The sequence below is a fragment of the Pseudomonas sp. CAN1 genome (genome assembly GCF_030462585.1).
Lineage (GTDB): Bacteria > Pseudomonadota > Gammaproteobacteria > Pseudomonadales > Pseudomonadaceae > Pseudomonas.
This window is the reverse complement of the sequence record NZ_JASMRU010000006.1, coordinates 1-225395: the sequence shown is the minus strand read 5'-3', so window position 1 is coordinate 225395 and position 225395 is coordinate 1. Positions and strand designations below refer to the sequence as shown.

Genomic DNA, 225395 nt, shown 5'->3' with positions numbered 1-225395 from the left:
TTGAGCACGCCGCCGAGGCGATTGCTGGCCAGCTCGTCGGGGTTGCCGACGCGGGCGCGCAGGTCCGAGTTGGCGCCGCACAGGTCGACATAGAAACGATCCAGCGCCGCCATCGGCGAGCACTCGTCGTTGCGGTAATGCAGCGGCGGAATCGACGGCTCGATGGGCCGGCGCACGGCCAGCGGATTGTCCCGCTCCAGCACTCGGCCGCTGCGCGAGGCGCTGAACAGGCCGCAGGCCTCGGCGAGCTCTTCCGGTTCTACCCAGAGCGGTGCCGCATGCTGGTTGAACAGCTCCCGCGCCTCGGCGTCCTCGCTGGGGTTGCCCGGCAACGGCAGGTTGTGCGCGGCATTACTGCCAGCGCCATAGAAGCCATAACCCTTGGTCGTCTCGGCGATGGCGTAGGGAATCGGCAATGGATAGCGCAGGATGCCACGCTCCTTCTCGTCGACGCGGTGCTGCAGGCGCTCTTCCATTTCCCACAGCGCGCAAACGAAAGCCGCCGGATCGCGACCATCGAAGCTGATCGGGTCGAAGCCGCAGCGGCGCAGGTGCTGCTTGAAACCTTCCAGCCCTTCGTGGGTGCCCAGGTCGGTGCGCTGCTCGATGCGCCGGCCGTTGGCGATCATCACCGGAAGCGCCGTGCCACAATCCTCGGCGCGCCACCAGCGGGGAATCCAGTCGCTGCCGCGCTGCTCCTCGGCCGCACCATCGGAGAGGAAGGCCACCAGGGTCTCGCCCGGCAAGGGCATGTGCGCATACATGAGTTCGGCGAAGCCCAGGTAGCCGCCTTCGGCAACGCCACCGGCGGTGTGCGGGTTGACGTGGCTGCCCAGCGGCGCGGCGACCTTGCCGTCCGGCGCCTGGGCATAGCTGTAGAAGTCCTGCACCAGCCGATCCAGGCCGGCCTCGCCATCGCCATCGCCATAGGCAGCGGCCTGCTCCGGATGCAGGTTGCCGGTCAACACGTTGAGTGCATCGATGGCGGCCACGCAGTGGCCCTGGCCCATCAGCCAGCCGCGGGTCTTGCCACTCAGGGCATTGAGGGCGAGGTAGCCGGCGTAGGCCGGCACCATGTTCAGCGCGCCGCCGGTGTGGCCTTCGGGCTGAGCCTTGAAGTCCTCGGCCTGCAAGGGCGTGCCATCCAGGCGAACTCGTTTGGCATAGGTCATGTGCGCCACCAGCCCGAGGCCGGCGCAGGTCAGGCGGTCCAGTGCGCCGAACAGCCGGTAAACGCTGGCCAGATCAGGCTGCAGACCGTACTGGACCAATTGATGAGCAACCCGGAAGACCGCCGCCTGGGTCTGCGGGCTATGCTGAAGCGGTCCGCGGCCTTGCCGCCAACGGGCATATTCCGGCTCGGCTGCCGCATGGCTGGCGAGTTCCTCGGGACTGGGCAGTATCTGTGGCATCTCGGCTCTCCCTTGGCTGTCGTGGAAAGTCTAGGTCGCCACGGATCGGACCGGCGCTGACATGTATCAACGAGCGTCCCGACCAATCAGGCAAGGCTGAAAGAGAATTCCGACGAGGAGACGACATGGCGCTACTCACCTTCATCGGTGCGATCCAGGAAGTCACCGGTTCCTGTTACCTGCTGGAAACCCGCGACGGCGTGCGCGTGCTGCTGGAGTGCGGAATGCGCCAGGGGCGCAGCGGCAACAAGGGCACCCGCGACAACGAGGCGACCAATCGCACACCCTTCCCCTTCGACCCCAAGGAACTGGACGCCGTCGTCCTGTCCCATGCCCACCTGGACCACAGCGGGCTGCTGCCGCGCCTGGCGAAGGAAGGCTACAAAGGGCCGATCTACGCCACCGAATCCTGCTGCGACCTGCTGGAGCTGATGCTGATGGACTCGGCACACATCCAGGAAAAGGACGCCGACTGGGAGAACAAGTGGCGCTCGCGCCTGGGCAAGCCGCCGGTGAAACCGCTCTACACCGTGGAGGACGCCTCCCGCGCGCTGAACCAGCGCCGTCGCGTCAGTTATGGCAGCACCGTGGACGTGGCGCGCGGCATCCGCCTGACCTTCCACAACGCCGGGCACATCCTCGGCTCGGCCATCGTCGAGCTGGAAATCCACGAGTTCGGCTCGACCCGCCGCCTGGTGTTCTCCGGCGACCTGGGTAGCACCTGCTCGCCGCTGATGCGCACGCCGACACCGCTGACCCGCGCCGACGTGGTGCTGCTGGAGTCCACCTACGGCGACCGCGACCACCGCGACGCCAACGACACCCTGCTGGAACTGGCCGGCATCCTCCAGCGCGCGCACAACGAGGGTGGCAACGTGCTGATCCCGTCCTTCGCCGTCGGCCGTACCCAGGACCTGATCTACTACCTCGGGCGCTTCTACCAGGAAGGTCGCCTGCCGCAGCAGGTGGTCTACCTCGACAGCCCCATGGCAGCCCAGGCCAACAGCATCTACCTGCAGCACATCGGCGAGATCGCCGACGTCGACCGCGAGTACATGCGTGGCACCGGCACGGCCAAGGTCGGCGAATGGCTGCCGATCCTGCGCACCACCCAGAGCGCCGACGAATCCATGGCACTGAACCGCGTCAAGAGCGGCGCCATCATCATCGCCGGCAGCGGCATGTGCACCGGCGGGCGCATCGTCCACCACCTCAAGCACAACCTCTGGCGTAAGGAATGCCACGTCGTCTTCCCCGGCTTCCAGGCCAAGGGCACGCTGGGCCGGGCCATCGTCGACGGCGCCGAAAGTGTACGTATCCTGCGCCAACGCATCAGCGTGAAAGCGCAGATCCACACCCTCGGCGGATTCTCCGCCCATGCAGGACAATCGCAATTGATTCAGTGGGTTGGCCACTTCGAGAATAAACCCGAGCTATACCTGATACATGGCGAGCGGGAAAAGATGGATGCGCTCAAGGGTGCGCTCCAGGATCGCCTGAACTGGACGGCCAACATTCCGGAGCCCGGAGACCGGATAGCCATCTGAAACCAGGGCCTGACCGACTGTCACACCCCGCGTGGCAGACTGGACAGGCCTTACTGCTGGACCCTGTGCGTGCGGCGAAGCGCCAATGCGTTACTGCCCAGAACCACCTTGCGTGGCCGGCGCCGCCCATGGACAGGCGAACAGGGGTTGATGAACAAGGAGTATCAACATGCCCTACGAGCCCGACGACTACCTCTCCAGACACTTCCAGACCAGCGGCACCGACCTTGCGCAGAAGATCGAGGAGCTGGCCGAACTGGCCGCCCCCGGCGGCAGCCAGAACCTGCCGCTGTACCGCGAGATGCTCACCACCGTCGCCCGCATGGCCCAGGCCGACCGCAATCGCTGGGACGCCAAGATCATGCTGCAGACCCTGCGCGAGATGGAGCACGCCTTCAGCACCCTGGAACAGTTCAAGCGTCGCCGCAAAGTCACGGTGTTCGGCTCGGCCCGCACGCCGGTCGACCACCCCGTCTATACCCTGGCCCGCGAACTGGGGGAAACCCTGGCCCGCTACGACCTGATGGTCATCACCGGCGCCGGTGGCGGCATCATGGCCGCTGCCCACGAAGGTGCCGGCCTGGAAAACAGCCTCGGCTTCAACATCACCCTGCCCTTCGAGCAGCACGCCAACCACACGGTGGACGGCACCAGCAACCTGCTGTCGTTCCACTTCTTCTTCCTGCGCAAACTATTCTTCGTCAAGGAAGCCGACGCCCTGGTGCTCTGCCCCGGCGGCTTCGGCACGCTGGATGAAGCACTGGAAGTGCTGACCCTGATCCAGACCGGCAAGAGCCCCCTGGTGCCGGTGGTCCTGCTCGACCAGCCGGGCGGCCACTACTGGGATCACGCCTTGGAATTCATCAAGGAGCAGTTGGAAGACAACGGCTACATCCTGCCCAGCGACATGAGCCTGATGACCCTGGTGCACAGCGCCGAGGAAGCCGCCGAGGAAATCGCCCAGTTCTACAGCAACTTCCACTCCAGCCGCTGGCTCAAGGACCGCTTCGTGATCCGCCTGAACCACCCGCTGAGCGTGCGTGCCCTGCAACTGCTGGAGCGTGAATTCGGCAACCTGTGCGTCAGCGGCGGCTTCCACCAGCAACCCTACAGCGAGTCGGAACTGGACGAACCGGAGTTCTCCCACCTCACCCGCCTGGCCTTCGCCTTCAACGGCCGCGCCCAGGGGCGTTTGCGCGAGCTGCTGAACTTCATCAACCAGCCGGAGAACTGGGAGCGCTGATTACCGTCGCGCTTTCCACAGCCCGAAAACAAAAAAGGCACCCGGTTGGGTGCCTTTTTCGTTTCAATCATCTGATCGTCGGCCGCTCAGCAGTCGGCTGATGGCTTCCATCGAGTAGCCCCGATAGCTCAGGAACCGGCCTTGCTGGGCCCGCTCGCGAGCATCCTGCGGCAGCCGGGCAAACTTGCGGCGCCAGACTTCACGAAGGTTTTCGCTCCAGTCGACACCCGACTCGCTCAGCGCATCGTCGATTTCGCCACGAGGCAAGCCGCGCTGCGACAGCTCCTCGCGAATCCGCATCGGACCATAACCGGCCCGTGCACGACTGGCGATGTAGCTTTCCAGATAACGGCTTTCGTTGAGCAACCCCTCCTCGGCCAGACGGTCGAGGGCGGGGTCGATCAGGTCCTGCGTTGCACCGCGTTGCCGCAGCTTGCGCGAGAGCTCCGCCCGGCCGTGCTCGCGTCTGGCCAGCAGGTCCATGGCAACCCGCCGCACTGCGACGGGGTTATCGAGCTCGACGGCCATGACGATCAGAGATCGGCTTCAGCTTCTGCTTCTGCTTCGGCTTCCGCCGCAGCCAGTTCGGCCTTGGTTGGCGGAGTCTGCTTGGACAGCAGCTGATCACGGATAGCCTTGTCCAGCGTGGTGCAGACTTCAGCGTTGTCTTCCAGGAACTTGGCGGCATTCGCCTTGCCCTGACCGATCTTGCTGCCCTGGTAGCTGTACCAGGCGCCGGACTTCTCGATCAGACCGAGCTGTACGCCGAGGTCGATGATCTCGCCGGTGCGGTAGATGCCGCGGCCATACATGATCTGGAATTCGGCCTGACGGAACGGCGGGGCAACCTTGTTCTTCACGACCTTGACACGGGTTTCGCTGCCGACCACTTCGTCGCCTTCCTTCACCGCGCCGGTACGGCGGATGTCGAGACGCACGGAGGAGTAGAACTTCAGCGCGTTACCACCGGTGGTGGTTTCCGGGTTGCCGAACATCACGCCGATCTTCATGCGAATCTGGTTGATGAAGATAACCAGGCAGTTGGCGTTCTTGATGTTGCCGGTGATCTTGCGCAGCGCCTGGGACATCAGACGAGCCTGCAGGCCGACGTGCTGATCACCCATCTCGCCTTCGATTTCAGCCTTGGGTACCAGGGCCGCCACGGAGTCGACGATGATCACGTCAACGGCGTTGGAGCGCACCAGCATGTCGGTGATTTCCAGGGCCTGTTCGCCGGTGTCCGGCTGGGAAACTAGCAGGTCGTCGACATTGACGCCCAGCTTGCCGGCGTAGTCCGGATCCAGGGCGTGTTCGGCGTCGACGAAGGCACAGGTGGCGCCGACCTTCTGTGCCTGGGCGATGACCGACAGGGTCAGGGTGGTTTTACCCGAGGATTCCGGACCGTAGATCTCGACGATACGGCCGCGCGGCAGACCGCCGATGCCCAGCGCGATGTCCAGGCCCAGCGAGCCGGTGGAGATGGCCGGGATAGCCTGGCGCTCATGGTCGCCCATGCGCATGACCGCGCCTTTGCCGAATTGGCGTTCGATCTGTCCCAGGGCCGCAGCCAGGGCGCGCTTCTTGTTGTCGTCCATTGAAGTCCTCGCGAAGTCAGGCGGCCGGGCGGCCACGAACAACTGTATAAGTAGCCAGTATTATTCCACAGGGCAAGCCGCTCGCCTACCCCTGAAGCGGATTTTCCCCGTCCGCCAGTCGCAACAGCCCTTCCAGAGCGGTCGCCACGGTTTGCCGGCGCACCGCTTCCCGATCACCGGCATACAAACGACGTTCGCTGAACACCTGTTCGCCTTTCCTCCAGGCCAGCCAGACGGTGCCCACTGGCTTCTCGGCAGAACCGCCATCCGGGCCGGCAATACCGCTCACCGCCACAGCGATATCCGCCCCGCTGCGGGGCAATGCGCCGGCAACCATGGCCTCGACCACTTCGCGGCTCACCGCACCGACCAGCGCGAACAGCTCGGTCGGCACATCGAGCTGTCGGGTCTTCTGATTATTGGAGTAGGTCACGTAGCCCGCCTCGAACCAGGCGGAGCTGCCGGAGATACGCGTGATCGCCTCGGCGATGCCGCCACCCGTGCAGGATTCGGCGGTAGTGACGCGCAACTGGTGGGCAGCCAGCCGCGCGCCAAGTCGGGAAGAGAGCTCGGTAATAAAGGAATCGGTAACGGGCACAGTGCGCTCCGGGGTTAAAGAAGGCCAGGCGGATACCGTACACTAGGCGCTTTTGCATGTTGAAGCCGGACAGCCAGAAGCCATGAGTCAGAGCGATCTCTCCGCCCACACACCAATGATGCAGCAATATTGGCGACTGAAGAATCAGCATCCAGATCAGCTGATGTTCTACCGCATGGGCGACTTCTACGAGCTGTTCTACGAGGACGCCAAGAAGGCCGCCAAGCTTCTGGACATCACCCTGACCGCACGCGGCCAGTCCGCCGGCAACTCCATCCCCATGGCCGGCATCCCTTTCCACTCCGCCGAAGGCTACCTGGCCAAGCTGGTGAAGCTCGGCGAATCGGTGGTGATCTGCGAGCAGATCGGCGATCCGGCCACCAGCAAGGGGCCAGTGGACCGCCAGGTTGTACGCATCCTCACCCCCGGCACCGTCAGCGACGAAGCGCTGCTCGACGAGCGCCGCGACAACCTGATCGCCGCCGTACTGGGCGACGAGCGCCTGTTCGGCCTGGCCGTGCTGGACATCACCAGCGGCCGATTCAATGTCCAGGAAATAAAAGGCTGGGAAACCCTGCTGGCCGAACTGGAGCGCATGAATCCCGCCGAGCTGCTGATCCCCGATGACTGGCCCCAGGGCCTGCCGGCGGAGAAACGCCGCGGCGCGCACCGCCGTGCGCCCTGGGATTTCGATCGCGACTCGGCGAAGAAAAGCCTGTGCCAGCAGTTCGGCGTGCAGGACCTCAAGGGCTTCGGCTGCCAGGACCTGACCCTGGCCATCGGCGCCGCTGGCTGCCTGTTGGCCTATGCCAAGGAAACCCAGCGCACCGCCCTGCCGCACCTGCGCAGCCTGCGCCACGAGCGCATCGACGACACGGTGATCCTCGACGGCGCCAGCCGCCGCAACCTGGAGCTGGACACCAACCTCGCCGGCGGCCGCGACAACACCCTGCAATCAGTGGTCGACCGTTGCCAGACCGCCATGGGCAGCCGCCTGCTGACCCGCTGGCTGAACCGCCCGCTGCGCGACCGCGCCGTGCTTGAAGCGCGCCAGGAATCCATCGCCTGCCTGCTGGAGCGCTACCGCTTCGAAAACATCCAGCCGCAGCTCAAGGAAATCGGCGACGTCGAACGCATCCTCGCCCGCATCGGCCTGCGCAACGCCCGTCCGCGCGACCTGGCCCGCCTGCGCGACGCCCTCGCCGCCCTGCCGGCACTGCAGAACGGCATGACCGAGCTGGAAGCGCCGCACCTGGGCGAACTGGCCACCAGCATCCGCACCTACCCGGAGCTGGCCGATCTGCTCGCCCGCGCCGTGATCGACAACCCGCCGGCAGTGATTCGCGACGGCGGCGTCATCGCCCGCGGCTACGACGCCGAGCTGGACGAGCTGCAGATGCTCAGCGAGAACGCCGGCCAGTACCTGATGGACCTGGAAACTCGCGAGAAGGCCCGTACCGGCCTCCCGAACCTGAAGGTCGGCTATAACCGCATCCACGGCTACTACATCGAACTGCCCCGCGTGCAGGCCGAACAGGCTCCCGCCGACTACATTCGCCGCCAGACCCTGAAAGGCGCCGAGCGCTTCATCACACCGGAGCTGAAGGCCTTCGAAGACAAGGCACTGTCCGCCCAGAGCCGTGCCCTGGCTCGCGAGAAGCAGCTGTACGAAGAACTGCTGGAGCTGCTGATCGGCCAACTGGCGCCGCTGCAGGACACCGCTGCCGCTCTGGCCGAACTGGACGTACTGTCCAACCTCGCCGAGCGTGCACTGAACCTCGACCTGAACCGCCCGCGCTTCGTCGAAGAGTCCGGCATCCTCATCGAGCAAGGCCGCCATCCGGTGGTTGAGCAGGTGCTGGATACGCCCTTCGTCGCCAACGACCTGAACCTCGACGAAGACACCCGCATGTTGGTGATTACCGGCCCGAACATGGGCGGTAAATCGACCTATATGCGGCAAACTGCGCTGATCGTGCTGCTTGCACATATCGGCAGTTTTGTCCCGGCGGCGCGCTGCGAACTGTCCCTGGTGGACCGCATCTTCACCCGTATCGGCTCCTCCGACGACCTCGCCGGCGGCCGCTCCACCTTCATGGTGGAGATGAGCGAAACCGCGAATATCCTGCACAACGCCAGCGACCGAAGCCTGGTGCTGATGGACGAAGTGGGTCGCGGCACCAGCACCTTCGACGGCCTGTCGCTGGCCTGGTCCGCCGCCGAGCACCTGGCCAAACTGCGCGCTTTTACCCTGTTCGCGACGCACTATTTCGAGCTGACCGTGCTGCCCGAAAGCGAACCAGCGGTGGCCAACGTCCACCTGAACGCCACCGAACACAACGAGCGGATTGTCTTCCTGCACCACGTGCTGCCTGGCCCTGCCAGCCAGAGTTACGGCCTGGCGGTGGCACAATTGGCCGGCGTGCCGGGTGCGGTGATTCAGCGCGCCCGCGAACATCTGTCGCGCCTGGAAACCACCAGCCTGCCCCATGAAGCGCCGCGCTCGAATGACCCGAAAGCCCCGGCACCGCTGCAAAGCGACCTGTTTGCCAGCCTGCCGCACCCAATCGTCGAGGAGCTGATGCGTGTCAGCCCCGATGACCTGACACCGCGTCAAGCTCTCGAATTGTTATATGCATGGAAGATGCGAGTCTGACGGACCGCGAAACAAGCTGTTAGAATCGCGCGCGCTTAGCCGCCCGCCTGAGGAGAAAATTAGAAATGACCTTCGTCGTCACCGACAACTGCATCAAGTGCAAATACACCGACTGCGTGGAAGTATGCCCGGTGGACTGCTTCTACGAAGGCCCGAACTTCCTGGTCATCCACCCGGATGAGTGCATCGACTGCGCCCTGTGCGAACCGGAGTGCCCGGCACAGGCGATCTTCTCCGAGGACGAGGTCCCGGATGGCATGCAGGAGTTCATCGAGCTGAACAAGGATCTGGCCGACGTCTGGCCGAACATCACCGAGAAGAAGGATTCCCTGCCGGACGCTGAAGAGTGGGACGGCAAACCGAACAAGATGCAGTACCTGGAGCGCTGATCTCCAGCGTGAAAACGGAAAGGCCCGCCTAGCGCGGGCCTTTCTGCATCTGGGGTTTCACTTTTCTGCAGACAAAAAAAGGGGCGGGATAACCCGCCCACTCTTTCTTCCATTCTTCATCATCCTGATGAACCGCATCCTGCGGGAGTTCCTGACCGACATCCTTACCGGCCTGCGCCTTTCCGTGTACGCAGGAGTGATATTACCCGCCTCAGCGGACGCGGCAACTGAGGCAAATCCGTCCAGCTACCACTTTCCGCTCCTGCCTACAGAAATAAATTCCTTTAAAAACAGATAGATAATTAGAAAAGAATCCTGAACGCGCAGCGTTTCAAGCTGAACGCTCACACGTTGTGTAAGCGAATGCTTACATCACCACGCACAAAAAAGCCCGGAATGATCCGGGCTCTTCTGGAGTCGACGCTGGCTTACTGGAACAGTGCGTCGCTGGACAGGCCGTTCTTCTCGAGGATCTCGCGCAGACGCTTGAGGGCTTCGACCTGGATCTGCCGAACCCGCTCGCGGGTCAGGCCGATTTCCTGGCCGACTTCCTCCAAGGTGCTGCTTTCGTGGCCGCGCAGGCCGAAGCGGCGAATCACCACCTCGCGCTGCTTGTCGGTCAACTCCGACAGCCACAGATCGATGCTCTCGCTCAGATCGTCATCCTGCAGCAATTCGCAGGGGTCGGTCGGGCGGTCGTCGGTCAGGGTATCGAGCAGCGTCTTGTCCGAGTCCGGACCGAGGGAAACATCCACCGAAGTGACCCGCTCGTTCAGGCCGAGCATACGCTTGACCTCGTCCACCGGCTTCTCGAGCAGGTTGGCGATTTCCTCGGGCGACGGCTCATGGTCCAGCTTGTGGGTCAGCTCGCGAGCTGCCCGCAGATAGACGTTGAGCTCCTTCACCACGTGGATCGGCAAACGGATGGTCCGGGTCTGGTTCATGATGGCCCGTTCAATGGTCTGACGAATCCACCAGGTCGCGTAGGTGGAGAAGCGGAAGCCGCGTTCGGGGTCGAATTTCTCCACCGCGCGGATCAGCCCGAGGTTGCCCTCTTCGATCAGGTCGAGCAGGGACAGACCACGGTTGACGTAACGTCGCGCGATCTTCACCACCAGACGCAGGTTGCTTTCGATCATTCGCCGCCGGCCGGCCGGGTCGCCCTTTTGCGCCAGACGGGCAAAGTGGACTTCCTCTTCCGGGGTCAGAAGTGGCGAGAAACCGATTTCATTCAGATACAGCTGGGTCGCGTCGAGTGCGCGGCTGTAGTCGATGTGCTTGTGTTGCTTGAGAGAGGAAAGCGAGGTGCCTTTAGGAGTAGCTCGAAGCGATGTCCGCTCTTCGGCAAATGACTCTTCGAGGATGAGACCAGGCTCCAGCAGGAGCACTTCATCATCGACGTCAAACTCCGGCCCTTCTTTTTTAAGTGCCATGTCGTTATCCCTTGCTGAGTTCGACAACAAGCCCGGGTGCGACCTTATCCTTAGGACACCTGGGCCCGCTCACCCACGCAGGGGAACAGCAAGTATCAACGACTTGGCAGGTATTGCAGCGGATCTACAGGTTTACCCTGGCGGCGAATCTCGAAGTGCAGCTTCACCCGGTCGGTCCCTGTGGAGCCCATCTCGGCAATGTTCTGCCCGACTTTGACCTGTTGCCCTTCCCGCACCAGCAACCTGCGGTTGTGACCGTAGGCGCTTACGTAGGTATCGCTGTGCTTGATGATCACGAGTTCGCCGTAGCCCCGCAAACCACTACCGGCGTATACCACCGTGCCACTAGACGCAGCCAGGACAGGCTGGCCCAATTGCCCGGCTATATCAATCCCTTTATTCAAACTGCCGTTTGATGCAAAACGCCCAATCAGGGTGCCGTTGGTCGGCCAGATCCAGCCACCTGGAGCCCCCCCTGCAACAGCCGGAGTTCCGCTGCTCGCGGGCGGCTGAGCCGGAGTCGCCGTCACCGGCGTGGTCGGTTTACTGGCGGTGGCGGGCGTAGATGTCGGTTTGTTGACAATGACCGGGGCGACCGGCGTTGTATTTTTAGCGACAGACGGCGCTACCGAAGAGCCACCATCGAAGCGGATGGCCTGACCGGGGCGGATGGTGTACGGAGCCGAGATGTTGTTGCGCGCGGCCAGGGCTTTCCAGTCCCAGCCATAGCGGAAGGCGATGGAGTACAGCGTGTCGCCGGGGCGTACCACGTACTGGCCGCTGGTGACCGCCGGCTTCTGCGAAGCGTTGCGGTCCACCACGGTGGTGGTGCTGCGCGAGTTTGAAGAACAGGCCGCCAGCAGAGAGCAAACGGCTACGGCCACCACGACGTGGCCCAGGCCCTTGATCCAGTTCCGTTGACACAGGGTCGCTGTCAAGCTCACCCATCCCCCTTATCCATGAATTGACGTCCAGCCTCACTGGCCGGCAGTTACCGCAAGCTGATTCGGCCTGCTCTCAGCCTAGCGGACCGTTGAGCAGTGGTACGAAGCGAACGGAGTCCAGCACCTGGCGCTGGAAACCGTCCTCGGTGCGGACGATCAGCATCAGTTGCTGCACCTCGCCGCCGCCCACCGGAATCACCAGCCGCCCCCCGGGGGCCAGTTGATCCAGCAGCGCCTGCGGGACCTCCGCCGCGGCTGCGGTGACGATGATGCCGTTGTAAGGCGCCAGGGCGGGCCAGCCTTCCCAGCCGTCGCCCCAACGAAAGACAACATTTCTCAGGTTTAGCTCCACAAGTCGCTCTTTCGCGCGGTCCTGCAGGGCCTGGATGCGTTCGACGGAGAACACCCGCTCCACCAGCTGCGACAGCACGGCGGTCTGGTAGCCGGAGCCGGTGCCGATCTCCAGCACCTTGTCCAGCGGGCCGGCGGCCAGCAGCAGCTCGGTCATCCGCGCGACCATGAAGGGCTGCGAGATGGTCTGGTTGTGCCCGATGGGCAGCGCGGTGTCTTCATAGGCGCGGTGCGACAGCGCTTCGTCGACGAACAGGTGGCGCGGTGTACGGCGGATCACTTCCAGCACGTGGGCGTTGGACAGGCCTTCTTCATACAGACGCTGGATCAGACGCTCGCGGGTGCGCTGGGAGGTCATGCCGATTCCGCCGCGGCGCGACAGTTCATTGGCCATGGTCGAGCCCTCCGAGCCAGTCACCGAGGACGTTGAACGCCTCCCGGTAGGTCCGGTCCATCTGCAGCGGCGTGATGGAGACATACCCCTGCATCACTGCGTGGAAATCAGTGCCCTCGCCGCCATCCTCGGCATCGCCGGCCGCAGCGATCCAGTAGCCTTCCTTGCCGCGCGGGTTGACCACCTTGACCGGCGGCTTGGCGCGGGCACGATGGCCCAGGCGGGTCAGCTGGATACCCTTGATGCGTTCCAGCGGCAGGTTGGGAATATTCACGTTGAGCACGGTGCGCGGCGGCAGGTCGAGCTTCTCGTGGGACTCCACCAGCAGGCGGGCGTAGTGCATCGCCGTCGGCAGGTTGTCGGTCAGGCGCGAACACAGCGAGAAGGCGAAGGCCGGTCGGGCCAGGAAGCGCCCTTCCAGCGCTGCCGCGACGGTGCCCGAGTAGAGCACGTCGTCGCCCAGGTTGGCGCCCAGGTTGATGCCCGAGACGACCATCTCCGGCACCTCTTCGAGCAGGCCGTTGAGGCCCAGGTGGACGCAGTCGGTCGGGGTGCCGTTGAGGCTGATGAAACCATTGCCCAGGCGATGGGGATGCAGCGGCCGATCCAGCGTCAGCGAGCTGCTCGCTCCGCTACGGTCGGCTTCCGGGGCGATCACGATGCAGTCCGCATGAGCGGTCAGCGCGTCGTAAAGCGCGGCGATACCGGGTGCAGTGACCCCGTCGTCGTTGGCAATCAATATGCGCATGGGCTTTCCGTCTGCCCTGCCGGCACGAGGTCGATCAGCTCGCGCACTACCACGGTGGCGAAGCAGCCTGCCGGCAGGACGAATTCCAGTTGCAGAATGTCAGGGGCGGGATAATGCCATGTAAGGCCGGGGATGGGGAGGCGCAGAATGCGCCGTTCGTGCGCCATGTCCGCACTGGCGAGCCACTGGCAAAGCGCCATCTCGGCCTGCTGTACGCTGTTTTCGATGACTCCGGGCGTTGCGCTGGCGGGCGATTCGCCCTCGCCCCAGAGCGGGCCGGTGGGGTGCAGGTCGAGCTCCGCGAGACGCGGATCGGCGCATTCCGCTTCGCCCGCCGGGAAGAAGCTGCGGCTGTCGGTGAACGCCAGCAGGTCGCCGACCTGGGCCTGGTTCCAGGTCCCTTCCGCCACCCGGCGGGCCAGCACCTGGTTGAACACGTAGCTGCGCGCCGCCGAGAGCATGCGCGAGCGCATGTTGCGGTGCTCCGGCAACTTGCCGCGCTCGGCGAAGCTACGAGCGTCGAAGACGTTGCCGCCGTCGTGACCAAAGCGCTGGGTGCCGAAGTAGTTGGGCACGCCCTGGGCGACTATCGCCTGCAGCCGCGCTTCGAGCTGCTCGCGGTCCGCTTGCAGCTCGGTCAGGCGCAGGGTGAAGCCGTTGGCCGAATGCGCGCCGCGCTGCAGTTTGCGGCGATGGCGGTTGCGTTCGAGGATGCGCAGGCTGTCGTCCTCAGCGGTGGCCAGGTCCGGGTCGGACTTACCCGGCAGGTGCAGGCTGAACCACTGGCGGGTCAGGGCCTGGCGATCCTTGAGGCCGGCATAGCTGATCATCTTCACCGGCACACCGGCGGCACGCGCCAGTCGGCGGGCGGCTTCCTCGGTGTTCAGGCCGCGTTTCTCGACCCACAGCCAGAAGTGCTCACCGTCGCCGGAGAGCGGAATGTCCAGCACTTCGTCGACCTGGAAGTCCTCGGCAACAGCCTTGAGCACAGCGCTACCGCAGGCTTGGCCATGGGCTCGCGGACCCAGCAGCTCCAGCTCGGTCATGCGCGGGCCAGCAGGGCGACGGCGTGAACCGCAATGCCCTCTTCGCGGCCAGTAAAGCCGAGCTTCTCGGTGGTGGTGGCCTTGACGTTGACCTGGTCCAGATCGACCTTCAGATCAGCGGCGATGGTCTCGCGCATGCTATGGATATGCGGCGCCATCTTTGGCGCCTGGGCGATGATGGTGGTGTCGACGTTCTCCACCTTCCAGCCCTTGGCTTCCACCAGGCTGAGCACGTGGCGCAGCAGCGCGCGGCTGTCGGCGCCCTTGAACTGCGGGTCGGTGTCGGGGAAGTGCTTGCCTATGTCGCCCATTGCGCAGGCGCCCAGCAGGGCATCGGAGAGCGCGTGCAGCAACACGTCGCCGTCGGAGTGGGCAACCAGGCCGAACTTGTGGGGAATGCGCACGCCGCCGAGGGTGATGAAGTCGCCCTCGCCGAAGCGGTGCACGTCGTAGCCATGTCCGATACGCATGAAAAAACGCCCTGTAGATGTCAGGGCGTCGATTCTACCGGATCACTGCGCCGAGGGTGTCAGCCACAGAGCGCCGCCGCGTGGTGACGCAGATGATCTTCGATGAAGCTCGCAATGAAGTAGTAGCTGTGGTCATAGCCGGGCTGCAGGCGCAGCTCCAGCGGATGACCAGCCGCAGCGGCTGCTTCGCGCAAGGCTTCGGGCTTGAGCTGCACGGCGAGGAAGTCGTCGCGCTCGCCCTGGTCCACCAGGATCGGCAGGCGCTCGCGGGCATTCGCCAGCAGTTCCACCGCATCCCACTCGCCCCATGCCGCCGGGTCTTCACCGAGGAAGCGGCCCAGGGCCTTCTGCCCCCAGGGGCAGTCGCTGGGATGGCTGATCGGCGCGAAGGCCGACAGCGACAGATAGCGCCCCGGATTGCGCAAGGCGCAGACCAGCGCGCCATGGCCGCCCATGGAATGCCCGCTGATGCCGCGCTTCTGCGAGACCGGGAAGTTCGCCTCGATCAGCGCTGGCAGCTCCTGCACCACGTAGTCGTGCATGCGGTAGTGGCGCGCCCAGGGCTCCTGGGTGGCGTTGACGTAGAAGCCGGCACCGAGACCGAAGTCCCAGGCACCGTCCGGGTCGCCCGGCACTTCCGGCCCGCGCGGGCTGGTATCCGGCGCGACGATGACTATCCCCAGCTCGGCGGCCATGCGCTGCGCGCCGGCCTTCTGCATGAAGTTCTCATCGGTACAGGTCAGGCCGGACAGCCAGTAAAGCACCGGCAGGCCGGCCTCGGGCTCGGCCTGGGGCGGCAGGAACACCGCGAAGACCATGTCGCAGCCCAGGGTTGTTGACCTGTGGCGGTAGCGCTGATGCCAGCCGCCAAAGCTTTTCTGGCTGCTGATGAGTTCGATGGAATCCGTCATGGAAATCTCCTTCCTGCAACGCCGGGGCGCTCGCACGCCCCGGCATGCCTATCAGTAATGGATGACGGAGCGGATGCTCTTGCCTTCGTGCATCAGATCGAAAGCCTCGTTGATCTTCTCCAGGCCCATGGTGTGGGTGATGAAGGTATCCAGCGGGATTTCGCCCTTCTGCGCCTTTTCCACGTAGGTCGGCAGCTCGGTGCGGCCTTTCACGCCACCGAAAGCGGAACCGCGCCAGACGCGACCGGTGACCAGCTGGAACGGACGGGTGCTGATTTCCTGCCCGGCGCCGGCAACACCGATGATGGTGGATTCGCCCCAGCCCTTGTGGCAGCACTCCAGCGCCGCTCGCATCAGCTGGACATTGCCCACGCACTCGAAGGAATAGTCCACGCCGCCATCGGTCATTTCGACGATCACTTCCTGAATCGGCTTCTGATGGTCCTTCGGATTGACGAAGTCGGTGGCGCCCAGTTCCTTGGCGATGTCGAACTTGGCCGGGTTGATGTCCACCGCGATGATGCGCGAGGCCTTGGCCATCTTCGCGCCGATGATCGCCGCCAGGCCGATGCCGCCCAGACCGAAGATGGCGACGGTGGCGCCCTCTTCCACCTTGGCGGTATTCAGCACGGCGCCGATACCGGTGGTGACGCCGCAGCCGAGCAGGCAGACCTTCTCCAGCGGCGCTTCTTCGGGAATCTTCGCCAGGGAAATTTCCGGCAGCACGGTGTACTCGGAGAAGGTCGAGCAGCCCATGTAGTGGTAGATCGGCTCGCCCTTGTAGGAGAAGCGGCTGGTGCCGTCCGGCATCAGGCCCTTGCCCTGGGTGGCGCGCACGGCCTGGCAGAGGTTGGTCTTGCCGGATTTGCAGAATTTGCATTCGCGGCATTCGGCGGTGTACAGCGGGATCACGTGGTCACCCACTTTCAGCGAGGTGACGCCCTCGCCCACCGCTTCGACGATGCCGCCACCTTCGTGACCCAGGATGCACGGGAACACGCCTTCGGAATCCTGGCCGGACAGGGTGTACGCGTCGGTGTGGCAGACGCCGGTGGCGACGATACGCACCAGCACTTCGCCCTTCTGCGGCGGCGCCACATCCACTTCGACGATTTCCAACGGCTTGTTGGGGGCGAAGGCAACGGCGGCACGGGACTTGATCATCGGGAAACTCCTGAACGAAGGAAACGACAACGCCCGCCAGGGGCGGACGGGTTCGGCGCAACGGCCGAGAAACCGGGACGGGCCTGGGCCTCGTCGGGGGAGCGTACGGAGCGGCTGGGGAAAAGCACGCGCCAAAGCCTTGGAAGTGTAGAAAACCCCGTTTCAGGGAATAATCAGSCAGTAATCAAAACATTATTGCAATACAGGGATAATCCAGATGCACCGCTGGGAAGGACTGGACGAATTCGTCGCTGTCGCCGAAACCGGCCAATTCACCGCCGCCGCCGAGCGCCTGGGCGTGTCGTCATCCCACGTCAGCCGCCAGGTGGCGCGACTGGAGGAGCGTCTGCAGACCCGCCTGCTCTACCGCAACACCCGCAAGGTAACGCTGAGCGAAGCCGGGCAGACCTTCCTGCAGCATTGCCGGCGCCTGCAGGATGCCCGCGAGGAAGCTGTGCGGGCAGTGAGCGATCTGTCTGCAGAGCCCAAGGGCCTGCTGCGCATGACCTGCGCGGTGGCTTACGGCGAGCGCTTCGTGGTGCCGCTGGTGAACGAGTTCATGGCGCAGTTTGCGCAGCTACGGGTCGAGGTGGAACTGTCCAACCGCCAGCTCGACCTGTTCCACGAGGGCTTCGACCTGGCGATCCGCCTCGGCCGGCTGAGCGATTCACGGCTGGTGGCCACGCGCCTGGCACCGCGGGTGATGTACCTGTGCGCCACTCCGGACTACCTCGCCCGCCATGGCACGCCGCAGAGCGTTGCCGAACTGGCCCAGCACAACTGCCTGGTAGGCAGCAGCGACCAGTGGAGCTTCCTCGAAGACGGCCGCGAAACCCAGCACCGGGTGCAGGGCAACTGGCGCTGCAACAGCGGCCAGGCGGTGCTCGACGCGGCGCTGCGCGGCTTCGGCCTGTGCCAGCTGCCGGACTACTACGTGCTGGAGCACCTGCGCAGCGGGCGCCTGATCTCCCTGCTGGAGGCGCACCAGCCGCCCAACACGGGGGTTTGGGCACTTTATCCACAGCAGCGGCACTTATCACCGAAGGTACGGCAGCTCGTGGATCATCTGAAGGAAGGCCTACAGCAACTTCAGCCGCCGCCCTTGTCTTAACGCAAGCGCCGAGCGGGCGGCTTGGCTAAAATGGGCGGTTTCCCACCCTTCGGATCAAGGACGACGCTATGTCAGCCCTTTCTGCCTTCCGTGAACGCTATCTCCTGCGTTTCTGGTCGCCACTGCCGACGCTGATCGCCCTCGGCGTCGCGTCCGCCTATTACTTCGCCATGACCGGCACCTTCTGGGCAGTCACCGGCGAATTCACCCGCTGGGGCGGCCATGTGCTGTCCTGGTTCGGCCTGCAGCCCCAGGAGTGGAGCTACTTCAAGATCATCGGCCTGCAGGGCACGCCGCTGGATCGTGTGGATGGCGTGATGATCATCGGCATGTTCCTCGGCGCGTTGGTCTGCGCGCTCTGGGCCGGCAACGTCAGCCTGCGCTGGCCGACCAGCAAGCGCCGCCTGCTGCAGGGCCTGATCGGCGGGGTGATCGCCGGCTTCGGCGCGCGCCTGGCGATGGGCTGCAACCTGGCCGCGTTCTTCACCGGCATCCCGATGTTCTCGGTGCATGCCTGGGCCTTCATGTTCTCCACGGTGATCGGCGCCTGGTTCGGCGTGAAGATCAGCCTGCTGCCGTTCCTGCGCATTCCACTGAAAGTCGGCGGCAAGGCCGCAGCCCTGCCGAGCGCGGAAGCACTCGCGCGTCGCGCCAAGCTGCAATGGCGCCTGGGCATGGGCGTGCTTGCGATCGCCGCGCTGTTCGCGGCCTGGCGCTTCGAAGTCTCGCTGGTGCTGGGCATGGCCTGCCTGTTCGGCCTGTTGTTCGGCGGCCTGATCGAACGCGCGCAGATCTGCTTCACCAGCGCCGCCCGCGACCTCTGGACCACCGGCCGGACCCAGGCCGCGCTGGGCATCCTGCTGGGCATGGCGGCTGCCTGCATCGGCACCTTCGCCGCGATCCACAACGGCCTGCCGCCGAAGATCTTCTGGATGGGCCCGAACGCCGTGATCGGCGGCGTGCTGTTTGGCATCGGTATCGTGCTGGCCGGCGGCTGCGAGACCGGCTGGATGTACCGCTCGATGGAGGGCCAGGTGCACTTCTGGGTGGTGGGCGTCGGCAACGTGATCGGCGGTACTCTGGTCGCGGTTTACTGGGACCAACTCGGCACCAGCCTCGCCCTGCCCTATCCCAAGCTCAACCTGCTGCAGGAGTTCGGCCCCGGCGGCGGCCTGCTGATCACCTTCGCCGGCCTTGCCCTGTGCATGCTGCTGGTACAACTCAACGCGCAACGCTTCACTCGTAAACGGAAACCGTCCGATGCCCGACACCAAGACGCCGACGCTGTCGCTTGATCTGCGCGGCGAACACTGCCCGTACAACGCCATCGCCACCCTGGAAACCCTGGAGACGCTCAAGCCGGGCGATCTGCTGGAAGTGATCACCGATTGCTCGCAGTCGGTGCATGGCATTCCGGAAGACACCAAGCGCCATGGCTACCATTGCCTGGCGGTGGAGCAACACGGGGCGCTGTTCCGCTTTCTGATCGAAGTGCCGCTGCTGGGTTGAAGCGGGTGTTGTAGGGTGCATAACGCGCCAGCGTTATCCGCCGCGCACAAGATCGGCGGATAACCTGTTCCAGGTTATTCGCCCTACGGCACCAGGCTATTGAAGGGGGGGTAGGAGCGGACTCCGTCCGCGATCGACTCGACCCCGCACCTACCGCCCCTACGGCGCAAAGCGCAGACATCGCGGACAAAGTCCGCTCCTACGCTCGTCCCAGCGCCGGAGCAGCCCTGCAGGGAGCCCGGTTCCTGATGGGGGCTTCAGTGCTTGGCGAAGTTGCGCTGCAGGCGCTGCAGGTCTTCCGGGGTGGTGACCTTGATGTTGTCTACCCGCCCTTCCACCATGCGCGGCGCGTAGCCCGCCCACTCCATGGCAGAAGCCTCGTCGGTGATGGCCGCGTCGGCCACCAGCGCATCGGCGAGCGCGCGGTGCAGCGCGCCGAGGCGGAACATCTGCGGCGTGTAGGCCTGCCAGACCACGCTGCGGTCGATGGTTTCGACTACGCGGCCGTCAGCGTCGACGCGCTTCAGGGTATCCCGCGCGGGTACGCCGAGCAGTCCGCCCACGGCATCGAACTCCAGATCACCCAGCAGGCGATCCAGGTCAATGCGGGCCAGGTTCGGCCGGGCGGCGTCGTGCACCAGCACCCAGTCGTCACTGCCAGCGCCCAGCTCAGTCAGGCGCAGCAGGCCATTGAGCACGGAATCGGCGCGCTCGCGGCCACCTTCGGCGCGCTGGATCAGTTCGTTGGCAGCGCTCGGCAGGGCCGGCCACCAGGGATCGTCGGCGGCCAGGCACACCACCAGACCCTTGAGCCGGGGATGGCCGAGGAAACAGTCGAGGGTGCGTTCGAGAATGCTGCGACCGGCGAGGTCGAGGTATTGCTTGGGGCGGTCGGCGCGCATCCGCGAACCGATGCCGGCGGCCGGGATGACGGCCCAGAAGGCGGGTGTGGTCATTGCGCGAGCTGGTAGAGGGTTTCCTTGTCCTTGACCATGCCGAGTTCGTGGCGGGCACGCTCCTCGACGGTCTCGGTGCCTTTCTTGAGCTCGGCGACTTCGGCCTCGAGGATGCGGTTACGTTCGAGCAGGCGCTCGTTCTCGCCCTGCTGGTCGGCGATCTGCTTCTGCAGGTCGCCCACTTGCGCCAGGCTGCCATCACCGATCCACAGGCGATACTGCAGGCCAGCCAATGCAAGGATCAGCACGACGAACAGCCAGTAGGGGCTACGTAACCTCAAACCATCAGCTCCATGTACGCAAAGGGGTGGCTCCTGCCACCCCTTCACCGTACCAGACTAGTATCAGCCGCGGAATTCCGCGCGACCACGGTACGGCGCCTTGGCGCCCAGCTGCTCTTCGATGCGCAGCAGCTGGTTGTACTTGGAAACGCGGTCGGAGCGGCAGAGGGAACCGGTCTTGATCTGACCAGCGGCAGTGCCGACGGCCAGGTCAGCGATGGTGCTGTCCTCGGTTTCGCCCGAACGGTGCGAGATGACGGCGGTGAAGCCGGCAGCCTTGGCCATCTGGATGGCTTCCAGGGTTTCGGTCAGCGAGCCGATCTGGTTGAACTTGATCAGGATCGAGTTGCCGATCTGCTCGTCGATGCCGCGCTTGAGGATCTTGGTGTTGGTGACGAACAGGTCGTCGCCGACCAGCTGCACCTTCTCGCCGATCTTGTCGGTCAGGACTTTCCAGCCAGCCCAGTCGGACTCGTCCATGCCGTCTTCGATGGAGATGATCGGGTAGCGCTGGGTCAGGCCAGCCAGGTAGTCAGCGAAACCTTCGGCGCTGAACACCTTGCCTTCGCCTTCCAGGTCGTACTGGCCGTCCTTGAAGAACTCGGAGGAGGCGCAGTCCAGGGCCAGGGTCACGTCGTCGCCCAGCTTGTAGCCGGCGTTGGCGACGGCTTCGGCGATGGCGGCCAGGGCGTCTTCGTTGGAAGCCAGGTTCGGCGCGAAGCCACCTTCGTCACCCACGGCGGTGTTCAGGCCACGGGCCTTCAGCACAGCTTTGAGGTGATGGAAGATCTCGGCGCCCATGCGCAGGGCGTCGGCGAAGTTCTTGGCGCCGACCGGCTGAACCATGAACTCCTGGATGTCGACGTTGTTATCGGCGTGCTCGCCACCGTTGATGATGTTCATCATCGGAACCGGCATGGAGTACTGGCCCGGGGTGCCGTTCAGGTCGGCGATGTGCGCATAGAGCGGCACGCCCTTGGCCTGAGCAGCGGCCTTGGCGGCGGCCAGGGACACGGCGAGGATGGCGTTGGCGCCCAGCTTGCCTTTGTTCTCGGTGCCGTCGAGGTCGATCATCGCGTGATCCAGACCCTTCTGGTCAGCCGCGTCCTTGCCCAGCAGCAGGTCGCGGATCGGGCCATTGATGTTGGCCACGGCTTTCAGCACGCCCTTGCCCAGGTAACGGCTCTTGTCGCCATCGCGCAGTTCGAGAGCCTCGCGGGAACCGGTGGATGCACCGGACGGGGCGCAAGCGCTGCCGACGATGCCGTTGTCCAGGATCACGTCCGCTTCAACGGTCGGGTTGCCGCGGGAGTCCAGGACCTCACGGCCCTTGATGTCGACGATCTTTGCCATTCTTGATAACACTCCGAAGATAGAGATAAACGGGGCGGCTGGTGAGACATCAGAACCTGCCCGATGCCCCCGCGCTTGGCGCAACGGGGAACATCGAGCAAATCCTCAGGCAGTCTCGATAGTGGGGAAACTCTTGACCAGGTCGTCCAGCTGCTTGAGCTGGGACAGGAAAGGTTCGAGCTTGTTCAGGCGCAGGGCGCACGGACCGTCGCATTTGGCGTTCTCGGGGTCCGGGTGGGCCTCCAGGAACAGGCCGGCGAGGCCCTGGCTCATGCCGGCCTTGGCCAGGTCGGTGACCTGGGCGCGGCGGCCGCCGGCGGAATCGGCGCGACCGCCCGGCATCTGCAGGGCGTGGGTCACGTCGAAGAACACCGGGTACTCGAACTGCTTCATGACGCCGAAGCCGAGCATGTCCACCACCAGGTTGTTGTACCCGAAGGAAGAACCCCGCTCGCAGAGGATCAGCTGGTCGTTACCCGCCTCCTCGCACTTGCGCAGGATGTGTTTCATCTCCTGCGGCGCGAGGAACTGGGCTTTCTTGATGTTGATCACCGCTTTGGTCTGGGCCATGGCCACGACCAGGTCGGTCTGCCGGGACAGGAAGGCCGGCAGCTGGATGATGTCGCAGACCTCGGCCACCGGCGCAGCCTGGTAGGGCTCGTGCACATCGGTGATGACCGGCACGTTGAAGGTCTTCTTGATCTCTTCGAAGATCTTCAGCCCTTCTTCCATGCCCGGACCCCGGAACGAGGTGATCGAGGATCGGTTGGCCTTGTCGAAGCTGGCCTTGAACACGTAAGGGATACCGAGCTTCTCGGTAACCTTCACGTACTCTTCGCAGACCTGCATCGCCAGGTCGCGCGACTCCAGCACGTTCATGCCGCCGAACAGCACGAACGGCAGGTCGTTGCCGATCTGGATATCACCGACGCGGATGATCTTCTGGCTCATGCTCAGGCTTTCCCGGCTTGCTTCAGGGCGGCGTTGACGAAGCCGCTGAACAGCGGGTGGCCATCACGCGGGGTGGAAGTGAATTCCGGGTGGAACTGGCAGGCGACGAACCACGGGTGGTCCGGAGCTTCCACGACTTCCACCAGCGCGCCGTCGCCGGAGCGGCCGGAAATCTTCAGGCCGGCGGCTTCCAGTTGCGGACGCAGGTTGTTGTTCACTTCGTAGCGGTGACGGTGACGCTCGACGATCACTTCCTTGCCGTAGCAGTCGTGCACCAGGGTACCGGCGGACAGCAGGCATTCCTGGGCGCCCAGGCGCATGGTGCCGCCCAGGTCGGAAGCTTCGGTGCGCACTTCGGTGGCGCCGGTGGCGTCCTGCCACTCGGTGATCAGGCCGACGACCGGGTGGCCGCTGGACTTGTCGAACTCGGTGGAGTTGGCATCGGTCCAGCCCAGCACGTTGCGGGCGTATTCGATGACAGCCACCTGCATGCCCAGGCAGATGCCCAGGTACGGAACCTTGTTCTCGCGAGCGTACTGCACGGCGGTGATCTTGCCTTCCACGCCGCGCAGGCCGAAGCCGCCCGGAACCAGGATGGCATCGGCGCCTTCGAGCAGGCTGGTGCCCTGCTGCTCGATGTCCTCGGAGTCGATGTAGCGCAGGTTGACCTTGGTACGGCTCTGGATGCCGGCGTGGGTCATGGCTTCGATCAGCGACTTGTAGGCGTCGAGCAGTTCCATGTACTTGCCGACCATGGCGATGGTGACTTCACGCTCGGGGTTGAGCTTGGCGTCGACCACGCGGTCCCATTCGGACAGGTCGGCCGGGCCGCACTCCAGGCCGAAGCGCTCGACGACGAAGTCGTCGACGCCCTGGGCGTGCAGCACGGACGGAATGCGGTAGATGGTGTCGACGTCTTCCAGCGAGATGACCGCGCGCTCTTCCACGTTGGTGAAGAGGGCGATCTTGCGGCGGGAGGAAATGTCCACCGGGTGGTCGGAGCGGCAGACCAGAATGTCAGGCTGCAGGCCGATGGAGCGCAGTTCCTTGACCGAGTGCTGGGTCGGCTTGGTCTTGGTCTCGCCAGCGGTGGCGATGTACGGGACCAGCGTCAGGTGCATCAGCATGGCACGGCGCGAACCGATCTCCACGCGCAGCTGGCGGATGGCCTCGAGGAAGGGTTGCGACTCGATGTCACCGACGGTGCCGCCGACTTCAACCAGGGCCACGTCGGCATCGCCGGCGCCCTTGATGATGCGACGCTTGATCTCGTCGGTGATGTGCGGGATGACCTGCACGGTAGCGCCCAGATAATCACCACGGCGCTCCTTGCGGAGTACGTCCATGTAGACGCGGCCGGTGGTGAAGTTGTTGTTCTGGGTCATCGTGGTACGAACGAAACGCTCGTAGTGGCCCAGATCGAGGTCGGTTTCCGCGCCGTCGTGGGTGACGAACACCTCACCGTGCTGGAACGGGCTCATGGTGCCCGGATCGACGTTGATGTAGGGGTCCAGCTTGAGCATCGTGATCTTCAGGCCACGCGCTTCCAGAATGGCAGCCAAGGAAGCCGAGGCGATGCCTTTCCCCAATGAAGAAACAACACCACCCGTGACGAAGATGTAGCGCGTCATGAAAAGCCCTGAATGTCAGCGTTTAGGCGGCTCGGCCGCCGGGGAAGCGAAGGTGTCGGGTACAAGACCCGGCTCACGACTTCGTCGTGAAAATAGCGAACTCCCACTGATTCGCAGGCGAATCAACAGGAGCTGTACAAGACGGGAGCGTAGTCTACCGGAAAGCCGCTATCAGCTCAAACCCGAGTCATTCGTCGGAGGTGTCCAGCGCAGTGTCCAGCCCTGCCCCGCCTCCACCCGCAGGTCCGGCAGCAGGGCCACGCCAAGCAGCTCGTCGGCTCGCCAGAGCAGCGGCAAACGAGCACGCAGGAAGGCCGGAATGGCCGCTTCGTTGAGCAGCCGCTTGAGATCGCGGGAGCCACGTCCCGGCAGGGCCATTACCTCGCCACCCTGCCGGTACCGCACTTCCAGCGGCCCGCCCGGTGGCGCTCCCTCGAAGCGCAACGAACCATTGCCCGGCAGCGAAATTGGCTGGGAAGGATCACGCCAGATCTGATTCGTCGGTACGAAACCCAGCCAGGGGTTGGCCAGCCACCAGAGTCGGCCATGGGCACGGCGCAGCTCACCATCGGCGAGGCGCCAGATCGGTTCGGCGTCCTCGCGGGCATCACGCAGATCCTGCCAGCCAGCCCAGTGCGCGCGATCAGGCAGACGAGCCAGCGGTGCCAGCCAGTGACGCAGTGCATTGCGCTGGCGCGGCTCGCTCAGCTCCGCCAGCGCCGCCACCGCCAGCGACGGCAGCTGCATACCGATGTACTCGGTACGTACACCCGCCGAAATCAGATCGATCTGCGCCAGCTCGCCGAGCAGCCCGTCGGCTTCCGCCAACTGTTCGGCACTGCGGGCGATGGTCTCCACCGCCGCCGGCCAGCGCTCGACGATGCCCGGCAGAACCCGGTTACGCAGGTAGTTGCGGTCGTAATCGTTACTGGCGTTGGAAGGGTCTTCCACCCAACGCAGCCCATGGCTGCGGGCATAGCGCTCCAGCTCGCCACGGGTTATCCCCAGTAAGGGACGCAGCAGCACTCCAGCGCCCAGCGAGCGCTGCGCGGCCATGCCCGACAAGCCGCGCACCCCGGCACCCCGGAACAGCCGGAACAGCACGGTTTCCGCCTGATCATCGCGATGCTGGCCGGTCAGCAGGCACTCGCCCTTCTCCAGAGCCGCGGTGAAGGCCGCGTAACGCGCCTCACGCGCCGCACGCTCCAGGCTGGCGCCTCCATCGACCTGCGCACGCGCAACTTGCAACGGCACGCCCAGGGAGTCGCAGAAGCGCTGGCAATGCTCCGGCCAGCCTTCAGCGACAGCCTGCAGGCCATGATGTACGTGAATGGCAGAAATCGGTGGCAGGGCTTCGCGAGAGGCGAGTTGCGCCAGAAGATGCAGGAGAACGGTGGAATCCAGCCCGCCGGACAAAGCGACACGCCAAGTCGGCGCGTTACGCCAGGGTGCGAGGAAACTCAGCAGTAGGGATGGCAGTTCAGCAGGCATGGCGCAGGTCGGCAGGGTCGGGGACGAGGCAAGGATACCCCGTCACCCGCGCTGCGCCACAGGCGTCGATCAGGCGACGCCGTAGCTCATCAGGCGCTCGTAACGGCGCGCCAGGAGCTCTTCGCTGCTCAGCTGCTTCAGCGTGTCGAGCTGGCCAAGCAGGGAATTGCGGATGGTCTCGGCCATGGCGGCCGGGTCACGGTGGGCGCTGCCCAGCGGCTCGGGGATGACGTTGTCCACGATCCCCAGGTCCTTCAGACGGCTGGCGGTGATGCCCATGGCTTCGGCCGCTTCCGGCGCCTTCTCGGCGGTACGCCAGAGGATCGAGGCACAACCTTCCGGCGAGATCACCGCATAGGTGGAGTACTGCAGCATGTTCAGCTGGTCGCACACGCCGATGGCCAGTGCGCCGCCGGAGCCGCCTTCGCCGATCACAGTGGCGATGATCGGGGTCTTCAGGCGCGCCATGACACGCAGGTTCCAGGCGATGGCCTCGCTCTGGCCACGCTCTTCGGCGTCGATGCCCGGATAGGCGCCGGGGGTATCGATGAAGGTCAGGATCGGCATCTTGAAACGTTCGGCCATTTCCATCAGGCGGCAGGCCTTGCGGTAGCCTTCCGGACGCGGCATGCCGAAGTTGCGGCGYACCTTCTCGCGCACTTCACGGCCCTTCTGGTGGCCGATGATCATCACCGGCTGGTCTTCCAGGCGGGCAACACCACCAACGATGGCAGCGTCGTCGGAGAAGTGACGGTCACCGTGCAGCTCTTCGAACTCGCTGAAGATGTGCTCGATGTAGTCCAGGGTGTAGGGGCGACGCGGATGGCGCGCGAGCTGGGCGATCTGCCAGCTGGACAGGTTGCCGAAGATGTTCTCGGTCAGCGCCTTGCTCTTCTCCTGCAGACGGGAGATTTCGTCGGTGATGTTCAGGGCGTTGTCGTTGCCGACAAGTCGCAGCTCTTCGATCTTGGCGTGCAGGTCGGCAATGGGCTGTTCGAAATCGAGAAAATTCGGGTTCATGGGCTATCCGTCGTTCTGTTGGCGGCTGGGCCTGGTCCGTAGGCGCCCTACCTTACGGTATCGGGCGCCGAGGGTCGAGACTGGCGGGCGGGCGGCCTTTGGCCGCGGGCTTCACTAGCGGTAGTTGAGGAAGACGTTGTCGCGGCCGAACTGGTCACGCAACGCTTGAATCAGGTTGTCTGCCGGGTCGATCCGCCACTGTTCGCCGAACTGCAGCAGGGCGCGCGCCTGCTCGCCACTGTAGTCGACGGTGACCGGGCAGCTGCCACGGTGACGGGTGCAGAGGTCGGCCAGCCAGCGCAGACGGTCGCCCTTGAGCGCATCGGCATGGACGCGCACTCGCAGGCTTTCCGCCAGCGAGGTGCGGGCTTCCTCCAGGCCCATCACGCGCTTGGCGCGCAGGCGCAGGCCGCCGGAGAAATCGTCCTGGCTGACTTCGCCCTCGATGACCACCAGCGCGTCGGTCTGCAGCAGCGCCTGGTTGGCGGCGAAGGCTTCGGCGAACAGCGAGGCCTCGATACGGCCGGAGCGGTCGTCCAGGGTCACGAAGCCCATCTTGTCGCCGCGCTTGTTCTTCATGACCCGCAGGTTGACGATCAGGCCGGCGACGGTCTGGGTGTCGCGCGCGGGCTTCAGCTCGACGATGCGCTGGCGGGCAAAACGTCGCACCTCGCCTTCGTACTCGTCGATGGGGTGTCCGGTCAGGTACAGGCCGAGGGTGTCCTTCTCGCCCTTCAGGCGCTCCTTGAGGTTGAGCTCCTTGACCTTGCGGTGGTTGGCGTAGACATCCGCCTCCGGCTCGGCGAAGACACCGCCGAACAGGTCCATGTGGCCGCTGTCGTGGCTGCGCGAGGTTTGCTCGGCCGACTTGACCGCCTCTTCCATGGACGCCAGCAGCACGGCGCGATTGATATCGACGTGGGCGTGATAGGCCTTCTGTTCTTCATGGAAGTGCGGGCCGAGGCGATCCAGCGCGCCGGCGCGGATCAGCGCTTCCAGGGTGCGCTTGTTGACGCGCTTGAGGTCGATGCGGTCGCAGAAGTCGAACAGGGTCTTGAACGGCCCGCCTTCGTTGCGGCACTCGGTGATGGCTTCCACCGGGCCTTCGCCGACGCCCTTGATCGCGCCCAGGCCGTAGACGATCTGGTTGTCCTCGTCGACGGTGAAGCGGAACTCGGAGTTGTTCACGTCCGGCGCCAGGATGCGCAGTTTCATGTGGCGGCACTCTTCGATGAGCGTCACCACCTTGTCGGTGTTCTGCATATCCGCGGTGAGTACCGCGGCCATGAACGGGGCTTTCCAGTGGGTCTTCAGCCAGGCGGTCTGGTACGACACCAGGCCGTAGGCGGCAGAGTGCGACTTGTTGAAGCCGTAGCCGGCGAACTTTTCCACCAGGTCGAAGATGTTGCCCGAGAGGTTTTCGTCGATGCCGTTGGCCGAGCAGCCCTCGATGAAGCCGCCGCGCTGCTTGGCCATTTCCTCGGGCTTCTTCTTGCCCATGGCGCGACGCAGCATGTCCGCGCCGCCGAGGCTGTAGCCCGCCATCACCTGGGCGATCTGCATCACCTGTTCCTGGTACAGGATGATGCCGTAGGTGGGCTTGAGCACCGGTTCGAGGCCGGCGTACTGGTAATCCGGGTGCGGGTAGGAAATCTCTTCGCGACCGTGCTTGCGGTTGATGAAGTCGTCCACCATGCCCGACTGCAGCGGACCGGGACGGAACAGCGCCACCAGTGCGATGAGGTCTTCCAGGCAGTCCGGCTTGAGCTTCTTGATCAGCTCCTTCATGCCGCGCGACTCAAGCTGGAAGACCGCGGTGGTTTCCGCCTTCTGCAGCAGGTCGTAGGTCTTCTTGTCGTCCAGCGCGATGCGGTCGATGTCGACCAGGTCAGTCTCGCCGGCCTTCTTCTGGATACGATGGATGATCTCCATCGCCCACTTGATGATGGTCAGGGTACGCAGGCCGAGGAAGTCGAACTTCACCAGGCCGGCGGCTTCCACATCGTCCTTGTCGAACTGTGTCACCAGGCCGGCGCCCTCTTCGTCACAGGCGATGGGGGCGAAGTCGGTCAGCTTGGTCGGCGCGATCACCACGCCACCGGCGTGCTTGCCGGTACCACGGGTGACGCCTTCCAGCTTGAGCGCCATATCCCAGATTTCCTGGGCTTCCTCGTCGGTCTTGAGGAAGTCGCGGAGCATTTCTTCCTGCTCGAAGGCCTTCTCCAGGGTCATGCCCACTTCGAAGGGGATCATCTTCGACAGCTTGTCGGCCAGGCCGTAGGACTTGCCCTGCACCCGCGCCACGTCGCGCACCACCGCCTTGGCGGCCATGGAGCCGAAGGTGATGATCTGGCTCACGGCATTGCGGCCGTAGGCGCCGGCCACGTAGTCGATCACCCGGTCGCGGCCTTCCATGCAGAAGTCGACGTCAAAGTCGGGCATGGAAATACGTTCGGGGTTGAGGAAACGTTCGAACAGCAGGTCATAGGCCAGCGGGTCGAGGTCGGTGATCTTCAGCACGTAGGCGACCAGCGAGCCGGCACCCGAGCCCCGGCCGGGGCCTACCGGCACGCCGTTGTTCTTGGCCCACTTGATGAAGTCCATCACGATCAGGAAGTAGCCGGGGAAGCCCATCTGGATGATGGTGCCCAGCTCGAACTCCAGGCGGTCGACGTAGAGCTGCCGCTTCTCTTCGTAGTTCGGCGTGGTGTCCTTCGGCCAGAGCACCGCCAGGCGCTCCTCCAGGCCTTCGTAGGAGACATGGCGCAGGTAGTCGTTGATGTCCATGTCGTCGTAGGGGATCGGGAAGTTGGGCAGGAAGTACTTGCCCAGCTGCACATCGATGTTGCAGCGCTTGGCGATCTCGACGGAGTTTTCCAGAGCCTCGGGAATATCGCTGAACAGCTCGGCCATTTCTTCCGGGCTCTTCAGGTACTGCTGATCGGAATAGCTGCGCGAACGGCGCGGATCATCCAGGGCACGGCCTTCGCCAATGCAGACGCGGGTCTCGTGGGCCTCGAAGTCCGCTTCCTTGATGAAGCGCACGTCGTTGGTCGCCACCAGCGGCGCGCCGCTGCGCGCGGACAGGGCCACGGCGGCGTGCAGGTGTTCTTCGTCGTTCACCCGGCTGGTGCGCTGGATGTCCAGGTAGAAACTCTCCGGGAAGACTTCCTGCCACTCGGCCAGCAGCGAGTCCGCCAGGGCGTCGTCGCCCTCCAGCAGAGCCATGCCGATCTCGCCTTCCTTGGAGCCGGACAGCGCGATCAGGCCTTCGGCGGCATCCTTGACCCACTGCCGCTCGATGATGATCTCGCCGTTGCGCTGGCCTTCCTGCCAGCCACGGGAAATCAGCTCGGTGAGGTTGCGGTAGCCCTTGGCGTTCATCGCCAGCAGGGTCAGGCGGGTCAGCGGGCCGTCCTCGTCGCGGTTGGCCAGCCAGATGTCAGCGCCGCAGATCGGCTTGATGCCGCCACCCATGGCCGTCTTGTAGAACTTCACCAGCGAGCACATGTTGCTCAGGTCGGTCACCGCCACCGCCGGCATGCCCGCCCCGCCGACCGCCTTGATCAGCGGCTTGACCCGTACCAGGCCGTCGACCAGGGAGAATTCGGTGTGCAGACGCAGGTGAACGAAGGTGGCGGTCATGGTGGTCCTTGGCAAACGCGAAAAACGGCAAGCCCCGGATTGTACCGGGGCTGTCCGCAAAGCTACAGGGATCAATGGGCCAGCCGTCGCGCCGGGCGATTGAAGTCACCGGCAGGCCGCCGACCGCGAGGAATTTCAGAGTAATAACAGGGTGTTACAGGATGCCGACAGGGTTTTCCAGCAGCGCCCTTACCGGGCCGAAGGAACGTCGATGGATGGGCGTCGGACCCAGGCGCTTGAGGGCTTCGAGATGCACAGGAGTCGGGTAGCCCTTGTGCCCACCGATGCCGTAGCCGGGGTACAGCGCTTCCATTTCCTGCATCTCGCGATCGCGGCTGACCTTGGCCAGGATCGACGCAGCGGCGATGGCCGGCACCTTGGCGTCGCCCTGCACCACCGGCGCGGACGGCACCTGCAGTTTCGGGCAGCGGTTGCCATCGATCAGCGCGAGTTTCGGCGTAACGCTTAGACCTTCCACCGCACGTTGCATGGCAAGCATGGTGGCGTGGAGGATGTTCAGTTGGTCGATCTCATGCACATCCGCGCGGGAAATGCACCAGGCCAGGGCCTTCTCACGAATCTCGTCGAACAGCGCCTCACGGCGCGCTTCGCTGAGCTTCTTCGAGTCGTTGAGCCCCTTGATCGGCCGCGCCGGATCGAGAATCACCGCCGCAGTGACCACCGGGCCGCACAGCGGGCCACGGCCGACTTCGTCGACGCCAGCCACCAGCTCTTCCACCAGGGTGAAATCCAGGCCCATCTGCATCAGCGTTTCTCCACCAGGGCGAGCACCGCTTCGGCGGCCTGCGCGGACGCATCCTGGCGCAAAGCACGATGGATGGCGTCAAAGGGTTCGGTCTGCACGCTGCCGTCATCCAGCAGCGGCAACAGCGTAGCGGCCAGCGCCTCGGGGGTCGCCGCGTCCTGGATCAGCTCCGGCACCAGCAGGCGACCGGCCAGCAGGTTCGGCAGCGAGATGTACGGGCTCTTCACCAGGCGTTTGAGAATGCGGTAGGTCATCGGCGCTACCTTGTAGGCAACGACCATCGGCCGCTTGTACAGCAGCGCTTCCAGCGTAGCGGTGCCGGAGGCGATCAGCACGGCGTCGCAGGCGGCCAGGGCCTCGTGGGAGGCGCCATCGAGCAACTGCACCGGCAGGTCGCGCCCAGCGAGCATTTCTTCGATCTGCACGCGACGCTCGGGGCTTGCGCACGGCAGCACGAAGCGCAGGCCAGGACGATCCTGCAGCAGACGCTGTGCGGTATCGAGGAACAGTGCGCCGAGCTTGCCGACCTCCCCTCCCCGACTACCGGGCAAGAGGGCGACGACGCTGGCGTCCTGCGGCAAGCCGAGGCGCTCGCGCGCGCCGGCACGGTCGGCTTCCAGTGGAATGGTGTTGGCCAGCGGATGGCCGACGAAACGCACCGGTACTGCATGCTCTTCGTAGAAGTGCGCCTCGAAGGGGAACAGTGCGAGCATCAGGTCGCAGGCTTCCTTGATCTTCAGCACGCGCTTCTGCCGCCAGGCCCAGACCGAAGGACTGACGTAATGCACCGTGCGGATACCCGCGCGGCGCAGCTTCAATTCAAGCGTCAGGTTGAAGTCCGGCGCATCGATACCGATGAACACATCCGGCTTGGCGGCGATCAGCATCTTCACCAGGTCCTTGCGCCGGCGGAGCAGTTCGCGCAGGCGACCCAGCACCTCGACCAGGCCCATCACGGCCAGGCGCTCCATCGGGAAGTGCGATTGCAGCCCTTCGGCCTGCATGCGTGGGCCGCCGACGCCGATGAACTCGATGTCGGGGTGGCGCTGCTTGAGCGCCTGCATGAGGCCGGAGCCGAGGATATCGCCGGACGCCTCGCCCGCGACCAGGGCGACGCGCAGCTTGCGTGCGGTCAGTTGCATGGTCAGCGGGTGATGCCGCGGGTAGAGCTCTGGATGGAGTCGCGGAATACCGCCACTTCCGGGAACTGCGCGGAAACTTCGGCCAGTTCGGCCAGCGCCTCGTCCACCGTCAGGCCCTGGCGGTAGACCACCTTGTAGGCGCGGCGCAGCGCCTGGATCGACTCGGCACTGAAGCCGCGACGGCGCAAACCCTCGAAGTTCATGCTGCGGGCCTCGGCGGGGTTGCCGAAGACCGTGACATAGGCCGGGACGTCCTTGCCGATGGTGGTACCCATGCCGGAGAAGGCGTGGGCGCCGATGCGGCAGAACTGGTGAACCAGGGTGTAACCGGAGAGGATCGCCCAGTCATCCACGTGAACATGGCCCGCCAGCGCGGTGTTGTTCACCAGGATGCAATGGTTGCCGATCACGCTGTCGTGGCCGATGTGCACATAGGCCATGAACAGGTTGTGGTCGCCGATGGTGGTTTCCGAGCGATCCTGGATGGTGCCGCGGTGGATGGTGACACCCTCGCGGATCACGTTGTTGTCGCCAATCACCAGGCGAGTCGGCTCGCCCTTGTACTTCAGGTCGGGAGTATCCTCACCAACGCTGGAGAACTGGAAAATCCGATTGTGCTTACCGATCTTCGTGGGGCCTTTGACCACCACGTGCGGACCGATCACCGTACCTTCGCCGATCTCCACATCCGGCCCGACCATGGACCAGGGGCCCACTTCTACGTCGTCAGCCAGCTTTGCGCGCGGGTCGATGATGGCGCGAGGATCGATCAAACTCATAGTTTGCGTTCCGCACAGATGATTTCGGCCGAGCATACCGCCTTGTCATCAACAGTGGCGTGGCAGTCGAACTTCCAGATACCGCGCTTGACGCTGAGGAACTGGGCGTTGAGCTGCAGCTGGTCACCCGGCAGCACCGGCTGGCGGAAGCGCAGCTTGTCGGAGCCGACGAAGTAGTAGAGGGTGCCATCGGCCGGCTTCACGTCGAGCATCTTGAAACCAAGGATGCCGGCCGCCTGGGCCATGGCCTCGATGATCAGCACGCCCGGCATGATCGGATGCTGCGGGAAGTGGCCATTGAAGAACGGCTCGTTGATGCTGACATTCTTGTAGGCGCGAATGCGCTTGGCCTCGATGTCCAGCTCGACCACCCGATCCACCAGCAGGAAGGGGTAGCGATGAGGCAGGTATTCGCGAATCTCGTTGATGTCCATCATGTTCAGGGGAGCCTGTTCAGAAAAGGGAAACGCCAAAAAATGCGTGGATCACGCATCTGATGGAGCGTCTCCGCTTGGGGTCACGGCGGCCAGGCGCTTTTCCAGCTGTTGCAGACGACGGGCCATGTCATCCAGCTGACGAATGCGCGCAGCGCTTTTCTTCCATTCAGCCGCGGGCTGCATGGCGGTACCGGAGGAATAGGAGCCCGGTTCGGTGATCGAACGGGTCACCATGGTCATTCCGGTAACGAAGACGTTGTCGCAGATCTCGATATGACCGACCAGGCCGACGCCACCGGCGAGCATGCAATGCTTGCCGATCTTGGCACTGCCGGAAATCCCGCAGCAGCCGGCCATGGCGGTGTGGTCACCGATCTGCACGTTGTGGGCGATCATGATCTGGTTGTCCAGCTTCACGCCATTGCCCACCAGGGTGTCGGACAGCGCACCACGGTCGATGGTGGTATTGGCGCCGATCTCGACGTCATCACCCAGGGTCACGCCGCCAATCTGCGCGATCTTCTGCCAGATGCCCTTGTGGTTGGCGAAGCCGAAGCCCTCGCCACCCAGCACGGCACCGGACTGGATCACCACGCGCTTGCCGATGCGCACGTCGTGGTACAGCGTCACGCGCGGTGCGAGCCAGCCGCCGTCGCCGATCACGCTGCGCGCGCCGACGAAGCAATGGGCACCGAGGGTGACGTTCGCGCCTATCACCGCTCCCGCCTCGATCACCACGTACGGGCCGACACTGGCCGTCGCATCAACCTGGGCAGCTTCATCGACCACCGCAGTGGGATGAATGCCGACCGGCGCCTTGGGCTTGCGGTCGAACTGGTGCGACAGGCCGGCGTAAGCCAGGTACGGGTTGGCGACGATCAGCGCGTTGCCGGCAAAGCCCTCGGCATCCGCAGCGGTCAGCAGGACGGCGCCTGCCTGGCTGTCGGCGAGGAACTTGCGGTATTGCGGGTTGGCCAGGAAGGTGAGCTGGTCGGCTCCCGCTTCCTGCAGGGTGGCCAGCCCGCGAATCACCTGGGCGGGATCGCCGCGCAGCTCGGCATCGAGCTGCGCAGCCAGTTCAGCGAGGGTAAACGACAGCTCGGTCATCATCAGCGCAGTTGGTTCATGCGCTCGATGACCTGGCGGGTGATGTCGTACTGCGGCTTCACGTCCACCACGGCACCACGCTCGACCACGAGGTCATAACCACCCTTCTTGATGGTTTCCTCGACTGCCTGGTCCAGCTTCGGCTTGAGCTTCTTCAGCATGTCGCGGTCGGCAACGGCCTTGGCTTCGTTCAGCTCCTTGGACTGGAACTGGAAGTCACGGGCTTTCTGCTTGAAGTCGTTCTCGGCCTTGTCACGCTCGGAGGCGGACATCTTGCTGCCGCCGTTGACCAGCTTGTCCTGCAGGGACTTGGCGTCGGTTTCCAGCGCCTTGAGCTTGGACAGTTGCGGACCGAACTTCTTCTCGGCGTCCACAGCGTACTGCTTGGCCGAATCGGACTCGAGGAGTGCCATCTGATAGTTGAGCACCGCGATCTTCATGTCGGCGAACGCAGGGCTCGCTGCCAGGGCGGCGGTGATCAGGACGAACTGGGTCAACTTACGCACAATGCACTCCTGCACAAAGCATGGTTGTCATTACAACGAGACGGCCAAATTAGAAGGTCTGTCCCAGGGAGAACTGGAAGATCTGGGTTTCGGCGTTATCCGGCTTCTTGATCGGCGTCGCCAGGCTGAAGCTCAGCGGGCCCAGCGCGGTGATCCAGGTCAGACCCACACCCGCGGACATGGCCATGTCCTGGAACTTGACGCCGTCGCAACCCTGGGTAGTGGACGTCGGGCAGTCGGTGTCGAACACGTTACCCACGTCCCAGAACAGCACGGTACGCAGCTGGCGCTGATCCTTCACGAACGGCAGCGGGAACAGCAGTTCGGCACCACCGGTAATCAGGATGTTACCACCGAAGGCTTCCGGATCCTGATCCGGGTCGGTGTAGCGACCGCTGCTGTCCGGACCACCACTGGCCATCTGCGACCCATCCGGGTTGCGGGCGATACTCGGGGTGCTGCGCGGGCCCAGGGAGCTGTCCTTGAAGCCACGCACCGAGTTGAAGCCACCGGCGTAGTAGTTCTCGTAGAACGGCAGGCGATCGGTATCGCCGTAGGCGCCGCCGTAACCGAGTTCGGTGTGGAAGCGCATGGTGTAGGTTTCGGTCAGCGGGGCGAAGATCTGGCCACGGTAATCGAGCTTGTAGAACGACAGATCGCTGCCCGGAATGGTCGATTCCAGCACCAGACTCTGGGAGTGGCCGCGGTTGGCCAGCACGCCCTTGTTCAGGGTCGATTCGGACCAGCCGATGGACGCCTTGAAGTTGGTGAAGCTGTCGCCTTCCTTCTCGATGAAGTCGAAGATTTCGTCGACGGTGTAGGCGCCGGTGTCGATATCATCGCGCTGTACGGTCAGGCCGTAGGTCAGGCGCGAAGTCTCGCTGATCGGGTAGCCGATGCTGACGCCGGCACCCAGGCTGTTCACCGAGTAGCTGGAAACGTCGACGTCGAGCTGGTCGTAGTCGGTCTTGCGGTAGAAGGCGTTGTAACCCAGGCTCACGCCGTCGACGGTCCAGTAGGGGTCGACGAAGCCGAAGTTGTAGCGGGTCTGGTAGTCGGACTTGGTCAGGCCGATGCTGACCTTGTTACCGGTACCCAGGAAGTTGTTCTGGCTGATCGAGCCGCCGAGGATCAGGCCGGCGCTCTGGGCGAAGCCCACGCTCGCAGTGATCGAGCCGGACGGCTGCTCTTCCACGCTGTAGTTGACGTCGACCTGGTCGTCGGTACCCGGAACGGCCGGGGTCTCGACGTTGACTTCCTTGAAGTAGCCCAGGCGCTCCAGGCGCTGCTTGGACTGGTCGATCAGGTAGGTCGAAGCCCAGCCGCCTTCCATCTGGCGCATTTCGCGACGGAGTACTTCGTCCTCGGTCTTGGTGTTGCCACGGAAGTTGATGCGGTTGACGTAGGCGCGCTTGCCCGGATCGACCACGTAGGTGATCGACACGGTCTTGTTCTCGTCGTTCGGCTCGGGAACGCCGTTGACGTTGGCGAAGGTGTAGCCCTCGTTACCCAGGCGACGGGTGATCAGGTCGGAAGTGGTGGTCATCACCTTGCGGGAGAACACCTGGCCCTTCTTCACCAGCAGCAGCTTCTTCACTTCGTCTTCCGGCACCTTCAGGTCGCCGGAGAGCTTCACGTCGCTGACGGTGTACTTCTCGCCTTCATTGACGTTGACGGTGATGTAGACGTGCTTCTTGTCCGGGGTGATGGAGACCTGGGTGGAGGCGATATCCATGTGGATGTAGCCACGGTCCAGGTAGTAGGAGCGCAGACGCTCCAGGTCACCGGAGAGCTTTTCGCGGGAATACTTGTCGTCGTTCTTGAAGAAGGACAGCCAGTTGGTGGTCTTCAGCTCGAACAGGTCGGTCAGGTCTTCTTCGGAGAAGACGGTGTTGCCCACCACGTTGACATGGGCGATGGCCGCCACGGTGCCTTCGTTGATGGTGATCTTCAGCGCGACGCGGTTGCGCGGCTGCGGCACCACCTCGGTCTCGATCACGGCGGAGTAGCGGCCCTGGGCCACGTACTGGCGCTGCAGCTCGTTACGCACGCCTTCGAGGGTCGCACGCTGGAAGATTTCGCCTTCGGACAGGCCGGACTGCTTCAGACCCTTCATCAGGTCTTCGGTAGTGATGGCCTTGTTGCCCTCGATCTCGATGCTGGAGATGGACGGGCGCTCGACCACGTTGACGATCAGCACGTTACCGTCGCGGCTGAGCTGGATGTCCTGGAAGAAGCCGGTCTTGAACAGCGAGCGGGTCGCTTCGACCAGGCGGCGATCGTCGATCTGCTCGCCGACGTTCAGCGGCAGGGCCGCGAACACGCTGCCGGCAGAGACACGCTGCAGACCGTTGACCCGGATATCGGAAACAGTGAAGGACTCGGCGTGAACCTGGGCGATCATCAGCGCGGAAAGGGCCGCGGGAAGCAGAAAGCGTTTCATGGAGTCCTTTTATTCCAACTGACAAATAGAGAATCTGCCGCAAAGGGCGGCAGATCCGAAAACCAATGGGCGGTTACAGTCGACTCAGATCGTTGACCAGGGCCAACAACATGACCCCGACTACCAGGCTGATGCCAATTTGCATCCCCCAAGCCTGGACCCGCTCCGACAATGGGCGACCACGCACCCACTCGACCATGTAGAACAACAGATGCCCGCCATCGAGGACAGGAATCGGCAACAGGTTGAGAACCCCCAGACTGATGCTCAGGTAGGCGAGGAAATGCAGAAAATCCCCTACGCCGGACTGGGCTGAAGCGCCCGCCACTTTAGCAATGGTTATCGGCCCGCTCAAGTTTTTTACCGAGAGCTGCCCGAGCACCATTTTCTTTAGAGAATCCAGAGTTAGCAGGCTCATCGACCAGGTTCTGGAGAGGGCCTGCCCTACTGCCGCCACCGGGCCGTAACTCACTTCGCGGAGCATCTCGGCGGGCCACTGTCCACCCGCCACGCCAGCGCCCAGGTAGCCAGTGCGGGCCTTGCCCTCGCCTTTCGCCGCCAGGGTCAGGGACAGCTCCTCGCGCTGGCCGGCGCGCTCGACGCCCAATTGCACCTTGGCATCAGGTCGGGCGCGAATCCGCTCGACGACCTGCTGCCAATCCGTGACCGATTCGCCATCCAGACTGACGAGCCGATCACCGATTTGCAGGCCAGCCGCCTTGGCCGGGCCCTTGTCGTCCAGTTCGGCAACCACCGGTGCGACCACGGGTCGCCATGGCTGGATGCCCAGGCCACCAATGGGATCGGGGTTGTCTTCACTCTTGAGCCAGGAACTGATGTGCACCTGATGCTGCGAGGGAACAGTCGAGCCCTTCTCCAGCACCGACACGCTGATTTCGCCGGTCTCACCCAGGCGACGCACCAACTGCAGATTGACATTGCTCCAGCCGTCAACCGCCTCGCCGTCCACGGAAACCACTTCCTGGCCGGCTGCCAGGCCGGCCTGCGCTGCCGGGCTGTCGGCGACCACCGAGCCAATCACCGGCTTGATCTGCTGGCTGCCGAGCATCGCCAGGACCCAGAAGAACAGGATGGCGAGCAGGAAGTTGGCGATAGGACCGGCGGCAACGATGGCGATGCGCTGGAATACCGTCTTGCGGTTGAAGGCGCGGTCGAGCAGTTCGGCAGGGACGTCGCCCTCGCGCTCGTCGAGCATCTTCACGTAGCCGCCCAGCGGGATGGCGGCGACGACGAACTCGGTGCCGTGGCGGTCGTGCCAGCGCACCAGCGGCGTGCCGAAGCCCACCGAGAAGCGCAGCACCTTGACCCCGCAGCGGCGGGCGACCCAGAAGTGCCCGAACTCGTGGAAGGTCACCAGCACACCCAGGGCGACCAGCAGTCCCACCACCATATATACGGCGCTCATCGCTACCTCCTCGGGCTCAACGCCCGCGTTCCTGCAACCACGCCAGTGCGGCGCTGCGCGCGCGCTGGTCGGCCACCAGTACCGCATCGAGCGATTCGACCGGCGTATGCGTCTCGCGGTTCAGCACCTCGTCGATGATAACCGCGATCTCGGTGAAGCGGATGCGCCGCTCGAGGAAGGCCGCGACAGCCACCTCGTTCGCCGCGTTGAGCATCGCCGGCACACTGCCGCCGGCCTCGGCGGCCTGGCGCGCCAGGCGCAGACAGGGGAAACGCAGCTCGTCGGGCGGGCAGAAATCCAGCCGGGCGATGGAGAACAGGTCCAGCGGCGAGACACCCGAATCGATCCGCTCCGGCCAGGCCAGTGCATGGGCGATCGGGGTGCGCATGTCCGGATTGCCCAGCTGGGCCAGCACCGAACCGTCGACATAGTCCACCAGGGAATGGATCACGCTCTGCGGGTGGATCACCACCTCGACCTTCGACGGCGCGGCGTCGAACAGCCAGCAGGCCTCGATCAGCTCCAGGCCCTTGTTCATCATGCTCGCCGAGTCGACGGAGATCTTCCGCCCCATCGACCAGTTGGGATGGGCGCAGGCCTGCTCAGGGGAGACTTCAGCCAGTTGCTCCAGCGGCGTCTCGCGGAACGGGCCACCGGAGGCAGTGAGCAGGATGCGGCGCACGCCGACTTCGCCCAGGCCACGGGCATAATCCGTGGGCATGCACTGGAAGATGGCGTTGTGCTCGCTATCGATGGGCAGCAGCACGGCGCCACTGGCGCGCACGGCATTCATGAACAGCGCGCCGGACATCACCAGCGCTTCCTTGTTGGCCAGCAACACCCGCTTGCCCGCCTCGACGGCGGCCAGCGTGGGCTTGAGGCCGGCGGCGCCAACGATGGCCGCCATCACCGCATCCACTTCGGGATGGGCAGAAACTTCGCAGAGACCAGCCTCGCCAACCAGCACACGGGCATCCAGACCCGAAGCCTGCAGACGATCCTGCAGGGCACGTGCCTGCTCGACTTCCGGCACCACAACGTAACGCGGGCGGTGGCGCAGACTCAGCGCCTCCAGCTCAACCAGACGGGAGAAGCCGCTGAGGGCGAAAACGCGATAACGATCCGGGTGACGCGCGATGACGTCGAGGGTGCTGAGGCCGATCGAACCGGTCGCCCCCAGCACGGTGATCCACTGCGGATGACTCACGGCGCACCCCAGCCCACGGCCCAGAGCAGAGCGGTGAACACAGGGATGGCAGCAGTCAGGCTGTCGATGCGATCCAGCACACCACCATGGCCGGGCAGCAGGTTGCTGCTGTCCTTGAGGCCCGACTGGCGCTTGAACATGCTTTCGGTGAGGTCACCGATCACCGACAGCGCCACCACGATGGCCGCACAAGGCAGTGCCAGCAGCAGTTCGCGGACAGTCCAGTCACGGTAGATGGACACCGCAACGGTGATCGCCAGGCACAGCGCCATGCCGCCGAAGAAGCCTTCCCAGCTCTTGCCCGGACTGACCCGCGGCGCCAGCTTGCGCTTGCCGAAGGCCTTGCCGGAGAAGTAGGCGCCGATATCGGCAGCCCAGACCAGCACCATCACGGCGACGATCAGCCAGTTCGACAGCGGCCACTGCTTGAGCAGTACCAGGCCCTGCCAGGCCGGCAGCAGGATCAGCAGGCCGATCAGCAGGCGCCGCCAGCGGCCGCCCCAGCTCGACGCGCTGTCCGGGTAGGTCAGCACCATGACGACCGCCAGGCACCACCAGAGCAGCGCGAGCACCAGCACGGCGCCCGCCAGCTGCGGCAGCCAGGCCAGCACCAGCATCAGCGCAGCCACCACGGCGGCGTAGCCGACACGGGCGGATTGTTCGTTGTAACCGGCCAGACGCGCCCATTCCCAGGCGCCAAGGCTCACCACCAGACCGATGAACAGCGAGAACGCCGCACCATCGAGCAGGAAGAAACCACCCAGCGCGATCGGCAACAGGATCAGCGCCGTGATGATTCGTTGTTTCAGCATGACGGGGGTGCCTCGGCCTCGACCTGCTCGCTGGTCTTGCCGAAGCGGCGCTGACGCGAGGCGTAGTCCTGCAACGCAGCCTGCATGGCTTCGTGCTTGAAATCGGGCCAGTAGAGATCGGAGAAATACAGCTCGGCATAGGCCAGCTGCCAGAGAAGGAAGTTGCTGATGCGGTGCTCGCCACCGGTGCGGATGCACAGGTCGGGCAGCGGCTGGTCGCCGGTGGTGAGACAGCCCTGGATCAGCTCCGGGGTGATCTCCTCCGCCGCCAGGTGACCGGCCTGCACTTCGCGGGCGAGGCGCTGGGCAGCCTGGGTGATGTCCCACTGGCCGCCATAGTTGGCCGCCACCTGCAGTAGCATGCTGGTGCCATTGGCGGTCAGCGCCTCGGCTTCGCGCATGGCCGCCTGCAGCTCCGGCGCAAAGCGACTGCGGTCGCCGATGATGCGCAGGCGGATGCCATTGGCGCTGAGCTTGCGCACCTCACGACGCAGGGCCATGAGGAACAGCTCCATCAGCGCGCCGACCTCTTCGGCCGGGCGCTGCCAGTTCTCGCTGGAGAAGGCGAACAGCGTCAGTACTTCGACGCCCGCTTCGGCGCAGGTCTTGATCACTGCACGGACGGCATCCACGCCGGCCTTGTGCCCGGCAACGCCGGGCAGCAGGCGCTTCTTCGCCCAGCGGTTGTTGCCGTCCATGATGATCGCCACGTGCCGGGGCACGTGCGTCACCTGCTTGGTCTTTTCCATGACGAGAGCCCGGCCGTCAGACGGCCATCAGGTCCGCTTCCTTGGCCTCGAGGGCCTTTTCGATCTCGCCGACGAACTTGTCGGTGATCTTCTGCACGTCGTCGCCAGCGCGACGCTCATCGTCCTCGCTGATTTCCTTCTCTTTCTGCAGGTCTTTCAGCTGGGCCAGCGCATCGCGACGGATGTTGCGCACGGAAACGCGGGCCTGCTCGGCCTCGGCGCGAGCCTGCTTGGTGAAGCCCTTGCGGGTTTCCTCGGTCAGGGCCGGCATCGGTACGCGGATGGTGGTGCCGGCGGTGGCCGGGTTCAGGCCCAGGTCGGAGGTCATGATGGCCTTCTCGACCGCCTGGATCATGCTCTTGTCGAACACGCTCAGGGCCAGGGTACGGGAGTCTTCCACGGTCACGTTGGCCACCTGGCGCAGCGGGGTGTCGGAACCGTAGTAGGACACCATGACGCTATCCAGGATGCTCGGGTGCGCACGGCCGGTACGAATCTTGGCGAAGGCATGGCCCAGGGCTTCCAGGGTTTTGCCCATGCGATCCTGTGCTTCCTTCTTGATCTCGTTGATCATCTCAATCCTCCTCGATCAGGGTGCCTTCAGCACCACCTACAACAATATTCAGCAGCGCGCCGGGCTTGTTCATGTTGAACACGCGCAGCGGCATTTTCTGGTCCCGGCACAGGCAGATGGCAGTCAGGTCCATCACGCCCAGCTTGCGGTCGAGCACTTCGTCGTACGTCAGACGTTCGAACTTCTCGGCATTCGGGTCCTTGAACGGGTCGGCAGTGTACACGCCGTCCACCTTGGTCGCCTTGAGTACTACGTCAGCATCTATTTCGATGGCGCGCAGGCAGGCGGCGGAGTCGGTGGTGAAGAACGGGTTGCCGGTACCGGCGGAGAAGATCACCACTTCGCCACTTTTCAGGTGGCGCATGGCCTTGCGGCGGTCGTAGTGATCGGTCACGCCGACCATGGAGATGGCGGACATGACGATGGCGGTGATGTTGGAGCGCTCCAGGGCATCACGCATGGCCAGGCCGTTCATCACAGTGGCGAGCATGCCCATGTGGTCGCCGGTGACGCGATCCATGCCGGCCGCGGACAGCGCCGCGCCACGGAACAGGTTGCCGCCGCCGATGACCAGACCGACCTGCACGCCGATACCGACGAGCTGGCCGATTTCCAGCGCCATGCGGTCCAGCACCTTGGGATCGATGCCGAACTCCTCGGAGCCCATCAGGGCTTCGCCGCTCAGTTTTAGAAGAATGCGTTTATAGCGAGGTTGACGAGCGCTCAGCTGCTGAGCCATGACCTTTTTCTCCTGCGGCGATTGAATGCTGTGCGCCTTGTGGGCGCTTTGCGGAAAGCTTGGACCAGCCAGCCTTACGGCGCCTTTAATCCCGCCTTGCGGGCCTGCACCGTGGAAACCGCCCCTTTTGGCTTCCCCAGTTTGGCAAAGAGGCCGCGCGCGTTAGCGGGCAGCCTCTTGCGGGGCGACAGTCGTGAGACTGTCTATTACTGCTTGGAAGCGGCTACTTGAGCAGCAACCTCGGCAGCAAAGTCGGCTTCGACTTTCTCGATGCCTTCGCCTACTTCGAAACGAACGAAGGAAACGATTTCGGCGCCGGCTTTCTTGGCCAGGTCACCGACCTTGACTTCCGGATCCTTGACGAACGCTTGCTCGACCAGACTGGCTTCGGCCAGGAACTTCGAGATACGGCCCTTGACCATGTTCTCGACGATGTTTTCCGGCTTGCCAGCGATCTTGTCGGCGTTCAGAGCGAGGAAGATTTCCTTCTCTTTGGCAACGGCTTCTTCGGAAACCTGCGACGGATCGAGGAACTGCGGGTTGCTGGCAGCGACGTGCATGGCGATGTCGCGAGCCAGTTCAGCGTTGCCGCCCTTCAGGGTGACCAGAACGCCGATGCGGTGGCCGTGCAGGTAGGCGCCAACCACTTCGCCTTCGGTACGAGCCAGGCGACGGATGTTGACGTTCTCGCCGCACTTGGCAACCAGGGCTTCACGGGCCGGCTCTTGTTCCGCGATCAGCGGAGCGGCGTCGGTCAGCTTCTGGGCAACAGCCTTGTCCAGGCTGGCAGCGACGAAGTTCTTGAAGTCGTCCTGCAGGGCCAGGAAGTCGGTCTGCGAGTTGACTTCGATGATGGTGGCGGATTTGCCGTCGTCAGCGACTTTAGCGGCGATGGCGCCTTCGGCGGCAATGTTGCCAGCCTTCTTGGCAGCCTTGATGGCGCCGGAAGCACGCATGTCGTCGATGGCTTTCTCGATATCGCCTTCGGCGGCTACCAGAGCCTTCTTGCACTCCATCATGCCCTGGCCGGTACGCTCACGCAGTTCCTTGACCAGTGCTGCAGTAATTTCTGCCATTTCGAAATCCTCTTGAGTTGTTCTCAAAACCAGATCGCCCGGCTACCCGGGCGGAATTCTCAGGGTGGCAAAAAGGGGGCCTAGCCCCCTTCCTGCTCACCGTAGGACGTCTGGACGTCCTGGAATCAGCCTTCGGCGGATTCGGCCGGTGCTTCTTCGACGAACTCGTCAGCAGTCACGCCGCCGGCATTCTTGCCGCGCAGGACAGCTTCAGCCATCGAGCCCAGGTACAGCTGTACGGCGCGGATGGCGTCGTCGTTACCCGGGATAACATAGTCAACGCCTTCCGGGCTGCTGTTGGTATCGACGATGCCGATGACCGGGATGCCCAGCTTGTTGGCTTCGGTGATAGCAATGCGCTCGTGGTCAACGTCGATCACGAACAGAGCGTCCGGCAGACCGCCCATGTCCTTGATGCCGCCCAGGCTGCGATCCAGTTTTTCCAGATCACGGGAGCGCATCAGAGCTTCTTTCTTGGTCAGTTTGGCGAAGGTGCCGTCCTGAGCCTGAACTTCCAGCTCGCGCAGACGCTTGATCGACTGACGGATGGTCTTGTAGTTGGTGAGCATGCCGCCCAGCCAACGGTGGTCGACGTACGGCATGCCGCAACGGGCAGCTTCTTCGCGAACGATCTTGCCGGCGGAACGCTTGGTGCCGACGAACAGGATCTTGTTCTTGCCCTGGGCCAGGCGCTCAACGAAGGTCAGGGCCTCGTTGAACATCGGCAGGGTTTTTTCGAGGTTGATGATGTGGATCTTGTTACGCGCGCCGAAAATGAACTTGCCCATTTTCGGGTTCCAGTAACGGGTCTGGTGGCCGAAGTGCACACCGGCCTTCAGCATATCGCGCATATTGACTTGGGACATGATAGTTCCTCGATAAGTCGGGTTAGGCCTCCATGCATCCCAACGGCCAACCCTCCGACTGTGTCGAAAGGCACCCAGGCCATCGTGTCGATGCATGTGTGGGTTAATGCTCCGAAATGGCCGTAGCCTTCAGAGCGGGGCGCTTTATACCACAACCTTGGCCAGAACAAAACCCGCAAGGACGCCCGACACCTCCCCCACCGCAGTGTCCGCGCCGCCCGTCGGCCGGCCGCCCTTGCTACCCAGCCTTAATAGAAGGGCGGCAAATCTGATAGACTTGCGCATTCCTCTCATTTACCCGCGCGTACGCAGCGCCTGAAGAGAAGTCGCATGACCGTCACCATCAAGACGCCCGAAGACATCGAGAAAATGCGCGTCGCCGGCCGTCTGGCCGCCGAAGTGCTGGAAATGATCGGCGAGCACGTCAAGCCCGGCGTCACCACCGACGAACTGGACCGCATCTGCCACGACTACATCGTCGACGTGCAGAAGGCCATTCCCGCGCCGCTGAACTACAAGGGCTTCCCCAAGTCCATCTGCACCTCGATCAACCACGTGGTGTGCCACGGCATTCCCAACGACAAGCCGCTCAAGGAAGGCGACATCGTCAACATCGACGTCACCGTGATCAAGGACGGCTACCACGGCGACACCAGCAAGATGTTTTCCGTCGGCAAGACGCCGGAATGGGCTGACCGTCTGTGCCAGATCACCCAGGAATGCCTGTACAAGGGCATCGCCGTGGTCAAGCCGGGCGCGCGCCTGGGCGATATCGGCGAAGTGATCCAGAAGTACGCCGAGAAGAACGGCTTCTCCGTGGTGCGCGAGTACTGCGGCCACGGCATCGGCCAGGTGTTCCACGAGGAGCCCCAGGTGCTGCACTACGGTCGCGCCGGCACCGGCCTGGAGCTCAAGGAAGGCATGATCTTCACCATCGAGCCGATGATCAACCAGGGCCGCCCGGAAACCCGCCTGCTGGGCGACGGCTGGACCGCCATCACCAAGGACCGCAAGCTGTCCGCGCAGTGGGAGCACACCATCGTGGTCACCGCCGACGGCTACGAGATCCTGACCCTGCGCAACGACGAAAGCTTCCCGCGCACCTCGGCCTGAATCGTTGTTCAAAATCTTGCGAGCTAGAGCAGAACAAGGCAAAAGCAGGCGAGGACGCGGAATTTACGTGCTGTAAATGAGCAGTCCTTGCCTGCTTTTAACGCAGTTATGCCGACGCGCAGCAGATTTTGTGTGGTTTGCATTCTCGCCGACGGCTGGGTAGAACATATATCCCGGCCCGGCACTGCCATCGGGCCTGGCGCCAAGCGCCGGCCCGGTTGCCCTCTTGCCCCTGCCCTCCCCTAAGCCATTGATCAGGAAGGCCGCCATGCCGCAGGTGGATCCCGAGTTGTTCGACCGTGGGCAGTTCCAGGCGGAACTGGCCCTCAAGTCCAGCCCTATCGCCGCCTTCAAGAAGGCCATTCGTCAGGCCAACGAGGTGCTCGACGCCCGCTTCAACGGCGGCCGCGACATCCGCCGACTGATCGAGGACCGCGCCTGGTTCGTCGACCAGATCCTGCAGCAGGCCTGGAACCGCTTCGACTGGGGCGACGACGCCGACATCGCGCTGGTTGCAGTGGGCGGCTACGGGCGCGGCGAACTGCACCCGCACTCGGACATCGACCTGCTGATCCTGCTCGACAGCGAGGACCAGGAAAGCTTCCGCGAGCCCATCGAGGGCTTCCTCACCCTGCTCTGGGACATCGGCCTGGAAGTCGGCCAGAGCGTGCGTTCGGTGGCCGAGTGCGCCGAGGAAGCGCGCGCCGATCTCACCGTGGTCACCAACCTGATGGAATGCCGGACCATCTCCGGCCCGGACAGCCTGCGCCAGCGCATGCTCGAAGCCACCAGCGCCAAACAGATGTGGCCCAGTGGGCAGTTCTACCTGGCCAAGCGCAAGGAACAGATCCACCGCCACACCAAGTACAACGACACCGAATACAACCTCGAACCCAACGTGAAGGGTTCGCCTGGCGGCCTGCGCGATATCCAGACGCTGCTCTGGGTCGCCCGTCGCCACTTCGGCAGCCTCAACCTGCATGCGCTGGTCCGCGAAGGCTTCCTGGTGGAAAGCGAGTGCGCGGTACTGGCCTCCAGCCAGGAATTCCTCTGGAAGGTCCGCTACGCCCTGCACATGCTCGCCGGCCGCGCCGAAGACCGCCTGCTGTTCGACCACCAGCGGCGCATCGCCGGGATGCTCGGCTATGAAGGCAACGACGCCAAGCTGGCCGTCGAGCGCTTCATGCAGAAGTACTACCGCGTTGTGATGGCCGTCTCCGAACTGAACGACCTGATCACCCAGCACTTCGAGGAAGTCATCCTGCGCGCCGGCGAGAACGGCCAGATCCAGTCGCTCAACAGCCGCTTCCAGCTGCGCGACGGCTACCTGGAAGTCACCCACGCCAACGTCTTCAAGCGCACCCCGTTCGCCCTGCTGGAAATCTTCGTGCTGCTGGCCCAGCACCCGGAGATCAAGGGTGTGCGCGCCGACACCATTCGCCTGCTGCGCGACAGCCGGCACCTGATCGACGACGACTTCCGCCACGACATCCGCAACACCAGCCTGTTCATCGAACTGTTCAAGTGCCAGGAAGGCATCCACCGCAACCTGCGGCGGATGAACCGCTACGGCATCCTCGGCCGCTACCTGCCGGAGTTCGGCCTGATCGTCGGGCAGATGCAGCACGACCTGTTCCACATCTATACGGTCGACGCGCACACCCTCAACCTGATCAAGCACCTGCGCAAGCTGCGCCGCCCGGACATGGCGGAGAAGTACCCGCTGGCCAGCAAGATCATGGAGCGCCTGCCCAAGCCGGAGCTGATCTACATCGCCGGCCTCTACCACGACATCGCCAAGGGCCGCGGCGGCGACCACTCGGAACTGGGCGCGGTGGACGCCGAGCACTTCTGCCAGCGCCACCAGTTGCCGCCGTGGGACACCAATCTCGTGTCCTGGCTGGTGCAGAACCACCTGATCATGTCGACCACCGCCCAGCGCAAGGACCTGTCCGACCCGCAGGTGATCTACGACTTCGCCCAGCTGATGGGCAACCAGACCTACCTGGACTACCTCTACGTGCTCACCGTGGCCGACATCAACGCCACCAACCCGACGCTGTGGAACTCCTGGCGCGCCAGCCTGCTGCGCCAGCTCTACACCGAGACCAAGCGCGCGCTGCGGCGCGGCCTGGAGAACCCGGTGGACCGCGAGGAGCAGATTCGCCAGACGCAGAGCGCGGCCATCGACATCCTGGTGCGCGGCGGCATCGACCAGGACGACGCCGAGCAGCTCTGGAGCCAGCTGGGCGACGACTACTTCCTGCGCCACAGCGCCGCCGACGTGGCCTGGCACACCGAAGCCATCCTCCAGCACCCGGACCACGGCACCCCGCTGGTGCTTATCCGGGAAACCGCCCAGCGCGAGTTCGAGGGCGGCACGCAGATCTTCATCTATGCCGGTGACCAGCACGACTTCTTCGCCGTGACGGTGGCGGCGATGGACCAGCTCAACCTGAACATTCAGGATGCGCGGATCATCACCTCCACCAGCCTGTTCACCCTCGACACCTACATCGTGCTCGATGCCGATGGCGGCTCGATCGGCAACAACCCGGCGCGCGTCGAGGAAATTCGCGAAGGCCTGGTCAACGCCCTGAAGGACCCGGACGACTATCCGAACATCATCCAGCGTCGCGTGCCGCGCCAGCTCAAGCACTTCGCCTTCAACCCGCAGGTGACCATCTCCACCGACGCGGCCCGCCAGGTCAGCGTGCTGGAAGTCACCGCGCCGGACCGCCCCGGCCTGCTGGCGCGCATCGGTGGGCTGTTCCTGGACTTCGACCTGTCGGTGCAGAACGCCAAGATCGCCACCCTGGGCGAGCGCGTGGAGGACGTGTTCTTCGTCACCGATGCGCACAACCAGCCGCTGTCCGACCCGGAGCTGTGCAAGCGCATCCAGACCGCGCTGGTGGACATCCTCTCGGACGGCGGCCAGCCGAGCATGCCGGTGCGCATCAGCATCTAGTCCCTTCTTTGAAAGAATCAGAACGAAAGAGCCTTGCCATGAACCCTGCCCTCGACTCGCTCCAGCCCTACCCCTTCGAGAAGCTCCGCGCCCTGCTGGCCGGCGCCCAGCCGCCGGCGGAGCTGAAGCCCATCGCGCTGTCCATCGGCGAACCCAAGCACCGCTCGCCGGACTTCGTCGCCAAGGCCCTGGCCGACAGCCTCGACCAGTTGGCGGTCTACCCGACCACCCTGGGCATCCCCGCCCTGCGCGAGGCCATCGCCGCCTGGTGCGAGCGCCGCTTCAAGGTGCCAGCCGGCTGGCTGGACGCCGCGCGCCACGTGCTGCCGGTGAACGGCACCCGTGAAGCGCTGTTCGCCTTCACCCAGACCGTGGTGGACCGCAACGCCAAGGGACTGGTGATCAGCCCGAACCCGTTCTACCAGATATACGAGGGCGCAGCCCTGCTGGCCGGCGCCGAACCGCACTACCTGCCGTGCCTGGAAAGCAACGGCTTCAACCCGGACTTCGACGCCGTGTCGGCAGATGTCTGGGCACGCTGCGAGATTCTTTTCCTCTGCTCGCCGGGCAACCCCACCGGCGCACTCGTCCCCCTCGCCGAATTGAAGAAGCTGATCGCCCTCGCCGATGAGCACGACTTCGTGATCGCCGCCGATGAGTGCTACAGCGAGCTGTACTTCGATGAACAGAACCCGCCGGCCGGCCTGCTGACTGCCTGCGCTGAACTGGGCCGCTCAGACTTCAAGCGCTGCGTGGTGTTCCATAGCCTGTCCAAGCGTTCCAACCTGCCGGGCCTGCGTTCGGGCTTCGTCGCCGGTGATGCCGAAGTGCTGAAGAAATTCCTCCTCTACCGCACCTACCACGGCTGCGCCATGCCGGTTCAGACCCAGCTGGCCAGCGTTGTGGCGTGGAACGACGAGCACCACGTGCGCGCCAACCGCGATCTGTACCGCGAGAAGTTCGACGCCGTGCTGGACATCCTCAGCGGCGTGCTCGATGTGCAGCGCCCGGACGGCAGCTTCTACCTGTGGGCGAAAACCCCGGTGGCCGATGCCGAGTTCTGCCGCGGCCTGTTCGCCCAGCAGCACGTTACCGTGGTGCCGGGCTCCTATCTGTCCCGCGAAGTGAACGGCGACAACCCCGGCGCCAACCGCGTACGCATGGCGTTGGTGGCTCCGTTGGCGGAATGCGTGGAAGCGGCCGAGCGCATCAAGCAGTACGTGCAGAGCCTGTAAGGTGCACCCGTAGGGCGCATAACGCGCCAGCGTTATCCGCCGCGCGGGTTATGGCGGATAACCTGTTCCAGGTTATTCGCCCTACAGCCCGAACAGTCGTTGTAGGAGCGAGCTTGCTCGCGAACCGCCCAGCTCTGTCGCTACCGGGTAACTGGGTTCGCGAGCAAGCTCGCTCCTACGAACAGCTCATCACACCCAGCGCCCCGCCTTGCTGGTCACCCAGGCCTCCTGGTTATCCAGCTCGCCCAGCACCTCGCGCATGGTCTCGTCGTCGATCTCGTGCTCGCGGCGCATCCGGTACAGTTCCAGCCGCTGCGCGCGCAGCGCCTTGATCCGCAGCGCCTGATCGGCCAGCTCCAGGGCACGAGCGCGCTCGCGAGCCTCCTTGCTGTCCGGCGCCGGGTCCAGCTCGTGGCGGTACTCGGCCATCAGCTTGGCCTTCATCTCGGCCAGCCGCGCCGTCTCCTCCGCATCGGCGCCCTCGCTGGCCGGTAGCTCCTCGCTCTCCAGCAGATGGATGGCCGCCGCCGCGGTCTTGCGCCACACCGCCTGGACTTCCAGCTCGCGCTGGTCGTTGCTGCGCACAGGCAGGCCACGCAGGAGGATTGGCAGGCCGATGGTGGCCGAGAGCAACGACACCAGGATCACCCCGGCGGCAATGAAGATGATCAGGTCACGCTGCGGGAACGCGGTGCCATCGAGCAGCAACAGCGGCACCGAGAGCACGCCCGCCAGGGTCACTGCCCCACGCACCCCGCCCAGCGCCGAAATCGCCGACAGCCGCAGCACCGGCTCCCCCGCCTTGCCGCCCAGCTCGATACCCCACCACTGCTCGAAACGCACCGAGACCTTCCAGTAGCACCAGACCCAGCCGAAACGCAGCAGCAACAGCACCGCGTACACCGCCAGCACGTAAAACAGCAGCAGCGACGAGCGCCACATCACATCGTCGGCGTGATGGGCGACGGACTTGAGGATGTCCGGCAGTTGCAGCCCCAGCAGCAGGAACACCACGCCGTTGAAGGCAAACTCCAGCATCGACCAGACGCTGCGGTTGAGCAGCCGGGTGTTGGTCTGCCGCGGCAGCAGGTCGGCCCAGCTCTGCATCATGCCCGCCGCCACCGCAGCGAGGATGCCGGAAACGCCCAGCTCCTCGGCGATCATGTAGCAGGCGAAGGGCAACAGCAGCATCAGCACCACATGGGTCGCCGGGTCATCCCAGCCGCGGCGGATCATCCAGGCGCGGATGCGCCCCAGCAGCCAGCTGATCAACACACCACTGGCCAGGCCACCGATGGCCACCAGGAGGAAATTCAGGCTGGCGTCCACCAGCGAGAAAGTACCGGTCAGCGCCGCGGCAATGGCGAACTTGAACGCCACCAGGCCGGAGGCGTCATTCATCAGTGCCTCGCCCTGCAGCACGTGCATCAGGCGCTTGGGCAGGCGGTTCTGGGCGATGGCCGAGACTGCCAGCGCATCAGTGGGCGACAGCACCGCCGCCAGGGCGAAGGCCGCAGCCCAGGGAATCTCCGGGATCAGCAGATGGATGAAGGCGCCACCGCCGACCACGGTGAACAGCACCAGGGCAAACGCCAGGGTGAGGATCGGCCAGCGCATCTTCCAGAACTCGCCCTTGGGCATGCGCCAGCCATCGGCGAACAGCAGCGGCGGAATGAACAGGAACATGAACAGCTCGGGGTCCAGCCCCACGTGCAGCCCCAGGCTCGGCCAGGCCAGCGCGGCGCCGGCGGCGATCTGGATCAGCGGCAGGGGCAGCGGGATCAGTTGCGCCGCGAGCCGGGTTCCCCCCACGACCAGCAACAGGATCAACACGGTGTAAACGGTTTGCATCGACGAACTCCAGCACAGCTCTCCATTGAAGCACCCGACACGAAGCGGATCAGCCCCGCATCGGGCAAAAAACTGTTGCAGTGCACCGGCCTCCCGGCGGCGTCCCGCAAGGCGCTGGGAAATGGCATAATCCCGCGCCTGAAAAATGTATCGAAAAGGAGTAGCGCCCCGTGAGTGAGCGGACGCTGTATGGAATCAAGGCCTGCGACACCATGAAGAAAGCCCGCGTGTGGCTGGAAGAACATGGCGTCGACTATGCCTTCCACGACTACAAGAGTAGCGGCATCGACCGCGAACACCTGCGCCAGTGGTGCAACGAGCATGGCTGGGAAACCGTCCTGAACCGTGCCGGTACCACCTTCCGCAAGCTGGACGACGCGCAGAAGTCCGACCTCGACCAGGACAAGGCCATCGAACTGATGGTCGCCCAGCCGTCGATGATCAAGCGCCCGGTGCTCGACCTGGGTGAGCGCACCCTGGTCGGCTTCAAGCCCGACGCCTACGCTGCCGCGCTGGCCTGAGCCGCAGAACGATGAGCATCGCCTGGGCCCTGTTCCTCCCCGCCTGCTTCGCCCTGAACCTGGCGCCGGGACCGAACAACCTGCTGTCGCTGAACAACGCCGCACGCTTCGGCCTGCTGCGCGCCACCGTTGCGGGCGGCGGCCGGCTGGTTGCCTTCGCCGGCATGCTGGCCCTGGCCGCCTCCGGCCTGGCACTGGTACTGCAGGCCTCGGCCTGGTTGTTCCTGGTGATCAAGCTGGTGGGCGCCGGTTACCTGCTGTGGCTTGCCGTGCAACTGTGGCGCGCGCCGACAGCGAACCTGTCGGTGGATGGCGCCCCGGCGCCGGCCACCAGCCTGTGGCGCCTGGCCCGCCAGGAGTTCTGGGTGGCCGCCGGCAATCCCAAGGCGATCCTCATCTTCACCGCTTTCCTGCCGCAGTTCGTCGATCCGCGTCAGGCCGTGGGCGCCCAGTTCGCCCAACTCGGCGCAGCCTTCCTGCTTCTGGAATGGCTGGCCATCGCCCTTTACGGGCTCGCCGGGGTCCGCCTCGGCAAGCTGCTCGCCGGCGCACGCGCCCGGCGCCTGTTCAACCGTGGTTGTGCCGCGCTGCTGGGCAGCGCCGGCCTGGGCCTGCTGCTCAGCCGCCGTCCGGCCTGACCGACTTCATTCGCCAAGAACCTCTTTGCAAGGAACTACCCACATGTCGAAATCCCTGTTCAGCATCGCTTTCGGTGTCGGCACCCAGAACCGCCAGAGCAACTGGCTGGAAGTCTTCTACGCGCAGCCGCTGCTGAACCCCAGCGCCGAACTGGTCGCGGCCATCGCCCCGCTGCTGGCCTATGAGGGCGGCAACCAGGCGATCGCCTTCACCGCTCACCAGGCCTACCAGCTGGCCGACGCCGTCGAGACCGTCGACGCCGCTCAAGCCGCCTTGCTGAACCGTCTGGCCGAAAGCCAGAAGCCGCTGGTCGCCACCCTGCTGGCCGAAGACGCCGCCCCCAGCTCCACCCCGGAGGCGTACCTGAAGCTGCACCTGCTGTCCCACCGTCTGGTCAAGCCGCACGGCCTGAACCTGACCGGCATCTTCCCGCTGCTGCCCAACGTCGCCTGGACCAACCAGGGCGCCGTCGACCTGGCCGAACTGGCCGAGCTGCAACTGGAAGCGCGCCTGAAGGGCAAGCTGCTGGAAGTCTTCTCCGTCGACAAGTTCCCGAAGATGACCGACTACGTGGTACCGGCCGGTGTGCGCATCGCCGACACCGCCCGCGTACGCCTGGGCGCCTACATCGGTGAAGGCACCACCGTGATGCACGAAGGCTTCGTCAACTTCAACGGCGGCACCGAAGGCCCGGGCATGATCGAAGGCCGCGTCTCCGCTGGCGTGTTCGTCGGCAAGGGTTCGGACCTTGGCGGCGGCTGCTCCACCATGGGCACCCTGTCCGGCGGCGGCAACATCGTCATCAGCGTCGGCGAAGGCTGCCTGATCGGCGCCAACGCCGGCATCGGCATCCCGCTGGGCGACCGCAACATCGTCGAGGCTGGCCTGTACGTCACCGCCGGCACCAAGATCGCCGTGCTGGACGACCAGAACAACCTGGTGAAAGTGGTCAAGGGCCGCGACCTCGCCGGCCAGGCCGACCTGCTGTTCCGCCGCAACTCCCAGACCGGCGCAGTCGAGTGCAAGACCAACAAGACTGCCATCGAGCTGAACGAAGCGCTGCACGCGCACAACTAAGCTGGCCGCCCCGCTCGCGCGGGGTACGCACTAAGCTTTGAGAAGCGGGGGCTGCGGCCCCCGTTTTCCATTCTCCACAACCGGCCGCACGCCCATGTCCATTCCCTCGCCCTGGCGCTCCGACTTCCCGGCCATTGCCGCCTTCGAGGCCGAAGGCCAGACCTACCTCGATAGCGCCGCTACCGCGCAGAAGCCGCGCGCCATGATCGACGCCCTCGCCGGCTACTACGCCGGCGGCGCCGCCAACGTGCACCGTGCCCAGCACCTGCCCGGCGAGCGCGCCACCCGAGCCTTCGAGGCGACGCGCACCCTGGCCGCCAACTGGCTCAACGGCGGCAGCCCGGCGCAGGTCATCTTCACCCGCGGCGCCACCGAAGCGCTGAACCTGCTGGCGTACGGCCTGGAAGGCCAGTTCCAGGCCGGCGACGAGATCGTCATCAGCGCACTGGAGCACCACGCCAACCTGTTGCCCTGGCAGCAGTTGGCCAAACGCCGCAGCCTGAAGCTGGTGGTGCTGCCGCTGGACGCTGACGGTCGTATCGACCTGAACCGTTCCGCCAACCTGATCGGCCCGCGCACCCGCCTGCTCGCCGTCAGCCAGCTGTCCAACGTGCTCGGCACCTGGCAGCCGCTGCCGGAACTGCTGCAGATGGCCCGCCAGCACGGCGCGCTGAGCGTGGTCGATGGAGCCCAGGGCGTAGTCCACGGCCGGCACAATCTGTCGGCACTGGGCTGCGACTTCTACGTCTGCTCCAGCCACAAGCTCTACGGCCCGGAAGGCCTCGGCCTGCTCTGGGGCCGCCCGGAGGCGCTGGAGCGTCTGSCGCACTGGCAGTTCGGCGGCGAGATGGTGCGCGTGGCGGATTACTTCGACGCGCAGTTCCACAACGCGCCCATGGGCTTCGAGGCCGGCACTCCGCCCATCGGCCCGGTGATCGCCCTGGGCGCCACCCTGGAGTGGCTGGCCGCCCAAGACAGCGCCGCAGTCAGCGCCCACGAGGAATTCCTCCACGCCCGCCTGCTGGCCGGCCTGCGCGCCCGTGACGGCGTGCGCGTGCTCGGTGAGCCGGAAGTGGCCCTGGCCAGCTTCGTGGTCGAGGGCGTGCACGTTTCCGACCTCGGCCACCTGCTGACTGAACAGGGCATCGCCGTGCGCGCCGGGCACCACTGCGCCATGCCGCTGATGAAGACCCTGGATGTCGCCGGCGCCCTGCGCGTCTCCCTCGGGCTGTACAACGACAGCGCCGATCTGGAGCGTTTCTTCAACGCGCTGGACAGCGCCCTGGAACTGCTGCGATGACCCTGCCCGCCGCTGCTGCCGAGGCGTTGGAGGCCTTCACTGCCCTGCAGGGCTGGGAGCAACGCGCCCGCTTGCTGATGCAATGGGGCGAGCGCCTGGAGCCGCTGAGCGAAACAGAGCTGGGCGACGAACAGCGCGTGCAGGGTTGCGAGAGCAACGTCTGGCTGGTGGCGGATCGGCAGGATGAGCGCTGGCACTTCCGCGCTTACAGCGACGCGCGCCTGCTACGCGGTCTGCTGGCGTTGCTGCTGGTGCGGGTGGATGGCTTGCCGGCGGACGAGCTGGCCGCCATCGACCTACCGGACTGGTTCGCGCAGTTGGGATTGGGCCGGCAGCTGTCGCCGTCGCGCAGCAACGGCCTGAATGCCGTGCTCAAGCGCATGCGGGACTTGCTCACCGTCTGAGACGCTGGGCTGGGCGTAGGAGCGGACTCCGTCCGCGATTGGCCCGCATCGCGCCGGAGACCATCGCGGATAAATCCGCTCCTACAAAGGCAGTCAGCCCGCAGTGCGCTCCGAAGGCCGCCGCGCCCCGGCAACGATCTTATCCACAGCCCTGGCCGCCGCGACCATGCCGAAGGTCGCAGTCACCATCATCACCGCGCCGAAACCGCCAGCGCAGTCGAGCTTCACGCCCTCACCGACGAAGCTCTTGGACTGGCACACGGTGCCATCCGGCTTGGGATAGCGCAGCTGCTCGGTGGAGAACACACACTGCACGCTGTAATGCCGGCCCGGCGTGCGCGAGAAGTTGTAGTCGCGGCGCAGCGTCGAGCGGACCTTCGCGGCCAACGGGTCGTTGAAGGTCTTGTTCAGGTCGGCGACCTGGATCTGCGTCGGGTCCACCTGCCCACCGGCGCCGCCGGTGGTGATGATCTGCAGCTTGCGGCGCTTGCACCAGGCGATCAGCGCAGCCTTGGCGGCAACGCTGTCGATGCAGTCGATCACGCAGTCCAGCTCGGGCGTGATGTAGTCCGCCATGGTGTCGCGGGTAACGAAATCGGCTACGGCGTGTACGACGATGCCCGGGTTGATCGCCTTCAGGCGATCGGCCATGACCTCGACCTTGGGCTTGCCCACGGTGCCCTGGATGGCATGCACCTGGCGGTTGGTGTTGGTGACGCAGACGTCGTCCAGGTCGAACAGCGAAATCTCGCCAACGCCGCTGCGCGCCAGGGCCTCGGCCGCCCAGGAGCCGACGCCGCCGATCCCGACCACCGCCACATGGCTGGCCGCCAGCCGCTCCAGGCCTTCGCGGCCATAAAGCCGGGCGATTCCGCCGAAACGCTGTTCATCCAGTTGCATCGCCCACACCTCACATCGAAACGGCCGGCATTCTATACCGGCGGCCAGCGGTACGCCTGCAACAAAGCCGTTTTGCCGCAGTCTCAGTCACGCATCCGCCAGCCATTCTAAACTGTGCGCAGGAATGGTCTGTAAGCCTTGCGGCGAACGGGCCGGCAACCTGTACAGCCCCTGGAGTGCGGGGTAGGATGCGCGCCGACCGATGGCTATCCCCCAGGATGGTCCCGGCCCCTCCCCGTTCCACCCTTTGGAACCCGATCGCGCCATGTCTTCACGCAAGTTCGGCATCAACCTGGTGGTATTCGTCGCCCTCGCGGCGCTCTTCACCGGCTTCTGGGCCCTCTACAACCGTCCCGTCAGCGTTCCCGACTGGCCGGAAAGCATCTCCGGATTCTCCTTCTCGCCCTTCCGCCTGAACCAGAATCCGCAACGCGACCAGTTCCCCAGCGACGACGAAATCCGCTCGGACCTGGAACTGGTCTCGAAGAACACCGACAACATCCGCACCTACTCGGTGAAGGGTTCGCTGGCCGACATCCCGCGCCTGGCCGAAGAGCTGGGCATGCGCGTCAGCCTGGGCATCTGGATCGGCCCGGACGAGGCCGAGAACGAAGCCGAGATCGAGCGCGGCATCGAGATCGCCAACAACTCGCGCAGCGTCGTGCGGGTGATTGTCGGCAACGAGGCGCTGTTCCGCCGCGAGGTCACGGTCGAGCAATTGACCGCCTACCTGGACCGCGTGCGCAAGGCGGTGAAGGTGCCGGTGACCACCGCCGAGCAGTGGCACATCTACGAGAAGTACCCGGAGATGGCCAAGCACGTCGACCTGATCGCCGCCCACGTGCTGCCCTACTGGGAATACACGGCGATGAACGACGCCGTGCCGTTCGTCCTCGAACGCGCCAAGGAACTGCGCGCCAAGTTCCCGCGCAAGCCGCTGCTGCTGGCCGAAGTCGGCTGGCCGAGCAACGGCCGCATGCGCGGCGGCGCCGACGCCACCCAGGCGGACCAGGCCATCTACCTGCGCACGCTGACCAACGCGCTGAACAAGCGCGGCTACAACTACTTCGTCGTCGAGGCCTTCGACCAGCCGTGGAAGGTCGGTGACGAAGGCTCGGTGGGCGCCTACTGGGGCGTCTACAACGCCCAGCGCCAGCCCAAGTTCAACTTCACCGGACCGGTGGTGAACATCCCGCAATGGCGTGCCCTGGCAGTCGCCTCGGTGGTAATGGCGCTGCTCGCACTGACCCTGCTGATGATCGACGGCAGCGCCCTGCGCCAGCGCGGGCGGACCTTCCTCACGGTGGTGGCCTTTGCCGGCGGCTCGGTGCTGGTGTGGATCGCCTACGACTACAGCCAGCAGTACAGCACCTGGTTCAGCCTGACCGTCGGCGGCCTGCTGGGCATCGGTGCGCTGGGCGTATTCATCGTCCTGCTCACCGAGGCCCACGAACTGGCCGAGACCGTCTGGGTGCGCAAGCGCCGCCGGCCGTTCGACCCGGTGCTCACCGATACCGGCTACCGGCCCAAGGTCTCGGTGCACGTGCCCTGCTACAACGAGCCACCGGAGATGATGAAGAAGACCCTGGATGCGCTGTCCAGGCTCGACTATCCGGACTTCGAAGTGCTGATCATCGACAACAACACCAAGGACCCGGCGGTGTGGGAACCGGTGCGCGACTACTGCGAAATCCTCGGCCCGCGCTTCCGCTTCTTCCACGTTGCGCCGCTGGCCGGCTTCAAGGGCGGCGCGCTGAACTACATCCTGCCGCACACCGCGCCGGACGTCGAAGTGGTCGCGGTGATCGACGCTGACTACTGCGTCGAGCCGAACTGGCTCAAGCAGATGGTGCCGCACTTCAGCGATCCGAAGATCGCCGTGGTGCAGTCGCCGCAGGACTACCACGATGGCGAGGAAAACGTCTTCAAGAAGCTCTGCTACGCCGAGTACAAGGGCTTCTTCCACATCGGCATGGTCACCCGCAACGACCGCGACGCGATCATCCAGCACGGCACCATGACCATGATCCGCCGCACCGTGATGGACGAGCTGAAGTGGGCCGACTGGACCATCTGCGAGGACGCCGAGCTGGGCCTGCGCGTGTTCGAGAAAGGCTATTCGGCCGCCTACTCGCACCAGAGCTTCGGCAAGGGCGTGATGCCCGATACCTTCATCGACTACAAGAAGCAGCGCTTCCGCTGGGCCTACGGCGCCATCCAGATCATGAAGGGCCACGCCCGCGCGCTGTTCCAGGGCAAGGACAGTAAGCTGACCCTCGGCCAGCGCTACCACTTCATCGCCGGCTGGCTGCCGTGGATCGCCGACGGCATGAACATCTTCTTCACCGTCGGCGCGCTGCTCTGGTCCTCGGCAATGATCATCGTGCCCAAGCGGGTCGACCCGCCGCTGCTGATCTTCGCCATCCCGCCGCTGGCGCTGTTCTTCTTCAAGTTCGGCAAGATCATGTTCCTCTACCGCCGCGCGGTGGGCGTAGACCTGCTGCGCTCGTTCCAGGCAGCGGTGGCTGGCCTGGCGCTGTCGCACACCATCGCCAAGGCGGTGCTCTACGGGGCGTTCACCAAGACCATCCCGTTCTTCCGCACGCCGAAGATGGCCTCCAACCACGGCCTGCTGGTCGCACTGGCGGAAGCGCGTGAAGAGGTGTTCATCATGCTGCTGCTGTGGGGCGCGGCGCTGGGCATCGTGCTGGTGCAGGGCGTACCGAGCCGCGACATGATGTTCTGGGTCGCCATGCTGCTGGTGCAGTCGCTGCCCTACCTCGCCGCACTGGTGATGGCACTGCTGTCGGCGGCGCCCAAGGCCCAGGAGGTGCCGGCAGTCAGCCCGGCGACACCGGCCGCCTGACCGCCCATCCGTAACCAAGAACGCCGGCCATGCGCCGGCGTTTTTGCTTTAAGATGGGCGCCTTTTTCCGTTCCACCCCCAGGATGCCCTCAATGTCCCTCTCGCCGACACTGGCCCTCGCCTGCGAGCTGATTCGCCGTCCCTCCGTCACACCGGTCGATGCCGACTGCCAGCAGATGATGATGCAGCGCCTGGACGCCTGCGGTTTCGCCCTGGAGCCGATGCGCATCGAGGATGTGGATAACTTCTGGGCTCTGCGCCAGGGCCGCGACGGCGCCAACGCCCCGGTGCTGTGCTTCGCCGGCCACACCGACGTGGTCCCCACTGGCCCCGAGCAGGCCTGGCAGCACCAGCCGTTCGACGCCCTGATCGACGCCGACGGCATGCTCTGCGGCCGTGGCGCGGCAGACATGAAAGGCAGCCTGGCGTCGATGATCATCGCCACCGAGCGCTTCGTCGCCGACCACCCGGATCACCGCGGCAGCATCGCCTACCTGATCACCAGCGACGAGGAAGGCCCGGCCCATCACGGCACCAAGGCTGTGGTCGAGCGCCTCAAGGCACGCAACGAGCGCCTGGACTGGTGCATCGTCGGCGAGCCGTCGAGCACCACCCTGGTCGGTGACATCGTCAAGAACGGCCGCCGCGGCTCTCTCGGCGCCACCCTCAGCGTGCGCGGCAAGCAGGGCCACGTGGCCTATCCGCACCTGGCGAAGAACCCGATCCACCTCGCCGCCCCGGCCCTGGCCGAGCTGGCCGCCGAGCACTGGGACAACGGCAATGACTTCTTCCCGCCGACCAGCTTCCAGATCTCCAACATCAATGGCGGCACCGGCGCGACCAACGTGATTCCCGGCGAGCTAAAGGTCATCTTCAACTTCCGCTTCTCCACCGAATCCACCGTCGAAGGTCTGCAACAACGCGTCGCGGCCATCCTCGACAAGCACGGCCTGGACTGGCACATCGATTGGGCGCTGTCCGGCCTGCCGTTCCTCACCCAGCCGGGCGAGCTGCTCGATGGCGTGGCGGCGGCGATCCGCGCGGTCACCGGCCGCGAGACCACCCCGTCGACCTCCGGCGGTACTTCCGACGGCCGCTTCATCGCCACCATGGGCACCCAGGTGGTCGAGCTCGGCCCGGTGAACGCCACGATCCACCAGGTGGACGAACGCGTACTGGCCAGCGACCTCGATGTGCTGACCGAAATCTATTACCAGACCCTGGTGCGACTGCTGGCATGAGTGGACCGAACAAAGGCTTCTGCCTGGGCGCCGTACAGCCCGATACCCCGCCGCCCGCGCCAGCCGCCGAGCGTCGTTATTCCCTGCGCGTGTACCAGATCGCCCAGCGTCGCCGTTCCCTGCCCACCGTGCTGCGCAACGACCTGCCGCAGCCGCTGGTGCCGCCGCAAGGGAAGAAAGGATGCTGATCTGCCCGCTGTGCCGCGAGGCCCTGACCGAGCTCGACAACGGTGTCGCCTGCCCTGCCGGCCACCGCTTCGACCGCGCTCGCCAGGGTTACCTGAACCTGCTGCCGGTGCAGCACAAGAAAAGCCTCGATCCGGGCGACAACGCCGCCATGGTCGAGGCGCGCCGGCACTTCCTCGGCGCGGGCCACTATGCGCCGCTGGCCGGGCGCCTGGCTGAACTGGCCGCCGAGCGCGCTCCGGGGCGCTGGCTGGATATCGGTTGCGGCGAGGGTTACTACACCGCGCAACTGGGTGAAGCCCTGCCCCAGGCCGACGGCTACGCGCTGGATATCTCCCGCGAGGCGGTCAAACGCGCCTGCAAGCGCGCCTCGCAACTGACCTGGATGGTCGCCAGCATGGCCCGCGTGCCGCTGGCCGATGCCTCCTGCCAGCTGCTGGCCAGCGTGTTCAGCCCGATCGACTGGAAGGAAGCGGCGCGCCTGCTCACTCCCGGCGGCGGCGTGCTGCGCCTGGGCCCGGCGCGCGATCACCTGCTGGAACTGCGCCAGCGCCTGTACGACGAAGTGCGCGAGTACGTCGAGGACAAGCACCTCGCCGACCTGCCCGAAGAGCTCCAACTGGCGCACAGCGAACAACTGAGCTTCAAGCTTGCACTGGACACCCGTGAAGCCCGTGAACACCTGCTGGCGATGACGCCCCACGGCTGGCGGGTCAACCCCGAGCGGCGCGAGCGCATCCTCGCCGAGCCTTTCGAGGTGACGGTCGCGGTACGCTACGATTGGCTGCAACGCCAAGAACCCTGACGAGGACGCCATGCGCCAACCGGATATCGAGATCTACATCAAGGATGCCGACCAGGCCGCCGTCGGCGCCTGGCTGGAAAAGGCACTCGGCCCCTGCTCCGAATGGCGCGCCCAGGGCGAGACCCTCAAGTGCACCGCCGGCAGCATTCCCGCCACCTGGCTGCCCAAGGCCGTGGGCAAGTGGAACAGCCTGTTCCTCGACAGCGACAAGACCCCGTGGGATGACGATGTCGCCTGCGCGCGCGATGCCTGCGCAGCACTGGACGTGGAAGTGCGCTGTGCACCGGGCAGCTGGAGCGAGGATCAAGGCGAGGAAGACGCTGACCGCTGGCTGAAGGTGACCGCCGCGGGCGTCGAAGAGATTACCTGGCGCACGGGCTGAAGCCGCCGCCGGCAGAGTGTGAAAATCAAAGGCCCGTCCATTGGACGGGCCTTTGATTTCGGGGGCTCAGACCTTCGACACGTCTTCTGCCTGGAGGCCTTTCTGACCCTGGATCACCGAGAACTCCACTTTCTGGCCTTCGACCAGGGAGCGGTGACCATCGCCACGAATGGCACGGTAGTGAACGAAAACGTCCGGACCGCTATCGCGTTGAATGAATCCATAACCTTTGGCGTCATTGAACCACTTGACGGTTCCGACCTCACGATCAGCCATTACCACACTCTCCAACTTGCCTATTATTTTTGGGTGGCCCCCGGAAATGAGGACTTCGGCWGTCGCCGGCTGAACGCTTTCCTTATCATCCAACCCGCGCCACAAGGCACGTAGGAAGGTAATTCGAATAACGCCCAAGGGCGACAGCGCTCCCGAGTATATAAATCATAAGTTACAACTGAAAAGCACTTTTTCAATAAGTCCGCGCCCCTATGACTTATCCGGCCAAAGTGCCATTTTTCGGGGCCTGCAGAGCCATTTTGGTGCTCGTTACCCAGCGTAACGAATGTGTTTCGAACCCGGACCTTTTCACACTTCTACCCACTTCCCACGGGTAGTTTCGTTTCCGTTCAGGCGCTTGCGTGTTCTTCGCAAAAGTCCTTCAAACACAGCAATAACGGGTTCTGCCGATTTGCCTGCGACGATATGCCCGATCATTTAGCCGCTGAATACACTGATCGCCCGCGAAGCTATCTCGATCGATATAGGGCATAGCAATTCCGCGCCTGGAGCAATGTGTGAACAGGCGATGCACCATCGCAGGTCTTCATGGCTCGGAGAGGATCAGGGACTGACCTGATAGCCCCGTCCCTGCAGGCAACCGCTGTAGGCCGTCGCCGAGTTGGTCGCTTGTGCCTCGCTCTGCGCGCGACGGTCCTGCCGCCGCTCCTGGCGCTGACGCATGCCACCGACCGCCGCTCCCGCCGCCGCCACTTCACCGGCACGATTCTGCCGATACTGCTGCTTGGCGTCGTCACTGGCGCGGTCGTAGATCTCGTCATGCTGGCGACCACGGACTTCGGCCCCCACTGCGCCAGCCGCAGCGCCCGCGGCCGCGCCCTTCACCCGCCCGCCGACGTGGGCGCTGGAGGTGCTGGCACTGCTGGCGGAACTGGCGGCAATGCCGTTGCAGTCGCTCATGTCCTGCTGCATCTGCTGGCTGCTCTGCCCCTTGAGCGGAACCACGGTCTGCGCTTGGGCGGGCAGCACGGCCCACAGCGCTACAAGGCATCCCCAGGCGAACGTACGCATCGCGGAACCTCCATTGAATGTCATCCCTCAAATGGCAGGATAGCCGCTGCCCATGGGCCGTCCGCCCGCCTCCGACCAAGCGCCCACGGCTTTGCTGGCGAGGCCTAATCCGGCAAACTAGCCGGCCTGAGCAATCGCTCGTTCGATCTCCGCCAGCCATAGGGCCTGTATGCCTCGTTACCCGTTCCGCCGCTTCGGTTTCGGTGCCCTGCGCCGCCTGCTGTACCTCTGGGTGCGCTCGGAAACCATCAACCAGTCGGCCTTCAGCCTGAAGATCGACCGCAGCAAACCGGTCCTCTACGTCCTGCAACAACCCTCGGTGAGCGACCTTGCCGTGGTCGATACCGAATGCCGCAAGGCCGGCCTGCCGCGCCCGGTGATGCCAGTGGCCGTGGGCGAATCCATCGAACCCGCCGCCTTCTTCTACCTGACGCCGGAGCCCGACTGGCTCGGCCGCCAGGACAAGCGCGGCGCGCCGCCGGCGCTGGTACGCATGCTCGGCGCCATCGGCCAGAACGGCATCGACGACGCGCAGATCATTCCGGTCAGCGTGTTCTGGGGCCAATCGCCGGACAGCGAGAAGAGCGCCTGGAAGCTGCTGTTCGCCGACAACTGGGCGGTCACCGGCCGCCTGCGCAAGCTGGCACGCATCCTCATCCTCGGCCGCAAGACCCGCGTGCAGTTCTCCGCGCCGATCCACTTGCGCGAGCTGGTGGAGCAGAACAAGGGCCACGAGCGCACCCTGCGCATGGTCCAGCGCATCCTGCGGGTGCACTTCCGCAACCAGAAGACTGCGGTAATCGGACCGGACCTCTCCCACCGCCGCACCCTGGTCAAGGGCCTGCTGCGCGCGCCGCTGGTGCGCCAGGCGATCCAGGAGGAATGCGACACCCAGAAGATCTCCCAGGAGAAAGCCGAGGCCGTCGCCCTGCGCTATGCCAATGAGATTGCCGCCGATGTTTCCTACCCGGTGATCCGCTTCCTCGAAGTGACCCTGACCTGGTTCTGGAACAAGCTCTACGAAGGCGTGAAGGTCAACCACATCGAGCGCGTGCAGGAAGTCGCCCAGGGCCACGAGATCGTCTACGTGCCCTGCCACCGCAGCCACATCGACTACCTGCTGCTGTCCTACCTGCTGTTCCGCAACGGCCTGACCCCGCCGCACATCGCCGCCGGCATCAACCTCAACATGCCGGTGGTGGGCTCGATCCTGCGCCGCGGCGGTGCCTTCTTCATGCGCCGCAGCTTCAAGGGCAACCAGCTGTACACCGCGGTGTTCAACGAATACCTGCACACCCTGTTCAGCCGCGGGTTCTCCACCGAGTACTTCGTCGAAGGCGGCCGTTCCCGCACCGGGCGCATGCTGCACCCGCGTACCGGGATGCTGGCGATCACCCTGCGCAGCTTCCTGCGCGACTCGCGCCGGCCCATCGTCTTCGTCCCCGTGTACATCGGCTACGAGCGCGTGCTCGAAGGCCGCACCTACCTGGGCGAGCTGCGTGGCGCGACGAAGAAGAAGGAATCGATCTTCGACATCTTCAAGGTCGTCGGCGCGCTGAAGCAGCGCTTCGGCCAGGTCTGGGTGAACTTCGGCGAACCGATACACCTGGATAAATTCCTCGACCAGCAGCAGCCGGACTGGCGCCAGCAGGAGCTGGGCCCGGAATACCGTCCGGCCTGGCTGTCGGAAACCACCAACCACCTGGCCCGCGACGTCGCCCGTCACCTCAATGACGCCGCCGCGATCAACCCGGTGAACCTGGTGGCCCTGGCGCTGCTCTCCACCACCCGCCTGGCCCTGGACGAAACCGCCCTGGCGCGGGTGATCGACCTCTACCTCGACCTGCTGCGCAAAGTCCCCTACTCGCCCAGCGCCACGCTGCCCGAGGGCGACGGCCAGCAACTGATCGAGTACGTGAAGAGCATGAACCTGCTCAGCGAGCAGAAAGACGCCCTCGGCCGCATCTGCTACCTCGACGAGCAGAACGCGGTGTTGATGACCTACTACCGCAACAACGTGCTGCACATCTTCGCGCTGCCGGCGCTGATCGCCAGCTTCTTCCAGAACAGCGGACGGATCAGCCGCGAACAGCTGCTGCGCTACACCCGCGCGCTGTACCCGTACCTGCAGGCCGAACTGTTCATCCGCTGGAGCCTGGACGAACTGGACGCGGTGGTCGACCAGTGGCTGCAGGCCATGGTGTCGAGCGAGTTGCTCAAGCAGGAGAACGACACCTTCATCCGCCCGCCGCCCAGCTCGCGCCAGTACGTGCTACTGACCCTGCTGGCCCGCTCCATCGCCCAGACGTTGCAGCGCTTCTACATGTCCATCTCGCTGGTGCTCAACGCCGGGCAGAAGCAGCTCACCGCCGAGGAACTGGAAAATCTCTGCACGGTGATGGCCCAGCGCGTCTCGGTCCTGCACGGCCTGAACGCCCCGGAGTTCTTCGACAAGAGCCTGTTCCGCCACTTCATCCAGACCCTGCTGGACGAAGGCGTGCTACGCAAGGACGAGCACGGCAAGCTGAGCTACCACGAACTGCTCGGCGAACTGGCCGAAGGCGCCGCCAAGCGCGTGCTGCCGGCGGAGATCCGGCTGTCCATTCGCCAGGTCGCCCTGGAACGCCCGAGCCAGGAAGAACCGGCCGCCGGCGAGCAACCACCCGTCAGCCAGAACTGAGCCCGACCGGCCCAGTGCCGGCCGCTTGACGCCCCTGCACCGCGACCGATAGATTTCTGACGATTCATCGGTTGCGGTCAGGGACGCTCCCCGTGTTCAACAGGATTCTGATCGTCTGCGTCGGCAACATCTGCCGCAGCCCCATCGCCGAACACCTGCTGCGCGAATCCCTGCAGGGCACCGACATCGCCGTCGGCTCCGCCGGTCTGGGCGCCCTGGTCGGCCATCCCATCGACAGCACCGCCCTGGCCATCCTCCACCGCCATGGCCAGCAGCCCCAACCGCATCGCGCCCGCCAGGTCACCGCCGAGCTGATCCATGACGCCAACCTGGTGCTGGTGATGGAGCACTCGCAGGTGCAGAGCGTCATCCGCCTCGCCCCCGAAGCCCGCGGCAAGACCTTCCTGCTCGGCAAATGGCAGGCCGACCAGGAAATCCCCGACCCCTACCGCAAGGGCCCGGAAGCCTTCGAGCGTGCCTATGCGCTGATCGAGTCCGCCGTTAAGCCCTGGGGCAAGCGGCTGGGGATTCGCCGGTAATTTGACAGATAATTTCAATTCCGAAAAAAGCGTCAGAAAACCTTACAAAGCGATGATGAAAAGGACTACGCTCTAGTCCAGCAAGACCATATTCAGCTGTTTGGTCGCCTTACTTACGACACGTCAGGAACGACACGTAATCCTCCAGGGGCCTCAACGCTTTATGAAAATCCTGCACATCACCGAGTCCTTCGGCGGCGGCGTCACCTCGGCCATCAACTCCTACATCCTCAACTCGCAGCAGCACGAGCACTATCTGCTCGCCTCGGTGCGCAAGGGCGACACCACCGGAGAAGAGCAACAGGGCCTGTTCAAGCACATGGAGCTGGTGCCCCGCCGACTCTCCAGCCTGGCGCGAGTGAAGCCCTACATCGACCGCGTACAGCCGGACGTCATCCACCTGCACAGCACCTATGCCGGCGCACTGATCCGCGCCCTGCCCTTCATCCCCGCGCACAAGGTCATCTACACACCCCACGGCTTCGCCTTCCTGCGCGGCGATCATCCGCTGATGCTCAAGGCCTACCGGCTGATCGAGAACGCCCTGGCCAAACGCACCGCGGTGATCGCCGGCTGCGGCAAGGACGAACAGCGCATCGCAGGTGAGCTGATCGCCCCCGAGCAAACCCTCGGCCTGGTCAACGTCTGCGATGAACTGCCGGCGGTACAGGCCATCCACAGCCTCACCAGCAAACCGGTAGTCGGCATGGTCGGGCGCATCAGCCGGCAGAAAGGCCATGACTATTTCCGCGCCCTGGCCGAGATGTGCCAGGACGTGGCGCACTYCAAGTGGATCGGCGGCGGGGAAGCCCAGGTCATGGCGGAGATGGTCCAGGCTGGCATCGAAGTGACCGGCTGGCGCACACGCGGCGAGGTGATCGCCCACATGAAAGGGCTCGACCTGTACTTCCACACCGCTGCCTGGGATGGCTTCCCCATCTCGGTACTGGAAGCGGCAAAGCTCGACCTCCCTATCGCACTCCGGCGCATTGGCCCCTTCGTCGCCGAAGGCTTGTCCACCGCCCAAGACCTGACGGAGGCACAACGGCATGTCATCGCCTTCGTCAAAGGCGACCCGAGCGCTCTGGCCGAATTGGCGCGCAATAGCCAAAACATTCAGCACCTGCACTCCCGCGAACAGTTGCAGTCATCGCTGGAACACCTCTACTCTCGCTTCACCCCGCAACACTCCATCAATCAGTTCGCCGCGGGCTGACGTCGATCCCCTTCGACGAACTGATGAGCAGCTCGACCATGCCTACTCGCTCTAAGACCTCACCGAGGGTCGCGACACGCAGATGTTCCAGAACCTCTTCGGAAACATGCTGAAGTAGCTCCCGCTCTCGCCTGGATCATGGCGCCGAAACCAAAGTCATCCACAATGGTCTGACGCGCCTTAGTCCAAGGAGAGCCCCGCGATGAAAAACCTTCCCCTGCTGCTGATGACCGGCCTGCTGGCCGCGTGTGGCACCACTGCTTCCGGCGATAAGGCGTCGCTGGATGGTGAAGTCTTCTACCTGCAGCGCATTGCGCTGCCGCCGACGGCTCAGGTCACCGTCAGCCTGCAGGATGTGTCGCTCGCCGATGCCCCGGCCACCGAGCTGGCGAAACAGCAGCTGGAGTCTGGGCGTCAGGTGCCGCTGGCCTTCCAACTCAACTACGATCGCGCGGCGGTCAAGCCGGGGCACAGCTACGCCATCAGTGCGCGCATCGAAGATGGCGGCCGCCTGCTGTTCATCACCACCGAGCGTCACAGCGTGAAGCTCGACGGCAGCGATCCGCAGCCACTGCGTGTGCGCGTCGATCCTGTGCGCTGATTCACCGCGCCGCCGGGTTTTCCCCGGCGGCCATCCTCCGTTAATCTCCCTCCTCCACTTTCCAGGTCAGCGCTCTTTAAGCGCTGGCTCTCGTCCAAGGAAGTCTTGATGCTGCGATTCCCCGTTCTGCTGGCCGGCGCCCTGCTGTCCGTCAATGCCTTTGCGCTATCCCTCTCCGACCTCAGCCAGAGCGATGCCTCCGGCGGCCTGAAGGACGCGCTGACCCAGGGGGCGAAGGTTGCGGTCAAGCAGCTCAGCCAGCCCGGCGGTTTCAGCAATGATCCGGACGTGCGCATCGAGCTGCCCGGCAAGCTCGGCAAGGCCGCCAAGACCATGAAGCAATTTGGCATGGGCGCCCAGGTAGACCAGCTCGAAGCCAGCATGAACAAGGCCGCCGAGGCCGCCATGCCGCAGGCCCAGGCGCTGCTGGTGGACGCCGTGAAGAAGATGACCGTGACCGACGCCAAGGGCATCCTCCAGGGCGGCGACCACTCCGCCACCGACTACCTGAACCGCAGCAGCCGCGAGCAGCTGCGCGCCAAGTTCTTGCCGATCATCAAGCAAGCCACCGACCAGGTCGGCGTGGCCAAGCAGTACAACGCCTTCGCCAGCCAGGCTGCCGCCTTCGGCGTGGTCGATGCGAAGAATGCGAACATCGAGAACTACGTAACCGAGGAAGCGCTGGACGGCCTGTTCAAGATCATCGCCGAGCAGGAGAAGACCATCCGCGAGAATCCCACCGCGGCCGCTACCGGTCTGGCGAAGAAGGTGTTCGGAGTGCTCTGAACCTCATCCAGACGAAAAGGAAAAAGCCCGGCAATCGCCGGGCTTTTTCATATGACAGGGTCTGAGTGATCAAACCTCTTTCTTCACCCGGAACCAGGCCGCATAGAGCGCCGGCAGGAACAGCAGGGTCAGCGCGGTGGCGACGATCAGGCCGCCCATGATCGCCACGGCCATCGGGCCGAAGAACACGCTGCGCGACAGCGGGATCATCGCCAGCACGGCGGCCAGGGCAGTCAGCACGATGGGCCGGAAGCGCCGCACGGTAGCCTCGATGATGGCGTGCCAGGTATCCATCCCATGGGCGCGGTCCTGTTCGATCTGGTCCACGAGGATCACCGAGTTGCGCATGATCATCCCGGCCAATGCGATGGTGCCGAGCATGGCGACGAAGCCGAAGGGCTTCTGGAACACCAGCAGGAACAGGGTCACGCCGATCAGGCCCAGGGGCGCGGTGAGGAACACCATGATCATCCGCGAGAAGCTGCGCAGCTGGATCATCAGCAGGCTGAGCACGACCACGATGAACAGCGGCACGCCGGCGTTCACCGAGTCCTGGCCCTTGGCCGAATCTTCCACGGTGCCGCCGACCTGCAGCAGGTAGCCATCGGGCAGCTCGGCGCGGATCGGGTCGAGGGTCGGCGAGATCTGTTTCACCAGGGTCGCCGGCAGCGAGTCGTCGTAGATGTCGGCGCGCACGGTGACGGTGGGCAGACGGTTACGCCGCCAGATGATGCCTTCCTCGAAGCCGTATTCCAGGGTCGCCACCTGCGACAGTGCGACGCTGCGGCCGCTACTGGTCTGCATCGACAGGCTGGGCAGCTGCGACAGGTCATGCCGGCCACGCTCGTCGCCACGCAGGAGGATTTCGATCAGCTCGTTGTCCTCGCGGTAGTAGCTGACGGTGGAGCCGGTCAGCGAGCTCTGCAGGAACTGCGAGATATCCGCCGTGCTCACGCCCAGGGCACGGGCACGTTCCTGGTCGATGTCGAGGAAGATCGCCTTGCTCGGCTCTTCCCAGTCCAGGTGCACGTTCACCACGTGGGGGTTCTCGCGCATCTTGTCGGCGACCTTGCGCGCCAGTTCGCGGACTTCCGGGATGTGCTCGCCGGAGACGCGGAACTGCACTGGGTAGCCCACCGGCGGGCCGTTCTCCAGGCGGCTGATGCGAGTGCGCAGGGTCGGGAAGTCTTCGTTCATGTGCTTGATCAGCCACTGCCGAATCTCTTCGCGGGACTCCAGGCTCTTCGCCAGGACCACGAACTGGGCGAAGCTCGCCGCCGGCAGTTGCTGGTCCAGCGGCAGATAGAAGCGCGGCGAACCGGTGCCGACGTAGGCCACGTAGTTCTCGATGCCCGGATGCTCGGCGAGCATCTTCTCCAGGCGGTTGACCTGTTCGGTGGTGGCGGTGAGCGAGTCGCCCTCGGCCAGCTTCAGGTCCACCAGCAGTTCCAGGCGCGCCGACGGCGGGAAGAACTGCTGCGGCACCAGGCGGAACAGCATGATCGAGCCGATGAAAGCTGCCACGGTCAGCAGGATCACCGTCTTGCGGTAGCGCACGCACCACTCCACCACGCGGCGGAAGCGCTGGTAGAAGGCGGTGGAATACGGGTCGTGGCCCTTGTCGCTGCCGCCGTGCTTTTCCGCATGGCGCTTGGCGAGGTCGGGCAGCAGCTTGGCGCCCAGGTAGGGGACGAAGACCACGGCGGCGATCCACGACACCAGCAGGGCGATGGTCACCACCTGGAACAGCGAGCGGGTGTATTCGCCGGTGCCCGACTGCGCGGTGGCGATGGGCAGGAAGCCGGCGGCCGTGACCAGGGTGCCGGTGAGCATCGGGAAGGCCGTGCTGGTCCAGGCGAAGCTCGCTGCCTTGAGCCGGTCGTAACCCTGTTCCATCTTCACCGCCATCATCTCCACGGCGATGATCGCGTCGTCCACCAGCAAGCCCAGCGCCAGCACCAGCGCGCCGAGGGAAATCTTGTGCAGGCCGATGCCGAAGTAGTACATGCAGGCGAAGGTCATCGCCAGCACCAGCGGGATCGATAGCGCCACCACCAGGCCGGTACGCAGGCCGAGAGAGAAGAAGCTCACCAGCAGCACGATGATCAGCGCTTCGGCCAGCACGCGGACGAACTCGCCGACGCCTTCGCGGACCGCCGCCGGCTGGTCGGAGACCTTGCGCAGCTCCATGCCCGCCGGCAGCGTTTGCTGCAGGCGTTCGAACTCGGAGTCGAGCTTCTTGCCCAGCACCAGGATGTCGCCGCCGTCCTTCATGGCCACGGCGATGCCGATGGCGTCCTCGCCCATGAAGCGCATGCGCGGCGCGGGCGGATCGTTGAAGCCACGGTGTACCTCGGCCACGTCGCCGATGCGGAAGGTGCGGTCACCGACGCGGATCGGGAAGGAACGAATGTCCTCCACCGAATCGAAGCGGCCGGACACGCGCAGCTGCACGCGGTCGGTGGCGGTCTCGAAGAAGCCGGTGGCGGTCACCGCGTTCTGGTCTTCCAGCGCCTTCTGCACCGCGGCGAGCGGCAGGCCGAGGGTGGCCAGCTTGGTGTTGGACAGGTCGATCCAGATCTTTTCGTCCTGCAGGCCGACCAGCTCGACCTTGCCGACGTCCTTGATCCGCTGCAGTTGCAGCTGCAGGCGGTCGGCGTAGTCCTTGAGCACCGCGTAGTCGAAGCCCTTACCCGATAGCGCGTAGATGTTGCCGAAGGTGGTGCCGAATTCGTCGTTGAAGAACGGCCCCTGGATGCCCTGCGGCAGGGTGTAGCGGATGTCGTTGACCTTCTTGCGGATCTGGTACCACAGCTCGGGAATGTCGCGGGAGTGGAAGTCCTCGCGGGCGACGAAAGTCACCTGGGATTCGCCGGGGCGGGAGAAGGAGATGATGCGGTCGAAGTCGCCGGTCTCCATCAGCTTCTTCTCGATGCGCTCGGTGACCTGGCGCGAGACTTCCTCGGCGGTCGCGCCCGGCCAGTTGGTCTTCACCACCATGGCCTTGAAGGTGAACGGCGGGTCTTCGCTCTGTCCCAGCTTGGTGTAGGACAAGGTGCCGACGATGCCCAGCAGGAGCATCAGATAGAGGACGATGGAACGGTTCTGCAGCGCCCAGGCGGAAAGGTTGAATTGCATCGGGCGTTACTCCTTCGCCACCAGCTTGATCGACCGGTTCTCCCGGTCGACAGGCCGTACCTCCTGACCCTCACGCAGCACCTGGACACCCGCTGCCACCAGCCAGTCACCATCCTTCAGGCCTTCGAGCACCGGCACGCGATCCTCGGCGAAGGGGCCGATGCGCACCGAGCGGCGATGCAGGGTGGAGGTCTTCGGATCGACCACCCAGACGAACGGCTGGCCGGCCTCCGAGGTCAGCGCGGCGAGGGGCACCGCCAGCGGCACGGCGCCCTCGGCGTGGATATACACACGGGCACTCTGGCCCAGCTCGGCCGGCACCTTGGCGTCATCGAAAGCCACCCGCGCGGCGAAGGTGCGCGACTGCGGATCGGCCGCCGGCGACAGCTCGCGGATCTTGCCGCTGAAGCGCTTGTCGCGCTGCGACCACAGCTCGACGCTCACCGCCTCGCCGACGCGAAAACGCTCGAAGGCGTGCTCGGGGAAGCTGATCAGCACTTCGCGGTCGCCATCGGCAGCCAGGGTGAAGACGGTCTGCCCGGCGGCAACCACCTGCCCCACTTCCACCCGCCGGGTAGCGATCACGCCATCCTGAGGTGAGCGCAGCACGGCGTAGTCGGCCTGGTTGCGGGCGACATCGTACTCGGCGCGAATCTGCTTCACCCGCGCCTCGCCGGCGCGGTAGGTGTTCTCGATGTTGTCGAACTGCGACTGGCTGACCAGCTGGCGTTCCAGCAGGGTCTTGTAGCGGGAGTATTCGGAACGCACGGTCTGCAGGTTGGCTTCGGCCGCCGCCACCTGGGCGCGCGTGGCTTCGAGCTGCAGGCGGACGTCTTCAGGATCGAGTTCCGCCAGGGGCTGGTCCTTCTTCACCCGTTCGCCGGTTTCCACCAGGCGCTTGCTGACCTTGCCGCCGATGCGGAAAGCCAGCTCGGGCTCGTGACGGGCATGGACTTCGCCTGGATAGGCCTCGGTCACATCGCGCGCCGGCAGCGGCTGGACGACGATGGCCGGACGAACGGCGGGCTTGGGAGGCTCGCCGTTACCGCAGGCGGAAAGGCCGAGAATGAAGGCAGCAGGCAGCGCGACAGACAGAGCATGGCGGAACATGATGTGTGACCTTTCGCAAAACGCGGTTGGAATTCTTATACTCCCCGGTATAGTAAAAATACAGAACCCATCAGTCCAGTATTAGAAATGTAAAGACATGTCACCATCGAACTCATCCAACGGCCCCGGTCGTCCCAAGGACCCGGCCAAGCGCAAGGCCATCCTCGAAGCCGCCAAGGAGCTGTTCGTCCGCTACGGCTACGACGGCAGCAGCATGGAGGCCATCGCCGCCGAGGCCGGGGTGTCCAAGCTCACGGTCTACAGCCACTTCACGGACAAGGAGACGCTGTTCGTCGAGGCGGTACAGGCCAAGTGCGCCGAGCGCATGCCCGAGCTGTTCGCCGAGCCGCCGGCCGACGCCTCGCTGGAAAGCCTGCTGGTGAACCTCGGCCGTGGCTTCAACCAGCTGATCAACAGCCCCGAGGCGATTGCCCTGAGCCGGCTGATGGTGGCCCAGGGCGCGGGCAACCCGCACCTCTCGCAGCTGTTCTTCGAAGCCGGCCCGCAGCGCGTGCTGGACCAGATGGAGCGCCTGCTGGAGCAGGCCCGCCAGCAGGGCAAGATGAAGATGGACTGCCCGCGCCGGGCGGCCGAGCACTTCCTGATGCTGGTCCAGGGCTGCGTGCACTTCCGCCTGCTGATCGGCTGCGAGACGCCGCCCACCGAAGCGGAATCCGAGGCCCATGTCGAGGAAGTGGTGGCGTTGTTCCTGCGCGCCTTCGCTCCGTAAACCCGAGCCGTCTGAACGCCTCAGGCGCGGCGAACGAAGCGCACCCGCGCCCGTTGCGGGCGCAGGGAGAACCAGCCGCGCGGCGCCAGCTCGCCATCGTGGACGATGTCCCAGTGCTCTACCCAGTAGGCCAGCGCGGCGGCGAGATCGATCATCGCCATCGCCGTGCCCGGGCAGGAACGGTCACCCAGCCCGAACGGGAAATACGCACCGCGCGGCCACGTTGTCGGCCCCTGGAAACGCTCCGGGCGGAACTCCAGCGGCGCCTCGAACCAGCGCGGATCGCGGTGGGTGATCCAGCTGGAAACCATCACCACGTCGCCCCGCTTGAGCGCATGGCCGAAGACTTCGATATCCGCCGTTGCCTGCCGCGGCGCCAGGCCGTAGGCCGGCGGGTAGAGGCGCAGGCATTCCTGCAGCACCGCGCGCAACAGTGGGCAGTCGCGCAGATCGCCGACCGAACGGATCGCTGACCAATCGACGGCCGCCAACTCGACCCGCAGCCGTTCGAGCAACTCAGGCCGCTGCGCCAACAGCAGCAGGCACCAGGTCAGGGTGACGCCGGTGGACTGGTGCGAAGCCATCAGCAAGGTGCACAGCTCATCACGCAGCTCGGCCAATGGGCGCGGCGAACGCTCCGCCACCTCGTCGACCACAGCGCGCAACTGCCCCAGCGCCCAGCGTTTGCGCGGGCACAGCTTGCTCGGGAACCAGTGCCCCAGCGGCAGGCCGGTGGACATTTCCAGCAGCGCCACCCGCGACAACAGGCGCACTGCCTTGGCAATCCGGTAGGCCACCGGCTGTAGGTCGACATCGAACAGGGCATGGCCGCTGAGGGTGGCGCTGAAGGCCGCCATTTCCAGGTCGAGATCGTATTCGCGGCCTTCCTCGATCTGCTCCGCCCAGTGTGCGGCCAGGTGGCGCACGTGACTGGCCGCTGGCGCCGCCAGATGCGGGCGCACCGCCTTGCGCTGCACCTGGGCCGGTTCGCCTTCGCGCATCATGAAACTGCGCCCGTTCCACTGCTTGAGCATGCACAGCGCAGGCTGCCAGCGGCGCAGGTCAGCACGCCGCTCGACCATCAGCTCGTGGACGGCCTGGGGATGGAACAGGCACCAGACTCGCTGCGGCCCCATGCGCATGACCGCGACGTCCGGCTGCTGTGCCTGCATCTTCTGCAGCCAGGCCAGCGGGTCGCGCTGAATTTCCAGCCAATGGCGGGCGCCGGCGCGGTCGTCGCCGACCCAGGGCAGATGCGCCAGGCGCCGGCGGATCGGGCAATTCGGATTGGCCTTGAGCATGCTTCCGCCTCCCTGCGGTGCGAAGTGTCAGCCCTTGTTCAGGGCCTTCTTCGGATAGATGTCATAGCGGCTGGACTTGCCTTCCAGGCTGTAGCTCGGCTTGGCGCCTTCGATGATCGGCGCCTTGCGCGGGCGCTTGACGACAACGCGGTGGCTGGCCAGCTTCAGCGCGGCTTCGAGCAGCGCCGGGGCGTCGAGATCATCGCCCACCAGCGGACGGAACAGGCGCATTTCCTTCTTCACCAGGGCGCTCTTGTCGCGGTGCGGGAACATCGGGTCGAGGTAGATCACCTGCGGGGCCTCGCCTTCCCAGGCGGCCATGCGCTCGATGGCGTTGCCCTGCAGCAGGCGCATGCGCGCAACGATGGCGCCCACCTCGAAATCCCCTGCGGCACGGGCCAGGCCGTCTTCCAGCAGCGCGGCGATGATCGGCTGGCGCTCGGTCAGGTCCATCTGGCAGCCCAGGGTCGCCAGCACGAAGGCGTCCTTGCCCAGCCCGGCGGTAGCGTCCAGCACATGGGGGCGCACGCCCTGCTGGATGCCGACGGCCTTGGCGATCATCTGCCCGGCGCCGCCGCCGAACTGGCGGCGGTGCGCGGCGGAACCTTCGAGGAAGTCCACCCGTACCGGGCCGGGGGAGTCCGGCCCCAGTTGCAGCAGTTGCAGACCTTCGTCACCCAGTTGCAGGGCAAAGTCCGCCTCGCCATCGCCCAGCGGCAGCCCGAGCCGCTGCGCCCACTGCTCGGCGGCGGCCTGCCAGGCAGGCGCTAGCGCCTGGACGACGATGCGCGGCGGGGTGAGGACTTCGGTCATGACGGGGCGATCCTGGGAAAAACCGTAATTCTACCGCAGCGCGCAGCTGGCAGGCTCAACGGCAGACCTGCCAGCCGCCCAGGTCGAGATGGAAATGATCGTGGTGCGCGCGGTTGTAGTCCGGCCCGAGCACGCCGTCGAAGTTGCTGCATGCGCGGTCGCGCACATCACGCAGGAAGCGCGCGGCATCGCCCTCCCCGTCCCAGTCCTTCGCCACCACGATGCGCCGCCCATCGGCCAGGCGGAAGGCGGCGATGTCCAGCGCGTTGGCGCTGGCATGCTGGCTGCGCCGGGCGTCGGCGCGACCGTAGATATTGCGGCAGGCGAAGCTGCCCAGGTGCTCAACCGCCGCCACCGGCTGGCCGTAGATTTCCCGTGCGGCCGGTTGCAGTGAGTGGCGCTCGAACAGCGCAAAGCTCACCGCCAGCGGGCAACTGGCGAGGAAGCTGCTGCTCAGCTTCACCTCGGCCGACTGCACCCGCCAGACGTTGTGCAGCGGGCAGCCAGCGACGGGCTCGCTGTCAGCCATGGGCTGCACCTTGAGGTCAGCGCTTTGCAGCGCCAGTCGGCACAGCTCGGCATCATCGCGCAGGCGCCAGAGCTTGTAGCGGGTCAGGAGGTTCGGCTCGTCGTGCACGTCCAGCGGCGCCCAGGGGTTCCAGCGGCTGGGTAGCTCGGTCCAGCGCTGCTGCACCGCCAGCGCCAGACCGGCGCATACGACGACGAATCCGAGCAGCCCCCAGCGCAAGGCTCAGCCCCGGAACAACCCATTGATCCGGTCGAACGGCATGGCGCCGTGCATCGGTGTCAGGTCGCCCCTGGCCAGCGCCTCGGAAGCGCTGAAGAAGGCGCCGTAGGCTGCCCGCGCCAGGCAGGAGCCAACGCTGACGCGCTTCACGCCCAGTTCGGCCAGCTCATCCAGGCTCAACTGCAGCGCCGGCGAGCCCACCAGCACGTTGACCGGGCGCGGCGCCACGGCGCTGACCACCGCAGCGATCTCCTCACGGGTTTTCAGGCCCGGCGCGTAGAGCACATCGGCGCCGGCTTCGGCGAAGGCCACCAGGCGACGGATGGTGTCGTCGAGGTCGACGCGACCATGCAGGAAGTTCTCCGCCCGCGCCGCCAGGGTGAAGGTGAACGGCAGCGCGCGAGCCGCCTGCACGGCGGCGGTGACGCGCTCGACCGCCAGTTCCAGCGGGTAGATGGGCGCGTCCGGACGACCGGTGGCGTCCTCGATGGAACCCCCGACCAGCCCGCAGGCGGCAGCCAGGCGAATGGTCTCGGCGCAGTCTTCCGCGCTGTCGCCGTAGCCGTTTTCCAGATCGGCGGCCACCGGCAGCGGCGTCGCCTCGACTATCGCGCGGGCATTGGCCAGGGCCTCGTCGCGGCTCACCGTCCCTTCGGCGTCGCGCCGGCCGAGGGCAAAAGCCAGGCCGGCGCTGGTGGTGGCCAGGGCCTCGAAGCCCTGGTGGGCGAGCATCTTCGCCGAGCCGGCGTCCCAGGGGTTGGGCAGGACGAACAGGCCGTCGCGCTGGTGCAGCGCACGGAAGGCTTCACCACGTTGCTGTTGATCGGTCATGACGGGCTCCTGGCCAAACGAGGGAAGCAGCAGGTTAGCCCCCTCGCCAGCCGGGCGCCATGCACAGTTGGCGGCTCAGAGCAGGCCGAGCTGTTCCACTTCCGGCTTGGGCTCGAACAACGGCGGCAACCCCGGCAGACGCTCGCACAGCAATGCGTGGAAGCGCTGCGCCTGCTCGGCGGCGCGGTGGTTGTCGGGGGTATGGAGGAACACGTAGGGCGTCAGGCCCTGCTCGATCCACTCGGCGACCTTGCCGATCCATGGCGTGAGATGCACCAGGTTGGCGTCCAGGTCCGGCCCGCCGATGAAGCGCACCTGCGGGCTGTCGCTGAAGGCCGCCGGGCGCACTGGCACCTTGGGCTTCTTCGATTGGGCGTGGAGCACCGCCGGGTCGTCGGATTGCACGGCGAACAGCGCGCGCGAGTCGAGGCAGATGCGCTCTACGCCCCGGTCCAGCAGTAGGCGGTTCAGCGCGCGCTCCTCGTCTCCCTTGGCGAAGAACGCTGGATGGCGAACTTCCACGGCAATACGCCGCGCGGAGAACTCATCCAGCCAGGCGGCCAGTTCGCCCAGGCGATCCGGACCGAAGCTCGCCGAGACCTGCAGCCACAGCGGCGCTATGCGCTGGCCCAGCGGCGCCAGCAGGTCGAGGAAGTCACGGGTGGTTTCCAACTGGCCGCGCAGGTCGCCTTCGTGGCTGATGTCGCGGGGCAGCTTGGCGCAGAAGCGGAATGTTTCCGGCATGGTCTGCGCCCAGCGCGCGAGGGTGTCGGCGCTGGGGCGGGCGTAGAAGGTGGTGTTGCCCTCTACGGCGTTGAATACCTGGGAGTAGAAGGACAGCGTTTCAGCGGGGCGCAGGTCGGACGGATAGAAAGTGCCGCGCCATGCCGGCTCGTTCCACGAAGGGCAGCCCAGGAAATACGGCAGTGGCATCAGGCGTAGAGATCGAGACCGACGACTTCCTGGCCTTCGTACTGGCTGGCCATGCTGGCAGTGCTGGTGTAGCTGGCGAGCGCCTGGGCCGCACGGGAGGTCAGCGGGCGCTGGTAGTCGAGGTTGTCGCGCAGGGTCGCCGGCACGCTGTAGCTGCTGGCGCTGGAGGACTCGACACGGCGGGTCTGCGATTGCGCGTCCAGCCCCTGGGAGGCCGAAGTCGGCGCCGGCTGCTCGCGGCGGGTCTCGACGTCACGCTGCACGTCCCGATACGGAGTGACCGCAGTGCCCGTTCGGGAACCGCGCTCCGGTGTCTGGGAAATGGAGGTGAAACCGTCGATACGCATGTCAGAAACTCGGTGGGAATGCGCTCACTCTAGCGAGCGCTCCGGGCTGCGGTCAATTGGCACAGGTCAGGCTTTCTTGGGGGTCGCCACGTTGTCACGCAGGTAGACCGGCTGGGCCTGCTCTGCGTCAACCATTTCGCCGCGCGCCCAGGCGAATTCGGCCAGGGTCAGCAGGTCCTCGGAGTGCGGCAGCAAGCTGGCGTCATGGGCGCCGACCTTCACCGCCAGGCGCTCCACAAAGCCCCAGCCGGTGCCGGAACCGAACCATTCGCCCTGGGCATCGCGCGGCAGCTCGACGCGCTCGGGCGGCAGCACCGCCTCGGCGCCGGCCAGGCGCATCTCGCCCTGCTCTAGGCGGTAGCAACCCCAGTACACCTCGTCCATGCGCGCATCGATGGCCGCAGCCACCTGGCTGACGCCGTGCTCGCGATGGGCACGCTGGGCCAGTACCGCCAGGTCGGAGATTGGCAGCACCGGCTTCTGCAGGGCGAACCCCAGGCCCTGCACCACGCCGATAGCGATGCGTACGCCGGTGAAGGCACCGGGGCCGCGGCCGAAGGCAATGGCGTCGACGGCGGACAGCGCGATGCCGGCCTCGCCGAGGATGTCCTGCACCATGGGCAGCAGGCGCTGGGCGTGCAGGCGCGGGATCACCTCGTGGCGCACGAACCGGCGGCCGTCATGCAGCAGGGCGACGGAACAGGCTTCGGTCGAGGTATCCAGGGCCAGCAGCGTGGGCATGGTGTTATCCATAGGGTGTGGAAAAAAGGGCGGGCATTATAAACGCCAAAGGCCCGCGTGTGCGGGCCTTTGGTGGTACCGAAGGTGGATCAGCTCAGAGCGCCGAGCACCTTGGCAGTGATCTGCTCGACCGAGCCGACACCGGCGACGCAGGTGTACTTCGGAGTACCCTGGGCGGCGGCCAGCTTCTGGTAGAAGTCGACCAGCGGCTTGGTCTGCGAGTGGTAGACCGACAGGCGGTGACGCACGGTGGCTTCCTTGTCGTCTTCGCGCTGGATCAGCTCTTCGCCGGTCTCGTCGTCCTTGCCAGCCACTTTCGGCGGGTTGTGCTCGACGTGGTAGACGCGACCCGAAGCCGGGTGTACGCGGCGACCGGCGATACGGCCGACGATTTCCTCGTCGTCCACGGCGATCTCGACCACGTGATCGATGGCGACGCCCGCTTCCTTCATGGCCTCGGCCTGGGGAATGGTGCGCGGGAAGCCGTCGAACAGGAAGCCCTTGGCGCAGTCGGGCTGGGCGATACGTTCCTTGACCAGGTTGATGATCAGGTCATCGGAAACCAGACCGCCGGCGTCCATCACGCTCTTGGCCTGCAGGCCGAGCTCGGTGCCAGCCTTGACCGCTGCACGCAGCATGTCGCCGGTGGAAATCTGCGGAATGCCGAACTTCTCAGTGATGAAGCGAGCCTGGGTACCTTTGCCGGCACCGGGCGCCCCGAGCAGAATCACACGCATCGATATGCTCCTAAATACTTGTTAAGCGAAATCACGGATCCGCCTCTTGGGGCCAATCTCATCGTGCTGGAATGGCGCAAAGGCGCGCCGAAAGGTTGCTCACGATACACAGCGGCCCCCCACCACACAAGCCAGCCATGGGGACGGTGCGCGCCGATTCCGGGCGTATTCCTACACCCGGATCAGCCATCAAATTAATCTCATCTGGCGGCTCGGCAATCCACCTTTGGTGGGGGGTGGTACTGCCTCAACCGGTATTGCGCAGCCCCGCGGCGATGCCCGCCACCGTCACCAGCATGGCTTGCTCCAGACCGCCGCAGGCGTCGCCCGTGCAGCGCCGCGAGCGCGCCAGCAGCTCGGCCTGGAGCAGGTGCAGCGGGTCCAGGTAGGTGTTGCGCACGCCGATGGATTCGCGGGTCTCGGCGGCATGGGCGAGCAGCTGCGATTGCCCGGTAAGCCCCAGCACCACTCGCACCGACTGCGACAATAGGTCGCGTAAATGCGCACCTAATGGTCGCAGTTCCGATTGCACCAGACGCTCGTCGTAGAGTTGGGCGATTTCCCGGTCGGCCTTGGCCAGCACCATCTCCAGCATGTCGATGCGCGTGGTGAAGAACGGCCACTCCTTGCGCATGCGCGAAAGCAGTGCGCCTTCGCCGCGCTCGATGGCCTTGAACAGCGCGTCTTCCCAGCCCAGCCAGGCCGGCAGCATCAGCCGCGTCTGGGTCCAGGCGAAGATCCAGGGGATCGCCCGCAGGCTCTCCACCCCGCCCTCGCGGCGCTTGGCCGGGCGGCTGCCCAGCGGCAGGCGGCCCAGTTCCTGCTCCGGCGTGGCCTCGCGGAAGTAGTCGACGAACTGCGGGTTCTCCCGCACTACCGCGCGGTAGGCGAGCACGCCGTCGGCGGCCAGGCGGTCCATCTCCTCGCGCCAGGCCGGCTCGGGCACCGGCGGCGGCTGCAGGGTGGCCTCCAGCACGGCGGCCAGGTAGAGGTTGAGGTTCTGCTCGGCGATGTCCGGCAGGCCGAACTTGAAGCGAATCATCTCACCCTGCTCGGTGGTGCGGAAACGCCCGGCTACCGAGCCCGGCGGCTGCGAAAGGATCGCCGCGTGGGCAGGGCCGCCGCCACGGCCGACGGTGCCGCCGCGGCCATGGAACAGCAGCAGCTCGACACCGTGGTTGCGGCAGATGTCCACCAGCGCCTCCTGGGCGCGGTACTGCGCCCAGGCAGCGGCCAGGGTGCCGGCGTCCTTGGCCGAGTCGGAGTAGCCGATCATTACTTCCTGCGGGCCAGCCAGGCGCGTGCGGTAGCTGTCCAGGCTGAGCAGGCGGTCGATGCAGGGGCCGGCGTTGTCCAGGTCATCCAGGGTTTCGAACAGCGGCACCACGCGCATCGGCCGCTGCAGCCCGCATTCCTTGAGCAGCAGTTGCACGGCCAGCACATCGGACGGCTGCCCGGCCATGGAGATGACGTAGGAGCCCAGCGAGGCCGCCGGCGCCTGCGCCACCACGCGGCAGGTGGCGAGGACTTCGGCGGTCTCGGCCGTGGCCTGGTAATTGGCCGGCAACAACGGGCGGCGGCTGGCGAGTTCTTCCAGGAGGAATTCCTGGCGCACGCTTTCCTCCCACTCGGTGTAGTTGCCCAGGCCCAGGTGTTCGGTGATTTCGGCCATGGCGTTGGCGTGGCGGGTGGAGTCCTGGCGCACGTCCAGCCGCGCCAGGAACAGCCCGAAAGTGGCGGCGCGACGCAGGGTGTCGAGCAGGTCGCCATCGGCGATCACGCCCATGCCGCAGGCCTGCAGCGAGCGATGGCAGAGCTGCAGCGGCTCCAGCAGTTCACGGTTGTCCTGCAGCACCTCGGCACCCGGTTCCTCGCCGGTATGGATGGCGCGCTCGGCCCAGGCGCGGGTGGCGCGCAGGCGTTCGCGCAGTTGCTTGAGCAGCGCGCGGTAGGGTTCGGCGAGGTCACCGACTTCGGCGCGCAGTTCGTCGCTGGCCTGCTGCATGGAGAGTTCGGCGGCGAGGCTGTCGACGTCGCGCAGATACAGGTCGGCCGCCATCCAGCGCGCCAGCAGCAAAACTTCGCGGGTAATGGCGGCGGTGACGTTGGGGTTGCCGTCGCGGTCGCCGCCCATCCAGGAGGCGAAGCGGATCGGCGCGGCGCCCAGTGGCAGGCGCTCGCCGAGGGTTTCCTGCAGGGTGCGGTCGACGTGGCGGAGGAAGTCCGGCAGGGCATGCCAGAGGGAATGTTCGATCACCGCAAAACCCCATTTCGCCTCGTCCACCGGGGTCGGCCGGGTGCGGCGGATTTCGTCGGTGTGCCAGGCCTCGGCGATCAGCCGCTGGAGTTTCTCCTGCACCGCCTGGCGCTCTTCGGGCAGCAGGTCGGAGTGATCGCCGGCGGCCAGTTGCGCGGCGATGGCGTCGTACTTCTGGATCAGCGTGCGGCGCGCCACTTCGGTGGGATGGGCGGTGAGCACCAGCTCGATTTCCAGGTCGGCCACCTGCCGCGCCAGGCCCTCGGCGCCCAGGCCGGACTTGCGCAGACGCCCCAGCAGTTCGGCCAGCACACGGTTCTCGAAGGGTTCCGGCTCCTTCGGCGTGCGCCGGCGGATGCGGTGGTACTGCTCGGCGATATTGGCCAGGTTGAGGAACTGGTTGAAGGCGCGGGCCACCGGCAGCAGTTCGTCCTCGCCGAGGCCGTCGAGAGTTGCGGTGAGCTGCTTGGCGCCTTCGGCGGAGCCGCGCCGGGCGGCCTTGGCGCCAGTGCGGATCAGCTCGATCTTGTCGAGGAAGCCCTGCCCGTACTGGGCACGGATGGTCTGCCCGAGCAGCTCGCCGAGCAGGTGAACGTCCTCGCGCAGGCGCGCGTCGATATCCGGCATCACGGTCTCCTTGGTGTGAGAGTCCTTGATTGAAAAAGGCGTCGCTTGGCGCTTCACAGTGCCGCCCGGGGCGTTGGCTGGCAAGGGCGCGACGAACGCCTGCAGTCATGCTCGGACAGCGTCTAGGCTGAAAGTTATCCCCGCTTCATCGGGAAAAACCGCCGCGGCCCCACGAAGGCCGCTCGCCACGTATCGACCCTAGAGGTGAACATGAAAATCCGCGAGCTGGTACGCCATTGGGAAAAGAACGCCAGGGGGCGCATGACCAACCACCAGTACAGCATTCCGCTGGACGTCGAGACCGCCGCGCGTCTGGCCGCGCTGCACGACATGTACCCCAAGCGCAGCGTCGAGGAGCTGCTGGGCGAGCTGGTCAATGCCGCACTGGAGGAGCTGGAGGCGAGCTTCCCCTACGTGCAGGGCAACAAGGTGGTAGCCCAGGACGAACAGGGCGACCCGCTCTACGAGGACATCGGCCCGACGCCGCGCTTCCTGGCGCTGTCGCGCAAGTACCTGCATGAGCTGACGGAGGCGGAGCACTCCTGACCGATAACGCCCCGGCAACTGCCGGGGCGTCTGGTTTTCCGTAGGGCGCATAACCTGGAACAGGTTATCCGCCGGCGGCACAGGAGTGGCGGATAACGCTGGCGCGTTATGCGCCCTACGGGTCGCCGGGGGCGTTTGGATTACCTGTAGGAGCGAGCTTGCTCGCGAACAGACTTGCCGGCAGCTCCGACGCTGGGCGGGTTCGCGAGCAAGCTCGCTCCTACAAAAAATCGCTCAGTGTCGGGCGGGGACGCCGGGGACATGCAGGCAGCCACGGCGCCACAGCAAAGGCCGGCGGATAACGCTGCCGCGTTATTCGCCCTACGAAACTGGCGGGGTGTTGGGATTACCTGTAGGAGCGAGCTTGCTCGCGAACAGATTTGCCGGCAGCTCAGGCGCTGGGCGGGTTCGCGAGCAAGCTCGCTCCTACGAAAATCGCTCAGTGCCGGCCGTGGACGCCGGGGACATGCAGGTGCCCCGCGTCGGCACAGGCCTCGGGAATCACCGAAGGCTCCGCCGGTTGCTCCAGCTCGCGCAGGATGCCGCAATCCAGGCTGCTGCCCTCCCCCTGGCACTGCGCCCGCAGATCGCGCAGTTGCTGGCTGAGCGACTGCAGTTCGGCGATGCGCACCTCGACATGGTGCAGGTGCTCGTCGATCAGCCGGTTGGCGGTGCCGCAGTCGGATTCAGGGCGGTCACGCAGGCCGAGGAGGATGCGGATTTCCTCCTGGGTCATGTCCAGCGAGCGGCAATGGCGGATGAACGACAGCCGCTCGACGTGGCTGGCATCGTACTGCCGGTAGTTCCCCTCGCTGCGGGACGGCGCTGGCAGCAGGCCCTCGCGTTCGTAATAGCGAATGGTCTCCACCGGGCAGCCGGTCAGTTTTGCCAGTTCACCGATTTTCATGCTTCACCTCATGGGCAAGACAACAGCTTGACTCTGTAGCTACTACAGGGTGTGCAATTGGCAGCAACTCGTCAAACAGGAATCGACGACATGACTGCCAATCGCCAGGGGCCGACCATTCACGGCCCGGTACAGGACCGTGAACATGAAGCCGCCGGCTGCTGCGGCTGCGACAAGGGCGCGCTGCTGCGCGCCCCGGCCGCCGAACCTGCCGCACATTCCCATGACCACGGCCATGCCCACGATCACGATCACGATCACGATCACGATCACGATCACGATCACAGCCATGATCATGGCGAAGACCGCAGCGCGCGCGCCGAAAGTGCCGCCACAGCCGCCGCCGGTTCTGCCAGTGGCGAGTTGCACTGGACCAGCCTGCGCATCGAAGCCATGGACTGCCCCACCGAGGAGCGCCTGCTGCGCGATGCGCTGGGCCGCGTGCCTGCCGTGGAAGACCTCGACTTCAACCTGATGCAGCGCCTGCTGCGCGTGCAGCATCGCTTCGACAGCATCGAGCCGCTGCAGAAGCTGGTGGCCTCCCTCGGCATGCAGGCCGAACCGGTGGACGAAAACGCCCCACTCGCCGCCCAGCCTGCCCAGCAGAAGCCCTGGTGGCCGCTGGCGCTGGCCGGTGTCGCCGCAGCGGGTGCGGAGTTCTTCGAGTGGTTCGCCATCGGCCCGCACTGGCTGGTGGCCGTATTGGCCATTGCCGCGATTCTCGGCGCCGGCCTGCCGACCTACCGCAAGGGCTGGATCGCGATCAAGAACCGCAATCTCAACATCAACGCCCTGATGAGCATCGCCGTGACCGGCGCCATGCTGATCGGCCAGTGGCCGGAAGCGGCCATGGTGGCGGTGCTGTTCGCCATCGCCGAGCTGATCGAGGCGAAATCCCTGGAGCGCGCGCGCAACGCCATCCGCGGCCTGCTGCAGCTGGCCCCGGAACAGGCCACGGTGCAGGTGGACGGGCAGTGGCAGGAGGTTTCCGCCAAGGCCGTCGCCCTCGATGCCCGGGTGCGCGTGCGCCCCGGCGAGCGCATCGCCCTGGACGGCGAAGTGCTCGACGGCCGCTCCAGCGTCAACCAGGCGCCCATCACCGGCGAGAGCCTGCCGGTGGAAAAGCAGGCCGGCGATCCCCTGTTCGCCGGCACCATCAACGGCGAAAGCGCGCTGGAATACCGCGTCACCCGCGTGGCCGACGACAGCACCCTGGCACGCATCATCCACGCCGTGGAAGAGGCCCAGGGCTCGCGTGCGCCGACCCAGCGCTTCGTCGACCAGTTCTCGCGCATCTACACCCCGGTGGTGTTCCTCATCGCCATCGCCACTGCGCTGCTGCCGCCACTGTTCTTCGGCGGCGCCTGGCTCGACTGGGTCTACCGCGCGCTGGTGCTGCTGGTGATCGCCTGCCCGTGCGCGCTGGTGATCTCCACCCCGGTGACCATCGTCAGCGGCCTGTCGGCGGCGGCGCGCCTGGGCATCCTGATCAAGGGCGGGGTGTTCCTCGAACTGGGCCGCAAGCTTTCCTGGATCGCCCTGGACAAGACCGGCACGCTCACCGAAGGCCGCCCCAGCCAGACCGACTTCAGTGCCCTGCGCGAAACCAGCGCCGGCGACGTGCGCGCCCTGGCCGCCAGCCTCGCCGCGCGCTCCGACCACCCGGTATCGCAGGCCGTGGCCAAGGCCGCCGAGGCGGACAACATCGCGCTGTTCGCGGTGAACGAGCTGACCGCCCTGCCCGGCCGTGGCGTGAAGGGCGAGATCGACGGCCACACCTACCACCTGGGCAACCATCGCCTGGTGGAAGAGCTGCAGCTCTGCTCGAAGGAGCTGGAAGCACAGCTGGATGCCCTCGAACAGCAAGGCAAGACGGTCATCGTGCTGCTTGATGACGGAGGCCCGCTGGCGCTGTTCGCCGTCGCCGACGCGGTCAAGCAGACCAGCCGCGAAGCCATCGCCCAACTGCATGCACTGGGGGTGAAGACCCTGATGCTGACCGGCGACAACCCGCACACCGCCAACGCCATCGGCGCCCAGGTGGGTATCGACGTGGCGCTGGGCAACCAGTTGCCCGAAGACAAGCTGCGTGAGGTGAAGCAGCGCCAGGAAGGCGGCCAGCGCGTCGGCATGGTTGGCGACGGCATCAACGACGCCCCGGCCCTGGCCCGCGCCGATATCGGCTTCGCCATGGGCGCTGCGGGCACCGACACGGCCATCGAAACCGCGGGCGTGGCGCTGATGGATGACGACCTGCGCAAGCTGCCGTCCTTCATTCGCCTGTCGCGCCAGACCAACCGGGTACTGGTGCAGAACATCAGCCTGGCCCTGGGCATCAAGGCGGTGTTTCTCGCCCTCACCCTGACCGGCGAAGGCACCCTGTGGATGGCGGTGTTCGCCGACATGGGCGCCAGCCTGCTGGTGGTGTTCAACGGCCTGCGGTTGCTGCGCCATCGCGGCTGATCGACGCCGATTGCCGAAGAATGCCCGCCTGCACGGCGGGCATTTTTTTTGAACCCCCTGACAAAACGCTTAGTCCCCTAAACAGATGCCCACTCTCTGCAACGCAGAACCGCACCGGAGAGCGGCCCGCATCCGCCGGCAATCGAAACGCCGAGGGAACCCCCTACCAATCGTCAGAGGATTCGCCCAATGGAACTGAAATCTCAGAGCGCTCGAACCGTCCCGTCCCTTTCCTCCTGTGCCTCGCTGCGCAGCTGGCGCCTGGGGTTGCTCGCCCTCGGCAGTGCCGTGCTGCTGGCCGGCTGCGCCGGCAACCCGCCGAGCGAGCAGATGGCCGTCACCGAGTCCGCGGTGAACGCTGCCGTCAGCTCCGGCGGCCCGGAATACGCGCCGGTCGAGACCAAGAATGCCCAGGACAAGCTCGCCCAGGCGCGCATCGCCCTGAACGACAAGGAATATGACCAGGCCAAGCGACTGGCCCAGCAATCGGAATGGGACGCCCGCGTGGCCGAACGCAAGTCCCAGGCCGTGAAGGCCCAGAACGCTGTGAAGGACGCCCAGCAGGGCGTGATGGAGTTGCGTCAGGAAGGCCTGCAGCAGGCCCAGTGATCCCGCCCCTACGCCCGGTCATATAAGGAATTTCGACATGAACAAGTTCATCGTACTGCCCGCCATCTCGACCCTCGCCCTGGCCCTGGCCGCCTGCTCGACGCCGCCCAACGCCAACCTGGAAAAGGCCCGTAGTGACTTCCAGGCCCTGCAGGCCGAGCCCCAGGCCACCCAGCAGGCCGCCCTGGAGACCAAGGACGCCGGTGACTGGCTGGCCAAGGCCGACAAGGCCTACCGCGACGGCGCCGACCAGAAGGACGTCGACCAGCTGGCCTACCTGACCCAGCAGCGCATCGAGCTGGCCAACCAGACAGTGGCCCTGCGCGACTCCGAGGACCAGTTGAAGAACACCTCCGCGCAGCGTGCCCAGGCCCGTCTCGACGCCCGTACCGCGCAGCTGAACAAGCTCAAGGGCGAGCTGAACGCCAAGCAGACCTCGCGCGGGACCATGGTCTCCTTCGGTGACGTGCTGTTCGACCTCGACCGCGCCGAACTCAAGCCCGGTGCCATGGGCAACGTGCAGAACCTCGCCGGCTACCTGCAGCAGAACCCGGAGCGCAAGGTCATCGTCGAGGGCTACACCGACAGCAGCGGCTCGTCGTCCTATAACCAGGGCCTGTCCGAGCGCCGCGCCGACGCTATCCGCCTGGCGCTGCTCAGCCAGGGCGTGACCTCGGACCGCGTCGTCTCCCGTGGCTACGGCAAGGAGTATCCGGTGTCGAGCAACGCGACCCCGGCCGGCCGCGCCATGAACCGCCGCGTCGAGGTGACCATCTCCAACGACGCCAATCCGGTGCAGCCGCGTTCTTCGGTAAGCGGCACCTACTGATCCGCTAGAACGGCCCGCTCCTGCGCACCGTGCAGGAGCGGCCTCATCCGCGATGTGCCTGGCGCACAGCTGGGGCAATCGCGGACGGGGTCCGCTCCTACCTGAAACTCTGAGCGTGGGCTTTCCCTCTCCCTAACCCTCTCCCTGAAGGGAGAGGGGACCGTTCGGTGCAGGATGAAACCACAGCGTCAGCCGGCACAACCTGCTCTCTCTCCATTCGGAGCGGGGCGCGCAGCCAGGGCGGGGGAGAGGGAAAACCCAGGCACGAACTCTCAGAAGAAGACAGTTGCTCTTACGTGCTCAGTAAGGGCATCCCTACGCAGTCTTGCGTCTGTCACCCGCCTGCAAAGCTGGCAGAATCAGCGGCCCAACTGCAGTCGGAATTCCCATGAAATACGATGACGCCTCCTGGCACTACGAAGGCGACTTCCCCGAAGACCTGCCGCCGTCCGCCGCCGCCACCCACATCGGCATGTTCCTGGCGTGGCTGATCCTCAATGGCAGGGTCAGCGAGGAGCTGGTCGAGGATGCTGCCGAGGCCGTGGCAGCGCTTCAGCGCAAGGACACGACCGGGGCCCGCTTCCTGATCGAGGTGCTGGACGAGAAGCTCATCGCCGAAGACCTCGATGCCCAAGGCAACGCGTTCACCCTTGCCTACTACCGGGGCCTGGATCACGACAGCCGCTATATCGATGACTACTTCGAGACCTTCGGCGTGGACGAAGACAGCCTCTATTCGGTGGCCGACAGCTGGGACAACTACGCGAAGCTGAGCCCGGCGATCGACGCCCGCTACCAACGCTGGATCAGCGACGGACGCCCGGAATACATCGTCTGAGCCAGTCCAGCCGTTGAGCTAGGCCAACAATCGCCGATAGAGCTCCGCCATCTCGGCGGAGAACGGCACCAGCACCAGTTCCTTCAACGAACTTCCCTTCCCCCGTGGACGACGCAGCTCGTCCACGGCAACTTGCGCTGCCGCTTCGGCGGGGTAGCCATAGATGCCGGTGCTGATGGCGGGAAAGGCCACGCTCGCCAGCCCCTTGTCCTCGGCCAGTTGCAGGCTGTTGCGGTAGCACTGGGCGAGCAGCTCCGGCTCGCCGTGCTCACCGCCGCGCCAGACCGGGCCGACAGTGTGGATGACGAAGCGCGCCGGCAGGCGGAAGCCTGCGGTGAGCTTCGCCTGGCCGGTCCTGCAGCCACCCAGCGGGCGGCAGGCGTGGACCAGGTCCGGGCCGGCAGCGCGGTGGATGGCGCCGTCGACGCCACCGCCGCCCAGCAGCGAGCTGTTGGCGGCATTGACGATGGCATCGACGTCGAGACGGGTGATGTCGCCCTGCCAGACGCGGATTTCGGGATGGCTCATGATGCTTGCTCCCTGGGTCTGCGACGTCGGGCTGGCCGTCACTTGACCTCTTGCGGGGTCTCTTCACCCAGGCAGCGCACGGCGCGCTTGCGGCCGTCGACGAGCACGCCGGTCAGGCCCTTCTGGGTCATGTCGAACATCACCAGCACGCCGTCGATGCACTGTGCCTGCTGGTCGGCCGGGTCGAGGGAGAGCTTGGTGGCGTCCTGGCCGGGGATGCTCTTGAGCATGGTGAACTGGGTCAGTTCCAGCGCGTCCTCGGGCTTGGCGAAGTGCAGGTAGCCGTAGTACCAGAGCGTGCCGACCGAAACGAAGATGGTGGCGATGACGGTGAGGATGTAGGAGATCGGGTTGCGGTCGTTCATGGCTTGCCTTGTTGTGAGGTATCCGCCGGCGCTTCCTGGGGTTTTGCCGGTGCCGGGTAGTTCGGGACTTCGGCCAGCCGGCGCAGGCCGGTGAAGTGCTGCGGATCATCGAGGAAGCGCAGCATCACTTCGCGCCACACGGATTCACCGAAGGTTTCCACGTGGTTGCCGCGGGTCAGCTGGAAGACCTTCGGCGGCGGCGCGGCCTTGTAGAGGCTCAGGCCGTTGTCCAGGGGCACAATGGTATCGTCGATGCTGTGGAAGAACAGCACGGGTGCGCCAGAAAGTCGCGGCACCGAGCGGATCGCGCTGTCGCCGTCAGGCACCAGCCAGGACAGCGGTACCTGCAGCGGCCAGGTCAGCCAGCTGGTGGAAAGGGTGTATTGCGCCACGTCGCGGTAGCTGGCCGGCACGCCGTCCAGCACCACCGCGTGCAGCTGTTTCTGCCGCTCCGGATGCATGCCCAGGTAGTGGATCGACAGGGCGCCGCCCAGGCTCTGGCCAAGCAGGATCACCGGCTTGCCCTGCACTTCCGGCGCCTTGTCCAGCCAGGCGAAGGCAGCGTCGATGTCCTGGTAGATCGCCGGCAGGCTTGGCTCGCCCGCGGAGTGCCCGTAGCCGCGGTAATCCACCATCAGCACCTGGTAACCCTGCTCCGGCAGCCAGTAGGCGCCGCCCAGGTGCCAGGCCATGTTGCCGCCGTTGCCGTGCAGGTGCAGCACGGTGCCCTTGACCGGCACGCCCGCTTTCGCCGGCAGCCACCAGCCGGCGATCTTCACGCCGTCGGCGGTGGTCAGGGTGACGTCGCGGTAGTCGAGCTTGGCGCGGGCCGGGGTGATGGCGACGTCGTCGCTGGGGTAGAACAGCAGCGAGCTGCAGCCGCCGAGCGCGAGGAGCAGCGTGAGGGCGGCGGCCTTGAAGCAACGGATCATCGGCAAGTCATCCTTGGGGCGTGATCTGTAGGAGCGAGGGGGACGCCATCGTTATTGCTCGCGAACCCGCCCAGCACCGCAGTCTCCGGCGAGATGTTCGCGAGCAAGCTCGCTCCTACGAAGAGCCGCGCGGGCGGGTTAGAGGATATTGGCGTAATCCGCCTCGATGCGGTCGAGGCTCAGGTGATTGAGGAAGTTGGAGAAGCACATCCACGCCGACAGCGCGTTGAGGTCGCGGAACTGCGGCGGCAGGTACTTGGGCGGCACCACCAGGCCCTCGTCCACCAGCTGGCGCAGGGTGCGCATGTCTTCCAGGGTGGCCTTGCCGCAGAACAGCAGCGGGATCTGCTCCAGCTTGCCCTTGCGCACGGCGAGCTGGATGTAGTTGTAGATCAGGATGAAGCCCTTGAGGTACGACAGGTCCTTGGTGAACGGCAGCCCGGCCGGCGTCGAGCCACGGAACACCCGGCTGGAGTTCTGGTAGCTGCTTTCCTGGCTGTAGCCCTGCTCGCGGTAGAAGTTGAAGACTTCCATGAAGTCTGCGCCTTCTTCCGCCATGTGGATGGCGCGGGTGCGGTTGGTAAGCTTGCGCAGGCGCGTCGGGTAGGAGGCGAAGGCGATCACTTCCATCAGGATCGCCAGGCCTTCCTGGGTCACCGTTGAAGACGGCGGGCCCTTGGCGAGGAAGGTGCAGATCGGCTGGTTGAGGCCATTGAGCGTGGTCCCGACGTGCACCAGGCCCTCGTGGACTTCCAGCGCGCGCACGTCACGCTCGTTGAACATGGCGTCGGCGCGCACCTTGATGTAGTCGGCGCCGGCTGCGGCGTCCGCGACTATGCCGTCGGACTCGAAGACGCGGATGGTGTCTTCCTTGCCGTCGAACACCTTGTTCAGGCGCTCCTGCAGCATCTTCACCGCGTCGCTGGCGGTCAGCGTCTTGGGTTCGTCCTTGAGGTCGCCACGGTCGGCGATGTTGTTCAGGTAGTCCGAGAGCATCAGGCCGAGGTCGGCCAGGGTCGGGTCGCCGGCATGGAAGGCGTCGGAGGCCGAGCCGTAGAGTTCCTGGGAGATCAGCCCGAAGTCCTGGGTGCCGCGCGCTTCGAGCATGCGGATGACCATGCGGTATTCCTTGCACATGCGCCGCATGATCTGCCCGACCGGGTTGAACTGCCCCAGGTGGCGGGTGATATCGCGCTCGATGTTCTGGAATTCCTGCTTCTTCGCACCGCTGTCGAAGGACAGCGGGCGGCTGTCGTAGTAGCTGCGGTCGACCTTCGGCGCGTGCTTGCCGCGGCCCTTGAGGAAGTCGTCGCGGATGCCGTCGTCCCACTTGATGGCGTCGAGCACGCGGATCGGCGTCTGCGCCTCGACGATGCGGTCGGACAGGCCGCGGATGATCTGCTGATAGTCGTTGGGCGGGGAGTTCTTGCGCCGTGGGGTCATTGCTTTTCTCCCGGAGTCACGCGCGAAAAGCGCAGCGCTTCGACGAACACATCGGAATTGGCCGGATCATTGAGGTAAGCGATCACCTGCGGCAACGGGCTGCTCACCAGGGCGCCGGCGCCCTGCTCGGTGTCGACCTTCTCGCCCTTGAGCGTGCCTTCTTTCATGTCCTGCAGGATGTGCTCGACATCCAGGTTGTAGATCACCAGTTCATCCTTGTCGGTGATCTCGAAACCGGCCAGGGCGAAGTTGCCGCCCATGCTTTTCGGCAAACCGGCGGACAGGTACCAGCGCTTGCCGTGGTGGGCCACGGTGAAGCCGAAGTCCTCGACGCTGTCGGTGTTGTCCTTGCTGTCGGTGTAGCTGAGCGCTCGATAGAGGTTGGAGCCGGAGCGGGTGATCTCGACGAACTGTTCCTCGCCGTACTCGTCCACCCGCGACCACTGGCCCAGCAGGTGCGCCGGTGCGGGCTCGTTGGCCGGAATCGGGTCCTTGAACGTCACCAGGCAGCCACTGAGCAGGCAGATGCTCAACAGCAGCAGTGCACGCCAGACTTTCATCACGCCCTCCTTAGGTCCGGATACCTTCCCATGCGATGCGCACGGGTCTCCGGAGTTCCGATACGAAAACCCCGCCGGCGGCGGGGTTGGAATGCAGCAGCTGGGGCTACAGGCCCATCACCAGGTCGAGGTAGCGGCTAAGGATGGCACGCATTTCATCGATCTGCAGGTGGTCGGCACCGTCCAGCAGGCCCTGATACTCCATCTGCAGGATGATGGCCGTCAACACCCGGGCATCCTGTTCGGGCTGTCTGGAACCGAGGACTTCGAAGAAATGCACCACGCCCAGGGAGAGGATGCGCCGGTGGCGCTGGGCGAGTTCGCTGAGATTGGGATTGAGCAGGGCTTCCTGGCGGAACGCCTGTTCGGCCAGCAGGTGCTCGCGGCGCTCGGTGAGCTGGACCTGCACGTACTTGATCGCCAGCTCGACGATGTTCGCCGTCAGCTCGTGGCGCGCCTGCGGGTCATCCTTGGCGAGGCCGCCGGCCATGGCCTGCAGATCACCCTCGACGCTGCCCCAGAAAGTCGACAGGGCTTCGGCGCTGCGTTCGACGAAGAGCGCGAAGGTGTCGGTGATGAGGTCCTGGATATCCTTGAAGTAGTAGGTGGTGGCCGATAGCGGCACACCGGCCTCGGCGGCTACGGCGCGGTGGCGCACGGCACGCACGCCGTCGCGCACGATGATCCGCAGGGCGGCGTCGAGGATCGCCTGGCGGCGTTGCTCGCTACCCTGGCGGCTGGCCTTGCGGCCCTGGTATTTGACACTTTCGGCGATGGCGCTGGCGACTTGCGCAGCGCTGTCTCGCGGGGACACTCGGGTCACTGGCATTACCTCCGGGGCACGGCCTGATGGCGCATTGTTCGGGCTTTTGAGTGGGAAAACAATCGCCGCTGCGCTGCTGCGACACCGGCGCAGGGCGCGGGTCACGAGGCAGAGCAGGCGGTGGGGAATCAGGCCTGGGTGTATGACGTGCTACATAGCGCCCGAGCCACGCCGGTCACGTGCATTTCGTCGGATGGTATACCGGGAGAATCTGATGCTCCTACAGGGGCCATCCCGTGTTGGGCCGAGCGTAGGAGCGGACTACGTCCGCGATGGGTGGGCTGGGTGCCAATCGGCTGGTCGGAGCGCGGGCGAGCCGATCGCGGACAGAGCCCGCTCCTACGACAGCCGGGACGCGATTGAGCGTAGGAGCGGACCGTGTCCGCGAAGTCCCACCGTCGTGACAGCGTTGCAGGATGGACGCCCTGTGGGAACTCGCGTGATAGGACGGTATTCACCGACCAGAGATAGATCCGCCGCGAGGGATTTCGCGGACAAGGTCCGCTCCTACCGGGTGCCCCCGTAACGAAAAAGGCCGCCCCGAGGGGCGGCCTTTTCTTCCGATTCCGGCGCTTACGCCTGCGGGCGCATGTGCGGGAACAGGATCACGTCGCGGATCGACGGCGAGTTGGTCAGCAGCATCACCAGGCGGTCGATGCCAATGCCTTCGCCAGCGGTGGGCGGCATGCCGTATTCGAGCGCGTTGACGAAGTCGGCGTCGAAGTGCATCGCCTCGTCGTCACCGGCGTCCTTCTCCTTGACCTGCAGCATGAAGCGCTCGGCCTGGTCTTCGGCGTCGTTGAGCTCGGAGTAGGCGTTGGCGATCTCGCGGCCACCGATGAACAGCTCGAAGCGGTCGGTGACGCTCGGGTCGTTGTCGTTGCGGCGCGCCAGCGGCGACACTTCGAACGGGTACTGGGTAATGAAGTGCGGCTGCTCCAGCTTGTGCTCGACCAGCTCTTCGAAAATCATCACCTGCAGCTTGCCCAGGCCTTCGTGGCCGAGAACCTTGGCGCCGGCCTTCTTGGCGATGGCGCGAGCCTTCTCGACGTCGGTCAGGTCAGCCGCGGTGAGTTCCGGGTTGTACTTGAGGATGGCGTCGAACACGGACAGGCGGGCGAACGGCTCGCCGAAGTGGAAGACCTTGTCGCCATAAGGAACGTCGGTGCTGCCGAGCACGGCCTGGGCCAGCTCGCGGAACAGCTCTTCGGTCAGGTCCATGTTGTCTTCGTAGTCGGCGTAGGCCTGGTAGAACTCGAGCATGGTGAACTCGGGGTTGTGCCGGGTCGAGACGCCTTCGTTACGGAAGTTGCGGTTGATCTCGAAGACCTTCTCGAAGCCACCGACCACCAGGCGCTTGAGGTACAGCTCCGGGGCGATACGCAGGAACATGGCCATGTCCAGCGCGTTGTGGTGGGTTTCGAAGGGCTTGGCCGCCGCGCCGCCGGGGATGGTCTGCAGCATCGGGGTTTCCACTTCGAGGAAGCCGCGATCGGAGAGGAAGCGCCGGATGTGGGCGATGACCTGGGAACGCACGCGGAAGGTGTGGCGGGTTTCCTCGTTGACGATCAGGTCGACGTAGCGCTGGCGGTAGCGCTGTTCGGTGTCGGTCAGGCCGTGGTGCTTGTCCGGCAGCGGGCGCAGCGACTTGGTCAGCAGGCGCACGCTGGTCATCTCGACGTACAGGTCGCCCTTGCCGGAGCGGGCCAGGGTGCCTTCGGCGCCGATGATGTCGCCCAGGTCCCAGGTCTTGATCTCGGCCAGGGTCTCTTCGGGCAGGGTCTTGCGGTTCACATAGGCCTGCAGGCGGCCGCTGCTGTCCTGCAGGACGATGAAGGAGCCGCGGTTGAGCATGATGCGACCGGCAACCTTGACCGGGATGGCAGCTGCTTCCAGCTCTTCCTTGGTCGCGGTTTCGTACTGTTTCTGCAGGTCCGCGAAGTAGTTCTCGCGGCGGAAGTCGTTGGGGAAGGCGATGGCCTTGGCTTCGCGCACGGCGGCAAGTTTTTCCTTGCGCTGGGCGATCAGCTTGTTTTCTTCCTGTTGCAGTTCGGTCGGGTCGAGTTGTTGGTCGCTCATGGTCGTCTATCTGCCTGGCGTCTTGATCAATAGGGGTTACTGGCGGGATCGGGCCGTGTGGCCCGTCCCGCGGCGGTGCTGTTTACAGGCCTTGTTTCAGGCTGGCTTCCAGATACTCGTTCAGGTCGCCGTCGAGCACCTTGTCGCAATCGCTGCGTTCCACGCCGGTACGCAGGTCCTTGATGCGCGACTGGTCGAGCACGTAGGAACGGATCTGGTGGCCCCAGCCGATATCGGACTTGGTCTCTTCCAGCGCCTGCGAGGCGGCGTTGCGTTTCTGCATCTCCTGCTCGTACAACCGGGCCCGCAGCATTTTCATGGCGGTGTCCTTGTTGGCGTGCTGGGAGCGTTCGTTCTGGCACGCCACCACGGTGTTGGTCGGCACGTGGGTGATACGCACCGCGGAGTCGGTGGTGTTCACGTGCTGACCGCCCGCGCCGGAGGAGCGGTAGGTGTCGATGCGCAGATCGGCCGGGTTGATCTCGATCTCGATGTTGTCGTCGATTTCCGGCGACACGAACACCGCGGTGAACGAGGTGTGGCGGCGGTTGCCGGAGTCGAACGGGCTCTTGCGCACCAGGCGGTGCACACCGATCTCGGTGCGCAGCCAGCCGAAGGCGTATTCGCCCTTGATGTGCACGGTGGCGCCCTTGATGCCGGCGACTTCACCTTCGGACAGTTCGACGATCTCGGCGCTGAAGCCGTTCTTGTCGGCCCAGCGCAGGTACATGCGCAGCAACATGTTGGCCCAGTCCTGGGCTTCGGTACCGCCGGAGCCGGCCTGGATGTCCAGGTAGGCGTTGTTGGGGTCCATCTCGCCACTGAACATGCGGCGGAACTCGAGCTTCTCGAGGATTTCGCGCAGGCGCTGGACTTCGGCTTCGACGTCGCCGACGGCGCCTTCGTCCTTCTCCTCGACCGCCATGTCGAGCAGGTCGCGGGAATCGGCCAGACCGCCGGTGAGCTCGTCGAGGGTCTCGACGATCTGCGCCAGCATGGCGCGCTCGCGGCCCAGGTTCTGGGCGTATTCGGGCTTGTTCCAGACCGCCGGGTCTTCCAGTTCGCGGTTTACTTCGATCAGACGATCATGTTTCAGATCGTAGTCAAAGATACCCCCGAATCGAATGGGTACGGTCGGAGAGGTCCTTGATGCTGTTGAGGATCGGTTGGATTTCCATGGCGGGAAGCTCTCACGGGTAAAGGGCGTAGAAAAGCCGGCAAGTATACGTGATTTTTCGGCGCCCTTTCAGGCTTTACGACAAACCACGCTCACCGTTTCCGCGCCCTCCCCGCCTGCTCAGCCGGCGATGGCCACCTGGTTGCGACCGCCGTGCTTGGCGTTGTAGAGCGCCTGGTCGGCCAGTTCGATGAGCTGGCGGCAGGCCTGCCCGTTCTGCGGGATCAGCGTCGCGACGCCGACGCTGACGGTCAGCGGCGAGCCGGGAGTGGGCAGCTCGTGGCTGATGTTGAGGTCCTGCACCGAACGCCGCAGCTTCTCCGCCAGCAGGCGCGCACCGCCGGGCGAGGTGTTTGGCAGGACCATGACGAACTCCTCGCCGCCGTAGCGCGCCGGCAGGTCCGAGGGGCGGCTGCAGTTGCCACGGATGGCCGCGGCCACCTGGCGCAGCGCCTCGTCGCCCTGCACGTGGCCGAAGGTGTCGTTGTAGGCCTTGAAGTGGTCGACGTCGATCAGCAGGATCGACAGCTGGGTCTGCTCACGCACGCCGCGGCGCCACTCCATCTCCAGGTATTCGTCGAAGTGGCGGCGGTTGGACAGCCCGGTGAGGCCGTCGGAGTTCATCAGGCGCTGCAGCACCAGGTTGGTTTCCAGCAGCTGCTGCTGGCTCTCGCGCAGCGCGCGGTAGGCCTCGTCGCGCTGCAACAGGGCGAGGTAGGAACGCGAGTGGTAGCGCACCCGGGCGATCAGCTCGATGGCGTCGGGCAGCTTGACCAGATAGTCGTTGGCGCCAGCGCTGAACGCTGCGCTCTTCACCGCCGGGTCTTCCTTGGTCGACAGGACGATGATCGGCAGATCGCGGGTGGCCGGGTTGGCGCGGTACTCGCGGACCAGCGAGAGACCGTCGGCGCCGGGCATCACCAGGTCCTGGAGGATTACCGTGGGCTTGATCTGGATCGCCAGGGCGATGGCCTGGTGCGGGTCGGAGCAGAAGTGGAAGTCGATGCTCGGGTCGTCCGCCAGGGCACGACGCACGGCTTCGCCGATCATCGGCTGGTCATCGACCAGCAGCACCATTACAGCGGAATCGCCTGGGGTCTTCACGGGGTCATTACTCTGCTTTGAGTTCATGGAAACAGGGTTCATGGAAACTGGATTCTTAAAAAAGAGGGGCTCCGCCGCCTGCACTCAGGCGCAGACCTCCGCCAGGCGACGGGCAATGTCGCCCAGCGCGCGAATCTCCACCGCGGCGCCAATCGCCGCCGCAGCCTTGGGCATACCGTACACCGCACAGCTGGCCTGGTCCTGGGCCAGCGTCAAATAGCCACGCTCGCGCATGCGTTTCAAGCCCTCGGCGCCATCCCGGCCCATGCCGGTGAGCAGCACGCCGACGGCCTCGCCGGCCCAGTACTCCACCACGCTGTCGAAGAACACGTCGATGGAGGGCCGGTAGATATGACTGCTGGGCTCGGCGGTATAGGCCAGTTCACCGCCCTTGAGCAGGCGGATGTGGTGGTTGGTGCCGGCCAGCAGCACGCAGCCGGGCTGCGGCGGCTCGCCGTTGCGGGCCAGGCGCACGGGAATCTTTGATTGGGTGGAGAGCCATTCGGCCATGCCGGCGGCAAACACTTCGTCGACGTGCTGCACCACCACGATGGCCGCGGGGAAATCCGCCGGCAGGCGTGCGAACAGGTCGGCCAGCGCCGCCGGGCCGCCAGCCGAGGAGCCGATGGCGACCAGCTTGCGCGCGCCGCTGCCCTTGCGCGTGGGCGCCACGCTGGAGGCCGGGCGGGTATCGCGCGGGGCGGTGAGCCAGGCCAGGTTCTGCAGCTTGCGCAGCAGCGGGCGGGCCGCCTCGGCTGGGTCGCCGGTGCCCATGGCCGGGGTGTTCACCGCGTCCACGGCGCCGTTGCCCATGGCGTCGAAGACCCGGCTCATGTTCTGTTCCAGGTCGACGGTGACGATGATGATCGCGCAGGGACTCTGGGCCATGATCTGCCGCGTCGCCTCGACGCCGTCCATCACCGGCATCAGCAGGTCCATCAGCACCACGTCGGGCTTCTGCGCGGCGCACATCTCCAGCGCCTCGGCACCGTTGGCGGCCACCCAGACAATGCGGTGCGCCGGCTCCAGGGCCAGCGCACGGCGCATGGCCTCGACCGCCAGGGGCATGTCGTTGACTATCCCTACCCTCACCCGTGTGCTCCTCCGATCAGGTCGACCACCGCGTCCAGCAGGGCCTCGTCATGGAAGCTGGCTTTGGCCAGATAATAGTCGGCACCGGCATCGAGCCCGCGCCGCCGGTCTTCTTCGCGGTCCTTGTAGGACACCACCATCACCGGCAGCGACTGCAGGCGGGTGTCGCGACGGATCAGGGTGACCAGCTCGATACCGTCCATGCGCGGCATGTCGATGTCGGTGATCACCAGGTCGAAGTGTTCCGAGCGCAGGGCGTTCCAGCCGTCCATGCCATCCACCGCGACGGCGACGTCGTAACCGCGCCCCAGCAGCAGCTTTCGCTCCAGCTCGCGCACGGTGAGCGAGTCGTCCACCACCAGCACGCGCTTGCGCGACGGCCCGGAGAGCCGCCCGGTAGGGTCGATGCGCTCCAGACGGCCAGTGGCCAACAGCTTCTCCACCGAGCGCAGCATGTCCTCGACATCAAGGATCAGCACCGGCGTACCGTCGTCCAGCAAGGCGCCGGCGGAAACGTCCTGCACCTTGCCCAGGCGGGCGTCCAGCGGCACCACCACCAGGGTGCGCTCGCCGATGAACTTCTCCACCGCCACGCCGTAGGCGTTCTCCCGTTCGCGGATTACCACCACCGGGATCTCGTCCGGCGCGGCCTCGCCATCGGGGCGCTGCAGCAGCTGGCTGGCGGACACCAAGCCTACGTGACGGCCCTCGTGCCAGAACTGCTGGCGGCCTTCGAGCTGGACGATCTCGTCCGGCGCCAGCCGGCGCATGCGTTCGATGTGCGCCAGCGGGAAGGCGTAGGCCTCACCACCGATGCTGACCACCAGGCTGCGTACCACCGACAGCGTCAGCGGCACTTCCAGGTGGAAGCGTGCGCCCTGCCCCGCCACCTGCTCCATACGGATGCCGCCACGCAGCTGGCGCACCATGTGCTGCACGGCGTCCAGGCCGACGCCGCGACCGGAGACCTCGGTGACCTGCTCGCGCATGCTGAAGCCGGGCAGGAAGAGGAAGCTCAGCAGCTCCTCCTCGCTCAGCCGGCCGATGGTTTCCTCTGTGGATAACTGCCGACGCAGGATCGCCGTGCGCAGCCGATCCAGATCGACACCACCGCCGTCGTCCTGCAGCTCCAGCACCAGCATGCCGGCATGATGGCGGGCCAGCAGCTGAATGCTGCCCTCCTCCGGTTTGCCAGCGCGGGCGCGCACCTCGGCGGACTCGATGCCGTGGTCGACGGCATTGCGCAGCAAATGCGTGAGCGGCGCTTCGAGCTTTTCCAGCACGTCGCGGTCGACCTGGGTACTGGCGCCGTCGACGTCCAGTCGTACCGACTTACCCAGCGAGCGGCCGAGGTCACGGACCATCCGCGCCTGCCCGGCAAGCACGTCGGCGAATGGCCGCATGCGACACGACAGCGCGGTGTCGTAGAGCGACTGAGCGCGCTGGCCGGCCTTGAAACTGAAATCGTCCAGCTCGGCGATCTGTTCGCTGAGCAGTTGCTGGCACTCGCCCACCAGCCTGCGCGCATCGGCCAGATAGGCTTGCGCCTCGGCATCGAGGTTGGCGCTGCTGGCCGCGTCGCGGGCGCCGTCGAGCACCCGGCTGGCGCTGGCCTGGACGCGCTTGAGGCGTTGCAGCGAGTCCAGCAGCGGCTTCAGGCGCTGGGACTCCACCAGCGACTTGCTGGAGTAATCCAGCAGTTGGTTGAGGCGGTCGGCAGTGACGCGCAGCACGCGCTCGCCACCTTCATCGCGGTCGCTGGCGCGGCGCCGGCGGGCCGGTTCCTGGGCCGCTGCGGGCTCCTGCGCCAGCGGTGCCGGAGCTGCCGGCTCGGCGACTGGAGGTGAAACCGGAGCGCTGGGTGCGGGCGCTGTGGCACGTGCCGGCGCCTGGCCGGAAACCAGCGCCTGCAGGCGCTCGACCATCGCCGGCACGCCCTGCTGCGCCTGCTCGGCGCGCTCGGGTTCGATGGCGGCGATGTGCAGCAGGATATCGGTACCGGCGAGCAGTGCGTCGATGTGGCCAGGCGTCAGCAGCAAACGCCCTTCCTGGGCACCGACCAGGCAATCCTCCATCACGTGGGCAACCTGCACACCGGCATCCAGGCCGACGATGCGCGCCGCGCCCTTGAGCGAGTGCGCCGCGCGCATGCAGGCTTCCAGCTGGTCGGCCTGGCTCGGGTTGCGCTCCAGCGCCATCAGGCCCTGCACCAGCACCTGCGTCTGGGCTTCCGCCTCCAGGCGGAACAGCTCCAGCATCGACGCGTCCTTCATCTGGTCCGGGGTCATGCCAGGCTCCGGGTGGCGGCGTCGAGCAGGGCGTCCTGGTCGAGCAGGCGAATGCTGCGCTGGCGCCACTGCATCACGCCACGGGTATAGCGGTCGTTGGCCGCATGGCTCTGGTTCGAGGCAGCGACCACGGCCTTCTCGTCCAGCTCATGGATGCCGTCCACCTCGTCCACCGGCGAGATGATCGGCCCGCCGGTCGCAGCGAGGATCAGCATGCGCGGCACGATGCGCGCGTCATCACGGGCGGCCGTGCGGCTGTCGAGACCGAGCAGTTCACCCAGGGAGATGCACGCCACCAGGGTGCCGCGCACGTTGGCCACGCCCAGCAGCGCTGGCGAGCGCTGGTGCGGCAGCGAATGCACCACGCAGGCCGGCGCCACCTCGGCCAGGGCGCGGGTGGACAGGCCCAGCCATTCCTCACCGAGGCGGAAGATCAGGTGCGGGCGGCCTTCCTCGACCGCAGCTTCAACGCTGCGGGAGGCAAGCGTCTCTTCCCCTTCACCGCTGAGCGCGTAGCGATCCAGCAGGCTGATGGCCGCCGCCGCATGCACCGGGCAGTTGCGGCAGTGGATATGTTCTTCGAGCTTCGGGCAGCTGCGGTCGCCGCGCACACCGATGCGGTTCCAGCAATCATCCACGGCCGGCATGCCGCTCTCGGCGAGTACCGAGCCGAACGGCAGGCTGTGTTCAACCATTGCGCTTTACTCCTCGCGCAGCGCGTTCCTGCAGGCGCCGGGCGCCCGCGACATCGCCCTGGGCGGCGAGCAGCGCGGCCAGGTGCAGCAGGCTTTCCTGATGATCGGGTTGCAAGTACAGGGCCTTGCGGTAGAAGCCCTGGGCCTCCGCCGCCTGCCCCTGGGCATCGGCCAGCAGGCCAAGCCAGTAGAAAGCCTCGGCGTTCGGCCCCTGCTGCGCCAGCAGCGCCTCGCAGCGCTGACGCGCGGCGTCCGCCTGGCCGGAGTTGGCCAGCAGGGCGATCTCCGCCAGCTCGTTGCGCGGCGGCGCGGCAACCGGCGCTTCGGCCTTGGCCACCAGGCGCGGGCGCAGCGGCACCGGCGCCGGCTTGGGTACGGCCGGGCGCGGGATTGGTGCGGGAGCCGTCYAGTTCAACGGCTCCGGGCGCGTCAGCGGCTCAGTACCGGTCAGCGGGAAGGCAAAGGACTGCGGCACACCCAGCGGCCGCAGCCCCACGCGGGACATCAGGCTGGCTTCGGCCGGGCCGATGAACAGCACGCCGTCGGGGCGCGCCAGGCGGCGCAGCACTTCGACCACCTGCTCCTGGGTCGGGCGATCGAAATAGATCAGCAGGTTGCGGCAGAACACGTAATCGTAGGGCGCCTCGCCGGCCAACAGGCCTGGCGCCAGCAGGTTGCCGGTGCGGAAGCCGACCTTGCGGCGCACCGCTTCGGCGAGCAGGTAATCGTTGTCCGCCCCGGTGAAGTAGCGGTCACGGAAAGTCAGGTTCGAACCACGGAACGAATTGCGCCCGTAGTGCCCGGCCGCGGCGCGCTCCAGCACGGCGCGGCTGACGTCCAGCGCGTCGACCTGGAAGGCCGAAGGCGCCAGCCCGGCATCGAGCAGGGCCATGACGATGGAGTACGGTTCCTCGCCGGTGGAGCACGGCAGGCTGAGCACGCGCAGCGGGCGGGCGCCGGCCAGTTCCAGCACGCGGCGAGTGGCCAGGTCAGCCAGTGCGCCGAAGGATTCCGGGTAGCGGAAGAACCAGGTCTCGGGGACGATCACCGCCTCGATCAGCGCCTGCACCTCTTCCGCCGAGCCCTGCAGTCGCTGCCAGTACTGCTCGGCATTGCCGCCGCTGACCTTGCTGCAGCGCTGACGCACCGCGCGCTCGATCACCGCGTCGCCGACCGACTCGGCATCCAGGCCGATGCGCTCCTTGAGCAGTTGGGCGAAGCGCGGATCGTTCATGCTGGCTCGCTCCCGCCCGGCAGCAGGCGCGCACGGACTTCGTCGCTGAGCAACTGGTCGACGCCGATTCGCTGCAGCAGGCCCTGCTCGTCCTCCAGCACCGGGCCGAGGTAGCGAGCACTGCCGTTGTCCAGCTCGTAGTCGCGGAAGGCTGCCGGATCACGGCGCAGGGTGTGGGTGGCCTGTTCGAGGATCAGCCCGAGGCGCTGCTCGGGAGCGTTTTCCCCGCTGCGATAACGCGCCAGCACCAGCCGTGTGCTGGTGCGTCGCGGTGCAGCGTGGCCGAAGGCGAGCTGGCTGAGGTCGAGCACCGGCAGCAGTTCACCGCGGTGCGGGAACAGCCCGGCGACCCAGGCCGGCGCTTCCGGCACACGCTTGAGCGCGGGCAGCGGCAGCACCTCGATGACGTCGTGGACGTCCAGCGCATAGCGGTCCGCACCGAGGCGGAACTGCAGGTACAGCCTGCCCGCCGCGGCGGCGTCAGACCTTGAAGCGCGAGACGCCATTGCGCAGTCCGTTGGCCACGAGGTTCAGCTCGTCGATGGCGAAGCTGGCCTGGCGCAGGGATTCCACGGTCTGCCCGGTGGCCTCGCCGAGCTGCACCAGCGCCTGGTTGATCTGCTCGGCGCCGGTGGCCTGGGCCTGCATGCCTTCGTTGACCATCTGCACGCGCGGCGCCAGCGCCTGCACCTGCTGGATGATCTGCGAGAGCTGCTCGCCGACCTGGCCGACCTCGGAGATGCCGCGGCGCACTTCTTCGGAGAACTTGTCCATGCCCATCACCCCGGCGGACACGGCGGACTGGATCTCGCGGACCATCTGCTCGATGTCGTAGGTGGCCACGGCGGTCTGGTCGGCCAGGCGGCGCACCTCGGTGGCGACCACGGCGAAACCGCGGCCGTATTCGCCGGCCTTCTCCGCCTCGATGGCGGCGTTGAGCGAGAGCAGGTTGGTCTGGTCGGCCACCTTGACGATGGTGGTGACCACCTGGTTGATGTTGCCGGCGCGCTCGTTGAGGATCGCCAGCTTGGCGTTGACCAGCTCGGCGGCGCCCATCACGTGGTGCATGGTCTCTTCCATGCGCGCCAGGCCCAGCTGGCCGGAGCCGGCCAGGGTGGAAGTCTGCTCGGCGGCCGAGGACACCTCGGTCATGGTGCGCACCAGGTCACGGGAGGTGGCGGCGATTTCCCGCGAGGTGGCGCCGATCTCGGTGGTGGTGGCGGCGGTTTCGGTGGCGGTGGCCTGCTGCTGCTTGGAGGTGGCAGCGATCTCGGTCACCGAAGTAGTGACCTGGATGGCCGAGCGCTGCGCCTGCGAAACCAGGCCCTTGAGCTCTTCGGCCATGCCGTTGAAGCCGGTCTCGATCACCGCGAACTCGTCGTTGCGCTCCATCGCCAGGCGCGTGGTGAAGTCGCCACCGCCCATGACCTGCAGGCCTTTCACCACCTGGCGCACCGGCTCGGTGATGGCGCGCATAAGCAGCAGCCCACACACCGCCGCGGCGACGACGGCCAGCAGCAGAGAGATGAGCATGATCGCCTTGGCCGTGGAGACCTCGTTGACGATGTTCTCGGCCGCCGCGTCGGCGATTTCCTTGTTCAGGGTGATCAGTTGCGTCAGCGTCTTGCGGCCGTCTTCCCACATAGGTTCGAGGCGATCCAGCAGCAGCTTGCGCGCGCTTTCACGGTCGGTGGTGTAGAGCTGCAGCACTTCGGCGAGCTGGGTGTCGTACTCGTTCACCTGCTGCTTGAAGTGGTTGAGCATCTCCGTGTCGCGCGGGTCGCGCACGGTGCGCTCGTACTGGGTCAGGCGCTCGATCAGCACGTCATGGTTGGCACGGAATTCCTGGCGATGCTTCTCGTCCAGCGCCTGGCCGTTGGAGAGGCCGACCAGCACCTGGGTCAGCAGGATGCTGTCGGTCCAGGTCGAACGCACCTGGGTCAGGGCGTAGGTGCCGGGCATGGCGTCTTCGTTGACGCGCTTGGTGCTGGCCTCGACGCGCAGCAGGCGAGTGTAGGAAATCACCACCATCAGCAGCATGATCGCGATGACAACGGCAAAGCTGGCCAGGATGCGTTGGCGTAGAGTCCAGTTCTTCACTGCTTTCCCCAGAAGATTGGTGGCGTGCCGACGGATGAGGTATTCCGGCGCAAGTCGCTCCGAAAGTAAATTCCTACTAAATCATCAGCAAGATAGGACATATAGTATCCGCAGACACTGGATGCTTATCTCTTTATTCCGAATTTTTAGCACGCCGGTCCCTCTCATTCTGTCCGCCCATTGATCACCTATCCCGCCTCCTGATGCTCAGCCTCGCCCTGGCCGCCCATTTCGGCCTGTTTCTCGCCGCTTTCGTGGCCGCCACGCTGCTGCCGGCACAATCCGAGGCCGTGCTGGTCGGCCTGCTGCTGGGCGGCCAGTACCCGCTGTGGTCGCTGCTGTTGGCAGCGAGCCTGGGCAATGTCCTCGGCTCTCTGGTGAACTGGCTGCTGGGCCGCGGCATAGAGCGCTGGCGCGGGCGACGCTGGTTCCCGGTCAGTGATGCGGCGCTGGAGAAGGCCCAGCGGCATTACCAGCGTTTCGGCTGCTGGTCGCTGCTGCTGAGCTGGGCGCCGATCATCGGTGACCCGCTGACGCTGATCGCCGGGGTCATGCGCGAACCGCTCTGGCGCTTCCTGCTGCTGGTGACCCTGGCCAAGGTCGGCCGCTACGCCGTGCTGGCCTGGCTCACGCTCGTCTGAATCCTCCCGCCTCCAAAAGCGGACAGTTTTTTCGTCTGCTAGTCCTGTTTTGCCACTGCTGCAAAAAAATGGCGCCAAGTAATATCACGGCGCCATCACTGTGCATGGCAGGGCCCACGGGCCTCAACACTGGATGAAGAAAGGGAATTCCACGATGTTCAGAAGCATGAGTATTGGCCGCCGCGCGTCCCTGGGTTTTGCCGTCATGGGCCTGCTGCTGGTGTTCCTCGGTGTGTTCTCGCTGTACAAGCTCTCGACCCTGCGCGCCGCCTCGGAAGAGATCGACAGCAACTGGCTGCTGAGCATCAACCACATGAACCAGCTGTCGGGCGACATCGCACGCATCCGCCTGGAATCCATGCGCCTGCTGGTCAACCACGACAGTGTGGCGCGCCAGCGCAGCCTGGACCTGATCACCGAGGCACGGCAGGACAAGGACAAAGTGCTCGCCGACTACCGCCGGCTGATCCTCAGCGCCGAGGAACAGCAGCGCACCGATGAGCTGAAGCAATCGCTGGACGGCTACCTCGGCTTCGTCGACCAACTGGTGGACAAGGTCCGGCAGAACGACGACGAAGGCGCGCTGCACATCCTCAACGGCAACATCACCCAGCAGGGCGCCGAGCTGAACAAGCGCCTCACCGCACTGATCGACCTCAACCGCAACGGCGCCGCCGCTGCCGCCGACCGTGCTGTGGAGCAGTTCCAGAGCGGCCGGCTGGTAGTCAGCGCGATCCTAGTACTCAGCGTCGGCCTCACCCTGCTGCTGGCCTGGCTGCTCACCCGCAGCATCGTCGTGCCGATCACCCAGGCAGTGCGCGTGGCCCAGACCATCGCCCGCGGCGACCTCAGCCAGCGCTTCAGCGTCGAAGGCCGTGACGAGCCGGCGCAGTTGCTCAACGCCCTGGCGGACATGCAGAACAGCCTGCGCGAGACCATCCGCGGCATCGGCAATTCCGCCAGCCAACTGGCCTCGGCATCCGAGGAAATGCACAGCGTGATGGAAGAAAGCAGTCGCGCGCTGCAGCAGCAGAGCGACCAGATCGAGATGGCCGCCACCGCCGTCAACCAGATGACCAGCGCGGTGGAAGAAGTGGCCAGCAATGCCGCCTCGACCTCCGCCGCCTCCCGCGAGGCCATCGACGCCGCGCGCAGCGGCAGCGAACGGGTCGACGAGACCTCCAGCGCCATCGGCACCCTGGCCGGCGAAGTCGGCGCCGCCTCGCAGCAGGCGGAAACCCTGGCCAACCAGGCGCAGGACATCGGCAAGGTGCTGGAGGTGATCCGCAACGTCGCCGAACAGACCAACCTGCTGGCGCTCAACGCCGCCATCGAAGCCGCCCGCGCTGGCGAGGCCGGGCGCGGCTTCGCGGTGGTTGCCGACGAGGTGCGTTCGCTCGCGCAGCGCACACAAAATTCGACCCGTGAGATCGAGGAGCTGGTCTCGGCGATCCAGACCGGCAGCGACCGCACTGTCGCCGCCCTGCTCAGCAGCACCGCCCACGCCGAGCGTACCGTCGGCCGCACCGGCGAGGCCGGCGCCTCGCTGCAGGTGATCCTGGAACGCATGTCGCTGATCAACGAACGCAACCTGGTGATCGCCAGCGCCACCGAGGAACAGGCCCAGGTCGCCCGCGAAGTGGACCGCAACCTGCTGAACATCCGCGACCTGGCGACCCAGACCTCGGCCGGCGCCACCCAGACCAGCGCCGCCAGCCAGGAGCTGTCGCGCCTGGCGGTTGACCTGAACGGCATGGTGGCGCGCTTCGTGGTCTGACGGCCTACTCCCGTTTCGCTTATGCACTGGCGAAACGGGAGCTGGTGGCAGGGAATTTTTCAGGCAAATTCCTATCCAATGGCCATCATGGAACGCCACAGGGTGGATAGATGAAACTGTTGAAATTGTCGGCCGTGCTGGCCGCTGCTGCACTGCTCAGCGCCTGCGGCGGCAACCAGGCCAAGGTCTGCGGCTCGGATGACGTGAAGAACCAACTGGTGAAGGTCTTCCTCGCCGGAGCGCTCTCCGCCCAGTCCGACGCCCTGAGCAAGGCCGAACTGAAGGACGTGGCGATCCTCGACAAGGACCCGGACAGCGGCGTGCTGGAATGTGTCGGCACCCTGACCGTGCCGGTAGTCGGCCAGGTCGCCTCGGGCACCCTGAAATACCAGATCGCCCCGGCGGCCAAGTCCGAGCACGACTATCTGCTGCTGCTCGCCGACGGCCCGCTGGCGAACGCCTTCGCCAAGCGCATCCAGGGGATGATCCCGCAGCAGTGAGGGTTATCCACAGGCAATGAAAAACCGGCCCGTGTGGCCGGTTTTTTATTGGGTTCGGAACCCGATAGCAGGAGCGAGCTTGCCCGCGAACCGCTTCCTGCCGCGCTCCCTGTCGAGCGCTAACGCAGGATGCATACCGCTGCCTTCCCCTTAGCTCCTGAGGGAGAGGGGGCAGCCCGTGCCGGCTGACGCCACGGTACAGCCTGTGCCGAACGGTCCCCTCTCCCGCTTGAGGAGCGGGGCGCGCAGCCAGGGTCAGGGTGAGGGGCCGTTGATCTCGCGGAAGTGCCTATCGATGAAAAAGGCCCGCACTCTCAAACCCTTGCCTCCATCAGGTCCTGAACCGCGACACCAGCCGGTTCAGCTCATCCGACAGCCCGCCCAGGGTCTGCGCATCGCCCCGCGTGGCATCTGCCAGGCCGGCGACTTCCTGGGCGTCGCGGTGGATCTGGCTGATGTGCCGGTTGATCTCCTCGGCCACCTGGTGCTGTTCCTCGGCGGCGGTGGCGATCTGGGCGTTCATGTCGCGGATCACGTCCACCGATTCGCGGATCGCCCCGAAGCACGCGCGCGCCTCGCGAATCGACCCCACGGTGCGCTGCGACGCCTCCAGGCTCGACTGCATCTGCCGCCCGGTGTCGTGGGTGCGGCGCGCCAGGGTGCCGAGCAGGTTGTCGATCTCCCCGGTGGATTCCGCCGTGCGCCGCGCCAACGCGCGCACCTCGTCGGCCACCACGGCGAAACCGCGGCCCTGATCACCGGCGCGCGCCGCCTCGATGGCCGCGTTGAGCGCCAGCAGGTTGGTCTGCTCGGCGATGGAGCGGATGGTGCCGAGGATCGACTGGATATCGTTGCTGTCCTGCTCCAGCTGGCGCATCGCATCAGCGGAGTGGGCGATCTCGTCGCTCAGGCGGCCGACGCTGTCCACCGCCTCGTCAATCTGCTGCTGGCCATCGTGGGCCTGGCGCTGGCCGCTGTCGGCGGAGTCCGCCGCCTGGCTGCAGGAGCGCGCCACCTCGTTGGCGGTCATCACCATCTCGTTGAACGCGGTGGAGACCATGTCCACCGCCTCACGCTGGCGCGCCGCGGTATCGGCCAGCGCCTGGGAGGTCTCGCGGCTGCTGCCGGAACTCTGGTGGATGCTGCCGGCCGCAGTGCCGATGCTCTGCACCAGCGCGCGGATGGCATCGAGGAACTGATTGAACCAGCCGGCCAGCTGCGCCGTTTCATCGCGGCCACGGACGGCAAGACGACCAGTGAGGTCGCCGTCGCCCTGGGCGATGCCTTCCAGCCCCGCCGCCACCGCACGCACCGGGCGCACCACCAGGCCGGCGAACAGGGAGCCGAGGCCGGCGAAGGCCAGCGCGATGATCACCGCCACCAGGGCGATACCCCAGGTCAGGCGAGTCGCCGAGCTCATCACTTCACTTTCCTTGATCAGGCCGACGAAGCGCCAGCCGAGGGTCTCCGAGGGCCAGACGTTGGCGAGGTAGGGTTCGCCGCCGATGCTGACTTCCACCAGCCCCTTCTGCGCACTGGCCAGGCGCTGGAAGTCGCCGCCCAGCTCGCCCAGCTGCTTGAAGTTGTTCTCCGGGTTGTGCGGGTCGACCAGGATGGTGCCATCGCCCTCCATCAGCATCAGGTAGCCGGACTCGCCCAGGCGGATACCCTTGACGATGTCGGTCAGGCGCTTGAGCGAGACGTCGATGTTGACCACCCCGCCCTGCGGGCCGAACTGGTTGGCAAAGGTGCGCACGCTGCTCACCAGCACCACCTTGTCCGCCGCCCAGTAGTAGGCCTTGGTGCGCAGGGTCTTGCCCGGCTGGGCCATGGCCGCCTGGTACCAGGGGCGGGTGCGCGGGTCGTAGCTGGCCAGCTGGGCGTCGCCCGGCCAGAAGCTGTAGCCGCCCTCGCGGGTGCCGAGGGACACGTAGGCGTAGTCCGGGTGGCTCTGCGCCAGGCCGGTGAAGAGGTCGAGCACGCGCTTGTCCAGCTCCCCGGCCGGATGCTGCGCGGCGTCGGCGCCGAGGTACTGCTTGAGGCTGCCATCCACCGCCAGCAGCTGCGGATGGCTGGCGAGGTATTCGACGTTCTGGGTGATGCCGTCGAAGAAGATCTGCATGGCGTTCTCGACCTGGCGGATTTCGCGACCGCTACCGTCGATGAAACTGTCCCGCGCCTCGCCGCGCAGGTTGAGGATCACCAGAACGGCGACAAGAATCACAGGCAGGCTGGCAATGGTGGAAAAGGCGAGGATCAGTTTTTGTTTGAGGTTCATCCTTCGTACTCCCTTGGTCTGCTCCGGTCAGAAACGCCTTGCAGACATCCCATATTATGGTATACCAATATGCATCAGGTCCATCGTGTGGGCACCGCCGTTCATCCAGCCGCCGCACCTGACCACCCAAAGCAGTGATGCGTGCCTGCGCATCTCCCGCCGGCTGCCGCGCCGGAAACAAGAAAGGTTCGAGGTAAGCGATATGAAGTTTTCCCTGTTCGTGCACATGGAGCGCTACGACGACCAGCCCAGCCACCGCCAGCTGTTCGAAGAGCTCACCGAGCTGACGCTGATGGCCGAGGCCGGCGGGTTCTCCACCGTCTGGATCGGCGAGCACCACGCCATGGAGTACACCATCTCGCCGAGCCCGATGCCGCTGCTGGCCTACCTCGCCGCGCGCACCGAAACCATCCACCTGGGCGCCGGCACCATCATCGCGCCGTTCTGGCACCCCATCCGCGTGGCTGGCGAATGCGCCCTGCTCGATGTGATCAGCAACGGCCGCATGGAAGTGGGCCTGGCCCGTGGTGCCTACCAGTACGAGTTCGACCGCATGGCCAACGGCATGCCGGCCGGCGACGGCGGCAAGTACCTGCGCGAAATGGTCCCGGTGGTGAAGGCGCTGTGGCAGGGCGACGTCGCCCACGAAGGCGAAATCTGGAAGTTCCCCACCGCCACCTCCTCGCCGCGGCCGATCCAGAAGCCGACCCCGCCGATGTGGATCGCCGCCCGCGACCCGGATTCGCACAACTTCGCGGTGGCCAACGGCTGCAACGTGATGGTCACCCCGCTGATGAAGGGCGACGAGGAAGTCGTCGACCTGAAGAACAAGTTCGAAGCCGCCCTGGCCAACAACCCGGACGTGCCACGCCCGCAACTGATGGTGCTGCGCCACACCCACGTGCACACCGCCGACGACCCGGAAGGCTGGAAGGTCGGCGCCGAGGCCATCTCGCGCTTCTACCGCACCTTCGACGCCTGGTTCGGCAACAAGCAGACCCCGGTCAACGGCCTGCTGCCGCCCAGCCCCGAGGAGAAGTTCAAGGAGCGCCCGGAGTTCGAGCTGGAGAACATCCGCAAGAACACCATGATCGGCACCCCGGAAGAAATCATCGCGCGCATCCGCCACTACCAGGAACTGGGCGTGGACGAGTTCAGCTTCTGGGCCGACAACAGCCTGCCGTACGCCGAGAAGAAGAAGTCGCTGGAACTGTTCATCCAGCACGTGGTGCCGGCTTTCCGCTGATCGCCACTGCTGGCCACAAAGGGCGCCTTCGGGCGCCCTTTGTGTTTATGCAGCACCGGGCGGTGCCTGCGACAGTCGATTCCTCCACTGCGAGGATCGGCCATGAATCAATCCGCGGCCGGCCATGCGGCGCGCTCAGGACAGGCAGGGTTTCGCTTCACCACACCGCCCATTGCTCTGAGGCCGGCAAAGCTCCGACCGCAGGAACGTGCCATGCCCGCTCCCACAGGGAGCCGCTCAGTCAGCCCTCGAAACCCTCGACGATGACGATATCCGCCTTCGCCACGCCCTGGCGGTGGGCGCAGGCGTCCTGGTATTCCGCCGAGCGGTAGCAGGCCACGGCCTGCTCGTAAGAATCGAATTCGATCACCACGCTACGCTGGGGAGTGGGCCGGCCTTCCAGTGCCTCGGAACGGCCGCCGCGGGCGAGGAACTTGCCGCCGTACCTGGCGAACGCTGCCGGGGCGCGGCGGGTGTATTCGCCGTACTGCTCGGGATCGGTAATGTCGACGTGGGCGATCCAGTAAGCCTTCATGCTGACCTCTACTGTCAGGGTTTCCAGAGCGGGATGCTGTTTTGGACAATATAGGTATTATGGTATACCAGAATTTTCCTCCCATGATCCAGCCAGGTAACGCACCATGCCGTTCGACCGCATCGAAGACATCATCGAAGACTACCGCCAGGGCAAGATGGTGCTCCTGGTCGACGACGAAGACCGCGAGAACGAAGGCGACCTGCTGCTCGCCGCCGAGCGCTGCACGCCGGCCGCGATCAACTTCATGGCGCGCGAGGCGCGCGGGCTGATCTGCCTGACGCTGACCGACGAGCACTGCGCCCGCCTCGGTCTGGAGCAGATGGTGCCGGCCAACGGCAGCGCCTATTCCACCGCCTTCACCGTGTCCATCGAGGCAGCTACCGGCGTCTCCACCGGCATCTCCGCCGCCGACCGTTCGCACACCGTGCTCACCGCCGTGGCGGCGGACGCCCGCGCCGAGGACCTGGTGCAGCCGGGCCACATCTTCCCCCTGCGCGCCCGCGAAGGCGGCGTGCTCACCCGCGCCGGCCACACCGAGGCGGGCTGCGACCTCGCGCGCCTGGCCGGGCTGACCCCGGCCTCGGTGATCGTCGAGGTGATGAACGACGACGGCAGCATGGCCCGTCGCCCGGAGCTGGAAGCCTTCGCCAAGCGCCACGGCATACGCATCGGCACCATCGCCGACCTGATCCACTACCGCCTGAGCAACGAGCACACCGTCGCGCGCATCGGCGAGAGCGAGCTGCCCACCGTGCACGGCACCTTCCGCCTGGTCACCTACGAGGACCGCATCGAAGGCGGCGTGCACATGGCCATGGTCATGGGCGACATCAAGCGCGACGAGCCAACCCTGGTGCGCGTGCACGTGATCGACCCGCTGCGCGACCTGGTCGGCGCCGAGTACACCGGGCCGAAGAACTGGACGCTCTGGGCCGCCCTGCAGAAGGTCGCCGAAGTCGGCCAGGGCGTGGTCGTGGTGCTGGCCAACAACGAGTCGTCCCAGGCGCTGCTGGCCCGTGTGCCGCAGTTGACCCAGGCGCCGCGGCAGTTCACCCGCTCGCAGTCGCGCATCTATTCGGAAGTCGGTACCGGCGCGCAGATCCTGCAGGACATCGGCGTCGGCAAGATCCGCCACCTGGGTGCGCCGCTGAAGTACGCCGGCCTCACCGGCTACGACCTGGAAGTGGTCGAGACGCTGCCCTTCGAAGGCTGATCCGTTCGTCCGCTCGCCGTGCTGGCGTTTCGCCAGAAATTTTCAGCGCGGCGAGTGTGAGAAAAGATTTCCTTTTCAATCAATAACCTGAGCAACACGAGGAACGACGGGGTTTCCACCCAGGCTTCACCGCCACGATGGCCGGTGTCGCCGAGGACTTGCGGAAAGTTTGGAATACCATAATATGACATTCCGTAGGCCTTACATTTTCTGCCCGTCAGCGTGCCAACCGCCGCTGACCACAAGACGCTACGGCCACCTGCTCCAGACAGGCGATCCACGAAGACCGCCGTGAACAATCACAACAATGAGGGCAAGCAAGATGGTGTTTAAGAAACGTGCGATCGCGGTCCTGGCCGCTGCAGTACTGGGCGCAACCGGCACCGCTGCCTTCGGCGCCGACAGCCTCAGCTTCGTCAGCTGGGGTGGCACCACCCAGGATGCGCAGAAGCAGGCCTGGGCCGAACCCTTCACCCAGTCCACCGGCATCGCCGTGGTTCAGGACGGCCCCACCGACTACGGCAAGCTCAAGGCCATGGTGGAGAGCGGCAACGTCCAGTGGGACGTGGTCGACGTCGAGGCCGACTTCGCCCTGCGCGCCGCCGCCGAGGGCCTGCTGGAACCGCTGGACTTCAACACCATCAAGCGCGACCGCATCGATCCGCGCTTCGTCTCCGACCACGGCGTCGGCTCCTTCTACTTCTCCTTCGTGCTCGGCTACAACCAGGGCAAGGTCGGCGGCAAGCAGCCGCAGGACTGGTCGGCGCTGTTCGACACCGCCAACTACCCGGGCAAGCGCGCGCTGTACAAATGGCCGAGCCCCGGCGTGCTGGAACTGGCCCTGCTGGCCGACGGCGTCGCCAAGGACAAGCTCTACCCGCTGGACCTGGACCGCGCCTTCAAGAAGCTCGACACCATCAAGAAGGACATCGTCTGGTGGGGCGGCGGCGCGCAGTCGCAGCAACTGCTGGCCTCCGGCGAAGCGACCCTCGGCCAGTTCTGGAACGGCCGCATCTACGCCCTGCAACAGGACGGCGCTCCTGTCGGCGTGAGCTGGAAGCAGAACCTGGTCATGGCCGATTTCCTCGTGGTGCCCAAGGGCGCCAAGAACAAGGATGCGGCGATGAAGTTCCTGGCCAACTCCAGCAGCGCCAAGGGCCAGGCCGACTTCGCCAACCTGACCGCCTACGCCCCGGTGAACCTGGACAGCGTCAGCCAGCTCAAGGGCGACCTCGCGCCTAACCTGCCCACCGCCTACGCGCCGGAGCAGATCACCCTCGACTACGCCTACTGGGCGAAGAACGGCCCGGCGATCGCCGCACGGTGGAACGAATGGCTGGTCAAGTGAAAATGGCTGTGATGCAGCCGGGCCAGGCAACCGGAGGCGCATCCCGCGCCGCCGGCACGCCGGCCCCGAAGGCAGAACCCATGCGACAGGATGAAGTGCTCACCCACCGCTGGCGCGGTTTCCGCAACCTGCTGCCGGCGCTGCTGTTCCTCTCTCTGTTCTTCCTCGCGCCGCTGATTGGCCTGCTGCTGCGCGGCGTGCTGGAGCCGACGCCGGGCTTCGAGAACTACGCCCAGCTGTTCGCCAACTCGGCGTACTCGCGGGTGCTGTTCAACACCTTCGCGGTGGGCGCGCTGGTCACCGTGATCAGCCTGCTGCTGGGCTTCCCGCTGGCCTGGGCGATCACCCTGGTGCCGCGTGGCTGGGGCCGCATGCTGCTGAACATCGTGCTGCTGTCGATGTGGACCAGCCTGCTGGCGCGCACCTACTCCTGGCTGGTGCTGCTGCAGGCCTCGGGGGTGATCAACAAGACCCTGATGGCGCTGGGCATCATCGACCAGCCGCTGGAGATGGTGCACAACCTCACCGGCGTGGTGATCGGCATGAGCTACATCATGATTCCGTTCATCGTGCTGCCGTTACAGGCGACCATGGCCGCCATCGACCCGATGGTGCTGCAGGCCGGCTCGATCTGCGGCGCCAGCCCCTGGACCAACTTCTTCCGGGTGTTCATCCCGCTGTGCCGGCCGGGCCTGTTCTCCGGCGGCCTGATGGTCTTCGTCATGTCCCTGGGCTACTACGTCACCCCGGCTCTGCTGGGCGGGGCGCAGAACATGATGCTGCCGGAGTTCATCGTCCAGCAGGTGCAATCCTTCCTCAACTGGGGCCTGGCCAGCGCCGCCGCTGCGCTGCTGATCGCCATCACCCTGGTGCTGTTCTACCTCTACCTGAAGCTGCAGCCGGAATCCCCGGTAGCTTCCAGTAGCGCGAGGTAAGCCATGCTGCTCTCACCCAATGCCATGAGCCGGCGCATGCGCGTCGGCCTCTACCTCACGACCGGCACCATCGCGGCCTTCCTGCTGCTGCCCATCGTGTTCATCGTCCTGCTGTCGTTCGGCTCCTCGCAGTGGCTGGTGTTCCCGCCGCCGGGCTGGACGCTGAAGTGGTACGGCCAGTTCTTCTCCAACCCCGAATGGATGAGCGCGGCGCTGGCCAGCCTGAAAGTGGCGATCCTCACCACGATCTGCTCGGTCGCCCTGGGCCTGCCTACCGCGTTCGCCCTGGTGCGCGGCAAGTTCCCCGGCCGCGAGCTGCTCTACGGGTTGTTCACCCTGCCGATGATCGTGCCGCTGGTGATCATCGCGGTGGCGGTCTACGCGCTGTTCCTCAAGCTCGGCTACACCGGCACGCTGTTCTCCTTCGTGGTCAGCCACGTGATAGTCGCGCTGCCGTTCACCATCATCTCGATCATCAACTCGCTGAAGCTGTTCGACCAGTCCATCGAGGACGCCGCGGTGATCTGCGGAGCGTCGCGCCTGCAGGCGGTGATGAAGGTGACCTTCCCGGCGATCCGCCCCGGCATGGTCGCCGGCGCGCTGTTCGCCTTCCTGGTCTCCTGGGATGAAGTAGTGCTGAGCGTGATGATGGCCAGCCCGACCCTGCAGACCCTGCCCGTGAAAATGTGGACCACCCTGCGCCAGGACCTGACTCCGGTGATCGCCGTCGCATCGACGCTGCTGATCGGCCTGTCGGTACTGGTGATGGTGATCGCCGCCGCCCTGCGCCGGCGCAACGAAATCCGCGCCTGAGCGCCGAGGTAAATGCCATGAGTGCCGTGATCCAAGAATCCCGCGAGCAGCAGACCCTGGTCAGCCTGCGCAACCTGAACAAGTTCTATGGCGACTTCACCGCCGTGGACAACATCTCCCTCGACATCCAGGACGGCGAGTTCCTCACCTTCCTCGGCTCCAGCGGCTCGGGCAAGAGCACCACGCTGTCGATGCTGGCCGGCTTCGAGACGCCCAGCAGCGGCGAAATCCTGGTCCAGGGCCAGTCGCTGGTGAACGTGCCGCCGCACAAGCGCGACATCGGCATGGTGTTCCAGCGCTACTCGCTGTTCCCGCACCTGTCGGTGCGCGACAACATCGGTTTCCCGCTGGACATCCGCAAGCAGAAGGGCGCCGAGCGCGACCGCCGCGTCGACGCCATGCTCAAGCTGGTGCAGCTGGACAAGTTCGCCCACCGCCGGCCGGCGCAACTCTCCGGCGGCCAGCAGCAACGCGTGGCCATCGCCCGCGCGCTGGTCTACGAACCACGCATCCTGCTGATGGACGAACCCCTCGGCGCGCTGGACAAGAAACTGCGCGAAGACCTGCAGGACGAACTTCGCCACCTGCACCGTCGCCTGGGCATCACCATCGTCTACGTCACCCACGACCAGGAAGAAGCCATGCGCCTGTCCCAGCGCATCGCCATCTTCAGCCACGGCAAGATCGTCGGCCTGGGCAGCGGCTATGACCTCTACCAGAACCCACCGAATGCCTTCGTGGCCTCGTTCCTCGGCAACTCCAACTTCCTCCGTGCCCGCGCCCATGGCAACGCCGCGGCGGAATTCGAAGGCCGCGCCCTGGCCATCCGCCCGACCGCCAACCTGCGCGAAGGCCAGGACATCCTGCTGATGGTGCGCCCGGAAAAAGCCCAGGTCCTCAGCCCCGCTCAAGCCGCTGCTACCCCGCTGGCAGCCGGCTGGAACGAAATCCCGGCGAAGGTCGCTGAGACGGTGTTCCTCGGCGAGAGCCTGACCTGCAGCGTGGTCACCGCCAGCGGCGCGACCCTGACGCTGAAGGAACTCTCCGGCAACACCCAGCCGCTCGCTCCCGGCAGCGAAGTCCGCGTGCGCTGGGCCGCTGCCGATGCCTGCGTGTACGACCAGTGGAACGAGAGCGACCTGACCAAGGGCGCGCACTGATTCGACTCTGACGTTTCATCCCTTGAACCCCCGGTTTTCCTTGTGGAGCCGGGGGCTTTTTTTGTGTGGAACTCTTGCCAAAACCGCGCTTTACCGGCGCTCTCGGCGAACGCTTGCGCATGCCGGAATCGATGGGTATCGCTGCGCTCCACACCATCCTACGTGGGTGCTCCGCCGTGATTTCGATGTGGGTGGGAATTCTGATCGCGGACAAGGTCCGCTCCTACGGGTAGGCAGCGGTGCCTTGCGGTTCGCGAGCAAGCTCGCTCCTACGAAGAACCAATGCCCCGCCCGGGCTCTGGCTCTGGCTCTGGCTCTGGCTCTGGCTCTGGCTCGAAAGACTTCCAGAGAAACATCCGCACGCGCCGAATGCCCCGTTCAGGAGGCCTCGTTGAAGCGGAGTTTCAGGGGTTGAGCGACATGGATGTCGCGAGAGCCGCGATGGGCCAGGGATGGCCCTTCGCGGCGTGCCCCTGAGACTTCGCTTCAACGAGGGTATTTTTCGCCCCAAGCGAAAAACCGGATGTCCGGGGCAAGACCTTTGCCTACTTTGGGGCGTTTGCCAAAGTAGGTCGCCCGAGGGGGCGAAACCACGGACTCTGCGCGTACGCCAAAGCGGCGCCAGAACGCCCACGTGGAGGCAGCAAATCCCAAATATTGGAGCCGGAGCACGCGCCGTCCCTGCCGACGATTCGCGGGCAGGGCCTGCTCCTACAAATGGCGCCGTAATGCAGAACTTCCTGGTAATACAGGAGCCCGCCGCGAAAGACATCGCGGACAAAGTCCGCTCCTACGAAACAGGATGCTCCGGCGCTGGGCAGGTTCGCGAGCAAGCTCGCCCCTACCACGGGGCGAGCTCGCGAGGAACGTCAGTCCTTCTTGCCCTTCTTGGCACTGGCGTAAGCCGCCTCCAACGCATCGTTGATGGTCTTGAGCACCTTCACCCGCGCATAGCGCTTGTCGTTGGCCTCCACCAGCGTCCACGGCGCGATCTCCGTGCTGGTGCGATCGACCATGTCACCCACCGCATCCACGTACTGGTCCCACTTGTCGCGGTTGCGCCAGTCTTCCTCGGTGATCTTGAAGCGCTTGAACGGAATCGACTCGCGCTCCTTGAAGCGCTCCAGCTGGGTGTCCTGGTCGATGGACAACCAGAACTTCACCAGCACGATGTTGTACTTCGCCAACTGCTCCTCGAAGTCGTTGATCTCCGCATAGGCGCGCAGCCAGTCGGCATCGGAGGCGAAGCCCTCGACCCGCTCCACCAGAACGCGGCCGTACCAGGAACGGTCGAAGATGGTGAACTGCCGGCGCGCCGGGATGTGCCGCCAGAAGCGCCACAGGTAGGGCTGTGCGCGTTCTTCCTCGGTGGGCGCGGCAATCGGCACGATGCGGTACTGGCGCGGGTCCAGAGCATCGGTGACGCGGCGGATCGCCCCGCCCTTGCCGGCAGCGTCGTTGCCCTCGAACACGGCGATCAGCGAATGGCTGCGGAAGCGCTTGTCGCGCATCAGCCCGGCCAGGCGCGCCTGCTCCTTGGCCAGCTGTTCCTTGTACTCGTCCTTGTCCAGCGACAGGCTCAGGTCCAGTGCATCCAGCAGGCCCTTGTTGTCCAGGCTGGCCACCAGCGGCGCGGCATGGGGCTGCGGGGTCGGGCGGTCCTTGCGCTTGAGCGCGGCCTGCAGGCTTTCGAGGATGGTGCGGCCGACCGTCAGGCTGCGGTAGCGCTCATCGGAGCCCTCGACGATGTACCAGGGCGCATAGTCGCGGCTGGTGCGGCGCAGCACGCGCTCGCCGTAGCGCACGAACTTGTCGTAGACCTCGCTCTGCTTCCAGTCGATCTCGCTCAGTTGCCAGCTGCGGGTGGGGTCGTTGTCCAGCGCCTTGAGGCGCTCCTTGAGCTGCTTCTTGGAGAGGTGGAACCAGAACTTGAAGATCAGCGCACCTTCGTCGGAATACATCCGCTCGAAGCGCTCGGCGTCGTTGATCAGGCCGTCGAGCTGGCTGTCCTTGATCTCGCCGGTGACCCGCGCATAGAGCATCTGGCTGTACCAGTTGCCGAAGAAGATGCCGGTCGTGCCCTTGGGCGGCAGGCGGCGCCAGAAGCGCCACTGCGGCGGCCGCGAGAGTTCCTCGTCGGTGGGCAGGAGGAAGCTCTCGACGCGGATCAGGCGCGGGTCCATCCACTCGTTGAGCAGCTTCACCGTCTCGCCCTTGCCGGCGCCCTCGATGCCATTGATCAGGATGATCACCGGGAAGCGCGCCTGCTGCTTGAGCTCGTACTGCGCCTCCAGCAGGGCCTCGCGCAACACCGCGACTTCCTTCTCGTAGGTTTCCTTGTCGATGGAATGACCGATCTCGGCGGATTCGAACATGCACCTCTCCTTGTCTCGAAGTGAGTAAAAGGTAGCGGATGTGACGCAGGCTGTCTGCGCAGCGGATCAGCTAAACTCCCCGCTTCGTTTCACAGCCCTGCCTTCCTTCATGCCAGACATCCATAGCGCCCAGATCGACTGGGACGAGAACGGCCAGCCCACCTCCCGCGCCTACGGCGACGTGTATTTCTCGCCCGTCTCCGGTATCGCCGAGACGCACCACGTGTTCATCGACGGCAACCGTCTGCCCGAGCGCTTCGCCGCGTTGCCCGCCGGCGGGCGCCTGTGCATCGGCGAGACCGGCTTCGGCACCGGGCTGAACTTCCTCTGCGCCTGGCAACTGTTCGAGGAGCGCGCGCCAGCGGATGCACGGTTGCACTTCGTCAGTACCGAGAAGTACCCGGTGGCGCCGGACGACCTGCGCCGCGCCTTCGCCCTCTGGCCGGAGCTGGCCCCCCTCTCGGCGCAGCTGCTGGAGCAGTACGTCGCGATCAACCCCGGCTTCCAGCGTTTTGTCTTCGCCGGTGGCCGCGTGGTGCTGACCCTGCTGGTGGGCGACGTACTGGACACCCTGCCCGAGCTGGACGCGCGCATCGACGCCTGGTTCCTCGACGGCTTCTCCCCGGCGAAGAACCCGGAGATGTGGAACGACGCACTCTATGCCCAGCTCGCCCGACTCTCGGGGCCAGGCACGAGCATCGCCACCTTCACCAGCGCCGGCTTCGTCCGCCGCGGCCTGGGCGCCGCCGGCTTCAAGGTTCGCCGCACCCTGGGTTTCGGCAAGAAATGGGAAATGTCCCAGGGCGAATTCCTCGGCGTCGAACAGCCGGCGAGCAAACCCTGGTACAGCCGCCCCATCCGCTCGAATGGCGCGCGCGAAGCCCTGGTGATCGGCGGCGGTATGGCCGGTTGCGCCAGCGCCGCCAGTCTGGCCGCTCGGGGTTGGCAGGTGACGCTGATCGAGCGTCACGCGGGCCTCGCCGAGGAAGCCTCGGGCAACCCGCAGGGCGTGCTCTACCTCAAGCTCTCCGCCCACGGCACCGCGCTGTCGCGGCTGATCGTCAGTGGTTTCGGCCACACCCGGCGGCTGATCCAGCGCCTGCAGAAAGGCGCGGAATGGTCCGATTGCGGCGTGCTGCAACTGGGCTTCGATGATGCCGAGGCACAGCGCCAGGCCAAGCTGGCCGAGGCCTTCCCGGCCACCCTGCTGCGCCAGCTGGACAAGGCCGAGGCCGAAGCCATCGCCGGTATCGGCTTGCCCGCGGGCGGGCTGTTCTATCCCGAAGGCGGCTGGGTGCATCCGCCGGCGCTGTGCCGCCATCTTGCGCAGCATCCGAACATCCGCGTGCTGACTGGCGCGGAAGTCCGCCTGCAACGCGAAGCCGATGGCTGGAGTGCCTGGAGTGGCGAGCAGAAGCTCGCCAGCGCACCCATTGCCATCCTGGCTACCGCCGCCGAAGTACGTCGCTTCGCCGGCGCCGAAACGCTGCCGATGAAGCGCATCCGCGGGCAGATCACCCGCCTGCCGGCCACCACCGAAAGTGCCGCGCTGAGCACGGTCGTCTGCGCCGAAGGCTACGTCGCCCCGCCGCGCCACGGCGAGCACACCCTGGGCGCCAGTTTCGAATTCAAGCGAGACGACACTGAGCCATCCTTGGAAGAACACCTGGGCAACCTCGACCTGCTGGCAGAGATATCCACAGACCTGAGCGAGCGCCTGCACATCGCCCAGCTCGACCCGGCCACGCTGCAGGGCCGCGCCGCCTTCCGCTGTACCACCCCGGACTACCTGCCGCTGGTGGGCCCGCTGGCGGATCGCGAAGCCTTCGCCCAGGCTTACGCGGTGCTCGGCAAGGACGCGCGCCAGGTGCCGGAAACGCCCTGCCCCTGGCTCGACGGCCTGTACCTGAACAGCGCCCACGGCTCGCGCGGGCTGGTCACCGCGCCGCTGGCCGGCGAACTGCTGGCGGCGTGGATCGACGACGAAGCGCTGCCGGTGCCGCGCGCCGTGGCCGAAGCCTGCCACCCGAACCGTTTCTTCCTGCGCGACGTAGTGCGCGGCCAGAAGAACTCCTGAACATCTCGCGGCCTATCGAGCGGGCCGCGACCAGCCTCCAGAGCGGACCACCGACATGGATGCACTGCTGCTTGAATCCTCCGCCATCGGCCTGATCCTCGGGCTGCTGCTGGGCCTGACCGGTGCCGGCGGCTCGCTGGTGGCGCTGCCGCTGCTGCTCAGCCTGCACCTGCCGCTGCACGACGCCATCGGCGTCAGCCTCGGCGCCGTAGCGCTGTCCGCGGCCATTGGTGCGATACCGCGCGCGCGGCACGGCCAGGTGGCCTGGAAGCCGCTGTTCTGGCTGGTGATCACCGGCTGGCCGGGCAATGCGGTGGGCCAGTGGCTGGGCAAGTTCATCCCCGATGGCTGGCTGATCGTCGGCTTCTGCGTGCTGGTGCTGTGGTCGGCCTGGCGCATGTGGAAGGGCTCGCAGCAGGAGCGCACCGGCGGCCAGGCGATGCGCAACGGCCCGCTGCTGGGCGTCGGCCTGGCGGTGGGTTTGCTGTCCGGCCTGATGGGCGTGGGCGGCGGCTTCCTGATCGTGCCGGGGCTGCTGTGGTTCACGCCACTGTCGATGATGGCGGCGACGGCGACTTCCATGGCGGTGATCGCACTGGTGTCCGGCGGTGGCTTCCTGCTCTACCTCACCCATGCGCAACCACCACTGCCGCTGCTGGCGTGCCTTGCCGGCGGCGGTGCGCTCGGTGTGCTGTTCGGCAATCGCCTGGCGGTACGCCTGGGCGGCGCGACGCTGCAGCGCCTGTTCGCGCTGATGCTGGTGGCGGTCAGCCTGTCGCTGGCGGCGCAGAAACTGATGAGCTGACGGCTCTGAACCGATAAGCTGACGGCTCTGCCTCAGAACTCCTCTTCTTCCTCGGCGCCGGCTCCCGGCGTCTCGAATAGCTCGGCCGCGCGCAGCAGCCCCGCGAGAATCGCGTGCTGCTCCCATTCCGGCAGCCCGGCGAAACGTTCCAGGGCATGCTCGGGCAGGAGCTCCGGGCCGTGCTTGAGCGCCTTACGCCCCTCGGCTTCCAGGCTCAGCCACTGCTTGCGCCGGTCATCGTCGTCACGCCGACGGCTCAGCAGGCCCTTGCTTTCCAGACGCGCCAGCGCGCTGGAAATCGACGACTGCGACAGCGCCACCTGGCGCGCCAACTGACCAGCGGTTATCTCACCCTCCAGCTCCACCACCTGCAGGATCAGCAACTGCAGCGGCGTCAGTTCGCCGTCGCGGCCCAGGCTCTTGGAGTGCACTTCGGCCGCCTGTTGCAGGCGCCGCAGGGCCTGCAACATCGCCAGTGCATGGGCGTTGCGCATTGAAGTCTTGCTCTCGGCCATCTCGGTCCACCTGCTGCTCCGTCACATTTCCTCAATGAAATCAAATAGAACTCTCGCCAGATCGACGGGTCATCCCCTAAGGCGTCCATGAGGCGCCACCCACTTCATCCCCAACGGAGTACCGGTAAGGAAATGTGCGGACTAGCTGGAGAGTTACGTTTCGACAAACAGGCTGCGGATCTTGCCGCGGTCGAACGCATCACCCATCACCTCGCCCCGCGAGGCCCCGATGCCTGGGGCTTCCACAGCGAAGGGCCGGTGGCCCTGGGGCACCGGCGGCTGAAGATCATGGACCTTGCCGAAGCTTCCGGTCAGCCGATGATCGACACCTCGCTGGGCCTGTCGCTGGTGTTCAACGGGGCAATCTACAACTACCCCGAACTGCGCGGCGAGCTGGAAGCCCTTGGGTACCGCTTCTTTTCCGGAGGCGACACCGAAGTACTCCTGAAGGGATACCACGCCTGGGGTGAACAACTATTGCCACGCCTCAATGGCATGTTCGCTTTCGCCATCTGGGAACGCGACAAACGGCGCCTGTTCATCGCCCGCGACCGCCTCGGCATCAAGCCGCTGTACCTGTCGCAGAACGGCAAGCGCCTGCGCTTCGCCTCCAGCCTGCCGGCGCTGCTCAAGGGCGGCGACATCGACCCGGCGCTGGACCCGGTGGCACTGAACCACTACCTCAACTTCCACGCCGTGGTCCCCGCGCCGCGCACCCTGCTGGCCGAGGTGCAGAAGCTGCCGCCGGCCACCTGGATGACCATCGACGCCGACGGCCACACCGAGCGCCAGCGCTGGTGGACCCTGGACTACGGCCCGCTGCCGGATGAGCGCGAGCTGACCCTGGACGATTGGGAAGACCGCCTGCTCAGCAGCCTGCGCGATGCCGTGAGCGTGCGCCAGCGCGCGGCCCGCGAAGTCGGCGTGCTGCTCTCCGGCGGGGTGGATTCCAGCCTGCTGGTCGGCCTGCTGCACGAGGCCGGAGTCGAGGACCTGCTGACCTTCTCCATCGGCTTCGAAGATGCCGGCGGCGAGCGCGGCGACGAGTTCCAGTATTCCGACCTGATCGCCAAGCGCTACGGCACTCGCCATCACCAGTTGCGCATCGACGAGAACGAAGTCATCGCGCAACTGCCGGCAGCCTTCCGCGCCATGAGCGAGCCGATGGTCAGCCACGACTGCATCGCCTTCTACCTGCTCTCGCGGGAAGTCTCGAAGCACTGCAAGGTGGTGCAGAGCGGCCAGGGCGCCGACGAGCTGTTCGCCGGCTACCACTGGTACCCGAAGGTGGCTGGCGCCAAGGACCCGCTGCAGGCCTACCGTGCGGCGTTCTTCGACCGCACTCACGGCGAATACCTGGACACCGTGCGCGAAGCCCTGCGGGTGGAAGACGTGGCCAGCGAGTTCGTCCGCGACCACTTCGCCCAACCCGGCGCCGAAGACCCGGTGGACAAGGCCCTGCGCCTGGACAGCACCATCATGCTGGTCGACGACCCGGTCAAGCGTGTGGACAACATGACCATGGCCTGGGGCCTGGAAGCCCGCGTGCCGTTCCTCGACTACCGCGTGGCGGAGCTGTCGGCGCGTATCCCGTCGCGCTTAAAGCTCGGCGACGGCGGCAAGCAGGTGCTCAAGGCCGCCGCGCGCAAGGTCATCCCCAGCGAGGTGATCGACCGGCCCAAGGGCTACTTCCCGGTGCCGGGCCTCAAGCACCTGCAAGGCAATACCCGCGCCTGGGTCAGCGAACTGCTGCTGGACCCGAGCCAGGACCGTGGGCTGTTCGAGACGGCGATGTTCGACCGTCTGCTCAGCGACCCGGCAAGCGACCTCACCCCGCTGCGCGGTTCCAAGTTGTGGCAGTTGGCGGCCCTCAACCTCTGGCTGACGGAACAAGGCCTGTAGAGCCGGACGACGCCGCGCCCGCGCGGCGTCGTCCTTTCCAGCAGCCCAGGACAGAAGCCTTATCAGGGAGCGCAAGATGAAACCCCATTCCAACCTGCCCCATCCCCACAACCAGCGGTTGCTGCGCGGCCAGACGCCGACCTACGAGCGGCTGCAGGCACGCTTCGCCGGCGACCACGCGGAAAGCCATGGCCCGCTGATCCTGCAATGCGGCTGGGGCCGGTTGCTGATCGGCCACACCTTCTCTACCCCGAGCAAGCTCGCCGCCGAACTGCTCAACGAGCGCCCCGGCGAACGCGACATCGCCCTCTATGTGGCAGCGCCGCAGCAGGTACTGGCCAACGCGCCGCAGCAACTTTTCCTCGACCCCTCCGATGCGCTGCGCCTGTGGTTCACCGACTACCGCCCGGCGCGCCGGCCGTTTCGCGGCTTCCGCATCCGCCGCGTGCACAGCGATGACGACTGGACGGCGATCAACCGCCTGTACCTGTCGCGCGGCATGCTGCCGGTCGACCCGTCCAACGTCACCCCGCGCCACCAGGGCGGCCCGGCCTACTGGCTGGCGGAAGACGCCGAGACCGCCACGGTGATCGGCACCGTGATGGGTATCAACCACGCCAAGGCCTTCCGCGATCCGGAAGGCGGCTCCAGCCTCTGGTGCCTGGCGGTCGACCCGCAGTCCAGCCGGCCCGGCGTCGGCGAAGCGCTGGTGCGCCACCTGATCGAACATTTCATGAGCCGCGGCCTGGCCTACCTCGACCTGTCCGTGCTGCACGGCAACCAGCAGGCCAAGTCGCTGTATCGCAAGCTGCGCTTCCGCGAGCTGCCGACCTTCGCGGTGAAGTGCAAGAACGGCATCAACCAGTCGCTGTTCCTCGGCCCCGGCCCGGAGGAAGGCCTCAATCCCTACGCGCGGATCATCGTCGATGAAGCCCATCGCCGGGGCATCGAGGTGCAGGTGCAGGACGCCGACGCCGGCCTGTTCACCCTCACCCAGGGCGGCCGGCGCATTCGTTGCCGCGAGTCGCTGTGCGACCTCACCAGCGCCGTGAGCATGAGCCTGTGCCAGGACAAGACCCTCACCCACCGTGCCCTCGACCGCGCCGACCTGCGCCAGCCGCAGCAGCGCCTGGCGGGTAGCGCGGAAGACAACGCGGCGTTTCTCGAAACCCACGGCGCACTGGTGGTCAAACCGGTGGACGGCGAACAGGGCCAGGGCGTTGCCGTGGACCTGCGCACCACCGAAGAAGTCGAGGAAGCCATCGCCCACGCCAGGCAGTTCGACACCCGGGTAATCCTCGAGAGCTACCACCCCGGCCAGGACCTGCGCATCGTGGTGATCGGCTACGAAGTGGTGGCCGCCGCCATTCGTCGACCCGCCGAGGTGATCGGCGATGGTCGGCACAGCATCCGCAAGCTGATCGAGGCGCAGAGCCGCCGACGCCAGGCCGCCACCGGCGGCGAGAGCCGCATCCCGCTGGACGGCGAAACCGAACGCACGCTGAGCGCTGCCGGCTTCAGTTACGACGACGTGCTGCCCAGCGGCCAGCGCCTGGCCGTGCGGCGCACCGCCAATCTGCACACCGGCGGCACCCTGGAAGACGTCACCGAGCGCCTGCACCCGGCGCTGGCGGATGCCGCCATTCGCGCGGCGCGGGCGCTGGAGATTCCGGTCACCGGCCTCGACCTGCTGGTGACCGAGGCCGACCAGGCGGACTACGTGATCATCGAAGCCAACGAGCGACCGGGCCTGGCCAACCATGAGCCGCAGCCCACCGCCGAGCGCTTCGTCGACCTGCTCTTCCCGCTCAGCCGCGAACTGCTGCACCGCGACAGCCGTGACCAGTCCTATCCCAACGAGGAGGCTCCGGCATGACCCCATTGCCACAACCGGATTTGAACTACCTGCAGCGCGTGCTGCTGGAAATGCTCGCCATCCCCAGCCCCACCGGCTTCACCGACACCATCGTGCGCTATGTTGCCGAGCGGCTGGAGGAGATCGGCGTGCCCTTCGAGATGACCCGCCGCGGGACCATCCGCGCCACCCTGCTGGGCCGGCGCAAGAGCCCGGACCGCGCGGTCTCGGCGCACCTGGACACCATTGGCGCGATCGTCCGCGAGATCAAGCCCAACGGCCGCCTGGCACTGGCGCCGGTAGGTTGCTGGTCGAGCCGGTTCGCCGAGGGCAGCCGGGTCACGGTGTTCTGCGAGAACGGCGTGTTTCGCGGCAGCGTGCTGCCGTTGCTGGCCTCCGGGCACGCGTTCAATACCGCCGTGGATACCCTGCCGATCAGCTGGGATCACGTCGAGCTGCGCCTGGACACCTACACTGCCAGCCGCGCCGACAGTGAAACCCTGGGCGTGGCCATCGGCGATTTCGTCGCCTTCGACCCGCTGCCGGAGTTCACCGAGAGCGGCCACATCAGCGCCCGCCACCTCGACGACAAGGCCGGCGTCGCCGCGCTGCTGGCCGCGCTGAAGGCCATCGTGGAAAACGGCCAGGTACCGCCCATCGACTGCCACCCGCTGTTCACCATCACCGAGGAAATCGGCTCCGGCGCGGCCGGCGCGCTGCCCTGGGACGTCAGCGAGTTCGTCGGCATCGACATCGCCCCGGTGGCCGAGGGGCAGAACTCCAGCGAGCATGCGGTGAGCGTGGCGCTGCAGGATTCCGGCGGCCCATACGATTTCCACCTCTCGCGCCATCTGCTGCGCCTGGGCGAACGCCACGAAGTACCGGTGCGGCGCGACCTGTTCCGCTACTACCACAGCGATGCACAGTCGGCGATCACCGCCGGCCACGACATCCGCACCGCACTGCTGGCCTTCGGCTGCGACGCCACCCACGGCTACGAGCGCACCCATATCGACAGCCTCGCTGCATTGTCGAAGCTGCTCACCGCCTACATGCTCAGCCCGCCGGTATTCGACAGCGACGCGGAACCCAGCGAGGGCACGCTGGAGCGCTTCAGCAAGCAGCTGGAACATCCGGTGCACATGGAAAGCACTACCCATGTGCCGCCCGTGGACGACCTGATCGACAGCGGCGACTCGCCCGACAAGGGCAAGGACAGCGCCGCGGACGGCGACAAGAGCAGGAACTGAAGCTGCACACGGCGCAGCGCGGGACTACAATCCCGCGCTGCGATTCATGAGTGCCCCGCCATGCTGATTCCCTTCGAGCTGATCGAAGCCGATACCCTCAACAACCTGCTGGAAGACTTCGTCACCCGCGAAGGCACCGACAACGGCGACGACACGCCGCTGGACGTGCGCGTGGAACGCGCGCGCCATGCGCTCAAGCGCGGCGAAGCGGTGATCGTCTTCGACCCGGAAAGCCAGCAGTGCCAGCTGATGCTCAAGGCCGAAGTGCCGAAGGAGTGGCTGGAGGACTGAGCAGCAGGAATGGCTTTGGCTCTTCGTAGGAGCGAGCTTGCTCGCGAACCCTGCGCTCGCCGGCCACGCCTGTGCAGCCGGATACACTGTTCGCGAGCAAGCTCGCTCCTACAGGTTTCAGTTCTGTTCAGCAGGTAGGGCGCATAACGCCAACGGCGTTATCCGCCGGCTATTGAACACCTCAGGGCGCGAAGCGCGGCCCGAGCAACACCACGCTGGCGCCGATCACGCAGAGCGCCACGCCGACCCAGTCGCTCCACAGCGGGCGGCTCTTCTCGACGAAACCCAGCCAGAACAGCGACGCGGCGACATAGATGCCGCCGTAAGCGGCATAGGCGCGCCCGGCGTAGCTGGCCTCGACGCGGGTGAGCAGCAAGGCGAAGACCGTCAGGCTGAGCAGGCCGGGAATTATCCACAGGGCGCTCTTGTCCAGGCGTAGCCAGAGGTAGAAGGCGTAGCAGCCGGCGATCTCGCAGAAGGCGGCGAGGACGAACCAGAGGTAGTTGATCATGGGGTTCTTTCCGTGACGGGAAGCAAGCCGGTCAGCCGCGCAGGCCGCCCTCGCGTTCCCAGGCGCAGCGCACTTTCAGCTCGCCTTCGCGGGGGCTGTGGAAGCCGTTCTCGGATTCCCAGCGGAAGGTGTGGCTGCCGTTGACTTCGGTTTCCAGGTGCACCACCGCGCTGGCCCAGTAGAGGCGACGCAGCAGGGCTTCGAACTGTTCGACCCAGAGCTTCCACTCGTACTCGATGGTCTGGTAGCTGGCGCCGAAATGGATCACCTGGGACTGGTACAGGCCCGCGCCTTCAGTCTCGCAGCGGCTGAACATCTCGCGGCCGAGGAACGGCCAGGCCTCGCCCGTGGGCAGGCTGTCGAGCACCTTGCGGTTGGCGGCGCGGCGCAGGCGGCGCTCCATCGAGTCGCCGGGCCAGTCGCGGATGCAGCCATAGACGATGGATTCGGAGTGCAAGCGGGTTCTTCCTTCAATGTCACCGGAGCCTTCTAACACAGGCCTGGCATGGCGCAAAGCGCGAATCCCCAGCGCTGCGCAGTAGCCCGAAAAAGCAAAAGCCCCGCGAAATGAGCGGGGCTTTCACCGGGGTCCAACGTACATCAGCCAGGCAGGCCGGTGACTAAAACTAAACCTTTGCACCGGCCTGGGCAAGCCCTCTCTTTCATTGCACCGAAAGGGGGCAAAACGGGCGTGAAAATCAGGACAGAGTACGGCGCTTGGCCTGCATCTTCTCCGCCATCTTCGCCATCTCGTCGTAGATCGCCTGGGGGTTCTGCTGCTTGATCTGCCAGGCCATACGGCCCTGTTCGTGGGGCAGGATCATGAAGACGTCGCGGGCCACTTCCTGGTGGATGTAGTCGGCGATGTCGGCGGCGCTGATCGGCGAGCTTTCCAGCAGCTTGCCGACCTGGGTCTTCATCTCCGGGCTCGGGCCGCGGAAGGAATCCAGCAGGTTGGTCTGGAAGAACGACGGGCAGACCACGTGGACCTTCACGTCCACCAGGGTCAGGTCGGCCAGCAGGCTTTCCGAGAGCGCCACCACGCCGGCCTTGGCCACGTTGTAGTTACTCATCGCCGGGCCCTGCATCAGCGCGGCCATGGAGGCGATGTTGATGATACGGCCCTTGCTCTTCTCCAGCAGCGGCAGGAAGGCCTTGCAGCCCTTGACCACGCCCATCAGGTTGATCGAGATCTGCCAGTCCCAGTCTTCCAGCGACAGCTCGCTGAAGAAGCCGCCAGAGGCGACGCCGGCATTGTTGACGATGATGTCGATGCCGCCGAATTTCTCTTCGCAGGACTGCGCCAGCTGGGTCAGCTGGCTGTAGTCGCGCACGTCGCAGCGCTGGGTGAAGCCGTCACCGCCGGCCTCGCGCACGAGCTTGAGTGTTTCCACAAGGCCCGCCTCGTTGACGTCGGCCAGTGCCAGCTTCCAGCCTTCGCGGGCCCAGCGCAGGGCGATTTCGCGTCCGAGGCCGGAACCGGCGCCGGTAATCATGATGCGATTTTGCATGGGGAGGTTTGCCTTTCTTGTTAGGACCTGGGCCGAAGTGTAACCAAGGCCTTGCACTCCCAGCGGCGAAATCAGGGCGCTGAATGCCCCCGGCAAACCGGCGCCACAGCCGGCGAAAAATGCGGCTTCAGGCCTGGACGAGCACGCAGAGCTTGCCCAGCACCAGGGCGATGCCGGCACAGACCAGAACATGAGCGGCGCAGTTGATGCGCTCGCGCTTGAATTGCGCGAAACCGCTGATGCGGTAGCGCAGCATGAAGATGCCCAATGCCACGGGAATGGCTGGGCCGAGGAAGGCGAACTGCCAATAGCGATCGGGATTGACCACCGGGTCCAGGGTCATGGCTTCGGCCAGCGGCGGCAGGCCCAGCCCGCATTGGACGAGCAACCACAGCACGCCCAGCGCAACCAGTACAACACCCAGCATCCTTACGACTCCCTGATGGCGAACGCCCGGTAGTTTAGTACAGGCCTCCAGCAGGGGCTGTGCGACGAATCACCCTGCGGCGTATCGGCGCTGTGACGTGGGGGCCGCGGTGAGGGTGGAGCGATCGCGGACGGAGTCCGCTCCTACGCAAGCGGATAGCGTGGTGCGATTCGTAGGAGCGGATTCATCCGCGAAGGCCGGGCAGGAACCCGGTCAGATCCGCCCGAGCAACAACAGCACCAGCAGCACGACCAGCACCACGCCGATCACACCGGACGGGCCGTAGCCCCAGCTGCGCGAGTGGGGGAAAACCGGCAGGCCGCCGATCAGCATCAAGATCAGGATGATCAATAGAATGGTCCCGAGTCCCATATCGTCTCTCCTCTTTTCAGTCGACGAGGGGCGATGGCTCGCGGGGTGCGATTGGCCAGCGCTTGTAAATTCCGACCGGGAGGGCGCGCGGAAGATTCAAAGAATCTGTGTGTGTCGGGATCAGCTCAGGTCGCGGGGCAGCGAGCCCTTGCGCAGGCGCAGGAACATCAGCGCGGCGGTGCGGGCATCGCCGATGGCGGTGTGGCGACCTTCGATGGGGATGTCCAGGTTGCGCGCCAGGGTGTCGAAGCGCAGGTCCAGGTGCAGGTCAGGGAAGCGCCGGCTCATCTTGCGGTGGTAGATCTCCGAGACTTCCACGCGGGGATTGTCCAGCCGCGCGTTGAACTGCTCGCGCAGATGCCGGCGCAGGACGGCGACGTCGAAGGACAGGTAGTAGCCCAGCAACGGCCGCTCGCCGATGAACGCCTGCACCCGGCGCAACGCTTCCGCCAGCGGCAGCTGGCCTTCGAGGTCGGCGCGGCGCAGCTTGTGGATGCGGATCGACTCGCCATCCAGCGACGGTGGCGGCTCCACCAGCAGCTCCAGGCGCTCGCCGAGGATCAGCTTGTCACGGCGGATCACCACCGCGCCGATGCTGAGGATGTCGGCCTTGCGCGGATCGAGGCTGGTGGTTTCCAGGTCCAGCGAGACCAGCTCCTCCGCTTCCGCGGGGTCGTGCCGCCACCAGTAGAGACGGCGGCGCCAGGCGGACCAGTGCGGATCGGGGGCAACGACGCAGGCGTTCATCGGGTCTCCAGGTGGAATTGGCGGGTCAGGCTCTGCTTGAATTTCTTCACCGTGTGCAGCCCGAAGCGCAGCAGGTCGCGCTCGTGGCGGCTGAGACGGGAAACATCGAGCCCCTGTTCGCGGCCGTCGCGCTGACCGTCCAGTTGCTGGCGCAGGCGCAGCTGGAGGAACAGTTCGAAGGCTTCCATCAGGTTGTCCGCCAGCGACTCATCCAGCACGCCGAGCGCCTTCAATGCAGCGAGGCGGCCGAGGGTGCCGCGCTCGTCCAGCCCCTCGCGCACGGCCAGCACGCGGGCGCCATGGACGATGGGGAAGATGCCGCCGCGCTTCACGTCCAGTTGCGCGTCCTGGGTCTTCAACTGGCCGAGGAAGGTCAGCGGCGTGTCGAACTGCAGCGCCGGCAGGGCCAGGTCGCTCATCCAGCGGCTGCTGTCGCCGGCCAACTGGTACAGGCATTCGCGCAGGCCGTCGAACAACCTCCGGCTGCCCGCCACCGGCCAGGCATCGGCGAGGATCGACAGGCGCATCAGCTGTTCGGGACGCCCCTGCAACGGCAGCTCGCGCAACTCGCGTTGCCACTCGGATAACGGCTTGCACCACTCCGGCCGGCTGGCCATGACGCCACCGGGGCACGGCGGATAACCGAACTCCAGCAGTGCGGCGGAGAAGCGCTGCATCAACAGCAGGCCCTGCTCCACCGGCAGGCCGTCATCGAGGATCAGCGCGTTGTCCTGGTCGGTCTTCAGCAACTGTTCCGCACGCCCTTCGCTGCCCATCACCAGCAGGCAGCAACGGCCGCGCAACACCGGCGGCACCTGCAGTTCGAACAGGCGCTCAAGCAGCTGTTCGTTGAGTGCGCTGACCAATTGCATGATGAAGCGCAGGCGGATGCCGTTGCCCGCCAGGGTCGCGATCAGCGTGTGCAAAGTCTCGGCGGCGGCGCGCAGTTCGGCCTCGCTTTCGGCGCGGGCAATGCGCAGCGCCAGCACATGGGAATGGGTGGAGAACAGGCTGAGCACCTGGGTCAGGTGCAGCAGGCCGACCACCCTGCCCTCCTCGCACACCGCCACGCGCTCGATGCGCTGGCGGGTCATGAGGATCATCGCGTCGAAGAGGAAATCACCCAGCTCGACATGGCTCAGCGGGCGGTGCGCCAGCGGGCCGATGGGCTGGGCTTCACTGAAGCCATCGCGAAAGTGCGCGGTCATCAGGTCGGTGCGGGTGACGATGCCCAGGGCGCCGTCCTCGCGCACCAGCAGCGCGTCCGCGCCACGGCTGAGTTGCAGGCGTGCCGCGTCGCCCAGCGGCAGGCCGGGCTCGACCTCGATGGCCGGCAGCAGGTGTTCGGGGGCAATGCGGGTCAGGATGAATTCGGCAAGGTTCTGCCCGTCGCGGCGTTCGAGCTGGCGCTTGCTGGCCAGGTCCGCGCGGAAGAAGCGGGCGAACTGCGGGTTGTCCGTGCACAGCTGGTGGAACACCGCCGCCGGCAATTCGTAGACGATGCTCTCTTCCACCGCCTGGTAGCGGTGCTTGCTGCTGCCGGAGAACAGTCCGCGCACGTCGAACAGGTCCTCGGCGCCGTACTGGGCGAACAGCTTGCCGTCCTCGCCGCGCTCCTCGATCACACCCTTCATCAGCACGAACAGGCAGGGCACCGGCGCACCGGCTTCCAGCAGCACTTCGTCGACCGTGTAGTAGCCCACGCTCAGCGCGTCGCGCAGCTGCTCGCGCTCCAGCGGGCGGAGCTGGTCGAAGGGTGGCGAGGCGAAGTTGAAATCGTCGGACATCCGTTATCCATCCCAATCAAAAAAGCGGGGCCGGAGGTGTTTCCACCTCCGGCCCCGGCAGGTTAGCTCAGGCTATCAGTGGGCGGCTGCGCCACTGGCCCCCAGGCCGGTCTGCGAACGGATGAACTGCGGGAAGAAGCGCGCGCGCTCTTCGTCGGCAGCGGCGGACTTGTCGGTGATGGAGAAGAACCAGATACCGATGAAGGCCACGGCCATGGAGAACAGCGCCGGGTACTCGTACGGGTAGATGGCTTTCTCGTGACCAAGGATCTGCACCCAGATGGTCGGGCCGAGGATCATCAGGGTCACCGCGGTGATCAGGCCGAGCCAGCCGCCGATCTTCGCGCCGCGGGTGGTCAGCTTCTTCCAGTACATGGAGAGCAGCAGCACCGGGAAGTTGCAGCTGGCGGCGATGGAGAAGGCCAGGCCGACCATGAAGGCGATGTTCTGCTTCTCGAACAGGATGCCGAGCACGATGGCGACCACACCCAGGCACACGGTGGTGATCTTCGAGACGCGCAGTTCATCCTTCTCGTTGGCCTTGCCGCCCTTCAGCACGCTGGCGTACAGGTCGTGGGACACGGCCGAGGCACCGGCCAGGGTCAGGCCGGCAACCACCGCGAGGATGGTGGCGAAGGCCACGGCGGAGATGAAGCCGAGGAACAGGCTGCCACCCACGGCGTCGGCCAGGTGTACGGCCGCCATGTTGTTGCCGCCCAGCAGCGCGCCGGTGGCGTCCTTGAAGTCCGGGTTGGTGCTGACCAGCAGGATCGCGCCGAAGCCGATGATGAAGGTCAGGATGTAGAAGTAGCCGATGAAGCCGGTGGCGAAGAACACCGACTTGCGGGCTTCCTTGGCGTCACTGACGGTGAAGAAGCGCATCAGGATGTGCGGCAGGCCAGCAGTGCCGAACATCAGCGCGAAGCCCAGGGAGAACGCCGAGATCGGGTCCTTCACCAGGCCGCCGGGGCTCATGATGGCCTCGCCTTTGGGGTGAACCTTGATGGCTTCGGAGAACAGGGTGCTGATGTCGAAGTTGACGTGCTTGAGCACCATGATCGCCATGAAGGTGGCGCCCGAGAGCAGCAGCACGGCCTTGATGATCTGTACCCAGGTGGTAGCGAGCATGCCGCCGAACAGCACGTAGAGCACCATCAGGATACCGACCAGCACCACCGCGACATGGTAGTTCAGGCCGAACAGCAGCTCGATCAGCTTGCCGGCGCCAACCATCTGCGCGATCAGGTAGAAGGCCACGACCACCAGCGAACCGCAGGCGGACAGGGTGCGGATGTCCTTCTGCTTGAGGCGGTAGGAGGCCACGTCGGCGAAGGTGTACTTGCCCAGGTTGCGCAGGCGTTCGGCGATCAGGAAGAGGATGATCGGCCAGCCGACGAGGAAGCCGATGGAGTAGATCAGGCCGTCGTAGCCGGAGGTGAACACCAGCGCGGAAATGCCGAGGAAGGACGCGGCGGACATGTAGTCGCCGGCGATCGCCAGGCCATTCTGGAAGCCGGTGATGCTGCCGCCGGCGGTGTAGAAGTCAGCAGCGGATTTGCTGCGCTTGGAGGCCCAGTAGGTGATGCACAGGGTCAGGCCAACGAAGGCGACGAACATGACGATGGCGGAGACGTTCAGCGGCTGGCGCTGTACCTCGCCGGTAAGGGCGTCAGCCCAGATGGTCGGTGCGAACGCGGCCAGAGCGAGGGCCGCAGAAATTCGGCCTTTCATTGCTGGGCCTCCTTGAGGATTTCCTGGTTCATGCGGTCGAATTCACCGTTCGCCCGGCGCACGTAGATGCCGGTGAGCACGAAGGCCGAGAGGATCAACCCGACGCCCATGGGGATACCCCAGGTGACGGACGAGTCGGCACTGATCTTCGTGCCGAGCAGCTGCGGCTGGAAGGCGATGAGCAGGATGAAGAGCACGTACAGGCCCAACATGATCAGGGAGAGCAGCCAGGCGAAGCGCTCGCGCTTGGCCACCAGCTCTTTGAAGCGCGGATTGGTATCAATCCGCTGGTAGATGCTGTCGTTCATTTTGTTGTTGTCCTCACAGCGGGGATGACGCGGATGTCGTCGATCCCTAATTTATTTGAGCGCTGCAAGGGCTCCAGACGACTTTAGTCGTAGCGTTTTGATAGCGATTGCGAACAAGCCCGGAATAGACGCTTCGGCATAAAAAAATCCCCCGCGAACTGAGTCGTTCGCGGGGGATTTTTCTGTGTCGCCTGTGAAGTGGCTCTAACCGATTACAGCCATTCCTTCACGCGGTCCGGGTGCGCCTCGACCCATTTCTTGGCGGCGACTTCGGGCTTCTCGCCGTTCTGCACGGCGAGCATGACTTCGCCGATTTCCTGGCCGTCCTTCCACTGGAACTTCTTCAGGAAGGCCCAGACTTCCGGTGCCTTCTTCTCCAGCGCCGGGTTGGCCACGCTGTCGACGTGCTCTTCTTCGCCGTAGACCTTTCTCGGGTCTTCGAGGAACTTCAGTTTCCACTTGGCGAACATCCAGTGCGGAATCCAGCCGGTGACGGCGATGGCCTTCTTGTCGTTCTCCGCGCGGGTCAGCTCGGCGATCATGCCGCTGCCGGAACTGGCTACCAGCTTGTAGTCCAGGCCGTAGTCCTTGATTGCCTGGTCGGTCTTGAGCATCACCCCGGCGCCGGCGTCGATGCCGACGATGCGGCCGTCGAAATCGGCCTTCTGCGCCTTGAGGTCTTCGATGCTGTTGGCTTTGACGTATTCCGGAACGATCAGGCCGATCTTCGCGCCCGGGTAGTTCACGCCCAGGTTGACCACCTTGTCCTTCATCTTCTCGTAGTAGGCGCCATGGGTGACCGGCAGCCAGGCCGAGAGCATGGCGTCGAGCTTGCCGCGCGCCACGCCCTGCCACATGATCCCGGCGGCGACCGGCATCAGCTTGACCTGGTAGCCGAGCTTCTCGCGCATGATCTCGGCGGCGACGTGGGTGGTCGCCACGCTGTCTGACCAGCCGTCCACGTAACCGATGGTGATTTCCGGCTTGGCCGCCGCAGTGGCCAGCCCGGCAGCTGCCGACAGCACCAGACCTGCGCCCAGGCCCAACAGGCGTCGCATCATTCGCATGGTTTTCTCCCCGTGATTTTATCGGCGCGCCGGAGTGCAACCCGGCGCATTTCGCGGTCTTGGCCGCCCCTTCATGATCGGCGCACCCGGCTGGCGAACTGCTCTGAGAGCGACGCCAAACGGTCCGATCCACGACAGAAGCCGTCCATCCACGACCTCGCCATTCCATCCACGACGGGCGTGGCGGCCTATCGCCTCCATACAGAGGCTCGATTACCCGCGAGGGTTCCCCCGAAGTAGTCTTGCAGCAACGGAGAATCATTCTCGACTGGGAGATCGCAGCCATGCTCAAGACCGTCACCTTCACCCTGATGCACTTCATCATCGCCTTCAGCGTCGCCTACGCGCTGACCGGCAGCATCGCCGTGGGCGGCCTGGTGGCGGTGGTAGAGCCGCTGTGCAACGCGGTGGGCTTCCACTTCCACGAGAAGATCTGGAAGCGCATCGAGGGCAACGCAGCGAGCGAGTCAGCACCGGCGCACAACTGGGTCCACCGGCATGCCTAAGTGCCCCATCGGGCACTGACGGCGGCCGGCGGCGTTGCTAAGATGCGCGCCTTCCCACGGTTCGCGTGCTCCCATGCCCTCCTCATCGCGCTTTCCGCTCCTGCCCTACTGTCTCGCCCTGCTGCTCGCTCTCATCGCCCTCTGCGGGCTCTGGTACGGCCTGGGCAGGCCGGTGATCCTGCCGGACGCCGCGACACCCACACACAAGCTGCAGTGCGCCTCCTACAGCCCGTTCGCCAAGGACCAGTCGCCGTTCGACCAGCCTTTCGTGCTGCGTCCGCAGCAGATGGACGCCGACCTCGCCCTGCTGGCGACGCGCTTCGACTGCGTGCGCACCTATTCCATGACCGGCCTGGAAGGCATCCCCGAGCTGGCCCGCAAGCACGGCCTGAAGCTGATGCTCGGCGCCTGGGTCAACGCCAACCCGGTGGATACCGAACGTGAAGTCGATGCACTGATCAAGGCCGCCAACCAGTATCCGGACGTGGTGCAGGCGGTGATCGTCGGCAACGAAACCCTGCTGCGCAAGGAAGTCACCGGACGCTACCTGGCCGGGCTGATTCACAAGGTGAAGGCCCATGTGAAGCAGCCGGTGACCTACGCCGACGTCTGGGATTTCTGGCACCAACACCCGGAGATCGCCCCGGCGGTGGACTTCGTCACCATCCACCTGCTGCCCTACTGGGAAGACCAGCCACTGGACATCGACGACGCGCTGGAGCATGTGGCCAAGGTGCGCGAGGACTTCGGCCGCGAGTTCGCCCCCAAGGACATCGTCATCGGCGAGACCGGCTGGCCCAGCGAAGGCCGCCAGCGCGAGACCGCCGTGCCCAGTCGGGTCAACGAGGCGCGCTTCCTCCGCGGCTTCGTGCAGATGGCCGAGGAAAAAGGCTGGCACTACAACCTGATCGAAGCCTTCGACCAACCGTGGAAGCGCGAGAGCGAAGGCGCGGTGGGCGGTTACTGGGGCCTGTTCAGCGCCGACCGCGAGGAGAAGAACGTGCTCGCCGGGCCGGTCAGCAACCTGCCGGGCTGGCCGCTGTGGCTCGGCCTGTCCGGGGCGATCCTGGCGGCCGGCCTGCTGCTGGGCGGGCGGCCGGCTTCCGGGCGCAATGCCTTCCTGCTGCCCCTGGTCGGCGCGCTGGGCGCCGGCTGCATCGGCCTGTGGCTGGAACAGTCGACCATCACCAGTCGCTTCTGGGGCGAATGGCTGTGGGCGGCCGCGCTGGTTGGTCTCAACCTGCTGGTGCTGACGCACATCAGCCTGGCGCTGTCTGCCCGTGCTGGCTGGCGGGCGAAGGCGTTCGACATGCTTGAGCGGCGCGCCGGCCTGTGGCTGGCGGCGGCCGGTTTCGCCGGCGCAGTGCTGATGCTCGGCCTGGTGTTCGATGCGCGCTACCGCAGTTTCCCCAGCCCGGCATTGCTGTTCCCGGCGCTGGTCTACCTGTGTCGGCCGGTGGCAGCGCCGCGTCGCGAGGCATTGCTGCTGGCGCTGATCATTGCCGTCGGCATTCCCGCGCAACTGGCCCTGGAGGGCCTGGGCAACCAGCAGGCGCTGGGCTGGGCCGTGGTAAGCCTGCTGATGCTGGGCGCACTGCTGCGCGGTGTGCGCTCGGCAGTCAGTCCGAGTCTTTCAGAGCGGCGAGCAGATAGTCCCGCCGTCCCTGGTTGAGCCGCAGCAGGCAGCGGTAGAACACCTGCTGCGCGCCTGAAGCGGCGGCACCGGAGTAACCCACTTCGAAATCACACTGGCGCTCGCTGTACTTCGCGTAGCGCCGGGCGGCGTCGCGCAGGGAGGAAACGGCCTGCTCATGGTGGGTTCGGGTGATCCGATCATCCCGCAAGCGCTGCGCGGATTGCGCAACGAGGCGATCTTCCAGGCGACGTAATTCGTGGTTGCTCTGGTAATACAGCTCGGTGAGGCATTGCACCGACCCCGCGCCGGAATTGGCCGCGATGCACTCCTCGCCTTCGGCGGGAAAGTCCCGCGCCATGGCCAAAGCCGGCAATGCCAGCAGCAGGAGCGCGCGACGCATGATCACGAAGCCCTGGGCGCGCGGACCAGCCGCAGCCCCGCCAGCACCACGGCGAACACCGCGAAACCGGCGTTGTACAGCACCAGCGCCGGCAGCGTGACCACCATCGCCAGCACTGCCAGCCACCAACCCGCCTGCCGCGGCATGCAGAACGCCAGCAGGGAAACCCCCAGCGCCAGCTTGCCGAACACGCCGAAGTGGATCGCCCAGCCCAGCTGCGAGCGCACGCCGCACTCCCAGCGGCCGGCTTCGTCGGCGCAGATGCCGACCCAGCGGCCATCCTCCATCAGCCCGAAACGCACGCCATAACTGGCGGCCAGCCACAGGCCAAAGACGGCAAGAAGGAGGATCAGGAGCAAACGACGGGGCATGGCGCCACCACCTCGGAGGGGAAATTCGGCGCCCAGCATAACCAGCACAAAGGCCGATGCAAGGGGGGCCACTTCCTGCGTAGACTTCGTTCACCAACGGAGCCTGCGATGAAGCGATCGACCCTGTTCCTGCTGGCCTGCACGGCGACCAGCTTCTGGTGGCTGTGGCCGACCGAGCGCCCCCACTCCCCCGCCCAGCAGAGCCAGGCGCTGCCCGATGGCGGCTTTCGCGTCGAGCGCTATTCCATCTACCCGCTGGAGGATTTCAGCATCGAGGCGCGGGTGCTGAGCCGCGAGGATTACCACCTGGGCCGCGAGGCCGAGCTGTCGCCCACCGACCTCGCCCTGGGCTGGGGACCGATGGACGATCCGCGGGTGCTGGCCGATATCCACATCAGCCAGGGCAACCGCTGGTATCACTGGAACGCCAACCCGATGCCGATCCCGCGCCGCGAGATCGAGACCCACAGCGCCAACATGCACATGATTCCGGCCAACGACAGCGTGGCGCGCAGCCTGGCACAGGTCAGCGCCGGCGAGCACGTGCGCCTTTCCGGCAAGCTGGTGCGGGTGCAAGCCGACGACGGCTGGCACTGGGTCAGCTCGCTGACCCGCGAGGACACCGGCGCCGGCGCCTGCGAGCTGATCTGGGTGGAAAGCCTGGAGCATTACTGAGCCGCATCGCTCAGCTGAATTGCTCCGTTGAATTACTCAGCTGAATGGCTCTGCCGAATTGTTGCCAGCGGCGCGGGGCATTGGGCATGCTCGACGGATTTCGCTTTACGAGGAAACCGCCATGCCCCGCGTCACCCTGCGCCCCGCCGCCCCGGAAGACATCCCGCTGATCCTCGACCTGATCCGCGAGCTGGCCGACTACGAAAAGCTGGTGCATGAGGTGAAGGCCGACGCCCAGCGCATGCACGACCACCTGTTCGGCCCGCGCCCCTATGCCGAGGTACTGATCGGCGAAGTCGACGGCCAGCCCGAGGGCTTCGCGCTGTTCTTCCACAACTATTCCACCTGGCTCAGCCAACCCGGCATCTACCTTGAGGACCTCTACGTGCGCCCCGCCGCCCGTGGCGCCGGACTGGGCAAGGCACTCCTTACGGAGCTGGCGCGCCTCGCCGTGGAACGCGGCTGCGGCCGCCTGGAATGGTCGGTGCTGGACTGGAACGAGCCGGCCATCGGCTTCTACCGCAGCCTGGGTGCCCGCCCGCAGGATGAATGGAGCGTCTATCGTCTAACCGGAGATGCGCTGAGAGACCTGGCTCGCAAGGCCTGAAAGCCAATCGCACTTGTGAGAAATGTGCTGGTCTTAATCGGCGGTCACCCTAGAGTTGGCCTCCCCTGAAAGGACTTCCTACCATGACATTTCTTTGCCGCGCGGCAGCCCTGCTGGGTTGCCTCGCAATGGGACTCGCCGGGCCGGTATTCGCCCGCGATGTGGACCAGGCCAGCTACGGCTACCCGCTGCTCAACCCATTCGAGGCGACCATCGCCACGACGCCGCCGGACCTGCGCCCGCAACTGCCGGCCGACAGCGATATCCGCCAGTCCGACTACGCGCTCAAGCTGCGCCCCGAGCGCGAGCACGAGTTGCCGAGCAACTTCTGGCCGGTGAAGAAACTGCACTACCGGCTGGCCTGGCAGAAACATGCCGCGCCGCTGGTGTTCATCATCGCCGGCACCGGCGCCAACTATTCCAGCACCACCCCGGAGTACCTCAAGCGCCTGTTCTACGGTGCCGGCTACCACGTGGTGCAGATTTCCTCGCCGACCAGCTGGGATTTCATGGTCGGCGCCTCGCGCATCGCCACGCCTGGCTACACCCCGGACGACGCCGACGAACTCTATCGGGTGATGCAGGCCATCCGCGCGCAGCACCCGGACCTGCCGGTCACCGAGTACTACCTCACCGGATACAGCCTCGGTGCGCTGCACGCGGCCTTCGTCAGCCAGCTCGACGAAACCCGCCGCAGCTTCAACTTCAAGCGCGTGCTGCTGCTCAACCCGCCGGTCAACCTCTACACCTCGGTGAGCAACCTGGACAAGCTGGTGCAGACCCAGGTCAAGGGCATCAACGACACCAACACCTTCTACCAGGTGGTACTGGCCAAGCTGACCCGCTACTTCGAGCAGAAAGGCTACGTCGACCTCAACGACGCCTTCCTCTTCGACCTGCAGCAGTCCAGGCAGCACCTCTCCAACGAGGAGATGGCCATGCTGATCGGCGCGGTGTTCCGCTTCTCCTCCGCCGACATCGCCTTCACCTCCGACCTGATCAACCGCCGCGGCCTGATCACTCCACCCAAGTACCCGATCACCGAAGGCACCAGCCTGACGCCGTTCTTCAAGCGCGCCATGCAGTGTGATTTCGAGTGCTACATGACCGACCAGCTGATGCCGCTGTGGCGCGCCAAGTACGACGGCGGCAGCCTGCCGCAGCTGATCGAGAAGGTCAGCCTGTACGGCGTCGAGGACTACCTCAAGCACAGCCCGAAGATCGCCGTCATGCACAACGCCGACGACGTCATCCTCGGCCCGGGCGACATCGGCTTCCTGCGCCGCACCTTCGGCGACCGCCTGACGCTCTACCCGCGCGGCGGCCACTGCGGCAACCTCAACTACCGCGTGAACGCCCAGGACATGCTGGGCTTCTTCAAGGGACAGGGTGTCTCGGCCGACGGCCTGGCCACCGCGCAGACAGGGAACTGACTCCATGCCACTTCGCCATACCTGGCCCCTCGCCCTGCTGCTGGCCTGCGGCCTCGCCCAGGCCGAGACGCCGCAACCGATACGCACGCCGACCTCCACCGCCTTCGACATGGCACCGGACGAGGACGGCTTCAAGCACCCGCTGGATGCACTGAAGTTCAACCCCGGACTGGATCAGCGCGAATTCGAGCGCGCCACCTTCGATGCGCTCAACGTCTACGACCCCTGGGAGTCGTGGAACCGCCGCGTGTACCACTTCAACTACCGCTTCGACGAATGGGTGTTCCTGCCCGTAGTGAACGGCTACCAGTACGTCACCCCGAGCTTCGTGCGCACTGGCGTAAGCAACTTCTTCAGCAACCTGGGCGAAGTGCCGACCCTGCTCAACAGCGTCGCCCAGCTCAAGCCCGAGCGCGCGGCGAACAGCACCGCGCGGCTGCTGTTCAACACCATCTTCGGCATCGCCGGCCTGTGGGACCCGGCCACCGCCATGGGGCTGCCCAAGGTCAGCGAGGACTTCGGCCAGACCCTGGGCTACTGGGGCGTGCCGGATGGCCCGTACCTGATGCTGCCGATCCTCGGCCCGTCCAACCTGCGCGACACCGGCGGACTGGTCACCGACTTCATCGCCGCCCGCGAAGTGAACTACCTGAACTACTCCGACCTCAGCCGCCGCTACTGGGAGCTGCCGGTGCTGGAGATCATCGACAAGCGCTACAGCAACAGCTTCCGCTACGGGCAGATGAACACGCCCTTCGAGTACGAGAAGCTGCGCTACTTCTACACCGAAGCCCGGCGCCTGCAGATCCAGGAGTGACCGCCAACCGCCGCCCGAGGGCGGCGGTTTTCTTTCCAGCAAACAATCGAATAAATAGATAGCTAAGCCGAAAAACTCGCAACCATTCATCCATCAATTGGGACTAGGATGATCTCCATTCACAGATCAAGGAGGTCCCCATGACCCGTCTACGTACCGTGATCGACCAGCACATCGGCCAACCCGCCAGCGACGGCGCCGGCGTACGCCTGACCCGCGTGATCGGCGGCGCCGGTATCGAGCGCTTCGATCCGTTCCTGATGCTCGACCAGTTCGACACGCAGAACCCCGACGACTACATCGCCGGCTTCCCGGCCCACCCGCACCGCGGCTTCGAGACCGTCACCTACATGCTCGAAGGGCGCATGCGCCACGAAGACCACCTGGGCAACACCGGCCTGCTCAAACCGGGCGGCGTGCAATGGATGACCGCCGCCCACGGCATCATCCACAGCGAGATGCCCGAACAGGTGGAAGGCGCGATGCGCGGCTTCCAGCTGTGGCTGAACCTGCCGGCGAAGGACAAGCTGGCGCCGGCCGGCTACCGCGATATCGAGCCCGAAGACGTGCCGCGGGTGACGACCGTGCAAGGCGTAGGCGTGACCGTGATCGCCGGGCGCTTCGATGATGGCGAAACCGCCATCGATGGCGCCGTGCAGCGCCCCGGCACCGAGCCGCACTACTACGACCTGGTGCTGCCGGCTGGCACGTCGGTGACCCCGCACATTCCGGCGGGCCATCGGGTGATGCTGTACGTCTACGAAGGATCGCTGCAGGTGCCCGGCGAGCGTGGTGACGACACCGTCGCCACCAATCGCCTGGTGCGCCTGGGCCAGGGCGACGAGATTCGCCTGTCCAGCGACAACGGCGCGCGCGTCCTGCTGCTGGCCGGCAGGCCTCTCAATGAGCCCATCGTGCAGTACGGCCCGTTCGTGATGAACAGCCGCGAGGAAATCGAGCAGGCCCTGCGCGATTACCGCGATGGGGTGTTTGCGGTCTGACCTGACAGGTTGTGCGTAGGAGCGGACTCCGTCCGCGATGGGTCCGCTTCACGCCGGTAGCCAATCGCGGACAGAGTCCGCTCCTACGCTCACGGGAACATCACCGCTACAGCGACCAATCTTCCATCCCCAGAAAGCGCGCGATCTCCGCGCGCTTTTCCATGGCGTCGCGATACCCCAGTTCGATCAGCGCATTGCAGTAGCCCGGCTCGAACAGCAGGTAGCTGAGCACGCCCGCCCCGCTCGCCTTGGTCGCCCCCGGCCCGCGCAGGAACAGGCGCAGCGGCTTGGGCAATTCGTGGCGGTACTGCGCGGCGATCTCATCCAGCGGCCGGCTCGGCGAAATCAGCAGCACATCCACCGGCGCCAGCCCCAGGTTGGTCCGGCGTGCGTCGTCAGGCACCAGCGAGCTGAGGAAGTTGATGCGGTGCAGCAGTTCGATATCGCCTTCCAGACTGTCGATGAAAGTGCTGTTGAGCAGATGGATACCCACCTGCGCCAGGCTCGGCGGCTGCCCCGTGCGGTAGTTGGCGACCTGCTCGTTGCCGCTTCCCTGGGTGGGATTGCCGCTGACGCCGATCACCAGCACGCGGTTGGCCCCCAGGTGMAGCGCCGGGCTGATCGGCGCTTGCTGACGCACTGCGCCATCGCCGAAGTACTCGCGGAGAATCTTCACCGGCTGGAACAGCAGCGGAATCGCCGAGCTGGCCAGCAGGTGCTCGGTCTGCAGCCGGGTCGGCACGCCGATGCGCCGGTGGCGCAGCCACGGGTCGATGGTGGCGCGGCCCTGGTAGAAAGTCACCGCCTGGCCGGACTCGTAGCCGAACGCGGTCACCGCCACGGCACGCAGGTTGCGTCGGCGTACGGCGGCGGCAATGCCGGAAAAGTCCAGCTCGCGCTCCAGCAGGTAGCGCAGCGGCGTGCTGTCCAGCAGTGCCACCGGCTCGCGCTTGCCCAACCCGAGCAGGCTGTGGCCGAGGAACTTGAAGGCCTGGCTAATTACGCCTGGCCAGTCGGCGCGGTACACCTGCCCGGTGCGAAAGCCCTTCCAGACCTTGGTCAGGCGCTCCACCGCGCCAGTGAAGGACAGCGCGCCACAGGCCAGCCCGACGGCATTGATGGCACCCGCGGAAGTACCGACGATGACCGGGAACGGATTCTCCGCGCCCTCGGGCATCAGCTCGGCGATCGCGGCCAGCACGCCGACCTGATAGGCCGCGCGTGCGCCGCCGCCAGAAAGGATGAGGCCGGTAACGGCCGGAGATTGGCTTGGAGTGGCGGAGTCGTCGGTCACGGCACAAATCCTTGTAGCGCTGTTTCCAGAGTAGTCCGCGCCGACCTACTGCTTCTTGTCGTAGAGCTTCGGCTCGCCCTCGGGGCGGCTCTTGAAGCGGCGGTGGGCCCAGAGGTACTGCTCGGGCTGGCGGCGAATCTCGCTCTCCACCCACTGGTTGATGCGGATGCAGTCGGCCTCTTCGCTCTCGCCGGGGAAGTCCTCCAGCGGCGGGTGGATGGTCAGGCGGTAGCCGGAACCATCGGCCAGCCGCGACTGGGTGAACGGCAGCACCAGCGCGCGCCCCAGGCGGGCGAACTTGGTGGTGGCGGTGACAGTAGCCGCCTGGATGCCGAACAGCGGCACGAACAGGCTCTGCTTGGCGCCGTAGTCCTGGTCCGGCGCGTACCAGATGGCACGGCCGGCGCGCAGCACCTTGAGCATCGCACGCACGTCCTCGCGCTCGATGGCAGTGGCGTCGGCGTTATGCCGCTCGCGACCGGTGCGCTGGACGAAGTCGAACACCGGGTTGTCGTGCTCGCGGTACATGCCGTCGATGGTCTGCACCTGGCCGAGCAGCGCCGCGCCGATTTCCAGGGTGGTGAAGTGCATGGCCATGAGGATCACGCCCTTGCCTTCGGCCTCGGCCTTCTTCAGGTGCTCGATGCCTTCGATATGGGCCAGTTTCGCCAGACGGGCCTTCGGCCACCACCAGCTCATGGCCATCTCGAAGAAGGCGATGCCGGTGGAGGCGAAGTTTTCCTTGAGCAGGCGCTTGCGCTCGGCAGCGCTGAGTTCCGGGAAGCACAGCTCCAGGTTGCGCGCGGCAATGGCGCGGCGGCTGCCCACCACGCGGTACATCAGCGCCCCCAGCGCACGGCCCAGGCCCAGCAGCGCCGGGTACGGCAGCTGTACCACCAGCCACAGCACGCCAAGGCCGAGCCAGAGCGGCCAGTGGCGGGGATGGAGGAATTCTTGGCGAAAGGTGGGGCGGTCCATGGAACTTTCCGGTCACGATCAAAGCCCGACATTCTACCTTGCCGACACGTCCTGCGCCTCCCGTGAGGCCTAGCAGTCGGCCACGCTTGCGGCTGCCGGGGCGGTCCGCTATAAGTCCAACCATTTTGATGACGCAGTCCGACCATGAGCCAAGCTGACCTTCTCGACCAAGATCCCGTATTCCAGCTCAAGGGCAGCATGCTGGCCGTCACCGTTCTGGAACTGGCCCACAACGACCTGCCGCGTCTGGACCGCCAGCTCGCCGACAAGGTCGCCCAGGCGCCCAATTTCTTCCGTGACACGCCGCTGGTGCTGGCACTGGACAAACTCCCCGACGGCGAAGGCCAGCTCGACCTGCAGGGCGTGCTGGACATCTGCCGTCGCCACGGCCTGCGCACCCTGGCCATCCGCGCCAGCCGCGAGGAAGACATCCGCCTGGCGACCATGTTCGACATCCCCGTGCTGCCGCCGTCGGGCTCCTCCCGCGAGCGCGCGGTCGAGCCCAAGGACGCCGTCCCGCAGGTGACGGGTGCAGCACCCGTGCGCCGTCCACGAGGCGAGAAGCTCTCCGAGAAAGTCGTGGAGCAGGCCGCCGGCGCTGGCGTACAGGCTGAAAAGCCAGAAGAGAAGCCTGCCGAGCAGCCCACCGCCGAAGCGAAACCGGAGCAGCCGGCCGACGTGGCCGCCGAAACTGCCGCTCAAGCAGAGGAAGCAGCCAAGCAAGCGGCTCCAGAAAAGCCGGCCGAGCCGCCGGCACCGGTGGTCCGTCCGACCAAGCTGGTGACCACCCCGGTACGCGGCGGCGTGCAGATCTACGCCGCCGGCGGTGACCTGATCGTGCTCGCCCCCGTCAGCCCGGGTGCGGAACTTCTCGCCGACGGCAACATCCATGTGTACGGTCCGATGCGCGGACGCGCCCTGGCCGGAGTCAAGGGCGACACCAGCGCACGAATTTTCTGCCAGCAGCTGGCCGCCGAACTGGTGTCCATCGCTGGTAATTACAAGGTCGCCGAAGACCTTCGACGCAGTCCGCAATGGGGGCAGGCGGTGCACGTCAGCCTGTCGGGTGACGTGTTGAACATCACCCGCCTTTAACGGATACTGCCGCGAAATTAAGTGACCAGAATTCTTCGTTTTTTCTTTGGGGTGAATCACCTTGGCCAAGATCCTCGTAGTCACTTCCGGTAAGGGTGGCGTCGGTAAAACCACCACCAGCGCCGCCATCGGCACCGGCCTGGCCCTGCGCGGCCACAAGACCGTCATCGTCGACTTCGACGTGGGCCTGCGTAACCTCGACCTGATCATGGGCTGCGAACGCCGCGTGGTTTACGACTTCGTCAACGTCATCAACGGCGAAGCGACCCTGACCCAGGCCCTGATCAAGGACAAGCGCCTCGAGAACCTGTTCGTGCTGGCCGCCAGCCAGACCCGCGACAAGGACGCTCTCACCCAGGAAGGCGTCGGCAAGGTCATCGAAGAGCTCAAGCAGACCTTCGACTACGTGATCTGCGACTCCCCGGCCGGCATCGAGAAAGGTGCCCACCTGGCCATGTACTACGCCGACGAGGCGATTGTCGTGACCAACCCGGAAGTCTCCTCGGTACGCGACTCCGACCGCATGCTCGGCCTGCTGGCCAGCAAGTCCGCCCGCGCCGAGAAAGGCCAGGACGCGATCAAGGAACACCTGCTGCTGACCCGCTACAACCCCGAGCGCGTCACCAAGGGCGAAATGCTCGGCGTCGAAGACGTCGAGGAAATCCTGGCCATCCGTCTGCTCGGCGTGATTCCGGAATCCCAGGCGGTGCTCAAGGCATCCAACCAGGGCGTACCGGTCATCCTCGACGAAGAAAGCGACGCCGGCCAGGCGTACAGCGACGCCGTCGAGCGACTGCTGGGCAAGGAAATGCCCCACCGGTTCCTCGATGTGCAGAAGAAAGGATTCCTGCAACGACTGTTCGGAGGACGTGAATGAGCCTTTTAGATTTCTTCCGCAGCCGGAAGTCGCAAAACAGCGCATCCATCGCGAAAGAAAGACTCCAGATCATTGTCGCCCACGAGCGCGGCAACCGTTCGCAACCGGACTACCTCCCGCAGCTGCAGAAAGACCTGCTGGAAGTGATCCGCAAATACGTGCCCATCGACCAGGAACAAGTCCAGGTCGAGCTGGCCAACCAGGGCAGCTGTTCGATCCTGGAACTCAACATCACCCTGCCGGAGCGTTGATCCGGCCCGGGTGAACCTGCGGCGGCTTCGGCCGCCGCAGTCGTTTCTGTCTCATTCATTATTCGCGTACAAGTTTCCATGCCGCTTTCCCAGATCGAATTCGTCCATGAGGACGCCGCCCTGCTGGTGGTGAACAAGCCCACCCTGCTGCTCTCCGTGCCTGGCCGCGCGGACGACAACAAGGATTGCCTGATCACCCGCCTGCAGGAGAACGGCTACCCGGAAGCGCGCATCGTCCACCGCCTGGACTGGGAAACCTCCGGCCTGATCGTGCTGGCCCGCGACGCCGACAGCCACCGCGAGCTGTCCCGCCAGTTCCACGACCGCGAGACCGAGAAGGCCTATACCGCGCTGTGCTGGGGTGAACCCGAGCTGGACAGCGGCCGCATCGAAGCGCCGCTGCGCTACGACCCACCGACCAAGCCGCGCCACGTGGTGGACTTCGAGCAGGGCCGGCATGCGCTGACCTTCTGGCGCGTCATGGAACGCCACGGCAACTGGAGCCGCGTCGAGCTCACGCCGATCACCGGTCGCTCGCACCAGCTGCGCGTGCACATGCTGACCATCGGCCACCCGCTGCTGGGCGACCGCCTGTATGCCGAAGGCGAAGCCCTGGAACTGCGCGACCGCCTCTGCCTGCACGCCAGCATGCTGGCCCTGACCCACCCGCAGACCGGCGAGCGCCTGCGCTTCGAGTCGCCCGCGCCGTTCTGACTCTTCCGGCTATCGTAGGAGCGGACTCCGTCCGCGATTGGTTTTCGGCGCGATGCGGACCTATCGCGGACAGAGTCCGCTCCTACGCGCGCACCGCCCCTCAGAGCGAGCCCCCAGGCCGCAGATTCGCGCATTTACGTTAAACTTCCGGCCATTCGCTGTCCGGAGTTACCCATGCGTACAGAACTCAACCAGGGCCTGATCGATTTCCTCGCGGCCTCCCCCACTCCCTTCCACGCCACCCAGGCCCTCGCCCTGCGCCTCGAAGAGGCCGGCTACCAGCGTCTGGACGAGCGCGACGCCTGGCGCACCGAAGCCGGCGGCCGCTACTACGTCACCCGCAACGACTCCTCGCTGATCGCCTTCAAGCTGGGCACCGCGCCGCTGCTGGAGAACGGCCTGCGCCTGGTCGGCGCACACACCGACAGCCCCTGCCTGCGCGTCAAGCCGAACCCCGAACTGGTGCGCAACGGCTACTGGCAGCTGGGTGTCGAAGTGTACGGCGGCGCGCTGTTCGCCCCCTGGTTCGACCGCGACCTTTCCCTGGCCGGCCGCGTCACCTTCCGCCTGGCCGGCAAGGTCGAGAGCAAGCTGATCGACTTCCGGGCGCCCATCGCGGTGATCCCCAACCTGGCAATCCACCTCAACCGAGAAGCCAACCTCGGCTGGTCGATCAACGCGCAGACCGAACTGCCGCCGATCCTCGCCCAGGTTGCCGCCGGCGAGACCCGCGACTTCCGCGACCTGCTCGGCGAACAGCTGCAGTTGGAGCACGGCATCACCGCCGACGCCATCCTCGACTACGAACTGAGCTTCTACGACACCCAGCGCGCCGCCGTGATCGGCCTCGACCAGGCCTTCATCGCCGGCGCCCGCCTGGACAACCTGCTCTCCTGCTTCGCCGGCCTGCAGGCCCTGCTGGGCAGCAACGACGAGCAGAGCGGCGTGCTGGTCTGCACCGACCACGAAGAAGTCGGCTCCTGCTCCGCCTGCGGCGCCGACGGCCCGTTCCTGGAACAGGTGCTGCGCCGTCTGCTGCCCGAGGGCGACGCCTTCACCCGTACCGTGCAACGTTCGCTGCTGGTATCTGCCGACAACGCCCACGGCGTGCATCCGAACTACGCCGACAAGCACGACGGCAACCACGGCCCGAAGCTCAACGGCGGCCCGGTGATCAAGATCAACAGCAACCAGCGCTACGCCACCAACAGCGAGACCGCCGGTTTCTTCCGTCACCTGTGCCTGGAAAACGAAGTGCCGGTGCAGAGCTTCGTGACCCGCAGCGACATGGGCTGCGGCTCCACCATCGGCCCGATCACCGCCAGCCAGATTGGCGTGCGCACCGTCGACATCGGCCTGCCGACCTTCGCCATGCACTCCATCCGCGAGCTGGCCGGCAGCCAGGACCTGCACTACCTGGCCAAGGTCCTCAGCGCCTTCTACGACAGCGCCGACCTGCCCTGACCCGAACGCCCGGCAATTGCCGGGCGTTTTTCTGTCCGGAGACTGAACATGCCCTACAACGGAAGCTGCCTGTGCGGCGATATCGGCTATGCGGTCGACAGCCTCGACATGCCCATCGGCCATTGCCACTGCCTGACCTGCCAGAAAGCTCACTCCGCAGCCTTCGCCAGCACCGCCGGGGTGATGCGCGAACACTTCCGCTGGACCCGCGGCGAGGACAAGGTTGCCGCGTATGAATCGTCCCCTGGCAAGCAGCGCAAGTTCTGCCCGCGCTGCGGGACGCAGCTGATCGCCGAGCGCGCCGGCCAGCCGCACGTCATCGTCCGCGTGGCCAGCCTGGACGACGATCCGGGTGTGCGGCCGGCGCGGCATATCTGGACATCTCATGACCGCCCGTGGCTGGCGCAGGACGGGGTTCCGGCCTATCCCGAGTGGAACCCGGATCGCTGAGTTTCCCTTGTAGGAGCGAGCTTGCTCGCGAACCAAGCGTCGCGCTCGCCGGAAACACCCTCTCCCTCGCCCTCTCCCTGAAGGGAGAGGGAGCCGTTCGGCGCAAGCTGATAGGCCGGGATCAGCCGGCAAACTGTTGACTCTGCCCACACTCGGGACAGTCCCCTCTCCCTTCAGTGAGAGGGTTAGGGAGAGGGTCAAACCGGCAATGACGTCGCTGGGCTGTTCGCGAGCAAGCTCGCTCCTACACACCCGGTTCAACGCCAGAAGATCAATCCGGCACTTCCACGCTCACGTGGATGGCGTCGTGCCGCCAGAACTCCAGGTCGCAGTCGATGATGCGCCCGTGCTGGTCGCGGTTGATCCGGGTGATGCGCAGCGCCGGGCTGCCCTCGGCGACACGCAGCACGCTGGCGGCTTCGCCATGCAGGGCGGTGGGTACCATGTCGAAGCGCACGCGGCCGTAGCGGATGTCGTAGCGGCTGGCGTAAAGCTCGGTTAGCGAACAGGTCAGGTCGCTATCGAGAATGCCGGGGAAGTACGCCGGGTTGAGGTAGTGCTCGACGTAGAGCACCAGCCGCCCGTCCACCCGCCGCAGCCGGCGGATCTGGTAGACACTGGACAGCGCTGGCAGCTCCAGCAGCTCGCAGATCGCCGCGCTGGCCGGGACCTGGCGCGCCGACAGCACTTCGGTCGCGGCGACCCGCCCCTGGCCTTCGACCATCGCGTGGTAGTGGCTGCGCACCAGCGGGTTGTACAGCAGGCGCGGCGGCGAGACGAACCAGCCACGGCGCTCCTCGCGGTAGATCAGGCCCTGGGCTTCCAGCTGCCCCAGCGCCTCGCGCAGGGTGATTCGCGTGGTGTCGAACAGCTCGCTCAGCTTGCGTTCGGCCGGCAGCTTGCCGCCCGCGCTGAGCAGGCCGCTGTCGATCTGCTCGATCAGCGCGCGGCAGATCGCGGTGACCGTGGGTAGCGCCGTATCGCGCATTCCTTTCCCTCTTTTGGACTAGTCCAGCCCCAGAACAGGGCATTTCTTTCCCCTTGCGGGCTGTCGTCATCCTAGGAAAGCCCGATGACCGTCCCGTGACACTGCCTTTGCAAGCAGCGCCCATGCCAGTTAACGACACCAGCGTAGCCCAGGCGGATCAAGGCGTTGCCCATGGTCTACGCTTTTCCCCGACGACCCGCCGAGCGCTCAAGGCCGGGCTGGCGCGCCGCGGGCTTACATCAAACTGTCATCCGCCCCGCTTAGATTGGCCTGCGTCTTGCTGATCTAGACCACGCTTGAAATCACCGAACCGAAGGAGCACCGAATGAAACGCTTGCTTGCTTCACTGCTGGGATCGGCCATTGCCATTGGCAGCGGCCTCGCCATGGCGGCCGACGCCGATCTGCAATCGCTGGAAGCCGCCGCCCGCAAGGAAGGCCAGGTCAACAGCGTGGGCATGCCCGACAGCTGGGCGAACTGGAAGGACACCTGGAAGGACCTGGAAAGCAAGTACGGCCTGAAGCACGTGGACACCGACATGAGCTCGGCCCAGGAGCTGGCCAAGTTCAAGGCCGAGAAGGAAAACGCCAGCGCCGACATCGGCGACGTCGGCGCCGCCTTCGGTCCGATTGCCGTGCAGCAGGACGTCAGCCAGGCCTACAAGCCGAGCACCTGGGACCAGGTACCGGACTGGGCCAAGGACAAGGATGGCCATTGGGCGCTCGCCTACACCGGCACCATCGCCTTCATCGTCAACAAGCAGCTGGTGAAGGACGTGCCGCACAGCTGGGCCGACCTGCTCAAGGGCAAGTACAAGGTCACCATCGGTGACGTCAGCACCGCCGCCCAGGCAGTCAACGGCGTGCTGGCCGCCTCCATCGCCAACGGCGGCGACGAGAAGAACATCAAGCCGGGCCTGGAGTTCTTCGGTCAGCTGGCCAAGCAGGGTCGCCTGTCGTTGACCAACCCGGTGATCAACACGCTGGAGAAGGGTGAAGTGGAAGTCGGCATCGTCTGGGACTTCAACGGCCTGAGCTACCGCGACCAGATCGACCCGGCGCGCTTCGAGGTGCTGATCCCCTCCGACGGCTCGGTGATCTCCGGCTACACCACCATCATCAACAAGTACGCAAAGAACCCCAACGCCGCCAAGCTCGCCCGCGAATACATCTTCAGCGACGCCGGGCAGATCAACCTGGCCAAGGGCAACGCCCGGCCGATCCGTGCCGAGCACCTGACCCTGCCGGCCGAGGTGAAGGCCAAGCTGCTGCCCAACGAGCAGTACGCCAAGGCCCAGCCGATCAAGGACGCCAAGGCCTGGGAAGAGACCTCCAAGCGCCTGCCGCGCATGTGGCAGGAACACGTCATCATCAACATGCAATGACGCCCAGCCGCCCCGGTTCGCGCCGGGGCGGCCGCGCTTCGACAAAGGCCCCGCCCCATGCGCCACGACGTCATCCTGGTCGTCCTCGACGGCCTCAACTACAGCGTCGCCCACGACTGCATGGGCCACCTGCAGGCCCTGTGCAGCGCCGGCCGCGGCCAGCTCTACCGGCTCGAATGCGAGTTGCCGTCGCTGTCGCGCCCGCTCTACGAATGCATCCTCACCGGCGTGCGCCCGATCGACAGCGGCATCCTGCACAACGACGTGTCGCGCCGCTCCAACCAGCGCAGCCTGTTCCACTATGCCCGCGACGCCGGCCTCAGCACCGCAGCGGCGGCCTACCACTGGGTCAGCGAGCTGTACAACCGCACGCCGTTCGACCCGGCGCGCGATCGTCATACCGACGACGAATCCCTGGCGATCCAGCACGGCCACTTCTACTGGACCGACCACTACCCCGACTCGCATCTGTTCACCGACGCCGAGTCGCTGCGCCGCCGGCATGCGCCGAACTGCCTGCTGGTGCATCCGATGAACATCGACGACGCCGGCCACAAGCACGGCCTGGGCACGCCGCAGTACCGCAACAGCGCGCGCCACGCCGACATCATCCTCTCCGAATACCTGCACCAGTGGCTGGCCGCCGGCTACCAGGTGATGGTCACCGCCGACCACGGCATGAACGACGACCGCAGCCACGGCGGCATCCTCGCCGAGGAACGCGAAGTGCCGCTGTTCGTTTTCGGCGAGGCATTCAGCCTCGATGACCAGGCGCGCCCGCGCCAGGTCGAACTCTGCGGCACGCTGTGCGAAATCCTCGGCGCCGCCCACGACAAACCGGTCTGCCGGGAGCTGCTCAAGGCATGAGATCGAACACCGGAAAACTCTTCGCCCTGCTCTGCCTGCTGCCCTTCGCGCTGTTCTTCTTCGCCTTCCAGCTGGCACCGCTGCTGTGGGTGATGATCAACAGCGTGCGCACCGGCGACGGCTGGGGCCTGGCCAACTTCAGCGAGATCTTCGACTCGCCGTTCTACCTGCAGGCGATCCGCTACAGCCTGGAAATCTCCGTGTGGTCGAGCCTGATCGGCCTGTTCATCGCCGTGCTCGGCAGCTATTCGCTGCGCCAGGTGGACAGCCGGCTGCGCGACTTCGTGATGGCCTTCGCCAACATGACCAGCAACTTCGCCGGGGTGCCACTGGCCTTCGCCTTCATCATCATCCTCGGCTTCAACGGCGCCATCACGCTGCTGCTGAAACAGGCGGGGCTGATCCAGGACTTCAACCTCTATTCGAAGACCGGCCTGATCATCCTCTACACCTACTTCCAGATTCCCCTGGGGGTAATGCTGCTCTACCCGGCCTTCGACGCCCTGCGCGAGGACTGGCGCGAATCCGCTGCGCTGCTGGGCGCCAGCCAGTGGGCGTTCTGGCGGCACATCGGCATCCCGGTGCTGACGCCGGCGCTGCTGGGCACCTTCGTCATTCTCCTGGCCAACGCGCTGGGCGCCTACGCCACGGTCTATTCGCTGACCACCGGCAACTTCAACGTGGTGCCGATTCGCATCGCCGGACTGGTCTCGGGCGACGTGTTCCTCGACCCGAACATGGCCAGCGCCCTGGCGATGGTGCTGGTCGGCCTGATGACCATCATTACCCTGGCCCACCAGTGGCTGCTGCGCCGGAGCTACCATGTCCAGAAACGCTAACGCGCTGTACCACCGAGTGGTGGTCTATGCGCTGTTCCTGATCCTGCTGGTGCCGCTGGCCGCCACCCTGCTCTACTCGCTGGCCACCTCGTGGAGCGCCAGCGTACTGCCCGACGGGCTGACCCTGAAATGGTTCCTGACCCTGTGGAGCGACCCGCGCTTCCTCGTCGCCTTCGGCCAGTCGCTGCTGGTGTGCTTCGGCGCGCTGATCCTCAGCGTGGTGCTGGTGCTGCCGCTGATGTTCGTCATCCATTACTACTTCCCGCGCCTGGACGCACTGATGAACGTGCTGATCCTGCTGCCCTTCGCGGTGCCACCGGTGGTGTCCTCGGTCGGCCTGCTGCAGCTCTATGCCGCCGGCCCGATACCCATGTTCGGTACGCCGTGGATCCTCATCGGCTGCTACTTCACCATCGCCCTGCCCTTCATGTACCGGGCGATCAGCAACAACCTGCAGGCGATCAACCTGCACGACCTGATGGACGCCGCCCACCTGCTCGGCGCCAGCACCTGGCAGGCTGCCCTGCTGGTGGTGCTGCCGAACCTGCGCAAGGGCCTGATGGTGGCGCTGTTCCTGTCCTTCAGCTTCCTCATCGGCGAATTCGTCTTCGCCAACCTGCTGGTGGGTACCCGCTACGAGACGCTGCAGGTGTTCCTCAACAACATGCGCAACAGCAGCGGCCACTACACCAGCGCGGTGGTGGTCTCCTACTTCCTCTTCGTCCTGCTGCTCACCTGGGCAGCGAACCGCCTTAACAAGGACAAGACCTGACATGAGCTTCCTCAGCGTCGCCACACTGAACAAGAGCTACGGCACCACCACGGTGTTCCAGGACATCGATTTTGCCGCCGAGCGCGGCGAGTTCGTCACCCTGCTCGGCCCCAGCGGCTGCGGCAAGTCCACCCTGCTGCGCTGCATCGCCGGCCTCACCGCGGTGGACAGCGGGCGCATCCTGCTGGACGGCGAGGACATCGTGCCGAAAAGCCCGCAGAAGCGCGGCATCGCCATGGTGTTCCAGAGCTACGCGCTGTTCCCCAACATGACCGTGGAGCAGAACGTCGCCTTCGGCCTGCGCATGCAGAAGGTGCCGGCGGCGGAGTCCTCCCAGCGCGTGCGCGAGGCGCTGGAGATGGTCGAACTCGGCCCGCTGGCGGCGCGCTATCCGCACCAGCTGTCCGGCGGCCAGTGCCAACGTGTCGCCCTGGCTCGCTCGCTGGTCACCCGCCCGCGCCTGCTGCTGCTCGACGAGCCGCTGTCAGCGCTGGACGCGCGCATCCGCAAGCACCTGCGCGAGCAGATCCGGCGCATCCAGCAGGAGCTGAAACTGACCACGGTGTTCGTCACCCACGACCAGGAGGAAGCGCTGACGCTGTCCGACCGCATCGTGCTGATGAACGCCGGGCGCATCGTCCAGAGCGGCGACGCCGAAACCCTCTACACCGCGCCGGAAAACGCCTTCGCCGCCGGCTTCATCGGCAACTACAACCTGCTCGACGCCGCCCAGGCCACGCAGCTGCTGGACCGTCCGTTCCGCCAGCAGGTGGCGATCCGCCCCGAGTCCCTGCGCCTGAGCGTGGAGCCGGGCGAAGGCATCCCGGTTCAGGTACTCTCCCACAGCCTGCTGGGCAACGTGATCCGCTACCGGGTCGACGCCAGTGGCGTCGAACTGACCGTGGACGTCCTCAACCGCAGCGCCGAACGCCTGTACCCGGCGGGCACCCGGCTCGGCCTGCAAATCGACCTTGAAAGCATTCGGGAGGTGGCCTGATGGCCCTGGTGATATTCGACCTCGACGACACCCTGATCGACGGCGACTGCGCGAGCCTGTGGGCCCGGCGCATGGCCGATCTGGGCTGGGTGGACGCGGAGTCGTTCCTCAAGCGCGACGCCGAACTGATGGCGCAGTACGCGCAGGGCAAACTGCCCATGGAGGACTACATGGCCTTCGCCCTGGAGCCGATGGCCGGGCGCAGCGTGGAAGAGATCGAGCGGGAAGTGGAAACCTTCGTCGAAGACGTGATCGAACCGCTGATCCACAGCGACGCCTGCACCACCCTGGCCCGCCATCGCGAGGCCAGCGACCGCCCCCTGGTGATTTCCGCCTCGGGCGTGCACCTGGTCAAGCCGATTGCCGAACGCATCGGCATCGACGAAGTGCTGGCCATCGACCTCGAAGTGCTGAACGGCCACTACACCGGCCGCACCGTCGGCACCCTCACCTACCGCGAAGGCAAGGTGCTGCGTCTGCTCGACCTGCTCGGCGGCGATGACGCCCCGCTGGCCGACGCACACTTCTATTCCGACTCGCGCAACGACCTGCCGCTGCTCAAACTGGTGGGCCACCCGCACGTGGTGAATGCCGACCCGACGCTGCTCGAACATGCGCAGAAGATGGGCTGGGACGTCTTGACCTGGAAGTGATCGTCTGAAGTAGAAAAAGGGCCGCATCAGCGGCCCTTTTCATTGCTGCAATCGACTCAGCTCAGGCTCTCGTCGATCACCACCACCACCTTGCCCTGCACCTGGTTGCTTGCCAGGGCATCGAACGCGCTCTGCGCGTCGCGGACCGGGAAGGTGCGTTCCAGTTGCGGGCTGAGCTGACCGGTTGCAAACAGCGGCCAGACCTTCTGCCCCAGCTCGGCGATCAGCTGCGCCTTGAAATCGGCATCGCGCGAACGCAGGGTCGAGCCGATCAGCTGGATACGCTTGCCCAGCAGCAGGGCGAGGTCCAGTTCGGCCTTGCGACCACCCATCAGGCCAATCACCACCCATCGTCCGTCACGGCCGAGGATCTCCAGGTCGAGCTTGGCGTAGTTGGCGCCCACCGGATCGAGGATCACGTCGAACGGCGCGAAATCTCGTAGCGATTCGAGGCTCTCGCCGCGCAGCGCGCCGCCCTCGGCGCCAAGGGCCTCGCAATAGGCCAGGCGCTCCGCGGAACCGACGCTGACCCAGCAGGGGCTGCCGAACGCCTTGCACAGCTGGATGCCGGCCGAGCCGACGCCGCTGGCGCCTGCGTGCAGCAACACTTTTTCGCCCGGCTGCAGAGCGCCAAGCATGAACAGGTTCAACCACGCCGTGGCATAGACCTCCGGCAGAGCAGCGGCCTCGGCCAGGCTCAGGCCGGCGGGCACCGGCAGCGCGTGGCGCTCGTCCACCACCACTTCCTCGGCCATGCCGCCACCGGCCAGCAGGGCGCAGACGCGGTCGCCCACCTGCCAGGTACTGCCGGCGCCGACCTCGGTCACCACGCCGGAACACTCCAGGCCGATGACGTCGCTCGCCCCCGGCGGCGGCGGGTAGAGACCGGCCACCTGCAACAGGTCGGCACGGTTGAGTCCCGCGGCGGCAACCTGGATGCGGATCTGTCCCTGTGCGCAAGTCGGGTTCGGGCGCTCGGCCCACTCCACTCGCCCTTCGATGCCTTGCAATGCGTTCACGCTGCCTCCATAGTGACTTTGCAGGGCCCGATCCGTAAGGTCGGGCCCTTTCTTCGCGCCGAATTCATCTGCGATTGAACCCGGCGCCGCCAATTAAGGCCTAATATGCGTCATAACTCCGCGATCAGTCGAATCAGCATGAAGCGATTTTTGCCCCGTACCGCCCTGTTGTTCATCCTCGGCGCAACCGCCTTTTCCTCGTTCGCAGCGACCAGCAGCGCGAATGTCTGGGACGGCCTGCAGCCCGACCGGGATCAAGTGATCGCCAGCCTCAACATCGTTGAGCTGCTCAAGCGCCATCACTACAACAAGCCGCCGCTGAACGACGAGCGCTCGGCGAAAATCTACGACAGCTACCTGAAGACGCTCGATCCAGCGCGGATGTACTTCACCGCCGCCGACATCGATCAGTTCGCGCCCTGGCGCACCCAGTTCGACGACTTCCTGAAAAGCGGCGAGCTGGAGCCCGGCTTCACCATCTACAAGCGTCACCTCGATCGCCTCAAGGAGCGTCTGGACTTCGCCCTGGCCACCCTGAACAAGGGCGTCGACAAGATCGACTTCAACACCGACGAGTCGCTGGAAATCGACCGCGAGAAATCGCCCTGGGCGAAAGACAGCGCCGCGCTCGACGACCTCTGGCGCAAGAAGGTGAAGGATGAAGTCCTGCGCCTGAAGATCGCCGGCAAGGACAACAAGGCCATCCAGGAACAGCTGACCAAGCGCTACAAGAATCAGCTGATGCGCCTGGAGCAGACGCGCAGCGAAGACATCTTCCAGGCCTACATCAACGCCTTCGCGCAGACCTACGATCCGCACACCCAGTACCTGTCGCCGGACAGCGCGGAAAACTTCGACATCAACATGAGCCTCTCGCTGGAAGGCATCGGCGCCGTACTGCAGAGCGACAACGACTACGTCAAGGTCGTGCGCCTGGTACCGGCCGGCCCCGCCGAGAAGAGCAAGCAGATCGCCACCTCCGACAAGATCATCGGCGTCGCCCAGGCCAAGGGCGAGATGGTCGACGTGGTCGGCTGGCGTCTGGATGAAGTGGTCAAGCTGATCCGCGGCCCGAAAGGCTCGCAAGTCCGCCTGGAAGTGATCCCGTCGACCAACGCGCCGAACGACCAGACCAGCAAGATCGTCACCATCACCCGCGAGGCGGTGAAGCTGGAAGACCAGGCGGCGAAGAAGTCGGTCATCACCATCGACCACGAAGGCAAGAACTACAAGCTGGGCGTCATCGACGTGCCCGCCTTCTACCTCGACTTCAAGGCTTACCGCGCTGGCGATCCGGACTACAAGTCGACCACCCGCGACGTCAAGAAGCTGATCGGCGAGCTGCAGCAGGACAAGGTCGACGGCATCGTCATCGACCTGCGCAACAACGGCGGCGGTTCCCTGCAGGAAGCCACCGAATTGACCGGCCTGTTCATCGACCAGGGCCCGACCGTACTGGTGCGCAACAGCGATGGCCGCGTCGACGTGCTCAATGACGACGAGGGCAAGGCCTTCTACACCGGTCCGATGACCGTGCTGGTCAACCGCCTGTCCGCCTCGGCTTCGGAGATCTTCGCCGGCGCCATGCAGGACTACCACCGCGCGCTCATCGTCGGCGGCCAGACCTTCGGCAAGGGCACCGTGCAGACCATCCAGCCGCTCAATCATGGCGAGCTGAAGCTGACCCTGGCCAAGTTCTACCGCGTCTCCGGCCAGAGCACCCAGCACCAGGGCGTGATCCCGGACATCGGCTACCCGTCCATCGTCGACGACAAGGAAATCGGCGAGAGCGCCCTGCCCGACTCCATGCCGTGGGACACCATCAAGCCGGTGCTCAAGGCCCAGGCCGATCCGTTCAAGCCGTTCCTCGACCAGCTGCGCACCCGCCACGACGCGCGCACCGAGCACAACGCGGACTTCGTCTACGCCCGCGAGCGTCTCGCCCTGGCCCAGGAGCTGATGAAGGAGAAGACCGTCAGCCTCAACGAAGCCAAGCGTCGCGCCCAGCAGACCAGCATCGAGAACCGCCAGCTGGCCATGGAGAATGCCCTGCGCAAATCCAAGGGCCAGGAGCCGCTCAAGGAGCTGAAGAAGGAAGACGAGAACGCCCTGCCGGAAGAGGACAAGACCAAGCCGCAGGACGACGCCTACCTGACCGAGTCCGGGCACATCCTGATCGACTACCTGAATCTGGACTCCCAGGTAGCCAAACACTGACAGCTGTAATGAAACAGTCATGACGCTGTCGTGAAATGCACAGGGCCGGTATACCGGCCCTTTGCTATTCCAGCCACCGAGAACCGTCATGACCGTCACCGAGCAGTTGAGCGCACTGGATCAGATCCTCGCTCACGGCGACCTGCACTGCCTGTTCCAGCCCATCCTGTCGCTCTCCGAAAGGCGCCTGGTCGGCTACGAAGCCCTGACCCGCGGTCCGTCCAACGGCCCCCTGCACTCGCCCCTGCCACTGTTCAGCATCGCCCGCAGCAGCGGCCGCCTGAGCGAGCTCGAAGTGCTCTGCCGGCGCAAGGCCTGCACACGCTTTCGCGACCTGAAACTGGACGGCAAGCTGTTCCTCAACGTCTCGCCCGAATCGCTGCTGGAACCGACCCACCAGCCCGGCCGCACGCTGCAGTTGCTGCAGGCCTTCGGCATCTCGCCCAGCGACGTGGTGATCGAGCTGACCGAGCAGACGCCCATCGAGGACTACAACCTCCTCGACACCGCCCTGCACCACTACCGCGCCATGGGCTTCTCCATCGCCCTGGACGACCTGGGCGCCGGTTACTCCAGCCTGCGCCTGTGGTCCGAGCTGCGCCCCGACTATGTGAAGATCGACCGCCACTTCATCGAAGGCATCCACCTGGACGCGGTGAAGCGCGAGTTCGTCGGTTCGATCCTGAAGATGGCCCACGCCTCCCGTGCGCAGGTGATCGCCGAAGGCATCGAGATTCCCGAAGAGCTGGCAGTGCTCTCGGAGATGGGCGTGGACCTGGTGCAGGGCTACCTGCTCGGGCGCCCGGCGGAGACGCCACCGCGCGATGCGCGCAGCCTGCTGCCGGAAATGGACACTGCCGGCTCACTGCTCGCCGAGGAACAGTCCGACCTTGCACCGCTGCTCATGGACCAACCGGCGGTGCGCGATAGCACGGCCATCGGCGACGTGCTGGAAGCCTTCCGCGCCCAGGCCAACCTGAACTCCCTGGCAGTGCTCGACGGCCACGACCAGCCGGTCGGCATCGTCCACCGCCACGCGCTATCCGACGCGCTGCTCAAGCCCTTCGCACCGGAGCTGTATGCGCGCAAGCCGATCAGCCGACTGATGAGCAGCGACTTCCTTGCCGTGGAGCGCAGCCAGTCGCTGCAGCAGGTCAGCCGCCTGCTCACCAGCCGCGCGCGGCAGCGCATCGAGGAAGACTTCATCATTACCCTGAACGGCCGCTACCTCGGCCTGGGGCGAGTGATCGACGTGCTCAAGCTGATCACCGAACTGAAGATTCGCCAGGCCCGCCACGCCAACCCGCTGACCCTGCTGCCGGGCAACGTGCCGATCCAGCAATGCCTGACGCGCCTGCTGCAACAGGGACGCGAAGCGGTGGTGTGCTACGTCGACATCGACAGCTTCAAGCCGTTCAACGACCTCTATGGCTACGCCCGGGGCGATGAAGTGCTGTTGTGCCTGGCGCAGTGCCTCGGCGAACGGGTGGATCCGACGCGGGACTTCGTCGGCCACATCGGCGGTGACGATTTCATGCTGGTGTTGGGCACACAGGATTGGCGGGAACGACTCAATCACCTGCTGGAGGATTTCCAGGGCCAGTGCCGGCGCTTCTACAGCCGCGAACACCTGGAGGCGGGCTGCTTCGTCGCCCACAACCGCCAGGGGCAGCGCGAGGAATATCCGCTGCTGTCACTGTCGATCGGCGTGGTGCACGTGAAGAGTGGTGCTGGCCAACGCCTGGATGCCAGCCAGCTGGCCGGAATGGCCTCGGAGGCCAAGCGTCACGCCAAGGAAATGCCCGGCTACAGCCTGCACGTGCTGACGGCGGAGTGACTCAGAGGCCGAGCTGGCGCGCGCGGTTGTCGTAACGCTCGGCCTGGCCCTCATCCGGCGTCAGGCCCGGCCCGCCACTGCGATACAGCTCGGCCAGCTTGCGCGCTGCCAGCGGGTGCCCGGCCTCGGCAGCCTGGCTCCAGTAACGCGCGGTTTCCTGCGCATCAGCGGCCTGCCGGGTATCGCCTTTCAAAAGCTGCACGCCGAGCTGGTAAGCCGCCTTGCTGTCACCCGCAGCAGCCGCCAGACGTAACAGGCGCAAGCCTTCCTCGCGGGCGCCGAAGCCCTGACCGCGGAACAGCAGCAGGTGACCATAGAAGCTCTGCGCAGAGACGTCGCCCAGGGCAGCCATGCGCGAAAACTGGCCCTGCATCCAAGCCCAGGAACGCGGCTGGCGGACCATCCACGGCCAGCCCATCAGGCGTCGCGCAAAGGTGTAACTCAGGCGTGCGCGCAGACGCCAGAACAGCTCGCGGGGCGTCGCCACCTCAGAGCTCCTCGGGGTACTCGAACTCGAACACCCGCGCTACTTCCGCGGCGTGCCAGCCGGCCGCAGCCGGGCCGTCCGGCGCGCCGGAGAAGCGCCCGAGGCGTTCGACATACTCGAAGAAGCCGGTACGCGGCAGGCGGCTGGCACCCTGGCTGATCACCAGCGAGCTGCGCAGCGGTCGCCCGCCGCGGGCGTCCAGTGCAGCCAGGTGCTCCAGCGCGGCAGTCAGTACGGTCATCGCCGGAGTCGGCAATTGCAGGCGCTCGATCAGCGCCCGGTAGGTCAGCAGATGGCGCTGGCGGCGAGCGTCTTCCAGCTCGCCGAGCAGGCCTTCCCAATGCTTGCGACTGATCTGCACGCTCAAGAAGCGGACTCCCCAGTGCCCAGGGCACGACGCAGGCCATGCTGGATGGCGTCGCTGGCTTCGCGCTCGCCGCTCTCGATCAGTTCCAGGTAGGACGGGCTGATACCCACCGAACGCGCCAGCGTCTCGATGGACAGGCCACGGGCTTCACGCAGGGTCTTCCAGTCCGGATTCTCCTCCGGTGCCGCTGCGGCGACCGGTTTGACGACCTGGGCAACACCACGGCCGGCAGCCGCCAGCAATGCCTGGTATTCGGCCCAGGGGACCACGGCGTATTCCGCTTCGCCGTCACGCATTATCACTTGCACGTTCATGACAACACTCCTTGCAGGCGGCCATCTTAACAGCCTGGCGGGCGCCTGTGCCGGCTATACTGCGCACGGCCGTCACAGCCTCCGACATGGGGACCGACTTGCAGCGCATCCTTCCGATCTGCCTTTGCCTGGCCAGCGCCCTGTGCGGCGCCGAAGAATTGCGCTGGGGCTATTCGCCGAGCAACGGCATGCCCTACGCGGAAAGTATCGACCATGAATTGGCGCCTGGCTTTGTCCGCGACCTCGGCGAAACCGTCGGGCAGCGCCTGGGGCTCGCCGTTCGCTTCATCGAGACGCCGGACAAGCGCGTCGAACCGGCGCTGGCGCAAGGCGCCATCGACCTGCAGTGCATCAACAATCCACAGTGGATGAAGGCACCAGACAAGCTGCACTGGTCACCCAGCCTGTTCGAGGAAGAAGACGCATTGGCGCAGCGCGCAGACCGGCCGCCAATGGCAGATATTGCGCAGATCACGGGCGTTCGCGTCGGCACCAGCCTCGGCTATGTCTACCCTGCCCCACTGATGCGGGCCTTCGCCGAAGGCCGCGCCAAGCGCGACGACGTGCGCGATCTCGACACCCGCCTGCACATGCTCGAAGTCGGCCGCCTGGATGCGCTGATCGACATGCGCCGGCCGCTGGAATTCCTGCTGGAACAGCATTCGGCGCTACCGGTGGCAATCAGCCGCAGCAGCGTGCAGCGCTACTCCATCCATTGCTCCTACGGACCGGCGCTGCCGGTGGCCGCCGAACGCCTGGACGCCTTGTTGCAGGCCATGGTGGACGACGGCTCGATCCAGCGCCTGCTCGGCGAGCAGCGCGCGCGCCTGCGTCAGAGGCGCTGAATCGCCTCGGGCGGCGGCAGCTGCTTGAGGGCTTCGCGGGTTTCCACGCCCTGCGCGTCGCGCCAGACCTTGAACGCATCGATCTCAGACTGCCAACGGCGCACCACCCAGGCGAGCACCGCGAGGTCATCGAGGAAGCCGACACCGAACAGCCAGTCCGGCACCAGGTCCACCGGCGAGAGGAAGTACAGCAAGGCCGCCACCACCGACAGCAGGGCCTGGGAACTGATGCCGCGATAGTCGCCGCGCACCCAGGCCACCAGCAGTTCCTGCAGCAGCTTCAGATCGGTCCCGGCCAGCTTGATCCGGCCACTCTTGCGCGCCACCGCGAACAGCAGGGCAGGCACTCGGCCACCAGCGATAAAGCGGCTGGCCAGCTTCAGGAAACGGTCAAATCCCGGAGGCTTTTTCATCGATTCACCTCGATAGGAAGATTCGTACAGAGCGGGTTCAGGTTATCCACCTTTCCTGTGGATAACTCTGTTGAAAGCCACCCTCTATATCACCCAAACGCCCGCCCCATGAGGGCTGCAGACAGATCGGTGATTTTTTGTTCACCCCGGCAAATGCGTTAAAAATCATGCAGTTGCGGCTATGCGAAGGGCTCGCCAATGTCAAGGGGAGGAAATTGTTTCAACTGCGTCATATATGTGCATAAGGGTAACAGCCTGCCCAAGGTTACTCCCTTTCAGACCCGGCGGTCAGTCCACCGTTCCAGAGCGCTTTGTGCAGAAACGAAAACGCCCCGTGGGTAACGGGGCGTTTTCTCTGGTACCGGGGTACTCAGTTACTGCTTGGGCTGCTCGGCAGGAGCTTCCGGAGCTTCAGCCTGGTTCGGGTCCTTGATGGCCAGCAGTTCCAGGTCGAATACCAGTACCGAGTTGGCCGGGATGGTCGGGCTCGGGCTCTGCGCGCCGTAGGCCAGCTCGCTCGGGATGAACAGCTTGATCTTCTCGCCAACGTGCATCAGCTGCAGGGCTTCGACCCAACCCGGAATCACGCCGCCAACCGGCAGGTCGATCGGGCTGCCACGCTGGATGGAGCTGTCGAAGACCGTACCATCGACCAGCTTGCCTTCGTAGTGAACGGTAACTACGTCGGTAGCCTTGGGCTGCGCGCCGTCGGCTTTCTTCACGACTTCGTACTGCAGGCCGGACTTGGTGGTGACCACGCCATCACGCTTGCCGTTCTCGGCGAGGAACTTCTTGCCAGCTTCCAGGGCCTCGGAATTCTTCTTGGCGACCTGCTCTTCAGCGCGCTTCTGCAGGGCGGTGAAGGCTTCGGTCAGCTCTTCGTCGGTCAGCTTCTGCTTCTGCTTGCCGACGGCGTCTTCGATACCCAGGGCGACGGCTTTCGAATCCAGGTCATTCATACCTTCCTGGGCGAGGCTCTTGCCCATGTTCAGGCCGATGCCGTAGGAGGCTTTCTGCGCAGGAGTCTTGAGTTCCACTTCGGCGGCCTGTTTGTCGCAGCCCGCGAGAACCAGGCCGACCAGCGCGATCGCTGCCGCCAACCGATGTTGTTTCATGCTGAATCCTTGTCTTTGCGCCGTCATGGCTGAAGTAATGAAGCCGCGAGCTTATCAGGCGCTCGTGGCCAGTGGCTATGGGCAATAGGAACCACTACCGGGGGAGAAGTTCCCACAGCAAACTTATAAGAAAATTAACAGGATAAGTCAGACGGCCAGCACGGAATCGTTGTGATTCGAGCAGGCAACTTTCGACGGCGGGCTTTCGCAGGAAGGTATAAAAGGCAGGCAAAGAAAAAGCCCTCAGGTATCGCTACCTGAGGGCTTTTCGAATTGTGGCGCAGCGGACGGGACTCGAACCCGCGACCCCCGGCGTGACAGGCCGGTATTCTAACCGACTGAACTACCGCTGCGTCGGACCTCGAGTGGTGGGTGATGACGGGATCGAACCGCCGACCCTCTGCTTGTAAGGCAGATGCTCTCCCGGCTGAGCTAATCACCCTTCGTCTCGAAGTGGGGCGCATTCTACGGAGGACATTGCACCCTGGCAAGCCCCCGGATGAAAAAAATTTTCAGATGTTCCAAAGGCTTAGATGAAGAGGGCGAATGACGAAACGGGGTTGGCCTGGACCGCGCCGAACGGAATAATGGGTCCTTTGTGTCCAGGAGTTCGCCCCTCATGTGGTTCCGCAACCTGCTCGTATACCGACTCACCCAGGATCTGCAGATCGACGCCGATTCCCTGGAGAAAGCCCTGGCCAGCAAGCCGGCGCGCCCCTGCGCCAGCCAGGAACTGACGACCTACGGTTTCTCCGCGCCGTTCGGCAAGGGCCCGGATGCCCCGCTGGTGCACGCCAGCGAAGGCTTCTTCCTGGTCAGCGCGCGCAAGGAAGAGCGCATTCTCCCCGGCAGCGTCGTGCGTGATGCACTGAAGGAGAAAGTCGACGAGATCGAAGGCGCGCAGATGCGCAAGGTCTACAAGAAGGAACGCGACCAGCTCAAGGACGAGATCGTCCAGACCTTGCTGCCGCGCGCCTTCATCCGCCGTTCGGCGACCTTCGCCGCCATCGCCCCTAGCCTCGGCCTGATCCTGGTCGACACCTCCAGCGCGAAGAAGGCCGAAGACCTGCTCTCCACCCTGCGCGAAGCCCTGGGCTCGCTGCCGGTGCGCCCGATGACCGTGAAGACCGCGCCGACCGCCACCCTGACCGACTGGGTGAAGACCCAGGAAGCCGCCGGCGACTTCTTCGTCCTCGACGAGTGCGAGCTGCGTGATACTCACGAAGACGGCGGCGTGGTGCGCTGCAAGCGCCAGGACCTGACCAGCGAGGAAATCCAGCTGCACCTGACCTCCGGCAAGCTGGTCACCCAGCTGTCGCTGGCCTGGTCGGACAAGCTGTCCTTCGTCCTCGACGACAAGGTCGCGATCAAGCGCCTGCGCTTCGAAGACATGCTGCAGGAAAAGGCGGAGCAGGACGGCGGCGAAGACGCCCTCGGCCAGCTCGACGCCAGCTTCACCCTGATGATGCTGACCTTCGCCGAGTTCATCCCGGCGCTGATCGAAGCGCTCGGCGGCGAGGCGATGCCCGAAGGCATCTGATGCCCTCGCAGGCGCCGCGCCAGCGCGGCGCCTGCTACCAGAACAATAGGAAAGTCCCATGCGTGCTCTCGTCCTGCTCAGCCGCTTCATGGGCAACACCTTCGCCCTCTGGGTGCTGCTCTTCGCCCTCCTCGCGTTCTTCATCCCTGCGCTGTTCGTCCCGCTCACCGTCGCCATCGTGCCCATGCTCGGCGTGGTGATGTTCGGCATGGGCCTGACCCTCAAGGTCGAGGACTTCGCCGAAGTCGCCCGGCATCCCTGGCGCGTCACCCTCGGCGTGATCGCCCACTTCGTCATCATGCCCGGCATGGCCTGGCTGCTCTGCCAGCTGATGCACCTGCCACCGGAGATAGCCGTCGGCGTCATCCTGGTAGGCTGCTGCCCCAGCGGCACTGCATCCAACGTGATGACCTGGCTATCGCGCGGCGACCTCGCGCTGTCGGTGGCCATCGCCGGCGTCACCACCCTCCTCGCCCCGCTGCTCACCCCGGCACTGATCTGGCTGCTGGCTTCGGCCTGGCTGCCGGTGTCGTTCGGCGCGTTGTTCTGGTCGATCCTGCAGGTCGTCGTGGTGCCCATCGTGCTCGGCCTCGTCGCCCAGCGCCTGCTCGGCGCGCGGGTACGCCACGTGGTCGACGTTCTGCCGCTGATCTCGGTGGTGTCCATTGTGATCATCGTCGCCGCGGTGGTCGCCGCCAGCCAGGCGAAGATCGCCGAGTCCGGCCTGCTGATCATGGCGGTGGTGATCCTGCACAACGGCTTCGGCTTCCTGCTCGGCTACTTCACCGCCAAGGTCTTCGGCCTGCCGCTGGCGCAGCGCAAGTCGCTGGCGCTGGAGGTCGGCATGCAGAACTCCGGCCTCGGCGCGGCGCTGGCCAGTGCGCACTTCTCGCCACTGGCGGCGGTGCCCAGCGCGCTATTCAGCGTGTGGCACAACATTTCCGGCGCTACGCTTTCCACCTGGTTCCGCCGCATGACCGATGAGCCACCGGTCCGAAAGGACGCCCCGTAACAGGGCGGAGATCCGGCCGCCGGTTGCCCGGCGCGCCGGATTTGTGCAAAATAATGCACATTGTGAGGACGACCTCACCACCTTCCGGTGCTCCAGCGGGGACGGCCCTTCGTTTCCATCTACCGTCTGGAGAGTTCCATGTCCTGGATCATTCTGTTCGTCGCCGGCCTGTTCGAAGTCGGCTGGGCCGTTGGCCTGAAGTACACCGAAGGTTTCACCCGCCCGATACCCACCGCACTGACCATCCTGGCAATCATCACCAGCATGGGTCTGCTCGGCCTGGCCATGCGCAATCTGCCGCTGGGCACCGCCTACGCCATCTGGACCGGCGTCGGCGCAGTGGGCACCGTCATCGTCGGTATCGTGCTGTTCGGCGAGTCCATGGCGCCGATGCGCATTATCAGTGTGTTGCTGATCCTGTGCGGACTGGTCGGCCTGAAATTGAGCCACTGACGCTGTATCGGTTCTCGATACCGGCGGGCTGTCGCTTTCCCGAAAATTTGTCGGTATGCTCCGGGCCACTGTGTTTGCTTGGGTCACTGTGGCTCGTGACCTGGTGGGGCCATTCCCCATCACCCGGCTTCGACTGCACCTTGCAACTCAGGACGAGCGCGGACTTTCCGCAAAACAATATTCAATAGTTCAAGGTGTATCTCCATGTCGAATCGTCAGACCGGCACCGTCAAGTGGTTCAATGACGCCAAGGGCTTCGGCTTCATCACTCCGGAAAGCGGCAACGATGTCTTCGTTCACTTCCGCTCCATCCAGGGCAACGGCTTCAAATCGCTGCAGGAAGGCCAGAAGGTCTCCTTCGTCGTGGTTGAAGGCCAGAAGGGCCTGCAGGCTGACGAAGTTCAGGTGATCTGAACCGCGACACGCCCATGAAAAAGCCCCGGCATTGCCGGGGCTTTTTCTTTGCCGCAGGAAAACTCAGCGTGCCGCGCCACGCAGCGCAGCAACCTGCTCCTGCAGCGCCAGGCGCTTGGCCTCCTCCGGTGCCACCGGCTGACCAGCCACCAGGCAGACCCGCGACCACAGGCGACGGAAGAAGCCCTTCTGCGGATCGCGGCTGAAGAAGCTGCCCCACAGCCCCTGCAGCGCCATCGGGATCACCGGCACCGGGGTTTCCTCGATGATCCGCTCCACGCCACCGCGGAACTCGTTCATCTCGCCGTCCAGGGTCAGCATGCCCTCGGGGAAGATGCACACCAGTTCGCCGTCACGCAGGTACTCGGCGACCCTGGCGAAAGCCTTCTCATAGGTCGCGGCATCTTCGTTGCGTCCGGCGATGGGCACGGCGCCAGCGGTGCGGAAGATGAAGTTGAGCACCGGGATGCGGAAGATCTTGTAGTACATGACAAAGCGCACCGGACGCCGCACGGAACCGGCAATCAGCAGCGCGTCGACGAAGGACACGTGGTTGCACACCAGCACCGCCGGGCCTTCGTCGGGGATGGCGTCGAGGTTGCGGTGATCCACCCGGTACATCGAGTGGGTCAGCAGCCACACCAGGAAGCGCATGGTGAACTCGGGGACGATCTTGAAGATGTACACGTTCACCGCGACGTTCATCAGCGAGAGCACGAGGAACAGCTCGGGGATCGTCAGCTTCGCCACCGACAGCAGCAGGATCGAGACGATCGCCGCCGCCACCATGAACAGCGCGTTGAGGATGTTGTTCGCAGCGATCACCCGCGCGCGCTTGTCCTCCTCGGTGCGCGCCTGGATCAGCGCGTACAGCGGCACGATGTAGAAGCCGCCGAAGATGCCGATGCCGAGGATGTCCGCCAGCACCGCCCAGGACTGCGAATGCTCGAGCACCGCCAGCCAGTTATACGGCTGCTCGCCCTGCGGGAAGCCGCCCGAATGCCACCACAGCAGGATGCCGAACAGGCTCAGACCGATGGAGCCGAAGGGCACCAGGCCGATCTCGACCTTCTTGCCGGAGAGCTTTTCGCAGAGCATCGAGCCCAGCGCGATGCCCACCGAGAACACCGTGAGGATCAGCGTCACCACGCTCTCGTCGCCGTGCAGCAGCTCCTTGGCGTAGGTCGGGATCTGCGTCAGGTAGACCGCACCAAGGAACCAGAACCACGAGTTGCCCACCAGCGAGCGCGACACCGCCGGGCGCTGGCGCAGGCCGAGCATGAGGATGCTCCAGGACTGGCGGAAGATGTTCCAGTCGACCTTCAGGTCCGGCAGCGCGGCGGCGGCGCGGGGGATGTTGCGACTGGCGAGGAAGCCGCAAACGGCCACCATTACCACGGCGATACCAACCCCGGCGGCGTAGTCCTGCCGTGACATCAGGATGCCCGCACCGATGGTGCCGCAGAGGATGGCGAGGAAGGTACCCATCTCCACCAGCGCGTTGCCGCCGACCAGTTCATCCTCGCGCAGGTGCTGCGGCAGGATCGAGTACTTCACCGGGCCGAACAGCGCCGAGTGGGTGCCCATGGCGAACAGCGCGAGGAACAGCAGCGGCAGGCTGCCGAACACGAAGCCTGCGGCGCCCACTGCCATGATGACGATCTCGGCCAGCTTCAGCGCGCGCATCAGCGCGTCCTTGTTGAACTTCTCGCCGAACTGTCCGCCCAGGGCGGAGAACAGGAAGAACGGCAGGATGAACAGCAGCGCACAGAGGTTGACCAGCAGGTTGCGGTCACCGCCGATGGTGAGGTGGTAGAGGATCGCCAGGATCAGCGACTGCTTGAAGATGTTGTCGTTGAAGGCACCCAGCAGTTGGGTGATGAAGAAGGGCAGGAATCGCTTGGTGCCCAGCAGGGCGAATTGCGAATGTTGAGACATCGTCCTTGTTTACCTGCGTAGCGGCCTTGAGCCGGAATGACAGCACGAATATGACGGCAACCGCGTCAATAGAAGCCACATTTTCTACACAAATCCATGGCCGTGGCGATGAATTCTCGCTGCCGCGGGCAAGAAAAAAGCCCGTCACGCGGGACGGGCTTTCTGCTGGCCGGGGCGACGTCAGAAACCGACGCTGCCCTGCACGTAGAAGGTGCGCGGCTCGCCGAGGTAGATACCGGCGTTGTTGTCGCTGGAACGGGTGTAGCTCAACTGGTCGAAGATGTTCTTCACCCCGGCGGCGACCTTCAGGTTCGATGCCTGCGGGCCGAAGTCGTAGCCCACGCGGGCATTCCACAGCACGTAGCCGGGGATGTCGCCGTACTGGCCATCGGCGCTCGGCTCGGTGATGTAGTTGCCGGTGAAGCTGCCGTTGGCGTTGGTGGTCGGGCCGGGCGCGCGCTGCTTCGACTGGGCGAAGCCGTCGAAGTTGTAGGTCCAGCGGTCGCGCTCGTAGCGCAGGCCGATGGTCGCCACCTGGCGCGAGTAGAGCGGTAGGTCGCGGCCCTTGAAGCCGGGGATTTCGCCTTCGTAGGTCGCACGGGTGTAGGTCAGCGTGCCATAGGCGGTCAGGCCGGCGAGTACCGGGTCGAGCGCGGCCATGTCGTAGTGCGCCGAGGTCTCGATGCCCTGGTGCTTGGTGGCGCCCAGGTTGGTCCAGCCCACGTCGTTGCTGATGTACTGCAGCTCGTCGTCGAAGTCGATGTAGAACAGCGTGACCTCACCACCCCAGCTGCCGTTGTCGTAGCGCGTGCCCACTTCGTAGGTCTTCGCCTTCTCCGGCTGCAGGCCGCTGGCGGTGTCGTTGCCGCTGCCGCCCTGGCCGAGCTGGAAGTACTGCAGGCTGCCGAAGGAGGTCTCGTAGTTGGCGAACAGCTTCCACTCGTCCGACAGGTGATACATCACCGCCAGCGCCGGCAGCGGCTCGTTGTAGTCCTTGCTGCGGGTCTTCTCCTGCACCGGCTTGCCCTTGTTGTCGAGCACCGGGCGCTCGTGCCAGTCGGTGGAGATGCGCTCGAAGCGGATGCCCGGGGTGACGGTCCAGTTGCCCACGTCGATCTTGTCGTCGAGGTAGATGGAGTTCGCCTCGGTGCCGCCGGTGCGGTCCTGGTAGGTGTGGCCGTCAGCGCCGGGAATCGGTGTCGGCACGTTGCCCGGCAGGCCGACCTGGCTGGCGCTCTCGTGCATGGCCTCCTTCAGGTAGCGATAGCCGATGCTGGCTTCCTGGGTGGTCGGACCGACCATGAAGATCTTCGATACCCGCGGCTCGATGCCGAACGTGTGGTACTCGCGGGGGTAGGACGCCAGGGTCTTGAGGTCGCGGTTGGCGATGTTGCTGCCACGGAAGCTGWCGCTGTAGTAGGTCAGCACCTCGACCTGGGTGAGGTCGTCGATCTGCCGCTTGTACTTGAGCGAGACGTCCTTGCGACGGCCGGTGAAGTTGTCGTAGTCGCGTACCGACTGGTACGGGTCCTTGTCGAACTGCGCCTGGGTCAGGCCGCCGGGCATGTCGGCAGTGCCGTCGTAGTAGTGGAAGTTGGCGGAGAACTCGTCGATGTCGGTGGGCGCCCAGTGGGTCTTGAACATCACGTCATCGATGTCGGTGGCGTCGTTGCCGTCGCGGTAGCCCGCGCCTTTCACGCCCGAGTACAGCAGCGCGGCGCCCATGCCGTTGTCGGCGGTACCGCCGAGGAAGGCGTTGTAGAGTTTCTTCCAGCCGCCGTGGGAAGCGGTTTCCACGGTGCTGCCGACGTCGCCGGAGAAGTCCTTGGGAATCGCGCGGGTAACGAAGTTGATCACCCCACCGACGTTCTGCGGTCCGTAGCGCACGGAACCAGCGCCACGCACTACGTCGACGCTGTCCAGGTTGCCCACCGACAGCGGGAACATCGACAGCTGCGGCTGGCCGTAGGGCGCCACGGCGGCCGGAACACCATCGATGAGCACGGTGGAGCGCGGCGACAGCCGCGAGGTCAGGCCGCGCACACCGACGTTGAGGGAAACGTCGCTGCCGCCGGTGCCGTTGTTGTCCTGCACCTGCACGCCGGGAATGCCGCGCAGCACGTCGCGCACATTCTGCGCACCTTCCTCGATCATCTGCTCGCGACGCACCACGGTGCGCGCGCCGGGGTGGTTCTGCACCACCTGCTGGTCGGCCTCGCCGAGCCAGTCACCGACCACGGTGACGGTCTCCAACTCCTTGGTCTCTTCCTCGGCCTGCGCTGGCAGCAGCGGTGTGGCCAGGGCTACGGCGATCGCCAGGCGCGACCACGAACGAACGTGCGACATGCTTCCCCCTCCCCGGGTACTTCGTGAAGGGGCGGGAAATTAGAACCGAATGTAAATTTTGTAAATGCAAATGTATCGCAAATGAAAAAATATTCCGGTTGACTCAGATTCTCTTTTCGGCATCTCGAACGACTGTTCATCAGGCCCGGCAATAGGCCAGCAGCCCCTGCGCCGTGCGGGTCGGCGGCACGCGAGCGAGGAAGATCAGGCCGAGCGGAACGACCGGGCGCAGGCCTGGCGGTACTCGCCAGGGCCGACGCCATAGGCCTGCTTGAACTGCCGACTGAGGTGACTCTGGTCGGCGAAGCCCAGTTGCATCGCCACATTCACTGGCATGCAGCCCTGCTTGAGCAGCGCCCTCGCCTGCTCCAGCCGGCGCTGCTTGAGCCAGGCGTGAGGCGGCAAGCCGGTGGCCTTGCGGAACACGCGGGCAAAGTGGAACGGCGACAGCCCGACGGCGGCGGCCAGTTCTTCCAGTGACGGCGGCTCCATCAATCGCGAGCCGAGCAGCTCGCGGGCGCGTGCCACGGCCACGGGCTCGTTGCCGGCAGGTGGTGCATCGGGAATCCGCGCGTGGCGCTGGAACAGCAACAGCAGCGCCTCGCGCCAGCAGGTCTGGCGTTGCAGTACGGTGGCATCGGAATCCACCAGTCGGTGGGCGGCGAACAGTGCCTGCACCAACTCGGGGTCGAACACCACGCTGGCGTCGAACGATGGCGTGCCGCCTCCACCCAGTTCCAGCTCTTCCAGCACGCCAGAAACCTGCGCCAGCTCCGGGTAGAACCCACGGTAGCGCCAGCCGGCCTCGTCGGCCTTGGAACCGGTATGCACCTCGTCGGGGTTGATCAGCACCACGCTGCCCGCCGGGGCGACATGCTCGGCACCGCGATGGTGGAAGCGCTGCGCGCCCTGCTCGATCATGACGAAGGCGAAGCCTTCATGGACGTGGGGCGAGAACACCTGCTCGATGTAACGCGCGTGCAGCAGCTCGACGCCGCCCAGCTCCTGGGCGCGCCAGAAGCGGGTGCGTTCGCCGCTCGCGTCGTGTTCTGCCATGCACTACCCCACCCAGGAATTATCGACACGCTGCGCCATTGCTGGCATCTCTGTGCTTCTGCTCGCCCTCACCCCAACCCTCTCCCAGAGGGAGAGGGAGCAGTCCGTGCCGGCGGACACGATGGTTTCATCCTGCGCCGATCAATCCCCTCTCCCGTGGGGAGAGGGTCAGGGTGAGGGGCATTGAGGTCGCGAACAGAGTATCACTCAGCCGTTGAAACCGGCTTCCAGCGCAGCCTTCACCTGCGGCCATTCCTGGTCGGTGATGCTGTAGAGGATGGTGTCGTCGAGCCGCCCACCGGCCAGGCGCCGATGGTTGCGCAGCACGCCTTCGCGCACCGCGCCGAGCTTCTCGATGGCGCGCTGGGAGCGTTCGTTGCTGGCGGCGGTCTTGAACTGCACACGGACCATCTTCCAGCTGTCGAAGGCGTGGCGCAGCATCAGGTACTTCATGGTGGCGTTGAGGCCGCTGCCGTGCTGGCCCTGGTCCAGCCAGGTGGCGCCGATCTCGCAGGCCGGCAGCGCCGGTAGAAAGTCCATGAAGCGCGTGGTGCCGACGATCTGGTTGCCCAGGCGCACCACCAGCGGCAGAGCGCGGCCTTCGCGCTGGTCGGCCAGGCCCTGGCGGTACCAGTCCGGGCGCCCCGGCGCACTCATGAACTGCAGGACGTCGCGGTTCTGCTCCGCCAGCGTCACCAGGTCCGGCACGTCGGCCTCCACCATCGGCTCCAGGCGCAGGGCCCCGCGCTGCAAGGTGATGGGTAACGGTCTGAACATGGCGCCCTCCTCGACACTCGACGCGAAATCATCGCTCACATCAGAGCGTAGCGGCCCGACGAAGTGCCGCGCGCCAGAGGGCGCTCGACGGACGGACCGCGAAAAGGCCGGCAAGCTACCAGCCCGGCGCCCTGCCCTCAAGTGTGAGGCGCGACACAGCGCCACTGAGACATTGGTAGCAGGCGTCTGACAGTTCCGGACTTTGGTGCGAAACTGCTGCCAGTGCTCCTGCGGGGGAGCCAGTTCACTTCCGGAGTCAGCATGTCGTTGTCCAGTGGGTTGATCGCAACGGTCGCCCTGCTCTACATGGCGGTCCTGTTCGCCATCGCGTTCTATGGCGACCGCCGTCGCGCCCCTCTTTCGCCGCGTGTCCGCGCCTGGGTCTACAGCCTGTCCCTGGCGGTCTACTGCACCAGCTGGACCTTCTTCGGCGCCGTCGGCCAGGCCGCCGGCCAGTTGTGGTCATTCCTGCCGATCTACGTCGGCCCCGTGCTCTTGATGCTCTTCGCGCCCTGGGTGCTGCAGAAGATGATCGTCATCAGCAAGCAGGAGAACATCACCTCCATCGCCGACTTCATCGCCGCGCGCTACGGCAAGTCGCAGGCGCTGGCCGTGGTGGTGGCACTGATCTGCGTGGTCTGCGTGCTGCCCTACATCGCCCTGCAGCTCAAGGGCATCGTGCTCGGCGTGAACCTGCTGATCGGCGCCGGCCCCGATTCCACCGGCATCCGCGCCCAGGACACGGCGCTGATCGTGTCGCTGATCCTCGCGCTGTTCACCATCGTCTTCGGTACCCGCAACCTGGACGTCACCGAGCACCACCGCGGCATGGTGCTGGCGATTGCCTTCGAGTCGCTGGTCAAGCTCACCGCCTTCCTCGCCGTCGGCATCTTCGTCACCTACGGCCTGTACGACGGCTTCGGCGACCTGCTGGACAAGGCCAAGGTCGCCCCGCAACTGGCCGAGTACTGGGAAGAAACGGTGCACTGGCCGTCGATGCTGCTGCAGACCGGCGTGGCGATGACCGCGATCATGTGCCTGCCGCGCCAGTTCCACGTGCTGGTGGTGGAGAACATCGAACCGCGCGACCTCAACCTGGCGCGCTGGGTGTTCCCGATCTACCTGGTGCTGGCCGCGCTGTTCGTGGTGCCCATCGCCCTGGCCGGACAGATGCACCTGCCCGCCGGGGTGATGCCCGACTCCTTCGTGATCAGCCTGCCGCTGGCCGAGGCGCATCCGGCGCTGGCCCTGCTGGCCTTCATCGGCGGCGCGTCGGCGGCCACCGGCATGGTCATCGTCGCCAGCGTGGCGCTGTCCACCATGGTCTCCAACGACATGCTGCTGCCTTGGCTGCTGCGCCGCAAAGGCGAGGCCGAGCAGCCCTTCGAGGTGTTCCGCCACTGGCTGCTGACCGTGCGCCGGGTGAGCATCGCGCTGATCCTCCTGCTGGCCTACGTCAGCTACCGCCTGCTGGGCTCTACCGCGAGCCTCGCCACCATCGGCCAGATCGCCTTCGCCGCCATCGCCCAGCTCGGCCCGGCGATGATCGGCGCGCTGTACTGGAAGCAGGCCAACCGCCGTGGCGTGTTCGCCGGCCTCGCCGCCGGCTCGTTGCTGTGGGCCTATACGCTGGTGCTGCCGGTGGTCGCCAAGGGTTTGGGCTGGTCGCTGGAAACCTTCCCCGGCCTGGCGTGGCTGGCCGGGCGCCCGTTCGGCCTGTCCATCGAGCCGCTGACCCTCGGCGTGCTGCTCTCGCTGATCGGCAACTTCGCGCTGTTCGGGCTGGTCTCGGTGTTCTCCCGCACCCGCGTCTCCGAGCACTGGCAGGCGAGCCGCTTCATCGGCCAGGAAATCTCCCAGAAGCTCAGCTCGCGCTCGATGCTTGCGGTGCAGCTGGAAGACCTGCTGATGCTCGCCGCGCGCTTCGTCGGTGAGGAACGCGCGCGGCAGAGCTTCATCCGCTTCGCCTACCGCCAGGGCAAGGGTTTCACCCCCAGCCAGAACGCCAACGACGAGTGGATAGCCCACACCGAACGCCTGCTCGCCGGTGTGCTCGGCGCCTCCTCCGCGCGCGCCGTGGTGAAGGCCGCCATCGAAGGCCGCGAGATGCAGGTGGAGGACGTGGTGAAGATCGCCGACGAAGCCTCCGAGGTGCTGCAGTTCAACCGCGCGCTGCTGCAGGGCGCCATCGAGAACATCACCCAGGGCATCAGCGTGGTCGACCAGTCGCTGCGCCTGGTGGCCTGGAACCACCGCTACATCGAGCTGTTCGAGTACCCGGACGGGCTGATCTACGTCGGCCGGCCGATTGCCGACATCATCCGCTACAACGCCGAGCGCAACCTCTGCGGGCCGGGCGACCCCGACCTGCACGTCGCCAAGCGCCTGTACTGGATGCGCCAGGGCACGCCGCACACCTCCGAGCGGCTGTTCCCCAACGGCCGGGTGATCGAGCTGATCGGCAACCCGATGCCCGGCGGCGGCTTCGTCATGAGCTTCACCGACATCACCAACTACCGTGACGCCGAGCAGGGCCTGAAGGACGCCAACGAGGGCCTGGAGCAGCGCGTGCAGGAACGCACCTTCGAGCTGTCGCAGCTCAACCAGGCGCTCACCGAGGCCAAGGGCACGGCCGAGGCGGCGAACCAGTCGAAATCGCGCTTCCTCGCCGCGGTCAGCCACGACCTGATGCAGCCGCTGAACGCCGCGCGGTTGTTCTCCGCCGCCCTCGCCCACCAGGAAAAACTGCCCGAGGAGGCCACCGAACTGGTGCGCCACCTGGACTCGTCGCTGCGTTCGGCGGAAGACCTGATCACCGACCTGCTGGATATCTCGCGCCTTGAGGGCGGCCGCGTCAGCGCCGACGTCGCGGCCTTCCCGCTGAGCAACCTGTACGACACCCTCGGCGTGGAATTCCGCGTACTGGCCCAGGAGCACGGCATCGACTTCCATGTGCGCGGCAGCAAGCTGCGCGTGGAAAGCGACATCAAGCTGCTGCGCCGCGTGCTGCAGAACTTCCTCACTAACGCCTTCCGCTACGCCAAGGGCCACGTGCTGCTCGGCGTACGCCGCGAAGCCGGGCACCTGCGCCTGGAAGTCTGGGACCACGGCCCGGGCATCCCGCCGGACAAGCTGCAGGTGATCTTCGAGGAATTCAAACGCCTGGACAGCCATCAGACCCGCGCCGAAAAAGGCCTAGGACTCGGCCTGGCGATCGCCGACCGGCTGTGCAAGGTGCTCGGCCATCGCCTGGAAGTACGCTCCTGGCCGGGCAAGGGCAGCGTGTTCAGCGTCAGCGTGCCGCTGGCGCGCCAGCCGGCCCCGGCGCCGCTCAACGGGCACAAGGTGGAAACCCCGGAACAGCTCAACGGCGCGCAGGTACTCTGCGTCGACAACGAGGACAGCATCCTCACCGGCATGAACAGCCTGCTGACCCGCTGGGGCTGTCGCGTGCTCACCGCGCGTAGCCGCGCGGAATGCCAGGCGCTGCTGGAAGACGACGCGCGCCCGCAACTGGCGCTGATCGACTACCACCTGGACGACGGCGAACTGGGCACCGACCTCATGGCCTGGCTGCGCACCCGACTGGGCGAACCGGTGCCGGGCGTGGTGATCAGCGCGGACGCCCGCCCCGAACTGGTGGCGCAGATCCACGCGGCGGGGCTGGAGTTCCTGCCCAAGCCGGTGAAGCCGGCGGCGCTGCGGGCGCTGTTGAGTCGGCATTTGAGTTTGCGGTGAGGGTCCTCAGCGATGGTTTGATGCCCTCTCCCTAACCCTGGCTGCGCGCCCCGCTCCGAAGGGAGAGGGGACTGATTCGGTGTGTGAGGGCAGGTCGGCGCTCACCGGATGGCACATAAACAAGAAAGGCACGGATAGCTCCCTCTCCCTTCAGGGAGAGGGCTGGGGAGAGGGTCTTCCCAGCCAGCTCCGCACCCGACTCAAACCACCCTCCCCCGCCACTGCAACAAAACCACCCCGGCAATGATCAACCCGACCGCCAGCAAGCCCTCGACCGACAATCGCCGCACCGGGAAACCGGCCCAGCCGAACTGATCGCACAACGCCGACATCAGCATCTGTCCCGCCACCACGCAGGCCAGGAAAGTCGCGGCGCCCAGCTGCGGTGCTAGCATCACCGCCACCGTCAGGTAGGCCGCGCCGAACAGCCCGCCCAGCCAGCCCCACCAGGGCGTTGTAGCGATGCCCGCCGCCGGCGGCAGCGGCACGCGAAACGCCAGCAGCGCGATGATCACCGCGGCCAGGCTCACGCCCAGGGAAGTCAGGCTGGCACTCAGCGGGTGGCCCAGCTGGCGGCCGAGCAGCGAGTTGCTGCCCGCCTGCAAGGCGACCAGCGCGCCCACGCCAATGGCGGGCAGCAGCAGAAGCAATTTCGACATCGAGGGTTCTCCATGGCTTGTCGATGGGTGCCAGCTTCTGCTATCCATCCTGCGCATGGAAATGAACGATTGGTACAACCTGAATGCACTTGATTCATGACTTGCGCCGCATCGACCTCAACCTGCTGGTGATCCTCGATGCGCTGCTGGACGAGCGTCACGTCTCCCGCGCGGCCGAGCGGCTGGCGATGACCCAGCCGGCGGTGAGCCATGCGCTCAACCGCCTGCGCGACCTGCTCGACGACCCGTTGCTGGTGCGCGCCGGCAACCAGATGCAACTGACCCGCCGCGCCTTCGAGCTGGCCGGGCCGCTACGGGAAATCCTCGGTGGCGTGCGCCGGCTGGTTCTGGGCGATGACTTCGACCCGGCGAGCGCCGAGCTGGAGCTGCGCCTGGGCATGTCCGACTACGGCACCTGGGTGGTGCTGCCGACCCTGCTGCCCATGCTGCGCCGCGAAGCGCCGGGCATTCACCTGGATATCCGCCAGGCCTCACGCATCGGCATGGCCGAGCAGGTGGCGAGCGGCGAGCTGGATGGCGCCGTCGGCGTGTTCCCGATGCTGCCCGAGGGGCTGCGCGTGCAGCCACTGTTCGAGGAGCGCTTCATCTGCCTGTGCTCGACAGACACCCTGGGCGACAGGAAGCGCCTCGACCTGGACGCCTACCTCGCCGCACCGCACCTGCGCGTTGCCCTGCAACAGAGCCCGGCGGAAGAGATCGACAGTCATCTGGAAAAACTCGGCCGACGCCGTCAGGTGGCCGCCACCGTGCCGCACTTCAGCGTGGCGCCCAGCCTGCTGGCGGGCACCGATCTAGTCCTGACGATTGCCGCGCGAATGCTCCCGGACGATCTGGAAAGCCATGGCCTGGCCAGCTTCGAGCCGCCGCTGAAACTGGCGCCTTTCGATTTCGTGCAGATCTGGTCGGAGAGCAGCGAGGATGATCCGGCGCGACGCTGGCTGCGCGGCAAACTGGCCCAGGCTGTCGGCTGACGCCCTACTCCGGGGTTTCCAGGCGGCGGAGGATTTCCCCGACGCGCTCGCCGAGCATCTCGTTGGCCGAGCGCTTCAGGCCGCGCGCCAGCTCCACCAGCACCACCTGCTCGGCCACCGGGCGCAGGCGCTGGAAGACTTCGGCGAGGCGTTCGAGGTCCGCCGCGCCGGGCAGCAGGTCGACGCCGGGGCGGTCCACCAGATGGGTCACCACCAGGCGCACGATGCCGGCGGCCAGGTGTTCGGTGTCGGTGCGCAGCACCGCCAGATGGTCCAGCAGCGCGGCCAGCGGAATGCCCGCGCGGTAAAGCTCGACGCCGGCATTGAACAGGCGCGGGCTGGGAATATTGATGCGCTCGCCATCGAAGGCCAGCAGGCCCTGCGCCAGCGCCTGGTCGATCACCGCGTCATTCAGCTCGTCGCCGAACAGCGCCTGCAGGTCGCTGAACTCGATGCTGCCGGGGGACTCGAGGTTCCACGGGCCGACGATGGCTTCGTCGAGGCCCAGCACATGGTCGAGGTCGTGGCCGTGTTCCCAGCTCTGCAGCAGTTCCTTGATGTTGGCGATGTTGTAGCCGCGCTCCAGCAGGCGGTTGATCAGCCGCAGCCGGCGCAGGTGGCTGGCGAAATACACCCCGGCGCGGCCGCGGCGTTCAGGCGGTGGCAGCAGGCCGCGATCCTGATAGGCACGCAGGTTGCGCACCGTGGTGCCGCCTTCGCGGGCCAGCTCATCCACCGTGTACTCGCGCTCCTCCTCCACCGTGGAGGGCGCGTCGTCCGGGCGTTGCAGCAGGCGCTGCAGGAGGTTCAGGGGTGTGCTCATGGGCCGGATGATAATCACCGTTGCGCCCGCAGAACAATCCAAAGCGCTAGTTCCAAAGTGATCCGCCGCACAGCCCGGCGGCCCAACCAAAGACGGGAACTGCACCTGCCACAAATCCTCCTCCCCGCCACAACCCGCGCCACCAGGGGCTCCGCGCGCCGGTAACACTCCAGGCCCGATGCGCACGGCATGGCGCAACGCCCGCCGATGGGTCAGCATCGATCGTGACATCGACCGATGTAACGATAACAACAACCAGCCTGGAGAAAGTCATGTCCCAAGGCGCCTGGGTGCCCACCGCAGAAGACCTGCGGCACTTCCGCGAGACTCAGCAACTGGCCTACCGCTGCTGCGAAACCATTGCCGGCGAACTGCGCCCTGGCATCAGCGAGCGCGAGACCGCCGCCCTGATGAAGACCTGGCTGCTCGATCACGGCGTGCGCGACTGGTTCCACCAGCCCTTCGCCTGGTTCGGCCCGCGCACCTTGTTCAAGGGCTTTGACGGCCTGCGCCACCTGGGCGGCTTCAACCTGGCCTTCTACCCCGGCAAGCAGCGCCTGGAAGAAGGCATGCCGTTCATCCTCGACTGCGCGCCGACCCTGGGCGCCTACACCGCTGACGTCGGCTACTCCGGCGCGCTGGGCCACAACCTGCTGGTGGAGCGTCTGATGGACGACTTGCTGGCGCACCGCAACCTGATCGTCGAACAGGTGCGCCAGCGCCTGCCGCTGGCCGAAGTCAGCCAGTCGGTGGACCGCCTCTGCCAGCGCCAGGGCACCCAACCGCGGCACAAGGCCTACCCCTTCGAAGTGCTGGCCCACCGCGTGGAGAAACTCGGCGCGCGGGACAGCGGCCCGTCGCTGGCACGCTTCGGCGTACGCAACATTGCCACGCTGATGAAGAACGCCCTGGTCACCGGCCGCCGCGAAGGCTGGTCGCCGCTGTGGTCGAGCAACGACCGCTCGCAACACGCGCCGACTCCCGGCCTCTGGGCAGTCGAACCGCACCTGGGCCTGCGCGGCGTGGGCGCCAAGTTCGAGGAGCTGCTGGTGGTTACCGAGGACGATGCCTACTGGCTGGACGACGACCTGCCCCACGTGCGCCGCTGGATCGCCCGCGGCCTGATCAGCGCTCCGGCGCGGCGGGAGGTGGCATGAACGCCATGCTGGAGAAAGCGCTGCCGACACCGGAGCGCCTCGACGTGCAATCGGGCAACGTACGCCTGGCCGTGTGGCGCTGGGGTGAGCCGCACCTGCCGATGGTACTGTTCGTCCACGGCTACCCGGACAACCATGAAGTCTGGTTGCCGCTGATCCGCCATCTGTCCGGGCGCTACCAGCTGGTCGCCTACGATGTGCGCGGCGCCGGCGAATCGGACAGGCCGCGCAAGACCCGCGACTACCGCCTGGAGCTGCTCAGCCAGGACCTCAAGGCGGTACTCGATGTGGTCAGCCCGCAGCGCGCGGTGCACCTCGTGGCGCACGACTGGGGCTCGATCCAGACCTGGGAGAGCGTCACCGATCCGCAACTGCGCGCGCGCATCGCCTCCTACACCAGCGTCTCCGGCCCGTGCCTGGACCACGTCGGCTTCTGGATGCGCGACCGCCTGCGCCGCAAGACGCCGCGCGCGCTGCTGCAGATGGCCAGCCAGCTACTGCACTCCTGGTACATCTACTACTTCCACCTGCCGCTGCTGCCGTCGCTGTCCTGGCGCTTCGGCGCGGCGAAGGCCTGGCCGCAGTACCTGCGCAAGGTCGAGGGCATCCGCAACCCGGCGCGCAATCCGCACCAGGCCAGCGACGGCAAGCACGGCGTGAAGCTCTACCGGGCCAACTTCATCACCTCGATCTTCAAGCCGCGCAAGCGCCATACCGAGGTGCCGGTGCAGCTCGTCGTACCGACCCGCGACCGTTATGTCGGCCAGCAACTGTTCCAGCAACTCTCGCTGTGGGCCCCGCGCCTGTGGCGCCGCGACGTCACCGCCGGGCACTGGCAACTGCTCGCCGAGCCGACCCGGCTGGGCGGCTGGATCGACGAATTCGTCAGCCACATCGAAGGCGGCGAAGCCACCCCGGAACTGCAGCGCGCTGCGCTGAAACCCGGCGCCGGCCCGTTCGCCGGCAAGCTGGTGGTGGTCACCGGCGCGGGCGGCGGCATCGGCCGCTCGACCCTGCTGAGCTTCGCCGAACGCGGCGCCAGTGTGCTCGCCGCGGACATCGACCCAGCCGCCGCCGAGCGCAGCGCCGAACTGGCCCGCGCTGTCGGCGCCAGCGCCTACAGCTATTGCGTGGACGTGGGCGACAGCGCGGCCATGGAGCGCTTCGCCCAGTGGGTGAAGAGCAGCCTCGGCGTGCCCGACGTGGTGGTCAGCAACGCCGGCATCGGCATGGCCGGGCCGATGCTCAGGACCACCCCGGAGGAATGGGAGCGCCTGCTGCGCATCAACCTGTGGAGCGTGATCGACGGCTGCCGGCTGTTCGGCAAGCAGATGGTCGACAGCGGCAAACCGGGGCACCTGGTCAACGTCGCCTCCGGCGTGGCCTTCGCGCCGTCGCGCAACTACCCGGCCTACGCCACCAGCAAGGCGGCGGTGCTGATGCTCAGCGAGTGCCTGCGCGCCGAACTGGCGGGCAATGGCATCGGCGTCAGTGCAGCGTGCCCGGGCTTCGTCGATACCGGCATCGTCCAGGCCACGCGCTTCGCCGGGCTGGATGACGAACAACAGGCGAAGCACCGCGCCAAGGTGCAGCGCTTCTACCGTCGGCGCCGGCTCAGCCCGGACACCGTCGGCGAACGCATCACCCGCGCGGTGGAACGCAACCAGCCGGTGGTGAAGGTCGGCAGCGAAGTGCACCTGGGCGCCCTGCAATGGCGCTTCATGCCCTGGCTGTCGCGCCTGCTCGCCCGCCTCAACCTGACTGCCTGAGAACTCCCATGAACGACCCTCATCACAAGCTGGTGCAACGCAAGGTGCAGTTCGATTACACCGACTCGCCCCTGCACTGGATTCCCGGCGAGCCCGAGGCTTCGCACGTGGTCAACGTCATCCACATGATGCTGCCGGCCGGCGAGCTGTGGTTCTGCCGGCTGTACAACAAGGCCCTGCCCTTCGTGAAGGACGGCCGCCTGCGCGACGACGTGCAGGGCTTCATCCGCCAGGAAGCGATGCACGCCCGCGCCCACAATGGCGCGCTGGAACGCTACCTGAGCCACCACGGCATCGACTCGACGCGTTATCTCAAGGTCATGGACTACCTGTTCGAACAACTGCTCAGCGACACGCCGCTGGGCCTCACCCTGTTCAACCGCACGGCCTGGCTCAAGCGCTGGTGGATCGGCCAGCGTTGCGCCATCGTCGCGGCGGTGGAGCACTTCACCTGCGTGCTCGGCAAATGGATTCTCGAAGCCGACGCGCTGGACCGCGCCAAGGCCGACCCGGTACTGCTCGACCTGTTCCGCTGGCACGGCGCCGAAGAGGTGGAGCACCGCAACGTCGCCCACGACCTGCACGTGCACCTGGGCGGCACCTTCGTCAGCCGCCAGCTGTGGATGTTCGTGGTCTGGCCGCTGATCATCTACCTGTTCGCCTTCGGCACTCGCACCTTGTCGCGGCAGGACCCGAGCATCGCCCAGCCACGCTCCTTCGCGGCGATCTGGCGCGATGGCTCGAAGACCGGCGTGCTGCCGAAGATCAGTTCGGTGGCCACCAGTTTCCTGCGCTACTTCAAGCCCTGGTACCACCCCGACCACGAGGCCAACACCCAGGAAGCACTGGACTACCTGGCCCGCTCGCCGGCCGCCAGCAGGGCCGCACGCGCCTCTTGAAGGCCTGCCGGCGCGCCCGCGCAGTGGATGCGCGGCGCGCGCCGATCGCATACTGCGGCATCCGTTACTCGATTCAGGGATGCCGCCGTATGCCGATGGGAACCTACCCGCTCCACCCCGCCCTTGCCGCCCGCGTGGAGCGCCTGCCCGAGCAGGTGGACGTGGTCATCGCCGGCAGCGGCATCATGGGTTGCGCCACCGCCTGGCAGCTCGCCGGCCTCGGCCTGAGCGTGCTGGTGCTGGACAAGGCCGGCCTCGCCAGCCAGCAGTCCACCCGCGCCTGGGGCTTCGTCCGCCAGCAGGCCCGCGACCCAGCGGAAGTGCCGCTGATGATGGCGGCGATCCCGTTGTGGGAACGGCTTGAAGAACAGCTGCAACTGCCGCTGGAATGGCGCCAGGGCGGCTGCCTGTACCTGGCCGAGACGCCGGAGCAGCAGCGCAAGTACGAAGACTGGCTGAAAGTCGCCGCCAACTTCGGCCTCGACACCCGCCTACTCAGCCGCGCAGAAGTCGCGCAGCTGATGCCGGCGCTGAGCGACCCTGCACTTGGCGCCCTCTACACCGCCAACGACGGCCAGGCCGAGCCGCGTCGGGTTGCTCCGGGTTACGCACTGCGCGCCATCGAACGCGGCGCGGTGTTCGTCGAAGGCTGCGGCGTCACCGGCATCGACCGCGCCGCCGGCGCCATCTGCGGCGTGCAGACCGAGCGCGGCTATGTGAAGACCCGGCAACTGCTGGTGTGCGCCGGAGCCAGCAGTTGGCGCCTGGTGCAGAGCCTCGGGCTGACGTTGCCGCAACAGGCGGTGCGCTGCACCGTCTCGCGCACCAGTCCTGGCCCGGATGTCGGCGCGCAGAGCTTCATCGGGCACGGCATCGGCTTCCGCCAGCGCGCCGACGGCAGCATCAACCTCGCCGACGAAACCCAGGCCGATATCGACCTCAACCTCGATTACCTGCGCGGCGCGAAACACTACCTGCCGCACCTGCCGGAGCACCGCGCGGGCTTCTCCTTCAAGCTCAACGGCGCGCTGTTCCACGACCTGCGCCAGCGCCTGCCCGGCTCGGAACGCAGCGTGAACGGCCCGGTGCTCGGCGAGCGCGATCCGCAGGTGAAGGCCAACACCTCGCGCGTGTTCCAGGCGCAGAGCAACCTCGCCAGGGCATTCCCGGCGCTGCGTGAGGTGAAGGTGGTGGAAAGCTGGGCCGGCCTGATCGACGTGCTGCCCGACGGCATCCCCGTGCTCGACGCTCCGCCGGAAGTCCCCGGCCTGCTGATCGCCACCGGCTTCTGTGGCCACGGCTTCGCCATGGGCCCTATCGTCGGCCAGTTGATGAGCCAGTGGATTCACCAGGGCGCCCCCGGAATGGACCTGCACGCCTTCCGCCTGCGGCGCTTCGCCGATGGGACGGCGGGCAAGCCCTATTCGCTGTTCTGAGGATCAGCTTTCTGTAGGAGCGAGGGGGACGCCTAGTTCTTGCTCGCGAACCCGCACTTCCCGGAAACGTTAATGCAACCTGCTGGCTCTGTTCGCGAGCAAGCTCGCTCCTACAAGGTCACTCTCGGGCTCGTGCTATTCGCCCTCTTCCACCACCGGCGAATCATCGCTCAGCGCCCGCTCCAGCCACTCGGTCGGCAGGTTCTTGCTGGCCCGAGCACCGAGCAGCTTCACCTGCTCGGCGCGGCTGATCAGGTTGCCGCGCCCCTCGCAGAGCTTGTTGCGCGCCGCCGCGTAGGTCTTGTCCAGCTGTTGCAGGCGGGTGCCCATCTCGTCCAGGTCCTGCACGAAGAGCACGAACTTGTCGTACAGCGCCCCGGCGCGCTCGGCGATCTCGCGGGCGTTCTGGTTCTGCCGCTCCTGACGCCACAGGCTGTCGATCACCCGCAGGGTCGCCAGCAGGGTGGTCGGGCTGACGATCACGATGTTGCGCTCGAAGGCCTCCTGGAACAGGTTCGGCTCGGCCTGCAGCGCCGCCGAGAAGGCCGCTTCGATGGGCATGAACAGCAGCACGAAGTCGAGGCTGTGCAAGCCTTCGAGGCGGCGGTAATCCTTGTCGGACAAGCCCTTCACATGGCTGCGCAACGACAGCACGTGGGCCTTCAGCGCCTGCTGGCGGATCACCTCGTCATCGGCGGCAATGAACTGCTGGTAGGCGGTGAGGCTGACCTTGGCGTCCACCACCACCTGCTTGTCGCCGGGCAGGCGGATCAGCACGTCAGGCTGGAAGCGCTCGCCGTCCGGCGCACGCAGGCTGACCTGGGTTTCGTACTCGCGGCCCTTCTCCAGGCCGGCATGTTCCAGAACCCGCTCAAGCACCAGTTCGCCCCAGTTGCCCTGGGTCTTCTGGCCCTTCAGCGCACGGGTCAGGTTGGTGGCTTCCTCGCCCAGGCGCAGGTTCAGCTGCTGCAGGCGCTCCAGCTCTTTCGTCAGCGAGAAGCGCTCGCGAGCCTCGGCCTGGTAGCTCTCCTCCACGCGCTTCTCGAAGGACTGGATGCGCTCCTTCAGCGGGTCGAGCAACTGCCCGAGGCGCTGCTGGCTGGATTCGGCAAAGCGCTGCTCGCGCTCGTCGAAGATCTTCCCGGCCAGCTCGGCAAACTGGGCACGCAGATCATCCTTCGCCGATTGCAGATCGCCCAGACGCTGCTGGTGGTTCTCCTGCTGCTCACGCAGTTCGGCGGACAGCGCCGCGTGCTCGGCGGAGAGTCGGCGCAGTTCGACTTCCTTATCGGCGCGTTCGGCCTGCCAATCCTGCTCGGCGTTGCCCAGGCGCGCGCGCTCGTCCTTGCCCAGTTCGACTTCGCGGCGAAGCGCAGCTGCTTCGGCGGAGAGCTCGCCGTGGCGGCCACTCAGCCGCTGGAAGGCATCCCGGTCGGCCTCGGCCTGGGCGGACAGCCCGTCCTGGGCCAACTGCGCGGTGGCCAGGCGCTCGCGTAGCAGGGTTGCCTCCTGTTCCACCTCCACCCTGCGCGCCTGCAGGCGCCAGGCGAGCGCCGCCATGGGCAGCAATCCGGCAAGCGCACCTATGAGCAGGGCGGTCAGATCGAGGGGCATGCAGGACTCCGAGGGCAGAAATTCGATCGCGACATACTACCAGCGGCTGGCATTGAGACGTCTTGTCACTTGCAAAGGCCCTGGGACAAGGCTCCAGAGCAAGTGCTCGGTACAATCCACAGAAGCTGTGGATAACTCAGTGGAGAACTTGCTTAAAACAGTCCCTACCCCCAGTGATCTGGGGCCGCATGACAGATTGGTGATTTTTTCACCAATGAAAATTTCCTTTATTTTTCAATAAGTTAAAAAACGCAAGGAATTTCCAGGGCTGGCCAAATGCAATGTTGCAGGGACTTGACAGGTCGCATCAGCATTGTGCACAAGTGCGCGCCGTGCAGGAGCCGACCGCCCCGTTTCAGGGCAGTGGATAAGAAGAATTCTCACAGGTGGCCGCTATCCAACGAGGTCAACCTCGCCCCGGAAGCTCCATCCTCCAGCGCAACGGCCTGTGGACAATCACGCGATCTGCACCCGCCGCCGCTCGATGCGCAGCGGCCGGATGATCCGCGGTGGGCTGCGCAGTGCGGTAGCTTCCTGCTCAGCAGCACAGACCCGCGCATAGACACGCTCGGCCGCGCTGCGACTGCTGCAGTCGTAGAAGAACTGGTTGAGGTACACGCGCCAGCGACGACTGTCGCTGGGATGGACGGCTATCCGTATATCCATGGTCTGGCGCTCCCTGCTTGGCCATCCAGCAACATACACCGGCCATCGTGACGCGTAGATGGCGAAACGATGAACGGTCAGGCCGGATACGGCAGCCTGCCGTCCAGCAGGTATTGCTCGCGGCGATAGAGGCGCGGGCTGTCCGGCACCTGGGCGTGCTTGAAGGCCACATACTCGGCAGTGGTCTCGCACAGCCAGGGCATCAGGTTGCGCGGACGCTTCTCGGTGAAGGCCGAGGGCGCGAACAGCGCGACGTTGGTACCGCCTTGCTGGCAACGTGCCGAGCGATACTCGAAGGCCTCGATGCCCGCCTCGCGCATGGCGCTGCCCAGCCCCTGGCAGACGCTGTAGTCCGAAGGATTGCAGAGTTCCCCCTCGTGCTCGCGGAATGGCGGCAATTGCAGGCGCACACCCTTCTGCACCTGGAAGCGCGCCTCGAACGAGGCGTGCTCGGACAGGATTCTGCCGCTGGGCGGTGGCTCGCTCATGCCTTCCCACAGCACGAAGCGGTAGAACGCCGACTCCGCCATGGCCGTTTCCAGCTTCAGCGCGCCGTAGAACAGGCTCGGCTCATGCCGGCGGCCAAAGCGCGAGCCCCAGCGCAACGGCGGATAGCGGAACGGCGTCTTCAATAGATAGTGCAGCGGCTCGGCCGGCGGCGGCATGCGTGGCTTGCTGGTTTCCAGCAACTCCTCCAGCAGCGCCTGCTCTTCCAGCGTGTCCACCAGTTGCAGGGTCGCCACCTGGCCCTGGCTTTCCACCAGCCGCACCAGCCGCCCACGAATCGGGGCGATGACGACATCCTCGTAGTTCGCCCAGAGATGGGCGCCGGCTGCAAACGACATTCAGACCTTGCCCCGGATGGCGTCGAGATACTCGACCACCGCGACCAGCCCCTGCACCTGCTCCATCAACTGCAGCGGCGTGGCGCCCAGGTGACGGTTCTCGGTGCGCAGGAAATGCCGCATGTCCTCCAGGTTGCCGCCGAACAGCGCGAACAGCGCGCGGTAGATGCGCACCAGCAGCAGGGCGAGCTCGCCGGTCTTGCTGTCCACGCGCAGGCCATTCTGCTTCCAGCGGCTCACCGCGCTGCGGTCCACGCCGACGATGGCGGCCAGCTCCTGCTGGGTCATTGCCAGGTGTTCACGGGCATTCAGCACCGCCTTGGCGAGGACCGCATCGGCGGCGGGGTTTTCCTTCAGCAGCGCGCTCATGGCGAAACTCCTGTCAGTGCATTTGCTGCAAACATACCATCAAATGCTGCACTCACACAAAGGAAGCTGCTGACTCTGGCGTGCTTCCAGGGCATGTATCTGAATGCTGACAAAGCGGAAAAACTCTTTACCAGACCTTTACTTAGCCTTGGCATTGATTGACGCGCCGTTGCGGTCTCATGAAGTACCCGGATTGCCCGGGAGATGAAAGCAGGAATTCCGCACCGGCATCGCCGGATGCGCAGGAGAACACCATGAAGAAGTCCGTCGCTCTGCTCTGTGCCGCCCTGACGCTCGGCAGCCCCCTGGCCAGTTTCGCCCAACCCGGCCCCGGCCCGGACAACGGCGGCTACCACCAGGACAACCGTGGCCCGCAGCAACAGCAGCAACGGCAACAGCCGCAGCAGCAATACCAACAGGGCGGGCGCCAGCAACAGTACCACCCGGGGCATGCTGATCCGCACTACTACCGCGACCCGCACTTCCGCCCGCAAGCGGGCATGCCGGTGCCGCATCGCGACTGGCGCCGTGGCGTGATGGTGGAGCCGGCCTACCGTGGCGACCGCTACTGGGTCACCGATTGGCAGGCGCGTCATCTTTATGCCCCGCCGCGTGATCATCGCTGGCTGTACGTCAACGGCGACTACATCCTGGTCGCCATCGCCAGCGGGCTGATCGTCAATATCCTTTCCGGCTATTGATCAGGCGGTGGCGCTGACCATGGAGCCGGCGCCGCTACCACCCGCCTTGCGGATCGCCGCGGCCAGCGCAGCGGCGGTCTGCTGCATGGCAGCGCTGGTGGTGCCGATGCGGCTCTGAATCGCCATCAGGGTCGCGGTCCGCTCGGCATCCGAGGAATAGCGGCGCTGCTGAGCTTCGGCCAGCTCACGCTGCTCCTGCTGCAACTGTTTCTGCAATTCCTTCAGGCGCTTCTGCAACTGATCGATGGTCGTGTTGCCGGAGCTGCCAGAGCTCTTGGTCTTGCCACTGGACGCAGTATCACCGGCCTGCAGGCGCGGGCTGTCGGTACTGCTGGCGCTGTCATCGGCGCTTTCAGTCTTGGTGTTGGCGTCACTGACGACGCGCAGCTGGCTGGCGAACGCCTGGTTCGCCGAGGTAATCGAAAGGCTCATGCCCGAGGTCCTTTTTCCGGGAATTCAGCCGTTCTATCGGCCGCCGCGGGAAAATCTTGAAAGCACCTTCGCAGCCCTGAGCAAAGGCCCTAGGATAGGCGCCTTTGCTACCAGCCCCAGTCGCCATGGACAAGAAACGCGCCCACCAACTGATCCTCTCGCGTCTCGCCGAAGACCTCGACGTCGCCGTGCGCGCCGCCCGCACGGCCCACGAAACCGCGACCCACGAAGAGAACGTCGCCGAGAACAAGTACGACACCCTCGGCCTGGAAGCGGCCTACCTCGCCGCCGGCCAGTCGCGCCGCGTAGAGGAAATCCGCCAGGCGCTGTCGCTGTTCGAGAACCTGCAATTGCGCGACTTCGACGAGGAACAAGGCATCCAGACCAGCGCCCTTGTGCAACTGGTCAACGGGCAGGACCAGCAGCGCTGGGTCTTCCTCGGCCCCGACGGCGCCGGCCTCAAGGTGCAGTACGACGAGATCGAGATCCTCGTCATCACCACTCGCGCCCCACTGGGCAGTGCCCTGCTGCAGCGCCAGCCCGGCGACGAAGTCGAAGTGGGCAGCGGCAGCGCCCGCCAGCGCTACGAAATCCTCGAAGTCTATTGAGCACCGACACTCGCGCATTCGAGCGCATCGATGAAAAAGCTGAGCGGAACAGACAATACCCGGCGCACCGGCTGACGCAGACTAAGCTTCAAGGCCACACCCAACCCCTCCCGGCCTCAAGGAGAAGCATCATGCTGTTCAACTGGTCCGAATACGTCCCCGCCGTGAAAAAAGCCTTCGGCGCCCTGGGCAAGAAACACCCGAAGATGATCGCCGCCTACCAGGCCCTGGAAGCTGCCGCCGCTGACGGCGACGCCCTGGACGCCAAGACCCGCGAGCTGATCGCCATCGCTGTGGCCATCACTACCCGCTGCGACGGCTGCATCGGCGTCCACGCCGAAGCCGCACGCAAGGCCGGTGCCACCGAAGCCGAGATCGCCCAGACCCTGGCCACCGCCATCTCCCTGAATGCCGGCGCCGCCTATATCTACTCCCTGCGCGCCCTCGAAGCCTACGAGTCGGCTGCCGCACCGAAGTAAGCCTTTGCCCGCGACGCCAGCCCGGCGTCGCGGGCCTGCCCCTTTCCCTCGACAGGCCGATGGGTTATCAGTGGGGCTCAGCCAACCAAAGCCTGCGCCCATGTCCCAACCCATCAGCTTCTGGAAACTCACCTTCGCCATCGCCGCCGGCATCTGGCTCGGCAGCCTGGCCGTCGCCGCTACCGCCTGGCTGGTATGGCCTGATATGCCATCCGCGCTATCCGCGCGCCTATCTTCAGCGCCTACGACAACTCCTGCCCCTCCCCCGCCGCCCCGAAGCAACGAAGAAATGTTCCAGCAATACCTCCAGCGCCAGCAGGCCACGCAGGAGCAGCAGAATCGTCAGATCGAGAAAGCGGAGCAGGAAAAGCGCTTCAACAGCGCGCCGTGCCAGTTCTGGCGACAGCAGTACCAGGCCAATCCCACGCAGGGGAATCAGGCGAAGATGGATGGGTATTGCGGGTGAGGGGCGCTGGAAGAAACTTTGGAGTGCAGAGGGGCTGGACGCCAACGAACAAGCTCCATCAACGACAGGGAGCGTGCGCTCAATACCGGCCTCTCGACAATCTATCACCCCAAAAGAGCAAACAGGCCTTGGGATATCTGGAATAAAAATACACAGCCGATTGAGCCCCACCGGAAGGGATATGCCTTTTCGCACGGCACCCACTTTTGCTGCGATAGAATCAAATTCGAGAAAGCAGACATAACGGCCTGCTCGCCCCCTGCGAATCCGGCGGCAGTGTACAGACTCGATCAGGCAACGCAGGGCTACTGGATTATTTGCAAGCTAAGTGACCAACCGATTGATACCAGCTGCGGGACTTTCCTGCAGTGTCTGCAAGAAGTCCCGCACTTTCGTCTCTACGCTTTAGTAAGCGGAAGAACTACGCAGGCAGTTCGATTTCAGCCCCAGTTAAACGGGCCGGCTATCTTGTCAGTCTGATCAACGCCGTCTACCAGATAGTGAATCACCATCGACTTGCGCGTCAGCTCAGGGTTGATCACAGGGCTCCCACCGTGCACCAGCATTCCGTGCCAAAGCAGTACATCCCCTTTCTTGGCAATGAACTGTTTTACCCCGGCCTTACCCGCCTCATCATTGGTAAATTTGTAATAACCTGAATACTCATCGAGATTGCAAGTACGAAGATTGGCTTGCGGGTGATTTTCAAAGCCAGGATATTGCACAGATGTATGCGTTCCCGGAGCAAACCTCAAAGGCCCACTCTCAGCTGAAATATCCTCGAGCGCCACCCAGGCACCGATCAGATAGTTTCCCGGATAAACATGGAAAACAGCCATATCTTGATGCAGTTCCTGCTGGCTTCCAAGATAGAAATTAATGGTAGAGCGAGGATAAGAAGCTCTATCAAAAATGAGCGAAGCCATATTATTCAGGCGCTCATTCTTATAGATGCGACTCGCGGCGTCACATTGAGTCCACAGTTCGTGGATTCGCCATGGAGAGAGTCGTGCATTTTCCTGGCGCTGCTCAGGCGACAATGCGACCAAATCCCTATGCGGAACAGCAGCACCGCCTTTCTCCTTGTCAAGAGTATAACCAAGAAGAGTGATATTCTCGTTTGCAACATCGGTGATCAGCAGGTTGTCGATAAAGCTATTCACCTCATCAACATCCACGTCTGGAACGGCACCTTCTATGACGATATACCCGTCGGAAACCCACTTCTCCAGGGCCCTGGCATCTTCATAGGAGACTTCGCCACTCTTTTCCTTGTCTGCTACATGCTGAAGCGCATCCGGCCTATCAAACCAAGCAGTATGATTAGCAACGGATTTCCAGTTCAAGCTTTGGCCAGGCTCATGCTGCAATGCAGAGATCTTCTGCAGCGCCTCCTCAAAGGTGTCAAACGACATACATATCTCCTAGCACGATAGATTCTAATAACTGCAGAGGCAGCCTTTCCTTGGGCCCGGCAGCCACCGCACGTTTTACCACAAGATGGAGGCATCGACGAAGAATCTGTCGTGCTATTCTTCTGCCCGCCAACCCCTCATGCTCGCCCATTCGTCACCGCGTACGGCGCTCTCTCCATCATAGGCACGTCCTCAACATTAGCGGGATTCTTCGGCCTACTACTCTCTCCTACAGGCAATGTCTGCGCCTCTTCCGGATAACGAGACAGTGACAAGGCACTGACCGGACAGCGCAAGCTGTCACTACTGCCCCCATACCTCTTATGAAAACGCCAAGACACGACAAACCGGCGCCAGACTTCATAGCCAGAAGCCCCCGCAGGAGCGGCAAATCGCTTGGTAGAAAGCTGGAGCAAGGAGAACATCATCGACGCGCCGTGCTCGCTCTAACAGCAGACACACAACGGGAGTCCCACGCAGGGAAATCAGGCAAAATTGGATGGATATTGCGGGTGACGTAGCGCAGGACGGGGATTTTCAGCACGCAGAAAAGACAAAGCCCCTGAAACTCTAGGAATTTCAGGGGCTTCGGCCATATGTAATGGCGGAGAGATAGGGATTTGAACCCTAGGAACTGTTGCCAGTTCAACGGATTTCGAATCCGTCCCGTTCGGCCACTCCGGCATCTCTCCGTGCGGCGCGCATGATACCAGCTTGAAGTCCGAACGCGAAGCTTTGTTTTCGGATTTTTTCGCGTGGTATCAGGCGCTTGCGTGCACTGGTCGGATCAGAGCGGCACGCCAAGGCGGTGGGCCACTTCTTCGTAGGCTTCGATGACGTCGCCCAGGCCCTGGCGGAAGCGGTCCTTGTCCATCTTCTTGCGAGTCTCTTTGTCCCACAGGCGGCAGCCGTCCGGGCTGAATTCGTCGCCGAGAACGATCTTGCCGTGGAACACGCCGAACTCGAGCTTGAAGTCCACCAGCAGCAGGCCGGCGTCGTCGAACAGCTTGTTCAGCACTTCGTTGACCTTGAAGGAGTAGGCCTTCATTTCGGCCAGTTGCTCCAGAGTCGCCCAGCCGAAGGCCTGGACGTGGGATTCGTTGATGAACGGGTCGCCCAGGGCGTCGTTCTTCAGGAACAGTTCGAAGGTCGGCGGAGTGAGCTGCAGGCCCTCTTCCACGCCCAGGCGGCGTACCAGGCTGCCGGCGGCGTAGTTACGCACGACGCACTCGACCGGGATCATGGCGAGCTTCTTGACCAGCACTTCGTTGTCCGACAGCAGGGCGTCGAACTGGGTGGGGATGCCGGCGGCTTCGAGCTTCTGCATGATGAAGGCGTTGAACTTGTTGTTCACCATGCCCTTGCGATCGAGCTGCTCGATGCGCTTGCCGTCGAACGCCGAGGTGTCGTTGCGGAACAGCAGGACGAGGCGGTCGGCGTCATCGGTGGTGTAAACCGACTTGGCCTTGCCGCGATAGAGTTCTTCGCGTTTTTCCATGATGGGCTCCGCTTGCTTAGGGGGTGGGCTCAGGCGATGGTGCGCCAGTCGAGTCCAGAATGCTGATCGGCTACCTGCAGCCAGTCCGGGTCGCACCCGAGGGTGTCGACGAAGCTTTGCCGGGCCAGCTGCGGCGAGTTGTTCTTTTCGCTGAGATGCGCCAGCACCAGGTGCTGCAGGCGTTCCCAGCCCAGCTGGGCCACCAGTTCGGCGGCCTGCCGGTTGTTCAAATGTCCCCACTGGCCGCCTACGCGAACCTTGAGTGGGTAGGGATACGGACCGCGGGCCAGCATGTCGGTATCGTGATTCGCCTCGACGATCAGAGCGTCGAGGCCACGATAGCATTCCAGCACCTGCGCCGTGGCGGCCCCCAGATCGGTGAGCTGGCCAAAGCGCTTCCGGCCATCGGAAAACACGTACTGCAGGGGTTCCCGCGCATCGTGGGAGACGCTCACCGCAGTGACTTCCAGGTCTTTCAGTTCCAGGCGGTCGCCGCATTTGAGCAGCCCCGCCGGAGTCACCGGCTTGCGCATTCCCTGCAGGGTGCCGGCGCTGAGGTACACGGGTATCCGATGGTGACGGGCAAGCAGTTCAACGCCGTTGATGTGATCGGAGTGCTCGTGCGTGACCAGTACCGCGTCCAGCTGCCCGGGCTCCACGCCCAGGCGCGCCAGACGGCGGATGGTTTCACGCAGCGGAAAGCCGCAATCGATCAGTATCCGGGTGTCAGAACTGCTCACCAAGGCCGAATTGCCCCGGCTTCCGCTCCCCAGGACCGCGAAGTGCATTCCGCATACTCTCCTGGAGTTTTTCCAGCACGCTCTGCGCGACGTCGGCCGGCGCGGAGGTGTTGATGTCTTTGTCGACGGTGATCTGGACGGTGTTGCTCACGCTGGTCAGGCGAACCTGGTAGCGCTGGGCCTTGGCGTCCTCTTCTTCCTTGGTCTTCTCGCCACCGCCGAACAGGCGGCTGAAGAAGCCCGGCTTGTCTTCGTCCTTTTTCTTCGCGCCTTCGGCGATGTTGACGTAGTACACGCCCAGGCTGCGGTTGAGGTCGTCGACGCGGATGTCGGCACGGTCCAGGGCACGGCCGACGCTGACCCAGGCGCGGTCGAAGTCGGAATCCACGGTGAGTACCGGGTTGCCGCTGCCGTCCTTGTTCAGCTGTACGGCACCGGGGGTGTCGTAGTCGGAGTGGGCGGCGAGCAGGGACACCGAACCGCCCTTCTCGGCGCTGGTGGCCATGTTCGCGAGCATCTCGTCGAGCAGCGCGGCGTCCAGGCTCGGCACGACCGGCTTGGTCGGCCAGTCGGCGCTGGCAGTGCTGCCGGCCGGGCGGGTTTCGCTCAGCACGTAGACTTCACTGGTGTTGGTCTGCACGCCCGGCTCGATGCGCACGCGAACGCGCGCTTCGCTGTCAGGCTCGACGCCCGATACTCGGCTGCTCAGACGACGCGCCAGGGGCGCGGAGAGCTGCGACAGCGGCTGCCAGTTGGTGCTGAATTCGCCAGTCTGCGGACGCTCGTTGGTGATCGAGAAGCCGTTGTCCTGGAAGAACTGGTGGGCGACCGGCCAGACTTCCGCCGGCGGACGCTGGGCGACCAGCCAACGGCTGTCGCCGCTCTTCTGCAGACTGAAGTCGCTGACTTCGCCGGCGCCGGTCAGGGGTTGCGGGCGCGGTACCTCGAACTCGCCTTCCTTTTCGGTGCTGGTGGCGACGTTCATCGGGATCGGCAGCAGCGGATCGAGCGGCTTGCTCTGCAGACCTTCGGGCACCTTCATCGGTGCGGTTTCGCGGGCGTTCAGATAATCATCACCACGGTCACGGAAATAGCCTTCCGGGCCCCACAGCCAGCCGCAGCCGGAGGTGTTGCCGATAACCAGGGCGAGCGCAGTCAGTCCTGCCAGTCGCTTCATGCGAGGGGTTCCTTAAGCCAGGATGCCGGTCTGGCGCATGGCCTGACGCAGCGGTTCGTGGCAACGCGGGCTGAGCCAGGTCAGGGGCAGACGAATGCCTTCGGGAATCAGCCCCATTTCATGGAGGGCGAACTTGACCGGGATGGGGTTGGATTCGATGAACAGGGTCTTGTGCAGCGGCATCAGGCGATCGTTGATCGCGCGAGCGGCAGCGGCATCGCCACGCATGGCGGCGGCGCAGAGGTCGCTCATGGCGCGCGGGGCGACGTTGGCGGTCACCGAGATGTTGCCCTTGCCGCCCATCAGCATCAGCTCGACGGCGGTGGCGTCGTCACCGGAGTAGACGAGGAAGTCCTTGCCGACGCGGTCGAGTACTTCCTTGCCGCGCTGCAGGTCGCCGGTGGCTTCCTTGATGCCGACGATGTTCGGCACCTTGGACAGGCGCTCGACGGTCTCCGGCAGCATGTCGCAGGCGGTACGGCCCGGCACGTTGTAGAGGATCTGCGGGATGGCCACGGCTTCGGCGATATGGCGGAAGTGCTGGTACAGGCCTTCCTGGGTCGGCTTGTTGTAGTACGGGGTCACCAGCAGGCACGCGTCCGCGCCGCCGGACTTGGCAGCCTCGGTCAGCTCGACCGCTTCGCGGGTGGAGTTGGCGCCGGTACCGGCGATGACCGGGATGCGGCCTTTGACCTGGTCGACCACGCGACGGATCACTTCCAGGTGTTCGTTCACGTCCAGAGTGGCCGATTCACCTGTGGTGCCGACCGCTACGATGGCGTTGGTGCCTTCCTGCAGGTGGAAGTCCACCAGCTTGGCGAGGCTGTCCCAATCCAGTCGACCCTGAGCATCGAAGGGGGTGACCAGCGCCACCATACTGCCCGCAATCATGCAACCGCTCCTGCCGGAAAAAGAAAGCCGTAATGGTACTGTCGCCACCGGCCACGCACAAGGTGACGCATCGACCCGCGAGCGGCCAGACATTCCCCTCATCGGCGCTTTTCGCTACCCTTTCCCCTTTGTCGAGCGGCCCGCTTGGCCGCCCCTCCCAGGAAAGCTGCATGTCCACCACTCACCCTCGCGAACAATTCCTCCTGATCAGCGCTCTGGGCCCGAACCCGATGGAGCTGACCAGCGTGCTGTGCCGCACCTGCATCGACAACCGTTGCTCGGTGGTGAGCAGCCGCCTGACCCGCCACGGCGAGTTCAGCGCACTGATCCTGCAGGTCTCCGGCAGCTGGGATGCCCTGGCCCGCCTCGAAGGCGGCCTGACGCCGCTGGCCAAGCGCCACGGCTTCACGCTCAGCGTCACCCGCAGCAATGTCCACGTCACCCGCGCCCAGGCCCTGCCCTACGTGGCTTACGTCAGCGCCGTCTATCGGCCGGACATCCTCAACGAGCTGTGCCAGTTCTTCATCGACCACAACATCGAGCTGGAGAACCTCACCTGCGACACCTACCAGGCGCCGCACACCAACACCAGCATGCTCAACGCCACGCTCACCGTGACCCTGCCGGCCGGCACCCAGATCAGCTGGCTGCGCGATCAGTTCCTCGACTTCGCCGACGCACTGAATCTGGACGCGCTGATCGAACCCTGGCGTCCGCAGCATCCGTAAGGATGCGCACAAGGAGAAAATCCCCATGGCAGTCGAACTGAACAAACCCGTCGCCGATTTCCAGGCACCGGCCACCAGCGGCGTCGAATTCCGCCTGTCCGAGCTCAAGGGCAAGCAGGTCGTCCTGTACTTCTATCCCAAGGACAGCACCCCCGGCTGCACCACCGAAGGCCAGGGCTTCCGCGACAGGATCGAGGACTTCGCCAAGGCCAACACCCTGGTGTTCGGCGTGTCCCGCGACGGCATCAAGTCCCACGAGAACTTCAAGGCCAAGCAGTGCTTCCCCTTCGAACTGATCAGCGACAAGGACGAAGCCGTCTGCCAGCTGTTCGACGTGATCAAGCTAAAGAAGCTCTACGGCAAGGAATACATGGGCGTGGACCGCAGCACCTTCCTGATCGACGCCAAGGGCGTACTGCGCCAGGAATGGCGTGGGGTGAAGGTGCCCGGTCATGTGGATGCCGTATTGGCTGCAGCTCAAGAGCTGAACAAGTGAGCCGCTGAGTCAGCCCCATGAAAAAGGCCGCTGATCAGCGGCCTTTTTCTTTTACATCATCGGACTGACTTGCGGCTCCACCGACGACTGCCGCGGCCAGGCATCCAGCACGGCCTTCACCAGGGTTGCCAGCGGGATGGCGAAGAACACCCCCCAGAAGCCCCACAGCCCGCCGAACAGCAGCACCGCGCAGATGATCGCCACCGGGTGCAGGTTCACTGCTTCGGAGAACAGCAGCGGCACCAGCACGTTGCCATCCAGCGCCTGGATGATCGCATGGGCAGCCATCAGGTAGATGAACTGGTCGCTCCAGCCCCACTGGAACAGCGCGATCATCGCCACCGGCACCGTGACCACCACCGCGCCGATGTAGGGCACCACCACCGACAGGCCGACCAGCAGCGCCAGCAGCGCGGCGTAGTTCAGCCCCAGCACCGCGAAGGCGATGTAGGTCGTTACGCCGGTAATGAAGATCTCGATGACCTTGCCGCGGATGTAGTTGGCGATCTGCTGGTTCATCTCGTTCCACACCTGCTTCATCAGCCCGCGCTCGCGCGGCAAGTAGCGGCGGAACCAGTGGTAGAAACGGCGGCGGTCCTTGAGGAAGAAGAACACCAGGATCGGCACCAGCACCAGGTAGATCATGATGTTGACCACCACCGGCAGACCCGACAGAGAGAAGGTCAGCGCCCACTGGCCGAGCTGGCCAAGCTCGCTGCGCGCCGCCTCGACGGTGTGCAGCACCTGCTCCTCGGTGACCATGTCCGGGTAGCGCTCGGGCAGCATCAGCAGCGTCGCCTGCCACTCGCCAAGCATGCCGGGCAGCTCGTTGAACAGGGTGAACAGCTGCTTCCACAACAGCGGCACCAGCACCAGCAGGAACACCGCAAGCAGGCCAAGGAACAGCGAATACACCAGCCACACCGAGAACAGGTGCGGCACGCGCAGGCGTTCCAGCACACCGACCATGCCCTGGATCAGAAAGGCGATGACCATCGCCGCCAGCACCGGCGCGAGCATCCCGCCGAAGGCCAGGATGACGGTGAATCCCAGCCCGAGAATGACCGCCAGCACTATTGCCTCCTCGTCGGAGAAGTAGCGCTGCATCCAGTCCTGCAAAACCTTGAGCATCAATGAACCTGCGAAACGAAAGGGGCGACGTCGCGGTCGCCCGGAATCAGGGGCTACTTCTTGCGCAGCCAGTAGCGATAGACGCCGCCTTCGACCTCTTCATGCAGCAGCGAGTGCCCGGCGAGATCGGCGAAAACGCGGAAGTCCCGCTGGGAGCCGGCGTCGGTGGCGACCACCTTGAGCACCGCACCGCTGGGCAGGCGATTGAGCTCGAGCTTGGCCTTGAGCAGCGGCAGCGGACAATTGAGACCGCTGGCGTCCAGCTCCGCGTCACAAGCGGGGACGGACGGCGTGGAATCGGACATCGAAACGAACTCCGGGAAGGGCGCACAAGAATACCGAAAGCGCTGGAAAAGTAACCAGGCCCGCACGGGACCGGGTTCATTAATCGAGCCGTCAGCTTTCGGGCATAAAAGGACTTCGAATCGGAAAAGATCCGATTCGAATTGCGCCGCACTTCCTCCCCACAAACTAGGCATAGGCAATTACGTGCGGCTAAAGTAGAGCCTTTCTCGGAACGAGCCTCCTGTACATGAAAGTACTCCGCCCCGCCCTGCTGTCGCTCGCTGTCGCCCTCGCCGCTCCGGCCCTGGCGGACGACTTGCCGTCCCTGGGCGATGCGAGCTCGTCCATTGTCTCGCCGGAGCAGGAGTTCCAGCTCGGCCGCGCCTGGCTGAGCATGCTGCGCAACCAGGTCGACACGCTCAACGATCCGCAGCTCAAGGACTACGTCGAGTCCAGCGTCTATCGCCTGGCCGAGTCCAGCGAACTGCAGGACCACCGCCTGGCCTTCATCCTGATCCGCGACAAGCAGATCAACGCCTTCGCCGCCCCCGGCGGCGTGGTCGGCGTCAACGGCGGCCTGTTCATCTATGCGCAGACCGAAGGCGAATACATCGCCGTACTGGCACACGAACTGGGCCACCTGAGCCAACGCCACTTCGCCCGCGGCATCGAGGCGCAGCAGCGCATGCAGCTGCCGGTGATGGCCGCCATGCTCGCCGGCATCGTCGCCGCTGCTGCTGGTGCCGGTGACGCCGGTATCGCCGCGATTGCCGGCACCCAGGCCGCAGCGATCCAGAACCAGCTGCGCTTCTCCCGGCAGAACGAGCAGGAAGCCGACCGCGTCGGCGTCGCCACCATGGTTCGCGCCGGCTACGACCCGCGCTCCATGCCCAACATGTTCGAGCGTCTGGCCCGCCAGTACCGCTACGAAGGCAAGCCGCCGGAATTCCTGCTGACCCACCCGGTCACCGAATCGCGTATCGCCGACACCCGCAACCGCGCGGAGCAGTATCCGCAGGGCGGCAAGGAAGACTCGCTGCGCTACGAACTGATGCGCGCCCGCGTCCAGCAGATGTTCGAAGACACCCCGGGCATGGCCAGCAAGCAGTTCCGCGCGCAGCTCGACGAAGACCCGAAGAACGACGCCGCGCGCTACGGCCTGGTGCTCTCGCAGACCAAGATCGGCCAGCTCAACGAGGCCCGCAGCAACCTCCAGCAGCTGCTCGCCAAGGCGCCCAACGACATCAGCTACAACCTGGCGATGGTCGACCTGGATATCACAGCCAACAAGCTCCCCGACGCCCAGGCGCGAGTGCAGAAGATGCTCGGCCAGTACCCGGACAGCTACCCGCTGATCCAGGCGCAGGCCGACCTGATGATGAAGACCAACCGCGCCGCCGACGCCGAGAAGACGCTGTTCAAGCTGTCCCAGCGCCGCCCGCTGGACCCGGACGTGTGGAACCGCCTGGCCGATGCCTGCACCCTCAGCGGCAACGCCATCGGCGTCTACCAGTCCCGCGCGGAGTACGACGCCCTCACCGGCGACTACAAGCACGCCATCGAGCAGCTGGACTTCGCCAAGCGCCGCGCCGGCGGCAACTTCACCCTGGCCGCGCGCCTGGACGCCCGCCAGCAGGAGTTCCGCGACCAGGAGCGCATCCTGAAGGAAATGATGGGTCGCTGAGCCTTTCCGCCTCCCATGAAAAAGCCCGGCATTTGCCGGGCTTTTTCATTCAGCCTGTCTGTCAGGCATTGCCCGCCAGCTTCAGCTTCGCCGCCTGGGTGAAGTCAAGCATGCGCTTGAGCGGCTTGATTGCCTTGGGGATAAGTGCCGGGTCGACGAAAATTTCGCCCGAGCCTTCCTTCAGGCACGCCAGGGTGCGTTCCAGGGTGTTCATGGCCATCCACGGGCAATGCGCGCAACTGCGGCAGGCCGCGCCGTTGCCGGCGGTGGGCGCCTCGATGAATTCCTTGTCCGGGCACAGCTGCTGCATCTTGTAGAAGATGCCGCGGTCGGTGGCGACGATGAAGCGCTTGTTCGGCATCGTCTGCGCGGCCTTGATCAGTTGGCTGGTGGAACCAACGGCGTCGGCCAGGTCCACCACCGCTTCCGGCGACTCCGGGTGCACCAGGATAGCGGCGTCCGGGTAGAGCGCCTTGAGGTCTTCCAGCTGCTTGGCCTTGAACTCCTCATGGACGATGCAGGCGCCGTCCCAGAGCAGCATGTCGGCACCGGTCTCGCGCTGGATGTAGCGGCCCAGGTGCTGGTCCGGCGCCCAGAGAATCGGCTCACCGTTGTCCATCAGGTGTTCGACGATTTCCACCGCGCAGCTGGAGGTCACCACCCAGTCGGCACGCGCCTTCACCGCCGCCGAAGTGTTCGCGTAGACCACCACGGTGCGCTCGGGATGCTTGTCGCAGAAGGCGGAGAACTCTTCCACCGGGCAGCCCAGGTCCAGCGAGCAGGTCGCCTCCAGGGTCGGCATCAGCACGCGCTTTTCCGGATTGAGGATCTTTGCGGTCTCGCCCATGAAGCGGACACCGGCCACCACCACGGTCTGCGCCGAATGCTGGTTGCCGAAGCGGGCCATCTCCAGCGAGTCGGAAACGCAGCCACCGGTTTCCTCGGCCAGCGCCTGGATCACCGGGTCACAGTAGTAGTGCGCGACGAGCACGGCGTTCTGCGCCTTCAGCTCGGCGGCAATGGCCGCACGATAGTCGGCCTCTTCCTGCGCGCTCAGCACCCGCGGCTGCTTCGCCGCCAGATGGGCCTGGACCAGCAGGCGTTCGGAAATCTGGGACATCGTGTGGAAACCTCAACAGGCACGGTCTGATTATGCCGGCGATATTACCACCCCAATCCTTCAGACGATGCGGCGTCAGCAGCCGTACGGCGGACTTTTTCCGGCACATGGCAAAAGCCCCGTGACCTTTCGATCACGGGGCTTTTGTCTTACATGTTGGTGGGTCGTGTGGGATTCGAACCTACGACCAATTGGTTAAAAGCCAACTGCTCTACCGACTGAGCTAACGACCCAACGTGGGGCGTATAATACTGATTTCTAACGCAAAAACAACACCCCTCGAAAACTTTTTTCAAAAATATCGCGTCGGGTCAGGAATTCCGGCGGCCGAAAAGCCCTCGGAACGCAGCCGGCAGCTGTCGCATTTACCGCACGCACGCCCGTCATCATCGGCCTGGTAGCAGGAAACGGTGAGGCTGTAGTCCACACCCTGGGCGATGCCCGCCTCGATGATCTGCGCCTTGGAAAGGAACTGCAGCGGCGCCTGGATGCGAAAGCCCTCGCCCTCCACGCCCGCCTTGGTCGCAAGGTTGGCCATGCGCTCGAAAGCCTCGACGAACTCGGGACGACAATCCGGGTAGCCGGAGTAGTCCACGGCGTTGACGCCGATGAAGATGTCCCGCGCGCCCAGCACCTCCGCCCAGCCCAGGGCAAGGGACAGGAACACAGTATTGCGCGCCGGCACGTAGGTCACCGGGATGCCATCGCTGGGCGCCTCGGGCACGTCGATGCTGCTGTCGGTCAGTGCCGAGCCGCCGATGCCGTTCAAATTCAGCCCGATCACCTTGTGCTCGATCACGCCCTGCTGACGTGCCACACGTTCGGCCGCCTGCAGTTCAGCACGGTGACGCTGGCCATAGTCGAAGCTCATGGTGTAGCAGTCATAACCTTCAGTCTTGGCCATGGCGACCACGGTCGCGGAATCCAGGCCGCCGGAGAGCAGGATCACGGCCTTCTTGTCATTCACAGTCTTGTTGACGGACATAAACAGGGTCTCCTCCGCGCTCAATGGCCCGGCTCGTCATTCCAGAGAATCTTGTGCAGCTGCAGTTGCAGACGCACCGGCAGGTTGTCGCTGACGATCCAGTCGGCCAGCGCGCGCGCATCCACCTCGCGATGGCTGGGCGAGAACAGCACCTCGCCCGCGCGCTGCTCCAGGCGATACTCGATCAGCTTGGAGACCGCCCAGTCATAGTCTTCGCGAGAGCAGATGACGAACTTCACCTGATCATTGGCCGTCAGCTCACCGATATTGTCGTAGCGATTGCGCGCGACCTCCCCGGAGCCCGGGGTCTTCAGATCGAGAATGCGGCTGACACGGCGGTCGGTAGCGGAGATATCCAGTGCGCCGCTGGTTTCCAGCGAAACGTCGTAGCCGGCATCGCAAAGACGCTGCAGCAGCGGGATGCAGTTGGGCTGGGCCAGCGGCTCGCCACCGGTCACGCAGACGTAGCGCGGCCGATACTGGGCAATCTGATCGAGGATGGCGTCGAGGGTCTGGATTTCGCCGCCACTGAAGGCATAGGCGGTATCGCAGTAGTTGCAGCGCAGGGGGCAGCCGGTCAGGCGTACGAACACGGTCGGCAAGCCGGCGGTGCGCGTTTCCCCCTGCAACGAGAAGAAAATCTCGGTAATGCGCAGGGTCTGTTGCATATCAGCCACGGGCGTGACGGCTACACAGGCCATCCGCCTCCGTTGCGTTGGAGTCGTGGGCACGCTCGAAGCGCACCCGGAATGCCCCGGAGCGCAGCAGACATCAGCCGAGCTGAAACCACTGGTACCTTCCGAGGGGCGGCAATTCTAACGAAAAAACCCGCGCCAGGCGCGGGTTTTCGGGATGCTGCGAAGCGCTGCCTTACTTGAGGTTCTTCAGGTCACGCTGGGACAGCTGGGCAGCGGAAGTGCCCGGGTACTGGGCGACGACCTGCTGCAGGATGCCACGGGCCTTGTCGTTGTTGCCCAGGCGGCGCTCGACGTCGGCGAGCTTGTACAGCGAGTCCGGTACCTTGGCGCTGTTCGGGTAGGCCTGGCTGACGCGGGCAAATGCCTGACCGGCGCCCTGCAGGTCGCCCTTGGCGAGGTTCACTTCACCGAGCCAGTACTGCGCGTTGCCCGAGTACTGGCTGTTGGGGTACTTGCGCAGGAAACCGCCGAAGGCCTGGCTGGCCTTGTCGAAGTCCTTGGCCTTGATCAGGTCGAAGGCAGCTTCGTAGTACAGCTTCTCTTTTGCCGGGTCACCCGGCTCGCTGCTGGCGGCGGGCTGCTGTTGCTGGGCGGCGGCAGCGCCTGCTCCTGCGGCAGCTCCGGCACTGGCGCCGGCAGCGGGGGAATTGGGTTGAACAGCAGCACCGGCCGCTCCTGCACCTGCACCGCTGGAAAGGCGGCTGTCGATGTCCTGGAAGCGTTCCTGGTTTTCCTGCTTCATCTGCTGGATCTGGTTCTGCTGCTCTTCGAGCATGCCGCGCAGACGGGACATCTCGTCCTGCATCTGCTGCAGCTGCATGAACAGCTGTGCCTGACCGGAGACGGGAGTTGTCATCCCGCCTCCGGCGTAGGCGCCATCAGCGCCTGCGGTGCCATAACCCGAGGGCGGAGTGCTGGCATAGCCACCATTACCGTCCTGTACCGGAACCGCGGCTGCCGCCATGAGCGGCAGTCCGCATGCGATCAAGGTCAGAAAACGCAGGCGCATCGGCATCTCTTACTTCTTCAGCTCAACGCGACGGTTCTGGGCCCAGGACTGCTCGTCGTGGCCAGTGGCAACCGGACGCTCTTTGCCGTAGGAAACCAGTTCCAGCTGAGCCGGGGAAACGCCCTGCAGAACCAGGTAGCGTTGAACGGCCTTGGCACGACGCTCGCCCAGAGCCATGTTGTACTCGCGGGTGCCGCGCTCGTCAGTGTGACCTTCCAGGACTACGCGCTGGCCGGAACCTTTCAGGTCCTTGGCGTGTACGTCCAGGGCACGCATGGCTTCCGGCTTCAGGTCGGAGCTGTCGTACTCGAAGTAGAAGGTGGTGATAGCGCGCAGAGCGGCTTCGTCGCTCAGGGAGCCGTCAACGGCACCGCTGTTGGCGCCGTAGCCAGCGTTCGGATCAACGCCGCCATTGGCGCCTTCGCCAGTAGCATCGCCTTTCTTGGACGAACAGCCGACGGCAACAGCCATGGCGAGGGCGATAACGGCAAACTTGCCGAATTTCAGCATTTCCATCATGTAACTCCTAATGAACCCCAGTGTATAAGTTTGGAACAGTTGGCAACCGTCAGTTCAGGTAAGGGGACCAGGAAGGCTCTCGCACGTCGCCTTGAGCGGTGGGTAGCGGTAACCGAACACGTCCGTTGATGCTCACGAGCATCAACACGCCCCGGTCCTGCTGGCGGGTGGCGTATATTAGCATCGTGCCATTTGGCGCAACAGTGGGCGAATCATCCAGGTTGGTGTTGGAAAGTACCCGGAGATTACCGCGCTGAAGGTCCTGCGCCGCGATCTGGAAGTTGGTGAAACCGTCCTGGCGGTGAACCATGACCAGGGTCTTCTCATCCGCGGAAAGTTTCGGGTTGGCGTTGTAGTTGCCGATGAAGGTCACACGGTCGGTAGCGCCCGAGTTCACGTTCATCTTGTAGATCTGCGGTTTGCCGCCACGGTCCGAGGTGAAGTACAGGGTCGAGCCGTCCGCGCCCCAGAAGGGTTCGGTGTCGATCGCCGAGTTGTTGGTCAGGCGACGCAGCTGGCGGCTGCCCAGGTCCATCACGTAGATCTCCGGGTTGCCATCACGCGACAGCACGAAGGCCAGGCGGTTGCCGTCCGGCGAGAAGGCCGGGGCGCCGTTCAGGCCTTCGAAGTTGGAGATCTGCTCGCGGCGACCGGTGTCGACATACTGCATGAAGATGCGCGGACGCTTCTGCTCGAACGATACGTAGGCAATGCGGCGGCCATCGGGCGAGAAGCGCGGCGAGAGGATCGGCTCGCGCGACTGCAGCAGGGTCACCGGGCGCGCGCCGTCATAGTCGGAGCGCTGCAGGGTGTAGCGGGTGTTGTCCACCGAGAAGCGTTCCGCAGTCACGTAGAGCAGCCGGGTGGAGAACGCACCCTTGATGCCGGTGAGCTTCTCGAACGACTGATCGGCGATGTAGTGCGACATGTCGCGCAGCTGGTCGGTAGTACCGCCCACGCTGCCGGTCAGCACCTGCTCCTGGGTCGCCACGTTGAGCAGGGCGTACTGGATCTGCAGGCGACCACCGTTGGGCACGATGCTGCCGACCAGGACGTACTGCGCGCCGAGGGCCTGCCAGTCGCGGTAGATCACTTCGCTGGCCTGGGCCGGTTGGCTGATCATGTTCTGGCGCGGGATCGGCTCGAAGTAACCGGAGTTGCGCAGGTCGTTGCCGATGATGTTCGACATGTCTTCGGGCAGGACGTTTCCACCCTGCCAGCCGAACGGAACCACGGCGATCGGGACGGCCGAGTCACGACCGCTGGAGATCACCAGCGGGTCGGCGGCCTGCGCTGCGCCGGCCACCAGGGCCAGGGCGAAGAGCGCAAAGCGAATCAGGGTACTCACAGATCTAAATCCTCCGGTTTGAAGACCATTCGGCGCTGACGATACAGGCTATCGAAAGTGGCACGATCCAGTTTTTGCAGTTCGGGAACACGGCCCACGTTTTTGACCGCGGCCACCGCCGAATCGTCGAACGGTTTGTCACCACTGGAGCGGGTCACGCTTACACCGGTGATGGCTCCGCTCGGCAGCATCTGAATCAGCACTTCTACGCTCATTCCGTTACGAGCTGAAGGAGGACGGCTCCACTGCTGGCTGACCAGGCTGACGATCAGATCGTCGAAGTTGCCTGCCACCTCGTCACCTTGCTCATCGGCCAGGGCCTGCTGCCGTTGCGTGTCATTGGACAGCAGCTCGGCCAGCGCCTGGGCCTTCTTGTCTTCCGTCGCCTTGCGGGCTGCTGCGGCGGCTGCAGCGGCAGCCTTCTTCTTCGCAGCCTCGACCGCGGCCGCCTTCTTCTTGGCGTCGTCCGCGGCGGCTTTTTTCTTCGCGTCCTCGGCGGCCTTCTTCTTGGCCTCCTCGGCAGCTTTCTTCTTCGCCTCTTCAGCGGCCTCTTTCTTGGCCTCTTCCTCGGCTTTCTTCTTGGCTATATCAGCCTGCTGTTTCTGCTCGGCAGCCTTGGCCTCGGCAGCCTTCTTGGCGGCCGCAGCGGCATCGGCCGCTTTCTTGGCGTCATCCGCCTTCTTGGCTTCGTCGGCCTTCTTGGCTTCAGCGGCCTTTTCAGCGGCATCAGCAGCCTTTTGAGCTGCGTCGGCCTTCTTTTGTTCCTCGGCTTTCGCAGCAGCCAAAGCCTGCTGCTCAGCCTTCTTCTGCTCGAGCTGCTCCTGCTCGTATTGCTTGGCCGAAGTCTTCTTCGACTCGCCGGCTATCTTCTGGTTGGTCTGCTGGGTCGCCTGGCTCTTGGACTTCAGCTGGTACAGGGTAGCCTGGACGATCGGCCGCGAAGGCGGCAGTTCAGGCGTGCTGGCCCAGCTGACGAACAGCATGGCGAAAATCAGGACATGCAGGGCCACGGCCAGGACCGTTGGCCAGAAGTAGCCTTCCGATTGAGAGCGCTCGAGCTGGTGCATCAACTACCTGGTGCCTCGGTAATCAGACCGACGTTGCCGACTCCGGCTTTCTGCAGGCCGCCCATGACGGCCATGACCGAACCGTAGTCGACTGCCTTGTCTCCACGGACGAAGACCTGGACTTTCTTACCCTGGCTGCTGTTCTGCGCCATGATCGCGGTAGCCGCGGTCACCAGTTGATCGAGATCAACGGCAGTCTGGCTGGCCTTGCCCTGATCCGGGTCCACTTCGGAGCCCATGTTCCAGTAGTAGGTCTTGTCGGCCTTGATGGAGATGGTGAGCACGCGGGAATCGTTATCCTGCGGCAGCGCTTCGCTGGAAACCTTGGGAAGGTCGACTTTGACCCCCTGGTTGAGCATGGGCGCGGTCACCATGAAAATGACCAGCAGCACCAACATCACGTCGATGTAGGGCACCACGTTCATTTCCGCGACCGGCTTGCGCTTGTGACGAACTCTTGCCATGACGGCTTACCTCTTGGTCGTCGATCAATCGTCGCTGGTGTGCACTTTGCGGTGCAGGATCGCCTGGAACTCGTCGGCGAAGGTGTAGTAGCGACCGATGAGCATTTCCGAGCGGGCGGCGAAACGGTTGTAGGCGATGACCGCCGGGATCGCCGCGAACAGGCCGATGGCGGTGGCGATCAGTGCTTCGGCGATACCCGGCGCCACGGTGGCGAGGGTGGCCTGCTGCACGGTGGCCAGGCCACGGAAGGAGTTCATGATGCCCCACACGGTGCCGAACAGACCGATGTACGGGCTGGTCGAGCCTACGGTCGCGAGGAACGGCAGGCTGGTTTCCAGCTTCTCTTCCTCACGGGAAATGGCGACGCGCATGGCGCGGGAAACGCCTTCCATCACCGCATCCGGGTCGACACCGGCCTGCTGACGCAGACGGGAGAATTCCTTGAAGCCGGCGCGGAAGATCTGCTCGACCCCCGAATCCGGATCGGGGTTGCTGCCCGCCTGACGATAGAGCTTGGACAGGTCGATGCCCGACCAGAAGCGCTCTTCGAAAGTTTCCAGGGCCTTCTTCGCCGAGCGCATCATGTTGCTGCGCTGGAAAATCATGATCCAGGAAGTGACCGATGCGGCCACCAGGGTCAGCATAACCAGCTGTACCACGACGCTGGCGTTACTGATCAAGCTCCACATGGAAGTATGGTCGACGACGTTCGGTTCCACGTTAATCTCCTGCTGAAAGGGTGTCCGGACTGCCGGCAAATGCCGCACGCAACACATCTGGGATAGCGCGGGGTTTCAGGTTGTCCGCCCGCACGCACGCCACCAGGAATCGCCCCTCGCAGAGCAAGGTCGAATCCGACGCCCGTCGAACCTGTTGACGAAACTTCAGGCTCGCACGGTTCAACTCCTCCACCTCGACACTGACCAGCAGCTCGTCATCCAGGCGGGCCGGTGCGTGATAACGCGCCTCGGCCGAATGAACGACGAAAAGCAGGTTCTCCCCCGCCAGCTGTGACTGGGCGAAGCCCAGATCACGCAGCCGCTCGGTACGAGCCCGCTCCATGAACTTGAGGTAGTTGACGTAGTAGACGATGCCGCCGGCATCGGTGTCCTCGTAATAGACCCGATACCGCTGCTGGAACGGCTGACCCCCGTGTTGCGCGCGCATACTCTAGAACCAAGTAAAGACTTTGCCAATCGGCAATCGTCTACAAATGCAATTAATTACCATCTTCAGGGGCGAACAGATCCGGTGTCGCCGCCTCCCCCATCCGCTTCGGCACATTCAGGCCGAAATGCAGGTACGCATGCCGGGTCACTACACGTCCCCGGGGTGTGCGCATGATATAGCCTTGCTGGATCAGATAGGGCTCCAGCACGTCTTCAATCGTATGTCTTTCTTCGCTGATGGCCGCCGCCAGGTTGTCGATGCCCACCGGGCCACCGTCGAACTTGTCGATCATGGTCAACAGCAGGCGCCGATCCTGGTGATCGAAGCCCCTTTCATCCACGTCCAGCAGGTTCAGCGCCTTGTCGGCGATGTCGCTGCTGATGTGCCCGGTGCCACGCACCTCGGCGAAATCCCGCACCCGGCGCAGCAGTCGGTTGGCGATCCGCGGCGTACCACGGGCGCGCCGGGCGATCTCGTAGGCGCCCGCCGGCTCGATCTCAAGACCGAGGATGCCCGCCGAACGGGCGACGATGCTGGACAGGTCGTCCACACCGTAGAACTCAAGACGCTGCACGATACCGAAGCGATCACGCAGCGGATTGGTCAGCATGCCGGCGCGCGTCGTCGCCCCCACCAGGGTGAAGGGCGGCAGGTCGAGCTTGATCGAGCGCGCAGCCGGGCCTTCGCCGATCATGATGTCCAGCTGGAAGTCTTCCATGGCCGGGTACAGCACTTCTTCGACGATGGGCGAGAGGCGGTGGATCTCGTCCACGAACAGCACATCGTTGGGTTCGAGGTTGGTCAGCAATGCGGCCAGATCACCAGGACGCTCCAGCACCGGGCCGGACGTGCTCTTGATCGAAACCCCCATCTCCTGGGCAATGATGTTCGCCAGGGTGGTCTTGCCCAGGCCGGGCGGGCCGAAGATCAGCGTGTGATCCAGCGCCTCCTGACGCCCGCGGGCCGCCTGGATGAACAGCTCCATCTGCTCACGCACCACCGGCTGACCGACATAGTCGGCCAGCTTCAGCGGGCGGATGGCGCGGTCGAGCTGCTCTTCGCGGTCGCGACCGGTTACAGAGGAGATCAGGCGATCGGCTTCGATCATCGATGGCTACCTAAACCATGCCCTTGAGGGCACGACGGATGAGTTCTTCGCTGGACAAACCTTCCTCCTGCACGGCGGCCACGGCGCGGCTCGCTTCCTGGGGTTTGAAGCCCAGGGCGATCAGCGCGCTGACTGCATCGGACTCGGCGCTTGAGACTGCGGCAACCAGCCTGGGTTCCACCACCAGCGGCGCGATGGAAGGAATATTCTCCCACGCCTTGAAGCGATCCTTGAGCTCCACCAACAAGCGCTCGGCGGTCTTCTTGCCCACGCCGGGGATCTTCACCAGGGTGGAAGTATCCTGCGCCTGCACGCAACGCACCAGCTCATCGACTTCCAGGCCCGACATCAGCGCCAGCGCCAGCTTCGGGCCCACGCCATTGAGACGGATCAGCTCGCGGAACAGCTCGCGCTCGCGCTTCTCGGCAAAGCCGTATAGCAGGTGGGCATCCTCGCGCACCACCAGGTGGGTGTGCAGGGTCACCGGCTCGCCCAGGCTCGGTAGGCGATAGAGGGTGGTCATCGGCACTTCCAGCTCGTAACCCACGCCATTCACGTCGACGATCAGGTGCGGCGGTTGCTTCTCCGCCAGGGTGCCACGCAGGCGTCCAATCACGGGTGTTTGTCCTTGCTCAATGTTTTTCCGGATATCACAGGCGCAGGCGGCCGCCACGCCGGCGGGCACCGACCAGGCCGTGTGGTACCAGGCTCTGCCGGGTATGGGCGTGGCACAGGGCGATGGCCAGGGCGTCGGAGGCGTCGATCTGCGGCTTCTGCACCAGCTTGAGCAGATGCATCACCATCATCTGCACCTGCTGCTTGTCCGCACCGCCGGTGCCGGCAATGGCCTGCTTGACCTGGCTCGCCGTGTACTCGGCGATCTGCACCCCCTCTTCCGCCGCCGCGACGATGGCCGCGCCGCGCGCCTGTCCCAGCTTCAGCGCCGAGTCGGCGTTGCGCGCCATGAACACCTGCTCGATGCCCATCATGGTCGGCTGGTAGGTCTGGATGACCTCACGCACACCACGGAAGACGATCTGCAGGCGCTCGAACAGCTCGCCGTTGCCGGTACGGATGCAGCCCGATGCCACGTACTCACAGCCACGGCCGGTGTCGCGCACCACGCCGAAGCCGGTAATCCGTGAACCTGGGTCGATGCCGAGAATCAGGGTCATGTCCGTCCGATCAAACCTTGTCCGTAACCTGTACTTCAGATAACAAAAACCGGAAGCGGGAGGCGCCACTGACGACCACTCCCACTTCCGGCTTCAGACCAGCGCCGGTGGAGGATCAGCCCAGCTGGGCCATCACCTCGTCCGGGATTTCCGCGTTGGAATAGACGTTCTGCACGTCGTCCAGGTCTTCGAGCATGTCGATCAGCTTGAGGACTTTCTGCGCGGTGTCCAGGTCCAGGGCCGCAGTAGTCGACGGGATCATGGTGATCTCGGCGTCCTCGCCCTTGAAACCGGCTTCGGTCAGCGCTTCGTTGACCGAGATGAAGTCGGCGAAGGTGGTGAACACGTCGATGGAACCATCGTCGTTGACCACCACGTCGTCGGCGCCGGCTTCCAGCGCGGCATCCATCAGGGCTTCTTCGTTCACGCCCGGCGCATAGCTGATCTGGCCCTTGCGCTCGAACATGTAGGCCACCGAACCATCGGTACCCAGGTTGCCGCCGCACTTGCTGAAGGCATGACGCACTTCGGCCGCGGTGCGGTTGCGGTTGTCGGTCATGGCCTCGACGATGATCGCCACGCCGCTGGGCGCGTAACCTTCGTAGGTCAGCTCGGCCATGTTGTCGGCTTCGCTGGAGCCCACGCCGCGCTGGATGGCGCGGTCGATGGTGTCGCGGGTCATGTTGGCGGTCAGCGCCTTGTCCACGGCCAGGCGCAGACGCGGATTATCCGCCGGGATCCCCCCGCCCTGCTTGGCAGCGACGGTCAGCTCACGGATGAGCTTGGTGAAGATCTTGCCCTTCTTGGCGTCCTGACGTTCCTTGCGGTGCTTGATGTTGGCCCATTTGGAATGACCAGCCATAACTCACTCCGTATCGCTTGTTTGCTTCGCACGCGACGCCCGGCTTGCGGGCGCCGCGGCAATCTGGATCGACTTACTCGGCGGCCTTCTGCTGCTCGCGCAGGCGGATGTTCAGCTCGCGCAGGGCCTTGGCATCCACAGTGCCCGGAGCCTGGGTCATGACGTCGCCAGCGCTCTGGGTTTTCGGGAAGGCGATGACTTCGCGGATCGAGGCCGCGCCGGTCATCAGCATCACCAGGCGGTCCAGGCCGAAGGCCAGGCCACCGTGCGGCGGTGCGCCGTACTTGAGGGCGTCGAGGAGGAAGCCGAACTTCTCTTCCTGCTCCGCATCGTCGATGCCGAGCACGCGGAACACCGCCTGCTGCATGGACTTGTCATGGATACGGATGGAACCGCCGCCCAGCTCGGTGCCATTGAGCACCATGTCGTAGGCACGGGACAGCTTGCCGGCCGGGTTGGCCTCCAGCTCTTCCGGGGTGCACTTGGGCGCGGTGAACGGGTGGTGCAGGGAGGTCAGGCTGCCGTCGTCGTTCTCTTCGAACATCGGGAAGTCCACGACCCACATCGGCGCCCACTCCTTGGTGAGCAGGTTGAGGTCATGGCCGACCTTGATGCGCAGTGCGCCCAGGGCGTCGCAGACGATCTTGGCCTTGTCGGCGCCGAAGAACACGATGTCGCCATCGACCGCGCCAACGCGATCGAGGATCTCGTTCAGGTTCGGCTCGGCGATGTTCTTCACGATCGGCGACTGCAGGCCTTCCACGCCCTTGGCGCGTTCGTTGACCTTGATGTAGGCCAGGCCTTTGGCGCCGTAGATGCCGACGAACTTGGTGTAGTCGTCGATCTGCTTGCGCGGCATGCTCGCACCGCCGGGAACGCGCAGGGCGGCAACGCGGCCCTTCGGATCGTTGGCCGGGCCGGAGAACACCTTGAACTCGACATCCTTCAGCTGATCGGCCACGTCGACCAGTTCCAGCGGGATACGCAGGTCAGGCTTGTCCGAACCGTAGCGGCGCATGGCCTCTTCGAACGGCATGTGCGGGAATTCGTCGAACTCGACGTTCAGCACTTCCTTGAACAGCTGGCGCACCATCTTCTCGGTGATCTCGATGATGTCGCTTTCTTCGAGGAAGCTGGTCTCGATGTCGATCTGGGTGAATTCCGGCTGGCGGTCGGCACGCAGGTCTTCGTCGCGGAAGCACTTGGCGATCTGGTAGTAGCGGTCGAAGCCGGCCACCATCAGCAGCTGCTTGAACAGCTGGGGCGACTGCGGCAGGGCGAAGAAGTGACCCGGGTAGGTGCGGCTCGGCACCAGGTAGTCACGCGCACCTTCCGGAGTCGGGCGGCCGAGGATCGGGGTTTCCACGTCGAGGAAACCGTTCTCGTCCAGGTAGCGGCGGATGCTGCTGGTGATGCGCGCGCGCAGCTTCAGCTTGGCGGCCATCTCCGGGCGACGCAGGTCGATGAAGCGATAGCGCAGGCGGGTTTCCTCGCCCACGTCGGAGTATTCGTCCAGCGGGAACGGCGGGGTCTCGGCCTGGTTCAGCACTTCCAGCTCGTGACCCAGCACTTCGATGGCGCCGGAAGCCATGTTCGAGTTGCGCGCACCTTCAGGGCGCAGGCGCACCTTGCCGGTGATCTTCACCACGTACTCGCTGCGCACGCGGTCGGCCTTGGCGAAGGTCTCGACGCGATCCGGGTCGAACACCACCTGGGCCAGGCCCTCGCGATCGCGCACGTCGAGGAAGATCACCCCGCCGTGGTCGCGGCGACGGTGTACCCAACCGCAAAGAGTGACTACCTGGCCGTCCAGGCTCTCGTTCAACTGGCCGCAATAGTGGCTGCGCATCATGGTGTGTTTCGCTTCTCGAAAGTCTTGAATTCTAGGGAACCGCTCATTCGCTGGCGGAGCTGCCGCCACCACCGCTAGCGGTGGCCGCTGAGGCATCGCCGGAGGCCAGGTTCTTCTTCGCTCCGGTCTTGAAGTCGGTCTCGTACCAACCGCTGCCGCCCAGGCGGAAACCCGGCGCCGACAACATCTTCTTCAATTCGGGAGCCTTGCAGGCCGGGCAATCGACCAACGGCGCATCACTGATCTTCTGCAGCGATTCCAGCTGATGCGCACAGGATTGGCACTTGTATTCGTAAATCGGCATGGGACACCTTGGCTCGTACACTGCCACGGGCCCGCATCCCGCGGCAAAGACGCGGATTATAGCCTGAAAAATCCGCAGGTTGCAGCCAGGCGGCAGTGACCGGAACGGCAGGCTTAGCGCACAGCTTTCTAATAGAAAGCTTCAATCGATTGCCTTGACATAGACCAAGAGCTTCGCACCCTGCCCGGTGATAGCCTCGATCCATACCTTTTGAATTCCCCTGGCAACGATGAGGAGATCACCATGGAAATCAACATCGGAATCGTCGAACAGGACCGCGCCGCCATCGCCGAAGGTCTGTCCCGGCTGCTGGCCGACACCTACACCCTGTACCTGAAGACCCACAACTTCCACTGGAACGTCACCGGGCCGATGTTCAACACCCTGCACCTGATGTTCGAAGGGCAGTACACCGAACTGGCGCTGGCCGTCGACAGCATCGCCGAGCGCATACGCGCCCTGGGCTTCCCGGCGCCGGGCACCTACGCCGCCTACGCTCGCCTGTCCTCCATCAAGGAAGAAGAAGGCGTACCGGATGCCCAGCAGATGATCCGCCTGCTGGTGCAGGGCCAGGAAGCCGTGGTGCGCACCGCGCGCAGCATCTTCCCGCTGGCAGACAAGGTCGCCGACGAGCCGACCGCCGACCTGCTGACCCAGCGCATGCAGGTCCACGAGAAGACCGCCTGGATGCTGCGCAGCCTGCTCGCCGAGTAATCCCTTCCTTATATAGGCAGCCTGCAGAAGCAGGCTGCCCGCCCCCTACGAATGGCCTAAGCGGTTGATTTGTGAAGGCAAGTGGTTTGCTGTTAAATAACCGCCGTGCGTTTCCCGCATAGGCCGTCCGGCACGCTTTCATATCCTTATCTGGCGTCGCATCGGTGGACGGCTGCTTCTTCGTGACCCGTTCAAGGTGAATTCGTAGCCATGCTGAAAATCGTCCATCTCGTGACGGGCGTTGCCGCGCTCCTGCTATCCCTGCTTCCGAGCCTGCGTAGTGATGCCCTGCCTTACCTGCAACAGAGCGATGCCATTTACCTGGCACTGCTCGGTCTGACCAGCCTGCTGCTCGCCCCGAACAGCAATCTGAAAAACCCTTCCGCCCTGCAAGGCCTGGCCACCGCCCTGGTGGTGCTGGCTGTCGTCCTGCAGGTGCTGATCCTGCTGGCACCCCTGCCATTCATTGGCGAACAGCCGGCGATCATCCTGCCGCTGCTGAGCCTGGCCGGCGCGGTCGTCCTGCAATGGGCCGCCAACCTGAACAAGCCAGCCCTTCCGGTCGCCACCGAGACCTTCCTCGGCGAAAACCGCGAGACCGGCACGGTGAAGTGGTTCAACACATCCAAGGGCTTCGGCTTCATCTCCCGCGACTCGGGCGAGGACATCTTCGTCCACTTCCGCGCCATCCGCGGCGAAGGCCACCGCATCCTGATCGAGGGTCAGCGCGTGGAGTTCTCGGTAGTTCAGCGCGACAAGGGTCTGCAAGCGGAAGACGTGATCGCCGCCCTGCCCAACCGGCGTTAAGCACTGCCCCATGAAAAAGCCCGCCGATTGGCGGGCTTTTTCATTCGCGCATCAATAGTGCGGCGGCGGCGCGTCATCGTCCGCAATACCGACCTGCCCCTGCAGGTCCTCCAGGCGCTTGAGCAGCACCTGCATCTGCAGGCGGGTTCGCTCGATCACCCGCTCCTGCTCGTAGACCACGTCACTCAGGGTCTGCAGTGCCTCATCCTGGAAGGCCAGCCGGCTCTCCAGATCCATCACTCGAGTTTCCAGATCCATCATTCACTCCTGACTGAAGCGAAAGCCATCGCCCAGCGCCATGCGCAGCTTCTCGCGCACCTGCGCCAATTGCTCGGCGGTATAAGGAACTGCCGGATGCTTGCCCCACACCGGACCCGGCCAGGCCACATCACCCACCTTGCGTACAATCACATGCACATGCAGTTGGCTAACGACGTTACCCAGGTTGGCCACGTTCATCTTGTCGGCATCGAAGGTGTCCTTGAGCACCTCGGCCAGTTGGGTCGCTTCACGCCACAGCTGCTGCTGGTCGGCGGAGTCCAGCTGGAATATCTCGCTGACATCCTCGCGACGCGGCACAAGGATGAGCCAGGGGTACTGCGAGTCGTTCATCAGCAACAGGGTGCTCAGCGGGAAATCACCCAGTGCGACGGTGTCCTGTTTCAGACGGGAATCCAGAGCGAACATAAGACCTCTCCTGTTCGACAAAGCCTTTTCAAGCCTAGCTCCACGACGGAGCCGAAGGGCGCGAAGAATACTGGAACGTCCCAGCGAGGAACATGCCTGAGCGACGCCCCGTTGCGGTGCAGCCCCTTCCGAGCGACGCACCAGCGTCGTGCATGGCGCGCATTGGCATATCCCGACAACAGGTGCGTGCAGGAATCTGCACAGCATTCACGGCAATTGGCGGCGAAAAAACGTTTCAACAGCTACAACTACGGGATGCCAGAAAACGACATGTGTGCGCTTTGATGTTGCAAATCCCCAACAGAAGCCGTGAAATGCGTCAACGCGTCGCAAGACGGCACTGTGAATGGCGGCTCCGGGCATTTGTGCACGGTTGTTGCTAGCAGCAAGGACATCGCACCGACGACCACCCATAAGAAGAAGTGGACGCGGCAGCGGGAAGATAAAGAAGTGGTCGATGGAAGAAAGAGCCACAGAGGACTGGAGCATCGATGAAGCAATCAGGGGGCAATCTCTTTTTGCAACATGACAACTGCTTGAATGCGACATGCTTCATGCAGCTTTGCGACAGTCCCGTAAAGATTTTGTGTGTTCATTTGGGCAACTATCGCCAACTGAACACGCGTGCTATAAGTTAGCGCCGACAAAAAAAGAAAGAGCCGTCACCGCGGCATTAGTGATGGCGAATAATTTCAAAACCAAAGGAGCAATCACAATGAAAGTGATGAAGTGGAGCGCCATCGCCCTGGCGGTTTCTGCAGGCAGCACACAACTGGCAATGGCCGAACCCTTCGTAGGTAATCAGGCTGACGCTAAAGGCTTTGTCGAAGACAGCAGCCTGAACTTCCTGGTTCGCAACTACTACTTCAATCGCGACAACAAGAACGGCAGCCGTGACCAGCGCGACTGGACCCAGGGCTTCTGGGGCAATTACAGCTCTGGCTTCACCCAAGGCACCGTTGGCTTCGGCGTTGACGCCTTCGGCTACCTGGGCCTGAAACTTGATGGTGGCCGTGGCTACGGCGGCACCGGCAACCTGCCGGTCCATGACGATGGCCGTAAAGCTGATGACTTCGGCAAAGCTGGTGCAGCGCTGAAAGTCCGCGTATCCAAAACCGAGCTGAAACTCGGCGACATGCAGCCGACCGCTCCGGTATTCGCTGTGGGCGGCACCCGTCTGCTGCCGCAAACCGCCAGCGGTATTGCTCTGATGAGCAGCGAGATCGAAGGTCTCGACCTTGAAGCCGGTCACTACTACTCCGGCACAGGCCAGGACACCACCAACCGCGACGGCAAGCTGACCGCTACCTACGCTTGGTACGGTGACAATGACCTTGATGCTCGCACCGTCGACTTCGTTGGTGGCAAGTACGCCTTCTCCGACAACTTCACCGCCTCCCTGTACGGCTCGAAGTTCAAGGACGTGTGGAACCAGTATTACACCAACCTGAACTACACCCTGCCGATCGCCGATGATCAGTCGCTGGGCTTCGATTTCAACTACTATCGCACTACCGATTCCGGTTCGGCGAAAGCAGGCGACATCGATAACAACACCTTCTCCCTGGCCGCTGCGTACACCCTGAGCGCCCACACCTTCACCCTGGCCTTCCAGAAAGTGAACGGCGATACTCCGTTCGACTATCTCGGCGTAGGTGACAACAACGCTGGTGGTGACTCGATCTTCCTCGCCAACTCCGTTCAGTACTCCGACTTCAACGGCCCGGGCGAAAAATCCTGGCAGGCTCGCTACGACCTGAACATGGCCGAGTACGGTGTACCGGGCCTGACCTTCATGACCCGTTACATCACTGGTAAGGATATCGATGGCAGCCACATCGACCCGACCAGTGTGTACGCTGCCTACGGTTATGGCGACGACGGCAAGCACCACGAAACTGACTTCGAAGCCAAGTACGTAGTACAGGCTGGCCCGGCTAAGGACCTGTCCTTCCGCGTCCGTCAAGCCTGGCACCGCGCCAACACCGACCAGGCCGAAGGCGACAACAACGAGTTCCGCCTGATCGTCGACTACCCGCTGTCCGTTCTGTAATTCAGAGCGAACCACAGGTAACTAAAAAGCCCGGCATCTGCCGGGCTTTTTTATTGCAACTTACCTACAACTTCGAACGTATCTGTTACATCGGTAAAACATAGGTACCGGTGACATGGGCAACCAACTCCTGCGGATTGCTGACCGAGTAGACAGCTACTTCGCAAACCACCTGCCGACGCCCCAGCTTCAATATCTTCGCTTCTGCCAACAGATCTTCCGGCTTCGGCTTGCTGAGAAAGTTGATATTGAGATTGGACGTAACGGCCATCTCGACGTTGTCCAGTTGCGCCAGGATCACCGCGTACATCGCTGCGTCCGCCAGCGCCATGATGGTCGGCCCGGATACGGTACCGCCCGGCCGCACCAGCTTGCCGTGGAAGGGGACCCGCGCGAAGGCGCTGCGCCCTTCCAGTGCATCGATACGAAAATCCATGTCGTCCGCCATGGGCAATCCCGCACGGATGAACGCCTGTACCTGCGCTGCATTCAATCGACTCACACCACTCCTCCGTCTCCACCCGCCGCGCCCTGTACGCAGCCAGACCTGCACCGTACAATGCCCAGCCTATATATCCCTTCGCAACCGACATAACGGCCAAAGATGCGTACCAGTCAGTATCTGCTTTCCACCCTGAAAGAAACCCCTTCCGATGCGGTCGTCATCAGCCACCAGCTGATGCTGCGCGCCGGCATGATCCGCAAGCTGGCGTCCGGTCTCTACACCTGGCTGCCAATGGGTCTGCGGGTGCTGCGCAAGGTGGAGACCATCGTCCGCGAAGAGATGAACGCCGCCGGCGCCCTGGAGGTGCTGATGCCAGCCATCCAGCCCGCCGAACTGTGGCAGGAATCCGGCCGCTGGCAGCAGTACGGCCCCGAGCTACTGCGCCTGAAGGATCGCCATGACCGCGACTTCTGCGTCGGCCCGACCCACGAGGAAGTGATCACTGATCTCGCGCGCAACGAGCTGAACAGCTACAAGCAGCTGCCGATCAACATGTACCAGATCCAGACCAAGTTCCGTGACGAGATCCGTCCGCGCTTCGGCCTGATGCGCGGCCGCGAGTTCATCATGAAGGATGCCTACTCCTTCCACGCCAGCCAGGACTCGCTGCAGGCGACCTACGACGTCATGTACGGCGCGTACAGCAAGATCTTCACCCGCCTGGGCCTGGATTTCCGTGCCGTGCAAGCGGACAACGGCTCCATCGGCGGCAGCGGCTCCCACGAGTTCCACGTGCTCGCCGGCTCCGGTGAGGACGACATCGTCTTCGGCGAATCCACCGACTACGCCGCCAACATCGAGAAGGCCGAGGCCCTGCCGCGCGAAACCGCTCGCGGCGCCGCCAGCGAAGAGCTGCGCCTGGTCGACACCCCCGAGACCAAGACCATCGCCGCCCTGGTGGAGAAGTTCGGCCTGCCGATCGAGAAGACCATCAAGACCCTGGTGGTGCATGCCGCCGAGGAAGGCAAGCTGATCGCCCTGGTGGTTCGTGGCGACCACGAACTCAACGAGATCAAGGCCGGCAACCAC

At 65.2% G+C, this 225395-nt stretch carries 217 protein-coding genes and 4 tRNA genes (1 of these 221 running past the window's edge); 89 read left to right on the top strand and 132 right to left on the bottom strand.

Annotated elements, in window-relative coordinates; translation table 11 throughout:
• Positions 1-1412, bottom strand: the 5' portion of a protein-coding gene (locus QO207_RS11505; protein WP_301532544.1) for a xylulose 5-phosphate 3-epimerase. The gene continues 1000 nt to the left of window position 1, outside the view; 1412 of the gene's 2412 nt are visible here — the first part of the coding sequence; it begins with the start codon at positions 1410-1412; the stop codon falls past the left edge of the window.
• Between the two features lie 125 nt (positions 1413-1537).
• Between QO207_RS11505 and QO207_RS11500 the strand changes: the two genes are divergently transcribed.
• Together QO207_RS11500 and QO207_RS11495 are read left to right on the top strand one after the other, a co-directional pair.
• Positions 1538-2959 carry an MBL fold metallo-hydrolase RNA specificity domain-containing protein gene (locus tag QO207_RS11500; RefSeq protein ID WP_301532543.1) on the top strand — a complete coding sequence of 474 codons (1422 nt, stop codon included), beginning with the start codon at positions 1538-1540 and terminating at the stop codon, positions 2957-2959.
• Between the two features lie 169 nt (positions 2960-3128).
• Positions 3129-4202, top strand: coding sequence for an LOG family protein (locus QO207_RS11495; RefSeq protein ID WP_301532542.1), 1074 nt, complete (start codon positions 3129-3131; stop codon positions 4200-4202).
• A gap of 63 nt (positions 4203-4265) precedes the next feature.
• Here QO207_RS11495 and recX read toward each other — a convergent pair whose 3' ends face one another.
• From recX to QO207_RS11480, 3 genes are all read right to left on the bottom strand, one after another.
• Complete coding sequence (recX, locus tag QO207_RS11490) at positions 4266-4730, bottom strand: recombination regulator RecX (protein WP_301532541.1); 465 nt, start codon at positions 4728-4730, stop codon at positions 4266-4268.
• 5 nt (positions 4731-4735) lie between these two features.
• On the bottom strand, positions 4736-5797 hold the full coding sequence (recA, locus tag QO207_RS11485) for a recombinase RecA (protein ID WP_301532540.1): 1062 nt from the start codon (positions 5795-5797) through the stop codon (positions 4736-4738).
• 85 nt (positions 5798-5882) lie between these two features.
• Complete coding sequence (locus tag QO207_RS11480; protein ID WP_301532539.1) at positions 5883-6395, bottom strand: CinA family protein; 513 nt, start codon at positions 6393-6395, stop codon at positions 5883-5885.
• Between the two features lie 82 nt (positions 6396-6477).
• On the opposite strand from QO207_RS11480, the gene mutS reads away from it, so the two are divergent.
• Both mutS and fdxA read left to right on the top strand, forming a co-directional pair.
• On the top strand, positions 6478-9051 hold the full coding sequence (mutS, locus tag QO207_RS11475; protein ID WP_301532538.1) for a DNA mismatch repair protein MutS: 2574 nt from the start codon (positions 6478-6480) through the stop codon (positions 9049-9051).
• Between the two features lie 65 nt (positions 9052-9116).
• Positions 9117-9440: a ferredoxin FdxA gene (gene fdxA, locus QO207_RS11470; protein ID WP_015476292.1), complete on the top strand. Its 324-nt coding sequence runs from the start codon at positions 9117-9119 to the stop codon at positions 9438-9440.
• A gap of 428 nt (positions 9441-9868) precedes the next feature.
• On the opposite strand, the gene rpoS is transcribed toward fdxA, so the two are convergent.
• The 8 genes from rpoS to QO207_RS11430 form a co-directional block, all read right to left on the bottom strand.
• On the bottom strand, positions 9869-10873 hold the full coding sequence (gene rpoS, locus QO207_RS11465; RefSeq protein ID WP_301532537.1) for an RNA polymerase sigma factor RpoS: 1005 nt from the start codon (positions 10871-10873) through the stop codon (positions 9869-9871).
• Between the two features lie 95 nt (positions 10874-10968).
• Entirely contained in the window at positions 10969-11811 is an 843-nt protein-coding gene (locus QO207_RS11460; protein WP_301532536.1) for a peptidoglycan DD-metalloendopeptidase family protein, read from the bottom strand.
• Between the two features lie 79 nt (positions 11812-11890).
• Entirely contained in the window at positions 11891-12526 is a 636-nt protein-coding gene (locus QO207_RS11455) for a protein-L-isoaspartate(D-aspartate) O-methyltransferase (RefSeq protein ID WP_259759704.1), read from the bottom strand.
• Between the two features lie 25 nt (positions 12527-12551).
• Positions 12552-13310: a 5'/3'-nucleotidase SurE gene (gene surE, locus QO207_RS11450; RefSeq protein WP_301532535.1), complete on the bottom strand. Its 759-nt coding sequence runs from the start codon at positions 13308-13310 to the stop codon at positions 12552-12554.
• The gene (truD, locus tag QO207_RS11445) at positions 13298-14356 is read right to left on the bottom strand and encodes a tRNA pseudouridine(13) synthase TruD (protein WP_301532534.1); all 1059 of its coding nucleotides are present in this window, start codon (positions 14354-14356) and stop codon (positions 13298-13300) included. The genes surE and truD overlap by 13 nt, the downstream gene beginning before the upstream one ends.
• Positions 14353-14826: a 2-C-methyl-D-erythritol 2,4-cyclodiphosphate synthase gene (ispF, locus tag QO207_RS11440; protein WP_301532533.1), complete on the bottom strand. Its 474-nt coding sequence runs from the start codon at positions 14824-14826 to the stop codon at positions 14353-14355. Before ispF ends, truD begins: the two co-directional genes overlap by 4 nt.
• A 59-nt stretch (positions 14827-14885) precedes the next feature.
• On the bottom strand, positions 14886-15737 hold the full coding sequence (fghA, locus tag QO207_RS11435) for an S-formylglutathione hydrolase (RefSeq protein WP_301532532.1): 852 nt from the start codon (positions 15735-15737) through the stop codon (positions 14886-14888).
• 51 nt (positions 15738-15788) lie between these two features.
• Positions 15789-16901 (bottom strand): S-(hydroxymethyl)glutathione dehydrogenase/class III alcohol dehydrogenase, encoded by a 1113-nt coding sequence (locus tag QO207_RS11430; RefSeq protein ID WP_301532531.1) that lies wholly within the window; start codon positions 16899-16901, stop codon positions 15789-15791.
• Positions 16902-17118: 217 nt separating this feature from the next.
• On the opposite strand from QO207_RS11430, the gene QO207_RS11425 reads away from it, so the two are divergent.
• From QO207_RS11425 to yedF, 3 genes are all read left to right on the top strand, one after another.
• A complete protein-coding gene (locus tag QO207_RS11425; protein WP_301532530.1) occupies positions 17119-18012 on the top strand; it encodes a LysR substrate-binding domain-containing protein in 894 nt (297 codons plus the stop codon).
• A 68-nt stretch (positions 18013-18080) separates the two neighbouring features.
• The gene (yedE, locus tag QO207_RS11420; protein ID WP_301532529.1) at positions 18081-19307 is read left to right on the top strand and encodes a selenium metabolism membrane protein YedE/FdhT; all 1227 of its coding nucleotides are present in this window, start codon (positions 18081-18083) and stop codon (positions 19305-19307) included.
• Complete coding sequence (yedF, locus tag QO207_RS11415; RefSeq protein WP_081517905.1) at positions 19273-19521, top strand: sulfurtransferase-like selenium metabolism protein YedF; 249 nt, start codon at positions 19273-19275, stop codon at positions 19519-19521. The genes yedE and yedF overlap by 35 nt, the downstream gene beginning before the upstream one ends.
• 257 nt (positions 19522-19778) lie before the next feature.
• Here yedF and ispD read toward each other — a convergent pair whose 3' ends face one another.
• From ispD to rpsB, 23 genes are all read right to left on the bottom strand, one after another.
• Positions 19779-20477: a 2-C-methyl-D-erythritol 4-phosphate cytidylyltransferase gene (gene ispD / locus QO207_RS11410; RefSeq protein WP_301532528.1), complete on the bottom strand. Its 699-nt coding sequence runs from the start codon at positions 20475-20477 to the stop codon at positions 19779-19781.
• Positions 20474-20758, bottom strand: a complete 285-nt coding sequence (gene ftsB / locus QO207_RS11405) for a cell division protein FtsB (RefSeq protein ID WP_301532527.1) — start codon at positions 20756-20758, stop codon at positions 20474-20476. Before ftsB ends, ispD begins: the two co-directional genes overlap by 4 nt.
• 63 nt (positions 20759-20821) lie before the next feature.
• Positions 20822-22111, bottom strand: a complete 1290-nt coding sequence (gene eno, locus QO207_RS11400; RefSeq protein ID WP_081517903.1) for a phosphopyruvate hydratase — start codon at positions 22109-22111, stop codon at positions 20822-20824.
• A 105-nt stretch (positions 22112-22216) separates the two neighbouring features.
• Positions 22217-23062 (bottom strand): 3-deoxy-8-phosphooctulonate synthase, encoded by an 846-nt coding sequence (gene kdsA / locus QO207_RS11395; protein ID WP_301532526.1) that lies wholly within the window; start codon positions 23060-23062, stop codon positions 22217-22219.
• A 2-nt stretch (positions 23063-23064) separates the two neighbouring features.
• The gene (locus QO207_RS11390) at positions 23065-24693 is read right to left on the bottom strand and encodes a CTP synthase (RefSeq protein WP_169940904.1); all 1629 of its coding nucleotides are present in this window, start codon (positions 24691-24693) and stop codon (positions 23065-23067) included.
• Between the two features lie 171 nt (positions 24694-24864).
• Positions 24865-26184 (bottom strand): tRNA lysidine(34) synthetase TilS, encoded by a 1320-nt coding sequence (tilS, locus tag QO207_RS11385; protein WP_301532525.1) that lies wholly within the window; start codon positions 26182-26184, stop codon positions 24865-24867.
• 69 nt (positions 26185-26253) lie between these two features.
• A complete protein-coding gene (gene accA, locus QO207_RS11380; RefSeq protein WP_301532524.1) occupies positions 26254-27204 on the bottom strand; it encodes an acetyl-CoA carboxylase carboxyl transferase subunit alpha in 951 nt (316 codons plus the stop codon).
• 114 nt (positions 27205-27318) lie between these two features.
• Positions 27319-30849, bottom strand: coding sequence for a DNA polymerase III subunit alpha (gene dnaE / locus QO207_RS11375; protein WP_301532523.1), 3531 nt, complete (start codon positions 30847-30849; stop codon positions 27319-27321).
• A gap of 154 nt (positions 30850-31003) precedes the next feature.
• Entirely contained in the window at positions 31004-31615 is a 612-nt protein-coding gene (gene rnhB, locus QO207_RS11370; protein WP_301532522.1) for a ribonuclease HII, read from the bottom strand.
• Positions 31615-32757 carry a lipid-A-disaccharide synthase gene (gene lpxB, locus QO207_RS11365; protein WP_301532521.1) on the bottom strand — a complete coding sequence of 381 codons (1143 nt, stop codon included), beginning with the start codon at positions 32755-32757 and terminating at the stop codon, positions 31615-31617. Before lpxB ends, rnhB begins: the two co-directional genes overlap by 1 nt.
• 2 nt (positions 32758-32759) lie before the next feature.
• Positions 32760-33536, bottom strand: coding sequence for an acyl-ACP--UDP-N-acetylglucosamine O-acyltransferase (lpxA, locus tag QO207_RS11360; RefSeq protein WP_301532520.1), 777 nt, complete (start codon positions 33534-33536; stop codon positions 32760-32762).
• Complete coding sequence (gene fabZ, locus QO207_RS11355; RefSeq protein ID WP_301532519.1) at positions 33533-33973, bottom strand: 3-hydroxyacyl-ACP dehydratase FabZ; 441 nt, start codon at positions 33971-33973, stop codon at positions 33533-33535. The genes lpxA and fabZ overlap by 4 nt, the downstream gene beginning before the upstream one ends.
• Before the next feature lie 48 nt (positions 33974-34021).
• Entirely contained in the window at positions 34022-35083 is a 1062-nt protein-coding gene (gene lpxD / locus QO207_RS11350; RefSeq protein ID WP_301532518.1) for a UDP-3-O-(3-hydroxymyristoyl)glucosamine N-acyltransferase, read from the bottom strand.
• The gene (locus QO207_RS11345; RefSeq protein ID WP_301532517.1) at positions 35083-35586 is read right to left on the bottom strand and encodes an OmpH family outer membrane protein; all 504 of its coding nucleotides are present in this window, start codon (positions 35584-35586) and stop codon (positions 35083-35085) included. The genes lpxD and QO207_RS11345 overlap by 1 nt, the downstream gene beginning before the upstream one ends.
• A gap of 49 nt (positions 35587-35635) precedes the next feature.
• Positions 35636-38029, bottom strand: a complete 2394-nt coding sequence (gene bamA / locus QO207_RS11340; RefSeq protein ID WP_301532516.1) for an outer membrane protein assembly factor BamA — start codon at positions 38027-38029, stop codon at positions 35636-35638.
• Positions 38030-38102: 73 nt separating this feature from the next.
• On the bottom strand, positions 38103-39455 hold the full coding sequence (gene rseP / locus QO207_RS11335) for a sigma E protease regulator RseP (protein ID WP_301532515.1): 1353 nt from the start codon (positions 39453-39455) through the stop codon (positions 38103-38105).
• Between the two features lie 16 nt (positions 39456-39471).
• Positions 39472-40662, bottom strand: a complete 1191-nt coding sequence (gene ispC / locus QO207_RS11330) for a 1-deoxy-D-xylulose-5-phosphate reductoisomerase (protein ID WP_301532514.1) — start codon at positions 40660-40662, stop codon at positions 39472-39474.
• Positions 40659-41474 (bottom strand): phosphatidate cytidylyltransferase, encoded by an 816-nt coding sequence (locus tag QO207_RS11325; protein ID WP_301532513.1) that lies wholly within the window; start codon positions 41472-41474, stop codon positions 40659-40661. Before QO207_RS11325 ends, ispC begins: the two co-directional genes overlap by 4 nt.
• Complete coding sequence (gene uppS / locus QO207_RS11320; protein ID WP_301532512.1) at positions 41468-42223, bottom strand: polyprenyl diphosphate synthase; 756 nt, start codon at positions 42221-42223, stop codon at positions 41468-41470. The genes QO207_RS11325 and uppS overlap by 7 nt, the downstream gene beginning before the upstream one ends.
• A gap of 16 nt (positions 42224-42239) precedes the next feature.
• On the bottom strand, positions 42240-42797 hold the full coding sequence (gene frr / locus QO207_RS11315) for a ribosome recycling factor (protein ID WP_301532511.1): 558 nt from the start codon (positions 42795-42797) through the stop codon (positions 42240-42242).
• 1 nt (position 42798) lies between these two features.
• Entirely contained in the window at positions 42799-43536 is a 738-nt protein-coding gene (gene pyrH, locus QO207_RS11310; protein ID WP_017521181.1) for a UMP kinase, read from the bottom strand.
• A gap of 206 nt (positions 43537-43742) precedes the next feature.
• Positions 43743-44612, bottom strand: coding sequence for a translation elongation factor Ts (gene tsf, locus QO207_RS11305; RefSeq protein WP_017521180.1), 870 nt, complete (start codon positions 44610-44612; stop codon positions 43743-43745).
• A gap of 125 nt (positions 44613-44737) precedes the next feature.
• Positions 44738-45478 (bottom strand): 30S ribosomal protein S2, encoded by a 741-nt coding sequence (gene rpsB, locus QO207_RS11300; RefSeq protein WP_301532510.1) that lies wholly within the window; start codon positions 45476-45478, stop codon positions 44738-44740.
• 315 nt (positions 45479-45793) lie between these two features.
• Here rpsB and map point away from each other — a divergent pair, with 315 nt between their 5' ends.
• From map to dapC, 3 genes are all read left to right on the top strand, one after another.
• Positions 45794-46591 (top strand): type I methionyl aminopeptidase, encoded by a 798-nt coding sequence (gene map / locus QO207_RS11295; protein ID WP_301532622.1) that lies wholly within the window; start codon positions 45794-45796, stop codon positions 46589-46591.
• Positions 46592-46859: 268 nt separating this feature from the next.
• Entirely contained in the window at positions 46860-49559 is a 2700-nt protein-coding gene (locus QO207_RS11290; RefSeq protein WP_301532509.1) for a [protein-PII] uridylyltransferase, read from the top strand.
• Positions 49560-49597: 38 nt separating this feature from the next.
• The gene (gene dapC / locus QO207_RS11285) at positions 49598-50794 is read left to right on the top strand and encodes a succinyldiaminopimelate transaminase (protein ID WP_301532508.1); all 1197 of its coding nucleotides are present in this window, start codon (positions 49598-49600) and stop codon (positions 50792-50794) included.
• A 189-nt stretch (positions 50795-50983) separates the two neighbouring features.
• Here the strand turns inward: dapC and QO207_RS11280 are convergent, their stop codons facing one another.
• Complete coding sequence (locus QO207_RS11280) at positions 50984-52645, bottom strand: Na+/H+ antiporter (RefSeq protein WP_301532507.1); 1662 nt, start codon at positions 52643-52645, stop codon at positions 50984-50986.
• 170 nt (positions 52646-52815) lie between these two features.
• On the opposite strand from QO207_RS11280, the gene QO207_RS11275 reads away from it, so the two are divergent.
• The 5 genes from QO207_RS11275 (at position 52816) to QO207_RS11255 (ending at position 56586) form a co-directional block, all read left to right on the top strand.
• A complete protein-coding gene (locus tag QO207_RS11275; RefSeq protein WP_301532506.1) occupies positions 52816-53166 on the top strand; it encodes an ArsC family reductase in 351 nt (116 codons plus the stop codon).
• Between the two features lie 11 nt (positions 53167-53177).
• On the top strand, positions 53178-53804 hold the full coding sequence (locus tag QO207_RS11270; RefSeq protein WP_301532505.1) for a LysE family translocator: 627 nt from the start codon (positions 53178-53180) through the stop codon (positions 53802-53804).
• 43 nt (positions 53805-53847) lie between these two features.
• Complete coding sequence (gene dapD / locus QO207_RS11265; protein WP_301532504.1) at positions 53848-54882, top strand: 2,3,4,5-tetrahydropyridine-2,6-dicarboxylate N-succinyltransferase; 1035 nt, start codon at positions 53848-53850, stop codon at positions 54880-54882.
• Between the two features lie 94 nt (positions 54883-54976).
• A complete protein-coding gene (locus tag QO207_RS11260; RefSeq protein WP_301532503.1) occupies positions 54977-56182 on the top strand; it encodes an aminotransferase class V-fold PLP-dependent enzyme in 1206 nt (401 codons plus the stop codon).
• Positions 56179-56586 (top strand): SufE family protein, encoded by a 408-nt coding sequence (locus tag QO207_RS11255; protein WP_301532502.1) that lies wholly within the window; start codon positions 56179-56181, stop codon positions 56584-56586. The genes QO207_RS11260 and QO207_RS11255 overlap by 4 nt, the downstream gene beginning before the upstream one ends.
• Before the next feature lie 93 nt (positions 56587-56679).
• Here QO207_RS11255 and tcdA read toward each other — a convergent pair whose 3' ends face one another.
• The gene (gene tcdA, locus QO207_RS11250) at positions 56680-57486 is read right to left on the bottom strand and encodes a tRNA cyclic N6-threonylcarbamoyladenosine(37) synthase TcdA (protein WP_301532501.1); all 807 of its coding nucleotides are present in this window, start codon (positions 57484-57486) and stop codon (positions 56680-56682) included.
• A gap of 265 nt (positions 57487-57751) precedes the next feature.
• Between tcdA and QO207_RS11245 the strand changes: the two genes are divergently transcribed.
• The 5 genes from QO207_RS11245 to QO207_RS11225 all read left to right on the top strand — a co-directional run bounded on the left by QO207_RS11245 (position 57752) and on the right by QO207_RS11225 (position 62966).
• Positions 57752-60352, top strand: coding sequence for a glycosyltransferase (locus QO207_RS11245; RefSeq protein WP_301532500.1), 2601 nt, complete (start codon positions 57752-57754; stop codon positions 60350-60352).
• Between the two features lie 83 nt (positions 60353-60435).
• On the top strand, positions 60436-61593 hold the full coding sequence (dapE, locus tag QO207_RS11240) for a succinyl-diaminopimelate desuccinylase (RefSeq protein ID WP_301532499.1): 1158 nt from the start codon (positions 60436-60438) through the stop codon (positions 61591-61593).
• Entirely contained in the window at positions 61590-61781 is a 192-nt protein-coding gene (locus tag QO207_RS11235; RefSeq protein ID WP_045209989.1) for a hypothetical protein, read from the top strand. The genes dapE and QO207_RS11235 overlap by 4 nt, the downstream gene beginning before the upstream one ends.
• Positions 61775-62584 carry a putative RNA methyltransferase gene (locus QO207_RS11230; RefSeq protein ID WP_301532498.1) on the top strand — a complete coding sequence of 270 codons (810 nt, stop codon included), beginning with the start codon at positions 61775-61777 and terminating at the stop codon, positions 62582-62584. Before QO207_RS11235 ends, QO207_RS11230 begins: the two co-directional genes overlap by 7 nt.
• 10 nt (positions 62585-62594) lie before the next feature.
• Positions 62595-62966: a hypothetical protein gene (locus QO207_RS11225; RefSeq protein ID WP_301532497.1), complete on the top strand. Its 372-nt coding sequence runs from the start codon at positions 62595-62597 to the stop codon at positions 62964-62966.
• A gap of 66 nt (positions 62967-63032) precedes the next feature.
• On the opposite strand, the gene QO207_RS11220 is transcribed toward QO207_RS11225, so the two are convergent.
• On the bottom strand, positions 63033-63242 hold the full coding sequence (locus QO207_RS11220) for a cold-shock protein (protein WP_045209986.1): 210 nt from the start codon (positions 63240-63242) through the stop codon (positions 63033-63035).
• 564 nt (positions 63243-63806) lie between these two features.
• On the bottom strand, positions 63807-64274 hold the full coding sequence (locus QO207_RS11215) for a YMGG-like glycine zipper-containing protein (RefSeq protein WP_301532496.1): 468 nt from the start codon (positions 64272-64274) through the stop codon (positions 63807-63809).
• A 169-nt stretch (positions 64275-64443) separates the two neighbouring features.
• Here QO207_RS11215 and plsB point away from each other — a divergent pair, with 169 nt between their 5' ends.
• From plsB to QO207_RS11190, 5 genes are all read left to right on the top strand, one after another.
• Complete coding sequence (gene plsB, locus QO207_RS11210) at positions 64444-66954, top strand: glycerol-3-phosphate 1-O-acyltransferase PlsB (protein WP_301532495.1); 2511 nt, start codon at positions 64444-64446, stop codon at positions 66952-66954.
• A 92-nt stretch (positions 66955-67046) separates the two neighbouring features.
• Positions 67047-67493, top strand: coding sequence for a low molecular weight protein-tyrosine-phosphatase (locus tag QO207_RS11205; RefSeq protein WP_301532494.1), 447 nt, complete (start codon positions 67047-67049; stop codon positions 67491-67493).
• A 163-nt stretch (positions 67494-67656) separates the two neighbouring features.
• Entirely contained in the window at positions 67657-68709 is a 1053-nt protein-coding gene (locus QO207_RS11200) for a glycosyltransferase family 4 protein (RefSeq protein ID WP_301532493.1), read from the top strand.
• Positions 68710-68911: 202 nt separating this feature from the next.
• Positions 68912-69310, top strand: coding sequence for a YbaY family lipoprotein (locus tag QO207_RS11195; RefSeq protein WP_301532492.1), 399 nt, complete (start codon positions 68912-68914; stop codon positions 69308-69310).
• 108 nt (positions 69311-69418) lie between these two features.
• On the top strand, positions 69419-70096 hold the full coding sequence (locus QO207_RS11190) for a DUF4197 domain-containing protein (protein ID WP_301532491.1): 678 nt from the start codon (positions 69419-69421) through the stop codon (positions 70094-70096).
• 69 nt (positions 70097-70165) lie between these two features.
• On the opposite strand, the gene QO207_RS11185 is transcribed toward QO207_RS11190, so the two are convergent.
• Together QO207_RS11185 and QO207_RS11180 are read right to left on the bottom strand one after the other, a co-directional pair.
• A complete protein-coding gene (locus QO207_RS11185) occupies positions 70166-73234 on the bottom strand; it encodes an efflux RND transporter permease subunit (RefSeq protein ID WP_301532490.1) in 3069 nt (1022 codons plus the stop codon).
• Positions 73235-73240: 6 nt separating this feature from the next.
• Positions 73241-74344 carry an efflux RND transporter periplasmic adaptor subunit gene (locus tag QO207_RS11180; protein ID WP_301532489.1) on the bottom strand — a complete coding sequence of 368 codons (1104 nt, stop codon included), beginning with the start codon at positions 74342-74344 and terminating at the stop codon, positions 73241-73243.
• Positions 74345-74441: 97 nt separating this feature from the next.
• On the opposite strand from QO207_RS11180, the gene QO207_RS11175 reads away from it, so the two are divergent.
• Positions 74442-75074 carry a TetR/AcrR family transcriptional regulator gene (locus QO207_RS11175; protein WP_301532488.1) on the top strand — a complete coding sequence of 211 codons (633 nt, stop codon included), beginning with the start codon at positions 74442-74444 and terminating at the stop codon, positions 75072-75074.
• 20 nt (positions 75075-75094) lie between these two features.
• Here QO207_RS11175 and QO207_RS11170 read toward each other — a convergent pair whose 3' ends face one another.
• The 9 genes from QO207_RS11170 to ppc form a co-directional block, all read right to left on the bottom strand.
• The gene (locus tag QO207_RS11170) at positions 75095-76375 is read right to left on the bottom strand and encodes a cytochrome P450 (RefSeq protein ID WP_301532487.1); all 1281 of its coding nucleotides are present in this window, start codon (positions 76373-76375) and stop codon (positions 75095-75097) included.
• Between the two features lie 27 nt (positions 76376-76402).
• Positions 76403-77188, bottom strand: a complete 786-nt coding sequence (locus tag QO207_RS11165; protein WP_301532486.1) for a class I SAM-dependent methyltransferase — start codon at positions 77186-77188, stop codon at positions 76403-76405.
• Between the two features lie 55 nt (positions 77189-77243).
• Positions 77244-77936 (bottom strand): extensin family protein, encoded by a 693-nt coding sequence (locus QO207_RS11160; protein WP_301532485.1) that lies wholly within the window; start codon positions 77934-77936, stop codon positions 77244-77246.
• Between the two features lie 3 nt (positions 77937-77939).
• Positions 77940-78767, bottom strand: coding sequence for an oxaloacetate decarboxylase (locus QO207_RS11155; RefSeq protein ID WP_301532484.1), 828 nt, complete (start codon positions 78765-78767; stop codon positions 77940-77942).
• A gap of 75 nt (positions 78768-78842) precedes the next feature.
• Entirely contained in the window at positions 78843-79703 is an 861-nt protein-coding gene (locus tag QO207_RS11150) for a DUF72 domain-containing protein (RefSeq protein WP_301532621.1), read from the bottom strand.
• Positions 79700-80047 (bottom strand): hypothetical protein, encoded by a 348-nt coding sequence (locus QO207_RS11145; protein WP_301532483.1) that lies wholly within the window; start codon positions 80045-80047, stop codon positions 79700-79702. Before QO207_RS11145 ends, QO207_RS11150 begins: the two co-directional genes overlap by 4 nt.
• Before the next feature lie 66 nt (positions 80048-80113).
• Positions 80114-80788 carry a tRNA (adenosine(37)-N6)-threonylcarbamoyltransferase complex dimerization subunit type 1 TsaB gene (gene tsaB, locus QO207_RS11140; RefSeq protein WP_301532482.1) on the bottom strand — a complete coding sequence of 225 codons (675 nt, stop codon included), beginning with the start codon at positions 80786-80788 and terminating at the stop codon, positions 80114-80116.
• Positions 80789-80877: 89 nt separating this feature from the next.
• Positions 80878-81525 carry an adenylate kinase gene (gene adk, locus QO207_RS11135; protein ID WP_301532481.1) on the bottom strand — a complete coding sequence of 216 codons (648 nt, stop codon included), beginning with the start codon at positions 81523-81525 and terminating at the stop codon, positions 80878-80880.
• A 247-nt stretch (positions 81526-81772) separates the two neighbouring features.
• Positions 81773-84409: a phosphoenolpyruvate carboxylase gene (gene ppc / locus QO207_RS11130; RefSeq protein ID WP_301532480.1), complete on the bottom strand. Its 2637-nt coding sequence runs from the start codon at positions 84407-84409 to the stop codon at positions 81773-81775.
• 210 nt (positions 84410-84619) lie between these two features.
• On the opposite strand from ppc, the gene QO207_RS11125 reads away from it, so the two are divergent.
• On the top strand, positions 84620-84955 hold the full coding sequence (locus tag QO207_RS11125; protein ID WP_301532479.1) for a pilin assembly protein: 336 nt from the start codon (positions 84620-84622) through the stop codon (positions 84953-84955).
• A 439-nt stretch (positions 84956-85394) separates the two neighbouring features.
• Here the strand turns inward: QO207_RS11125 and cadR are convergent, their stop codons facing one another.
• Positions 85395-85862 (bottom strand): Cd(II)/Pb(II)-responsive transcriptional regulator, encoded by a 468-nt coding sequence (gene cadR, locus QO207_RS11120; RefSeq protein WP_301532478.1) that lies wholly within the window; start codon positions 85860-85862, stop codon positions 85395-85397.
• A 90-nt stretch (positions 85863-85952) separates the two neighbouring features.
• Between cadR and QO207_RS11115 the strand changes: the two genes are divergently transcribed.
• The 4 genes from QO207_RS11115 (at position 85953) to QO207_RS11100 (ending at position 90601) form a co-directional block, all read left to right on the top strand.
• Positions 85953-88325, top strand: a complete 2373-nt coding sequence (locus QO207_RS11115; protein ID WP_301532477.1) for a heavy metal translocating P-type ATPase — start codon at positions 85953-85955, stop codon at positions 88323-88325.
• Positions 88326-88514: 189 nt separating this feature from the next.
• The gene (locus QO207_RS11110) at positions 88515-88934 is read left to right on the top strand and encodes a DUF4398 domain-containing protein (protein WP_301532476.1); all 420 of its coding nucleotides are present in this window, start codon (positions 88515-88517) and stop codon (positions 88932-88934) included.
• A 37-nt stretch (positions 88935-88971) separates the two neighbouring features.
• Positions 88972-89763 (top strand): OmpA family protein, encoded by a 792-nt coding sequence (locus tag QO207_RS11105; RefSeq protein WP_301532475.1) that lies wholly within the window; start codon positions 88972-88974, stop codon positions 89761-89763.
• 388 nt (positions 89764-90151) lie between these two features.
• Positions 90152-90601: a hypothetical protein gene (locus tag QO207_RS11100; protein ID WP_301532474.1), complete on the top strand. Its 450-nt coding sequence runs from the start codon at positions 90152-90154 to the stop codon at positions 90599-90601.
• Positions 90602-90619: 18 nt separating this feature from the next.
• Here the strand turns inward: QO207_RS11100 and QO207_RS11095 are convergent, their stop codons facing one another.
• From QO207_RS11095 to QO207_RS11025, 15 genes are all read right to left on the bottom strand, one after another.
• On the bottom strand, positions 90620-91129 hold the full coding sequence (locus tag QO207_RS11095) for an O-acetyl-ADP-ribose deacetylase (RefSeq protein ID WP_301532473.1): 510 nt from the start codon (positions 91127-91129) through the stop codon (positions 90620-90622).
• Between the two features lie 38 nt (positions 91130-91167).
• Complete coding sequence (locus QO207_RS11090) at positions 91168-91494, bottom strand: hypothetical protein (RefSeq protein WP_301532472.1); 327 nt, start codon at positions 91492-91494, stop codon at positions 91168-91170.
• On the bottom strand, positions 91491-92426 hold the full coding sequence (locus QO207_RS11085) for an alpha/beta hydrolase (RefSeq protein ID WP_301532471.1): 936 nt from the start codon (positions 92424-92426) through the stop codon (positions 91491-91493). The genes QO207_RS11090 and QO207_RS11085 overlap by 4 nt, the downstream gene beginning before the upstream one ends.
• Positions 92427-92564: 138 nt before the next feature.
• Positions 92565-93869, bottom strand: coding sequence for a flavohemoglobin expression-modulating QEGLA motif protein (locus tag QO207_RS11080; protein WP_301532470.1), 1305 nt, complete (start codon positions 93867-93869; stop codon positions 92565-92567).
• Positions 93866-94429, bottom strand: coding sequence for a hypothetical protein (locus QO207_RS11075; protein ID WP_301532469.1), 564 nt, complete (start codon positions 94427-94429; stop codon positions 93866-93868). Before QO207_RS11075 ends, QO207_RS11080 begins: the two co-directional genes overlap by 4 nt.
• Before the next feature lie 106 nt (positions 94430-94535).
• A complete protein-coding gene (locus QO207_RS11070) occupies positions 94536-95252 on the bottom strand; it encodes a TetR/AcrR family transcriptional regulator (protein WP_301532468.1) in 717 nt (238 codons plus the stop codon).
• A 573-nt stretch (positions 95253-95825) separates the two neighbouring features.
• Positions 95826-97331, bottom strand: coding sequence for a lysine--tRNA ligase (lysS, locus tag QO207_RS11065; RefSeq protein ID WP_301532467.1), 1506 nt, complete (start codon positions 97329-97331; stop codon positions 95826-95828).
• An 82-nt stretch (positions 97332-97413) separates the two neighbouring features.
• Positions 97414-98509 (bottom strand): peptide chain release factor 2 gene (gene prfB / locus QO207_RS11060; protein ID WP_253443383.1). Its coding sequence is split into 2 segments (ribosomal slippage): positions 97414-98436 and positions 98438-98509, totalling 1095 coding nucleotides; the frame shifts between segments, so codons are not numbered across the junction.
• A gap of 119 nt (positions 98510-98628) precedes the next feature.
• Entirely contained in the window at positions 98629-99639 is a 1011-nt protein-coding gene (locus QO207_RS11055; RefSeq protein ID WP_301532466.1) for a PleD family two-component system response regulator, read from the bottom strand.
• Between the two features lie 57 nt (positions 99640-99696).
• Positions 99697-100704 carry a chemotaxis response regulator protein-glutamate methylesterase gene (locus QO207_RS11050; RefSeq protein ID WP_301532465.1) on the bottom strand — a complete coding sequence of 336 codons (1008 nt, stop codon included), beginning with the start codon at positions 100702-100704 and terminating at the stop codon, positions 99697-99699.
• A complete protein-coding gene (locus QO207_RS11045; RefSeq protein WP_301532464.1) occupies positions 100701-102992 on the bottom strand; it encodes a hybrid sensor histidine kinase/response regulator in 2292 nt (763 codons plus the stop codon). The genes QO207_RS11050 and QO207_RS11045 overlap by 4 nt, the downstream gene beginning before the upstream one ends.
• Entirely contained in the window at positions 102989-103687 is a 699-nt protein-coding gene (locus QO207_RS11040) for a chemotaxis protein CheW (protein ID WP_301532463.1), read from the bottom strand. Before QO207_RS11040 ends, QO207_RS11045 begins: the two co-directional genes overlap by 4 nt.
• Positions 103680-104921, bottom strand: coding sequence for a protein-glutamate O-methyltransferase CheR (locus tag QO207_RS11035; protein WP_301532462.1), 1242 nt, complete (start codon positions 104919-104921; stop codon positions 103680-103682). Before QO207_RS11035 ends, QO207_RS11040 begins: the two co-directional genes overlap by 8 nt.
• Positions 104918-105427 (bottom strand): chemotaxis protein CheW, encoded by a 510-nt coding sequence (locus tag QO207_RS11030; RefSeq protein WP_301532461.1) that lies wholly within the window; start codon positions 105425-105427, stop codon positions 104918-104920. The genes QO207_RS11035 and QO207_RS11030 overlap by 4 nt, the downstream gene beginning before the upstream one ends.
• A complete protein-coding gene (locus QO207_RS11025) occupies positions 105402-107021 on the bottom strand; it encodes a methyl-accepting chemotaxis protein (RefSeq protein ID WP_301532460.1) in 1620 nt (539 codons plus the stop codon). The genes QO207_RS11030 and QO207_RS11025 overlap by 26 nt, the downstream gene beginning before the upstream one ends.
• A gap of 203 nt (positions 107022-107224) precedes the next feature.
• On the opposite strand from QO207_RS11025, the gene QO207_RS11020 reads away from it, so the two are divergent.
• From QO207_RS11020 to QO207_RS11010, 3 genes are all read left to right on the top strand, one after another.
• Positions 107225-107662: a YqaA family protein gene (locus QO207_RS11020; protein ID WP_301532459.1), complete on the top strand. Its 438-nt coding sequence runs from the start codon at positions 107225-107227 to the stop codon at positions 107660-107662.
• A 154-nt stretch (positions 107663-107816) separates the two neighbouring features.
• The gene (locus QO207_RS11015) at positions 107817-109439 is read left to right on the top strand and encodes a methyl-accepting chemotaxis protein (RefSeq protein WP_301532458.1); all 1623 of its coding nucleotides are present in this window, start codon (positions 107817-107819) and stop codon (positions 109437-109439) included.
• 110 nt (positions 109440-109549) lie between these two features.
• Positions 109550-109939: a hypothetical protein gene (locus tag QO207_RS11010; RefSeq protein ID WP_301532457.1), complete on the top strand. Its 390-nt coding sequence runs from the start codon at positions 109550-109552 to the stop codon at positions 109937-109939.
• A gap of 331 nt (positions 109940-110270) precedes the next feature.
• Here the strand turns inward: QO207_RS11010 and QO207_RS11005 are convergent, their stop codons facing one another.
• Positions 110271-112217: a methyl-accepting chemotaxis protein gene (locus QO207_RS11005; RefSeq protein ID WP_301532456.1), complete on the bottom strand. Its 1947-nt coding sequence runs from the start codon at positions 112215-112217 to the stop codon at positions 110271-110273.
• Positions 112218-112419: 202 nt separating this feature from the next.
• Here QO207_RS11005 and QO207_RS11000 point away from each other — a divergent pair, with 202 nt between their 5' ends.
• Entirely contained in the window at positions 112420-113463 is a 1044-nt protein-coding gene (locus tag QO207_RS11000; protein ID WP_301532455.1) for an LLM class flavin-dependent oxidoreductase, read from the top strand.
• Between the two features lie 241 nt (positions 113464-113704).
• On the opposite strand, the gene QO207_RS10995 is transcribed toward QO207_RS11000, so the two are convergent.
• The gene (locus tag QO207_RS10995; RefSeq protein ID WP_301532454.1) at positions 113705-113998 is read right to left on the bottom strand and encodes a DUF1330 domain-containing protein; all 294 of its coding nucleotides are present in this window, start codon (positions 113996-113998) and stop codon (positions 113705-113707) included.
• Between the two features lie 106 nt (positions 113999-114104).
• Between QO207_RS10995 and ribBA the strand changes: the two genes are divergently transcribed.
• The 5 genes from ribBA to QO207_RS10970 all read left to right on the top strand — a co-directional run bounded on the left by ribBA (position 114105) and on the right by QO207_RS10970 (position 119470).
• On the top strand, positions 114105-115214 hold the full coding sequence (gene ribBA / locus QO207_RS10990) for a bifunctional 3,4-dihydroxy-2-butanone-4-phosphate synthase/GTP cyclohydrolase II (RefSeq protein WP_301532453.1): 1110 nt from the start codon (positions 114105-114107) through the stop codon (positions 115212-115214).
• Positions 115215-115536: 322 nt separating this feature from the next.
• Positions 115537-116562: a polyamine ABC transporter substrate-binding protein gene (locus QO207_RS10985; protein ID WP_301532452.1), complete on the top strand. Its 1026-nt coding sequence runs from the start codon at positions 115537-115539 to the stop codon at positions 116560-116562.
• Positions 116547-117497, top strand: coding sequence for an ABC transporter permease (locus QO207_RS10980; protein ID WP_301532451.1), 951 nt, complete (start codon positions 116547-116549; stop codon positions 117495-117497). The genes QO207_RS10985 and QO207_RS10980 overlap by 16 nt, the downstream gene beginning before the upstream one ends.
• Positions 117498-117500: 3 nt before the next feature.
• A complete protein-coding gene (locus tag QO207_RS10975) occupies positions 117501-118310 on the top strand; it encodes an ABC transporter permease (protein ID WP_045209934.1) in 810 nt (269 codons plus the stop codon).
• A gap of 17 nt (positions 118311-118327) precedes the next feature.
• Positions 118328-119470, top strand: a complete 1143-nt coding sequence (locus tag QO207_RS10970) for an ABC transporter ATP-binding protein (protein ID WP_301532450.1) — start codon at positions 118328-118330, stop codon at positions 119468-119470.
• Positions 119471-120339: 869 nt separating this feature from the next.
• Here the strand turns inward: QO207_RS10970 and pap are convergent.
• On the bottom strand, positions 120340-121845 hold the full coding sequence (gene pap / locus QO207_RS10965) for a polyphosphate:AMP phosphotransferase (protein ID WP_301532449.1): 1506 nt from the start codon (positions 121843-121845) through the stop codon (positions 120340-120342).
• Positions 121846-121954: 109 nt separating this feature from the next.
• On the opposite strand from pap, the gene mnmC reads away from it, so the two are divergent.
• The gene (gene mnmC / locus QO207_RS10960) at positions 121955-123922 is read left to right on the top strand and encodes a bifunctional tRNA (5-methylaminomethyl-2-thiouridine)(34)-methyltransferase MnmD/FAD-dependent 5-carboxymethylaminomethyl-2-thiouridine(34) oxidoreductase MnmC (RefSeq protein ID WP_301532448.1); all 1968 of its coding nucleotides are present in this window, start codon (positions 121955-121957) and stop codon (positions 123920-123922) included.
• A 55-nt stretch (positions 123923-123977) separates the two neighbouring features.
• Positions 123978-124727, top strand: a complete 750-nt coding sequence (locus QO207_RS10955) for a sulfite exporter TauE/SafE family protein (RefSeq protein WP_301532447.1) — start codon at positions 123978-123980, stop codon at positions 124725-124727.
• A gap of 32 nt (positions 124728-124759) precedes the next feature.
• On the opposite strand, the gene QO207_RS10950 is transcribed toward QO207_RS10955, so the two are convergent.
• Positions 124760-125242, bottom strand: coding sequence for a MarR family winged helix-turn-helix transcriptional regulator (locus tag QO207_RS10950; RefSeq protein ID WP_301532446.1), 483 nt, complete (start codon positions 125240-125242; stop codon positions 124760-124762).
• A 132-nt stretch (positions 125243-125374) separates the two neighbouring features.
• On the opposite strand from QO207_RS10950, the gene QO207_RS10945 reads away from it, so the two are divergent.
• The 4 genes from QO207_RS10945 to QO207_RS10930 all read left to right on the top strand — a co-directional run bounded on the left by QO207_RS10945 (position 125375) and on the right by QO207_RS10930 (position 130540).
• On the top strand, positions 125375-127144 hold the full coding sequence (locus tag QO207_RS10945; protein ID WP_301532445.1) for an N-acetylglutaminylglutamine amidotransferase: 1770 nt from the start codon (positions 125375-125377) through the stop codon (positions 127142-127144).
• A 76-nt stretch (positions 127145-127220) separates the two neighbouring features.
• Positions 127221-129020, top strand: coding sequence for an N-acetylglutaminylglutamine synthetase (ngg, locus tag QO207_RS10940; RefSeq protein ID WP_301532444.1), 1800 nt, complete (start codon positions 127221-127223; stop codon positions 129018-129020).
• Positions 129017-130249 (top strand): osmoprotectant NAGGN system M42 family peptidase, encoded by a 1233-nt coding sequence (locus QO207_RS10935; RefSeq protein ID WP_301532443.1) that lies wholly within the window; start codon positions 129017-129019, stop codon positions 130247-130249. Before ngg ends, QO207_RS10935 begins: the two co-directional genes overlap by 4 nt.
• A gap of 60 nt (positions 130250-130309) precedes the next feature.
• Positions 130310-130540, top strand: a complete 231-nt coding sequence (locus QO207_RS10930) for a YheU family protein (RefSeq protein ID WP_192430424.1) — start codon at positions 130310-130312, stop codon at positions 130538-130540.
• A 181-nt stretch (positions 130541-130721) separates the two neighbouring features.
• Here the strand turns inward: QO207_RS10930 and QO207_RS10925 are convergent, their stop codons facing one another.
• The 10 genes from QO207_RS10925 to QO207_RS10880 form a co-directional block, all read right to left on the bottom strand.
• Positions 130722-131051 (bottom strand): YnfA family protein, encoded by a 330-nt coding sequence (locus QO207_RS10925; RefSeq protein ID WP_301532442.1) that lies wholly within the window; start codon positions 131049-131051, stop codon positions 130722-130724.
• Positions 131052-131082: 31 nt separating this feature from the next.
• Complete coding sequence (locus QO207_RS10920) at positions 131083-131508, bottom strand: hypothetical protein (RefSeq protein WP_184589857.1); 426 nt, start codon at positions 131506-131508, stop codon at positions 131083-131085.
• Positions 131509-131749: 241 nt separating this feature from the next.
• Positions 131750-132562 carry an SDR family oxidoreductase gene (locus tag QO207_RS10915; protein ID WP_301532441.1) on the bottom strand — a complete coding sequence of 271 codons (813 nt, stop codon included), beginning with the start codon at positions 132560-132562 and terminating at the stop codon, positions 131750-131752.
• A 127-nt stretch (positions 132563-132689) separates the two neighbouring features.
• The gene (locus QO207_RS10910) at positions 132690-132989 is read right to left on the bottom strand and encodes a hypothetical protein (protein WP_301532440.1); all 300 of its coding nucleotides are present in this window, start codon (positions 132987-132989) and stop codon (positions 132690-132692) included.
• Between the two features lie 213 nt (positions 132990-133202).
• Positions 133203-133361, bottom strand: coding sequence for a DUF3309 family protein (locus QO207_RS10905; protein WP_138215222.1), 159 nt, complete (start codon positions 133359-133361; stop codon positions 133203-133205).
• Between the two features lie 120 nt (positions 133362-133481).
• Entirely contained in the window at positions 133482-134108 is a 627-nt protein-coding gene (locus tag QO207_RS10900) for a 3'-5' exonuclease (protein ID WP_301532439.1), read from the bottom strand.
• Positions 134105-135895 (bottom strand): DUF294 nucleotidyltransferase-like domain-containing protein, encoded by a 1791-nt coding sequence (locus QO207_RS10895; RefSeq protein WP_301532438.1) that lies wholly within the window; start codon positions 135893-135895, stop codon positions 134105-134107. The genes QO207_RS10900 and QO207_RS10895 overlap by 4 nt, the downstream gene beginning before the upstream one ends.
• Before the next feature lie 75 nt (positions 135896-135970).
• Positions 135971-137626 (bottom strand): cation acetate symporter, encoded by a 1656-nt coding sequence (locus tag QO207_RS10890; protein ID WP_301532437.1) that lies wholly within the window; start codon positions 137624-137626, stop codon positions 135971-135973.
• Entirely contained in the window at positions 137623-137934 is a 312-nt protein-coding gene (locus QO207_RS10885; RefSeq protein ID WP_301532436.1) for a DUF485 domain-containing protein, read from the bottom strand. Before QO207_RS10885 ends, QO207_RS10890 begins: the two co-directional genes overlap by 4 nt.
• A gap of 212 nt (positions 137935-138146) precedes the next feature.
• Positions 138147-139001, bottom strand: coding sequence for a glycine betaine ABC transporter substrate-binding protein (locus tag QO207_RS10880; RefSeq protein WP_301532435.1), 855 nt, complete (start codon positions 138999-139001; stop codon positions 138147-138149).
• A gap of 284 nt (positions 139002-139285) precedes the next feature.
• Between QO207_RS10880 and QO207_RS10875 the strand changes: the two genes are divergently transcribed.
• The gene (locus QO207_RS10875; protein WP_301532434.1) at positions 139286-139507 is read left to right on the top strand and encodes a DUF2061 domain-containing protein; all 222 of its coding nucleotides are present in this window, start codon (positions 139286-139288) and stop codon (positions 139505-139507) included.
• Positions 139508-139580: 73 nt separating this feature from the next.
• Positions 139581-141179, top strand: coding sequence for a glycosyl hydrolase family 17 protein (locus QO207_RS10870; RefSeq protein WP_301532433.1), 1599 nt, complete (start codon positions 139581-139583; stop codon positions 141177-141179).
• On the opposite strand, the gene QO207_RS10865 is transcribed toward QO207_RS10870, so the two are convergent.
• Positions 141127-141543 (bottom strand): lysozyme inhibitor LprI family protein, encoded by a 417-nt coding sequence (locus QO207_RS10865; RefSeq protein ID WP_301532432.1) that lies wholly within the window; start codon positions 141541-141543, stop codon positions 141127-141129. The two genes, QO207_RS10870 and QO207_RS10865, sit on opposite strands and share 53 nt — an antisense overlap.
• A gap of 2 nt (positions 141544-141545) precedes the next feature.
• Positions 141546-141914, bottom strand: coding sequence for a hypothetical protein (locus QO207_RS10860; RefSeq protein ID WP_301532431.1), 369 nt, complete (start codon positions 141912-141914; stop codon positions 141546-141548).
• A gap of 108 nt (positions 141915-142022) precedes the next feature.
• Between QO207_RS10860 and QO207_RS10855 the strand changes: the two genes are divergently transcribed.
• The 5 genes from QO207_RS10855 (at position 142023) to QO207_RS10835 (ending at position 146447) form a co-directional block, all read left to right on the top strand.
• Complete coding sequence (locus QO207_RS10855) at positions 142023-142589, top strand: hypothetical protein (RefSeq protein ID WP_301532430.1); 567 nt, start codon at positions 142023-142025, stop codon at positions 142587-142589.
• A 121-nt stretch (positions 142590-142710) separates the two neighbouring features.
• The gene (locus QO207_RS10850; RefSeq protein ID WP_301532429.1) at positions 142711-143196 is read left to right on the top strand and encodes a GNAT family N-acetyltransferase; all 486 of its coding nucleotides are present in this window, start codon (positions 142711-142713) and stop codon (positions 143194-143196) included.
• An 83-nt stretch (positions 143197-143279) separates the two neighbouring features.
• The gene (locus QO207_RS10845; RefSeq protein WP_301532428.1) at positions 143280-144629 is read left to right on the top strand and encodes a serine/threonine protein kinase; all 1350 of its coding nucleotides are present in this window, start codon (positions 143280-143282) and stop codon (positions 144627-144629) included.
• A gap of 4 nt (positions 144630-144633) precedes the next feature.
• Positions 144634-145446 (top strand): VacJ family lipoprotein, encoded by an 813-nt coding sequence (locus QO207_RS10840; RefSeq protein ID WP_301532427.1) that lies wholly within the window; start codon positions 144634-144636, stop codon positions 145444-145446.
• Positions 145447-145586: 140 nt separating this feature from the next.
• Positions 145587-146447, top strand: a complete 861-nt coding sequence (locus QO207_RS10835; RefSeq protein ID WP_301532426.1) for a pirin family protein — start codon at positions 145587-145589, stop codon at positions 146445-146447.
• A gap of 106 nt (positions 146448-146553) precedes the next feature.
• Here QO207_RS10835 and QO207_RS10830 read toward each other — a convergent pair whose 3' ends face one another.
• Both QO207_RS10830 and QO207_RS10825 read right to left on the bottom strand, forming a co-directional pair.
• A complete protein-coding gene (locus QO207_RS10830; protein ID WP_301532425.1) occupies positions 146554-147741 on the bottom strand; it encodes a patatin-like phospholipase family protein in 1188 nt (395 codons plus the stop codon).
• Between the two features lie 45 nt (positions 147742-147786).
• Positions 147787-148719 carry a lipid A biosynthesis lauroyl acyltransferase gene (locus QO207_RS10825; RefSeq protein ID WP_301532424.1) on the bottom strand — a complete coding sequence of 311 codons (933 nt, stop codon included), beginning with the start codon at positions 148717-148719 and terminating at the stop codon, positions 147787-147789.
• A 144-nt stretch (positions 148720-148863) separates the two neighbouring features.
• On the opposite strand from QO207_RS10825, the gene minC reads away from it, so the two are divergent.
• The 6 genes from minC (at position 148864) to QO207_RS10795 (ending at position 153570) form a co-directional block, all read left to right on the top strand.
• Positions 148864-149814: a septum site-determining protein MinC gene (gene minC, locus QO207_RS10820; RefSeq protein ID WP_301532423.1), complete on the top strand. Its 951-nt coding sequence runs from the start codon at positions 148864-148866 to the stop codon at positions 149812-149814.
• A 61-nt stretch (positions 149815-149875) separates the two neighbouring features.
• Entirely contained in the window at positions 149876-150691 is an 816-nt protein-coding gene (gene minD / locus QO207_RS10815; protein WP_301532422.1) for a septum site-determining protein MinD, read from the top strand.
• A complete protein-coding gene (gene minE, locus QO207_RS10810; protein WP_015478210.1) occupies positions 150688-150942 on the top strand; it encodes a cell division topological specificity factor MinE in 255 nt (84 codons plus the stop codon). Before minD ends, minE begins: the two co-directional genes overlap by 4 nt.
• Before the next feature lie 78 nt (positions 150943-151020).
• A complete protein-coding gene (locus tag QO207_RS10805) occupies positions 151021-151656 on the top strand; it encodes an RluA family pseudouridine synthase (protein ID WP_301532421.1) in 636 nt (211 codons plus the stop codon).
• Positions 151657-151830: 174 nt separating this feature from the next.
• Positions 151831-153120, top strand: coding sequence for a M18 family aminopeptidase (locus tag QO207_RS10800; RefSeq protein WP_301532420.1), 1290 nt, complete (start codon positions 151831-151833; stop codon positions 153118-153120).
• 48 nt (positions 153121-153168) lie between these two features.
• Entirely contained in the window at positions 153169-153570 is a 402-nt protein-coding gene (locus QO207_RS10795) for a GFA family protein (RefSeq protein ID WP_301532419.1), read from the top strand.
• Positions 153571-153841: 271 nt separating this feature from the next.
• On the opposite strand, the gene QO207_RS10790 is transcribed toward QO207_RS10795, so the two are convergent.
• Positions 153842-154558 (bottom strand): UTRA domain-containing protein, encoded by a 717-nt coding sequence (locus QO207_RS10790; RefSeq protein WP_184589807.1) that lies wholly within the window; start codon positions 154556-154558, stop codon positions 153842-153844.
• Between the two features lie 325 nt (positions 154559-154883).
• Here QO207_RS10790 and QO207_RS10785 point away from each other — a divergent pair, with 325 nt between their 5' ends.
• From QO207_RS10785 to QO207_RS10760, 6 genes are read left to right on the top strand one after another with little or no spacing between them, the layout of a single operon-like run.
• On the top strand, positions 154884-155942 hold the full coding sequence (locus QO207_RS10785) for an ABC transporter substrate-binding protein (RefSeq protein WP_301532418.1): 1059 nt from the start codon (positions 154884-154886) through the stop codon (positions 155940-155942).
• A 57-nt stretch (positions 155943-155999) separates the two neighbouring features.
• Entirely contained in the window at positions 156000-156809 is an 810-nt protein-coding gene (locus tag QO207_RS10780; RefSeq protein WP_301532417.1) for an alkaline phosphatase family protein, read from the top strand.
• Positions 156806-157648, top strand: coding sequence for an ABC transporter permease subunit (locus tag QO207_RS10775; RefSeq protein WP_301532416.1), 843 nt, complete (start codon positions 156806-156808; stop codon positions 157646-157648). Before QO207_RS10780 ends, QO207_RS10775 begins: the two co-directional genes overlap by 4 nt.
• Positions 157632-158420 (top strand): ABC transporter permease, encoded by a 789-nt coding sequence (locus QO207_RS10770; protein WP_301532415.1) that lies wholly within the window; start codon positions 157632-157634, stop codon positions 158418-158420. Before QO207_RS10775 ends, QO207_RS10770 begins: the two co-directional genes overlap by 17 nt.
• Position 158421: 1 nt before the next feature.
• Complete coding sequence (locus QO207_RS10765) at positions 158422-159417, top strand: ABC transporter ATP-binding protein (RefSeq protein ID WP_301532414.1); 996 nt, start codon at positions 158422-158424, stop codon at positions 159415-159417.
• The gene (locus QO207_RS10760) at positions 159417-160070 is read left to right on the top strand and encodes an HAD family phosphatase (protein ID WP_301532413.1); all 654 of its coding nucleotides are present in this window, start codon (positions 159417-159419) and stop codon (positions 160068-160070) included. Before QO207_RS10765 ends, QO207_RS10760 begins: the two co-directional genes overlap by 1 nt.
• A 56-nt stretch (positions 160071-160126) precedes the next feature.
• Here QO207_RS10760 and QO207_RS10755 read toward each other — a convergent pair whose 3' ends face one another.
• The gene (locus QO207_RS10755; RefSeq protein WP_301532412.1) at positions 160127-161089 is read right to left on the bottom strand and encodes an NAD(P)H-quinone oxidoreductase; all 963 of its coding nucleotides are present in this window, start codon (positions 161087-161089) and stop codon (positions 160127-160129) included.
• Positions 161090-161227: 138 nt separating this feature from the next.
• On the opposite strand from QO207_RS10755, the gene QO207_RS10750 reads away from it, so the two are divergent.
• Both QO207_RS10750 and QO207_RS10745 read left to right on the top strand, forming a co-directional pair.
• Positions 161228-163306: a carboxy terminal-processing peptidase gene (locus QO207_RS10750; protein WP_301532411.1), complete on the top strand. Its 2079-nt coding sequence runs from the start codon at positions 161228-161230 to the stop codon at positions 163304-163306.
• An 88-nt stretch (positions 163307-163394) separates the two neighbouring features.
• Positions 163395-165143 carry a bifunctional diguanylate cyclase/phosphodiesterase gene (locus QO207_RS10745; protein ID WP_301532410.1) on the top strand — a complete coding sequence of 583 codons (1749 nt, stop codon included), beginning with the start codon at positions 163395-163397 and terminating at the stop codon, positions 165141-165143.
• Between the two features lies 1 nt (position 165144).
• On the opposite strand, the gene QO207_RS10740 is transcribed toward QO207_RS10745, so the two are convergent.
• From QO207_RS10740 to QO207_RS10730, 3 genes are all read right to left on the bottom strand, one after another.
• Positions 165145-165561, bottom strand: a complete 417-nt coding sequence (locus tag QO207_RS10740; protein WP_301532620.1) for a sel1 repeat family protein — start codon at positions 165559-165561, stop codon at positions 165145-165147.
• A gap of 70 nt (positions 165562-165631) precedes the next feature.
• On the bottom strand, positions 165632-165997 hold the full coding sequence (locus QO207_RS10735; protein WP_081520209.1) for a hypothetical protein: 366 nt from the start codon (positions 165995-165997) through the stop codon (positions 165632-165634).
• Positions 165994-166311 carry a helix-turn-helix transcriptional regulator gene (locus QO207_RS10730; RefSeq protein WP_301532409.1) on the bottom strand — a complete coding sequence of 106 codons (318 nt, stop codon included), beginning with the start codon at positions 166309-166311 and terminating at the stop codon, positions 165994-165996. Before QO207_RS10730 ends, QO207_RS10735 begins: the two co-directional genes overlap by 4 nt.
• Positions 166312-166409: 98 nt before the next feature.
• On the opposite strand from QO207_RS10730, the gene QO207_RS10725 reads away from it, so the two are divergent.
• Entirely contained in the window at positions 166410-167156 is a 747-nt protein-coding gene (locus QO207_RS10725) for an ABC transporter substrate-binding protein (protein ID WP_301532408.1), read from the top strand.
• Here QO207_RS10725 and QO207_RS10720 read toward each other — a convergent pair.
• The 4 genes from QO207_RS10720 to QO207_RS10705 all read right to left on the bottom strand — a co-directional run bounded on the left by QO207_RS10720 (position 167144) and on the right by QO207_RS10705 (position 169126).
• Positions 167144-167569, bottom strand: a complete 426-nt coding sequence (locus QO207_RS10720; RefSeq protein WP_301532407.1) for a YkvA family protein — start codon at positions 167567-167569, stop codon at positions 167144-167146. The genes QO207_RS10725 and QO207_RS10720 overlap by 13 nt on opposite strands.
• Positions 167570-167943: 374 nt before the next feature.
• Complete coding sequence (locus QO207_RS10715; RefSeq protein WP_301532406.1) at positions 167944-168684, bottom strand: FKBP-type peptidyl-prolyl cis-trans isomerase; 741 nt, start codon at positions 168682-168684, stop codon at positions 167944-167946.
• Between the two features lie 276 nt (positions 168685-168960).
• Positions 168961-169037: transfer RNA gene (locus tag QO207_RS10710), tRNA-Asp, on the bottom strand.
• Positions 169038-169050: 13 nt separating this feature from the next.
• Positions 169051-169126: transfer RNA gene (locus QO207_RS10705), tRNA-Val, on the bottom strand.
• Positions 169127-169303: 177 nt separating this feature from the next.
• On the opposite strand from QO207_RS10705, the gene rdgC reads away from it, so the two are divergent.
• The 4 genes from rdgC (at position 169304) to QO207_RS10685 (ending at position 172103) form a co-directional block, all read left to right on the top strand.
• The gene (gene rdgC / locus QO207_RS10700; RefSeq protein ID WP_301532405.1) at positions 169304-170224 is read left to right on the top strand and encodes a recombination-associated protein RdgC; all 921 of its coding nucleotides are present in this window, start codon (positions 169304-169306) and stop codon (positions 170222-170224) included.
• Between the two features lie 58 nt (positions 170225-170282).
• A complete protein-coding gene (locus QO207_RS10695; RefSeq protein ID WP_301532404.1) occupies positions 170283-171236 on the top strand; it encodes a bile acid:sodium symporter family protein in 954 nt (317 codons plus the stop codon).
• 138 nt (positions 171237-171374) lie between these two features.
• Positions 171375-171689 carry a quaternary ammonium compound efflux SMR transporter SugE gene (sugE, locus tag QO207_RS10690; protein ID WP_184589773.1) on the top strand — a complete coding sequence of 105 codons (315 nt, stop codon included), beginning with the start codon at positions 171375-171377 and terminating at the stop codon, positions 171687-171689.
• 204 nt (positions 171690-171893) lie between these two features.
• Positions 171894-172103, top strand: a complete 210-nt coding sequence (locus QO207_RS10685) for a cold-shock protein (protein WP_138215253.1) — start codon at positions 171894-171896, stop codon at positions 172101-172103.
• A 63-nt stretch (positions 172104-172166) separates the two neighbouring features.
• Here QO207_RS10685 and QO207_RS10680 read toward each other — a convergent pair whose 3' ends face one another.
• From QO207_RS10680 to QO207_RS10665, 4 genes are all read right to left on the bottom strand, one after another.
• The gene (locus QO207_RS10680; protein ID WP_301532403.1) at positions 172167-174041 is read right to left on the bottom strand and encodes an MFS transporter; all 1875 of its coding nucleotides are present in this window, start codon (positions 174039-174041) and stop codon (positions 172167-172169) included.
• Positions 174042-174221: 180 nt separating this feature from the next.
• Positions 174222-176387: a TonB-dependent receptor family protein gene (locus tag QO207_RS10675; RefSeq protein WP_301532402.1), complete on the bottom strand. Its 2166-nt coding sequence runs from the start codon at positions 176385-176387 to the stop codon at positions 174222-174224.
• 204 nt (positions 176388-176591) lie between these two features.
• The gene (locus QO207_RS10670; protein WP_301532401.1) at positions 176592-177443 is read right to left on the bottom strand and encodes an AraC family transcriptional regulator; all 852 of its coding nucleotides are present in this window, start codon (positions 177441-177443) and stop codon (positions 176592-176594) included.
• 207 nt (positions 177444-177650) lie between these two features.
• Entirely contained in the window at positions 177651-178220 is a 570-nt protein-coding gene (locus QO207_RS10665) for a GNAT family N-acetyltransferase (protein ID WP_184589770.1), read from the bottom strand.
• 261 nt (positions 178221-178481) lie between these two features.
• Here QO207_RS10665 and QO207_RS10660 point away from each other — a divergent pair, with 261 nt between their 5' ends.
• Positions 178482-181958, top strand: coding sequence for a hybrid sensor histidine kinase/response regulator (locus QO207_RS10660; protein WP_301532400.1), 3477 nt, complete (start codon positions 178482-178484; stop codon positions 181956-181958).
• A 200-nt stretch (positions 181959-182158) separates the two neighbouring features.
• Here QO207_RS10660 and QO207_RS10655 read toward each other — a convergent pair whose 3' ends face one another.
• Positions 182159-182617 carry a DMT family transporter gene (locus tag QO207_RS10655; RefSeq protein ID WP_081520199.1) on the bottom strand — a complete coding sequence of 153 codons (459 nt, stop codon included), beginning with the start codon at positions 182615-182617 and terminating at the stop codon, positions 182159-182161.
• 83 nt (positions 182618-182700) lie between these two features.
• Here QO207_RS10655 and QO207_RS10650 point away from each other — a divergent pair, with 83 nt between their 5' ends.
• Positions 182701-183609, top strand: a complete 909-nt coding sequence (locus QO207_RS10650; RefSeq protein ID WP_301532399.1) for a LysR family transcriptional regulator — start codon at positions 182701-182703, stop codon at positions 183607-183609.
• Between the two features lie 4 nt (positions 183610-183613).
• Here QO207_RS10650 and QO207_RS10645 read toward each other — a convergent pair whose 3' ends face one another.
• On the bottom strand, positions 183614-184312 hold the full coding sequence (locus QO207_RS10645) for a MerR family transcriptional regulator (RefSeq protein WP_301532619.1): 699 nt from the start codon (positions 184310-184312) through the stop codon (positions 183614-183616).
• A gap of 392 nt (positions 184313-184704) precedes the next feature.
• Here QO207_RS10645 and QO207_RS10640 point away from each other — a divergent pair, with 392 nt between their 5' ends.
• The 4 genes from QO207_RS10640 to QO207_RS10625 all read left to right on the top strand — a co-directional run bounded on the left by QO207_RS10640 (position 184705) and on the right by QO207_RS10625 (position 189693).
• The gene (locus tag QO207_RS10640) at positions 184705-185589 is read left to right on the top strand and encodes a M24 family metallopeptidase (protein ID WP_301532398.1); all 885 of its coding nucleotides are present in this window, start codon (positions 184705-184707) and stop codon (positions 185587-185589) included.
• Entirely contained in the window at positions 185586-187358 is a 1773-nt protein-coding gene (locus tag QO207_RS10635) for an SDR family oxidoreductase (RefSeq protein ID WP_301532397.1), read from the top strand. Before QO207_RS10640 ends, QO207_RS10635 begins: the two co-directional genes overlap by 4 nt.
• An 8-nt stretch (positions 187359-187366) precedes the next feature.
• Entirely contained in the window at positions 187367-188257 is an 891-nt protein-coding gene (locus QO207_RS10630) for a metal-dependent hydrolase (RefSeq protein ID WP_301532396.1), read from the top strand.
• 89 nt (positions 188258-188346) lie between these two features.
• Positions 188347-189693: an FAD-binding oxidoreductase gene (locus QO207_RS10625; protein ID WP_301532395.1), complete on the top strand. Its 1347-nt coding sequence runs from the start codon at positions 188347-188349 to the stop codon at positions 189691-189693.
• A gap of 135 nt (positions 189694-189828) precedes the next feature.
• Here the strand turns inward: QO207_RS10625 and rmuC are convergent, their stop codons facing one another.
• From rmuC to QO207_RS10605, 4 genes are all read right to left on the bottom strand, one after another.
• On the bottom strand, positions 189829-191193 hold the full coding sequence (rmuC, locus tag QO207_RS10620) for a DNA recombination protein RmuC (protein ID WP_301532618.1): 1365 nt from the start codon (positions 191191-191193) through the stop codon (positions 189829-189831).
• Between the two features lie 570 nt (positions 191194-191763).
• Positions 191764-191973: a hypothetical protein gene (locus tag QO207_RS10615; protein WP_301532394.1), complete on the bottom strand. Its 210-nt coding sequence runs from the start codon at positions 191971-191973 to the stop codon at positions 191764-191766.
• A 77-nt stretch (positions 191974-192050) separates the two neighbouring features.
• On the bottom strand, positions 192051-192818 hold the full coding sequence (locus tag QO207_RS10610; protein WP_301532393.1) for an RES family NAD+ phosphorylase: 768 nt from the start codon (positions 192816-192818) through the stop codon (positions 192051-192053).
• The gene (locus QO207_RS10605; protein WP_301532392.1) at positions 192819-193187 is read right to left on the bottom strand and encodes an antitoxin Xre/MbcA/ParS toxin-binding domain-containing protein; all 369 of its coding nucleotides are present in this window, start codon (positions 193185-193187) and stop codon (positions 192819-192821) included.
• Positions 193188-193441: 254 nt separating this feature from the next.
• On the opposite strand from QO207_RS10605, the gene QO207_RS10600 reads away from it, so the two are divergent.
• On the top strand, positions 193442-193888 hold the full coding sequence (locus tag QO207_RS10600) for an RcnB family protein (protein WP_301532391.1): 447 nt from the start codon (positions 193442-193444) through the stop codon (positions 193886-193888).
• Here QO207_RS10600 and QO207_RS10595 read toward each other — a convergent pair whose 3' ends face one another.
• Positions 193889-194320 (bottom strand): hypothetical protein, encoded by a 432-nt coding sequence (locus QO207_RS10595; RefSeq protein WP_301532390.1) that lies wholly within the window; start codon positions 194318-194320, stop codon positions 193889-193891.
• Between the two features lie 125 nt (positions 194321-194445).
• Between QO207_RS10595 and QO207_RS10590 the strand changes: the two genes are divergently transcribed.
• From QO207_RS10590 to QO207_RS10580, 3 genes are all read left to right on the top strand, one after another.
• Positions 194446-194928, top strand: a complete 483-nt coding sequence (locus QO207_RS10590; RefSeq protein ID WP_301532389.1) for a GreA/GreB family elongation factor — start codon at positions 194446-194448, stop codon at positions 194926-194928.
• 131 nt (positions 194929-195059) lie between these two features.
• Positions 195060-195407, top strand: a complete 348-nt coding sequence (locus tag QO207_RS10585; protein ID WP_017522075.1) for a carboxymuconolactone decarboxylase family protein — start codon at positions 195060-195062, stop codon at positions 195405-195407.
• Between the two features lie 100 nt (positions 195408-195507).
• Positions 195508-195873: a hypothetical protein gene (locus tag QO207_RS10580; RefSeq protein WP_301532388.1), complete on the top strand. Its 366-nt coding sequence runs from the start codon at positions 195508-195510 to the stop codon at positions 195871-195873.
• 440 nt (positions 195874-196313) lie between these two features.
• Here QO207_RS10580 and QO207_RS10575 read toward each other — a convergent pair whose 3' ends face one another.
• The 6 genes from QO207_RS10575 to dapA form a co-directional block, all read right to left on the bottom strand.
• Positions 196314-197288 carry a phytanoyl-CoA dioxygenase family protein gene (locus QO207_RS10575; RefSeq protein WP_301532387.1) on the bottom strand — a complete coding sequence of 325 codons (975 nt, stop codon included), beginning with the start codon at positions 197286-197288 and terminating at the stop codon, positions 196314-196316.
• Positions 197289-197890: 602 nt separating this feature from the next.
• Positions 197891-197980 (bottom strand) — tRNA-Ser (locus QO207_RS10570).
• Positions 197981-198075: 95 nt separating this feature from the next.
• Positions 198076-198786: a phosphoribosylaminoimidazolesuccinocarboxamide synthase gene (purC, locus tag QO207_RS10565; RefSeq protein ID WP_301532386.1), complete on the bottom strand. Its 711-nt coding sequence runs from the start codon at positions 198784-198786 to the stop codon at positions 198076-198078.
• Between the two features lie 29 nt (positions 198787-198815).
• The gene (locus QO207_RS10560; RefSeq protein WP_301532385.1) at positions 198816-199574 is read right to left on the bottom strand and encodes an MBL fold metallo-hydrolase; all 759 of its coding nucleotides are present in this window, start codon (positions 199572-199574) and stop codon (positions 198816-198818) included.
• A complete protein-coding gene (gene bamC, locus QO207_RS10555) occupies positions 199513-200703 on the bottom strand; it encodes an outer membrane protein assembly factor BamC (protein WP_301532384.1) in 1191 nt (396 codons plus the stop codon). Before bamC ends, QO207_RS10560 begins: the two co-directional genes overlap by 62 nt.
• A gap of 12 nt (positions 200704-200715) precedes the next feature.
• Entirely contained in the window at positions 200716-201594 is an 879-nt protein-coding gene (gene dapA / locus QO207_RS10550; RefSeq protein WP_301532383.1) for a 4-hydroxy-tetrahydrodipicolinate synthase, read from the bottom strand.
• A 170-nt stretch (positions 201595-201764) separates the two neighbouring features.
• On the opposite strand from dapA, the gene QO207_RS10545 reads away from it, so the two are divergent.
• Both QO207_RS10545 and QO207_RS10540 read left to right on the top strand, forming a co-directional pair.
• Positions 201765-202322 (top strand): glycine cleavage system protein R, encoded by a 558-nt coding sequence (locus QO207_RS10545; RefSeq protein WP_301532382.1) that lies wholly within the window; start codon positions 201765-201767, stop codon positions 202320-202322.
• A 25-nt stretch (positions 202323-202347) separates the two neighbouring features.
• Positions 202348-202818 (top strand): peroxiredoxin, encoded by a 471-nt coding sequence (locus QO207_RS10540; protein WP_301532381.1) that lies wholly within the window; start codon positions 202348-202350, stop codon positions 202816-202818.
• A 51-nt stretch (positions 202819-202869) separates the two neighbouring features.
• On the opposite strand, the gene QO207_RS10535 is transcribed toward QO207_RS10540, so the two are convergent.
• Both QO207_RS10535 and QO207_RS10530 read right to left on the bottom strand, forming a co-directional pair.
• Positions 202870-203949, bottom strand: a complete 1080-nt coding sequence (locus QO207_RS10535; protein WP_301532380.1) for an AI-2E family transporter — start codon at positions 203947-203949, stop codon at positions 202870-202872.
• Between the two features lie 53 nt (positions 203950-204002).
• On the bottom strand, positions 204003-204254 hold the full coding sequence (locus QO207_RS10530; protein ID WP_301532379.1) for a sulfurtransferase TusA family protein: 252 nt from the start codon (positions 204252-204254) through the stop codon (positions 204003-204005).
• Between the two features lie 227 nt (positions 204255-204481).
• Here QO207_RS10530 and QO207_RS10525 point away from each other — a divergent pair, with 227 nt between their 5' ends.
• Positions 204482-205918: a M48 family metalloprotease gene (locus QO207_RS10525; protein ID WP_301532378.1), complete on the top strand. Its 1437-nt coding sequence runs from the start codon at positions 204482-204484 to the stop codon at positions 205916-205918.
• Positions 205919-205979: 61 nt separating this feature from the next.
• Here QO207_RS10525 and nadA read toward each other — a convergent pair whose 3' ends face one another.
• The 17 genes from nadA to QO207_RS10440 form a co-directional block, all read right to left on the bottom strand.
• On the bottom strand, positions 205980-207038 hold the full coding sequence (gene nadA, locus QO207_RS10520) for a quinolinate synthase NadA (RefSeq protein WP_301532377.1): 1059 nt from the start codon (positions 207036-207038) through the stop codon (positions 205980-205982).
• 157 nt (positions 207039-207195) lie between these two features.
• Positions 207196-207271: transfer RNA gene (locus QO207_RS10515), tRNA-Lys, on the bottom strand.
• A gap of 59 nt (positions 207272-207330) precedes the next feature.
• Complete coding sequence (queC, locus tag QO207_RS10510; protein ID WP_301532376.1) at positions 207331-208023, bottom strand: 7-cyano-7-deazaguanine synthase QueC; 693 nt, start codon at positions 208021-208023, stop codon at positions 207331-207333.
• Positions 208024-208043: 20 nt separating this feature from the next.
• A complete protein-coding gene (gene queE, locus QO207_RS10505; protein WP_301532375.1) occupies positions 208044-208691 on the bottom strand; it encodes a 7-carboxy-7-deazaguanine synthase QueE in 648 nt (215 codons plus the stop codon).
• Between the two features lie 202 nt (positions 208692-208893).
• The gene (ybgF, locus tag QO207_RS10500) at positions 208894-209736 is read right to left on the bottom strand and encodes a tol-pal system protein YbgF (RefSeq protein WP_301532374.1); all 843 of its coding nucleotides are present in this window, start codon (positions 209734-209736) and stop codon (positions 208894-208896) included.
• A gap of 3 nt (positions 209737-209739) precedes the next feature.
• A complete protein-coding gene (gene pal, locus QO207_RS10495; protein WP_017522099.1) occupies positions 209740-210246 on the bottom strand; it encodes a peptidoglycan-associated lipoprotein Pal in 507 nt (168 codons plus the stop codon).
• Positions 210247-210298: 52 nt separating this feature from the next.
• Positions 210299-211597: a Tol-Pal system beta propeller repeat protein TolB gene (gene tolB / locus QO207_RS10490; protein ID WP_138215287.1), complete on the bottom strand. Its 1299-nt coding sequence runs from the start codon at positions 211595-211597 to the stop codon at positions 210299-210301.
• Positions 211594-212667: a cell envelope integrity protein TolA gene (gene tolA, locus QO207_RS10485; RefSeq protein WP_301532373.1), complete on the bottom strand. Its 1074-nt coding sequence runs from the start codon at positions 212665-212667 to the stop codon at positions 211594-211596. The genes tolB and tolA overlap by 4 nt, the downstream gene beginning before the upstream one ends.
• The gene (tolR, locus tag QO207_RS10480; RefSeq protein ID WP_081520162.1) at positions 212664-213128 is read right to left on the bottom strand and encodes a protein TolR; all 465 of its coding nucleotides are present in this window, start codon (positions 213126-213128) and stop codon (positions 212664-212666) included. Before tolR ends, tolA begins: the two co-directional genes overlap by 4 nt.
• A 24-nt stretch (positions 213129-213152) precedes the next feature.
• Complete coding sequence (gene tolQ / locus QO207_RS10475) at positions 213153-213848, bottom strand: protein TolQ (protein WP_045210353.1); 696 nt, start codon at positions 213846-213848, stop codon at positions 213153-213155.
• Position 213849: 1 nt separating this feature from the next.
• Positions 213850-214296: a tol-pal system-associated acyl-CoA thioesterase gene (ybgC, locus tag QO207_RS10470; RefSeq protein ID WP_081520161.1), complete on the bottom strand. Its 447-nt coding sequence runs from the start codon at positions 214294-214296 to the stop codon at positions 213850-213852.
• A 52-nt stretch (positions 214297-214348) separates the two neighbouring features.
• A complete protein-coding gene (gene ruvB / locus QO207_RS10465; RefSeq protein WP_301532372.1) occupies positions 214349-215407 on the bottom strand; it encodes a Holliday junction branch migration DNA helicase RuvB in 1059 nt (352 codons plus the stop codon).
• Positions 215408-215417: 10 nt separating this feature from the next.
• Positions 215418-216023: a Holliday junction branch migration protein RuvA gene (ruvA, locus tag QO207_RS10460; protein WP_081520159.1), complete on the bottom strand. Its 606-nt coding sequence runs from the start codon at positions 216021-216023 to the stop codon at positions 215418-215420.
• Between the two features lie 34 nt (positions 216024-216057).
• Positions 216058-216582, bottom strand: a complete 525-nt coding sequence (gene ruvC / locus QO207_RS10455; protein ID WP_301532371.1) for a crossover junction endodeoxyribonuclease RuvC — start codon at positions 216580-216582, stop codon at positions 216058-216060.
• 115 nt (positions 216583-216697) lie between these two features.
• Positions 216698-217444, bottom strand: coding sequence for a YebC/PmpR family DNA-binding transcriptional regulator (locus tag QO207_RS10450; protein WP_192381097.1), 747 nt, complete (start codon positions 217442-217444; stop codon positions 216698-216700).
• 73 nt (positions 217445-217517) lie between these two features.
• On the bottom strand, positions 217518-219296 hold the full coding sequence (aspS, locus tag QO207_RS10445) for an aspartate--tRNA ligase (protein WP_301532370.1): 1779 nt from the start codon (positions 219294-219296) through the stop codon (positions 217518-217520).
• Positions 219297-219339: 43 nt separating this feature from the next.
• A complete protein-coding gene (locus tag QO207_RS10440) occupies positions 219340-219600 on the bottom strand; it encodes an FmdB family zinc ribbon protein (protein ID WP_301532369.1) in 261 nt (86 codons plus the stop codon).
• A gap of 243 nt (positions 219601-219843) precedes the next feature.
• Between QO207_RS10440 and QO207_RS10435 the strand changes: the two genes are divergently transcribed.
• A complete protein-coding gene (locus tag QO207_RS10435; RefSeq protein WP_301532368.1) occupies positions 219844-220314 on the top strand; it encodes a Dps family protein in 471 nt (156 codons plus the stop codon).
• Positions 220315-220524: 210 nt separating this feature from the next.
• Entirely contained in the window at positions 220525-221121 is a 597-nt protein-coding gene (locus tag QO207_RS10430; RefSeq protein WP_301532367.1) for a cold-shock protein, read from the top strand.
• A 51-nt stretch (positions 221122-221172) separates the two neighbouring features.
• Here the strand turns inward: QO207_RS10430 and QO207_RS10425 are convergent, their stop codons facing one another.
• Positions 221173-221379, bottom strand: coding sequence for a SlyX family protein (locus tag QO207_RS10425; RefSeq protein WP_301532366.1), 207 nt, complete (start codon positions 221377-221379; stop codon positions 221173-221175).
• Positions 221380-221382: 3 nt separating this feature from the next.
• On the bottom strand, positions 221383-221808 hold the full coding sequence (locus QO207_RS10420) for an HIT domain-containing protein (RefSeq protein ID WP_301532365.1): 426 nt from the start codon (positions 221806-221808) through the stop codon (positions 221383-221385).
• 715 nt (positions 221809-222523) lie between these two features.
• On the opposite strand from QO207_RS10420, the gene QO207_RS10415 reads away from it, so the two are divergent.
• Positions 222524-223861: an OprD family porin gene (locus QO207_RS10415; protein WP_301532364.1), complete on the top strand. Its 1338-nt coding sequence runs from the start codon at positions 222524-222526 to the stop codon at positions 223859-223861.
• Between the two features lie 85 nt (positions 223862-223946).
• Here QO207_RS10415 and QO207_RS10410 read toward each other — a convergent pair whose 3' ends face one another.
• Positions 223947-224354 (bottom strand): PaaI family thioesterase, encoded by a 408-nt coding sequence (locus QO207_RS10410; RefSeq protein ID WP_184589950.1) that lies wholly within the window; start codon positions 224352-224354, stop codon positions 223947-223949.
• A gap of 111 nt (positions 224355-224465) precedes the next feature.
• On the opposite strand from QO207_RS10410, the gene proS reads away from it, so the two are divergent.
• Positions 224466-225395: proline--tRNA ligase (gene proS / locus QO207_RS10405; RefSeq protein ID WP_301532363.1), on the top strand; the 930-nt coding region annotated here is incomplete at its 3' end.

Excerpts from the sequence above, each read along its gene's own strand:
- recX (WP_301532541.1), bottom strand. The coding sequence starts at position 4,730 with ATGGCCGTCGAGCTCGATAACCCCGTCGCAGTGCGGCGGGTTGCCATG.
- QO207_RS10435 (WP_301532368.1), top strand. The coding sequence starts at position 219,844 with ATGGAAATCAACATCGGAATCGTCGAACAGGACCGCGCCGCCATCGCC.
- plsB (WP_301532495.1), top strand. The coding sequence starts at position 64,444 with ATGCCTCGTTACCCGTTCCGCCGCTTCGGTTTCGGTGCCCTGCGCCGC.
- ispF (WP_301532533.1), bottom strand. The coding sequence starts at position 14,826 with ATGCGTATCGGACATGGCTACGACGTGCACCGCTTCGGCGAGGGCGAC.
- QO207_RS10895 (WP_301532438.1), bottom strand. The coding sequence starts at position 135,895 with ATGTCCGACGATTTCAACTTCGCCTCGCCACCCTTCGACCAGCTCCGC.
- QO207_RS10985 (WP_301532452.1), top strand. The coding sequence starts at position 115,537 with ATGGTGTTTAAGAAACGTGCGATCGCGGTCCTGGCCGCTGCAGTACTG.
- QO207_RS10580 (WP_301532388.1), top strand. The coding sequence starts at position 195,508 with ATGTCCCAACCCATCAGCTTCTGGAAACTCACCTTCGCCATCGCCGCC.
- QO207_RS10600 (WP_301532391.1), top strand. The coding sequence starts at position 193,442 with ATGAAGAAGTCCGTCGCTCTGCTCTGTGCCGCCCTGACGCTCGGCAGC.
- QO207_RS10995 (WP_301532454.1), bottom strand. The coding sequence starts at position 113,998 with ATGAAGGCTTACTGGATCGCCCACGTCGACATTACCGATCCCGAGCAG.
- QO207_RS10750 (WP_301532411.1), top strand. The coding sequence starts at position 161,228 with ATGAAGCGATTTTTGCCCCGTACCGCCCTGTTGTTCATCCTCGGCGCA.
- QO207_RS11030 (WP_301532461.1), bottom strand. The coding sequence starts at position 105,427 with ATGGCGTCTCGCGCTTCAAGGTCTGACGCCGCCGCGGCGGGCAGGCTG.
- QO207_RS11080 (WP_301532470.1), bottom strand. The coding sequence starts at position 93,869 with ATGACCCCACGGCGCAAGAACTCCCCGCCCAACGACTATCAGCAGATC.
- QO207_RS10955 (WP_301532447.1), top strand. The coding sequence starts at position 123,978 with ATGGATGCACTGCTGCTTGAATCCTCCGCCATCGGCCTGATCCTCGGG.
- QO207_RS10420 (WP_301532365.1), bottom strand. The coding sequence starts at position 221,808 with ATGTTCGCTCTGGATTCCCGTCTGAAACAGGACACCGTCGCACTGGGT.
- lysS (WP_301532467.1), bottom strand. The coding sequence starts at position 97,331 with ATGAGCGACCAACAACTCGACCCGACCGAACTGCAACAGGAAGAAAAC.
- QO207_RS10625 (WP_301532395.1), top strand. The coding sequence starts at position 188,347 with ATGCCGATGGGAACCTACCCGCTCCACCCCGCCCTTGCCGCCCGCGTG.
- QO207_RS11115 (WP_301532477.1), top strand. The coding sequence starts at position 85,953 with ATGACTGCCAATCGCCAGGGGCCGACCATTCACGGCCCGGTACAGGAC.
- QO207_RS10870 (WP_301532433.1), top strand. The coding sequence starts at position 139,581 with ATGCCCTCCTCATCGCGCTTTCCGCTCCTGCCCTACTGTCTCGCCCTG.
- ruvC (WP_301532371.1), bottom strand. The coding sequence starts at position 216,582 with ATGACCCTGATTCTCGGCATCGACCCAGGTTCACGGATTACCGGCTTC.
- QO207_RS11500 (WP_301532543.1), top strand. The coding sequence starts at position 1,538 with ATGGCGCTACTCACCTTCATCGGTGCGATCCAGGAAGTCACCGGTTCC.
- QO207_RS10935 (WP_301532443.1), top strand. The coding sequence starts at position 129,017 with ATGACCCCATTGCCACAACCGGATTTGAACTACCTGCAGCGCGTGCTG.
- QO207_RS10640 (WP_301532398.1), top strand. The coding sequence starts at position 184,705 with ATGTCCCAAGGCGCCTGGGTGCCCACCGCAGAAGACCTGCGGCACTTC.
- rpsB (WP_301532510.1), bottom strand. The coding sequence starts at position 45,478 with ATGTCCCAAGTCAATATGCGCGATATGCTGAAGGCCGGTGTGCACTTC.
- QO207_RS10825 (WP_301532424.1), bottom strand. The coding sequence starts at position 148,719 with ATGGACCGCCCCACCTTTCGCCAAGAATTCCTCCATCCCCGCCACTGG.
- QO207_RS10660 (WP_301532400.1), top strand. The coding sequence starts at position 178,482 with ATGTCGTTGTCCAGTGGGTTGATCGCAACGGTCGCCCTGCTCTACATG.
- QO207_RS10950 (WP_301532446.1), bottom strand. The coding sequence starts at position 125,242 with ATGGCCGAGAGCAAGACTTCAATGCGCAACGCCCATGCACTGGCGATG.
- QO207_RS10560 (WP_301532385.1), bottom strand. The coding sequence starts at position 199,574 with ATGCACTTCGCGGTCCTGGGGAGCGGAAGCCGGGGCAATTCGGCCTTG.
- QO207_RS11270 (WP_301532505.1), top strand. The coding sequence starts at position 53,178 with ATGAGCATCGCCTGGGCCCTGTTCCTCCCCGCCTGCTTCGCCCTGAAC.
- QO207_RS11325 (WP_301532513.1), bottom strand. The coding sequence starts at position 41,474 with ATGCTGAAACAACGAATCATCACGGCGCTGATCCTGTTGCCGATCGCG.
- queE (WP_301532375.1), bottom strand. The coding sequence starts at position 208,691 with ATGCAACAGACCCTGCGCATTACCGAGATTTTCTTCTCGTTGCAGGGG.
- QO207_RS10680 (WP_301532403.1), bottom strand. The coding sequence starts at position 174,041 with ATGTCTCAACATTCGCAATTCGCCCTGCTGGGCACCAAGCGATTCCTG.
- QO207_RS10630 (WP_301532396.1), top strand. The coding sequence starts at position 187,367 with ATGAACGACCCTCATCACAAGCTGGTGCAACGCAAGGTGCAGTTCGAT.
- QO207_RS10670 (WP_301532401.1), bottom strand. The coding sequence starts at position 177,443 with ATGGCAGAACACGACGCGAGCGGCGAACGCACCCGCTTCTGGCGCGCC.
- QO207_RS11185 (WP_301532490.1), bottom strand. The coding sequence starts at position 73,234 with ATGCAATTCAACCTTTCCGCCTGGGCGCTGCAGAACCGTTCCATCGTC.
- QO207_RS11280 (WP_301532507.1), bottom strand. The coding sequence starts at position 52,645 with ATGCAAACCGTTTACACCGTGTTGATCCTGTTGCTGGTCGTGGGGGGA.
- QO207_RS10635 (WP_301532397.1), top strand. The coding sequence starts at position 185,586 with ATGAACGCCATGCTGGAGAAAGCGCTGCCGACACCGGAGCGCCTCGAC.
- QO207_RS10665 (WP_184589770.1), bottom strand. The coding sequence starts at position 178,220 with ATGTTCAGACCGTTACCCATCACCTTGCAGCGCGGGGCCCTGCGCCTG.
- QO207_RS11125 (WP_301532479.1), top strand. The coding sequence starts at position 84,620 with ATGAAAATCCGCGAGCTGGTACGCCATTGGGAAAAGAACGCCAGGGGG.
- QO207_RS11195 (WP_301532492.1), top strand. The coding sequence starts at position 68,912 with ATGAAAAACCTTCCCCTGCTGCTGATGACCGGCCTGCTGGCCGCGTGT.
- QO207_RS10615 (WP_301532394.1), bottom strand. The coding sequence starts at position 191,973 with ATGGATATACGGATAGCCGTCCATCCCAGCGACAGTCGTCGCTGGCGC.
- QO207_RS10655 (WP_081520199.1), bottom strand. The coding sequence starts at position 182,617 with ATGTCGAAATTGCTTCTGCTGCTGCCCGCCATTGGCGTGGGCGCGCTG.
- QO207_RS11105 (WP_301532475.1), top strand. The coding sequence starts at position 88,972 with ATGAACAAGTTCATCGTACTGCCCGCCATCTCGACCCTCGCCCTGGCC.
- QO207_RS10890 (WP_301532437.1), bottom strand. The coding sequence starts at position 137,626 with ATGAAAGGCCGAATTTCTGCGGCCCTCGCTCTGGCCGCGTTCGCACCG.
- QO207_RS11230 (WP_301532498.1), top strand. The coding sequence starts at position 61,775 with ATGCTGATCTGCCCGCTGTGCCGCGAGGCCCTGACCGAGCTCGACAAC.
- QO207_RS11175 (WP_301532488.1), top strand. The coding sequence starts at position 74,442 with ATGTCACCATCGAACTCATCCAACGGCCCCGGTCGTCCCAAGGACCCG.
- QO207_RS10525 (WP_301532378.1), top strand. The coding sequence starts at position 204,482 with ATGAAAGTACTCCGCCCCGCCCTGCTGTCGCTCGCTGTCGCCCTCGCC.
- ybgF (WP_301532374.1), bottom strand. The coding sequence starts at position 209,736 with ATGCCGATGCGCCTGCGTTTTCTGACCTTGATCGCATGCGGACTGCCG.
- QO207_RS10800 (WP_301532420.1), top strand. The coding sequence starts at position 151,831 with ATGCGTACAGAACTCAACCAGGGCCTGATCGATTTCCTCGCGGCCTCC.
- nadA (WP_301532377.1), bottom strand. The coding sequence starts at position 207,038 with ATGTCCCAGATTTCCGAACGCCTGCTGGTCCAGGCCCATCTGGCGGCG.
- QO207_RS10845 (WP_301532428.1), top strand. The coding sequence starts at position 143,280 with ATGACATTTCTTTGCCGCGCGGCAGCCCTGCTGGGTTGCCTCGCAATG.
- QO207_RS11100 (WP_301532474.1), top strand. The coding sequence starts at position 90,152 with ATGAAATACGATGACGCCTCCTGGCACTACGAAGGCGACTTCCCCGAA.
- fdxA (WP_015476292.1), top strand. The coding sequence starts at position 9,117 with ATGACCTTCGTCGTCACCGACAACTGCATCAAGTGCAAATACACCGAC.
- QO207_RS10850 (WP_301532429.1), top strand. The coding sequence starts at position 142,711 with ATGCCCCGCGTCACCCTGCGCCCCGCCGCCCCGGAAGACATCCCGCTG.
- ruvB (WP_301532372.1), bottom strand. The coding sequence starts at position 215,407 with ATGATCGAAGCCGATCGCCTGATCTCCTCTGTAACCGGTCGCGACCGC.
- QO207_RS11495 (WP_301532542.1), top strand. The coding sequence starts at position 3,129 with ATGCCCTACGAGCCCGACGACTACCTCTCCAGACACTTCCAGACCAGC.
- QO207_RS11255 (WP_301532502.1), top strand. The coding sequence starts at position 56,179 with ATGACCCTGCCCGCCGCTGCTGCCGAGGCGTTGGAGGCCTTCACTGCC.
- QO207_RS10880 (WP_301532435.1), bottom strand. The coding sequence starts at position 139,001 with ATGCGAATGATGCGACGCCTGTTGGGCCTGGGCGCAGGTCTGGTGCTG.
- bamC (WP_301532384.1), bottom strand. The coding sequence starts at position 200,703 with ATGAAGCGACTGGCAGGACTGACTGCGCTCGCCCTGGTTATCGGCAAC.
- QO207_RS10605 (WP_301532392.1), bottom strand. The coding sequence starts at position 193,187 with ATGAGCGCGCTGCTGAAGGAAAACCCCGCCGCCGATGCGGTCCTCGCC.
- minE (WP_015478210.1), top strand. The coding sequence starts at position 150,688 with ATGAGCCTTTTAGATTTCTTCCGCAGCCGGAAGTCGCAAAACAGCGCA.
- yedF (WP_081517905.1), top strand. The coding sequence starts at position 19,273 with ATGCCCGACACCAAGACGCCGACGCTGTCGCTTGATCTGCGCGGCGAA.
- QO207_RS10875 (WP_301532434.1), top strand. The coding sequence starts at position 139,286 with ATGCTCAAGACCGTCACCTTCACCCTGATGCACTTCATCATCGCCTTC.
- cadR (WP_301532478.1), bottom strand. The coding sequence starts at position 85,862 with ATGAAAATCGGTGAACTGGCAAAACTGACCGGCTGCCCGGTGGAGACC.
- QO207_RS11180 (WP_301532489.1), bottom strand. The coding sequence starts at position 74,344 with ATGTTCCGCCATGCTCTGTCTGTCGCGCTGCCTGCTGCCTTCATTCTC.
- uppS (WP_301532512.1), bottom strand. The coding sequence starts at position 42,223 with ATGGAAAAGACCAAGCAGGTGACGCACGTGCCCCGGCACGTGGCGATC.
- QO207_RS11085 (WP_301532471.1), bottom strand. The coding sequence starts at position 92,426 with ATGATCCGTTGCTTCAAGGCCGCCGCCCTCACGCTGCTCCTCGCGCTC.
- QO207_RS10610 (WP_301532393.1), bottom strand. The coding sequence starts at position 192,818 with ATGTCGTTTGCAGCCGGCGCCCATCTCTGGGCGAACTACGAGGATGTC.
- yedE (WP_301532529.1), top strand. The coding sequence starts at position 18,081 with ATGTCAGCCCTTTCTGCCTTCCGTGAACGCTATCTCCTGCGTTTCTGG.
- QO207_RS11015 (WP_301532458.1), top strand. The coding sequence starts at position 107,817 with ATGTTCAGAAGCATGAGTATTGGCCGCCGCGCGTCCCTGGGTTTTGCC.
- QO207_RS10765 (WP_301532414.1), top strand. The coding sequence starts at position 158,422 with ATGAGCTTCCTCAGCGTCGCCACACTGAACAAGAGCTACGGCACCACC.
- ppc (WP_301532480.1), bottom strand. The coding sequence starts at position 84,409 with ATGCCGGATATCGACGCGCGCCTGCGCGAGGACGTTCACCTGCTCGGC.
- QO207_RS10980 (WP_301532451.1), top strand. The coding sequence starts at position 116,547 with ATGGCTGGTCAAGTGAAAATGGCTGTGATGCAGCCGGGCCAGGCAACC.
- QO207_RS11165 (WP_301532486.1), bottom strand. The coding sequence starts at position 77,188 with ATGACCGAAGTCCTCACCCCGCCGCGCATCGTCGTCCAGGCGCTAGCG.
- bamA (WP_301532516.1), bottom strand. The coding sequence starts at position 38,029 with ATGAAACGCTTTCTGCTTCCCGCGGCCCTTTCCGCGCTGATGATCGCC.
- tolR (WP_081520162.1), bottom strand. The coding sequence starts at position 213,128 with ATGGCAAGAGTTCGTCACAAGCGCAAGCCGGTCGCGGAAATGAACGTG.
- QO207_RS11430 (WP_301532531.1), bottom strand. The coding sequence starts at position 16,901 with ATGATCAAGTCCCGTGCCGCCGTTGCCTTCGCCCCCAACAAGCCGTTG.
- QO207_RS10545 (WP_301532382.1), top strand. The coding sequence starts at position 201,765 with ATGTCCACCACTCACCCTCGCGAACAATTCCTCCTGATCAGCGCTCTG.
- pyrH (WP_017521181.1), bottom strand. The coding sequence starts at position 43,536 with ATGGCTCAGCAGCTGAGCGCTCGTCAACCTCGCTATAAACGCATTCTT.
- kdsA (WP_301532526.1), bottom strand. The coding sequence starts at position 23,062 with ATGAGCCAGAAGATCATCCGCGTCGGTGATATCCAGATCGGCAACGAC.
- QO207_RS10925 (WP_301532442.1), bottom strand. The coding sequence starts at position 131,051 with ATGATCAACTACCTCTGGTTCGTCCTCGCCGCCTTCTGCGAGATCGCC.
- QO207_RS10695 (WP_301532404.1), top strand. The coding sequence starts at position 170,283 with ATGCGTGCTCTCGTCCTGCTCAGCCGCTTCATGGGCAACACCTTCGCC.
- QO207_RS10900 (WP_301532439.1), bottom strand. The coding sequence starts at position 134,108 with ATGAACGCCTGCGTCGTTGCCCCCGATCCGCACTGGTCCGCCTGGCGC.
- recA (WP_301532540.1), bottom strand. The coding sequence starts at position 5,797 with ATGGACGACAACAAGAAGCGCGCCCTGGCTGCGGCCCTGGGACAGATC.
- mnmC (WP_301532448.1), top strand. The coding sequence starts at position 121,955 with ATGCCAGACATCCATAGCGCCCAGATCGACTGGGACGAGAACGGCCAG.
- QO207_RS10535 (WP_301532380.1), bottom strand. The coding sequence starts at position 203,949 with ATGCTCAAGGTTTTGCAGGACTGGATGCAGCGCTACTTCTCCGACGAG.
- QO207_RS10770 (WP_301532415.1), top strand. The coding sequence starts at position 157,632 with ATGTCCAGAAACGCTAACGCGCTGTACCACCGAGTGGTGGTCTATGCG.
- lpxD (WP_301532518.1), bottom strand. The coding sequence starts at position 35,083 with ATGATGACCGAGCTGTCGTTTACCCTCGCTGAACTGGCTGCGCAGCTC.
- QO207_RS11090 (WP_301532472.1), bottom strand. The coding sequence starts at position 91,494 with ATGAACGACCGCAACCCGATCTCCTACATCCTCACCGTCATCGCCACC.
- QO207_RS10760 (WP_301532413.1), top strand. The coding sequence starts at position 159,417 with ATGGCCCTGGTGATATTCGACCTCGACGACACCCTGATCGACGGCGAC.
- truD (WP_301532534.1), bottom strand. The coding sequence starts at position 14,356 with ATGACCGAGCTGGAGCTGCTGGGTCCGCGAGCCCATGGCCAAGCCTGC.
- ybgC (WP_081520161.1), bottom strand. The coding sequence starts at position 214,296 with ATGCGCGCGCAACACGGGGGTCAGCCGTTCCAGCAGCGGTATCGGGTC.
- ribBA (WP_301532453.1), top strand. The coding sequence starts at position 114,105 with ATGCCGTTCGACCGCATCGAAGACATCATCGAAGACTACCGCCAGGGC.
- QO207_RS10860 (WP_301532431.1), bottom strand. The coding sequence starts at position 141,914 with ATGCCCCGTCGTTTGCTCCTGATCCTCCTTCTTGCCGTCTTTGGCCTG.
- QO207_RS10530 (WP_301532379.1), bottom strand. The coding sequence starts at position 204,254 with ATGTCCGATTCCACGCCGTCCGTCCCCGCTTGTGACGCGGAGCTGGAC.
- QO207_RS10425 (WP_301532366.1), bottom strand. The coding sequence starts at position 221,379 with ATGGATCTGGAAACTCGAGTGATGGATCTGGAGAGCCGGCTGGCCTTC.
- QO207_RS10450 (WP_192381097.1), bottom strand. The coding sequence starts at position 217,444 with ATGGCTGGTCATTCCAAATGGGCCAACATCAAGCACCGCAAGGAACGT.
- QO207_RS11290 (WP_301532509.1), top strand. The coding sequence starts at position 46,860 with ATGCCGCAGGTGGATCCCGAGTTGTTCGACCGTGGGCAGTTCCAGGCG.
- QO207_RS10780 (WP_301532417.1), top strand. The coding sequence starts at position 156,000 with ATGCGCCACGACGTCATCCTGGTCGTCCTCGACGGCCTCAACTACAGC.
- QO207_RS11145 (WP_301532483.1), bottom strand. The coding sequence starts at position 80,047 with ATGCGTATCGACGGTTTCACCTCCATTTCCCAGACACCGGAGCGCGGT.
- QO207_RS10855 (WP_301532430.1), top strand. The coding sequence starts at position 142,023 with ATGAAGCGATCGACCCTGTTCCTGCTGGCCTGCACGGCGACCAGCTTC.
- QO207_RS11005 (WP_301532456.1), bottom strand. The coding sequence starts at position 112,217 with ATGAACCTCAAACAAAAACTGATCCTCGCCTTTTCCACCATTGCCAGC.
- QO207_RS11190 (WP_301532491.1), top strand. The coding sequence starts at position 69,419 with ATGCTGCGATTCCCCGTTCTGCTGGCCGGCGCCCTGCTGTCCGTCAAT.
- ispD (WP_301532528.1), bottom strand. The coding sequence starts at position 20,477 with ATGACCACACCCGCCTTCTGGGCCGTCATCCCGGCCGCCGGCATCGGT.
- dapA (WP_301532383.1), bottom strand. The coding sequence starts at position 201,594 with ATGATTGCGGGCAGTATGGTGGCGCTGGTCACCCCCTTCGATGCTCAG.
- QO207_RS10650 (WP_301532399.1), top strand. The coding sequence starts at position 182,701 with ATGCACTTGATTCATGACTTGCGCCGCATCGACCTCAACCTGCTGGTG.
- pap (WP_301532449.1), bottom strand. The coding sequence starts at position 121,845 with ATGTTCGAATCCGCCGAGATCGGTCATTCCATCGACAAGGAAACCTAC.
- QO207_RS10795 (WP_301532419.1), top strand. The coding sequence starts at position 153,169 with ATGCCCTACAACGGAAGCTGCCTGTGCGGCGATATCGGCTATGCGGTC.
- QO207_RS11010 (WP_301532457.1), top strand. The coding sequence starts at position 109,550 with ATGAAACTGTTGAAATTGTCGGCCGTGCTGGCCGCTGCTGCACTGCTC.
- QO207_RS11170 (WP_301532487.1), bottom strand. The coding sequence starts at position 76,375 with ATGCTCAAGGCCAATCCGAATTGCCCGATCCGCCGGCGCCTGGCGCAT.
- QO207_RS10865 (WP_301532432.1), bottom strand. The coding sequence starts at position 141,543 with ATGCGTCGCGCGCTCCTGCTGCTGGCATTGCCGGCTTTGGCCATGGCG.
- QO207_RS10585 (WP_017522075.1), top strand. The coding sequence starts at position 195,060 with ATGCTGTTCAACTGGTCCGAATACGTCCCCGCCGTGAAAAAAGCCTTC.
- QO207_RS11020 (WP_301532459.1), top strand. The coding sequence starts at position 107,225 with ATGCTCAGCCTCGCCCTGGCCGCCCATTTCGGCCTGTTTCTCGCCGCT.
- queC (WP_301532376.1), bottom strand. The coding sequence starts at position 208,023 with ATGTCCGTCAACAAGACTGTGAATGACAAGAAGGCCGTGATCCTGCTC.
- rseP (WP_301532515.1), bottom strand. The coding sequence starts at position 39,455 with ATGAGCGCCGTATATATGGTGGTGGGACTGCTGGTCGCCCTGGGTGTG.
- dnaE (WP_301532523.1), bottom strand. The coding sequence starts at position 30,849 with ATGACCGCCACCTTCGTTCACCTGCGTCTGCACACCGAATTCTCCCTG.
- QO207_RS11000 (WP_301532455.1), top strand. The coding sequence starts at position 112,420 with ATGAAGTTTTCCCTGTTCGTGCACATGGAGCGCTACGACGACCAGCCC.
- QO207_RS10575 (WP_301532387.1), bottom strand. The coding sequence starts at position 197,288 with ATGTCGTTTGACACCTTTGAGGAGGCGCTGCAGAAGATCTCTGCATTG.
- dapC (WP_301532508.1), top strand. The coding sequence starts at position 49,598 with ATGAACCCTGCCCTCGACTCGCTCCAGCCCTACCCCTTCGAGAAGCTC.
- QO207_RS10945 (WP_301532445.1), top strand. The coding sequence starts at position 125,375 with ATGTGCGGACTAGCTGGAGAGTTACGTTTCGACAAACAGGCTGCGGAT.
- rpoS (WP_301532537.1), bottom strand. The coding sequence starts at position 10,873 with ATGGCACTTAAAAAAGAAGGGCCGGAGTTTGACGTCGATGATGAAGTG.
- rdgC (WP_301532405.1), top strand. The coding sequence starts at position 169,304 with ATGTGGTTCCGCAACCTGCTCGTATACCGACTCACCCAGGATCTGCAG.
- QO207_RS10835 (WP_301532426.1), top strand. The coding sequence starts at position 145,587 with ATGACCCGTCTACGTACCGTGATCGACCAGCACATCGGCCAACCCGCC.
- QO207_RS11235 (WP_045209989.1), top strand. The coding sequence starts at position 61,590 with ATGAGTGGACCGAACAAAGGCTTCTGCCTGGGCGCCGTACAGCCCGAT.
- QO207_RS10775 (WP_301532416.1), top strand. The coding sequence starts at position 156,806 with ATGAGATCGAACACCGGAAAACTCTTCGCCCTGCTCTGCCTGCTGCCC.
- QO207_RS10685 (WP_138215253.1), top strand. The coding sequence starts at position 171,894 with ATGTCGAATCGTCAGACCGGCACCGTCAAGTGGTTCAATGACGCCAAG.
- QO207_RS10720 (WP_301532407.1), bottom strand. The coding sequence starts at position 167,569 with ATGAAAAAGCCTCCGGGATTTGACCGTTTCCTGAAGCTGGCCAGCCGC.
- QO207_RS10915 (WP_301532441.1), bottom strand. The coding sequence starts at position 132,562 with ATGCAAAATCGCATCATGATTACCGGCGCCGGTTCCGGCCTCGGACGC.
- QO207_RS10885 (WP_301532436.1), bottom strand. The coding sequence starts at position 137,934 with ATGAACGACAGCATCTACCAGCGGATTGATACCAATCCGCGCTTCAAA.
- QO207_RS11055 (WP_301532466.1), bottom strand. The coding sequence starts at position 99,639 with ATGAACTCAAAGCAGAGTAATGACCCCGTGAAGACCCCAGGCGATTCC.
- QO207_RS10975 (WP_045209934.1), top strand. The coding sequence starts at position 117,501 with ATGCTGCTCTCACCCAATGCCATGAGCCGGCGCATGCGCGTCGGCCTC.
- QO207_RS11225 (WP_301532497.1), top strand. The coding sequence starts at position 62,595 with ATGCGCCAACCGGATATCGAGATCTACATCAAGGATGCCGACCAGGCC.
- QO207_RS10785 (WP_301532418.1), top strand. The coding sequence starts at position 154,884 with ATGAAACGCTTGCTTGCTTCACTGCTGGGATCGGCCATTGCCATTGGC.
- QO207_RS10930 (WP_192430424.1), top strand. The coding sequence starts at position 130,310 with ATGCTGATTCCCTTCGAGCTGATCGAAGCCGATACCCTCAACAACCTG.
- QO207_RS10415 (WP_301532364.1), top strand. The coding sequence starts at position 222,524 with ATGAAAGTGATGAAGTGGAGCGCCATCGCCCTGGCGGTTTCTGCAGGC.
- QO207_RS10910 (WP_301532440.1), bottom strand. The coding sequence starts at position 132,989 with ATGCTGGGTGTTGTACTGGTTGCGCTGGGCGTGCTGTGGTTGCTCGTC.
- QO207_RS11040 (WP_301532463.1), bottom strand. The coding sequence starts at position 103,687 with ATGGTTGAACACAGCCTGCCGTTCGGCTCGGTACTCGCCGAGAGCGGC.
- fabZ (WP_301532519.1), bottom strand. The coding sequence starts at position 33,973 with ATGATGGACATCAACGAGATTCGCGAATACCTGCCTCATCGCTACCCC.
- QO207_RS11390 (WP_169940904.1), bottom strand. The coding sequence starts at position 24,693 with ATGACGCGCTACATCTTCGTCACGGGTGGTGTTGTTTCTTCATTGGGG.
- dapE (WP_301532499.1), top strand. The coding sequence starts at position 60,436 with ATGCCCTCAATGTCCCTCTCGCCGACACTGGCCCTCGCCTGCGAGCTG.
- QO207_RS11425 (WP_301532530.1), top strand. The coding sequence starts at position 17,119 with ATGCACCGCTGGGAAGGACTGGACGAATTCGTCGCTGTCGCCGAAACC.
- QO207_RS11215 (WP_301532496.1), bottom strand. The coding sequence starts at position 64,274 with ATGCGTACGTTCGCCTGGGGATGCCTTGTAGCGCTGTGGGCCGTGCTG.
- QO207_RS10430 (WP_301532367.1), top strand. The coding sequence starts at position 220,525 with ATGCTGAAAATCGTCCATCTCGTGACGGGCGTTGCCGCGCTCCTGCTA.
- QO207_RS10745 (WP_301532410.1), top strand. The coding sequence starts at position 163,395 with ATGACCGTCACCGAGCAGTTGAGCGCACTGGATCAGATCCTCGCTCAC.
- rnhB (WP_301532522.1), bottom strand. The coding sequence starts at position 31,615 with ATGCAGATGGGCCTGGATTTCACCCTGGTGGAAGAGCTGGTGGCTGGC.
- QO207_RS11245 (WP_301532500.1), top strand. The coding sequence starts at position 57,752 with ATGTCTTCACGCAAGTTCGGCATCAACCTGGTGGTATTCGTCGCCCTC.
- lpxA (WP_301532520.1), bottom strand. The coding sequence starts at position 33,536 with ATGAGTTTGATCGATCCTCGCGCCATCATCGACCCGCGCGCAAAGCTG.
- tcdA (WP_301532501.1), bottom strand. The coding sequence starts at position 57,486 with ATGCAACTGGATGAACAGCGTTTCGGCGGAATCGCCCGGCTTTATGGC.
- ngg (WP_301532444.1), top strand. The coding sequence starts at position 127,221 with ATGAAACCCCATTCCAACCTGCCCCATCCCCACAACCAGCGGTTGCTG.
- QO207_RS10740 (WP_301532620.1), bottom strand. The coding sequence starts at position 165,561 with ATGGGCTGGCCGTGGATGGTCCGCCAGCCGCGTTCCTGGGCTTGGATG.
- sugE (WP_184589773.1), top strand. The coding sequence starts at position 171,375 with ATGTCCTGGATCATTCTGTTCGTCGCCGGCCTGTTCGAAGTCGGCTGG.
- QO207_RS10590 (WP_301532389.1), top strand. The coding sequence starts at position 194,446 with ATGGACAAGAAACGCGCCCACCAACTGATCCTCTCGCGTCTCGCCGAA.
- QO207_RS10595 (WP_301532390.1), bottom strand. The coding sequence starts at position 194,320 with ATGAGCCTTTCGATTACCTCGGCGAACCAGGCGTTCGCCAGCCAGCTG.
- pal (WP_017522099.1), bottom strand. The coding sequence starts at position 210,246 with ATGGAAATGCTGAAATTCGGCAAGTTTGCCGTTATCGCCCTCGCCATG.
- QO207_RS10805 (WP_301532421.1), top strand. The coding sequence starts at position 151,021 with ATGCCGCTTTCCCAGATCGAATTCGTCCATGAGGACGCCGCCCTGCTG.
- QO207_RS10730 (WP_301532409.1), bottom strand. The coding sequence starts at position 166,311 with ATGAACGTGCAAGTGATAATGCGTGACGGCGAAGCGGAATACGCCGTG.
- minC (WP_301532423.1), top strand. The coding sequence starts at position 148,864 with ATGAGCCAAGCTGACCTTCTCGACCAAGATCCCGTATTCCAGCTCAAG.
- QO207_RS10715 (WP_301532406.1), bottom strand. The coding sequence starts at position 168,684 with ATGAAACAACATCGGTTGGCGGCAGCGATCGCGCTGGTCGGCCTGGTT.
- eno (WP_081517903.1), bottom strand. The coding sequence starts at position 22,111 with ATGGCAAAGATCGTCGACATCAAGGGCCGTGAGGTCCTGGACTCCCGC.
- mutS (WP_301532538.1), top strand. The coding sequence starts at position 6,478 with ATGAGTCAGAGCGATCTCTCCGCCCACACACCAATGATGCAGCAATAT.
- lpxB (WP_301532521.1), bottom strand. The coding sequence starts at position 32,757 with ATGCAACTGACCGCACGCAAGCTGCGCGTCGCCCTGGTCGCGGGCGAG.
- dapD (WP_301532504.1), top strand. The coding sequence starts at position 53,848 with ATGTCGAAATCCCTGTTCAGCATCGCTTTCGGTGTCGGCACCCAGAAC.
- frr (WP_301532511.1), bottom strand. The coding sequence starts at position 42,797 with ATGATCAACGAGATCAAGAAGGAAGCACAGGATCGCATGGGCAAAACC.
- QO207_RS11095 (WP_301532473.1), bottom strand. The coding sequence starts at position 91,129 with ATGAGCCATCCCGAAATCCGCGTCTGGCAGGGCGACATCACCCGTCTC.
- QO207_RS11155 (WP_301532484.1), bottom strand. The coding sequence starts at position 78,767 with ATGACCGATCAACAGCAACGTGGTGAAGCCTTCCGTGCGCTGCACCAG.
- purC (WP_301532386.1), bottom strand. The coding sequence starts at position 198,786 with ATGGAAAAACGCGAAGAACTCTATCGCGGCAAGGCCAAGTCGGTTTAC.
- QO207_RS10540 (WP_301532381.1), top strand. The coding sequence starts at position 202,348 with ATGGCAGTCGAACTGAACAAACCCGTCGCCGATTTCCAGGCACCGGCC.
- QO207_RS10905 (WP_138215222.1), bottom strand. The coding sequence starts at position 133,361 with ATGGGACTCGGGACCATTCTATTGATCATCCTGATCTTGATGCTGATC.
- surE (WP_301532535.1), bottom strand. The coding sequence starts at position 13,310 with ATGCGCATATTGATTGCCAACGACGACGGGGTCACTGCACCCGGTATC.
- QO207_RS11455 (WP_259759704.1), bottom strand. The coding sequence starts at position 12,526 with ATGACCTCCCAGCGCACCCGCGAGCGTCTGATCCAGCGTCTGTATGAA.
- aspS (WP_301532370.1), bottom strand. The coding sequence starts at position 219,296 with ATGATGCGCAGCCACTATTGCGGCCAGTTGAACGAGAGCCTGGACGGC.
- QO207_RS11220 (WP_045209986.1), bottom strand. The coding sequence starts at position 63,242 with ATGGCTGATCGTGAGGTCGGAACCGTCAAGTGGTTCAATGACGCCAAA.
- QO207_RS10840 (WP_301532427.1), top strand. The coding sequence starts at position 144,634 with ATGCCACTTCGCCATACCTGGCCCCTCGCCCTGCTGCTGGCCTGCGGC.
- QO207_RS10440 (WP_301532369.1), bottom strand. The coding sequence starts at position 219,600 with ATGCCGATTTACGAATACAAGTGCCAATCCTGTGCGCATCAGCTGGAA.
- tsaB (WP_301532482.1), bottom strand. The coding sequence starts at position 80,788 with ATGCCCACGCTGCTGGCCCTGGATACCTCGACCGAAGCCTGTTCCGTC.
- adk (WP_301532481.1), bottom strand. The coding sequence starts at position 81,525 with ATGCGTGTGATTCTGCTCGGGGCGCCCGGTGCCGGCAAAGGTACCCAG.
- QO207_RS11075 (WP_301532469.1), bottom strand. The coding sequence starts at position 94,429 with ATGAAAGTCTGGCGTGCACTGCTGCTGTTGAGCATCTGCCTGCTCAGT.
- tsf (WP_017521180.1), bottom strand. The coding sequence starts at position 44,612 with ATGGCAGAAATTACTGCAGCACTGGTCAAGGAACTGCGTGAGCGTACC.
- tilS (WP_301532525.1), bottom strand. The coding sequence starts at position 26,184 with ATGCCTGCTGAACTGCCATCCCTACTGCTGAGTTTCCTCGCACCCTGG.
- QO207_RS11045 (WP_301532464.1), bottom strand. The coding sequence starts at position 102,992 with ATGACCCCGGACCAGATGAAGGACGCGTCGATGCTGGAGCTGTTCCGC.
- QO207_RS10970 (WP_301532450.1), top strand. The coding sequence starts at position 118,328 with ATGAGTGCCGTGATCCAAGAATCCCGCGAGCAGCAGACCCTGGTCAGC.
- QO207_RS10790 (WP_184589807.1), bottom strand. The coding sequence starts at position 154,558 with ATGCGCGATACGGCGCTACCCACGGTCACCGCGATCTGCCGCGCGCTG.
- fghA (WP_301532532.1), bottom strand. The coding sequence starts at position 15,737 with ATGACGGATTCCATCGAACTCATCAGCAGCCAGAAAAGCTTTGGCGGC.
- QO207_RS11110 (WP_301532476.1), top strand. The coding sequence starts at position 88,515 with ATGGAACTGAAATCTCAGAGCGCTCGAACCGTCCCGTCCCTTTCCTCC.